Raw genomic sequence first — 209546 nt, 5'->3', positions numbered from 1 at the left:
GGTTAGGATATAGTTATAAGTTTTAGTCACATTGAAATAGCTCGTTTTTGTTTTGGTACCTGCATTTGAACTACCAATGAATCATGGTTGCGTCGCTTTTCGTTCATCAGCAAACCAATGCGCATCTTTTTAGATGCAATTCTCCGTTGCAAAAAAGTTATCACTCCTGATTTTTTTGTCCCGTTCCTTCAGTACCTGTCATTCTCTTTTTATCGGTGCCGGTGCTCTTATACTCCTGCCCCTTTTTTGGGCCAAAAAACATTTTAGCCATTTTAGTGACCTTGTTTTTCGGTTGATCTTTCTTCTGATCGTTACCCATCATTGCAGAAGACATACCGTCTAGCATTGCGCGCCATTGAAAACCAAAAAAAGATTCTTTGGGGTCACGTATCACATTTATAGGCCCTTTTCTAAAGTCACCGTTCTCTTTTGGGTTATCATTAGGCAAAGCGATGTTAGACACAAAACTTACTATGCTTCTTTTTTTTAGCCTGCCATCATCCTTCTTCTTAAGCAGGTTTATTTTGTAGTCGGTGTAATACATGTCAATGTTGCCTGTGGCTTTGTATTCATCTGCCTTCAGATCGAGGTGCATTTTCTGTATGTTCATCGACTTTACCTGCGTAAGTGCAAGCGGCTCTGACAAAGCATTAAAAGCTGTCCCATCCATTGCTCCCATAGTTGATGAAGCAGTATATCTTCCGTTTTTATCTTTCAGGTCGAGTTTGTACACGCTATGCAGTTTTCCACTATTCATCACGTTACAATCGCTTACTAACGTTGTGTACCGATTGGCGTTCTTCGCCGCAACATTGTTGGTGATGTTCGTATATACCGAGCTTACATTGTTCATGCTCAAGTAGGCCTCCTTGTCCGCACTTTCAGTCACTATTCTAAATTCCATATCCCCATTCTTGACGCGCATTTTCTTGATGGTAACATCGAAGGCGAGCTTTTGTAATAGTTCATTCGGGTACTTGTCGCGCCTGTTTGGTGGAGTTCTTAACGGCCATTTATAGTTCGTATAAAACTCGGCCCATGCATAATCAACATCTACCTCCGGAATGTAAATCTGCTGGCGCCTGGTAAGTTTATCAAGGTCAATGTCGCGCATTACAATTCCCGTATTCTTTAAATGATATCTATAGTTTGCTTTCCCAGCTTTTACAGCCTTTACAAATGCTGATTTACTAAGTGTTGGTATTAGCTCAAATGATCCAATAAAGACCTTGCGTTCCGATGGTATTATTCTTATGTTCCTAAAGTCAACAAAGTATAGTTTGTCTGCCGTCACAATTCTCTGGTGTGCTATTGTGGCAATAGCTAAACCACCACTCTTATCTCCTTTGTTCGCTAAGGCATCGGTCGAGATGTTGCTGATAATAAAGTCAAGATTTTTCAGCCTGGTAGTTCGTGGACTATTGCTATTGTTGTTTTTATAAAGAAGGGTCGCGTTGGTCATATTCATCACGTCGATCTTTACATCTGCAATGGCATCAAAGTCAACTGAAGTAGAAAGTTTTTTTCTGAGGATAGAAAACAGCGAGCGATGATCGGAAGTATCCTTGTAATTCCTGATTTTATTGTTGATAGTCATGACAGGATTTATAACAGACATCTTACCAATATGCATTGCCGTTTCACCCTCTATTTTCTTAAGACCTATGTTCTGTATAATGATCTTGTCGACTTTCATATCTACCACATTGTTTGGTAGCTTTTGATCTCTTCGCAGTCTTTCAATGATGCCTGGATTAGGGGTTAATTTGAGGTTGTGTATTTCAGCATACCCTTTATCAATTTCTACATTCAGCTTTCCATAGTCAATGGTATACATACTGTCAGAAAGTTCGGCAACTGCTTTCTTTAGCTGGGGTTCGGCTTTCTGCTCGACGATCTGCTCCACCTTAGAGTTAGGCGATTTTACATCCTTCTTTAAGTAATGCCATGTAGCTATTCCGCCGCCTATAATAACTCCGATTATGGCCATTGCCCATATTGCTTTGTTAGTACGTTTATTGGGACCACTCATTGTACTGTTTTTGTAACAAGTCCAATGATCATACTACATTCACTTTATTTATAATAAGTATGTACGGGGTTGAGTGTAAGTTGTATAGAACTGCCTAAGCCAATTACGGGAAGCAAGCTTAGGATAGTATAAAAGCAATATTTGCAGAAAAAAATGCACAATAGCCAAAAGAAGAGGGTAGAATAGTCACGTAAGGACTAAGGCATTGTTACAAGCGTAGTGTAATTAGTAGAAAGGATTGAATACTGCTATCCAAGCACAAACAGGTTGTTCTTATTCCGGGTCTTCTTCAATTATTTCTTGTACGCGGCCAATTTGTCCATCCTCTAAACGTACTTTAATTCCACGATGATGTCTTGGTGCACTTGTCAGTAAATCCTTAACGATTCCTTCGGTAAGGATGCCGGTTCGCTGGTCTTTTTTAAGAATAATATTTACCAACATTCCCAGTTTAATGTCTGCCCTGATTGTACCGTCCATTTCTGAATTTTTGTTAGGAGCAAAGGTACAGTGGTTTGATAAACTCTAAGTGTAAGCAAGGGTAGTAAGACGGGATCATGTTGTCTGCCATCCAAGAATTTCACAATGTTTTTCATGTCTTGTCTTTGTATTGACAGCTTTCGAGTTTTTAGAAAAAAGCTTCAAAAAAGCTTAAATGTAGGAGGAATAAAAACCTGGGAATTCGTAGCGGCAAAATGATCTTTTTAAACGCAACGTAAAAAAAGTTCCCGGAGGATTTGCCGCTGAACGGAATGCGTCGCAACAATGATCCATCTTGCTAACAGCTGGTAACCAAACGACTTTCTTCGTTTCAGGTTGGCCTTTTAATCAAGTCATTTTAAATCTTTCATTATATTCAACTCGCGATGTAGATTTCTTGACCTTTAAACTCTTGCCACAAAAATGGAACGTCGTGTTGCCGTTAAAAATTTAGTGTTAGCCGCTGGCAGTGTGATTACTCTGCCGTCCTGGATGAAAGCTTTTGGAGCCGGTAGTCCTACTCATCTTTCCTCCTTTTCTGCGAGCGAACAACAGATACTTGCTTCCATTACTGATACCATTATTCCAGCCGGTAATTCGATCGGCGCATTGTCAGTCGGAGTAGATAAGTATTTTCAGAAAGTGGTAGATGACTGCTATGAAAAGGCTGACCAGGAAAATGTAAAAAAAGGTTTGCAGCAACTGGAAGCCGCTGCGCAAAAAGAGTACAGTAAATCGTTTACCAATTGTAGCCAGCAAGAACGGCAGGCGCTGCTGGAAAAGTGGTCGAGGTCGCAGGATAAAAATGAGAAAGAATTTTTCAACCTGGTAAAAAGAGAAACGATTCTTGGATACAATACTTCACAGCAGGTGTTGGCTGGAATACTTAATTATAAAGTTGCACCCGGACATTATTACGGTTGCGTGCCCCTAGCCCCTAAAGCGGGATAAAAAAGTAGAATTATATTGGTTTGAAAATGTAAAGGCATAAGCATGAGTAACATTTTAGATACAGTAAAAAACAGAACGTACGACGCCATTGTTATCGGATCGGGAGCTAGTGGTGGATGGGCGGCGAAAGAACTGTGCGATAAAGGATTGAAAACACTGGTACTAGAGAGAGGGCGTGATGTAAAGCATGGCGTAGATTACCCTGCTGCATCAAAGGCGCCCTGGGATTTTGAGTATCGAGGTGCAGTGACCTTACAGGAAAGAACAGCGTTTCAAGGTTCGAGGTTTTTAAGGGCAGAAACCCTGAATTGGGCAATGAAAGATGATGAGCAACCTTTTATCCAGGAGAAGCCTTTTAGGTGGGTTCGGGGTTATCATATGGGTGGAAAATCCTTGTTGTGGGCAAGGCAAACACAACGTTGGAGCGATTATGATTTTGAAGGTCCGCAGCGCGACCGCTTTGCTGTTAACTGGCCCATTCGTTATAAAGATCTGGAACCCTGGTACAGCTACGTTGAAAAATTTGCAGGAGTTGCAGGTGATAGAGATGGCCTGACTGTACTTCCGGACAGTGAGGTAATGCCGGGATTTGAGATGAGTTGCATTGAGCAATATTTCAAGGAAAATATAAAAAAGCATTTTAACGATCGCGATGTTATAAAAGGCAGATGCGCACATCTAACAGATCCACAACAAATACATACACAACAGGGACGCGGTAAATGCCAGAACCAAACAATGTGCAACAGGGGTTGCTTGTACGGCGGTTATTTTAGCAGTAATGCATCTACTTTGCCCTGGGCTCAAAAAACAGGGAAGCTTACGTTGCGTCCGCATGCTGTTGTTCATTCAATTATCTATGACGACAAGAAGGGTAAGGCAACCGGTGTCAGGGTGATTGACTCAACGACAAAAGAGATGATAGAGTTTTATGCATCTATCATTTTTCTGAATGCCTCTACGCTTAACAGCAATGCCATTTTACTAAACTCTACTTCGCACCGTTTTCCTAACGGTTTAGGAAATGACGGAAATGTGTTGGGTAAGTTTATTTCGTGGCACAACTACCGGGGTAAAGGAGGAGCCGAGTTTGAAGGTTTTAAAGACAAGAAAACAGATGGTCGAAATCCAAGCAATGCGTACATGCCGCGGTTTAGAAACGTGCTGAAACAGGAGACGGATTTTTTACGTGGTTACGCAATCGGCCTGGGTGGGGGAAGGGGAACCTGGACAGATACCAGTAAGATCGGAGACGAGCTAAGAGAAAATATTCAGCATCCGAAATGGGGCAACCGGCGGTTGAGTAGTTGGATGATGGGTGAAGTGGTTCCGCTTGAGAAAAATCATGTTCGTCTTCATGCAGATTTAAAAGATAAATACGGCATTCCACAATTGATCGTGTCTTGCGAATGGAGCGAGAATGATGATAAGATGGTGGCCGACTATATCGAACAAACCAAAGAGATGTTTTCCAAAGCAGGGTTTATCAATATCAATGCTGAAGATACTAAGTCCCCTCCTGGTGCTGATATTCATGAAGTGGGTGGAGTGCGCATGGGAGAAGATCCAAAAACATCAATGCTTAATAAATGGAATCAACTTCATGCCTGCAAAAATGTAATTGTAAGTGATGGGTCATGTATGACGTCTACCGGAACGCAGAATCCTACCTTAACATTTATGGCCCTTACTGCGCGCGCTGCCAACCATGCGATTGAGGAGTTGAAGAAGAGGAATATATAGATGTAGATCGCTTTTTTGCTAATAATACCTTACCTGTTTGTTATGATCAAGTTTTGTTTTTCTTTTTTCTTGACAAAAAAGAAACAAAAAGTCAAGACTGCATAAAAAAGGCTAAAAATTGCCAGCTCGGGCTAAAATGAAATAAGTCACAACGTTAGAATAATATCCACCTAAGTATGACTTACAAACAAGGTAACATTCTTAAACTGCAGTAACATTTATTTCATTTCTTAACGCCCGAGCTGGTAATTTTCTTAACGCCTTTGTTATGAGGTCGGCTAAGTGTTAAAGGAAGTAGCGAATTGTAAACTGTTTTCTAATTAGCCTGAGATTACTAGTTCCTTGGCAAGGCACAATTTTTTACAGTTACTAAAACAACTAATAAAAAGATTAAAAGTTATTGTATGTCTGATTTCCACGAACACCGCGCTGAAAAAGACTCTTCATTAAGTACGCTAATACTGGTAGCAGTTATAATTCTCGGGCTAATGTATTTCCTGGCGAAAGGCTGTACAAACAGTGATGAGCATGAAGCTGCACCTGCCCATCACACGAGCACTACGGTTACAACTAGTTTCCAAGAAAGGTTATTGTAATAGTTTGATGAGAATCGAACTTTGATGTTTACAAAAATTGCATCAGTTTTTGTTCAAACCAGCTACTGCAGGCGATTTGCTTTCAACTCGATTAAGCACCCATTCACCAACGGCTAAGCCTTGTTTACGGCCATTGTCAACGGCATCCATAAAATGAATGCCTCCGTAAAAGCGGGAGATGCCAGCTTCTATAGCTGCTTCCTGGAAAGATTTGAACTTGCGGGACGGTAATCCATAAGCTTCTTCCGAAGTATCATTATAATGAAAGTTATTTCCGAAATAATGAGATAAGATGACTGCCGACGCTGCCGAAATAGTAGAGTGACCACTTAAGTATTCGGGGAACGGCGGCGTCTGAAGCAGAGGCTTATAGTTTGCATCAATATATTGCCGAATTGCTGTTTCAGGTCTAATTCTATTACTACGAAATTTTTCATCCCAGCAGCAAATAAAACCATCCATTAGTGCAAGCGAAACCATTGCATGAACTTTCATAGATTTTGAAAAATCTGCCTTAGAATCTTTGCAGGCAATACCTGTAATCATAAGCCAATGTGCACCTGGAGACATCTTTTTTCTGCCTGACATTAGATGCCCATTGTCTTGCAATGCAAAGGGATTGCAATCCCAGAAAGCTGCCGCCTCCCTATGTTCTTTTGATAGATGGTTGCTCTCAGTGTAGTTATAATTGAGCATCTTAAAGAACGGCGACCTTTTATCAGTTGAAAAAGCAACAGGTGGGGCCGGCTTAAATTGAATACATGTGTCAAGTGTGAACGAGCGAACAGTATTGAAATAAGGTTCTACCGGAGCGAAAAAACCAGGCGGGGTCGGATACCAGGTACCCGGGGTTTGCAGTGGCGTATACCTTGCGTAGTTACTAATCCTGTTGTACTTATCTGCCTTTGCATAGGCAAGCATCGCTTTGCTAACAGCTCTTGCGTAGGTTGTAGAATTTGTAATGATGTCTTCGTCCAGGCCTTTTTTTCGGCATGAGTCTAAAAAGTTCACTTCAAAAGAATCGATATAAGCACCGGAAGGTTGCATTTTCTTAGCAGTCTCCATCATCGCCAACAATGCGCTTAATTGAGTAGAATAACCTGTTATACTATCCGGCTTTGTTAATTTGGGATAATTATTTAAAACGCCGGCCATGCTCTTATACGCTTTATCATTTTGAGAAATAACCTCGTAACCGGCAAGGGTAGCATAGGAAAAAAATCTTGCAGCAAGTGGTGGATTAGTTACATCATGAACCATGATGTCTGTCATCCGGTTGATCACTTCACTAATTTGTGCTGAACTAAATTGTAAATCTTGCTTTTGTTGCTGGCAACTGTATAGAAGGGGAATGAATAACACCAGGTAAGACAGCTTTTTCATTATCGTACTTTATAAGCTTTTATAGGCATTTGGTTCACACCGAACAACAGCGTATTGTTCATTTGCAAAATACTTCTAACATCACCTGTTATATTAAATCCGGATTGCCGCTGTTGTATGTAGGTGAAGTTGCCTTTACCGTCACCTTTCAAAAGCGTTCCGTAGTTGGCGTCATACTTTCCAAAGCGTAACCTACTCTTGCCAATATTGCCACCTAACACTATATCAGTAGCCCCATCATGGTCATAGTCCAGCGCGGATAGAGCAAATACCGGCGAGAATTGCGCCTGAACAGGTAATGTCATTTCTTTAAATTTACCGTCAGCACCTCCCTGGAAGTACGCCGTCTTAAGATAATTGGAAGATAGATGTCCTGCACCTTCCAGTTCTTGCTCAGTAAAAATATCCTTCAAGGAAGCATCTGAATAGCTGTTGTAATCGGCAAAGCGAACACGGGTCATACTAATCTGGTCAAACAATTCGTCTCGTGTGACGTAAGGATAACTTTTATGCTGAATATAAAAGCAGAGAATTGGGTCAACTGCGCCATTGTCGTCGAAGTCTTTAAAATACATTTCCGCGGGCTCTTTATCGGAAGCAACACATTGCGTATTTAAACCCTGGTTTCCTATTACGAGGTCTGGATGATTATCGTGGTTAAAATTGCCAACAAGTAATTTGTTCCACCAGCCGCTGTATTTTTTAGCGAAGTACGTATCAGTCTTGTCGGAGAGTTTGCCGCTGTTGTTGGCGAATACGGTCACAGGCATCCACTCACCTACAATCACCAGTTCCTGTTTATTGTCGCCGTTAAGATCGTACCATGCAGCATCGGTTACTAAACCAATATGTTCAAGCGCAGGTGCAATGGCCTTGGTTTGATCTGTAAATTGTCCTTTTCCATTATTGATAAGAATATAACTTCTTGGAAGTTCCGGGTACCTTCCTGGTATAACTCGTCCACCTACAAACAAGTCAGGCGAACCATCTCCGTCTATATCATTTACTCTTACGCAACTGGTGCTGGTGAGCATAGCAGGTAAGGCATTGTTACTTTTTGTAAAGTTGCCTTTGCCATCATTTATATACAGCTTGTCCTGGAGGGCAGGATCGACAGGCGTGAAATTGTGATACCCACCATGAGCAACGTATAAGTCTAGAGCCTTGTCGTTGTTTGCATCAAAAAAAAGGGCATCTGTATTCTCGCTGTTTTTTTCTGTTTCAAAATCTTTGTTGGCCTGTAACGTAAATGATCCCCCTTTTTGCTGTACATATAAGGCAGCTGATTGACCACCTGATCCACCAACAAAAAGATCTTCGAGGCCATCCCCATTTACATCACCTTTCGCCAAACAAGGACCTGAAAACGAAAGCGGGTTAATCATGAGCGGCTGCCTTTTAAAGTCGTTGATAGGATTCTTTGTGGGAATAAAAGGGAGGGGAGAAGGCGCTTCAGCGAAAATAGAATTGCTTATTGTCGGCCCCTGATAAATAGAACCCGCATTTTTTTCTTCAAGGGTTAGTACTTGTCCCGGTTTTATGTTTTGCAGCAGCTGTTGTTTTCCCGTTAGCCAAACTACTCTTAGCGAGTCAATGGTTTCTGTTGTGCTGCCTAGGCCAAAATTCAACACAGCAGACACACTGGATTGAAACCCGCGACATGTTGATTGCTCCTGGTATTGTTGCTGCGTCCTAGTGAATACTGTTACTTTAGCACCGATGCCTTCTGTGTTTTTACCTGCACCGACGAGTTTTACCTGCAAATATTTGTTCTTCAGTTGTCCCTGAGCCTCGTTCTGGTAAACAAAAGCTGGCTCGTTAATATTGTTTGCGACCAGGTCAAGGTCTCCATCATTATCAAGGTCTGCATAAGCAGCGCCATTACTATTTGATGGAACATCAACACCCCAGTTTTTACCCTGGTTTTTGAAATGTAGATTTCCCGTATTTTGAAAAATGTAGTTAGTTACGTTTGAAGAAGGAATTTTCGAAATGAGGTCCATTACGCTCTGAGGCGTAACCCTTCCGTTGAGGTATTGAAAATAGGAGCTTTTGAATTTGATGAAATCCATGTTGGTGAAGTCTTTCAAAAAGCCATTTGTCACGAAAAGATCTTTTAGTCCGTCGTTATCAAAGTCACCCATCAAAGGCGCCCAACTCCAGTCGGTGTTTGATATCCCGCTCAACTGCCCGATTTCGCTAAAAGTTCCATCTCCGTTGTTCAACTGAAGCATGTTCCGCATATACTGGTGACTAAAACCAGCATGCACGATCATATCAAAGTATTCGTAATTGTCAGGCCCAAATAATAGTCGCTGGCGTTTGTTGTCCTCGGGCAACATGTCGAGACTAACAATGTCGGGTAAGCCGTCGTTATTCATGTCAGCAATATCATTGCCCATTGAGTACAGTGAAGTATGTCCTATACTGCTTTTTAATTTGTCGCTAAAAGTGCCGTTTTTATTATTGATCCATAGATAATCCGGCGCGGAGTAGTCATTGGATACATACATATCCGGCCAGCCATCCAGGTTCATGTCGGCGATGCCAACACCCAGGCCATAAGAAAAGGCAGATTTGTTTAAGCCTGCAGCTGTCGAGACATCTTTAAATTTACCGTTATTGTTTTGGTACAACTTGGCGTGCATGTTCGGCTCGGGCTTTTTCAAGATCTGCTGTATCGTTGCCTCATCAAGGTGACTAAAAGGTGAGGGGTTGTGATTAAGCAGAAACATATCAAGATCACCGTCGCGGTCGTAATCAAAAAAAGCAGCTTGCGTACTAAAAGCTGTATCGGCCAGCCCGTATTCTTTTGCCTGGTCAATAAAGGCAGGTGCCCCATTTTTTCCAACTCCCTGGTTAATTAATAATTGATTTGCCCTCGCACTTCCCGGTAAAGGCCCTGAATAACATTGATAGATATCGGGCAAGCCATCTCCGTTTACATCCGCCACAGTTGTGCCGGTTTTCCAACTATTTGCCGCACCTTGTATACCTGAAGCAACAGAGACGTCCTCAAATTTCATCTGCCCTTTGTTCAGGTACAATCGGTTGCTTACCTGGTTTCCCGAAAAATAGACATCCTGCAAGCCATCTTTATTAAAGTCCCCTATGGCGACGCCACCACCATTATAGAAATATGGGTACGACATAATGTTGGCGTAAGGAGTCTCGGTTAGGGCATTATTAAAACTAATATTGGTTTTTTCGGCAGGAAGTAAGGTAAATAACGGCGGACCTAATTGTTCTTTTGCGTTCGAAGTTTCATCCTCACCAGTATTGTTTTTGCAAGCAGGAATCACCATTAGCATGGTGGCAATAACAACAAGTAACCGGTGTGTAAAGAGATGCATCGTCAGGAATTAATAAGCGATAAAAATAAGCACCATTTTACAGGGCTAAGGTTAATGAGTTGAAAAAGCTTGCTTTAAAGATTTTTAAGGCACTTTTTGTTTTTGGAGAAAATATGAAGAAGAGCAAAGTGAGACGGAGTAACATTTAAGCTCAAGGCAATCAGATATATCTAGCCATTATATGAACGTTCTTATGCCCGAAGAGGTATAGCTCTGCCTAAACTCTTTCGGGGTGCAGTCTTTTTTCTTTTTAAAAATCCGGTTGAAGTTTGACATATTATTGAAGCCGCATTTATAAGCCACCTCCGTAATACTATGCGTGGTATCAATCAACATTCTTGACGCATTTCCAAGGCGTACTTCATTAATTGTATCGACAAATGTTTTACCTGTTCGTGCTTTGAAAAAACGGCTGAGCGCAACTTCTGTCATGCCTGCTATTTTTGCTGCGTCAGTTAGCGAAACATCTTTGTCGAAATTGTTATTGAGATAATTCATTATTTTTTCAATTCTTCTGCTGTTGTACGAAATGGTTTCAACAGCATTGAAAGATCCATCAGACAAAGTTTGAATATTGCGTGAAATAGATAGATCATGCAAAATCGACATTAGTTCCAACACAGAATCAAAACCGTGTTTTTGTGGAAGTTCAATTAGCCTCGGCAAAATCGCCTGGCAAGTTTCTTTTGTAAAGCATACTCCTCTTAACGATCTTTCCAAAAGGCTTCTGATGAAGCTCATCTGGTTTCTCTGCAAAAATTTTTCGTCAAAAAGGTCCCGGTGAAACTGGATGGTAATTTCCTGTATCTCCTCACTTTTACATTTATGAGTAAACCATCCGTGCGGAAGATTTGATCCCACCAACACAAGTTCAAGTTCGCCAATTTCCTCAATGTGATCTCCTATAACCCGTTTAGCTCCTTTTCCATTTCTGATGAAATTAAGTTCAAACTCTTCGTGGTAATGCAATGGGAAATCGAACTTGTCTTTAATACGTGAAAACAGGGTAAAGCAATCACTGGAAGTAAGCGGAGTAATTTCTCTTAAAAGTTTAGATGGCATAGCTTCTGGTTTCGAACAACTGTTATACGGCTATAAAAGTATGTATTTGCTTTTGAATTTCATATAGGTTGTTACCGGCTTAATTATTGGAGTACTAATATAATTTCAACCATGAAAGTTTAATTAGTATTAAAAAAGGTTTAAAAAGAGGCAGTTGTAAAAGTTAAGGATAATTAAATATTATAAAAAACATCTGTTATTGATAAAATAGTATCAATTACTCGAGGCAATTACACATAGTTTTGGCAAAACAAATTCAAGTTTGCTATATGTTTAAAGATGTACTCCAAAGGGGGCTGCTTTTATTAGTCAGTATTCTCTTTTTTACCTCTTCCTGGTCCCAGGGAAGAACGGTTACCGGAACTATTTTGGATGATAAAAACGCTCCACTTTCCGGTGCAACAGTTACAGTTAAAGGCACCACAGTAAGCACAAGTACAAACCAGGAAGGAGCATTCAGATTGCAGGTTCCGGGAACAGCAAGAACACTTGTAGTTTCATTTGTGGGTATGCAAACTAAAGAAGTCGGTATTGGAACAGGAAGTGCTCCGATAAGTGTATCTCTTACCGGCGGTGCGAGCACTTTAAATGATGTAGTGGTAGTCGGATATGGACGGTCAAGAAGGGCCAACCTGACAACAGCGCAAACATCGGTAGGTGCAAAAGAAATCGAAAGAACAGTAAATACAACTATTGAGCAGGCTATTCAAGGTCGTGCTGCTGGTGTATACGTTACACAAAATTCAGGTCAACCGGGTGGTGGTATTTCTGTATCAATCCGTGGGGTTAGCTCAATTAACAATGCTACTGAACCATTATACGTAGTTGACGGTGTTCAAATACAAGGCAGCAGCAGCGGAAACTCATCGGGTAACCTTGCAGGTCTCAACCCTTCAGACATTGAAGACATGCAAATATTGCAAGGTCCTTCTGCAACAGCGATCTACGGTTCTCGCGGAACTAATGGCGTTGTATTGATTACAACAAAGCGTGGTAAATCAGGTGAAGCAAGAATGACTTATGGTTTTCAATATAATATTCAAACACCCCCAAAACGCTTTGAAGTAATGAATTTGCAGCAATATGCGCAAATGCAGATAGCTTATAAAGCAATCGCTGGCGGTAATGTAAGAGGTGAGCTACTTGATCCATCTCTTCTTGGTCCTGGTACAGATTGGCAGGGTGAGTTATTTAATAACGCAGCAATGCAAAAGCACCAGTTAAGTTTAAGCGGTGGTAGTAACAATACTACTTATTATATGTCTGGTGAGTATTTGAATCAAGCAGGTGTCGCGGTTGGTTCTGGTTTCGATAGGTATAGTTTCAGGATTAACCTTGATACAAAGCCAAGAGAGTGGATTACTATAGGTACCAACCTTAGTTTCAACCAAACCAACGAAAAAACAACAACCAGCCAAAACGGTCTTATTTCAAGTGCAATACAATTAAGCCCTGAGGTACCGGTTAAAAATATTAACGGTTCATGGGGCGGTGGAGATTTATCTAACCCAGCTCACCAGTTTGCACCAGTTAACCCGATCGCTATCTCTACTTTAACAACTAACTCAAATAGCAGAAAGCAATTCTTGGGTGGACTTAACCTTGGTCTTAATCTGACTAAAGGGCTTACGTTCCGTACTTCGTTAAATACAAATCTTGGTTACGGCGGATCAACATATTTCCAACCTACTTACGCAATTGGTTGGGCTATCAATACTACTGCCGCTCTTGAGAACGGTACAAGCCAAAGCACTTATTGGAACTGGAACCAATTACTTGAGTACACTAAGCAAGTTGGTAAACACAACGTTGGAGCGATGGTAAGTCATGAGGCCCAGGCTTCTACTTATAAAAACGTAGGTGGTAGAAGAACAGGATTTCTTAGTAACGACATCTTAGATCTAACTGCAGGTAATGCAACAACAGCAAGCAATACAGGTGGATCAGGACAGTGGGGTATGGAGTCTTACTTAGCAAGGGTTAACTATGGTTATGATAACAGGTATCTATTAACTGCTACTTATCGCAGAGATGGATCTGTTTATTTTGGACCAGAAAAAAGATGGGGAGCTTTCCCGTCTGTATCTGCAGCATGGAGAGTATCGCAAGAAAAGTTCTTCAATGTTCCAGCTATTAGCGAGCTGAAATTAAGGTTAGAGACAGGTCTTACAGGAAACCAGGGTTTCTCAAGCGACCCAATTTATTCGCCACTTGTTGCAGGAGCCAGCCCTTGGGGATCAAGCTTTTTGCCATCTGTGTATCCTAACAAGGGACTTCAGTGGGAAGAAACAAATACTAAGAATATAGGAGCAAATCTTGGATTGTTTAAAAACAGGATTTCTGTTGACTTTGATTATTATGTAAAGAACACAGATAACATGCTTTTATCGGCTTCTATTCCATGGTACATGGGTTCTAATGGTACAGCAGCAGTGCAACCGCCAACAGTTAACGCGGGTTCTCTCAAAACAAAAGGATGGAGTTTTACTTTAAATACAACTAACGTAAGTACGAAAGATTTCAAGTGGGAAAGCAATTTAAACTTGTCACACTTTAAGACTACGATTACAAGTTTAAATAATAAGAACGGGTTTTTAGAGCGTTCATCATGGTGGTTGAACCAGGCAGATCCTTGGTCACAACGTTCTGCAGTTGGTCTTGAGCCTTGGTTAATGAGAGGTTATATTGAAGAAGGATTGTTTACTTCTGTGGAAGAAATCAACAAGAGTGCAGTTCCTGTTGATAACAGTGGTAACAGGCGTCCAACTGCCCCTACAAACGGTATCTGGATAGGCGACATTAAGTTAAAGGATGTCAATGGCGACGGTAAAATTACCAGTGATGACAAAACGTATATTGGTAACCCATGGCCTAAGTTGTTCGGTGGTTTCACAAACTCATTTAGCTATAAAGGATTTGACCTGAGTGTACTGATCACAGGTACTTACGGAAATGATATTTACAACTTTATGGCATGGGAAAATTCAAACCCAAACAATATCAACCTTGGTCGCAACATGATGTTGCACGCATACGATTATGCAAAGTTAACTACAGATAAAGATGGTAATCCGGTGCTTGCAAATCCGGGTACGGATGTAGCGAGAATAATCTCTGGTGTTGACGTAAATGGTAACTATGCTCGTCAGACAAGTAAGTGGGTAGAAAGTGGATCTTTCCTTAGGCTCAAAAACGTGTCTTTGTCCTATAACCTTCCTACATCTTTAATCTCTCGTCAAAAATTGGTACGTGGTGTAAGGGCAACATTTGGTGCTCAGAATTTAGCAACTATAACAGAGTACTCTGGCTTCGATCCTGAAGTGGGTGCATACACAGGTGTGAACGCTGGCAATAACGGTCCTATCGGACTTGACTACGGTCGCTATCCTTTGACTCCTATTTATACATTTAGCTTGAATGTAAATTTTTAAAGAATTAGAAAAATGAAGAAGATTAGTTATAAAATGTATTTGATTGGCTTAGTAGCTCCAATCATATTTCTTTCGGGTTGTAAAAAAGACTTCCTTGAAAAGCCACCAACAGACAGAATTACTGACGCCAGTTTTTATAAGACTGACGAGCAGGTGTTGGCCGGTACAGCCGGACTATACAATAAAGTATGGTTTGACTACAATGACAAAGCGTCCTACAACATCGGTGACTTCAGATCAGGAACGACGTTCTCTGCCTATAATGACCGTGGTAATGTATTGTTTAATACTACAGCTGAAAATGGAGAGAATAACGCTTCATACCGTTCGTTTTACCAGGTAGTTGCGCAGTCTAACCTTACTATCATTAATATTAATAACAATGCAGGAGAGGGCGTTTCACCTACTGTTAAAAAAATGGCCATTGCAGAAGCAAGGTTCATGAGAGCTTTAGCTTACCGTTATCTTGTTATGAACTGGGGTGAAGTACCTGTTATTACAAATAACCTTGAGGTACTAACTGATACATCTCTTGTAAGAAATACTGTACCTAGTATCTGGAGATTTATTACGCGTGAAATGCGCGCAGCTGCAGAAGATTTACCAGCAACAGCCGCCCAACCTGGAAGACTGACGAAGTGGTCTGCAGAAGGTATGTTAGCCAGGTTTTATCTTGCAAGAGCAGGTGTAGAATCAACCGGCCCGACAGGAAGAAATCAAACTTTTCTTGATAGCGCTAAATATTATGCGCAAGACGTTATTGCTAATAGCGGATTGCAATTGTTAGCTAAATATGAAGATCTCTTCAAGTATCCTTATGATAACAATAAAGAGTCTTTGTTTGAACTGCAGTGGGTATATCAGCCCGGCCAGTATGGTGCACAAAACAGCACACCTGCTTACCTTAATTTCAGTCCTGATATCGCTAACGGAGATGGATGGGGTGGTGATAAAGGTGCAACATGGTGGATGTTGAGTCAATACGAAGGAATGCAAGCTTCAGGTGATACAATGATTAAAGGCCGTACACTTGACCAGAGGTTGAAGGCTACTTATATGTTACCAGGGGCTAGCTATCCTGAGATTACTCAAGCAATGCCTACAGGTAAACAAAAATTAATTTTCCCTTACGTTGCTGGAGATGTAAATTTTGCCAGCATTAAAAAGTATGTGATTGGTAAAGCTGAGGATGTAGGCGGACAGGCTGCACAACAGAATTATCCAAACGATACATACATGCAGAGACTTGCAGAATTGTATTTAATTTATGCTGAAGCTGTTCTTGGAAACAATGCTTCTACAACAGATGCAACAGCGTTAGAATATTTCAACAAAGTGCATACAAGAGCAGGACTTGCTGCTTACACGCTTACAAATCCGGCTACGGGTGCAGCTACTCCACTAACTTTTGACGTTATATTTAAAGAAAGAGTTCTTGAGTTTGCTATGGAAGGAATGGCTTGGTACGATTTAGTAAGGCTGCATTATTATAATCCTCAAAAGGCATATGCAATCCTGAATAGCCAGGATAGAGGGTTCTATAATATTACTCCTGATGTATTCCCTAACCCAACTCAGTGGACAATTAAAAAGACAACCTGGGCGACTACAGATAGAAAGGTTAATGCAAATGCAGGCAATTTCCGCCTTCCTATTCCGTCTGCCGAAATTACACAGGCACCTAACCTAACGAGACCTGCTGTTGAATATCCATAAGTAATTAAAGTCACTAATAAAAATTTGCAAGTCAAATGAAAACATTAAATAAAACAATATTACTACTTATTATAGCCGTGGCTATGGTAGGTAGTTTTGCCGGGTGTAAAAAGGAAGATCTCCTTAATGGCGGCCAGCCAAGAATTAATTATATCAGAATAACAAATCCTGCTTCTTCTGACTCTTTGTTAGTAGGTGCTGCACAGGGAAACCTAATAGCGATCGTAGGAGAAAATTTAGGCGATGCAAAAAGCATCTGGTTCAATAATCAGCCAGCTACTTTAAACCCGACTTATATTACAAACACTTCGATCCTTGTTAATGTACCGGCCCCAATTCCAACGGTTATCACTAATAAGCTAAAGATTTACTTTGCTAATGGTGATTCTTTGTTGCACAACTTCCAGGTGCAAATTAGTAAGCCTTCTATTACCAGTATGACTTCTGAGTATGTAAATACAGGTGATGTTGCTACTATTAACGGAAACTTCTTTTATGCGCCTTTAACCGTCAAATTTACTGGTGGTGTAAGTGGTGAAGTGGTTTCTGTTACTGATAAAATATTGCAGGTAAGAGTTCCTACTGGTGCTCAACCGGGACCTATTACTATAACTACCAACTTCGGGGAGACTAAATCTGATTTTTGGTTTAGAGACGATAGAAACATTTTTATCAGTAGCGATCCGTTTGAAGGCTGGAATACCAAATCCTTTGTAGTTACTGATCCGGGTCCTGGAGATCCTCCTAAAATTAACGGCAACTATATTCGTGTTACAAGGAAGTTAGGTGATTGGCCGTACACAGAAGTTGCTGACGGACCTGCATCTGCAATGCCAATTCATAGTAAAAGAATTCCTGATGCTGCCATACTTAGCCCAAAGGATTACAACCTGAAGTTTGAGATAAATACTCTTAAACCTTATAATGCCAACATTATTAAGATTAATGCTGGTACTAATGTTCAAGACAATGATAACTACCAATGGAAACCGCCGTATGACTCCAAGGGCCAATGGCAAACAGTAGTTATACCTTATGAAGAAGTAATCGCTAGCTATAAAGTTAGACCTGTGGTAGATCCAAATGGTTACTGGTCAATGTTGTTAATCCACGGACCGGGAGCGTTAGATGCGGATATCTGTTTTGACAATTTTAGAATCGTTCCAAAAATCAATAAATAATTTTTATAAGTAAAACGTAAAATGATCAAGATTTTTAATACCAAGTTACTTGCATTGGTTTGCTTTATAATGGCAATTGGGCTTGCAAGCTCATGTAAAAAGAATAACGACATTGTATCAGACCAGGTTCAATTGTTAAGCTTTGGTCCAACTGGTGCATTGATCGGAGATACATTGAGTTTTATCGGGCACAATTTAGATGCGGTGACTGAAATTGCCTTCACCGGCAATGGTGCTGTTGTTCCTAAATCTTCTTTTATCACGCAAACATCTGAATTGATAAAGTTGATTGTACCGAAAGCTACAGAACAAGGTTTTGTAACACTAAAGACTACGAAGGGAGACATTGTTACAAAAACAAAATTGAATTTGAACGTGGCATCTATGGTGACGTCTGTAACAAAGCAGGCACGTCCTGGGGAGACGATTACGATTACCGGAGACTACCTCAACTGGGTAACAAGAGTAACCTTCGCGAAGGACAAAAACGTCGACACTTTTGTTAGTAAGGCGATAGATAAACTAGTGGTTAAGGTACCTATGGATGCTGAAACTGGTCCTTTGGTAATTAGTTACGGTGGAACAAAGCCACTTCAGGTTCAAACGACTGATACTCTAAAGGTTACTTTACCTGTAGCTACTTCGGTTTCACCTAATCCTGTTAAGCATCAAACAAACCTTACTATTACAGGTACAAACCTTGACCTCGTAAAACAGGTATTGTTTACAAGCGTAACTGCGCCGGTAACAACCTTTGTTAGCCAATCTGCTACGCAACTAGTGGTTAAAGTACCAGCAAGTGCAACAAAAGGAAAAGTAACGTTGGTGGCGGCTTCAGGCGTTCAATCTCCTTCATCATTTGATGCAGATGTTGTACTTCCCACTATTACTTCTATGGCGCCAAGTCCGGTTGACATCGGTGCAAACCTAACCATTACCGGAACCAATCTGGACGTGGTGAGTGCAATTGCTTTTGTCGGAGCTGCTAATCCGGTTACTTCCTTTGTTAGTCAAACAGCAACACAGATTGTAGTTAAAATACCACCTGCTACTGTAACCGGTAAGATAACGTTGTCTGTTGCGAACTCTACCTTATCTGTTAAATCTGCAAATGATTTGCCTATAATAGGCTCTTCTGTACCACCAATAATTATTTATGATGATGCAATTACTAGTGCATGGAATGGTTGGATTGGTGGTGGATGGGGCGGTTCAAAAGATTTGAATAATACCTCACCTGTAAAGTCTGGTTCTAAATCGGTAAAGATTGATTATACCAGCGGTGGATACGGCGTTCCGCTTCAATTAGGTGGTGCTAATATTTCGCTTGGTGGTTATACATCTCTAAAGGTTTCTATTTATGGAGGCACAGGAAGCAATGGTAAAAGTATAAATGTTGGTTTCAACGAGACTGACGGTAAGACTATCAGCATTGTGGAAGGTCAGTGGACAGATTTTACTATTCCGCTTAGCCAAATTTCCTCTGCTGGAACCCTTACACATCTATACCTGAAAAATTATTCTGCTAGTGGAGACTTCACAGTATACGTGGATAATTTAGGGATATATTAAAGTATCTCGCTTCTAAGAATTTTTCTAGATACCGACCAACGTATTTTTATACTGGTTCATTTCAAGTTGAAATGAACCAGTTTTTTTTAAAGCAATAGGATATGTTGCTTTTTTTATTCGTTGACTAGTAAGGGCAATAGAAATTAGTGAAAGTGGGATTGTTATTGCGGCTGCCGCTTTAAATTCTACAGCACAAGAGTGCGACGCAACGGAAGCAATATAGAAGTAGATATGCCGGGTTCAAAAAAAAGATAAGCAATTAATGAAGCTACAGTTAATAGACATTTTAATCATGGTTGCTTACCTGGTATCCATGCTGCTGATTGGCGTATTTATGCGTAAAAAAGCGAGCAAGGATAAAGAGAGTTACCTGATGGGCGGAAAGAAACTACACTGGTTTTTATTGGGGATGAGCGACGCCTCTGATATGTTTGATATCAGTGGTACGATGTGGATGGTTGCCCTGTGTTTTGTCTATGGCTTTAAGAGCATTTGGATACCTTGGTTATGGCCAGTGTTTAACCAGATTTTCAACATGATGTTTCTATCAAAATGGTTGCGAAGATCAAACGCTGATACCGGTGCTGAATGGCTGGCCACGCGTTTTGGAGTTCGAGGCGCAGGGGTAAAAGCATCACACAATATTGTGGTTGTTTTTGCCTTAATCGGGTGTCTTGGATTTTTAGCTTACGGCTTCGTAGGCCTGGGTAAGTTTCTCGAAATATTTGTTCCCTGGAACACTGTACAGCCTTATGTGCCTTTTCGTATAGGTCCTGAATATGTCGCTCATTTTTATGGAATTGTTTTTACCCTGTTCGCTATGTTTTACTCCATTTTAGGAGGCATGCACAGCATCGTTATTGGCGACCTGGTAAAGTACATTATCATGAGTATTGGGTGTGTCGCGATTGGTTACATAGCTATGAAACATTTACAAGGACAAAAGCTGAATCTGCCTAAAGGCTGGGACAGCCCTTTCTTTGGTTTGAATTTAGATCTTGACTGGCGCAACTTGCTTCCGGCTGCTACTAAAAAAATTGAAGAAGATAAGTTTGGACTGTTTGGTGTCTTCTTTATGATGATGTGCTTTAAAGGAGTGTTGGCAAGTTTAGCCGGTCCTGCACCTAACTACGACATGCAGAAAGTGCTGTCAACCAGGTCTCCCAAGGATGCTTCAAAAATGACCGGGTTTGTCTCTATTATTTTGCTGCCTATCCGTTATACTATGGTTATTGGTTTAACTGTTTTAGCGATGCTTTATTATAATCAGCTAGATCTTTCTGTTCCCGGAGGAGGGACAGATTTTGAGCGGATTCTTCCGGGAGCTATCAATAACTTTCTGCCGGTCGGCATTTTAGGAATAGTATTAACGGGCTTGTTAGGAGCTTTTATGGGCACTTTTTCAGGAACGCTAAATGCCGCCCAGGCCTACATTGTCAACGACATTTATTTGAAGTATCTTAATCCTGAGGCTCCTAATAGAAGGATTATTTACATGAATTATATCACTGGGATTGTGGTGGTTGCGGTGGGAGTTACCATTGGCTTTTTTGCAAAAGATGTAAACAGCATTTTGCAATGGATAGTAGGTGCTTTGTACGGAGGTTATATCGCTGCAAACATGCTGAAATGGTATTGGTGGCGTTTTAATGCAAGTGGTTTTTTCTGGGGTATGATGGCCGGTATTGCGGCGGCGCTCGTATTTCCTTTCATTTTTACGGGACTACCACTGTATAATTGGCCACTGTTGTTCCTGATATCCGTTGTGGGATGTATTGTCGGAACCTATGCTGCTCCTGCCACGGATATGAAAGTATTGAAAAAGTTCTATAGTACTGTACGTCCATGGGGATTTTGGAAACCGGTACATGCCCAGGTGGTTGCAGAGAATCCGGGATTTGTACCAAACAAAAGATTTAAGCTCGACATGTTTAACGTGGTGCTGGGAGTTACCGCGCAAACGGCTCTCACAATTTTACCAATGTACCTGATACTGTCGATGAAACTCCCGCTATTGGTTACGATCGTATTGTTGGTGGTTATTGCTTTGATCCTAAAAAAGACATGGTGGGATAAATTGGAAGATTAGAGAAAAACCAGGTAAACAGTTCTGTTGGGTGACGAAAAATAAATAAAAAAACTTGCAGCTTGAGGCTAACAGCTTGCAGCCAAAAAAAGAACCACATGAGTAACAATTATGAAAAAAGACTGCAGGGTTTGCAGGAAGCCCACAGCAAATTGATAGAAAGGCCGAATAGAAGAGAGGAGTTAGGTAATGGCGTATATGAAAGATACCAATACCCTATTCTAACGGGGCAGCATGCTCCCTTGACGTGGCGGTATGATTTCAATCGCCAAACCAATCCTTACCTGATGGAAAGGTTTGGAATAAATGCGGCACTAAATGCAGGAGCGATAAAATTCAACGGTAAATACCTGGTTGTTGTAAGAGTTGAAGGAATTGATAGAAAGTCGTTTTTCGCTGTTGCAGAAAGTGATAACGGTATTGATAATTTCCGTTTTTGGGATCGACCTATAACAATGCCGGAAACGGAAAACCCTGCTACTAACATCTATGATATACGCGTTGTACAACACGAAGACGGCTGGATCTACGGTTTGTTCTGTGCGGAACGCCGCGATCCTAATGCTCCTGAAAGCGACCAGTCATCTGCAGACGCCCAATGTGGCATAGCACGTACCAAAGACCTCATCGATTGGGAGCGTCTTCCTGATCTGAAGACGCCTTCACCACAGCAAAGGAATGTCGTTTTGCACCCCGAGTTCGTAAAAGGAAAATATGCATTCTATACGCGTCCGCAAGATGGATTTATTGATGCAGGTAAAGGTGGTGGAATTGGTTTCGGCCTTGCCGATTGCATGGAAAATGCCGTGATAAAAGAAGAAATTGTAATTGACAAAAGAGTGTACCATACGGTGTACGAAGCAAAGAACGGTTTAGGTCCTGCCCCAATTAAAACGAGTGAAGGCTGGCTACATTTAGCGCACGGCGTTCGCAACACTGCTGCCGGTTTGCGATATGTGCTGTATATGTTTATGACCGATCTGCAGGATTTAACGAAGGTGATACATAAACCTGCGGGCTTCTTTATGGCGCCTGAAGGACAGGAAAGGGTAGGAGATGTGTCGAACGTATTATTTAGCAACGGCTGGATAGCAGATGATGACGGAACTGTCTTTATCTATTACGCTTCCTCCGACACGCGTCTGCATGTAGCAACTTCCTCTATCGATCGCCTTGTTGATTATGTCGTCAATTCTCCTGAAGACGGGTTTCGCTCTGAGCATACGGTTAATACAATCAATAAAATCATCGATCGAAACCTTGCTATTATGAACAGGCAAAATGATAAGCAGTATCACCAAATGAAAATGCATTAGAAGATCAAACGCGAGAAGGAAATGAGGGAGTTTTTAATTAACTACAGGAACGAGATGCAGCAGGAGCTGAATCGCATTCTTGCGTACTGGCTTACCTATTCTATTGATCTGAAAAACGGTGGCTTTTATGGACGTATAGATAACGCAAATAAGGTTGAGGAAGACGCTCCAAAAGGTTCGGTACTGAATAGCAGAATTTTATGGACTTTTTCAGCTGCGTATAATCTTGTCAAAAAACCTGCTTACCTCCAAACCGCTGAAAGGGCTTTTAAATACATCAGTTCTTATTTTATTGACAAAGAATTTGGAGGCGTTTACTGGACGATCGACTACAGGGGAAACGCCCTGGATACAAAGAAGCAAATTTACGCCTTGGCTTTTGCATTGTATGGCTTGAGTGAGTACTACAAAGCAAGCGAAGATGAAAGGGCCAAGCAGCTGGCAATAGATCTGTATAAGTCAATCATCAATCGTAGTTACGAGAAAGTTTACGGTGGATATATTGAAGCCCTGACAAGAGACTGGAAAGAAATAGAGGACCTCCGTTTGAGTGCAAAAGATTCGAACGAGAAGAAATCGATGAATACACACCTGCATATTTTGGAGGCCTTTGCGAACCTTTATCTCATTTGGCCCAATGCTGTTTTAAAGCAAAAAATCGAAGAACTAATCAACATCTTTCTTGATCACATTATTGATAAAGAGACGAACCATCTCATTTTGTTTTTTGATGAAAAATGGAACAGGAAGTCTACTACAATATCCTTTGGACATGACATAGAAGCTGCCTGGCTGGTTCAGGAAGCTGCTGAAATTATACAGCAGGCAGGCCTGGTAGAAAAAGTGAAAGCAAAGTCAATAAAAGTTGCTGAAGCGGCTGAACGGGGATTGGACGCAGATGGAGGTTTGTGGTACGAAAAGGAACTGCCATCAGGGCATCTCATTAAAGAAAAACATTGGTGGCCCCAGGCTGAAGCGATGGTTGGTTTTTATAATGCCTACCAGGCTACAGGCTATCAATCTTTTCTTGACAAATCCTGGAATAGCTGGAAGTTTATTGAGCAGTATATCCTCAATAAAAAAGACGGCGAATGGTTTTGGGGCATCAAAGAAGATTACTCTGTGATGCACGGCGAGGATAAAGTGGGACTGTGGAAATGCCCGTACCACAACAGTAGAGCTTGTATAGAACTTTTAAAAAGAATTCCTGAAGTGATTTCAGAGAAAGTGAATTTATAAGAAAGATTTTTTGTTGCCGGACTCTTGTCAAGAACTCAAGACCGTTGCGTTGCACGCTTGTACTATTAAACATTTATCAGCCTTTTTCCCCAAACACGAAATATCATTCGCGCAGCAGTTGAACCTTATAAACTTCACCTTTTTGTCGACTCGGGAAGCATGATCAATACGGATATAAAAGCACAAGTGTGCGACGCAAGAAAAGTTGGTACCGAAAACTCCTGCTTGTAACCAAAAAAACAAACGAAATAAAAAAGTTGTATGAGAAAATGTATCGCAGCTTTTGCATGTATGTGTCTGGTTTCCGCTACGGGATTTGGACAGAGTTATGCCTATATCAACATTGCATGGAGACAGGGACAGCTTCGGCTTCCACTCATCCCAACTCCCAACGATTTCCTTTGCAATGAAAGCAGTAGTGCCGCACACGATGTTTTAATGTTACGGCTGTACAAGAAATAAGATGTAGGGGTAACGGTAGTCATGACTTTTAATGTTAAAATATTTCTTGCCCCCTCATAGTAGCAAGAAAAGATGGCATACAATTTTTACTATCTAGTTATTGTTTCATGCAAAAAGTAAAAATTATGTCAGACACAAATAAAAGCTTAGACAGCCAAAATGATAACGATTTGAACTCGTCAGTAAGTGGACCAAATACGGGTCAGTTAACAGGAGATACGGTAACTGTTCAAGGCACCACCTTTACAAAGGAGGAAATCGAACAAGCTAATAAGCCTCAGCCAAACGTAATTCTAGATAAAGTAGGTGGCCCTAATACCGAAACAACCAGGGACAACGAGAGAGTGAACCCGAGAGCGAACGAAGCACCCGATTCCACAGATACAAATACCGGTGGTTTAGTTGCCGGAGGAGCAAAAGGCGCTAACCAATCTTAATGCAGGAAGGTGCATAAGCTTTAAAGGTTTTATGCACCTTTTTCTATTAACTCCAGATTTCATTCCTTGTAGTTCTTCATCTGCTACGTGCTGGTACGGGAGTAGTACGAACAAGCTGTTCTAGCAATTCACTCGCATTTCATCCTAGCATCCGATGCAACATCCAATGTGAACGCTTGTAAGGGAGATTGCATTTAGCAGTATATTTAAAACAAAAATTTATTTGCTTCAACGTTCTACAATACAGCTACTTCGTTTTCCTTTTTCTTATTTTTTAATGCCCGTTTACTGGTTTGCAGTCAGTTTTGTAGATACTGTAAATGTTCCGCGAGCCATTCTGGTTTTTGTAATTCTTCATTTGCTGGTATATCCATCCAGCAATGGTTACAATAGCTATATGGATAGAGATGACGGAAGCATAGGTGGAATTGAAAAGCCGCCTCCGCCTACTAAGCAATTGTTTTTTGTAACCGTCGTGATGGATGTGGTGGCAGTTGTCTTATCGCTGTTTGTGTCTTCCTTATTTGCTTCCTGCATTGTTATCTACATCCTTTGCTCGCGTTTATATAGTTACCGCGGAATTCGGCTGAAGCAATACCCCTTATTGGGATATCTCACAGTGATTTTTAACCAAGGCGCCCTCACTTTCTTCATGGTCTACCATGGTGTTGACTCGAATCTTACGAATCACATGTCATTCATAGGTTTGTTAGCCGCCGCTTTTTTAATTGGAGGATTTTACCCTATTACCCAGATTTACCAGTACGAGGCTGATGCAAAAGACAACATAACAACCATTAGCATGAAGATGGGAAAAAAGGGAACTTTCATCTTTTGCTCGCTCATGTATTTGTTAGCCCTGGCACTTTTATGGTCATATTATCGCAACCATGAACTTTATAAACCTTTTATTGTTTTATTAATCTTTTTCAGCCCTGTGGTCGTATATTTTGTTCAATGGTTTTTAAAGGTGCTGAAGAACGAAACCCTTGCCGATTACAAACATACAATGCAAATGAACTGGCTGGCGAGCACCTGTACCAGCCTCGCTTTTATAACAATAATTCTGCTTCAAAAATTTGGCTAATATAATATCTATAGGAACTGCTTTACCTCAATATTGCCACCCGCAACAAGAGATCCTGAAGTTTATGCAAAAGGCTTATCGTCTAAACGAAGATGATGCACGGAAGCTTAGTTTCTTATACAAGCAAAGTGAAATAGAAAACCGTTACTCAGTGTTGCCTGATTTTGGAAAACCTGAAAGCGAGTGGGAATTTGTTGAGCCTGATGCAGGGGAAAAATGCCTTAATAGCAGGATCGATCTTTTTGAGTCAAATGCGCTCGCCCTGTCGGTAGCGGCCATCAAAGAGTGTGTAAAAAATTTTATTGAACCTGAAGAAATTACTCATTTAATTACTGTTAGCTGTACCGGAATGAGTGCGCCGGGCTTAGACTTACAAATCGCAGAAGATCTCGGCCTCTCAAATAAAGTCTTCAGAACTTCTGTAAATTTCATGGGCTGTTATGCAGCAATTCATGCGATGAAGATTGGAAAAATGATTTGTGATTCAACCAGCAATGCAAAGGTTATAATCGTTTGCACTGAGCTTTGTACTATTCATTTTCAAAAGCATTTTACCCTCGACAATGCTGCAAGCAGTTTGTTATTTGGAGATGGAAGCGCTGCGTTGCTGCTCTCGAATTCTATAACTTCTCCCAACGCTTTAAAGGTTAAAAGCTTTTATTCAGAGATTTCATATAAAGGCAAAAACGACATGTCGTGGCAAATAAGTAATACCGGCTTTCTTATGAAGCTGAGCGCTTATATACCGCAGCTGATACAGGAAGACATAGCTGCTTTAGTAAAGAGTGCATTAGACGAAGGCAACCTTGATCAAAGTGATATAACTCACTGGTGCATACATCCGGGTGGAAGGAAAATTTTGGAAGTAATTAAGTCAAAGCTCTCACTTTCAGCGGAGGACCTGTCCTGCTCAAAATCTGTTTTATCCAAATACGGAAATATGTCTTCCCCTACTATTTTATTCGTCCTCAAGGAAATTATGGAAGGGACAAAGCACCGTGCAGCAAATGTTTTCGGAGTAGCATTTGGCCCCGGTCTGACTATGGAAACTTTCATTGCATCAAAAGCATGAACCTTACCGAAAGGTCATATCAAACCGAATTTTTAGACGAAGAATTAATTCCTTTTGAAGACATTAAGCAAAATCTAAAAGAGCTCGATTTTATAAACAAATGGTTGGGTGGGCACAGTATTACAATCGACGGGTTCAGGCAGTTGGTTGAAAATAAAAAGGAAGTGTCTGTCTGCGAAATTGGTTGTGGTGGTGGTGATAATTTGGTGGCCATTCAGAAATGGTGTAGATCTGAAAATATAAAGCTGTCTATTACGGGAATTGATTTAAAGAAAGAGTGTATTGATTTCGCGAAAAGCAGGCAAAGCAGTTTCTCCCATGTTAACTGGATTGTTTGCGATTACAAAAAGGTAAGTTTTGAACGTAAACCTGACATTATTTTCTCCAGTCTATTTTGTCATCATTTTACTTTTGAGGAATTAGTGTTTCAATTTACGTGGATGAAAGAAAACAGTACGATCGGTTTTTTCATAAATGATTTGCAAAGGAGTACGATAGCATATTATTCCATAAAAATCCTAACACAATTGTTTTCGAAATCCTACCTGGTAAAAAATGATGCGCCCTTAAGCGTTGCACGGGGATTTACCAAGGAAGAATTAAGCCAAATTTGTAGCCAAGCAGGTATTAGCAACGCAACGATACAGTGGAAATGGGCTTTTAGATACCTCGTTAGCTATAAACATGAGTGATAATCTTGTATACGATGTAGCCATTATTGGAGGAGGACTTGCAGGCCTTTCACTTGCCATTCAATGTGCTGATGCACAGTACAGCGTTGTTCTCTTTGAAAAAGAAGAGTATCCTTATCATAAAGTTTGCGGAGAGTATATCAGCCTCGAAAGCTGGGATTTTTTACACAGAATAGGGGCTGATCTGAAAAGTTTCAACTTGCCTTTAATTAAAACCCTTCACTTGTCGGATGTAAAGGGTAAAACTTATTCGTTCAACCTGCCTTTAGGTGGATTTGGTATCAGCCGCCACGCTCTGGATCACCGGCTATTTAAAATAGCTCAATCAAAAGGGGTAACTGTTTTTACTAATTGTAAAGTAACTGACGTCAGTTTTTCTAATGACCTTTTCACAGTAAGCAGCGCTGGGCGACAGGTAAGGGCAAAGGTCGCCGCGGGATCTTTTGGCAAAAGAAGCAATCTCGATATTAAGTGGAAAAGAAGTTTTGTATCCCAAAAGACTGAAAGGCTGAACAACTATGTTGGAATTAAATACCATATCAAATACGAACACGACAAGGACAGTATTTCCTTACACAACTTCTATAACGGCTATTGCGGGCTTTCTAAAATTGAAGATGATAAGAGTTGTCTCTGTTATTTAACAACTGCATCTAACTTAAAATCTTGTGGGAATTCAATTGAAGAGATGCAAAGGCAGGTGTTGTTCAAAAACCCAAAGTTAAAGTCCGTTTTTACTTCTGCTGAGTTTTTGTATAAAGAGCCATTAGCAATCTCGCAAATTAGTTTTAGTAAAAAGTCCCAGGTTGAAAATCATGTCCTCATGCTCGGGGACGCGGCTGGAATGATCAGCCCCTTGTGTGGTAACGGTATGAGTATGGCGATGCACTCGTCTAAAATATCATTTGATTGTATTAAACTATTTCTGGAAGGAAAAGTTAGTCGTAATATAATGGAAGAAAAGTACGAGGCAGATTGGAAAAAAGCGTTTTCATTGAGGCTATGGGTAGGACGAAATGTCCAGAGATTTTTTGGTGGAAATACTTCAACTTCTTTGTTTTTGCAAACGATGCATTCAGTTCCTCCCTTGGCGAAGGCTCTTATTAAATCAACTCACGGAACTTCTTTTTAAGCAAAATGCCTGGCACTAACTGTACCAGGCACTTGAATAAAAAATTACGTGCGTATAAACTACATCGACAATCCTTTTCCATCTTGTACCGGGCTCTCATTGCCTGAGGCGGTATTGTTGTTGGCGTCTTGTAAATATTCTTGCTGCTCATCACTCTTCTCATAGGATTTTTTCTGTTGCTCCGGCCTTGCAACGCCTTCACCATCCTGCACTTGGCTATCTCCTGTAGTTTTACTGTTCTCTTTCGAATCAGTCGAAGATGTTTTTACGTTCTCCGAAATATCCTTTTCTGCATTAAATGATTCTTTCATGATTTCTGGTTTAATTCATAATATCCTTTTCGAAAAAAGTATACCTATTTCAAGAAGTTGTCGATCTGCGTGATGGAGATAGGTTTCTCAACAATATGACATTGCATACCTCCATCTCCATTCAAGTCATCTTTGTCTTTGTCATCGCAAAAAGTTTTATTGCCTGGCTTATTAGCGCTAATTAAAAACAAGTGTACACCAGGAACAGCTTTCATAATATTTGGAGCTTCGGGCCATCCCAAACCATCAGGGAGGTTATTGTCAAGAATTACTATATCTGGAGAATTGTTTTGTACTAAACCTAATCCATCATGAAGTGTATGAGATATACTTACATCGCAATTTCTCTTGGATAAATAGAATTGCATCAGTAAACAAAAGTCTACTTCATCATCGATAATTAATACTTTCTTTCTATCCATACTGCATTGTTGTAAAAAATGTTGCCATCGTGTTCTCTAAATTATTCTATAAGGGATTTTTCTATTTGTAGAAACAATTTCTCATAAAAAAATTAATTTTTATTTTTTTCTAAACATGTTAACCAGTGGGATTACTCGTATTAATATGATAAGAAATTGACATTTGTCTGCTTTTTCTTTTGGTTACTTCCTTGGCATCTACCGGCACAAAAACCTAAATGGCATTAAAATTGACTAAGGAGAGAAAAAATTGATTTAGCATGAAGAAGCTTTTTTTGGCATTAGTAATTAGCAATGGCTTTAGTCTGGTGGCAGGCGCTCAAAGTAAATTTTCTCTTGGTCCGAATGTCGGGGTGGGCATGTCCTGGTTAGACAATACTCCTAACAGAAAAACTAAACTTGCCGGTAATGCAGGTCTGTCGCTTGTGTATAGTGCAGCTGAACATTTCGGAATTGGTCTGGATGCAAAGTATTCTTTTGAGGGCGGAAAGTTTTCAGCCAATAATCAAACAACTACTTCAGATCTCAATTACTTCAGGATTCCGTTGAAAGCAATTTATTTCTTTAGCAGCTACGGACATAAAGTAAGACCTAAGGTATTTGTTGGTCCTTCCTTCGGCTTTCTTAGCGGAGGGCAAACCAAAATAGAATCTCCTGTCATTACTCAAACCGTAAACTCTAAAGATTTTTATAAGTCTTTCGATTTTGGTCTTACAGGTGGGGCCGGCTTAAATGTTCGCCTGGCAACCAATACCTGGTTTAACGCTGATGTTAATTACCTACATGGCATCACTGATATTAGACCAACCACTAAACAACATAACAGGAACTTGGGGGTTAACATAGGTGTCAATTTTGGCCTGTAAACATCCTTGAAGAAAAAATGCTAAATGCTCCGAAGAGGGGCATTTAGTATTTAAAGCACGTTGATTGTAAAGAAGACATGAGATTCTTATAGATCAAAGAATTAAAGAAAGTTTTCTTAAAAGTGGTATGGAATTTACTTAGTAAGATTAGAAGAATTAATAACCTATGAAAGCCTCAGGAAGATTTTTAAAGAACGCACTGGAATGCATGACGCAATGCGTGCTATTACCGGGTGTGCAGCTTCACTTCGACGATGTCTTTAGATTTTACGCAAAAAATATTGGGACAATTATAAATAAGCACAAAAAGCATTAAAAGCTCTGGTAGTAACACTCGTTGGTCGCTTGACATTCCCTACGCTATTTCATAATCAGTTCACATCGTCGGCCGGCAGTAAAACTGCACTTTTTCTAGTTTTTAGGATACTTTATTAAAAAGCTCCAAACTGTATAAAAATCCTCATCTAGTTTTTGCTTTTCTGCACTCTCTATATTTCTCTTTCCTTTTTATTTTTTCTAATTTTATTAGTGCTTAACGAAGCACTGTTTGGAGTTGTAGAACAGAAAATATAACTAAATAAAGCATTGAGAGGAAAACAGTTGGATGGGAAAAAATGTATTATACCAGTGTGGTCCGCCTGTTTCGGTTACCTTACAAAACGTTGACTTTTCTTACACCAAAATAAAAACAAAAGCGGCTGTGGAAACTTTTCTACACTAGGTATTTTTATTTAAGATATTATTTTAGTGAAGTTTATACAGTATTTAAAATGTATATTTGTAAAACGTTCTTCTTGTTTTGTTTATACTTTTTTTGCACATCTTTAAAGTTTGGTGTTGTATTGGATTCAGTGAAAGTGAACATTTAAACCTCAGATAATCAATATGCTCAGCCAAATTCAAACCCAAAAACAGCAGTTGAAGATTTTGCCTCAGCAAATTCAAATGCTGAACATTTTTCATCTTAATGTTTTAGAATTAGATCAGCGTATCAGTGATGAATTAGACGAGAATCCTCTTTTGGAGATGAATGAAGAGGAAGAGACGGTAGCAGTTGAGAAGTTTGCAAAAGAAAATGCACAGGACTATGAAGATTGGGAAGAACACGGATATGATGATGTACCAGATTACAAACTGGAGTACGAGAACTACTTCAATAGCGAGTCGATACCTAATGTACCTATAAAATCTTTTAGCGATTATCGCGAAGGCCTCAAGGATCAGATAAGGTATATGGACCTTTCAGAAAAACATTTAAACCTGGCAGATTATATAATTGACTGCCTTAACTGCAACGGTTTTTTGCTACAGGACCTAGAGGACATGGCAGATGACCTTTCGTTTAAGCATGGAGTTATAGTGGAAGCTGACGAATTGCAGGAAGTGGTCAATCATATACAAAAGCTTGATCCTGTTGGGGTAGGTGCCAAAAATACAAGGGAATGTTTGCTACTACAGCTTCATCACCTCAACAAGAAAGGTCCTGATGTGAAGATGGCTATCAAACTCCTTGAGAACCATTATGCAGACTTGTCTCATCGTAATATGGAAAAAATTATGGAGGCACTTTCCATAGATGAAGATGAGCTAAAAATTGTCCTGAGACTTTTGGCTTCTTTAAAACTTAAGCCTGTTCTCGAAGAATTTGAAGGCACTACAGTTAACAACAATATAATACCAGATTTTATACTTACAGTTGATGATGATGGTGATATTGAAGTCAATTTATACAGGTCAAGATCCTCGTCTTTGTACATCAACCAGTCGTTGATGGAGACGGTGCAGTTTGCCGGTGCTACACGCGACAAGCAAGCCACTCAGTATTTAAAAAGTAAGTTGAGTTCGGCGCAGTGGTTTGTAAATGCGATTAAGCAACGTGAAGGAACCATGATGCAAATAATGAAAGCCATTGTTGACCTACAAAGAGAATATTTTAAAACAGGGGACGTAAGCCTTTTGAAGCCAATGATTTTAAAAAATATAGCTGACAAAGTGGGGGTCGACATTTCCACCGTATCAAGGGTTACGTCAAATAAATACGTTGATACGCCTTTTGGTATTATTTTGCTGAAGAATTTATTTACTGAAGGCATCATTAATAAGGAGGGCGAAGTAATAAGTAATAGAGTTATACAATCCGCAATTGAAGCAGTTATAGAAAAAGAGGATAAGTTAAATCCATACACCGATCAGCAATTGGTAAGTATTTTAGCGAATAAAGGTATAAATGTAGCCAGGCGGACTATTGCAAAATACAGGGAACAACTACAAATTCCCGTTGCCCAGTTGCGAAGAATGTGGGCCTAAATCAAAACTAATTAATAAGTATTAAATTTTCTAAATGAGTAAAATTTTAGTGATAGATGACGACGTAGACATGTGCTTACTTCTAAAGCGATTTTTAAGTAAGAATGGATACGAAGTTACGCTTGCCCATAACGGCAAAAAGGCGCTTGAGGAGCTAGAAAATGCTGAGCCGAATCTTGTACTGTGTGATTTTAGATTGGAAGACATTGATGGAAAGGAGTTGTTGATTAAAATAAAAGAAAGATATCCTCGTACGCCGGTAATTATTGTTACGGGCTATAGTGATATTAAGGTTGCTGTAGATGTAATGAAATTAGGGGCATACGATTATGTTACAAAGCCATTGTTCCCTGATGAAATCTTATTAAGCATTAAATCTGCCCTACAAAAGAGCGCAACTAAACAGGAAAATGTTGCTACGGTAATAATGCCTGAAGATGACTCAAAAAATAGTACAAAGTCCAAAACAATTACATCAGGCCAATACATTTTCAGTGATAGCCCCGAGTTTAAAAACATACTAAAGCAAATAGACCTTGTTTCTCCAACTAACTATAGCATTCTAATCTATGGTGAAAGTGGAAGCGGCAAGGAAGCGATTGCACAGGAGATACACAAGCGTAGCAAGCGTAAAGACATGCCTTTTGTGGCAATCGACTGTGGCGCCCTCTCAAAAGAATTAGCAGGAAGTGAGTTATTTGGTCATGAGAAAGGATCATTCACAGGAGCCCTTAACCAAAAAATAGGAAACTTTGAGATAGCCAACGGAGGTACTATTTTTCTTGACGAAGTAGCCAACTTGTCTTACGACGTTCAGGTGGCTTTGCTAAGGGTTGTGCAAGAGAGGAAGATGCGCCGCATAGGTGGTAATAAGGACATTGATCTTGATGTTCGTATTATAATAGCAAGCAACGAAAGATTATTGGATGCGGCTAAAAAGGGAAAATTCCGGGAAGATTTGTATCACCGCTTCAATGAGTTTAGTATAGAAGTGCCGCCTCTTCGCGAGCGGAAATATGATATGATGATTTTCGCGAAGCACTTTTTGAAACTTACAAACGATGAATTAAGTAAGAACATCAAAGGGTTCTCTCCTGAAGTAGAAGCGATCTTCAAAACCTACGTCTGGCCAGGGAACCTGCGCGAGTTAAAAAACGTTGTAAAACGTGCCACGTTGCTTTGCGATACTGAGTACATTATGCCGACTGTATTGCCTTTTGAAATCACCAATTTTACTAAACTACAGTTTGGAGAAGTCAGTGAAGAAGCAACTTCTAATTTACAAGTTAGGCAAGCAGATCCGGCTCCGCCAGTGGCCACTTATTCTGCCCCTGTTTTACCGGAGCCTGTATTTACCAAACAACTGGAGATTAATGAACACAGTCTTAAAGGAGCTAGTATTGATGCAGAATATGAGATGATTGTAGAGGCTTTAAGGAAGGCTAATTACAACAAAAGTAAGGCTGCTAAAATTTTGAACGTTGACAGAAAAACGCTTTATAATAAAATGAAGCAGTACAAGCAGTTTAATAGTGACTTGTAAAAGAAAAAATTATAAAAAGAAAAAAGGGTAAAAAAAGTTACCCTTTTTTCTTTTGCAAGAGACAGTAAGTCGATGTAGAGAGTTTGCCTTCCCTTATAAAAATAATCTCTGATTATTTACACCAACTTCTATGATAGCACGTATATAAATAAACTTTGAAAAAGGGTAGATATAAATGAACAGACAAAACCAGGAAAAGCGGATATTGATAGTAGATGACGACGAAGACGATTTTTTTATTACTTCTGAGTATATTAAAAGTATTCCTGCTAATAAATTTATAGTAGACTGGTCATACAATTATAATGATGCACTGAAGAAGCTGGTATCGAATGAGTATGATATCTACTTCGTCGATTACAGGTTAGGTATAAAGACAGGGATGGATCTACTGAACGACGCCATTCAGCGCGGCTGTGAAGCTCCTATAATATTGCTCACCGGTAAAGGCACACAGGAAATTGACGTAAAGGCAATGGAGAGTGGCGCGTACGACTATTTGATAAAATCAGAATTAAATACTGAAAAGCTCGAAAGGTGCATTCGTTACTCGCTTGAAAGAGCAGCATCGATCCAGGCACTCAAAGCAAATGAAAGAAGGTATCGAAGCATTTTTGAAAAATCGAAAGATGTAGTTTTTATAACTGATACTGAATTCAGAATCTCGGAGATAAATTATGCAGCTACCGAGTTGTTGGATTATGAACTTGATGAGTTAATCAGGAGGGACATTTTTTCTCTTTTCAAGAATAAAAGCGACCGAACGTATTTCGCAGACATACTAGATGAGATAGGTGAATTCTACGATTATGAAGTGGACCTTCTTGCAAAAAATGGGGAGATTAAAAATTGTATTATTTCAGCTTCCATAGAAATAAACAATAATGCTGAAAAATATATCCAGGGAATTATTCATGATAATACGAGCCGCAAAAAGGCTGAGAAAACTTCTTTACAAGCCGAAAAGTTAGCTGCAACCGGCCGTCTTGTACGTACCCTCGCTCATGAAGTAAGAAACCCTTTAAACAACATTAATCTTTCCATAGAGCAGCTTATCCAGCAGGCTGGTGATGATGACTCCAAATTATACTTGGACATAGTACAACGCAACGGTAAAAGGATAGGGGATTTGATAACGGAGCTTCTTAATTCAGCACGCCTATCGTCTCAGATAAACTTGCATAAAACTTCATTGCAATCGGCAATGGATAATGCAATTTCTGCTGCAATAGACCGGATGACTTTAAAGCGTATTGATCTCCAAGTCTCTTATCCTGAAGTTGATTGTTTCGTCTTACTTGATCCTGAGAAGATTCAACTGGCATTTTTAAATATTATTATAAATGCGGTCGAGGCAATGGAGGAAGGTGTTGGCATCCTAAAGATCACAATTACCACAACTGAGGACGAGCATATTGTTGAAATTAAAGATAACGGCAGTGGTATTAGTGATGAGAACATGTCACGCTTATTCGAGCCCTATTTTACCTCCAAAAGAAATGGTATGGGTTTAGGCCTCGCTTCTACACTCAATATAATTCAATCTCACAATGCTCATATCGATGTGAAATCAGAAATTAATATTGGAACTTCTTTTATTATAGGCTTTAAAAAAGTATAAGTTCTTAAAGGTTGAATTCATTTTCAACTCCGATAAATTATTGAAACAAATAAAAAGAGAGGCTGAAACTGCCTCTCTTTTTATTTGTAAATCCTATACACTAAAAATTATCAATTCGCTTTTTAGACATTTCTCTTTTTTGCTTCTAAAAGTTCTAAAGTAAACTACATATAATTTGAACTGAAGGAGAGTTAGTCGTTGAATAAGTTGAATAAAGAGTAGATTTTCTTCGTATAGCTTAAGTTTTAAAATCCGTAATTATGAACCGTCGGGCCACTTAAATCATAGCTACGGGAAGCAGCTCCGACCGAGTCAAATAGTGAAGAGAAAACCGACCAAATCTTCTTAAGCAATAAGTTCTTCTTCTCATAATTGTTATCGTAAAAATCAACTTTTAGTATTTGTACTTTAATCAGTACCTGTGTTGTTAGCGCATTGTTTATTTCTTCTGCGGTTAAATCTGTCTGATAAGCTAATTCTTCGGGGTCATGAATAATTCTTGCTTTTCCGAAAACGTTCATGAAATAGTCCTTACCCTTCTTGAAGTAATTCAAGCCTACAGGAAATTCACGATCAAACTGGCTGATTAACTGTTGGGGACGGTTAATGAAAAAAGTAATGTAACCACAGTCATCCACCTTAAATGTATGAATGATAGTATTATTGATTTTAAGGGGACTATTGCTGTGGCAATAAAAGATAGCAACCTTTATATCTTCTATTTTTTCTGCGATAAAATGTAAAACTTTCTCATTGTGCATCATGTTTAAACCTTTAGTATATATACTTCTAAAAGTGTACCTGATTTCAACAAAATCCTTAAATTTTCTCTGTGGAATCAATTCTACAGCTAAGGGAGTGGAAATGAACGCTTTAACTGCTTTTCCGCTTTAACCAGTCTATTTAAAGACTGGTTTATGATCACCCCAACATTCCTATTATGGGAGTAAAAAGGCCTAAAATGAAACGTTTTGACGTTTGCAGTCAGCTAGTAGTCATGATGACAGCTAAAATTATATAGTCAGGCCTTTAGGGTTGTGCTGCTTCATTGTTTTTTCCTGCAAGCGCAACAGGTATTGTTTCTATTTCTTTTGCCTCTCTTTTAATAATAAATACCGCAGTATCATCTGGAATTATTCCGCCCCCGTACTCAAGCGCGTAAGACTTGGTAAATTCTGCACCAAAGTAGAGTATAAGCGAAGTGTAATACACCCAGAGAAGTATGATAATAACAGACGCTGCAGTACCATAGGTGGCACCCAGGTTAGATCTACCAAGATAAAATCCGATCGCAGCTTTTCCGATTATGAACAGAACAGATGTAAACGAAGCTCCTATAAAAGCATCCTTCCATTTTATTTTTCCATCCGGTAGTACTTTAAAGATTATTGCGAACAATAAACTAATAATGACAAAAATTATCCCGATGTTAATTACATAAAAAATGTAAACGGTGCTGTGAGGAAAGTAGTGTGTAAGACGATCGCTTAGCAAATCAAGCAAAGCACTTACAACCAAAGACACGATCAATAAGAATCCAAGGCTCACAATTAATGAAAATGAAAGAAGCCGATTGACAAGATATTTAACTATACCCCTTTTAGGTTTGGCTCGTAGCGACCAAATAAAATTTATAGAGTCTTGAATTTCCGTAAAGATGCCCGTTGCTCCAATTACCAGGAAAACAGTTCCTATGATTGTTCCGATAATACCTTTATGTGAGTGCTGGCCGTTTTTAATAATCTCTTGTACTTGTAAAGCGGCATCACTTCCTATTAATCCATTCAGTTGACCATACAGTCTGCCTTGTACTGCATCTCGTCCGTAAAAAATAGCAGATAGCGATATTATTATTATCAGTAAAGGACCGATTGCAAAAATTGTATAGTACGATAATGCCGCACTTAGCTTGGCGCAGTTATCCTGGCTGAAACCACTTGCAGCGCCCTTTAACACATGGAAATATTTCTTAATAAATTTCATCGGTTAGAATTACATGAAACTAGTATTAAGTTCGTGCCAGTATCATAATAAATTGTGTAAACGTGTATTTTTTTTCGCGTCTTATCTTATTTGCTTTCAATCTCTTATGCCGGCAAACGTATTCTCTTTCTTTTGCCAAAGACAAAGAGTGGCATGGTTCTTTAAATTATTTTTCAAATTCATTTTATGAGAAGTATACTTTATATTATAGCTGTGATATTAGTTATCGGATGGTTGTTAGGCGTTTTTGTGTACAGCGTAAAAGGTATCATCCATGTACTCTTGGTTCTGGCTATTATTTCGTTGCTACTTGGCTTGATAAGAAGGGTCTAAGTAGTTTATCGTTTTCGGATAAATTTAGCTACAGGTTATCTGTAGCTTTTTGTTTTTAAATAAAACCAAGATGTCAGCTAAGAAGCCCGGAAGAAAATTTTACATTATTACTTCAATAGTTGTGTTATTTCTGACTGCGGGCTTTGTTTTCTATAAAATTAAAAAACACAATTTTCTAGATCACCAGCTTCAGAGTATTGTTAAGGAAAAAACCCATGAATTATACAAGATTAGTTATGATTCAATATCTGTTGATGAGATAGGTGGCGATTTGTACATAAAGAATATTTACATAAAAGGAGATACCGCGCGTCAATTAGAACTAATCAATAAGAACGACACAAATGCAACTGCAGTAATATTCGACATTTTTGTTCCAATGCTTAAAGTAGTTGATTTTAAAACTGCAAGAGCGCTGCTGTCGAAACAAATGGAGTGTAGGCAGATTGTAATATCAAATCCACAAGTACGTCTCTATCTTTTTCCGGGACAGGGTAAACAAAAAGACGATAAGAAAAAGCAGGAAGAGTTATACAAGCAGCTTTTAGGAAACTTTAAATTGATGAAGGCAGACAGCGTATCGGTCATCAATGCTCAGGTCGTTGCTTCTGATTTTTTTTCCAAGGAAGTCAAATTTCGTACGTTTCAAACTACGGTAAACCTAAGTGGCGTTGCAATAGATAGCACTTACAACCAGGATACAAGCCGCACGTTATTTTGCAAGGAGATTGGAATCAAATCAGACAAAATAATTTTTGGCGACAAAAAAAATACTGCAGAAGCATCTTTCGCAACGTTCGACACCCGTTCAAAAATTGTTGCATTCTCCTCAGTCAGTTACGATGCTTTTAAAAACAGCGGCTTCTTTAAAACAGAGCTTCAAGGAATATCTTTAAGCGGAATTGAATGGTTAGGCCCCGTAGAAAATTCAGATCTTATCGTAGATAAGGTTATAATTAACAAAGGTGAATTAGAAACACTTTTAGATGACAGCAAGGATAGTAAAAGCAAGCAAAACAAGGAGGGAAGAATTTTAACGGGGTGGATCAAAAAGTTTTCGCTTAACAGTTTGCAGGTAAAATCCGTCAATTATATCAGCCGGACAACCGAAGAAAACAAGAGGCCGTTCCAGGTGAAGAACAATTCTTTTCTAATTAAAAATATAAGCATAGATAGAACTGCGGCTTTCAACGGAAAGCTGATCAATCAAGCCAAAGAAATAGACTTGTACAACGACGAGATCAGTATAAGGAGTGCAGACAATATATATGAATACAAAGTGTCTGGGATTAGATTAAACTCTAAAACAAAAAGTATTTCAATAAAGTCATTAAGGATTATACCTCAGCTCGATGAAGCTGCTTTCGCTAGGAAAGCCAGATACCAAATCGACCGCTATAATATTATTATAAAGGATGTAAGATGCAGTAACGTTGATGGCGAAAAGTTGGTGAGGGGTGAAATAGATATAGAATCGATCAACACGGTAGGAAGTTCAGTTAAAGTCTTTCGCGATTTATCTTATCCTATCGACAGCATATCGAAACAGGGGCAACAGATGACTTACCCCCATCAAATCATTCATAAACTTGGCTTACCAATTAAGATAGACAAGTTTGTTTTCTCAAATACTTATATAGAATACAAAGAAAAAAACCCGAAGTCTGAAAACAGCGGACGGGTAAGATTTGCTAATACAGCATTAACCTTAAAAAATGTTTCAAACCATAAACCGAGGGACGGTGAAAAAATAGTGGTAAGCTTTAAAACCAATTTTTTAGATGAGATTCCTTTAACAGGGGGTTTTACTTTCTCCCTAGATCAATGGCAAAAAGGAGTTTTTACAGCAGAGGCTTCAATTGCTAACAACATACACGCTACAACGCTGAATCAATTAACTGAACCTATGGGGTTGATAAAAGTTGAAAAAGGGGAGATCCATTCGTTGACGTTTTCTATGAAGGCTGATACAAATACATCAAACGGAACTTTATTAATGCCGTACGAAGATTTGAAAGTATCGCTGCTAAAAAAGAAGGGCGATGAGTATGCTAAAAAAGGAATATTTAGTTTACTGGCAAACCTGGCGGTAAAGAACAGTAATAAGGAAGGCAGTAATATGCGAACTGCTCAAGTGGTGATTACAAGGAACAAGTACCGGTCATTCTTCAACTTTATTTGGATGACCGTTTTCAAAGGATTAAGAGATGTTGCTGTTATAAAAATATAAAAGCGCCACTGGCGCTTTTATATTTTTATAATACTTGTCAATCCCTTACAAATCTCTTACTTACTTGGTCGTCTTCTTTTGAAAGCTTTCTACTTGTTGCATAAATTCAGAAAGCTTACGATCAGCGTAAGGCCCGTAGGCATCAACTAATGTTCCTTTCAAACCGTCTGTGGTTTCGATAACGTAGCAAATAGTATTATCGTTGGGATCAGACTGGCCTTCGAACCTAAAGAAATTAACCACATTTACATCTTCAGGCTGATATACTTTTTCAGTCTTCAACGATCTCAGACCTTTGTCAGATATTTTAAAGTCATCATCATAGCCATCCATTACCATTTTATTAGTCACCAGTGCAAGCGATTTCATATGAGGTATCAGGTCATTATTTTCCATAAAGGTGCTATTTTCTTCCATAACGTTGGTTTTTAAAATGATTGAAAATTTCTTGCCAGAGTAACTAAGAAACAGTGCATAAATGTAAAAATAAAAGCCGGCAAAAAGTACCGGCTTTCTTCTTAAAATTATAAAACACTCTAAACCCCTAACTTACTTTATCGTGCAGATCGCGATATTTTTTTATCAAATCATGCGAAGTTTTCAGATCGCTTTTTTGAGTACTTATTAATTGTCTTATTTCTGTGCTCATATATGCGTCTGACTCGAGCGCAGCTTCATAGGCCCGTTGAGCAACGTCTTCGCCATATTCACAATTACCTAAAATTGTTTCCCTGTCCTTACCGGTAATTGCTGCTTTTAGATCCATCCAAACGCGGTAAACTTTGCCCGATACAGTGGTGTCATGAGCAGCTTCGCCACCAAGTCTACCTACTTCCTGTACAAGTTGCGCAGTGTATTTGCGGCTTTGGTCAGCCATCTCATTAAATATTGCTATTAAGTCTACATCTAAATCTTTTGCTTCTTTTACCGCTCTTTCATAGCCTACTACGCGATCATTATTTATTCTGATAAGATCGTTTAAAACGCTTATTAATTCTTCTTGCTTTTCCATGATGATTTATTTTAAATGTAAAAAGTACGGTTACAGGATAAGTAAAAAAAACGGGCCATCATTATATTCAATAGATCTATTACCGCTTCTAGCCCGGTTGCTATGAGTACAACTTTGTGAGCAAAAAATTCTACGCTTAGTGGTTGAGCTCCAATTATTTAGACAAAAAGCATGAGTTAGTTTAAATGAATTAAAGAATAATATTATGCGAGACGAAATGCTCAAAAGTGGCTAATGGCATGGATTTTATCATTTGCTTTGAAACTAATATTATGAAAAATCTGGTGGTGCTCTGTTCTATCATGTGTGTTTCAGTTTTCACTGCAAATGGTCAAAGTATGGGTAGAAGTTATAAGACTGCGCTTGGGGTAAAAGTCTGGGACGGAGGAGGTATTTCTTTTAAGACTTTTGTAGCACCTAATAACGCGTTAGAGGTTATTGGTTATCTGTATCGAAATGGTACCAGGCTTACGGGCTTGTATGAAATCCACGGAAATATTGCAGATGCACCAGGGCTTAAATGGTATGTAGGACCGGGGGCGCATTTGGGTTTCTACAATTATAAAGGCTATACAGGTGATAAGGCTGTAGCTGGAATTGATGGTGTTTTAGGGTTGGATTATAAAGTCAACAAAGCGCCACTAAATTTTTCCATTGATTGGCAGCCCTCGTTTGAATTTGCAGACGGCCGCGGCTTTGTTGGAAGTTGGGGTGGCTTGGGGATACGATATACTTTTTAATGTCTGGAAAAAATGGATCAAATTAAAAGGCGTGGATTTTTGGTAAAAAGATAATTGCACCGATAATTGTACTTATAATTGAAACAAATAACACGGCGCTTGCCGACATGTCTTTGATAGTTTTAATGGCAGGGTGATACGTTGGATGGACAAGGTTACAAATTTTCTCAATTGCACTGTTAATCATCTCGAGGGAAAGCACTGTTCCGATACAGCCTAACACCACCATCCATTCTGGTGCTGAAATATTCAACCACCAACTTACAATCACAACCACGATGGCTATCACCATTTGTATTCTTCCATTTCTTTCATGTCTGAAGAAGATGACCAAACCATTAAAAGCGTAGAGAAATCCTTTCAGGAAATTTAGCATCAAAAGTAGATTTTGGCGAAAATCTACTTTAATAAACGCAATCAATCAACTTGTTTTTTCTGCAATCCATTTCCACCAAAAAGCAGTGCAGGTGGTATAGATGAACATGTGACATAAATCGTCGCTTAAAGAATGACCGTTTCTTATAATAGCTGCGAAAACAGGCACAAGAAAAGCAGCCGCCAGTATAGTGATAGCCATTCCCATGAAAGTGATTGGAAGATACGCCCAGCCAAAAGGTTTAAACCAAATCGGGTTCATATGTTATAATTTAAAAAGGGATTAATAGTTGGAGTAGGGTAGTGATGTTGTGGAAAATTCCGCAGACGCTATCCTAGAATAAGTAAAATCGATAACTGTCAAACACCAGGTTGCGGATGCGATGATCAACCAGCAATACACATTTCTTAAAAGAACGAGATTGACGTGCAGCTGCTGATTATCTTTTTTTAAATGCAGATGAACTACTTGAGGCAGGTTAATCAAAATCGCAAGTAGGGGTCCGAGTAACATTATAACATCCCTGTTCCATCCTACGAAATCAAATTCCTGATTTTTGAAAATTGGTTCAATAATCTTCCATAGTGCCGGAGTATTAAAAGCGTCGTTAAGCCACGAAGAGATAACAAAATAAACTGAGGGAAAAATAAGCAGCATTCCTCCAACCACAGCCAACGGTCGAAGTAGAATAGTAGTATTCATTTTTATGAATTTGGTTTAACAAGAAATAGGTTTAAAGCTTTTTTACTTTGAATTTCCAATACGTCAAAAAGGGCTATAAAAATCAGAAGTAGGTGAAGTAACAATGTTGAAAGATGGCCGGAAGACATTCTTCCAATCTATAATAGAAACACTTGCACGATAACAACCTCACATTTCTACCCCGGCCATTACTTCAACAATATTTTACACCGTTTCTATTGTGGCAGCTGGTAGGGTCGGATGATACCAGTTTATTTTTCTGCTTGCATACATAACCAGCGCTAATACTATGAATAGCCCAATACTGCCGACCAGCAACGCAGTATCTTCTAAGCTAATCAGGACAAATATGAAAGTATATAGAGCGGATAGTACGCCGCCAAATACAGAGGCAATTTTCCAACTAACAAAATGACTTTTGGCATAAAGGGTAATCAGCGTAACTGTAGCTAGAGCTGCAATTAAATAAGCATAATCAAAAACGATGTATTCGCTAAAGGAAAGCAACAACGAATAAAAAATCACAAGTGCCAGTCCTACCAAAACGTACTGAACCGGGTGGACAGGTTTTCTTTGCATCAGTTCAACAATAAAAAACAATGAAAACGTAAGACCTATAAAAAGGATCGCATATTTCACGCTTCGCATTGTCTTTGCATATTGATCAGCAGGTTGTAACATAGTAACGCCAAAGGCAAAAATGTCTTTGTCAATTTTAAGATCTTTTGAAGCAGTATTGAAGGGTAGGTTTGCTTTATTGAAATTCCACCTGGCGGTAAATCCTTTTTCGGTTACAGTCCGGTCAGAAGGCAATGTGTTACCGTTAAATGATGGAATAGCCCAGGTTGATTTAAGCGTAAACTGGCTATTGCCGGCGAGGGGTACAAAGCTTAACTGCTCACTGCCTTTTATATTAATGCTAAATGTGAAGGGTATGTCTTTCCCGAAATTTTCTGCAGCCAAAGGGATGGTTGCAGCAAGACCATTTGAGTCAACTTCATTGGTAGGTAAACCTGCGGTAAGGTCGTAGGCAGTACCGTTGAAAGTAACCGCCACTTTTCCTTCAATTCCTTTAAAATCATTTAGACCGACGCACAGTTTTGCTTCACTAAACAATAGGTTTCCCGGCAAAATATCGTGTGGTAGTTTTATTGAAAAATTTCCAATTGCAGAGAGGCTACTTTTATAAAGGAGCACGTTGTAAATTGAACGGTGACTCTGCTGAGGAGCGATGTTGCCGTTAATGTTTAAATTTTCTGGTAAGAAGATAGCATTCTTTCTTTCCGTAAATTTTTTATTAGCAGTGTCTGTAACAACTTCGTTATAAGGAACAACGATATACGGACCTGTAATCGTCTGTGCTTTCGCCCACTTATTACTTACCTCAGCTACCACATCTTTTTGTCGTTGCTCACGTTCCTGTACCAGGTTTGTAATGAATACCGTTGGAATAAGCATGATGAGTATAAGAGCACCGGTAATGGCTCCCTTGATTAAGATCTTGTTTGAACCTGTTGCTTCATTTGGACTTGCATTTGAATTGTGTTCCATTTGTCTTTTGTTTTGATTTTGAGAAAGATTATAGAGAAGTGTTTGTTGTATTTGAAAAAGCACTTTGAATTTCAAAGTACTAGTACAAAAAAAATTAGTTCATGGATTTTATCATTTGCTCCAATGCATCAAGGTGCGCTTTAAAAGCTTTTTGACCCGCCTTAGTAACTGAGTAAGTTGTATTTGTCTTTCGGCCTATGAACCCTTTCTGAACTTTTACATATTCGTTCTCTTCAAGCGTTTTCAGGTGACTCGCGAGGTTACCATCTGTTACCTGTATCAATTCCTTCAGCTCATTAAAATTCACTTCACTATTTACCATAAGGGCGCTCATTATACCCAACCGAATTCGGCTGTCAAATATCTTATTAAGGTTTTGTATCGGGTTATTCATGCGATCGCTTGCCGTTTGGCTTTTACTAAAAAAATTTCCATTACCCTTCTTTTCTTTCGTACTTATTCAACATAAAAGCACCGTATACGATATGTAAAATACCAAAGCCAATAGCCCAAAAATATAGACCCCATCCGATAAACCAGCAGCTAACTATTCCCAAAATAATTTCACAATATCCCAGGTACCTGATCTCGCCTAAAGTATACTTGCTGCCGTTTAAAAGAGCAAGTCCATAAAAAATTAGGCATCCCGGGGCTACAACTCCGTAGCTTCCATCAAGTATTAATTTCAATAAAAAAACGCCGCCAGCAATCATAGGAATACTCACGTTGATCAGCAATCTACGCGCACTTGTTCCCCAAATAGGCGTATTGTTTTTACGGCTCCGGAGATATGTAAATATGAAGGCAGAAACGAACGCAGTTAAAAAAGTTAGCGCAGCTATTACAATAAGTTTGTTACCTATAAATTCCTGCACCGTATCAAACCGATCATGTCCATTTCTATAATCAAGATTCGAGGAGCTATTATCTTCAGCATACCTGCTGCGGCTCATAATATTGTTTGCAAACCAAGCCCCTGCTAAAGCGCAAACGCCGGCAGAAATACCGCTCCAACCGCTAAGACTAATAAAACGGCTACTTCGCTCCATCATTTGTTTTATATCCTTTATAGCGGAGAGTTGTTCAAAAGCATCAGTCATAAAAGTACTTTGTAATTCAAAGTAACAAAGATCTTTTTAATGCACCAAACATTTCAAGAAAAGTTTTTTAGTCAGAAGATTACTGCGAGAAGGATGAAGGTTACTTAAGAGTTTAGAAGAGTTATGTAGCCTGCTTTGGTAATTCTATTATTCATTCGTTGCGTCGCACCCTTGTACTTATCATTTAAATGGAGCTATTTACCTTGGTAGACTTCTTCAATACTACTCATAATAACGGAACATATTTCCTTGATTTCTGCTTCGGTAATGATAAGTGGGGGAGCTATTCGCATACAATTAGGTGCAAACAAAAACCAATCGCTTACAACCCCTTTCTCTATGCATCTGTCTATTATCGGCTTGCAAACTTCAAAGCTTTCAAATTCAACTGCGAGCCATAGTCCTGCAGAACGAACTGAATGAATCCTGTCATGTTTTAAACAATTAAGAAACAGTTCCTCTTTTGTCTTAACCTCTTCAATCCAATTTTTTTCAACCAACACTTTTAGTGCAGCCATTCCTGCAGCACAACTAACAGGGTGCCCGCCAAAAGTAGTTATGTGCCCCAGCACAGGATTATTAGTCAGCGAATCCATCAAACTTATATCAGCAATGAAAGCCCCTAATGGCATTCCCCCACCAAGAGCTTTGCCAAGCAACAATATATCAGGAACGACACCGTAGTGTTCAAAAGCCCACAAGCTTCCCGTTCTTCCAAAGCCTGCCTGTATCTCATCAAAAACCAATAAAGCTCCCTGCTCAGTACATGTAGTTTGCAAGGTTTTAAGCCACTTTTCTCCAGGACGGTTAACGCCACTTTCGGCCTGCACAGTTTCGACTATTACACAAGCAGTGGTATTGTCGATGCAGTCAATTAACTCCTGGGAATTATAATCCAAATGATAAATATCCGGCAGTAAAGGGCGAAAGGCATTGCGCCAGTATTCGTCTCCCATAACACTTAACGCGCCCTGTGTGCTTCCGTGATAAGCTTTATTACAGGCTATGATCTTCGACCTTCCTGTCACCCGCTTAGCTAGCTTCATGGCGCCTTCTGTAGCTTCTGCACCGCTGTTTGTGAAATAGACCGAATTCAAAGAGGAGGGGAGATAGTCCGTTAAGAGTTTAGCATAAGCAACTTGTGGTGTTTCGATAAACTCGCCATATACGATCAGGTGCATGTAACGATCGACCTGGTCTTTTACTGCTTTTATAACTTCAGGATTACTATGACCAATATTACAGACACTAAAGCCGGAGATAAGATCGATATATTCTTTGCCGTCAACGTCCCACATTTTTATGCCTTCGGCTTTTACAATTTCTAATCCTATTGGGGCAGGGGAAGTTTGGGCGACATGGCTTAGAAATAATTGGCGGTTGGTCATTGGGAAGATGACAGATGAGCAATGAAGGTTTGAAGATTACTGATGCAATAATAGGATTTTTGGAATAATGTTTTGGTAACAACAAAGTGCTGGGCGGAGTGAACAGTATTTGTAAAGATTTGATGGAAATTGGTTTCGAGTTGCTGCAAAGACGATTAATGATCTAAGAATTTTACAATTGTTTTTATATACACTTCCGGCTGCTCCACGGAAATGAAGTGGCCGGCATTGGGTACAATAACAAGTTGATGGTTGGGAAAGATGTCGAGGTATTCTTTAGTAAAGCCCCACTTTTGATTGTCGCACTGCCCTTTCATCACCAGGACTGGAATGGCCAGGTTTTGCAGCTTTGAACGAAAATCGCGTGTTTTCTGAAGATCTTTAAAAGTCATGATTTGCGCATAAAAGCCGCTGCCAGCTTCAGCTTTTAAAAATTTGTTTGTATCGCAGACGGCCGACTTATCTACTTCATAATCCAGTGCAGTTTGAAACATATCTGCTTCCCTGTCTGTTGCCAGTTTTATATGAAATGTTGTGGCTAATAATTTAACTACATCCGTTCTCAGGTTTCTTAGTTTTTTATTTCCCATCGCATTTGTAAACAAGGGATCTTTTAAGTGAAAGCTATCAGGCGCTGGAATATTCGCCAGTTCTTGACGCACAGGGAAAATGGGGCCGGGGCAGGTTAAAATTAGTTTGTCAACTAAGGCCGGATATTTAGCAACAAATGAAACAGCCAGGATGGCGCCCCATGATTGACCGATAAGAATTACTTTTTGTGATCCGGTTCTGCTAATTATTTCTCTTAAGTCTCTTACGTGTCTCTCTACTGTATACTCTTTAATATTCTTCAACCTGTCCGACTGGCCACTGCCGACCTGGTCGTATAAATAAACATTATAGCCATTTTCAGAAAGCCGCCTTAATACATCAATACCTTCTTCACGTATGTGTCCGCCTGGTCCTCCATGCAGGTAAATAATTGGTTGCTTTATTCGTGGGCCTTTTGCACGTAGCAATGTGTAACCAATTCTTGAGCCGGTTGAGAGTTTCCAGAATAATGTACCGGCTCTTCTCCATAAAGGAGGTGACGAATAACTTCTCGGAACAAAGGCCTTGTACAAAAAGAGAATGCAAAAAAATAGCAAGACATACTTAAGAACTCTATAGATTTTCTTTTCCATTTTTAGAAAAATCAGCAATAAAACGTCGATACCTCTTCATATCATCAAAGATCTACTTGCGAATCGTTTTTAATGTTCCTCCTGAAATGATCACAGCCGCACTATCCGTAATATTTAACTTCAACGATTTTATTTGCGCATGGCCGATATCTAACAAAGACACATCTTTTACGTCGGCTTCTACAAATTGAATATTCATTGTTTCCCAACCTTTTTTTATTGGCGGAGGCGCAATCATAATGCTGGAAGAAGGAAAACCTTCTTTTTGTATTGTAGGTGTTTCTTTTGGATTTGTTTGAGCGGTGCTTTTAATATTATCATTCATCACTTCAGGGGACATTTCGAAAACCACTTTCGTTGAATCTTTTTGGGTGATATAAAGGGTGTCGAGTCGTGATAAAAAGCTTTCTACCTCCACCATCGATTTACCTGACAGGTTTACTTTGATGCCTTTTTGCTTTAGTTTAAACAATTCAATGTTTGTGTCAAATCCATCTATTGATAATAATTCAGGACTGAATATTCTAATTGGAGTACTATTTCTCAGCCATTGCCTTTCATTCTGATTTTGAAAGGTATTAGCGAACGTTATGAAGAGTGTGTCATTTTTTACAAAAGCCTTCACCGCACCTTTATCGTAGCCATCCCAATTTTTAAACACCCGTACCGATGCATTTGGGTTTTGTTCAAAAGCAATATTTGTGACGTTCCCGCCATTAATTTTTAAGTGCTTAAAAGGCTGCTCAAGAATTTTACCATAGGTCCAATACAAGTCACTTTTATCTACTTTATCGTATTCTTTCTTAAGTAAAACATTCGAGGCGAACATAGCTGTTACAAGCAACAGAAATGTTACAAGCAGGATTATCGAACTTATTTTCATACTGGTTATTTTTTAAAATTGTCGTTTATAAATTGTTGGTACAGGCTGTTCACCTCTTTAAAATCGACGTCTAGCAAATACATATTTCTAAAGAAAACAGGTAGCTCGTTTGCGATAAATTGTTCTTTTCTAAAGGCTAGTATTCGTTCAAGTGCGTCTGCGTCTGTGAAATAGCCAATGCCGCGTTTGTTTGAAATAATTTGTTTTTGCTGAAGGAAGTCGTAAGCTCGTTGCACCGTGTTAGGAGTGACTTGCATTAGTACAGCGAGTTCGCGGATACTTAAAATTTTCTCACCTAGCTCCCATTTTTTCAATAAGATCTGCTCGCAAACGTACTCCGCAATTTGAATGTATATCGCCTGGTTTTCTCTGAATTCCATTCTTAAAATTTAAAATTCTTTCTCACGAAGACGTACGTAAGCTGTAATCAAAAGAACTGAAGGTATAATGTATAAAATACAAATGTCGACAGCTTTAGAAGCAAACGATGGCAGAATGATTTTTCCGAATTCTTTGCCTACGGTGATAAAAACTGCATAGTAAGGAAGTGCCTTGTCAAGATTGTCAAAGACTGCTTTTGCCATAAAATAATTGAGATACGAGCCTGCGATAAAAATGGCGCACACAATAAGTGCAACTTTTATAAACGCAGCTTTATTAAAATAGAGGGCACCGACAAGCATTGCGGTTGTAAAATTTGCAAACATCATGTAAGCCTTTCCCGCTATAAACCCATTATAGGGCAAGACATTTATAGCCTCGTACATCTCCTTGTAAAAAGGACCTGTAGGATTAAGTGCCTTATGATAGATGGATACAAAAGCAATATCGATAGCGCGGTAAAAAAGCAGGAAGATTGATGTGAATATTACCCCCGTGATTAGAACTGCGCAGAGCCACTTTTCAAAATGTGAGGCTGGTAAAGTAAGATAAGATGAGCCACTTGCATTTGAAGTAAAATAAGTAAACACAAAAGACGCGAGGAAGGTGCCGCCACCAATAAAGCCGATCAAGAACGAGCCGTTTTGCGCTACGTCCCAAGGTCCCATGTATCTTAGGATGGCATAGAACAATACTGTGATAACAAGGATAAGACCAATTAAACCCAACAGTTGTGCAGGGCGCTCGAGTAAGGTTTTCTTGAAAAGCCAGCCAAATCGTTTCAGGTTGAAAGTATCATTCATTTTACAAGTGTTTCGGTGTTTGAGAAAATTGCTTTGATCATTTCAGGGTTCTCGGTTACAGCATTAAACAGTTGCTCAAGGTTTACTTTTGAGTCTTCGCCTTCCGTGTTTTCCTGCACCACAGAAATTCCTTTAAGGGTGTCTTCAGCGTATAAGACTCGAGTTGGATCGTCCACTTCTGAAACGGTTTTAAAGCAAAGCTTTTCAGAGATATCGCCAAGCGAAGCATTTAAAAGCAAAGAGCCATTATCGACAATGATTATGCGGTCGATAAGATTTTCGAGATCGCGAACCTGGTGGGTTGAGATCACAATTGTGCGGCCTTCGTTCATTACGGAGGCAATCAGTTTTCGAAATTGAATTTTTGAAGGAATATCTAACCCGTTTGTTGGCTCATCAAGCAGCAATACTTTGGTGTTGCATGCAAGGGCAAACGCTATGATGAATTTTTTCTGTTGACCGAATGAAAGGGTGTTTAGCTTTCCTTCATCTTTTACATCTAGCTCTTTTAAATACTGGCTGAATTTTTCATCCTCGAAGCTGGGATAAAAAGGTGCAAACAAATTGCGGTAACCTTTTATGGTTAAAGACGGCACGTAGACCTCTTCAGGAATAAAATAAATGGTTTGCAGAAAAGAAGGTTGGCGTCGTCTAGGTTCGAATGAATTAACGTTGATTTTCCCTTTTGCCGGAAATAACAAGCCGATTAAATTTTTAAGCAAAGTAGACTTACCGGCCCCGTTTTTACCTAACAATCCATAAATGGTTCCCGTCTCCAGTGTGAGTGTTAGATTTTTGTACAGCATTTTTTTTCTGCTATATCCAAAAGATACATCTTGTATTTCTATCATGGTGTATTAGTTAAGTAATACAGTAAATGTAGAAACAATAATTCTGTTTTGCTAATTTTTTTCTTTTAATGAGTGACATTCTATAAACTACTGCTTTGTCCTGGTTCGTCTCGAACTCACATGTAAGGTTATGATCGAATGACCCGTTCAAATTCTCTTTCTATCTTTATAAGAGAACAACTTATTGTAAACTCTATTGCATCAACTTCTAACATAACCTCATGGCTTTAATACTTCCTGTAAATGATAAAATGCCTGTTTTGGGCAAAGCATGTTTTGTAGCACCAAATGCTACCATTGTTGGGGACGTAGTAATGGGGGATGAATGCAGCGTATGGTTTAATGCTGTGATAAGAGGGGACGTCAACTATATAAAAATGGGCAATAAGGTAAACTTGCAGGACGGTGCTGTGATCCATTGTACCTACCTTAAGAACCCAACCAACATTGGTAATAATGTATCTATTGGTCATAACGCCATTGTTCATGGTTGCACGGTCCATGACAATGTGTTAATAGGGATGGGGGCAATTGTAATGGATAGAAGTGTAGTAAACAGCAATTCTATCATCGCAGCAGGTGCAGTTGTTTTAGAAGGAACCATTGTCGAAGAAGGCAGCATTTATGCTGGCGTTCCCGCCAAAAAAGTAAAGGACATTTCTCCTGAGAAAATAAGTGGTGAAATTGACCGCATTGCAAATAACTATACAAAATATGCTTCTTGGTTTGAGAATTATAATGCGGTAAAAGAAAATAATATTTAACTTATGAACGTTATATCATGCTGCTTATTAAAAAGTAAGTCTGTGCTACAGGGAAGATCTATCGGACCCAGCAAGGCTTTTACGTGAATGGAAAAAAGCTGAATAAAAGCATCAAAGCTGCAGTGTGCGACGCAACGGAAGCAGAAAAAAGAATTAATGCCGACACAAAAATATACAGACATGAAAATAGTTGCAGCAATAGCTATAAGTGCGATGTGTGTAATGTTTATGTCTTGCAATGTGGGCAAAGGGTGTCCAAGCAGCGGAAGAAATGTGGGAGCGGAAAAAATCTTAAGCGGTGACCCTAAAGCGATAAAGGACATGAAAAAAGCCCGCAAGTTTCGTTCTTAAAGTGCATCTGTAAAATCTAATATCCAATATATGAGTTACCGCCTAACATCGGCTCAGGGCACGATCGAAGCAGTTATCGATGATAATTGCGGCATGAAAAAGTTTTTAAGTGTTGCCAACATGCTTGTAAGCGAGCACCAAATTAAATTTGTGGCTAAAGAGGATCGCAGCGAAACGGTGGACTGGTACTTTAAGTATAAAGGTCACAGTCTGAACTTGCATTATAATATCTACAATGGCGTTTCCATTTGCAACGCTCACATCAGGGACAATGATGTTGTAGCTGAACTTGCCGCCTCCCTTGAAAGCAAGTTTTATTAATAGCTTTTGTCTTCCATTGTATCTAAAATAGTCATGTAGCTAACATACCTGTCTACATGTATTTCATTTGTGTTTACCGCATTCTTTATAGCGCAGCCAGGTTCATTGGTGTGCATACAATTGTTGAACTGGCAATCATTCAGGCGCCTCCTCATTTCCGGAAAGTAGTGTGACAACTCTTGTTTTGTTATGCCTGTTAATCCAAACTCTCTGAGGCCGGGTGTATCTATCACCTTACCTTCTAACGGCAAATCAAACATTTCGGCGAAAGTGGTGGTGTGCATTCCTTTGCCGCTCCAATCACTTACTTCTTTAGTGCGTAGGTTTAATTCGGGAAATATTGCGTTTATAAGAGATGATTTGCCAACCCCGCTATGGCCGCTCAATAAAGTAGTTTTGCCTTTTAGAAATTCTTTTACTTCGTCTATCCCTGTGTTGTTTACAACACTTGCCAGCAGTACGGTATAACCAACCCCATTATACATGCTTTTCAATTCGTCAAACCTATCCATTTCTTTCTGACCGTAGACGTCGGCCTTATTAAAGACAATGACTGCAGGAACATGAAAAGCTTCGCACGAAACCAGGAACCGGTCAATAAAGCCTTGGGATGTTTTTGGATCCTTTATGGTAGCAAACAAAAAACTTTGGTCAAGGTTTGAAGCGACAATATGATGCTGGTTTTTGTTGTGAGGAGAAACCCTGGCAATATAATTTTTCCGGTCATGAATCGAAGTAATGGTAGTTGTGCTCTCTAATTCGTTCTCCAGTTCCATCTCTACCACATCACCAACTGCGATAGGGTTTGTTGAGGTAAGGCCGCTTATTTTCAGAACACCCTTAATCCTGGCGTTAAAAATTTTTCCATCCTCAGTCTTTGTCACATACCAACTTCCCGTTGATTTATAAATAAGCGCATTCATAAAACCGAAGTTAAGACAAGTGCAAATTGGAAGATTACTTTAAGTACAAATAGACAGTAGGAGAGTAGGTTTTGGCTGCGAGATCGTTGTAAGTGAAATGTACAGAAATGAAAAAAGCAGCCCTAAGGCTGCTCTTCTAAAAAATTCAATTCTTATTTCACGCGCTCAACGTATTCACCGGTTGATGTATTGATGCGAATAAGTTCGCCTTCATCTACAAACAAAGGAACCATCACCGTTGCACCGCTTTCTACGGTTGCAGGTTTTAATGTTCTTGTCGCTGTATCACCTTTCAAGCCTGGTGCGCTGTAAGTAACTTTCATCACAATTTTATCGGGTAGCTCAACACTCATCGGTTGATCTGTTTCAGTATTAATTAATACTGAAACCTCCTGGCCGTCTTTTAAAAACTGGGGAGCATTAATCATTGTTTCTGCCAACGACAGCTGCTCAAAAGTTTCGTTATCCATAAAGTTGTAGCCGCTTTCGTCTTTGTACAAAAACTGGTAAGGCTTCTTTTCAACTCTTACAGGGTAAACAGTATCACCGCTATTCCAGGTGTGTTCGATACTTCTATTATTGTCAAGTCCCTTTAGTTTAGCCCAAAATTTAGCAGCAGCACGGGCAGTTTTGTTCTGTCCAAATTCAACCACCGTATAAAGACTGCCGTCTAATTTTAAAATCATCCCACGGCTGATGTCTGATGTATTTGCCATAAAAAAATAATTAATTCAAATTCCTTTAAACCTTTTTAAGAGCCGCAAAAGTAGGTAATGGATTTGAATTTCCAATTTGAAGTTAGCATCTAAACTATTATGATACCAGCAGGTCTTTTCATAGCATCACCATGGCATCGCAATCACTTTGTCTGCAACTTTCAATGGCTCTTTAGTCTCATTAGCGGTAGAAGTTTACTACTTATTTCGTCTGATCTACTCCAGGCAATTCTGTTTGAGCTATGACTTCTTTCCCTTTTTATACCTGCCAATTAAATCTACAACTTGCTGATTTTGTAAAATTGCAGGATAAAGGTCTATAAGCTTTTTAACTTGCCTTGGAGATTTATTCATTGCCTTTTCCAACTGTAAAAGCGCTTCTTTAGATTTTTTGCGAGCAAACAGGCAGGCGCTATGATAAAATATAAATAAGGACTTTCCTTCAGTAATTTTAATAGCCGCATGGCACTGCTCTATTGCCTCCTCATAAAAACCTGCTTTAAAAAGGCATCTTATTAGTGCTTCCCATCCTGCAACGCTTTTTGGGCGGGTTCTCACCACATTTCCAAAAAATTGAATTGCCTCTTTAAAAAGTCTGAGCTGCATTTTACATTCGCCCATTGCCAGGTTATATTCCGGCAGGTTACGGTGAATACGCATGGCACTATCTAATTGTTTCACGGCACTTTCCCATTGCTCCTCGTTGATGTACGTTAGTGCCATTTTGTAGTACAACTTACTATCGTCCGGATTCAGGTGCGATGCTTTACGATAATTGAATCGTGCTTGCGCGAAATTTCCAATTTTATGATAACAATGTCCAATAGCCTCGTAAATCACATCTTCCGGGCGACTCAGTTCTAGAACCTTTTCCAGCACTTCTATAGCCTCCTTAAACTTCCTCAGGCGTAGATATGCATCACCCATGTTCCGGTAGGCATAATCAAACTTTTCATCGATTGTAACAGCGTAGAGGTAAGCGTCGATCGCTTTTTCATACAACTTCAAACCCTGGTACGCCGCACCTAGATTGAACCACGCTAGTTCGCTATAAGGGTAATCTTCAATAATCTGAAGGTGGAGTTTAATGCTTTCTTCATTTCTACCGGTAAAATCTGTCCAGAAGCAAATTTTATAGAGGGCTTCTTCATTGGTGGGATCTTCTTCAAGAATTAATTTCAGGCAATCAAAAACCTTGTCAAATTCCTCGTAGTCATCATAAACATCCGCAAGTTCAAAAAGGAGTTCAATTCTTTCTTCACCTTCAAACTGCAATAGGGCAGCTTCTAAAAGTTCAACCGCTTTGCTTTGCTGATCGAGCGCGAGATATGCGTCCGTTTTAAGAATGAAAAGATTGATGTCGTTGCTATCGTATAGCTCAGCCTTCTCAAGGATTTCAAGTGCATCCCAATATTTTCTTCCCGCCAACAAAAGGTCAGCTTTTTTTATCATAAGCACCGACGAGAAAGGAAACTGCTCTATTCCAAAGTCTGCCGCCTCCATCGCTTTTAAAAGTTCATCCTTTTCGTCGAAATAGTCAATTATGCGTTCAAATGAGTCTTCTTCCAGAAATGAATGCTGTCGTCCGGACCTTAAATTTTCAAACTGCCTGAGCAATTCCCGCATCTCTTCTTTATCTTCTCTGTATGAATTTCCCGCCATTTGTGTGTCTTATATTTGAAAGTTAAGCTACCTGTTAAAAAAAACAAATTTCTTTTTTTAACTTTTTTTATTTTCCCGCGTCTATAATAAAAAGGGCAAAAAGTTGTTAAATAATGAATAATACTTGTAAATTTGTACCGTAAAATGAGACATCCATATAACATACAACTTAAAAAAATATCAATTGCCCTGCTCTTAGTTGGGTTTACTCATATTGCTATGGGTTCTTTTACCGGTTCAACGGATAAAAGAACTAGAAATATTTATTCGTTAAAGAACTTTAATAGAAATTTTTATAAATCAGCTTCTCCGTTCTCATTACGCGCTGGTTTTGAATATAGAGGGCTGCAATTGCTAAGCCAAAAGAAAGAGCAAAACGGGGATATCACTTATAACTCTATGATGCGTTTTGAAAAAGGTAACACGACCTATATTTATCCCTATACTCATAAGGTAAGTGTTCCTAAGTTTAAAGCTCCAGCACCTCCTGCTTTTCGTTAATTATTGCTTTTCTTGTATATTACAGCACTCGATAACCAGTTTTAGGCACGTCAAATTTAGCTACCGGAACTGGTACTAATGATATTTTTGAAGCTGTAAAAGTAACTTTTGTTTTCCCTTGAGCAAATTCAGCCTGGTATTCTAAAACAAATCCTGCCAAATCTTTAAACTGATATTCGTACTCTGTAGTCGAGGGGATAATGGCGGTGGTATAAAACACATCGTAAGTAGAACCGTCAGTAAGAGTTGCAATTACTTTATTGCATTCATAGCCTAGAATTGTTTTCTTTTCATTTGTTTTTGTAAACTTAATTCCCTCATATTTTTTATTTTTCTCTCTCCTTTGGTTGCCATCGAGGTAAGAAATGTATTTTGTATTTCCCAGCTCTCTCAATATGATTGTACTGTCCTCTTTCGAGTCATAAATCATTGTTTGCTTAAAATTTGGCGTTTCCAAATCGCTTCTGCTTCTTGTACCTTTTATATAAACAACCTTGGTAGTTCCAGTCATAGCTTTTGAAGCTGCCATGTCGCCTTTAGTGTCTTGTACCGCAACATCGAAATTCACAGTGCAGTCAGAGATTATCTTTGTTTCCTGGCCGGAGGTTTTAGCGCTAGCCAAAAAAGCTACACAAAAGATCGTTAGTAGTATTTTCATATTGTCGATGTAAAGAAACAAAAATCTGGCTGTTGATAAGAAAAAAGCTGAAGCGCGGCTTCAGCTTTTTATAGATAGATATTTACTTTTTGTTGTTATTGGTTCTTTGCTTCAGATCCTGAACCTTTTGCTGCGATTCCATCATCTGGGAGTATCGCTCCTGCCATTTAGACTTTGTTTTTGGCTTTTTTCTTGTTTCTTCCATTTTTGCTAAAATCTTGTCGTGGTCTATAATGTAGTTCTGAATTACAAACTGAAGAATTAGCGTAATAAGGTTTGAAACAGTATAGTACCACGTTAACGCCGACGGCAATTGGTTAAATATAAACAGGAGTATAAAGGGAAAGAAATAAGGCATATACTTCATGACCGGGTTTCCCTGGTCAGGAGTCATGCTCATATTGTAAATTGAAATTAGAAAGCTGGTAGTGACTGCCGTGATTGTAAAAAGACTAATGTGGTCGCCGAACCCAAAAGGAATAGAAAAAGGCAACCGCGCAATTACATCATAAGACGAAAGATCTTTCGCCCACAAAAAGCTTTGCCCTCGCAACGCAATCTCAGAATTAAAGAAACTGTACAACGCAAAGAAGATTGGAATTTGTAAGACAGCCGGTATACAGCCTCCTAATGGATTAACTCCTGCCTCCCTGAACAATTTCATCTGCTGCATTGCAAAGGCTTGCTGGTCATCCCCGAGTTTTTTCTTGAGGATATCTAATTCAGGGCGTAAAACCTTCATTTTGGCACCGCTTAAATAGCTCGTATATGTAAGGGGGGAAGTAACTAACCTGATAAAGATTGTAAGTAAGGCGATTACCCAACCGTAACTACTAATGAAACTTGCGAAGAAGTTGAATACAGGGATAATAATGTACCTATTAATATACTTTACGAAGGAGAACACACCCGAACCTAAGTCCACAATACTCTCCATTTTGATGTTATACTTTTTAAGAACGTTGAACTCATTTGGTCCATAGTAAAGTGCCATTGGAATAGTAGCTGACGCCGCCGCAGGCAGTTGAATTTTCATATTCGCAATAGCTTTCCCGACTACTTTGCCTGTGTCACTGTCGGCTGGAACTGTAACACTCATCTCTCCGCCATTAAAATTATTTTTAGCAATAAGCGTAGAATTAAAGAATTGCTGCTTCATCGACACCCAGTTTACAGGTTTCTCAAAAGTAGCTGTCGTGCCTGTAGTCGCAGTCTTGTAATCGTAGCTTCCGTCCTCAACGAAACAAAGCCTGGACTGTCTTCTTTCGTAGACAATATCTGTCTGCTTCTTGTCCGCTTCTACCTGCCAGTTTACGTTTAATGTATTTCCTGTTAAAAGCCGGTTTGCACCATTTATTACGATATTCCAGTCAACCATATAATCGTTCGGCTTAACGATAAATTGGTGAGTAATGCTCTGACCATCTACAGAAGTGAGTGAATAGCTCACTACTTCTCTTCCATCTGCTTCTTTAGTAATGGTTGGGGGATTAAAAAACAGGCTGCTTGTTAGAGCTGACTGATTTGCAGAAGTATTAATGGTGTACGCAATATTATTAAATGGAGAACCGCCCATTATTGCATTAGAACTATCAAAGGACTTAAAAGTTTTTAGTTCAACACTCTTAGGCTGGCCACCTTTATTTGTAAAACTTATTTTTATAAGCCCATTATCGATAGTTGTAAGTTCTTCAGCACCATTTGCTGCGCTTTGAAAGTTACCCGCCACGGCTAGCTTGTTTGTAGAATCTCTTTTTAGTGAATCTAAAGCTGCCGCGGCAGGATCTACTTTCGGTGCAGTAAGAGCTCTAACGCGTGCAATAGAATCTTCAGTTCGTTTTTTATCTAAAAGTATGGCCTGCTGCTGCCGGTTTGAAAACCAAAAATATCCAAGAAAAAGAATCCCAATCAACACAAAACCAATGACCGTATTATTGTCAGTCTTCATAACAAAGTAAAAATTAGGCGGCAAAGGTAATGATTTGCAGTTTAGATAGATTTGGGAGGAGGCAGTAAGCTAGAAGTCAGCTCATTCTATTAAAGCACGATTGGCTTATTGGCAAAAAGTTGACGTTAAAGTATAGATAAAAGGGACTTTCTCTACTTTTTGTAAGTGTCAATGTTTTTATTTTACTTCCAGTATTTGTAATACTTTCCCTTCTTCAACCGCCTGTATCTATTTTTTACTCACTTAATTTATTTCCTGATGAATAAAAACATTTCATCTATTTCTCAAAGGGAGCAGTATAACGCCACCAAATGGGATTCTTTTTTATGGTGGTTAAGCACAGCAGAGGAAGAACTACTGATACAATGCGTAGTTGATAGAAACAGGTATAAAATTATTGGTACTACAGTTTTGGCAACATGGAGCTTTGCCACCCTAGCATGGACCTACTTCTGGTCAACCATTACGACTAGCCTGGTTCTGGCCATTTTGCTCGGATTGTTTATGGGTTTTATTATACTTACCATCGACCGTGCTCTTATCAAGGGCATGAATAAGTTTAATAGAAACAAAATTGCTCCGTTATTGCTTCGAAGTGTTTTAGCTATTACTCTTGGAACTTTTATGGCTCAACCCGCTATTCTTTTTATGTTCGATAAGGAAATTAAATTGCAGGCGTCGTTAGATAACGAGATAAGAAAACGAGCAAAACAACAAGAACTGGATTCTCTTTTCAACCCTCAGAAAAATGCTCTTAATGCCGAGCGTACGCAATTGCAAAACCAGCTGACCGGAAAATACAACGAGGTGTCGACCTCACGCGGGGAATTTTTAGCGGAGATAGATGGAACAGGCGGGACTGGTAAGGTTGGAATTGAGAACATTGCGAAAGCGAAAAGAGCGGAGTATGAGAAACTCGACAGTCAATACAACCAGCTACGTTTTTCTCTTCAACCGCGCATTGTTTCTATAGATAGTAACCTTGCCTCTATAAATAGCCAGGTAAAAAAAGAGAACGATGTTTTTGCGGGATTATTAAACAACGGATTTCTCACCAGAATAGAAGCGCTTAATAATTTAGTTAAGAAGAATTCAGCTTTGCAATGGAGATACATCTTAATAGTTGTAATTCTGATGTTGATCGAATTGATGCCAGTTTTGGCCAAAACTCTTTTGCCTGCGGGAACTTATGATGAAAAGGTGAAATTGACAGAGGATATGGAGAAGGAAATTGCTGAGGCTAACCAGTTGAAAGAAAAGCAGCTTAAGGAGTTATATAACCGCCTGGCGCAGGAAAACGATACTACGTTTATTGAACAGTTTTTTGCTTCTAGTAGAGCTGGACGGGATGAGAAAATGAAGTCTCAGTTGGAAAGTTGGAGCAAAGATCATGAAGAACCTTTTGATGGTTTTTGGGAGCGTTTTAAAAAGGATATGCTAACGAAGCAGGAAAATTAAAGAGTTAGTGGCTGCTCATATTTTTGTAATTCATCAAATTCCATCTTATTTCATTCACTGTAAGAAATGAAAATTCTCCGTTGAGCTGCTGCCTTTTGTAAAAAAAAGTACAAGTGTGCGACGCAACGAAGATGAAAAGCGTTTCGTTCGCTTGCCACAAAAAATTCTTTATTAAGATTTTTGCGTCCAAAAGCTTGTGAAGGTTTGAGCCTTTTTGCACGTTTATTACTCCCGGCAAAAAACAACTTCAATTGATTGAAAAGTTGAGGCAAAACTGATTTCTACTTAATGCACACAGTGTCTTTATTTAATAATAGAAATTTTGCAAAACATACTGCAAATTTGCATGGTAACGTATTAATGGTTCGTAAAATAGAAAGGGCAATATGCCGGAATTTAATCAGTCCCGAAAGAGGGTAATTCAATTAATTTTTGTTGTTGTTTTTCTTGTAATTGTAGGACAGCTATTTAACCTGCAAGTGACATCTGGAAAATATAAAAAGCTTGCAGACGATAACGCCGTTGCTAAAAAGATCGCTTACCCAAGCCGTGGTATTATTTACGACCGAAAAGGAAGAGCTATTCTAGATAATATTGCCCGTTTCGATTTAGTGGTTACGCCCTCCCAGGTAAAAGGAATCGATACGCTCGCATTATGTAATCTCTTAAAAATAGATACAGCCGAGTTCAACAAAAGAATTGTCACTTCTATTATCAAAAACGGAAGGTATAGACCCAGCGTTTTCGAGCCTTTTATAACTACGCAGTTACAAGCGCAGTTGGATGAAAACATGTATAAGTTTTCAGGGTTTGACCTTTCTGAAAGACCTGTTCGTACTTATCCGTACAAAGCTGCTGCTCATATATTAGGTTACGTTGGAGAAGTGGATACGGCCATTATTAGAAAGTCTGGGTATTTCTATCAAATGGGCGATTTGGTGGGCCGTAGCGGTTTAGAGAAAACCTATGAAAAGGTTTTAATGGGTCAAAGAGGAATTAACTTTTTGATTAAGGACAACAGAAACAGAATACAGGGCAGCTATGAAAAAGGCGTGTATGATACCTTGGCGGAAGCCGGAAGAAACCTATATACGAGCGTTGATATTGAGTTGCAGCAATTAGCTGAAAAATTGATGAAGAACAAGATAGGCGGATTGGTAGCTATTAATCCTAAAACAGGAGGAATCCTTGCGATGACATCGGGACCTAGTTATGATCCGAATGATTTGGCCGGTGCTGCTTTTAGAAAAAACTGGGGCAGAATGGCACTTGACACTGCCCGACCTTTATACAATCGGGCAATCAAGGGACAATATCCTCCCGGCTCTACTTTTAAACCTTTGGGTGCGTTGGTAGCTTTAGATCAACGACTGATCACCCCTTCTTATGGGTACTCATGTCCGGGTCGCTACTATGGCTGCGGAATAGGAAAGCCGGCTTGTACTCACTCTGGTGGGGGTCATGCCGCCAATCTTAGAATAGCTTTGGCCAACTCGTGCAACTCGTATTTTGTCCAGATTTTTCGGATGGCTCTTGATAATCCTGCTTTTGGAAATACCGCCAATGGCTACCTTAAATGGAAAGAGTACATGAACTCATTTGGCATGGGTGTAAGATTAGGCGTTGACTTGCCGAGCGAAGACAGGGCTTCAATACCAGATACGAGTCGTTACAATAAAGATTTTGGTGGCGCGAAGCGCTGGAACAGCTGCAACGTGTTAACCCTTGGCATCGGCCAGGATCGTATGACAGCTACTCCTCTTCAGATGGCAAACGTAACCAGCATTATAGCTAATCGCGGCTATTATTATACTCCGCATTTTGTAGATAGTATACAAGAGGAAACGATTAATGATACCGCTTTCCTTGAAAAATACAGAACCAAACATAAGGTGACAAATATTTCAGACTCAGCTTACCAGGCCGTGGTTGATGGAATGTATGACGTTACTGTATACGGTACTGCAAATTTTCTTAAAATTCCGAACATTCAATATTGTGCAAAGACGGGGACAGCTCAAAACCCTCACGGTAAAAATCACTCAATATTCACCAGTTTCGCTCCGCGTAGAAACCCAAAGATTGCTGTCGCTGTTGTGATTGAAAATGCTGGCTATGGTGCTACCTGGGCAGGTCCAATTGCTACACTGCTTATGGAGAAATACTTAAATGATACTATTTCTGCTGAAAGTATGTCGACACTGGAAAGGGTATCTAAAGCAGATTTAATTCCTGCAGCAATCAAGCACTGGTATTATCAAAAGGACTCTATCAGGCGAGCTAAAGCTGGCATTAAAGAAGTAAGTGTAGATACAGTAATAGAACAGCCGGTGGTAGTAGCTAAGAAGACAACATTCGATCCTGAAGCCGAACCAAATAGAAAAGATACAGGAGAATATCTCATTGAGAAACCGTCCATGCTTTTACCTGACGACAAAAAGAATACTTTAGACACGTTGAAGCATGACAAATAGTAATAACATCTCTAAAGGGATAGACTGGAGTATAGTTATCTTGTACGGAACGCTCGTGATCATAGGCCTGTTGATGATTTTTGCGAATGAGTATAAAGAGGGGGATAACATTTTTCAGCCTGTCTTAAGCCAATCAAAAGACTACGGAAAGCAAGCATTATGGGCCGGCATCTGTTCGGTGCTTGCCATTTTCATTTTACTCACGGACAGCAAATTTTTTACAGCGACCGCAAACCTGATGTATGGGGTCGGTATTGTACTGTGTCTTGCGGCGCTCGTAATCGGTTCGGAAGTCAAAGGGTCAAAGTCGTGGCTCGTACTAGGCGGCTTTCGATTACAGCCTTCTGAACTTTGCAAAGTCTTTACTTGTCTTGCGTTAGCAAAATACATAAGCAGGCAGGAGACGGATTTTAGCAAAACAAAATCGCAGGCAGTTGGGGCAGCAATATCCTTGTTGCCCGCCATTATTACCGTTGCTCAAAATGAAACGGGACTGGCGTTGGTTTACTTCTCATTTTTCCTCGTAATGTACCGGGAAGGACTGCCACCATTTATTCTGATTACAGGAGCGTCCCTCGCTGTTATTCTCATACTATCACTCATCTTTTCTCCAAATACTCTTTTTATCGCCTACGCTGTTTTAGCTGCGCTTATGATATTTTTTTGCCGTAATCTATTTAAGAGAAACCGTGCACTGCTTTGGATAATAATAGGCGTGTGGGCCTTTGCGAGCATAGTGTCGTCCGTAGCCATTCCGTACCTGATAAATAAAGTAATGAAACCATACCAAAGGGACCGAATTTATAGTCTCGTTGGTAAGCCTTACATTCCCCAGGACCCGGAAGAGAGGGCGGAACTAGAACTCGTGAAAGCTAAAACGAGGGGTAAAACCCGCAACCAAAGTGAGTACAATGTTATTCAATCAAAAATAGCTATTGGCTCAGGTGGGTGGACAGGTAAGGGTTACTTAAAGGGTACACAAACAAGGTACGATTTCGTGCCGGAGCAGAGAACAGACTTTATCTTTTGCACAATCGGTGAAGGTTTCGGCTTCCTCGGCAGTATTGCTTTTTTAGCCCTTTATGCGATTTTATTGTTCCGGATCGTAATTATTGCAGAACGACAGAGAAGCACTTTTAGCAGGGTGTACGCCTATGGTGTGGCCAGCATTTTCTTTTTTCACATCACCATAAATATTTGCATGACTATTGGGCTTGCGCCTGTTATCGGAATCCCGCTCCCCTTGATTAGTTACGGTGGATCTTCTTTGCTTACCTTCACCATTTTGTTGTTTATTCTTATCAGGCTCGATGCAGACAGACAAATGATCTTACGTTAGTTTAAAGCTATTATCAGTCCTTTTGTGATTTAGTAAAAAGATGTGGATCCATAAATCATTACTACTATTTTTCATTGTTGCGTCGCACTCTTGTACGTTTAAACACTATGAAGCAATGTGTGTACGTGATCGTTATAACCCTTTTTGAAAGAAACTTTACCGAAAAACTCAGCGAGATATGAAAATTATTCCATTAAGTGAGGGCGTTTTTACCATTGATAAAACCAAAGTTTTTGTTCCTTTTCAGATGGCATCAGATGATTTGCAACAACGGCCTGTTGGAAGTTTGCTGGTAGAAGTGCAACCGTTTGTCGTAGTAACATCCAAAGACGTTTTACTGCTGGACACAGGCCTTGGATTTATGGTAGATGGGAGACCCCAGATTTATAAAAACATGGAGGAAAACAGAATAGACCCATTAACAGTTACCAAAGTTTTGCTAACACATCTACATAAAGATCATGCGGGTGGAGTAAGTGTAAAAGATAAGCTAGGCCATTATTCTTTGGCGTTTCCAAATGCTACCTATTATCTTCCCAAAGATGAACTTGATTATGCTTTTGAAAAAGGCTTTCCCAGTTATATAACCGAGGAGTTTGACATACTTACTAATAACAATAAGGCAGTACTACTCGACGAAAAAGGAAGTATAGACGACTATATAGAATATCAGCTCGTTGGTGGACACAGCCCATTTCATTATGCCTATTGGATAAAAGAAAGTGAAGAGACGGTTTTTTTTGGAGGAGATGTAGCACCTCAACTACAACAAATGAAAAGTAAACTTGTAGCTAAGTATGATTATGATGGCAAAAAGAGCATGGAGCTAAGGCAAAAGTGGTGGCAACAAGGAAACCGGGAACACTGGACTTTTTTGTTTTACCATGACGTAAAAACACCCTTTTATTCCTCCAAACCTTAATTGGGATATTACTTGATATAAAAAAGGCCTGCCCTAAAAAGAGCTGGCCGTTGCTAACCTATGAAAAACACCGAGTTTATAATAAGGTACAAATGTTTTAAAATTGTTATGTTCCTTCTCGTTTAATATTACGCTTAATTAATTCTTTTCGCAACATTTCCATAAAGTTTTTCTCAGCAACGAACAGCTTATTTACTCTTTCATCTGACCCTAAAACAGCTTTAAAGTCGTCTTTATACTTTTTCCGGATATTTAAGACTTTCTCGTCTAAAACAATTTGATCGCTTTGATCTTCTTTGCGGATATTCCTTATTTCGTTCTTATAATTATTGTAAACAGGCCAAAGTTTATCTGATTCCTCTGAAGTTAAGTCTAGTTCCTTTGTTAAAAATTCAACTTGGAGAGAATCGGCTCTTTTACTGTTTTGCTGTGGCTGAGCAAAACAAATATAATTAATGTTTATAAGAAGTACTAGTAGTAAAGTAAATTTTTCTGTCATATCAAATTCCTGTTTACATTTTATCCTTTTCGCCATTTTCCTGTAAAAATTCCTGTATCTCCTCGTCTGACATCCTGCTTACAGCGCTTCTAATATCGTTATGTTTGGACCGCTGGATATTTTTATTCGAGACGATATTTTCATTAGGCGAAGTAGTTTTTAAAAATTCAACGATTTCCTGCTCGCTTAATTTATTAACCGCCGGTATAGCCTTAACCTGGTAGGACCTGGCGTTAGTATTGTCTTTTCCTATAAAAATAAAAAGACCTATAGCCAATAATCCAATGATTACAGCCGCCGCTAAAAAACGATATATTTTTTTTGGGGCAGTGATTGAAATAATTTTTGCCCTTGAGTCAGCAATAATGTTTTTTTTCCACTGCTTCTCTTCGAAGTAGTTGGCAGGAATACTATAAACCGGTTTTCTACTGATTTTATTTAATAGCGGAGCAATTTCCTTTAGCTCATCAAAGGCTTCATTTACCTCTTCTTCCTCATAAATTTTTTCCAGTACTCGGGATGAAAAATTTTCGAAATAATCACCAGGAATTGAATACGGCATATCTGTTGAGAAGTAATATTTCACGTCGCTGTTCAACTTAATTTTCTCTGTAATTGCTCCACTGAGACCATCAAAATAGGTGAGGGCTACCCTATAAGGCGTTTTGTTGTCAATCTGCATTAGAGAGGGGGCGCATTCCTGTAATTCCTGCAATATCTTGTTATTCTTCTCCATATCCGCTGCTTTGACGAAGGAAGGTCGCCTAAAGTTTAATTATGCTTTTAATTTTTTAGTTATTAATGATGAAATCTTCAATTTTTTTGGCCGCATGGTGATAGCTTGCTTTCAATGCACCTTCACTTGTTTCTAAAATCCGACTCATTTGCTCATATGGCATCTCATCATAATACCGCAAGTTAAATACAATCCTTTGCTTTTCGGGCAACTTTTGCATGGCAAGTTGAAGTTTCCATTCCAGCTTGTTGGCGTCGAAATTTTCGTCTGCCTTTATCTTATTGCTTAGCCCACTTTCAACTTCGCTTAAACTAACTGCGCTACGTCTTTTTTGTTGTTCTAGAAAAGTAAGACACTCATTTGTCGCAATTCTATATAACCATGTATACAGCTGGCTATCTTCTCTAAAATTCTCCAATGACTTCCACACCTTGATGAACATGTTTTGTAAGATATCATTCGTATCGTCGTGATCTACTACCATTCTCCTGATGTGCCAATATAGCTTCTCCTGGTACTTCTTTATCAGGTCTGTAAAAGCCCTTTCTTTTTGCGACGGATCTTTGAACTGGTATAGTAATTCCTTATCCTCTGCGTACATAAAAAGCCGTTTAAAAATATTAAGCAATCGAGCGATCCAATCTATCGTTTTGAGCCACTTTGCAACAACGTTTGTTTCAGTAAGACTTTACCAATGTTCAATTCACGCAGTGCCATTACAAAAGATAAAGTCGACCGGTAGTAGAATCTTACTACCAACATTATTTTCAAAGTTAACTCCTCATTTTATTTATTCGGCTTTTAGCAATTTTCGAGCGAGATATGCTAAATCGAAAATTTTTTTTATCAGCCGCTGCTATATAATTTATTTTCTTTGCCGCATGAAGCTGTTTTTAATTCGATTTACAAAGTCATTTTTTATAAAACTTCAACTCCATCGCATCTTTCAACCTTTTGAGGTCGTTTTTTTAAACCTGGTTTATTTATCACGATTTTCGAAATGGGCAGCTGAAAATAAGAAAGCTGAATACAACGATTTTTGGAGTAAGTGGGACTACCTCAAACGGTACCCCATGTATGAGCAGGTAGTAAAGAAGGAAGAATTGACCGGACCTATCAACTATATCGAATTTGGAGTAGCAGCTGGGCATTCTTTTGATTGGTTCATGTCACAAAACAAACATTCCAACAGTCGGTTTTATGGTTTTGATACATTTGACGGGTTACCGGAAGATTGGGGTCCTTTTAAAAAGGGCTCTTTCAGTAATAATAATGAAATGCCGCTGATAAAAGATTTTCGCGGAAAGTATTACAAAGGCCTATTTCAACAAACTGTACCAGGCTTTTTAAGTGAGTTAGATAATAGTCGTAGAAATGTTATTATGCTGGATGCTGATCTTTGGTCAGCGACCTTATATGCGCTTACTTCACTCGCCCCTTACTTAAAAAAAGGCGATGTTATCTTTTTTGATGAATTTGTTGTTCCTACTCATGAGTTTAAAGCTTTCCTTGACTTTACTTTGTCTTTCTATATCAAACTAAAACTCATCGCGGCTGCGAATAATTACTATTTTGTTGCCTTTGTGGTAGAATAAGTTTTATATGATCGCGGGAGAGATTATAACTCATGAAGCATCTTAACGACCCCTTCTCTTTTCAAAATAAGATATCCTAAGCGGTCATTGCTGATGCCTTCCTTGAGGTGATAACTAAATATGAGCTGATCTTCCTCTATCCGCGTCTCAAAGAAGTAAAATTTGATATTGGAATATTGCTTGAGGGCTTCGCCGATCTCATATAAGTGAGTAGAGAGGACAAACAGCGTATTTTTCATTTTTCTCAAACCTTCGATAACTGCTGTACTGCATTTCATTGCATCCTGAACGTTTGTACCTTTAAAAAGCTCGTCAATTAAAATCAGCCAGTTACGACCATCATTGATTTTGACAATGGTTTTTTTAATTCTTTGTACCTCATTGAAAAAGTAGCTTTCCCCGCGTGAAATGTTGTCTTCTACTTGGATGTTACTCAATAAACCATCAAAAAGACTCAGCTCAAGTTTTTCGGCAGGCACTCCCATACCCACATGAGCTAAATAAACAGATACGCCCACTGCTTTTATAAAGGTGCTTTTGCCAGCCATATTAGCACCTGTTAAAAACAGAAAGTTTCCCTGCTGGTTAAGTTGAACGTCATAAGCTACAGGGGTACGAACCAACGGGTGGTATAAATTTTTCGCCTCAATAAAGGGCGAGTTCATCACCTTAATCTCAGGAAAATGAAACTCGAATTTTTTGCTCGCCAGGGCCATGCTTCGGTATGCGTCCAGCTGACTGTAGATCTCTATCAGATCGAAAGCATTCTGTTTAAATCGGTAAAGTAAAAAATGACCGAAATTAAGATTATCAGCAGTGGAAAGTTTTTGTTGAATATTCCATTCCATCATCTCTTTAACCACCGCATTATTCGTTAAAATCTTTATCCTTTCTATTATCTTCTGCAACAGCTTCGGCGTATTTGGGATATCGAAACATTCTATAAGTTGCTTACAACCGGTAAGAAAGTTAATAAAATGAGTAACCGAGAATTTTATTAAAGCATAGTCTTGCGCTCTAACAATTCTGTAATAAATACTATTGACAGGATTAGTTTCTTTTGGTACTTGCTCTATTTGGGAGTCATAATATTTCTGAACGACCATCACTGTACCATTGGATATCATGGAGGGCCACTTGTCTTCATGATCAATAATCAGTTTGAGCGTTTGTTGTGTTTCCTGAATTTTTTCAAGATCTGAGTACGGGTTTGCAAGGAAGTGTCTAAACCATTCTCTTCCACCGATAGTAGTTGTTAAGTCTAAATAGTGAAAAACAGATTGTTCTTCTTCGTTATGGAAAATGGCTAAATCGTGAATAGTCGTCTTGTCTGCTTGCATGTGTTTCAAAGTTTCCGCTCTTGTTGCTGCCTATTTTGTTAATGGTCGCCTGTTGAACGTAATTATCTATCAAATTTCATTCTCATTCCTTTGATAGACTCATTCCATACTCCCTTTCCACAAACTAAGTTCCCATTTATGAAAGTGTGAGTAATAGTAGCTGGAAAGGCGGTTCCCTCCAAGGGACTCCAGCCACATTTGTACAAGATATTTTCTTTGTTGACTTCTGAAACTGTGTCCATATCAACCATTACAAGATCTGCGAAGTAACCTTCTCTGATATAACCCCTGTTTTCTACCTGGTAACAGTCAGCCACTGCATGGCTCATTTTCTCAACTACTTTTTCCAACGTAATTTTTCCTTCTTGCACATATTTCAACATTAGCAGTAACGAATGTTGCACAAGGGGAAGACCAGCGTGCGCCTTTTCGTAAGGTTCATTTTTTTCGTCCCAAGTGTGAGGGGCATGATCTGTGGCTATTACATCCAGCTTGTTATCAAGCAACGCTTGCCATAAGGCTTGCTTGTTATGTTCCGCTTTTATAGCAGGATTGCACTTTATCAGGTTCCCTAGATTTTTGTAGTCATTACTTGTAAAATGCAGGTGATGTACACACACTTCAGCTGTAATTCTTTTTTCTTTTAATGGCAGCATATTGCTAAATAGCTGCAATTCTCTTTCTGTGCTAATATGAAGAATGTGTAGGCGGGTATCAAACTTTTTGGCCAGCTGAACAGCTCGAAAGGAAGACTCAAAGCAGGCCTCTTCGTCTCTTATAAGCGGGTGATCCGCAGGTTCAAGTGTTTCTTTCTGCTGTTTAATTTTTTGAAGATTTCTTTTGATCGTAGCCTCATCTTCACAGTGTGTTGCAATTAACAGTTCAACTCCTCCAAAAATTTTCTCAAGTACCAAAGGATTATCAACTAACAAGTTGCCGGTTGAAGAACCCATGAACACCTTCACTCCGCAGACATCTTTCTTTTTATTGTTTGTTTGTAAAACCTCCTCTAAATTATCGTTACCTGTACCCATGTAGAAGGAGTAGTTGGCAAGTGATGACGTAGCCGCAATACTGTATTTCTGCTCAAGCAGCTCATGTGTAAAAACCGGTGGAACGGTGTTCGGCATTTCCATAAAACTTGTTACACCCCCCGCCACCGCTGCTTTTGACTCCGAATATATCGTTGCTTTATGGGTTAAACCCGGCTCTCTAAAGTGAACCTGGTCATCTATTGCTCCGGGCAATAAATGCTTACCATTTCCGTTTATCTCGGTAACGTTTTCCTTAACTGATATGTTGCGATCGATTTTATGTATCACCCTATCTTTAATAAAAACATCACCGACCAAAGTTTTACCTTCGTTCACAATCTGTATATCCTTTATTAAATAATCCATAGTAGATATTTTATCCAAAACCCGTTTTCATGCAAATTATTAAATCCGTTCGCATACTTGTTTTTTTCTTGAGTCCTCTCATAGCCTCTTCGCAAAGTTCTTACATCCCTCTTGGAACAAAAGATTACCAAATGTTGGATCGCCTCGAAATAAAAACAGGAAATGTAAACCTGATGCATTCGACCGTAAAACCGTTTAACCGCCGCCTCACAACCCACGAGGTTGAGAACATCGACAGCTTAGTTGCTGCGGGAGATCCCTCAACAAAAAGCCTTACTGAGATTGATCAATACAACATGCAACGTTTTTTGATGAATAACAGTGAATGGTCAAAACCGAGGGAGAGTTACAACAGTAAAAAACCCTTTCTTAAAAGTTTCTATAAAACAAAAGGCAATTTTTTTGAGATCAATACGCCTGACTTTTTCCTCGCCTTCAATCCGGTTATACAGTATCAGCAGATGGTCGAAAAGGGAAATTCTCAAAACCTTTTTTACAATAGCAGGGGTGCGAGTATTCGTGGTATGATCAGTAAAAAAGTCGCTTTTGATTTATACATCACAGACAACCAGGAAAGAGACCCGCTGTATGTGCAGGATTGGATACGCAGAAACACCGCCGTTCCTGGTGCCAGGTATTATAAGAATTTTAAAGCTGCGGGTGGTTATGATTATTTTGATAACAGGGGTTCTGTAAGTATTAATGCTACCAAGTATATCGATATACAATTGGGCTACGATAAAAACTTTATAGGAGATGGACACCGCAGCTTACTACTAAGCGATTTCTCGGGAAATGCTTTATTCTTAAAATTCAATACCCGGATTTGGAAATTCAATTACGAGAATTTGTTCATGGAGTTGATTCCAAATTATCGAAGGGCAAGCGGTGACTACGTGCTTCCGAGGAAGTATTTTAGGATGAACTACTTAACCTTCAATGCGACAAAATGGTTAAATGTAGGCGTGTTCGACGCTGTTGTTTTTGGAAGACAAGATCATTTTGACTTTCAGTACATCGTGCCGGTCATGTTTCTCCGTCCGGCAGAATCTGATATCGGAAGTGGCGACAAGGCAAAACTTGGACTCACCGCAAAAGCAAACATCAAGAAGAAGCTACAAGTTTATGGACAATTTGTTTTGGATGAGTTTGTCTTAAAGCAAGTAGTAAAAAACAATGGTTTTTGGGCTAACAAATATGGATATCAATTGGGCGTTAAGTACCCTGATGCATTTGGAGTTAAGAATTTAGACTTGCAAGTAGAGTCAAACAGGGTAAGACCATTTACCTATACTCATAATGATAGTATTGGCAATTATACACATTACAATCAACCTTTGGCCCATCCACTGGGTGCTAACTTCCAGGAGTATATTGGCATTTTAAAATATCAGCCTTTAAATAAGTTATACCTACAGGCTAAAGCAATTTATTATTACCAGGGGTTAGACTCTGCCGGCATTAATTTCGGCAGTAACATCAATGCTGGCTATAATACAAGGACAAGAGATTTCGGATATTTTGTTGGTGATGGTAATAAGGTGAAGTCTATGAATATAAATCTTCTCGCCTCGTATGAATTAAAGGAAAACTTGTTTGTTGACGCTAACCTGCAACGTAGAACTTACAACAGAGCTGTAGGAGGCAATACTTCTGCTACCATATTTTCATTTGGAGTAAGGTGGAATATGGCCAGAAGGAATTTTGATTTTTAGAAAATAATAGGTTTTAAATTATACCAATCCGGCTTCAGATCTTATTCTGATTGCCGGATTTTTATTTATTGGCTAGCAGGAAATTGGGGTGGACACTTAATATTCCTTAAGTGGGGAACCCGAAGTGGATAGATACTTTAAAGCTTTTTTAAAGCCTTTGCTTAAAGAAGATAAAATGTACAATAGTGCGACGCAACCTGAGACGATAAGAAATTCTGCGGCCTGGTAACAATACAAGAATCTACTAATCTTCGAGAATAATTGAAAAAACCAGCATACGCGATTGTAGCTTATCGAGCACGCTACTGAATTTTAAATTAGGATCGCGGCTATGAATGTTAGACAAACCATTGCTGATCTTTAACTCAGGGGAAAAAGTTACGTATTTGAAAAAGAAATTGAAGCCAACCCCGGCTTCTATACCAAAGTCGTTCTTATTCAGTTTTACCAGGTCTTCAGCGTTTCTCGCCTGGGAATTACTAGAAAGATCCATGTCATATTTTACACCTCCCAACAGATACGTTCGAAAATTGCCAATACGATCGCTATTAAATTTTACCTGGAAGGGAAAACTAACAATTGTTGATGGAAGGGTCTTCTTCTCTATGGCTTTCTCGTCGTACAATGGATATTTTAAACCGTAAGTAAAGTACTTAGCTCCTCCAATAATTAACTGCGGGTTTGCCCTAAATGAAAACCGGGAGGATAAGCGAAATGTTCCAACCAAACCTAAAGCAATGCCGCCACTGCTACCGGGCTCAACCGATAGAACGCTGTCGTTTTGAAGAAATGTCGGGTGTTTTGAAGGATGGAGTGTCGAAGAATTATAACTGATAGAGAGGCCGAAGTAATAAGGCCAGTCATCGTGATTGGGCCTGTTTTCTTCTCTCTCCTGGCTAAATACACCGGAAGAAATAAAGCTGATAAAAACAACCAGTAGGATTGTCTTGCCTGAAAAATATATACAATTGAAAATCCCCTTTAAATCTAACATTTACTTTTTTGTTATTCTGTCAATCATCTGTTAGGTAGATTTTCTGCTTATATTTTTCTTTTAATTTTTAGGGCAATTTACTTGGGTTTTTTGAAGCTTCCTAATTGCCCGTTTAAAGAAGTGTTAATAGTAAAACGAATAAAGACGACAATAATTGTTGCGATGTTGCCAGGCCTATGTCGAAAAGGTTCATACTATTTACTGCCACAGTAAATGGTGCAAATACCAAGTGTAAGTATCTTAGAATAGGTGGAGGTATAGCCTACTCCTTTTAAAATGTCAATGAACTGCTCACCCTCGGGAAACCTTTGAACCGAGTCATTTAAATACTGATACGCGTCTTTGTTTTTTGCAATCAGTTTTCCAAAACCTGGGGCAATTGTATTCATGTATAAGTTGTACACACCTTTAAACAAAAACTGTTTGGGTCTTGAAAATTCGAGCACAACGAGTCTGCCACCTGGTCTAAGTACCCGCAACATTTCGCTTAAACCCTTCTCGAGGTTCTGGTAATTTCTTACACCAAAGGCTACAGTAATGGCATCAAAACTATTGTCGGGAAAAGCAATTGTTTCGCTATCACCTTTTAGTAGTTCTATCTTATTTTTCAGTCCAAGCTTTTCGATTTTTTGTCGCCCTATTTCCAGCATTCCTTCCGAGATATCTATCCCGGTAATTTTTGTTGGCTGCAATATTTTCTCGGTAAGAATTGCTACGTCTCCCGTGCCGGTAGCAACATCGAGTATAATTTGTGGGTGTAGTGGCTGTAGTTGCCTGATGGCTTTTTTTCGCCAGCTAACATCTATTCCGGCAGATAAAAAGCGATTTAAAAAATCGTAGCGGAAAGCAATTTTATCAAACATGGCTGCGACCTGTTGTTTTTTGCTTTGGTCGCTTTCCTTAAAGGGAACAATGGTGTCGTGTGCATATTTCGCCATAGGTGGCGAAGATACTGTATTACGTTTCGTCGGTTTTATTCGTGCAGTTTTTTAACAGCTTGGTACTCTTTTACTTCTTGATAGCTTTAAACAAATTAAACCCTTTTTTCAAAATAGAGAGAACAGCAGACGGTCGCTTAGCGCCGTAAGTAAGCAGGTTTCCCTGGTTTCCGGGAGGGGCAAAAAAACCGTTGATTAATTTCTTCCCGCCGTTTAGAGCAGCATCGGTAATCTTTCCCCGTAAAATTTTCGGTATAAATGTATTGACCCCGGCAGCAGCAAGTTCACCCGGTAGTTCATACATCTTCATCCGTAATTCGTGTTCTTCTTCTACTATTCTTTGCATTACCACTTGCTGTTCTTTTTGTAATGCTTTCAAAGAATTTACGTGAGATAAATTATACTTCATTAGACCAGGTTTCTTTTTTATCGAAAGAAAATTTTATGATAGAGTCAATAATTAATTTGCCCGTGTATTTCTTATGAACGAATACCAGCACGAAAATCAGTAGTACATATATGCCGGCAAGTATGGCAAACCCCCCGGGATAGCTGTCTACTGCCTGGGATAAATAGTAACCTGCTATAAAACTTATGATCATAAACAGAATCAGGCTTATAAAGGTGATTACTACGCCAAGAAAAAGTGTTGCCGAAGCTTTTGCAGCCTTTTCCGTCGCCTGCAGTTTTAGCAACAACATGCGGTCATCCACATACTCTTCAACCATATCTTTTACCTCAACAAAAAATCCGTTTTTTTCCATTGGTCGTTTTATTATTCAATATCGTTAGCAATAATTAAACCAGATGTTTACTCTTAATCAACCTGTTACAGTATGTTTTCGTAGCATTCTTTCATTTATTTTTATGCTGTTTTCCTTCAAAATTTATTACTACAAAAGGTCGAGTACATGCAAATAACAGAGGTGACGGACAAAAGAACGGAAAAAGAATTTCTCGAAATAAATGTCTTGATGAACAGGCATAACCCAAAATATATTCAGCCACTTGATAACGAAGTAAGGGATGTTTTCGACCCGCAAAAAAATAAGGCTTTTAAAAACGGTACTGCAAAAAGGTGGATTTTAAAAGATAACCAGGGAAGTCTGCTGGGCAGGATAGCAGCATTTGTTAGCAGCAAATACATTAATAAAGGAGATACTTACCCGGTTGGATCGTGCGGTTTTTTTGATTGCATTGATGACCAGTCCGCCGCAAATCTTTTGTTTGATACAGCTAAAGAATGGTTACGGGAAAATGATGTGGAAGCAATGGACGGTCCCGTAAATTTTGGCGAACGTGATAAATGGTGGGGCCTCATGGTCGAAGGTTTTGATGAAGAACCGCTGTACGGCATTTCTTTCAATCCGCGCTATTATGAAAAGTTGTTTGAAGGTTACGGCTTCCAAAATTATTACAACCAGTATTATTATACTTTAGCCGCCTATGGTACCCTGAGCGATAAGTATCGCGAAAGGCACGCGAAGTTTGCTTCTAAACCAGATTATTCTGCGCGTCATGTCGATAAAAGTAACCTTCCGAAATTTGCTAAAGACTTTTCTACGATCTACAACCTTGCTTGGGCACAGCACAATGAAGGCAAAGAGATTAGTACCCAAGCGGCGCTGAAGTTGTTCAATAAGATGAAACCGATCATGGATGAGTCGCTTGTTTGGTTCGCTTATTATAAAGAAGATCCAATTGGTATGTGGGTCAATATTCCAGATCTTAACCAGTACTTTAAATATTTTAAAGGCAAGTTTGGCTGGTGGCAAAAACTTCGTTTGCTGCTGTTGCAAAAAACCAAACCGAGCCGCAAGATTAATGGTGTTGCCTTTGGAATAGTTCCAAAATTTCAAGGGTTAGGGATAGATGCGTTTATGATTTATTCGGGTACTTTGGTAATAAGAAAAGAGGGCAAATACGATCTAATTGAGATGGGTTGGGCGGGCGATTGGAACCCAAGAATGATCGGTATTTACAAAGCCTTAGGTGGAACGCAAAGCCGCCGAATGATCACCTATCGTTACATATTTGATAGATCCAGACCTTTTGAACGACATCCTGTTGTTGGGTAATAAGAGAGTTATTTGGGTTCCGGCATTTGTTCCTTCTGTGTCTTTCGTGGCGACGCTCCGTTCATCATTTGTAATTCTGTTAGTCTTGCAAGCGGAGTTTTGGAGATTGCAGGTCGACAATTGGTTCTTATGTTAGCTCACATTTGCCCTTTTGCTTCGAGTGGGAATTAGCCCAAAAAAGATTGAAAGCTCCAGTGTGCGACGCAACAGCCGCCCGGTTTTGTTCTTCTGCCGGCCCCATAAAAGCAATCCTTTCACCCGCAAATATTAGGTAGATGATAATCGATCCTACCTTTGAACCCTATGCGCATTGCAGTTGATACCAGGTTTCTACATGCCAAGGAAAATCCTGATGTAATGAATTTTACCGCCGAAGTCTTTCATCGTCTTTCTGCAGCGCATCCTGAACATCATTTTCTATTTCTAAACGACACCAAATCGAATGACCAGGCAAGTGCCTCGACAAATGTTGAACAAAAGACAATCCATCCAAAACCGACAAATCTTTTATCTTATAAATGGTGGTACGACGTAAAGCTTCCCTTTGCTCTAAAAAAATATAAGGCTGACTTGTTTGTTGGTACCTACGGCTTCGCTTCCCTGACTACTTCCGTTCCGCAGATCTTAGTTGTCAGAGATCTTGCTTTCCTTAGAAAACAAAACTCTTCTTCTGCAAATGGTTTAAGCTTTTATAGAAGGTTTTTTTCCAGTTTCATAAAAAAGTCAAAAGCTATTGTTACCCTTTCAGATTTTGTGAAGGAAGAACTGGTAACACAGTATAACGTTGATAGGAAAATTATCCAGACCATTGGAAGCGGAACTGCCTCTTCCTTCAAAACGTTCGATTGGGAAGAAAGAGAAGCCGTTAAAGAACAATTTGCTGACGGACATGAATATTTTGTTTTTACCGGCGGCTCATATCTCCGCTCCAATTTTTTAAACGTGTTGAAGGCATTTTCAATTTTTAAAAAATGGCAAAAGACCAGGATGAAACTGCTAATAGCAGGCGGTTTTGATGCAATCGAAAAGGATTTAGAAAAATTACCTTCTTATAAATATCGCGCAGATGTTCTTGTTAAAAGGGACCTGGAACAGGTGGAGCTAGCGAAACTTGTAGCTGCTTCTTACGCGATGATTTTTCCATTGTCTTATGGAGGTTTTCCAGTGCCGGTGTTAGAATCACTAAAATGTGGAGTGCCGGTGATTACCACAAAACATAGCAGCATGAGCGAAGTTGCAGCAGAAGCTGGACTTTACGCAGACCCTAGCAGTCCGGAAGAAATTGCCGAGCAAATGAAAAAAGTCTTTAAAGATGAACGGCTAAGAAACGAGCTTATTGAAGCGGCAAAAATGCGTTCGGAATATTTCAGCTGGGATAAAACCGCTGCGCTTTTGGGGCAAGTCGTAGAGCAGGTTGTTTCCAAATAATCTCCCTTACTTTTGCAAACCGTCATATTTATTTATCATTCACAAGAAAGAACATTAAAAATATACAAATGCCAAAGAGTACTATAACCATCGATGTAGAGTTAGGAGACGACAAGGTGCCGCAACACATTTCGTGGAAAGCCTCGGATAGTACAGCAGATGCTACTCAACGTGCAAAAGCGATGATGATTTCTTTTTGGGATCCTGCAGATAAGACTGCCCTTCGTATTGATCTTTGGACCAAAGAAATGATGGTAGATGAAATGGCAGATTTTTTCTATCAAACTTTTATGACTATGGCTGACACTTATAGTCGCGCTACCAAACAAACTGAACTATCTGAGGACATGAAGTCTTTTGCAAAGAGCTTTTATACCAAATTCAGAGATTCGCAGATGCAGACCAATAAGCTGGGATAGCTGAATTTTCACTACCAGTGCGCTTGCTTTCCATTCATTTTAAACACTTCAATAAATTATACTATGGGCCTCGAACAAAAAATTATGGCTGACATGAAAGATGCCATGAAAGCGAAAGATGAAGCTGCCTTGAGGGGACTGAGAGCTATAAAAGCGGCTATTATCATTGCTAAAACATCAGAAGGAGCAGGGGGAGAATTGAAAGAAGAGGATGAAACGAAATTGCTGCAAAAATTAGTAAAACAACGTCGGGATAGTTTGGAGATATTTCAAAAGCAAAACCGCCCAGACCTTGCACAGAAAGAACAGGAAGAAATAGCGATAATCGAAAAGTTTTTGCCAAAACAAATGACCGAGGAAGAGTTAAAAGCCGGGTTATCAGCAATCATTGCTGAAGTAGGCGCAACGTCTCCGGCAGATATGGGCAAGGTAATGGGTGCAGCTACAAAACAGTTTGCAGGAAAGGCTGATGGAAAAGCGATTTCTGCAGCCGTGAAAGAACTATTGGCGAAGTAATTGTATTTCCAGAAAGCAAAGGAGCACTCAAAAAAGGAATCTTCAATTACCGACGCATGATAATAGACCTGGTTTTCCTGATCATAATAGTGATGGCTATATTTAAAGGAATAAGCAAAGGCTTCATCGTGGCTGTTTTTTCTTTACTTGCTTTTATAATTGGATTAGCCGCGGCGCTGAAGCTATCTGCTGTTGTAGCAGTTCACCTGCAGGAAAAAATGAACATCAGCGGTTACTGGCTTCCTTTCCTGGCCTTTCTAATTGTGTTTATAGGGGTTGTGTTATTAGTAAGGCTGGGGGCTGCAGTTCTGAAAAAAGTGGTAACCGTTGCTTTTTTGGGATGGGCCGATGCGTTGGCAGGAATCATTTTGTACGCGGTTATGTACCTGATGGTTTTTAGTGTGATCTTATTTTTTGCAACCCGTATTCACCTGATTTCTGCTGAAACACAAACAGACTCGCATACGTATTCTTTTATTGAACCTTTTGGGCCTAAAGTGATGAATTTGCTTGGTAAGGCAATTCCTCTTTTTAGTCACATGTTTGCCGACTTAGGGAAGTTTTTTCAAGGTGTTTCGAAAAAAGGGTAGGAGAATATTACCATGATAAACTTTTAAGCTTTTTTTGATGTTAATTAAAAACTACTGATTTTGTTTCCATTACCCAAAGCATTCTTTCATATTATTTGTGTTTATTTGTAGAAATAAGAATGATTTGGCAATCGCCCATACCTGCAGATGAAGTATCAAATAAAACAACAGGACAAATTTAAATTTATAGAGGTAGGTTCCGGTGAACCGCTTGTTCTGCTTCATGGACTTTTTGGAGCATTAAGTAATTTCAGAGACCTTATTGATTATTTCAGCACGAGATTTCGTGTTGTCGTGCCAATGCTGCCATTGTTCGAATTAGATATTTTTCATACTACTGTTGGAGGGCTGGCAAAGTTTGTTCATCGCTTTATTGATGCTCGTGGTTACAACAATGTACATCTCTTAGGCAACTCACTTGGAGGCCACGTTGGTCTCGTCTACATATTAAAACATCCGGAAAAAATAAAGACACTTACGCTTACCGGCAGCTCCGGACTTTTTGAAAGCGGCATGGGCGACAGTTATCCGAAGCGCGGTAACAAAGACTATATTCGCAAAAAAACAGAGCTTACATTTTACGATCCGGCGATGGCTACAGACGAGTTGGTAAATGAAGTTTTTGAGATAACAAATAACCGTATTAAGGTTATCAAAATTATATCCTTAGCCAAGAGTGCTATCCGCAACAACCTGGGCCAGGAGTTAACAAGGATAAAGCAGCCTACTTGTCTTATCTGGGGTAAAAACGATACCATTACTCCCCCTTTCGTTGCTGAAGAGTTTAAAAAATTAATTCCTAATAGTGAACTACATCTTATAGACAAATGTGGGCACGCACCTATGATGGAAGTTCCTGAAGAATTTAACGTAATACTAGATCAGTTTCTAAGCAAGCACCATCAGCCAGTCTCTACCTTGGCTTAGAGTTTGATCATTAAAGAAAAACTGAGGGCGTCTGAATGTTAGCAAATCAATTAATAACCACTCATTATCCTACCGTAGAACCTGATGATAAAATTACTTTAGCATTACAACTGGTTGAGGATTTTGACGTTCTCCATATTGCAGTAGTCGACCATAACAAGTACCTGGGCATAATAAGTAAAGATGATTTACTAGACGCAGACGATACTTCATCCATAAAAGTCGTTTTAAGTGGAATGCTGCAAAAAGCAGTCAGGCCAACCGAACATTTTCTCACCGCTCTAAAATTAGCTGCCCAAAACAATCTTTCTATGGTGCCTGTCGTGAACAACGAACAGGAATGGATGGGGGCAATACCGGCAACCGAATTATTGAAAGCAGCAGCCACATTTACAGGTGCTGAAGAACCAGGCGCTGTGATCATACTCGAAATGGAAAGAAAAAGTTATTCTTTCGGCGAAATCAGCCGCCTTGTAGAAACCAATGACGCCTATATAACCCAGTTCAATACATTCTTTGAAAACGAAACCGGACTTTTAATCGTAACTATTAAAATAAATAAAGTGGAGGTATCAGATATACTTGCCACTTTTCAACGTTATGAATATAGCGTTAGATATTTTATGGGCGAAGAGCAGTATGAAAACGAGCTGAGATATAATTATGATCACCTGATGTCATATCTAAAAATCTAATTTAGCCGTTCCATTGCGGACAAACGGTTTTGTTAATGTCTTTGTACTTTTCATTTTGATAATTCTTCCCTTTTTACATTTACAATACTAAAAACGTTTGCTTACCTGTAATGCGAAACCTGGGCAGAATACTGTTTCTTCTGACGATTCTCTTTTTGTGCACTCACATAAATGGATTCTCGCAACTAATTGAAAAAGCACCTCCTTCACCTGTTGCTGTACATACTCCACCAGTTGACTCCTTTAGTGCGTCGGTAGTAATTTCCGATATTGTATTAACGGGCTTTAAAAAGACAAAACCTTATATCATTCAGCGAGAGGTTGCCTTCAAAAAAGGGCAGACCATTTCCTCAACGGAATTGCCCGACAAGTTGAAGTTGAGCAAGCAACAGCTGATGAATACTTCGCTCTTTGTAGATGTAGATATCAAAGCGGTAAAAATCGATAGTGAACACGTGTTTATCGACATCCATGTAAAAGAGAGATGGTACCTATTTCCTATTCCCTACTTTAGAATTGTAAGCAGAAATTTCAATACGTGGTGGGTAGAGGAGAATCACAGCCTCGATAGGGTAGAGTATGGGCTTAAGTTCATGCAAAACAATGTGAGTGGCAGAAACGATAACTTAAATCTATGGATGGTCGGTGGATATACTCAACAATTTTCGCTACGCTACGATAACCCTAACATTGACAATAAACTTAAAAACGGGATAAATGTTGGTTTCGGATTCAGACGTAATCGCGAATTGAACTATGGAATGGACTCTGCGCGCCCTAACAAAATAGGCTATGTGAAACAGGAAGACCGTTTCTTAATTAACGAAAATTACGTTGATTTTGCCTATACCTATCGCCCGGCTATAAGAACAAGACACACCTTCCGTGCCTCTTATGGAAATATTACTGTTGATGATTCCGTAGTCAAGCTTAATCCAACTTATTTCGCTCATTACGGTACTCATTCGCGCTATTTTGATTTAAGTTATAATCTATCGTATACCAATCTCGATTATGCCCCGTATCCCCTAAAAGGATTTTCCGGCGATGCGGGCCTCAACAAAAGATTCGGTAACGGATCTAACTATTGGCAGTTAAATGGCAGAGGCAATTACAATATCAAACTTTCGCCTACGTCGTATGTACAATTGCAAGCGGCCGGAGTATTGCGTTTTCCTTATCATCAGCCATATATATCAAATAACCTTCTTGGTTCGCCCAGCCTCTATATGCGTGGATTGGAGTACTACGTAATCGAAGGCGTTGCAGGAGGCGTGGCAAGGGCAACTATAAAAAACGAGGTGTTATCATTTAACATCAATAGTCCTTTGAAAAGTAAGACCCACGATAAGATTCCATTTCGTGTTTTTTTGAAGGCCTTTGGTGATCTGGGCTATTCTTACACCCCGAATTATGGAATAAGCAGGCTTAATAATAAGCTACTTCGCACATGGGGTTTTGGTATTGACATCGTTACCTTTTACGATGTGGTGTTGAGGTTCGAGTACAGTTATAATCAGCTTGGAGACAACTCCTTATTTTTTCATACACAAAATGAATGGTAATAAGGTTTAAACCTCCGGATTTACTTTTTGTAAACGTCATTTAATCACTGCCAATCTTTTGTTGCGTCGCACTCTTGTGCTGGATATCTTTGTTCATCGTTGTACAATTTGTTTTGGTTTCCTTCACAACTTATTCATCATTTTCAATGTCTTCATTTTTACGCCTGTCACACTTATTCTGTAATTTTAAAATAATAGGACGTAATTCATTTTAATGAAAGTAGCTATCTACAGCCGCGGTCTCGACCCGGAACAGGAAGTGCAGTTGCTCACTTTACTTGAGGAACTTACCCGCCACCACATCAAAGCTTGCCTTCACAAATCCCTGGTAGGACCACATTCGGCGGTTAACATGCTTCCCGCCTCTTATTCAGTTTTCTCTAAGCACGAGGATTTAGATTCAAGTATCGATTGTATTATTAGCCTTGGCGGCGATGGAACTATGCTTGACTCAGCCTTATTGGTGCGTGATAAAAGAATACCTATAATGGGTATTAATTTCGGTCGTCTTGGTTTTTTAGCAAGTATTAGTAAAGACGAGCTTACACTGGCAGTAGAGGCTCTTGCTAATGGACGTTACGTTACTGAAAAAAGAATCCTTTTACATCTCGATGCGTCTATACCTCTATTTGGCGACGCTCCTTTTGCCTTAAATGAGTTCGCTATTCACAAACGTGATTTTTCTCCGATGATTAAAATTCACACCTATCTCAATGGTGAATTTTTAAATAGTTATTGGGCTGACGGTTTAATTGTCTCAACCCCTACAGGTTCAACAGGCTATAACATGAGCTGCGGAGGTCCGATTGTTTTTCCTGAAAGCGCTTGTTTTGTAATTACGCCTATAGCACCTCATAATCTGAACCTGCGACCAATTGTCATTCCGGATAATAACATTATTAGTTTTGAAGTAGAGGGCCGGGCAGAAGAGTTTATCTGCACAATGGACGCCCGGCGCGAGATTGTAGAGAAAGACATTCAGCTTGCAGTGAAGAAAGAAGAATTCGAAGTTTTGTTGATTGTGCTAAGCGAAAACAGCTTTCTTTCGACTCTTAGAGAAAAGTTAACATGGGGTTTTGACAAAAGAAATAAATAGCTTATTTGAAAATAATACGGTTGATTTGTATTAATTACTACTTACTCAGCACCTATAATTATGAAGCAAATTGCAATTGTGTTTTTCGCCGTTGTTATAAGTCTTAGCAGCCGTGCCCAATCTATGGATAGCTACGTGCAGGAAGGTGAATTTGGTGTAGCCATTGGAGCAGCGCATTATTTCGGAGATCTAAATACCCGCGCATCACTTAATCGCCCAAAGTTTAGTGCCGGCGTTTTTTTTCGTAAGCAATTTGGCAATTACATCGGTTTAAAAGTTGGAGCCAATTATGCTCGTCTTGGTTATTCTGACGTGTACAGTAAAAACGAATTTCAGCAACGCAGAAACCTTAGCTTCAATACTAATCTTTGGGAGTTTGCTGTAAGTGGCGATTTCAATTTCTTCAAGTTCTATCCCGGTATTTCGGGGTTTACTTATACTCCTTATGTTTCTTTAGGGGTAGGCGTGTTCTCTTATGATCCATATGCTTATCTCGATAGCACTAAGTATTTCTTACGCCCTTTAGGTACCGAAGGACAGGGAAGCGCTGCTTATCCTGACCGCAAACCTTATGGATCAATGGCAGTATGTTTTCCTGTAGCGATTGGTTTCAAATACAATGTCAGTCCTGCAATAAATGTTTTCGCTGAAGTTGGTTACCGTTTTACAACCACCGATTACCTGGACGATGTAAGTATGACTTACGCACCTGATGCTTTTGTTACAACGCCAAACGGTCAACCTTCACCTGCCATGTTACTTGCTGACCGCAGTTACGAAACCGGGCCACTTATTGGTGTCAAAGGCAGGCAAAGAGGAAACAGCAGCCAGAAAGACTCTTATGTGATGGCCCATTTTGGGGTATCGTTCAATATCTCTTCTTACCGTTGTCCTAAGCCATAAACTGATTTTAATAGATTTTAAAAAGGCCTGGTTTATGACCAGGTTTTTTTTTGAGTAGATGTGCAGTAGTAACTGTTTGCGCGTTTTATAAAAACAGATCAATAAAGGTTCAAAGTACAAATGTGCGACGCAACGAAGGCGAATAATGCTTTGTCGCTGGAAACCAAAAAAAGAAGTTTTACAAATGCCTTCTTTTACTCAAATGCCTAAATCTTGTATTATAAATGTTTTCTACTTAAACATTTCGTTTTGCTACCTTTGATCACTTAAACAGGGTTTTATAAAATGCAGGATTTGAAAGATAAAATTGACCTTTCTCGTTTGCCAAGGCATATTGCAATTATAATGGATGGCAATGGTCGTTGGGCAAAAGAAAAAGGCGAAGACAGACTTTTTGGCCATTTTCATGGCGTGGAAAGTGTGCGGAATATTGTGGAAGGATGTGCAGAGCTAGGAGTAGGATATCTTACTTTGTATGCCTTTAGCACAGAAAATTGGGATAGGCCAGAAAATGAGGTGAACGGTTTGATGGCGCTCCTGGTAGATACCATACGGCGAGAAGTGGATACTTTGAACAAAAACAACATCAAGCTGCACGTGATTGGTGACATGAATATGTTGCCTAAATATGCGGTCGACGAATTGGAGGAAGCCAGGGAAATGACTAGTCAAAATAGCGGTTTAAACCTGGTTATGGCCCTTAGCTATAGCAGCCGGTGGGAGCTTTTAAATGCGGTTAAAAATATAGCGCTCGATGTGCAGTCAGGAAAGGTAGACCCCCAGTTGATTAATTATGATACGTTAGAAAAATACCTGTGTACCAGCGACTTTCCGGATCCTGAATTAATGATTAGAACCAGTGGAGAATATAGGATTAGCAACTTCCTATTGTACCAGTTAGCTTATGCCGAACTATACTTCACCAATACCCGTTGGCCAGACTTCAGAAAGGATAATCTTTACGAGGCAATACTCGACTTTCAAGGTCGTGAAAGGAGGTTTGGTAAAATCAGCGAACAACTACATGTTACAAGCTGAGTTTAAAAAAATGAGATCGATTTCCTCCCAGACTTATAGTGACTATTTAACAAACACTTTTAAATATTCCCTTTAATTTGCCTCAGATTGGAAAAATCTGTTCCGTAAGCTCCATATAGCCCGGCCTTAAAAACAACCAAATCAAGACTTTTGATGCGTAAAGTTTACAAATTTATTTTACTGTTTATTGCAGCTTCGTGGTTAACCGGCCATGTTTCAGCCCAGGTGATTCCGCCTCCTACAACTGAGCAAGAAAAGCCTGCATCTATTGATGTTAACCTCGAAAATATCTTTAATCAGAAGGTTCCTCATAAATACAAAGTAGCCGCTGTTACAGTTGCCGGCAACCAATATTTCGATGCAGCATTGCTGACCTCTATTGCTAACATAAATGTTGGCGACGAGATTACTATCCCAGGTGGCGACAACTTTTCAAAAGCTATAAATAACCTTTGGAAGCAGAACTATTTTAGCAATGTTGAAATTTATATTACACAACTTCAAGGCTCAAATATTTCTCTTGAGATTGCTGTAACTGAAAGGCCTCGCTTGTCCACTTTTACTTTCAAGGGCATAACAAAAAGCCAGGGTGAAGACCTTACGCCTAAAGTTGGGTTGGTAAGAGGTCGTATCATTACCGAAAATAATCGCAGGTCTGCTGTTGAAGCCATCGAAAAATATTTTGCTGAAAAGGGTTACAGGGGAGTAAAGACAGATATACAGGAAACTAAAGATCCGAAAGCTGACAACTCTGTTATTATGACTCTTGTTGTTACAAAAGGAAATAAGGTAAAGATTAGTGATATAAACTTCACAGGTAATAATGTTCCAGGTTCAAGGCTTGAAAAGCAAATGAAGGGAACTAAGGAAATGACAAGATTAACTGTCCATCCTCCAAAAGATACTCTTGGTGGAGCTATTTCTGGAAATCATCTAACCTTTAGTGATTATCTCCGCCATACTGGTTTTTTGTCTTTCACTCAAACAAAAGAATTACTTGATCCCTACGTTCGGCTAAAGCTGCTTTCTTCTGCGAAGTTTAGCCAGAAGAAGTATGACGAAGACAAAGAAAAGATACTCGAATATTACAATTCTCTTGGATATCGTGATGCTACCATTGTTTCTGACACACAGTACTACAATAGTAAGGGAAACCTAAATATTAAGATTAAAGTTAACGAAGGGCACAAGTATTACTTTGGAAATATCACTTGGAGAGGTAACACAAAATACTCTGATAGTATTTTAGCTACTATCCTTGGAATACAAAAAGGTGACACGTATGACCTTGACCTGTTGAATAAAAAGCTCGGTAAAACAATGTCGCCAGAGGGAGGGGACATTAGTGGACTTTATATGGACGACGGTTATCTGTTCTTCCATTCGGAAGCTGTGGAGTCTGCGGTGTACAACGATACTATTGATCATGAAATAAGAATTGTTGAAGGCCCCCAGGCTACTCTAAAAAATATTCGTATTGCCGGAAACGAGAAAACAAAGGAACACGTTATTCGTCGTGAGCTTAGAACTATTCCTGGAGAGAAATTCAGTCGTTCTGATATTATTCGTTCTACCCGTGAGCTAGCGCAACTGAACTTTTTTAACCAGGAAAAAATTAATCCAGGCGTTGTTCCTAATGCCGAAGATGGAACTGTTGATATAAACTGGACCGTTGAAGAAAAGTCAAGCGACCAATTAGAACTAAGTGCAGGATGGGGTGGTGGTATTGGTTTGACCGGTACATTAGGTGTAACGTTCAACAACTTTTCTATAAATAATATTTTCAGTAAGAAGGCTTGGGATCCTTTACCTACCGGTGATGGACAAAAGCTAAGCGTTCGCTTCCAAAGTAATGGTAAAGCCTTTAGATCTTACAACGTGTCGTTTACTGAACCTTGGTTAGGTGGTAAAAAAAGAAATTCACTAACGGTGAGTCTTTACGATACTAAATATAGAAACGGAATTTATAATGGATACACAGGTTACTATGATTACACTGAGGGAGATTCTTATATAGAGACTTCAGGTGTAGGTATAAGCTTAGGAAAACAGTTGAAATGGCCCGATGACTTTTTTAGCCTTGTAACATCTCTTAACTATACCCGCTATGTATTGAAGGATTACGCAATCTTCCAAGGATTTAGTAATGGAGTTTCTAACAACTTCAACGTGAAAGTTGCGTTGCAAAGATCTTCCGTTAACCAGCCTATATTCCCAAGTAACGGTTCTACCTTTTTGTTGAGCGGCCAGTTTACACCTCCGTATTCTCTATTTGATAAAAACAAGGCAACTTCTAAGAATCCATATGAGTTAGTTGAATACCATAAGTGGAGATTTAATGGAGAATGGTATGTACCTATTGGCAAGCCTTCCGGAGCTGAAAGGAACAAACAATTCGTTTTGAAAGCTGCAGTAAAGTATGGCTACATTGGCAGGTATAATAACAAGTTGGAAATTTCTCCCTTCGAGCGCTTCCAATTAGGCGATGCCGGTTTAAGTAACAACTTTGCTTTGTTAGGATATGATATTATTGCACAGCGCGGCTATCCGGTTTATGAGACGAGCAATCCTAAAGTGAACCCTGATCAACAAAGTGCATCCAGATTTTTCACGATGTTCAATAAGTATACTTTAGAAATGAGGTATCCTTTAAGCCTTAACCCAAGCAGTACAATCTTTGCCCTCGGCTTCTTTGAAGCTGCCAACGGTTGGTACAGTTTCAAAGACTATAATCCATTTAAGTTAAGACGTTCAGTCGGTGTCGGTATGCGTTTCTACTTACCAATGTTTGGCCTTCTTGGATTTGACTATGGTATTGGTTTGGACCGTTACACGCCAGGTGGTGGAATTAAAGATGCTGCCAGGTTTACCTTTATGTTAGGTTACGAACCTGAATAAATTTTTCTTTCAAAAAATAAATTGGCTACATATGAAAAGGCTCTTATTTATTGCGATTGCTGTACTACTTACTTCTGCAACCGTTTCTGCACAGCGGTATGCTATCATCGATACAAAATTTATTTTGGATAAAATGCCGGAATACAAGGATGCAGATAAGAAGTTAGCGCTTGTGAGTGAACAGTGGCAAAAAGAAATTGACGCCAAACAAGGCCAGTTGAACCAGATGTATCGCAATTATGAGGCAGAGCAGTATATGCTAACGGAGGATCTAAAAAAGAAAAGAGAAGATCAGCTTTTCAACTCAGAGAAGGAAATCAGGGACCTTCAAAAGAAGCGTTTTGGCTACGAGGGAGATCTTTTTAAAGAAAGGCAGAAGCTGGTAAAGCCAGTGCAGGATAAGGTTTATAACGCCATCCAGAAAATGGCAGTGAACCGGGGATACGATTTTGTTCTTGACAAAAGTGAAGGGATTACGGTTATATTTGCCGACCCAAAATTAGACAAGAGTGACGAGGTTTTGAAAGAGCTGGGCTTAAAGAGTTAATCTGTTACAATTATTAATAAAAACAAAAAAACAAAGTAACAATCGTCAGCAGGCTGTTTTAAAAGTGACGGCCTTAGTTAAACGTTTGAAACGATTGATTAAAAAAAGAAAAAATGAAAAAAGTTTTGTTCGTTATGTTGGCTTTTGCAGGAATGTTTTTTTCTGCCAACAGTGCTAGTGCTCAGGCAGCAGGAGCAAAGATTGGGGTTTTTGATATTGATATTGCCGTATCAAACATGCCTGGTTACCGCACAGTAGATAGCTTGTTGGGTATTTATCAACAAGACTCACTTCGTGGTGAATATGATTTTGCAGTAAGGGAATATAACCGTCTGGATAGTACTTACAAAGCTGATTCAGCGGCTAAAAAAGCTACAACGGTGTTGAACTATCAGAAAGATCAAAGGTCTCAGATTGCGACCACTATTATTTATTGGCAGCAGATTTCTCAGCAAAAGAGTGAGCAAAGAAGGCAGGAATTGGCAGCTCCTTTATATGAAAGAGTTTTAGGTGCTTATAGTAAAGTATTGCAGGCCAATAATTACCTCGTGGTATTGAAACCTGGTGCTTATGAAATGGGATCTAAAGTGGAAAATGTCTTTGAAAAGGTGTTTAAGGAATTGAAACTTCCTGTGCCTGATCAGTTAAAAAGCCAAGGTCCTCAGGATCAGCAATCAGGTGCTCAACAACCTGGTGCAGCACCTGCAAACCCGCGCGCTGCTGGTGCAGGAACAGGCACACGGCCAACTCCGAAAAAACCAAGCTAAGTAGTAGAATACACTAACACGTTTATAATTGGAACCATGCAATTTTGCATGGTTCTTTTATTTTTGCTTATGATTGAAAGTGGACCAATTGGTGTTTTTGATAGTGGTTATGGCGGATTGACTGTTTTAAAGGAAATAAAGAGGTTATTGCCGCAGTACGATTATTTGTATTTAGGTGATAATGCCCGTGCTCCTTATGGCCCACGTTCATTTGAAACTGTTTATCAATACACCCTTCAGGCTGTTCGCTGGTTTTTTAAACAAGGATGTTCTTTGGTCATTCTTGCGTGTAATACTGCTTCGGCTAAGGCATTAAGAACTATTCAACAAAATGATTTGCCATTGCTGGCACCTGAAAGAAGAGTGTTGGGTGTAATAAGGCCGACGACGGAGCATATTGGCGAGTTAACAAAAAGTGGGAAAGTAGGGATCTTAGGGACCAACGGGACTGTTAAGTCACAGTCTTACCAGATAGAGATTAATAAATTCTATCCCCAAATAGAGGTTTACCAGGAAGCGTGCCCTATGTGGGTTCCGCTAATAGAGAACAATGAATATGAGAATGAAGGTGCAGATTTCTTCATTAAGAAAAATTTGAAAAACGTAATGGAACAGGGTGGGGCGATAGACACAATTTTGCTGGCCTGTACACACTATCCTATAATAAAAAATAGGATTGAGAAGTTTTTGCCTGCTGAAGTACACGTTATTTCGCAGGGAAACATTGTTGCCGAAAGTCTTACAGACTACCTCACTCGTCATCCTGACATAGAAGAAAAGTGTAGAAAAAACGGTAGCACCCTATTTTATACAACTGATACGACTTACGATTTTGATGTTAATGGCTCTAAATTCTACGGTCAGTTCATCCAATCAAAACATGCGAACCTTGAAGAATAGTTTTTTTCACAATACAGACTGCCAATAGTATACATTGCTTTATAAAGCAGTTTTCTTACTTTGAACGATAAACATCAGGTTTTTCATATTTTAGAAAAAGCTGCTAATATCCTTCAAAGTAGCTTATTTAGCTGCTGGCAGTGCTTACGTTAAAACTGAATATTTTATTAAAAAACTTTATATCGCAGTTCTAGTCTTATTAAATTCCCCTACTTTTGCCGTCCTTTCACCATAGCAGTACTTATGGGACGTACCGCTGATGTCTGAAACCTTATTTCTGGCTTAGTAAAAACAAGAAAATGAAACGTACATTCCAACCTCACCGTCGTCGTCGTAAATCTGTTCATGGATTTCGTAAACGTATGGAGTCTGCTAACGGTCGTAAAGTATTAGCGAGCCGTCGTGCGAAAGGTCGTGTGAAACTAACAGTTTCCGACGAAAAGAGATTAAAATAAACCAGTAGTAATTGGTGAGTTTTACATAATTAGCCCTGTCAAAAAGATGGGGCTTTTAGTTTTATAAAATTTATTGTAATCGCTACACGATTTACTTATAACAAAGAAGAGAAGCTTAAAAGTCGAAAACTTATCGAGCATCTGTTTAGCAAGGGGAAGAGCTTTTCTGCTTTTCCTCTCAAAGTTTTGTACGATTTTGTAGATGATAAGGAAACTCCACTACAGGCAGGAGTTACGACAAGCAGCAGGCATTTTAAAAAAGCCGTAGAACGAAATCGTGTAAAGCGGGTAATGAGAGAAGCGTACCGGTTACAAAAAATACCTCTTCAGGAAACGCTGGTACTTAAGCAAAAATCCCTTATTCTATTTTTTATTTACGTCGGAAAAGAATTGCCTGACTTTGCCGACGCGAATAAAAAGATGCAACTAATTTTGCTGAAGCTTTCGAACCTTTTAGACCAGCAAATTGAAAATTGAAAAATATTTCTAAAATAGTAGTTTACCCTTTTATATTGCTGATCAAGTTTTATCAATTAGCTATATCTCCAATATTAGGGCAAAAATGTCGGTACACGCCAACCTGCTCTCATTATGCAAAGGAAGCATTGGAAAAGCACGGCTTTTTTAAAGGGTTTTGGTTAGCTATAAAAAGAATTGTTAGCTGCAATCCATGGGGAGGACAGGGATATGATCCCGTTCCTTAATGGGGCTTGAGGCATTAATTAAATCGTATTTTTCTTCAGTCGCACAATTAAATCTCTCATCTCCGTATTAGTATAAAATTTGTAAATTTCCGGTGCATTACCATCTTTATCAGCCTCGAAGCTTCCAGGAATTTTGGTAAAAGGGCCAAATATTTTTGCTTCAGTATTAGGAGATATTTTTATCAATTGGTTTGGAAGAATAAAATAATTGTGACCACCAAGAGAAATATTGGCTCCTGTAGTTAGCTTGATGAGACTATCGATTTTTACCTTCAATTCTTCCTGCGTCATTGTTCGTCCACCCAAATCTTGTCCTATGTTTTGCTGACTTCCTACGATTGTGTCTGTCTTCAGGTTCAGTATATAAAAACCTTTTTCTTCCGGTATGTTTACCGTTGTCTTGCCAGAGGGAGTAGTTACATTCCATGTAACCGGCTTGTCTCCTTTTATCTCAATCGTTTCTTCAACATAGCTGGAACCGTCGGTCATAGTGATATTGTTTTCCTGCGCATCTATTTTCCCACGTCCCATTACCAATACTTTTTTCGTTACAGGTTCGTTGCAAGCCAAAAAAGTAACTATGCTAAACAAAGCAATCAAGTGGATTCTTTTCATTTTTCTTGTTATTAAAAATAAACCCCGGTAGTATTACCGGGGTTGAAAATTATACATAAAACTATTTATCAAAAAATTATTTAGCTCCGTTGAAATTCTCCGCGACTTTAGCCCAGTTTATTACATTCCAGATAGCTCCTAAATATTCAGGTCTCCTGTTTTGATATTTCAAGTAGTAAGCATGTTCCCAAACGTCAATACCTAATATGGGTTTGCCTTTTACTTCAGCCACATCCATCAAAGGATTGTCTTGGTTAGGCGTAGAAGAAACTTCTAGTTTGCCATCCCTTGCTATCAGCCACGCCCAACCGCTACCAAAGCGTGTTGTTCCTGCTGCATTTACTTTTTCCTTAAGTCCGTCGAGCGAACCAAATGTGGAATTGATTGCTTCCAACAAAGCGCCGCTTGGAGGAGCTCCACCGCCGGGACCAAGTAACTGCCAAAAGAAACTGTGGTTCCAATGACCGCCACCGTTGTTACGAACGGCAGGAGAGATAGAACCTGCAGAGGCTATCAATTGTTCAAGGCTCTTATTTTCATGTTCAGTTCCTGCAATTGCCTTATTTAAATTGTCGACATACGCCTGGTGGTGTTTGCCGTGGTGGATCTGCATTGTTTGTGCATCTATGTAAGGCTCTAATGCTTCAGGAGCATAAGGCAACTGCGGTAAGGTAAATGCCATAGTTATACGGTTTTAGTTTTTAATCAATTTATTATTAACAACAAATTTATACCCTATAAGTTAAAAGTGCATTGTCGTGCTGTAAATCTTTCTCATCTCGGAAACGCGGATTATTCCTTTCGAGTTTTGTCTATTAAAAGCTTCAAAGTAGAAACTTGCACCAGCCTGATGGATGACTTCTTCAGGTAACGTTAGCGCCGTGCTTTGAAAAAGTCTTTAATCAACTTTGCGCATTCTTCACTTAGTACTCCGCCGGTAATTTCAGTTTTAGGATGAAAAGGATTTTTTTCACCGTAGAAAAAATGGAAACCTTGTTTTACATCAGGTGCTCCAAATACAACCCTTTTTAGCTTGCTCCAATATAGAGCGCCGGCACACATATGACAAGGTTCAATGGTTACGTACAAAGTGGCGTCTGGCAAATACTTGGCTCCGAGGTGACTGAACGCAGAAGTAATAGCCAACACTTCAGCATGAGCAGTGGCATCATTCAAGCGTTCTACCTGGTTATGTCCACGCGAAATAATTTGGTTGTTAATAACAACGACAGCGCCAATAGGAACTTCGCCTTCAAAAAATGCATCTTGTGCTTCTCTTAAAGCCTGCCTCATAAAATGCTCGTCGTCGTGCAATATCATTTTGTAAAATTAGATCAATCTGCTAGTGAATAATATACATGTTGTGGGGCGTCGAGATGAAAAGATACGGTACAAGTGAGTGACACAATCGGAGTTGCATGCAGAATAAATGCGGGCGACATAACAAAGAAAAAATGAAAGTTTTTCTATTAATGCCTACGCCGCGTTATATAGAAATTAAACTTTTATCTTGTTATAGATATTGACGTAAAAGTAAATTCAATAGTTATGACTACTTACACTTCTACTGATTTTGATACAATGCGCAACTACTTTTTTAGCGGTGCTACTGTTGAATACACTTTTAGAAAGCAGCAATTACAAGTATTGAAAAAAGGCATTCAGAAATATGAGCAGCAAATTATGGACGCTCTATTTAAAGACCTTCATAAATCGGCTGAAGAAGCTTTTACAACTGAGATTGGTTTTATTTATGCTGAGATTTCTCATACCCTTAAAAACTTACAGAAGTGGATGCGCAAATCTTCGGTTAGTACGCCTTTATTTTTGTTGCCTTCTTCAAGTAGCATCATTAGAGAGCCGCTAGGCGTCTGCCTCATTATTGCTCCCTGGAACTATCCTTTTCAATTGTTGATAGCTCCACTAATAGGTGCAATAGCAGGAGGTAATTGTGCAGTCTTGAAACCCTCAGAAATGGCGGTTAATACTTCAGTTGTAGTAAGTGAAATGATTGCTGAGTTTTTCGATAAAAAATATATTTCTGTCGTAGAAGGAGATGGAGCAATAGTGGTTCCGGCTCTTATGACCGAGAATAGGTTTGATCATGTGTTTTTCACAGGAAGCATACCGGTCGGAAGAGAGATTGCAAAACTAGCAGCGGAAAAATTGGTGCCCGTTACACTGGAATTAGGTGGCAAGAGTCCATGCATAATAGATGGGGATGCAGACCTGAAAGTGGCTGCAAAAAGAATTGTATGGGGCAAGTTTACTAATGCCGGACAAACTTGTGTTGCCCCGGACTACTTGCTTGTACATGAGAAAAATAAGGATGAAGTAATTAAGGAAATGCAATTAAGCATTGAACGTTTTTATGGTAAAGAACCAATAAAGTCAAATGACTACGGTAGGATTATCAATCGAAAAAGAGTTGATAAACTGAAGAGTTATTTACAGCAGGGAGAGGTGGTTTCAGGCGGTCATGTACGAGAAGAGGAACTGTATTTTTCACCGACACTGATGGAACAAATTGCACCGGAAGCCCCCTTGATGAAAGAAGAAATTTTTGGTCCGATACTTCCGATCATTACTTTTAAAGAGCAGGATGAAGCACTGGCAGTCATACATAAAAATTCACATCCCCTGTCATTGTATTATTTTGGAAACAATAAGAAAAACGAAGACTACTTTATTAATAATGTTCAGTTTGGAGGTGGTTGTGTTAATAATACTTTGGTACATCTGGCCAATGCAGATCTTCCTTTTGGCGGTGTAGGAAATAGTGGGGTAGGGGCTTATCATGGAAAGTTTAGCTTTGAAACTTTTACGCGCGCAAAAGCTATTTTGAAAACTGCCACCTGGGTTGACCCCGATGTAAAGTATCCGCCGTATAAGGGAAAGTTGAAATTGTTGAGGTGGTTTTTTAAGTAGGGGGAGTTTCTCGCAGAAGGCGCGGAAGACGCAGAAGAGTCTTTGAACGAATTGATAAGAGACAGCTTTAGATAATTTGGAATTGTCTCTTAAAAAGGTCCGTTCCTTGTTAATTTTAATGCTGCAGAATTGATAGACAAACAATGGATTATAAGAATCATAAATAATTATTGAACCAAAATTTCTTGAAGAAAGCAATAAAAGAAAACTGCTTTTCTGCAGCTTCCGCGCTTTCTGCGAGAACAATTTCTTCTATATGAAAAGAACGATCAAAAAAGTTGCTGTTTTAGGAAGTGGTGTTATGGGAAGTCGAATTGCGTGTCATTTTGCAGGTGTTGGACTGCAGGTATTATTGCTTGATATAGCACCAAAAGAATTGAATGCAGCTGAACAGGCAAAAGGTGTAAGCATCGATCATCCTGCTGTCAAAAACAGGATCGTGAATGAGGCCCTCGCTGCCGCTGTTAAAAGCAATCCATCTCCCGTTTATATCAAGGATGTCATCAACAGGATAACCACCGGCAACTTCACTGATAACATGAAAGACATTGCTGGTTGTGATTGGATTATCGAAGTGGTAGTGGAGAGGTTGGACATAAAACAAGCAGTTTTTACCGATGTAGAAAAATACCGCAAGCTGGGAACTTTAATCACCAGCAATACTTCCGGTATTCCTATTCATATGATGGCTGAGGGGCGTAGCGAAGATTTTAAAAAGCATTTTTGCGGAACTCACTTTTTCAATCCACCGCGTTACCTCAGGCTGCTTGAAATTATTCCTACGCCATATACAGATCCGGCTGTGGTGGATTTTCTAATGAACTACGGCGACTTGTATCTTGGCAAGACAACAGTACTTGCTAAAGATACTCCCGCCTTCATTGCTAACCGGATTGGTGTGTTCAGCATTATGTCCATTTTTAAACTGATGGATAAGTTGCAACTGAGCATCGACGAAATAGATGCTTTAACAGGGCCAATCATTGGCAGGCCAAAGTCGGCTACTTTCAGAACTGCTGACGTAGTTGGGATTGATACCCTCGTTAAGGTGGCAAAAGGAATCGCTGACAACTGCAAAAGTGACGAGGCTTTAGAAACATTAACCGTTCCTGCATGGCTGCAAAAGATAACAGAGAACAATTGGTTAGGAGATAAGACGGGCCAGGGCTTCTTCAAAAAGATGCAGACCCGAAACGAAAAGGGCGAAAAAGATATTCACGTATTAAACCTTCAAACATTTGAATATGGCCTGCGAAGCAAACCGAAATTTGCAAGTGTAGACGCGGCAAAACCGATTGAAGATTTGCCTACCAGAATAAAAATGTTGAGTGCTGCCCAAGACAAAGCAGGCGAGTTTTACAGGCAGTTCCATTACAGTTTGTTTAGTTATATCTCTCACCGAATTCCCGAAATCAGTGACGAGGTATTTAGAATTGATGATGCAATGATGGCAGGCTTTGGATGGGAGATTGGTGCTTTTGAAACATGGGATTTGCTGGGCGTAAATAAAACGGTTGCCGCTATGAAAGCGGCCGGCGTTCAACCGGCAGGATGGGTCGAAGAAATGTTAGCAAGCGGATCAACTTCATTTTATAAAGTTGAAAACGGGAAAAGGCTTTTTTATGACGTAAAGTCAAAATCATACAAGCCAATTGCAGGAGCAGAGGCTTTCTTAGTATTGAACAATTTCAAAGAGAAAACGGTTTGGAAGAATAGTTCGTGCACTGTCTATGACATCGGCGACGAGGTGTTGGGCATTGAATGGAAAACAAAAATGAACAGCATAGGGAGTGAAGTATTGGAAGGTGTAAACAAAGCAATTGGATTGGCAGAAGAAAATTTTAGAGGATTGGTGATTGCTAACGAGGGTCCAAATTTTAGCGCAGGGGCAAACGTAGGAATGATCTTCATGTTTGCAGTCGAAGAAGAATTCGACGAATTGGATATGGCCATTAGGATGTTTCAAAATACAATGATGCGTGTTCGTCATTCTTCTGTTCCTGTGGTCATTGCACCTCACGGATTAACGTTGGGTGGTGGTTGCGAAATGAACTTACATGCTGATAAAGTCTGTGCTGCTGCAGAAACCTATATCGGACTTGTAGAATTGGGTGTTGGTTTGATACCGGGCGGTGGGGGAACAAAAGAGTTTGCTTTGCGGGCAGCAGATGAAATGCACGAAGATGAACCGGAAACAAACACGCTAAAGAATCGTTTTTTCAATATAGCAACGGCAAAAGTTGCAACGAGTGGTTTTGAAGGTTTTGAAATGGGTGTGTTTAGAAAAGGTATTGATGAGATTGTAATGAATCAATCGAGACGAATTGCGGAAGCTAAGAAAAGTGTGATTGAATTATCCGAACAAGGATACATTACTCCGATCCATAGGAAAGACATTAAAGTGTTGGGTCGTTCAGCATTAGGCGCTCTGTACGCGGGCATCAACGGAATGTGGAGAGCAAACTATGCAACGGACCACGATGCGAAAGTTGCTCGCAAACTTGCTTATGTAATGTGTGGCGGAGACTTAAGTGAACCAACATTAGTAAGCGAACAATACCTGCTTGACCTTGAGCGGGAGGCTTTTTTAAGTTTGTGTGGCGAAAGAAAAACACTCGAGAGAATTCAGAGCGTATTAAAAAGCGGTAAGCCTATAAGAAACTAGGTAGAATTTCGTTTGGAGGAGTACCAATATGTCTTGATGCCACTTCTTACTTTTAACGTTAACTGATGACGGAAACGACTTTAAAAGCGGTTTGCAGTTACGACTATATTGAATTACTATATTTGCACCATAACTACCATTGATGACTATTCACAAAGAGGGATATAAAAGTATTGGATTTGCTGCCTTAATATTTGGGTTAATCAATATTGCCTCATTCATTTTCCTGGGAGATAACTATCCTAAAACGGCTACAATTATCTTCATTGCTTCAGCCATTTTATTCCTGTTTATTGTTTCTTTTTTTAGGATCCCTTATCGTTCGTTAACAAAGGGCGAAAGAGAAGTGATCTGCCCGGCGGACGGTAAAGTGGTGGTTATCGAAGAGATTTTGGAAGAGGAATATTTTAAAGATAAAAGACTGCAGGTAAGTATTTTCATGAGTCCAGCCAATGTGCACGTGAACCGCAATCCTGTAAGCGGAGAAGTAGTTTACAACAAATATCATAAGGGTAAATACCTGGTAGCGTGGCACCCGAAGTCTTCTACGGAAAACGAGCGACACAGCGTAGTGATTAAGAATGACAAAGCAGAAGTATTGGTGAAGCAAATAGCCGGTGCACTTGCAAAACGCATTATCAATTACTTGTCCGTGGGCCAAGAAGTGCACCAGGGCAACGAACTAGGCTTCATTAAATTCGGTAGCCGTGTCGATGTTATATTGCCGGTTGGCACCAAAGTAAATGTTCAGCTAAACCAGCTTGTAAAGGGTGGAGTTACTGTGCTGGCAACTTTATAAAACGAGATCCAAAATCTTCTATTAGGTTTTATTTGAAAGCTCTGTAAATTCTTACAGGGCTTTTTTTATGCGCCTTTATGTTCGGTACTTATTCTTACATAAAACATTTTTACCCGTGAATATGTGATGTCTTATCACATATATTTTTAATAGGAAAAGTTCCTGTCGTTACCGCTCTTACGTTTTCTAATGATGTTTATCCTTCAAAAAGAGGGGTTCATGCAAAAGCCTTTGCTACTGTTGATGCTGCTCAACATTTTCGTATGGTCACATCAACATCTAATCACATAAAAAATTAAGATAACAATCAAATTAAAAAACATGAGAAAGGTTTTATCAGCAGCACTAATTGCGTTAGCAGCAACAATAGCTTGTAACAAATTAAAAAGCGAAGAAAGAATTTATAAAGTCAACACGTCCTCGTCTGTTGCGGAATGGAAGGGTTCTGCACCAGATCATTTTCATGTAGGCTCGTTCAAGATAGAAGGTTCTTTATTGACAAGGTCAGATGGAGATATACAGGCCGGAACCTTTGTTATTCCAATTTCTTCTATTGATAATTTCGATCTGCCGGCCGAAGTAAAACCGCAGTTGCTTAACCATCTTAAGAGCGCCGACTTCTTTAATATCGCCTTGCATCCCAACGCCGAATTTAGGATTGAAAAAGTTGAAACCCTTGATGGCTCCGTGAAAGGAGCTGTTGCAGGTGCAAACAAATTAGTAACCGGCAATCTTAGCCTTGTTGGTCAAACTCATCCCATTACTTTTCCCGCAAAAATTGCTTATAAAGGTGATAGCCTGCAGGTGGAAGCCACGCTAAAAATAGATAGGACCAAATGGGGCATGACAAAATATAGCAACGCCGACTCCGGTTTGTATATCATTCCCGATGCAGACATTCATGTTAAAATGCAAGCTGCAAAAGTCTAGTCTTTGCAAAGTTTGTCCGCTACAATTTCTGACTGCTTTGTGCGGAGGTTATCAAAAATGATAACCTCTTTTTGTTTTAGCAGCTTAAAGCTTTTTAAACAGTTTTTGCAAAAGCGCGAAGAACCGGAATTATGAGGTAAGTTGTTTTTTAGTACCAAAACATCCATACTACTATTAAGCTTTTGTTGCGTCGCACTCTTGTACATTTTCTTTTTATTCATCTATATCTTCAATCGAACACTAGCTACCTCATTAAAAAATTACGACTTGAAAGGCAGTTGAACATTTTAAATTTGTCAACTGTTTGAGGTGATCAAGATCCAGATGCGGTGTGAGTAAATGTGAGTTGACAAAAACCTGATGCGTGTTTATTAATCAATAGAAAGAATGGACTTATTTAATACAGACATCATAACTAACCTGCTGCCTGGCGATGGGGTTGCCAACTATTACGGCAGGGTTTTTTCGCGAAGCGAATCCCTGCATTATTTTGATCAGCTATTCAACACGATCGATTGGAAAAATGATGAAGCGATTATGTTTGGCAAGCATATCATTACCAAAAGAAAGGCAGCCTGGTATGGCGACGGTGCTTACGCCTACACCTATTCTAACACCACAAAACAGGCAGTGCCATGGACGAAGGAATTAGCGGAGTTAAAAGCAAAGGTTGAAAAAATTACAGGCGAAACGTACAATTCATGCTTGCTGAATTTATATCACAATGGAGATGAAGGGATGGCCTATCACAGCGACGATGAGCAAACACTTGGAAAAAATTCTGCGATTGCTTCTGTGAGCTTTGGAGCAGAAAGAAAGTTTTTATTCAAACACAAACAAACGAAAGAGACTGTTTCAGTAATGCTGGAGAACGGCAGCTTATTAGTAATGAAAGGTGCTACACAAACGAACTGGTTGCATCGTTTACCACCAACTAAAAAAGTTACCTCCGCGAGGATAAACCTTACTTTTAGAACAATTGTAATTGGATGAATAGAATAAAAAAAGTACAATAGTGCGACGCAACGGCTGCCAATGGTTGTACTTAAAGCTGGCTACCTCGAACTTGTCCAATCACTACCTGTTTACCACCTGCAAACGGAGCTATAATATATCTTCCAATTCCCTGAGGTGATAGATAATATGGGTTGGCTTAAGGGTTGTTTCTTCCCTTATATGATTTACAAAAATTGTATCCATGCCTGCGTTCATTGCCCCAAGAATGTCTGCGTCTAAATTATCTCCGATCATAATGCCTTCAGTGTAGCAGCAGCCTGCCTTGTTGGTTGCAAAATCAAAAATCTCTTTGTGCGGCTTTAGACTACAGGCAGTTTCAGAGGTGATTACCGTAGAAAAGTACTTGCCAATGTTGGCGTTTTCAAGCTTACGCCATTGCACCTTCTCGAACCCGTTAGTGATAAGGTGTAGTTTGTAATTTTTGTTTGCGAGGTAATTAAGTATTTCGTCGGTATGCGGAAAGAGGGCTTTTTTGTTCGGAAGTATTTCAAGGTACTCCTGGCTCAACTGTTTTGAAAAATTTTCGTCGCCAATTTTAAATTCCAGCAAAGTGTGCCACATCCGTTTCCACTTTAATTCTTCCTGCCTGATGAAGCCATGGTTATATCGGTGCCACAAACGTTTATTGTGAAATGAATATTTCTCGTAAAAAAGTTGAAAGTCTGTCGTGACCGTTTCATCCAGTTTATGTAGCAGAAAAAGGTCTTGAAGTGTTTCTTTAGAATTGGTTTCAAAATCCCATAGGGTATGGTCAAGATCGAAGAAAAGATGCTGGTAAGTCATTCACTACAATTTCGGGTTCTATTTACTTAGTTTTGCCTGCAAGCTAATTAAAAACAAAAAAAATGAATGTTATTATCACCGGGGCTACCAAAGGAATGGGGCGCGCAGCCGCGGAACAATTTGCCGCTGCAGGATATAATATTATTGCTTGTGCAAGAACCGAGGGTGATTTACAGGAAATGAAAAATGATTTTCTAAAAAGATTTCCAGCGGTGTCAGTTACTACCAAAGCAGTAGACATTGGAGATGGCCAGCAGGTTAAAGATTTTGGAAAGTGGGTAGTAGATTCGAAAATTACCGCGGATGTGCTGGTAAATAATGCAGGCTATTTTGTTCCCGGAACTATTTATGAGGAAAAAGACGGAACCATCGAAAAAATGATGGAAGTAAATGTCTACAGTTCGTATCACCTTTGCCGGGCTTTAATCCCTTCTATGATCGAACGGAAAAGTGGCCACATTTTTAACATCTGTTCAATTGCTGCATTTCAACCTTTGCCAAATGTTGGTTCTTATGGCATCAGTAAGTTTGCGCTGTACGGGCTGACGAAACACTTGCGTGAAGAAATGAAACCTCACGGAATAAAAGTAACTGCTGTGCTACCAGGTGCAACATTTACCGGAAGCTGGGAAGGTTCAGACATTGACCGGAAAAGAATTATGGAAGCGAATGATGTAGCTAAAATGATTTTTGCAAGCAGTCAACTTTCTTCATCAGCCATTGTTGAAGACATTGTTATACGACCGCAGTTAGGAGACCTGTAGGGCCGATAGTCCTGCAGTTTTTCGAGGCAACTATAACTTTTTCAAATTGTTTTTGCATTTAACTTTGTCACTGAAATTTTATTTATGAAAAAGGTGAGATTGATAGTGTTTTTTCTGCTGGTAACATTTGCTGCAATGCTTAATACTGCGCAGGCACAATGCTCTATTTGTACCAAGACTGCAGGCCAATTGGGAGAAAAGCGCGCGCAGGGATTAAACTCAGGAATCATTTACCTAATGCTTGCACCCTTTACTATCGTTGGTTATATAGGCTTCAGGTGGTGGAAAGCGGAAAAGCAAAACAATGCTGAGGTAGGATAAATTTCCCTGTAACTAAAATAACGCTCTAATACACTCAATTGTCGTTTAATTTCCTCTTTAAAGACGTAAGCTTTGGTGGTAATCGTAAGGTGCCTTTTGTGTATGTTCTTTGGTTTACGTTAGCTCTTATCGCGGTTCTTGCCGAACTACTGCATCACAGCATCAACAACTACCTGATTTTTAAAAATGTTTTCTGGCACGTTCTTCATCAAAAGAATTTATATCTCTACTACGCCGACGAATACCAGGATCATAATTTATACGGGCCCATTTTCAGCTTTATAATTGCTCCGTTTGCTATTTTACCCGATTGGTTAGGTGTGATTTTATGGGTCATGTTTAATGCCTTTGTTTTATTTGTAGCGATCAGGCAATTACCCTTGTCAGAAAAAGCAATCAAAACTGTTTTTCTTATCTCGGCGATCGATTTCATGACAGCCGGCCACAATGTTCAATTTAATGCTATCGTAGCGGCGCTCATTATTTTCTCCTACACATTCGTTCAAAAAGGGAAAGATTTTTGGGCAGCTTTTTTTCTTGCTCTTGGCATCTTAGCTAAAATCTATGGAGTAGTAGGCATCCTGTTTTTTCTCTTCTCAAAAAACAAAATAAAGTTTACCGGTTCTTTTCTGTTTTGGCTGGCAGTGCTGTTTGTTTTGCCAATGCTTATCTCGTCCCCGGCTTTCATCATACAGACTTACAAGGACTGGATGAATACGATTGCCGAGAAGAACCTGCTGAATATGGTTCACACCGAAGTAAATATGCAAGACCTATCTGTGATGGGAATTATCAGGAGAACCGGAATTTCATCTGAAATATCGAACCTATTTGTGCTTGTACCGGCAGTTGTTCTTCTTGGTTTGCCCCTGTTAAGGCTTAACCTGTATTCTAACCTTGTGTACCAGTTGTACTACCTGGGTCTTGCGCTTATTTCTGTCGTCATCTTCAGTTCCGGGGCTGAGTCTGCAACCTATGTTATTGCTACTGTTGGGGTGGCTATTTGGTTTGTACTAAATATGCATAGAGCAACCGCTTACGAAATTGCTGCCCTCGTATTCGTTCTTATCGTAACCAGTCTTTCTTCCACGGATTTAGTCCCCCAAATTATTAAACACAATATCATTCGTACCTATGCCTTAAAAGCTTTGCCTTGTTTGGTAGTTTGGTTGATGATTATTTACAATGTTGGGTTTAAAAAAGAAGCGACATTACAAAGCCCTAATGTGGTCCCAAGCTCTGACAATTCTTTAGCGCCCGGAAATAGTAATAGGTAAGAGCTTTACTTTGAACCTTTTTGAACACCTTTTTGCTACATGATGTATTCTGTTCTATATGGATTTTTGTATGTCTTCTCACTGCTTCCGTGGAGGGTATTGTACCTGCTGAGCGACTTTGTGTATGTGTTGCTCTATTATGTTTTTAAGTATCGGAGAAAAGTAGTGATGGACAACTTGCAAAGGGCATTTCCAGAGAAAACAGCTTTAGAAAGAGTGAGGATTGCAAAAGAATTCTACCACAATTTCATTGACACTTTCATTGAAACACTCAAGTTTTTATCGATTTCAGATAAAGAATTTTCTAAACGAATAAGCGGCAACTTCGAGATATTTAAAGACCTCTACGACTCGGGACAGAACGTGCAAATTCATTCCGGCCATTTTTTCAACTGGGAATACATGAACTGGGCTGTTCCAAAATATGCGCCTTATCCTTTTATCGGCGTTTATAAGCAGGTTAGTAATAAGGCAATCGACAAGCTTATATTAAACTTGAGACAGAGATACCACAGCATTATGTTGTCTACCTATGATTTTAAAACAACCTTTCACCAATTGGCAAAAGGTCGGTATGCGCTTGGCTTATATGCCGATCAAAACCCTCCAAATACGGGTCAAAGTTTCTGGCTTCCTTTTTTTGGTAAGCTTACTCCCTTCGTCACTGGTCCTGAAAAAAGTGCGCGGATTAATAATACAGCTGTCGTTTTTGTTCATCACTACAAAGTAAAAAGGGGTTATTACCACGCCGACTTTTCCCTGGTTACAACAACTCCGCAGGACTACGGACGCGGAAAGCTTACCAAAATTTATGTTGACTGGTTGCAGGAGTGTATTCGCAAAAAACCTTTCAATTATCTCTGGAGTCATCGACGGTGGAAGTGGGAGTTTAGGGAGGAATATCGAAAACTGGTTATTTAAATTGCTGATTAAATCTTAATAATGGTTCCCGAAATACTACTCTCAATTTGTATTCCTACTTATAACAGGGCTACTTACCTGGAAAGGTGTTTGGAGAGTATTGTAAAGCAGGCCGGAAATAATCCCCAGGTAGAAGTGTTAATTTCTGACAATGTCTCGAACGACCATACGAGGGAGGTGTGTGAGAGATTTGTCAGACAATTCAACAACGTAAAATATTTCGTCAACGAAACAAATATTGGGGCCGATCAAAATATTATTAGGGTTTTGAAAATTGCTAATGGAAAATATTTAAAGCTACTGAATGACTACTGCGAGTTTTCAGAAGGAGGTCTTTTAAAGGTTCTTGATATTGTGACAGACCATGCTTCAACAAGGGAAGTATTATTCTTCCCAAATGGCGTTTCTTACTTAAGGAAGAAAGAGTTTCATTATTCCACTGGCTTAGATGGGTTTCTTAAAATCGCATCGTTCTGGAGCACATGGATTGGCGCTGTGGGTTTTTGGAAAGAGGACTTCCATAAGGTGATGGAAACCTACCAGTTTAAAACAACTAATTTTTTACAAACCGAACTGTTATTTGAAAGTGTTCTTTTAAAGCAAAAAGCAATTACTTACTCAAGGTCTTTTATGGTAGCCCATGAAGTAGTTAATAAGAAAACAGGTTATAACTTCTTTGAGCTTTTTATTGAGAGTTATTTCAATACCTATATTACATCACTAAGGAAAGAGAGAAAAATATCGTGGTTCGCTTACTATCGCGAAAAGAATAAGTTCTTTGCCGATTTCATCTTTTTCTGGTATAAAAATGTCAAGATTAAAAACCGGCATTCTACTGATATAAGCCCCAAGGGCGTGGAATGGTTGGTGTTTAAGACTTACAAGTACGATCCTATCTTTTATCTCTATTTGCTTTTCCTGCCATTTTATATGCTAAGCTTCTATATCAAGAAGTTGCGTCGAAAATGAGTCGTGCTTTAAGGCACTACCCTGTCATTAGTTATTTTACCCATCCTGTTATTTTTAAAATCGCTCTTAGCCAGCTTTAAGTATTGTAAAATCTTCCTGGTATTTCTTCCATATAGCAGCGTCACTTTTACGCGGGATAGAACGTAGCCCCGTATTTGCTTTGAGTACATCTTATCCTTGCCTTTGTATTTTTCTTCGAGGTAAAGCATATTGCGATACATGTAATAGCAGCGCAAAGCAGAGTGAATCTCTTTTTTCTTTTTCAATAAGAACAGTGTCTTTATAGATGATCTATACACCTCGTTTCCCACCGTGTGCCTGATATAAATGTTGGGGAATTGAACAACAGGGTATCCTGCCATTTGCGCTCGAAAGCAGTAATCATAATCAACGCCATCAATAAACAACTGCTCATCAAATCCTCCAATTTTTTCATACAAGGACACATTCAGCAAACTGCCTGACGTGATCAGCTTTTCAGCTCTTACTGATGCACAGTCATCACTAATTGGTTGATCATGCCTGCTGAATTTTGTTCCGAACATTGCAACCTCTTCTTTGCCCTTGTATTCGTTGAAGCATTCCAGATAAGCTGAGATGGTGCTCACTTCAAAGCTTGTATCCTGGTCCATCGTTAACAGCCAATCAAACTGTTCACCAATAGCAAGCCGACATGCAGCATTTAATCTTTTGGCAATACCTCCATTTTCAAAGTCGTGAAATAGGGAGACTTTTGGTAATTGCGATAAATCATCTTGTATTAAAGACTTCGTTTCTGTGTTGTCGATCACAAATAACTTATCAACCCAATCGTAATAGGTTTTAATGTTTGAGATTGCATCTTCGGTCGGATGATAAAGTATTACGACTGCTGCTATTTTCATAAATTATCTGAAGAACATCTTCTGCTATATTTGAGACCTAAAATAATACTAGCTGAAAAAGCAAATGTAAATCATGAACTCCTCGAAGCCTCGATACAATTCGGTTACTGAAAAAGAGGTAGCGCCAAATGAAACTTTAAAACTTGTTTCAATTGTACTGGCCACTTATAATGGGGAAGCTTTTTTAGCTAAGCAGCTTGAGTCTCTTTTCAACCAAACCTATTCGAATATTGAAATTATTGCTGTCGACGATGGCAGCAAGGATAATACGGTAAGCATCTTACATGAGCATGCGCTCCGACATCCAAACATGAAAGTCTATGTTAATGATATGAACCTTGGCTTCATTAAAAATTTTGAAAAAGGATGTTCTTTATCCTGCGGTGATCTTATTGCTTTGTGTGACCAGGATGATTATTGGGATGAAAATAAGATAAAGAAAATGGCTGCCGCTATTGAAGATCATCCTATCATTTATTGTGACTCGCTGGTTTGCAACGACAACCTCGAGCCTACAGGAACAAAAATATCTGATTTGGTAAACTTCAGGTCGTGGAGTAACCCTCTACAATTGGCAGTCTTTTGTAGAATCTATGCCCATGCGATAATGTTCACAAAATCTTTTTTTAACAAGGCTGTCCCTTTCTTAGATGTTATCCCACCCGATTGGTGGCTTCCTTACCTGTCAACTTTTTATGGTGGAATCAAATATTTTCCTGAGCCTTTGATTTTGTATCGGCAGCATGCAGGCAATGTAACGGGAGTAATTGGAGGAAAAGGAAAGAAGAACAGGGAAGTTTCAAAGGCAGAACGAACACGTCTTGATAAGATCAAAATCCGCACGCGTGTGAATGCTTTCTACAATGCCTGTCCTGATCATTTCGATGAAGAAAAAAAAGTGCTGCAGAGTTTAGTTAAGACTTACGAAAATTTTTCTCTGGAAAATAACCTGAACAGATTCCTACTTTTTCTACGCTATCGGGATACTTTTTTAAGCGTAAAAAAACACTCGGCTTTGCATAGGTTTTTGTTTTGTTTCAAGATGTTTGTAAAAATAAAATAGCTTTCTGCCCATCTGCTGGTCGAGGGCATAACCTACTTATGAAATCACTTATTCTCAAAATTCAACTCAAGCACGTTATTATATTAATCATAGTGCTGGCTTTGGGAATTACAATCCAGGGCATTATCGCTTCTCAAGGCGACGTCTACACCCACTATAATAACCTGGTGATTTTTAAGAGCTCTTTTGGTCATTTAATCCATAATCAAAATCTCTACTTATATTATCCAAAGGAGTATTTTGATCTGTATAAGTATAGCCCTACTTTCTCAGTTTTAATGGCACCTTTTTATTATTTACCTAATGAGGTTGGGCTTTTTATATTCAACATCATCAACACGAGTGTCTTCATCTATGCACTGCTAAGACTTAAAATTGCGCCGGACTCGCTAAAGTTCTTGTTTTTGTTTTTGTTCCTTGAGTTTGGAATATCAATGCAATGGGTTCAAACCAACGTGCTCATTGCGTCTCTTATCATCCTGGCATTTCATTCTCTCGAAAATAAAAAACCGTGGTTAGCCTCTTTATTAATTGTCTTAACTGTCTACATAAAAATATTTGGACTGGTAGCTGTAGTACTCGGAGTCTTCTACCCAAACAAATTTCGTTTTGTTCTGTACACCATCTTCTGGACACTTGTATTCGCAGTCCTTCCGCTGGTAGTCATTTCTAAAAATGAACTCCTGCAACAATATCAAAACTGGATAGATCTTTTGAAATGGGATCATGAAGCATCTTATGGAGTTTCATTTATCGGGCTGGTGCATTCATGGTTCAATCTCAACTTTTCAAAGATTGCTACAGTAGCGGTAGCTGCGATTGTTTTTTGTATTCCTCTTTTGAAGTTCAACTGCTATAAGCAGTATAATTTCCGGCTGCAAATATTGGCCTCGCTACTAATCTGGATTGTTATTTTCAATCATCGCGGAGAGTCTCCAACCTATGTAATTGCACTCGTTGGAGTTGGGATCTGGTATTTCTCTCAGCCTGCCAATACCACCAATAAAGACCTGCTTTGGCTCTGCCTGGTATTCACCTCTTTTACTTCTACCGATCTTATCACGCCTGGATGGATCACCGAAAAATACGTTGATACCTATTCAATAAAAGCTGTTTTCAGTATCGTTATTTGGTGTAAGCTCATTTTTGACCTTTTGACAAAAGAGCAATTTAAATGTCCAAAGCAGGATGAAGTCGTGAGCAAAGGACTGTCATCTGCAGCCACCTAATACATTTTATCCTTTCTGCTTTTTACTCGTTTTTTCATTAAAAGCTTTGTCCAGCGCGTCTCTTATCCATGCAGGATTTACTTCTTCCATGCAATGACACGACATTTTATTTCCCTTGCAATCGTTGCAAGATCTATCGACTACGAAGGCTTTTGCCTTCGGTCCTAAAGGCGCCCATCTTCCCGGGTGAATAGGTTTAATCGGAGGATAGATTCCGAATGCATTTTTGCCTAACGCGGCAGCAAGGTGTATTGGGCCGGTACCACTTGCTACCAACCCGTCAGCAGCAGATATAAAAGACATGAATTCAGGCAAAGTCATTAAACCGGTGATGTCAGTTATACGATCTCCCGCTGCTTCGAAAATAGACGTTAGTTGCGCCCGCTCTTTCTCAACTCCTGAAACAAAAATTTTAAATTTATCGCCGTCCAACTGACGTATAAGCCTTATGAAGTTTTCAAGTCCCCATTCGCGGCCATTGCCCTGCGACTTGGGGTGCAAAATGAGGTTGTACCGATGGTTGTCAATCAAGTCTGACAGCTTCTGCGGTAAGGGTAGGATGTTGTTAAGCGCGAACGAATTACCAATTTCTTCAAGCGAAAAATCTTTGGTAATGCCTAAAGGTTCTAGCAGCTTTATGTTCAGCTGAGCCTCATGCAGTATCGATCTTTTTCGACTTAGTTTTACCAGGGAGTTACAAGTGAACCAATGATAGATTCTGTTGGTGGTACCTATCCGCATTGGTATTTTCAATTCTTTAGCCCGTTGTGCAATTTTAGCTATAGGAAGTACATGTATAATGGCAGCCGGCTTCTCTCCAAAAATCGTTATCTCGCGACTCATGAAATCGTCTATATCAATAAATACATCCACGCTGGTACAGGCTTCGATGACCGGTCTTGTATAAGCTTTGCCCATAAAGGCAATCTTCATTGCCGGAAAAAACTTTCTTAGCACTGTCGCCACTGGCAGCGTTAATACAACATCTCCAATGCTGTCGGTTCGGCTGATGATAATGTTTGCTGGAGTATCGCTCAATGAGATATAGGTTTTGATACAAGCGCGAGCCCTTCATTCAACATCGTTGTGTCACTCACTTGTACCTTTTGTTATGTATGCTGCTTTTCTTACTACGGATCTTTTTGCAAGCCTTTTTGCTACTTCAAAATATGGTTGTTTACATCCTCAACGAACCTGTAGAGGTTAAACTCTTTCTGACCCAAAAATTCATTTTGTATTAAATTGAAAATTGCCTCCTTATGTAGCTCTGCCATTCTTTTAGATGCGAGCAGGTGATAGGCTTTTTCAGTCAACAGCCACGCGCGTTTATCATTTTGCTTGCCGCTTCCGGTGTGCAAATTGATCTTTTCGAACAACTCTTTTATGCCCACACCTTGTGATGCTATCGTTTTTACAACTGGTACATCATAATGACTGTGGGAAGACCTAAACACTTTTTTAAGGGTCTTCTCAAAAGCATCCGCATCCGGTCGATCTGCTTTGTTGACCACAAAAATATCCCCGATTTCCATTAGTCCGGCTTTCATTGTCTGTACTTCATCGCCGGCTTCGGGCACCAGTACGATAACAGTTGTATCAGCCAGACCAACAATTTCGACCTCACTTTGTCCAACACCGACTGTTTCTACGATGATGTAGTCAAAGCCAAATCCTTTCATTATATCGGTGATCTCGATGATAGAAGGATGTAATCCACCCAGCGAACCCCTGTTGGCCAGTGAACGAATGAACACATTGGGATGAGTGTACCATTTATTCATCCGAATTCTGTCCCCTAACAAAGCGCCAAGGTTGAAAGGAGATGATGGATCAACACACAAGACACCAACCTTTTTATCTGCCGATACAATTTCACCAATCAGCGCATCTACAATAGTGCTTTTGCCCGCTCCGGGTGGACCGGTAATGCCGATAACAATTGATTGTGTAGTGGAGGAAAGGTTGAGCAGAATATCAAGATAACCAGCTGCCTTATTTTCAACTAATGAAATAGCCCTTGATAATGCTTTAAAGGATCCTTTTGATATTTCTGAAACGAGTTCTGTCATTTTCTAAAATGGATCTCTTTTGGAAAAGGCCAAAAAGAGATGCTAAACGATTTGCTGATGAACGAAATGCGACGCAACGATGATCAATTGAAAAACCAAAGCCAGGACAAAAAAATATCGAAACATCGCTCATCGAAGCAGCTTGTAATTTTTATATTCCCCTATTTTAAAACCCAACACATCTTCAATGGGCTGCATGATTTTATCCTTTGTTTTCCAAACCGATTTAGCAGGATCGAAGACAAAATCGTCCGCAGCTGCACTCACTTTTTCTTGCATCACTGCCGGATGCGTTCCTTTAAATAACTCTACCCGGTCAACGTTTTGGTAATCAAAATGCGAATAGTCGTTCTCAGTGGTTTCAGCATTGTGGAGAAAATCGAAAGTGTGCATTTTTTTCTTCTGAACCTTATCAGACCGCACCCCGTTGTAATGGTACACCGGCGCATCAATTTTTTTCACCGTTAGTTTTTCGCCTTTTTCGCCATGCTCGTACGCTTCGATACTGCTGTATTTTCTAAACCCCTGAGAGTCGGCGTAAGACCTTACAAGTTTATCATTCCTAAAAATTCGGATCTCATGTTTGTGTACGCGCCGCGAAGTCCGGATATAATGATAACTGCCCCAAAAATGCAGAAAGGGAAATATGAAGCCTTCGACCTGTTTGTCATCATTGTGCTGTTTGATGGCGGCTGTGATCTTCGGTAAATCGTCCTCGTGCATCACCTCGTCAGCCTGGATGTGAAAAGCCCAGTCACCTGTGATATTGTCAAGCGCAGTATTGGCTTGTTGCGCGAAAACTTTTCCTCCTTCCCGCAATTTCATGTCCCAGGTGGTGTCAATAATTCTTATTTTTTGCGGGTCCAATTTTGTAAGAGCTTCCCTTGTTCCATCTGTTGAGTCTCCTACGGCCATTACAAATTCGTCGCACACAGGCAAAACAGATTGAACGGCTTCCATAAAGGGATAACCATATTCGAATCCGTTTCTTACATAAGAGAAGCCCGAGATTTTCATTAACGATTTTTATATCATCAAAGAACGAAATTTTTTTTAACTCTGTGAACTTTTAGATGTTTTGCATAGTCTTTAATACAAACAATAGCAGCATTTATGACGAATTTTATTCCAATATTTCCATTAGGCATAGTGGTATTTCCAGGGGAAGATTTAAACTTACACATATTCGAACCAAGGTATAAACAGTTGATAACAGACTGTTTTGCAGACGCAAAACCGTTCGGTATTCCCACCGTTTTGAAAAATGGGTTAAGTGAAAGAGGAACGTTGGTAGAGGTGAAAGAGATTGTTGAAGTATACGATGATGGTAAGCTTGACATAAAAACAAAGGGCCTGTCCATATTCAGGATTTTAGAGGTAGTAAAAGATATTCCTGACAAGTTGTATAGTGGCGCGATTGTAAACTATCCTCAAAATGAAGAGAGCAAAAAATTGCTGCTTTTACAAAAGGTGGTCAAAAGCATTAAAGACCTGCACGCGGTTTTGAAGCTGAAAAAAGATTTTAAAAAACCAGACGACGAGCTGGTTGCTTACGACATAGCCCATCATGTGGGTTTGTCTTTGGAAGAAGAATATGAGTTCGCCGGCTTGTTTCGGGAAGACCAACGTTTGGAGTATTTAAAGCGACACCTGCTAAAAGTTTTGCCGGTGGTGAATGAAATGGAGGTTTTAAAAGACAGGATAAAACTGAATGGTCATTTTAAAAATCTTTCAGGAAATTTTGATTTATGAGTTGCTTGCTGCCGGTTGCCGCTTACCCGTAACTTGCACTGAATCGCTTACGGTAACTTGTAACTTCTTCTCACCATGACAACCTTATGTTTTGATTTTGGAAACACGCGCCTTAAATATGCTGTTTTTGTGAACAGGGATTTTGCGGGAGAAGGTGTTTTACAAAACGATTCAGTTGAAGAAATAGAGCGCGTTGTAGAAAAATATCAACCGCAGCGAAGTATACTTTCTTCTGTTATAGATCATAACGTAGGTATTGAAGAAGTGCTTGCTGATAGCACAGCTTTTCATAAACTTTCCTACGACAGCAAACTTCCTGTAACATCACCTGTTGGCAAACCTCACACGATTGGTGCTGACAGGCTCGCAATGGTTGTGGCGGCGGTCGACCTATTTCCACGTCAGCATAACCTGGTAATCGGCCTTGGTACCTGCATCACTTACAACTTTGTAAATAAGTATAGCGAGTTTATTGGGGGTAGTATTTCACCGGGAATGGAGATGAGATTTAAGTCGTTACAGTACTACACAGCTAAGCTTCCACTAGTAGAAGCTGATTGGAATTTTCCCTTGCTAGGCTATGATACTAAGACAAATATTCAAAGCGGAGTCATCGCGGGAATGGCTAAAGAGATCGATGGTATTATCGATTTATACAAGGAGAAGTTCGTCAACTTTAACGTGCATTTAACCGGGGGTGATATAGGCGTTTTTGGCGCCCTGCTTAAAAATAAGATATTTGCAGACCCTTCTTTAATATACAAAGGGCTTTATGCCATCAGCGAGTACAATCATGAACCCAAAACTTAGCTTTATTGTTTTTCTTTTACTAGGATCACTTTACACAACTGCACAACAAAATTCTCCCTTCTCTCGATACGGTCTTGGCGAAACTTATCCCGGTCAAAACATAGTCTCCCGTGGAATGGCTGGCATAGGAAGCACGTACGGAAATGGCCAAAGCGTCAATTTTGCTAACCCGGCTAGTTATAGCGATTTAAAAATAGTTACCTATGACATTGGTATAACCTTAGATAGCCGTACGCTTAAAAGCACTAGTCCTGTTCAAAAATACAATTCTGTAAACCTTGCGCCTGCTTACGTAGCCCTTGGAATGCCAATTAGTAAAAAGCACAATTTAGGATTGGCTTTTGGTTTAAGACCATTAACAAGAATTGGTTATTCCATCCAGGAAAATAGAAGAACAGCAAGCCCGGGTAAAGACAGTATGCGCTATGTGTACGAGGGCGACGGAGGATTGTACCAGGCTTTTGTAGGCGTCGGCAAGCGCTGGGGTGGTTTACGCCTTGGATTAAACACGGGCTATATGTTTGGCAATAAAAATAATAACACAAGAGCCATCCCTATTGATAGCGTTAATACATACAAGTCAAACTCAGCAACCAATACAAGCTTTGGAAGTTTCTTTTTTAATGGCGGCTTGCAGTACGATATTGACTTAAGTAAGACTACGGCTTTACGACTAGGCTTTGCCGGTAATATGAAACAAAATTTAAGCGCTAAACAATCAGTGATCAGGGAAACTTTTACCTATGATGCGAACGGTACTCCTATAACGATAGACACCGTTTCAATGGCACCTGAAGTAAGCGGAACAATTAATTTGCCGGTTTCTTATACTGCTGGCATTAACATCAGCAATAGCCTCGTAGACCGCCTGGGAAATAAACTTGAGAAGAGCTTATTAGCGATTGAGTACGAAAGCACGCAGTGGTCCAATTATCGGTTTTTTAATAATGCAGAGAAGTTCAACAATAGCTCGTTACTAAAGATCGGTGGTCAGTTGACTCCTAATCCCGTTAGCATAAAAAGCTATTGGAACAGGGTGACTTACCGTGCGGGATTTTATTTTGGAAAGGAGGCGTTAGCTGCAGACAAAAACAAATTGCCGGTGTATGCGATTACTTTAGGTGCAGGTTTACCGGTGCGTAAATGGCGCTCGTTCGACAACCAGTACACAATTATTAATACAACATTTGAAGTTGGAAGCAGGGGCAATAAAAACAATAATATTACAGAGGGCTTTTTTCGCTTTTCGCTGGGACTAAACCTAAGCGATGTTTGGTTTATCAAAAGGAAGTATGAATAACGGCCTAACTCATTTAGCAAAAAGTATAGCAGTCATTACCATTGGCTGCTTTTTTGTTTGGTCTTGCGAAAACGATATTCGTGATGTACAGAATTTGAACAAGAAAGCAATCAATGTAGAAGAGGCTAAACAGATAGAAAGCTATCTAAGTGAGAATGGAAAAGTGAAGGCGAAGTTGACAGCGCCCCTCATGCTAAGCTATCAAAAAGATACTCCAAGAATGGAGTTTCCAAAATCGCTTCATGTCGATTTCTATAATGATAGTATAAAGATCGAAAGTAAGCTGTCTGCAAAGTTTGGAAGGTACCTGCAAAATGAAAACAAAGTTTTCCTTCGCGATAGTGTGGTAGTTTTTAACATGAAGGGCGATACGCTTTTTTGTAGAGAATTGTATTGGGACCAGGCAAGAGCTATTTTTTATAGTGACAAAAATGTGATTAGGCACTCACCTGACTCAAAGATTTACGGCAAGGGAATGATTGCTGATCAAAATTTTAAATGGTTTACTATTAAGCATCCTTACAATAGCTACATCAACGTTCCTGACAGTTCGTTCCTTAACCAGTAATTGAAATGTAGGTTTAGGGCAGCAAAATTTTAGGGAGCGAGTTGTTGCTCCCTGATTTGTCTTTCGTTGCGACGCTCAGTTCATCTTTACTTCTTTGCTCAGCCTTTTAATAAGGGTTTATTTTATTCTCGCTTTTAGAAAAGCCAGTGTTTTTTCGTGCGAATCATCTCTCGCCTGCTTGTTGAAAATGGGGTTGCTGGGGTTTGCAAAACCATGCCCGGCATCATAGCGGTAAACTGTTAGAGTTTTACCTGCTGTCTTCATGTTGTTTTCAAATTCAGTTACTCTTTCGGGAGTAATGCTTCTGTCCTGGTTAGCAAAAAACCCTATAACATCAGTATTGAGTTGCTGCAGTTTAGAGATATTGGTTTCGGGCCTGCCATAATACATTACGCATCCGGCCCCTTGTTTTCCTGCTAGTATTGAAGCTTGCAAACTCCACATTCCTCCAAAGCACCATCCAATGGTATAGATCTTTGCATCGCTTCCTGCATACGCAAGTGCTCCTTTAATGATGTTTTCAAGTCGTTGTGAGTTTACCCCGGACATATACTTCATTGCACTGTCTGCAGTTGTAGCTACTTTGCCATCATATAAATCAAGTGCAATAACATTGACGTTATCCAACTCCGTGCTCAATAATTCAGCCTCCTCTTTTATGTAATCATTTAATCCATACCACTCATGAATGACAAAAAGAAAGTTCTTTGTCTTCTTTTCGTTCCTGATTTCGTAACCACTTCCATTTCCTCCGTCGGGTGTTTTAAATGAAACTGTCTTCCCTTTAGGGTCTTTTACTTTAAAGTAAAGAGGATCTGGATGGAGGGCAGCAAATTCTTTCGTTGCAGCTTCCATTTTTGCTATTTCACGTATGTCTTCAGGGTAACAACTTACTATAGTTTCCTTTGGAGAAACTGACATTTTTCGGTCAGTTTTCATGGTGTAACTAAGTAGGGCTGCCGTAACAAATGCCGCTAAAAAAAATAGAACAATTCTCATACAAGTCGATTTTATTTTATTAACAATTTACCGCCCTCTTCGTTAAGATTTTATCCCTTTTTTTTTTTGACCCGTAAATAAACTGTAGGTTTGTGTGACCTCTGGATGATTTCTATCTTTCTTCACGGTCAAATTTACTAACGTTCTAAATTTTTCTCGAGTTTCTAATTCCACCGGGAAGAACGTATTGTGTAAGATCGGGGATGTTTCTACAAGAAGAGATATATACATTTCCTACATCAGTCGAATAAAGAATGGTAGTAAAAGTGAGTGACACAACGATGCCGGGCCATTATATACTGCTTGAAAAAAATCATTAAAAAAAACAACAACATAACTTAACCTAATACCATGGCCAAATTCATTTTTGTTACCGGAGGGGTGACAAGCAGCTTAGGGAAAGGAATTATTGCTGCATCTCTTGCAAAGCTGCTGCAGGCAAGAGGTTTACGCACCACAATTCAAAAATTCGATCCATACATTAATGTTGATCCGGGTACCTTAAATCCCTACGAACACGGAGAATGTTTCGTGACAGAAGACGGTGCAGAAACAGATCTTGACCTTGGTCACTATGAACGTTTTTTGAACATTTTTACCTCGCAGGCAAATAACGTTACCACAGGGCGTATTTATCAAACCGTAATTAATAAAGAAAGGGAAGGGGCTTATCTTGGTAAAACAGTGCAGGTAATACCGCACATTACCGACGAGATTAAACGTCGGATGTTATTGTTAGGCAAAGACGATAAGTATGATGTGGTGCTGACCGAAATCGGTGGAACTGTAGGTGATATCGAGGGCTTACCTTTTATTGAAGCTGTAAGACAGTTGCAGTGGGAGCTACCCGAGGAAGATTGCCTCGTGGTTCATTTAACTCTTATCCCATTTTTGCGGGCTGCGAAGGAACTTAAAACGAAACCTACTCAACATAGTGTGAGGTTATTAAGCGAGAATGGAGTACATCCTGATATTCTTGTTTGCCGTACAGAGGAGCCTTTAAATAATGATATCAAGCGTAAGATTGCTCAGTTTTGTAATGTTAAGCCAGAAGCTGTTATTGAGGCTGCAGATGCTTCAACTATTTACGAAGTTCCCCTGATGATGTTGCGCGAAAAGCTTGATGTAATCGCTTTGAAAAAGATGAAGATTACAGACTATAGCGAACCGGACTTAACAAGATGGAAAGGTTTTCTTGATAAGTTGAAGTATCCGAAAAGCAAGGTTACAATAGGCCTCATTGGCAAATACATAGAACTACAAGACGCCTATAAATCAATTCTTGAAAGCTTCATCCATGCCGGCGCAATGAATGAATGTAAGGTGCAGGTGGTAAATGTGCATAGCGAATTCATCAACCATGAGAACGTTGCTGAAAAACTGGATGGACTGGATGGACTGTTAGTAGCACCAGGCTTTGGCCACAGAGGTATAGAAGGAAAGATTGTTGCCGTTAAATATGCACGTGAAAGAGGCCTTCCGTTCTTCGGTATTTGCCTTGGAATGCAGATGGCGGTAATCGAGTTTGGTAGAAATGTTTTATGTCTTACTGATGCTCATAGTACAGAAATGGATCCTCACAATCATAATCCTGTAATCAATATGATGGAGGAGCAAAAGAAGATAACGAAGATGGGTGGAACTATGCGGTTAGGAAGCTATCCCTGCGAGCTAAAAGAGGGCAGTCTCGCTCACGCGATATATGGAGTTAGTGAAATATCAGAAAGACATAGACACCGTTACGAGTTCAACAACGATTATCTTGAGCAGTACGAGAACGCGGGAATGATAGCAAGTGGGGTTAATCCTGAAACAGGATTGGTCGAAATTATAGAGTTGCCAAAACATCCATTTTTTATTGGTGTTCAATATCACCCGGAGTTGAAAAGTACAGTCGAAAATCCTGCGCCCTTGTTTGTTCATTTTGTAGCGGCTGCTAAACAGTTTAATGAAAGCAGGCTAGCATTAAAAAATCCGCTGTTGCATAGTGAGATGATATAATTCTAACTAGACAAAAAATATAGAACAGCTTGTATGTAAACCATGCAAGCTGTTTTACTTTCTAAGAAGTTGCTTGAAAAATAATTTTGAATGTAGAAAAAAGCCGCTCAGGCTTTTTTTAGTAGAGTTGATGTTGGCAAAATGGTCTTCAAAAGATAAAAGCACAAAAAATAATAAAAGCAGTAAAATGACTGCGCCATTTATAAAATATACCATTTGTAAAATTTTATGTCCATCATCATAATTAAAAATTAAGCCAATTATAAAATAAACGGTAACAGGCTTATTGTTAGGTGTTAGAAGCAAACGGAATATTAACGGCTTTATTACTTATTCCAAATAAGGGAAAAAAATGTTCAAAGTAGGAACGGGACTTTAGCGTTGATATAAACAAAACTGCCCGGCGTTAGCACGGGCAGTTTTTATTTATCATTGATTGTATTCTATTTTAGAAATCAAGTCCAAGCGCGAAGTATGAAATAGGCTTGCCTTTAAATATCCCGTTCATTTCCCAGGCAAGGTCAAACTTTAAAAAGTATCCCAACAAAGTACTTCTTGCTCCAAAACCATAACCTCCGGCAAAAGGACCAATACCACCAGCTTTTGTTACAAAAGAGACAGGGTTATTTCCTCCATCCTGGTACACTACACCGGGACGAGCAAACTTGTCGTACTTACCGTTCCAGGCAGTACCCAAATCAAGGAATTGAATTAATTGGAAGTTTCTGATGAAGGCATTATTTACCGGTTTATTCAAAAGCGTTGAAAAAACAGGCAATCTTAACTCACTATTGAAGACAAATGCATTGTTACCATTAGCCAGGTTTTGATTGAAACCACGAAGGTTTACCGCTAAAGTTTGAAACGCATAAGTCTGGTCAGGATCTGGCCTGTTGCCGTTGTTAAACTTGGGAGACAACCAGCCATCAACTCCACCTAAATAATAAATCAACTTTTGGTTTCCCCAGCTAAAGTCTGCTGCCGCTCTTGTAGCCCAGACGAAGTTGCGATAGATCGGCAGATAATGTCTTGCGTCAAAGCCAAGGTTGTAAGTGTAGCTGTTTTTCACAGACTCTCCGCTTACCGGCGCGTTTAAATCCATGTACACTTTATACCTTAAGCCATGCCATATGTTCATGGTCGGGTTAATCGTATTATCATGCACGTACTCAAGCCTGGTCAAAGCATATTGCGATAATATGTCCGGGAAACCAAGTCCTCTTCTGTCTGGTGGCAACTGCTGCCCGTTAACATACGGCGTCGGCTTTATGATTATCCTATCACGACGATAGGCCACCGTCAACCTGAAACTTTTGACTTCATTTAATGGATAACTTCCGTTAAACTGGTAAATGTTAGTGTTGAACTGGGCATTGTAGGCGAGGTTAGTTCCTTCAAATCCTGCAGCATCGTGGTTGCTGGTTCTGTAGTAAGTTAGCCCCCAGTCAAAGCGTTTGCGAAAATTTTGAAATCCAAAAAGGTAGTCGTTATCGCGAAGGTTGGTTCCCAAACGGAAGCCCCCGGTAAACTTAATGTCTTCCATCAAATCGCTCACACTTGTACGGAAAGTAAAGTTGAGGTTAGAGCCGTTACCTAATTGTATTGGTCCATTTCCACCAGAGTAGGGCTGGTAGCGGTTGATTAGAATGTTGTTAGAGACACCTCCAAGAATATAATCGTTACTAAACTTCCATCGATAATTTAACAGCTTAGACCGTTGCAACACTCCTTGCTCTACAAGGCGTGGTACTGCTTCCATAGCACGCGTTAGAGAGTCCTTCTTCTCATTTTCAAACTCACTCTGGAACACAGAGCCCGCACTAGCTGTAGTGGTATCCACAGTGTTAGTAATAGTTGCCTTCCCTTCTTCAGCCTTTCTTTCCGACATCATCTTTCTCATGTAATCGGTAGGCCTTGCATTTACGTTTCTTTTACGAAGGACTGTGGAGTCAACTCTTAATTTATATAAGAATTTGTCGTCACCCTGCCGCGTTACTTCTGTCACCTGTCCACGATCACCTGCAATTCTTGTTTCAAGGAGACTGCTTTGATAATTGGTTATAGGGAATGTATAAGTAGAGTCTTTAGTAACCTGGAACATGCTTATGCTGTCCGGTTCGTTTTTCTGCCACGCCACCATCGTTGAATCTAACTCTTTATCAGAAGGGTTTCGAAGAACTTCATCACCAATATAAAAGAGTGTATCAAGACCTTCCCGTTGAGTAGTAAAGAAACCGGCCCACCTGTTGCCAACACCATTTTCATCCGAAACATACGTAAAATGATTTACGTTGTACTGCATTGGGAAGCGGGCATTTCCAAACTTAAGATTAGTTAACTGAGTGATCTGCTGTTTGGTGATATAGTCCAGCATAAAAATATTGTAACGGTGATTGCTAGGCAATGCAGTATCAGAAGTTACTACTTCAGGACCGGGGCGGTTACTGGCGAAAATAATACCTGTCTTGTTAGGAAAAGCCACGAACGATGCATCAAGATCATCATACACATCGTTCGTCAATTGCTCTAGTTTTTTACTTTCTATTTTAAAAGTAAAGATGTCTGTATGCCCGTTCTTAACAGCAGTAAGCAATAGCGTGTTTGCATCAAGCATGAACTGCACATCCAATACCTGGTCGAGGCCTTCAATTTCCTGCTTGTAATTTTTGTAACGCGCAATAGCGTCATAAACAAACATTTTAATTTTGCCATTCTCCCAATAGATAACTGCTACCCGGGTTCCTTTTCCGTCCCAGGCCATTAAAGGATAGGTAGGATTGATATCAGTCTTCTGGGTTCTTACGCCATACTTTAAAAGAGTAGCTGCAAGCTCGTAGTTTTCATAAAGGCCTACAGAGTAAATGCCCTTGTTATACTTGCCAACAACATAGCTTTGATTTCTTGGATTAGGGTTAGCCTGGAAGCGAAAAAAATCCCTTTTTGTAGAAACTGCTTCAACAACAGATACAGTTCCCTTTGGAACGTTTCTGCGTTGACGAATGTCTTTATAATATTTCTCTTGCTCGTAGCTCATGAAGTCTTTTAAAACCTCCTTGAACTTCTTCTTAGCTATACGCTGCGCCGCACTATTTAAGCTTTTGTAGATTCGGGCGAGGTATAAAAAATAGGCAACATTTTCCTTTTTGTATTTTTCCTCGATATAAAACCAAAAGGCTGCTCCGGCTAGTTCGGGCTTTTCAAAGGCAAATTGGTAGAAATTCTTATAGCTGTCACTGAGCATAGCACTTTTTAGATCATCGTCTTTTTTAGTGCTCCATCTCTCGGCAACGTAACTCACATAGCCATCAGTTAACCATGTAGGAAGGTCAAGGAGAGCTTGGTTGCTGGCAAATTCGCCTATGTCTTCCCCAAACAACTGATTGTCAAGAAGTACCCGCGCAATGCCTTGCCGCACCTGCAGATTTAGGTTAGCATGATCGCCGTTAAAATAGACAATCATTTTATTATTAACCAATTTTGTAAGACCACCACCTGCGTTGTTGATAATTTCGTTTCCAAGGCCAATATTGGTACTGCGATAATCATTGTAATTATTATAAACCACAATATTTATTTGCCTCTGGAGCGAGTATTCCATCTGTGTTTCAATAGACTTCAACTCTTTTTCTGCCGCCTGAGCAACAAATTTTCCAAGTTCAAGACCTCCCTGGTTAAAGTAGGTATTGAAGTTTGGAGACTCGTAAAATTTCCAAATAAATTTTTTATGTTGAATCCTGTTTTTTCCGAATTCTACCGAGTTTACCTGTGATATTCCTTGAAAGCAAAAAAGACATAAACCTAAAAAAGCAATAACCCTGTTACTCATACTGTTATCTTGCATATCCGTTCTTTAGAGCTTTAAAATTAAGATAAATAGATTGTAATTCTCTTAAATTTACGAATATGCTAACAGTTAAGATTTTTCAATTTAACCCCGTTTCAGTCAATACATATATACTTTATAATAATGCGAAAGAGGCCCTAATTATCGATCCTGGATGCTACTTTGAAGAAGAAAAGCAAACCCTAAAAAGCTTCATTGAAAAAGAGCAACTCTTGCCCGTTCAACTGCTTAATACCCACTGCCACCTCGATCATATTTTTGGTAATAAATGGGTGTACGAAACGTATGGGCTCGAATTGTTTTTGCATCCAAATGAAGAGCAAGTCCTAAACTTTGGTCCGCAATCAGGGAAAATGTGGGGACTACCTTTTGATAATTACGAAGGACCACTGCACTTTCTTCAGCAGCATGATATTATAAAGATTGGCGAGCATGTTTTGAAAGTTTTGCTTGCTCCTGGCCATTCACCCGGTAGTATTTGTTTTTATTGCGCGGAACAAAATTTCCTTATTGGTGGAGATGTTCTCTTCCACCAAAGCATCGGTCGTACAGATTTGCCGGGAGGTAATCACGAGGTATTACTTGCAAGCATAAGAGAACAACTATTCCCTTTGCCCGATCATGTCATTGTCTATCCCGGGCATGGAGAATCGTCCACTATTGGACATGAAAAGAAGTTCAATCCTTACCTGCAGACCTAAGGCGTGGACTGCACACCCTACATTGCTGTTCTATACAGACTCGAGTTTTGCCTTTCCACTGTAACCATCACGCATGATGCATTTTCAGTGACAGCGTTATAAGGGACATTAACGAGTCAAATCGTTAGTGGTATTATTGAAGATAGAAGATTACTAATGGTGCTTCATAGCTAATTTATCTCGCTTCTTTTTTAGCTGCCGTCCTTACCACAAACAGCTTTTGGATAATTCTCAGGGCTGCAAACATATTTTAACCTTATTGGTACTCGTCTCTTTTTATAACTATTAGCGATGTTTACTTACTTGTAAATAAAATAGGATACTTAAAATGTGATGTCGTCACAATTCTTACACCTTAGTTCCTACGGAGTAACTGTTGCATAAATTACGAGGTCATTGAAATCATTATCACTTCCTTGCGTTCTATCCAGATCTTCAAAACCAATTAACACTTTATTTTCTAAAGGATAATTAATTAATACTGCATGTTTTTTTAGCCTTGGGTCCACTTCAGGATTTAAAACATCATTAGAACAAAAATGTACTGCTCCGTTATTTAAATTCTTAGTATTTGCATCCCATGCTCCTTGTATTAAAACAAAACCGATAGAAATTCCTGGTTCGAAACTTCCAAGTTTGACTTTATTGCCTCGTTGCAACGTTGTGCCAGCTCCTGCGTTAGGAAAAACATATGTAATGGTTTTTATGTCCTTGGCACCTTTAGGAGGGCTACTAGTTGGGTAAGTATAAAAAGCGAATGCATTTGCTTTTGATGCACCTTCTGATACAAAGGTTATAGACACATCTAATCTCTGCAGAATAGGAATATCCCCAATAGCACTACTGCTAAGCAAATCAGAATTCGTAGTTGCTAGATTTGTATTTTCAGGAAGCGTAGTAGTTATAAAAGATAGCAGATTTGAAGAAATAGCATCGGAAGCTTCTAGATTATTTGGCTTTCCTGTATTATCAAAAGTTGCTAAGTTTTGATAACTGGTAGATGTGAAATGAACCCGCTCAGTTAGAGGTTTTTTACAACTGAGTGCAATAATAAGAACAGTAAACGCTGACAAAATGATCTTCATAGGTGAATAGACGTTAATCGGCCAACAATCGTTGCGCAAACAGGATGCCAGAATGCGAAATACTTTGAACGAAATAGGGATTCATTTTCTAGAAAAGATCATAACCATTTAGAAAAAGGCTGAGCGAGACTTCAAAATCTCAAGAGGAGAGTCAAAAAAATAAAGATGTTTTCTTCTTAAATATTACTTACAACAGTGAAGCAAATCTTGCCCTAACCTTCTTCAAATTGCCAACCTATTCTCCACGCCCGCCGTAGTACAAAAAGGTTACTTATGAACATAGAGCAGGAACTAAAGGATGATGATTGCTTATTGAGCAGAGACAATTAGGGTTCTTAATGAAATACGTGAACTATCAATCAAATCTGTGATTGATAACTGTGTCTGTAACTCCAAAGACAAGAATTAATATAATTAACACAGAAAGTATGTTTTGATAGAGCTTTAGCTTTTTTCTTTTTGCATTCGATGTGTAACGGATATTTTCAATCGGATAATAAAGCAGGTTAACATTTTTTGTATTCGTGCTTTTGATCTGCATAAATATGACCACTTTCAGAATAGCCAGGGCAGCAATAACAGAAAAGGTAATCAATGGAAGATAAAGGAGGAATTTCTCAGTCATGCAGTACAGAGGTTATAAGTTTAATAGCCATAATTTATTTTATGAAAATAAAAAACGAATAACAAATAGAAAAAATATTTTTGCTCACGTCAAAAACACTTAAAGTTGCTGAAGACGTATTAAAATTTTTTAAGAAGAGATGATCAGATAATTTAGCGAAAATAATTGCTTAATAGAATGACAAGACATCCGGCAGATATTATTCTTGACCACATCCTTCAGAAGGATCATCTTGTTGGAGACAGCATTATTTGTAAAGAAACGGTATTAACAGCAGCATTGTTGAATACTGGATTATTGAAATGGAAAGATTGAAACCGAAATGGATTGAAGTAGATACCGGATACGGCGATAGCAAATTAATTGTAGGTGTTAATTCCTGGCATAAGTTTGAAGTAGGGAGTTTCTTAAATTGGGTGGCTTTACTACTCTTTTGCAGAACCAGGAAAGGGGAAAAGATGATGAGCAAAAAAGAAGAGACAAGGAGATAAGAGACTTACATATAGAAATTGATAGTCTGAAAATTAAACCTTGGATGGTTTGGTTGAGTATAGCTCTTTCAATTATTGCTATCATTATCTCAGCGGTCGCGCTATCAAAATAATTGTTGTAGGGCCGCCTTGACAAGAACATCAAAAACAAAACCATTTAAAACTAACTTATCCAATACTTACCAACTTCCATTTTACGTTACCTACACATGGTGTTGGTTCCGAAACTTGCATTCTACCTCAGCTTAGCCTGGATTGTGTTGCTAATCTTTTTGACTATCGTTATTGTTGTCATTGCAGGATTAACGTATGGCAAAATAGCTATTGAAAATTATTGCAGAACTTGGTATACCGCTCTTGCCTACTTTATTGTTTATGGTCGCCTGTTAGCAAATTACTTCGCAAAGTAGAGCCTTTGCGAAATCCTTTTTAGTTCCTGTTAAATGAGCCAATCGTGACACAAATGCATTGATCGTTTTCTTTGACCTCCAGGCCTTCTATCTCCCTAAATGCTATGTCGCGGCCCGAAATAATGTATCCTTTGCTTCTTAAGAAAGTAGCTATTTCAAATGCATTCTCCACATTGCTCTTTTTTGTCTTTAAGACTCTAACACAGTTGATTTTATTATTGGCGCTCGTTTTCACCGCGTTTACCTGCTCCAAAATTTCTGACAATTGCAACTGAGTTAAGTACGTCACATTTTGTTGCAAAGACGGCGTTTCGAAGTTTGCTAGCAGTTGATCGTCTGCTAACTCAGAAGAACTGTCAGCTGATACTCCTTCTGCATCACTCGGTGTTGCTAAAGTCGCCTTTGTTCCTGCGCTTCTATTTTGTCCGGTTGATCCTTGATTAAGTAATGGCAGTGTTTCCCGCGATTGTTGGCCTTGGGCTTCGAATCTTGCTGTTTCGCTCGCCGAAGCAATAAGCGGTGTTTGTTGCTTTTGACCTTTCGTAGGATGTTTTAAAATAGAATTTGAGGTAGTAAGATCCATCAGTGCTTTTTGCTGCTCAAGTTCTTTTAAGTCAGTTGACGGAAGAAGTATAACAAAAGTCAAGAAGCCCGCTGTTAAGGAGAAAAGAAAAATCCAGGTTCTGTTTAGATTAAAATTAATTCCTAAAAAATTTCCCCTGGTGCCAAAAGGATACTTAAATGATCGTCGTAGTTCATCATCATACGCTGCTCTTTTAGCCTCATCCGTTAGTATTTGCTGGGCTTCATTTACAGTTTTAAAAATCTCCACATAATATTCATCCCCGTTATTTTTGTCCGGGTGAACCTTAAGTGATATTCTTTTATATGCTTCTCTTATCTGTTCTTTAGAAGCTTTCTCGTCTATTTCTAAAACTGTGTAGTAATTAATCATATAGCTGGCTAAAGCAATTTGAGAAAAGCAATATTACTAAATAAGAAATTATTATAATGTATGCTAATTAATCCCCTTTCTAAAATTTGACAAAGCGAAAATCAAAACGAATAAAATGTTTCCATTAGTTATTACAGTTTTGACTAATAAGGATGAGTTTTTAAATAGTACAACTTGGATTAGGTCAGTTTTAAAGATCGACAGGATATCTAGAAGTTGATTAGAGGATATTGAGATTAATTAGGTTGCAAACATAACTTTTTATTGGCAGGGAAAAAGATGAAGAAAGTTAAAAGAGCAAAAGCTATTTCCTGGTGCGACAGAGTATGAATGTTTTCCCTGGCTTTCTTTCAAAACGACAAAAAGCCTAAGTGACAAGAAATTTTTTATTGGCATGCTTCCGGTTTTGTAACTTGTCAAAAGATCGTTTGAAAGAGGTTAATATTTAGAATAATGGTTGCAGAAATCAGAAAGCCAATAGCATTAAACTGGAGGAAAGTTGTTTCCCGCATAGTCCAAGGCATCTTGATGTTTAGCTTTGTCGGCTGTGGAAATTCACAATCCGACATCCCTACAGTAACAACAGATTCCACAAAGGCAAACGCTTCGCAGGTAGAAGTTGTTTCGGCCAAAATGGTCTGGATCCCAGGGGGTTCGTTTGAAATGGGAACTGTGGACCCAATGTTTCCGGATGCACAACTGGTGCATAAGGTAACACTAAAGGGTTTTTTGATGGATGAACATGAGGTAACTAATGCTGACTTTGAGAAATTTGTAAAGGCAACCAATTATATTACCAACGCAGAGCAAAAGTTAGATCCTAAAGATTACCCTGGTGTGCCTGCGGAAAGCCTTGTTCCGGGTTCGGCTATATTTACGCCTACTCAACAAAAAGTTGCTTTAGACAATCCCCTTCAGTGGTGGCGCTATGTTGCGGGGGCCGACTGGAAGCACCCTCTTGGCCCTAATACTTCAATTCAGGGCCTGGAAAACTATCCCGCTATCCATATAAGTTACGAGGATGCTGCAGCTTATGCAAAATGGGCAGGTAAGCGTTTGCCCTCCGAAGCAGAATGGGAATATGCGGCCCGGGGAGGAAGGGCAAGTTCAAAGTATTATTGGGGTGACGAGCTGAAGCCTGGAGGTAAGTGGGTAGCTAATATTTACCAGGGAGATTTTCCTCAAAAAAATACGGGAGAAGACGGTTTTGACGGCATTGCGCCAGTAAAATCCTACGCGGCAAATCCCTTTGGATTGTATGATATGGATGGGAACGTGTGGGAGTGGTGCAACGATTTTTATAGTGCGGATTATTACATCCAAAGCCCTACAAATAATCCTAGAGGCCCTGCTGATAGTTACGACCCTGAAGAGCCTGGCGCCGTGAAGCGAGTTCAAAGGGGCGGTTCTTTTTTGTGCAGCGATCAGTATTGTATCCGGTATCGATCGGGGAGCAGGGGAAAAGGAGAGGTGCGGAGTGGCAGTAATAATTTAGGTTTCAGGTGTGTAAAAGACAGCGTGTAATTTTAATATTATTGGTCGATAAAAGCCGCCAAAAGATTTGCTGATGAAAGTAGTGCGACGCAACAATGTTGAATGAAGTGCCAAATGTTGGTAACCACAAAAAAACCTATGAACGCAATTGTCAATTAAAATAGCAAGCTAACAATGAATAAAAAGATTACTCCGCTTATTATCACAACTGCTTTTTTCTTTGCTTTTTCATGCAGACAAACGGCTCCGAAAGTCACTGAAAATACTCGTGTTATTTCTAAGACTTCCGTTGGCCTCGCAAGTGTTTCAGCTCTGGCTCAACCTTTACACTCGGTGCAGAGTTTGCAAAATAAAAGTCATTATAAGAAGCGATCGTGTTGCGTTGGAACGCCATCACGATTTAAAGCAAATGTTCTTGTAACTGAAAACGAAGTAAAATAAATCGGAACTAAGGGACATTCAGTTTGCAATGTTCTTGTATTAAAAGGTTTAAATCTTTTAGACCAAGCTTTCGGTTTTCAATGAATCTTTTGTTGTGTCACTCACTTGTACTTTTAGTTTTTTATTGCGTCGTTTGGGAACACAAAATGCTAAAAGGCAACAGCAAAAATAACGCTCATCGGTAACTCTTATATGGCAGTGACGAGGAATTTTCGCATCAATAGAAAGTGATCGGTATGAAACATTTGGGGACTACTATTTTAATAACGGCTCTGTCTTTTTTCCACGTGTCTGCCCAACAAGTGAAGGGTGCAGGCAAAGTCAAACAACCCAATATAATTTTTATACTAACAGACGATTTAGGTTTTGGTGATATTGGAACCTTTTTTCAAAATCAACGAAAAAAAGCAAACGAGCCTGGTAAGCCCTTTACTTCTACTCCAAATATCGACCGGCTTGCAGCTATGGGGGCGAGGTTACCCCAACATTATTGCGCCGCACCAGTGTGTGCTCCCGCTCGTGCTTCTCTTTTGTTGGGCCTCCACCAGGGGCATGCAAACGTAAGAGACAACCAGTTTGACAAAGCTTTGGAGGACAACTACACCATAGCCTCCGTTCTACGTTCTGTCGGTTATAAAACTGCTGTGTTTGGAAAGTGGGGCTTGCAGGGTTTAAACAGCGAAGGACCAGAGTGGCCGGCCCACCCCTTGAACAGGGGATTCGACTATTTTATGGGCATGATCCGTCATGCAGATGGTCATGAGCATTACCCGAAAGAGGGAATATACAGGGGCGCCAAGCAGGTGTGGGAAAACAAAACGAACATTGCCGACAAGCTTGATAAATGCTACACTGCAGATCTTTGGACCGCATCCGCAAAAAAATGGATTACTGAAAATAAGAGGGACAAAAAAAAGGATCAGCCTTTTTTTATTTATCTCGCCTACGAAACGCCTCATGCTGTTTTAGAGTTGCCGACGCAAGCATATCCTGGGGGCGGCGGAATGAAAGGTGGTGTACAATGGTTGGGCGAAGCAGGACATATGATTAACACTGCTTCAGGTGAAGTTGATTCTTATATTCATCCCGAATATGCCAATGCTACTTATGATCACGACAATAACCCGGCAACGCCTCAAATTGCATGGCCTGAAGTATACAAACGGTATGCAACTGCAGTTCGACGAATTGATAGCGAAGTAGGCGATCTTCTGCAATTACTCAAAGATCTAAAGATTGATGACAACACGATGGTTGTGTTTTCTTCAGATAACGGCCCCTCGATTGAGTCTTATCTTAAAGAAAATTTTGCGGCAAACTTCTTTCAAAGCTTTGGACCTTTTGATGGCATAAAACGAGATGTGTGGGAAGGTGGTGTTCGTGTACCAACAATCGCTGCCTGGCCTGGTCATATCCCCGCAAATACCGTTATCAAAACGCCTAGTGGGGTGCACGATTGGCTTCCTACTTTTTTAGATGCAGCTGGTTCACCTCCACCAGTGCGAACCGACGGCGTGTCGTTGATGCCTTCTCTCACCGGTAAGGGAAAACAACGAAGTAGTACTATTTACATTGAGTATTTTCAAAATCAATCAACGCCGGATTTTAAAGAGTTTGACCCGCACCATCGAAACCGGAAGCGGAACCAGATGCAAATGATCCGCTTTGGTGATACTGTCGGAGTGCGGTACGATATCAAATCACACAACGATAATTTCGAGATTTACAACGTAATAAAAGATCCTCAGGAAACCAATAATCTTGCAAACAATAAAGGGATGAATTTGCTTCAAAGTAAAATGAAGGAAAGAGTGCTACAGGTTAGAAGGCCCGATACTTCTGCGCCTCGGCCTTACGATAATGAGCTGATTCCTCCTGCACTTGTTGTAAGTACCAAGCAAGGGTTTTATTGGCAACGTTATCGTGCATCTTCTCCATGGATACCTGACGTAAGCACTCTTTCGTCCATTGCAAAAGGAATTGTACAAGAGCCCGAAGTAGGGCTTGCCGGAGTTGGTGACATTGTGGTTTACGCAGGATTTATACAAGTTCCTGCGGATGGTGAATTTACTTTTTACCTGACTGCCAATTCAGCTGCATTTTTAAAAATTCATGATTCTAACGTCATAGACGAGGACTATGGATATAATGGCGGCGAAGAACGCGCAGCAAGTATGAAGCTCAAGGCGGGTCTGCACCCTTTTAAATTGTATTGTAGAATTAAGAACAGCAGCAAGCAGTTGTTGGATTTTTCGTGGCAAGGGTCGGGCATAACTAAGCAAACAGTCTGGAGCAACATGAGGTATAACTAATTTAAAGACACTTTTTAAGAAATGAAGAATTATCAAAGACTTTTGAAAAACGCCGTTCTACTTATTGCGGTTACCTGTTCAATCTCCTTTATTGAAACAAGTGTGTACGCCCAGGCAAAGGCTACAAAGCAAATTGTTTACAATAAGATTGCAGGAGTAAAACCTCGTAACATCATATACATTCTTTCAGATGATCATCGTTATGATTTTATGGGGTTTACCGGTAGGGTTCCCGGTTTAGAAACTCCTAATATGGATCGGCTTGCCAAGGAAGGAGCTTATCTTCAAAACGCTTTTGTTACTACTGCTTTGTGTTCTCCTAGTCGCGCTTCTATTTTAACCGGTCAATATGCTCACACCCATACCGTTGTTGACAACCAGTCTCCTGCTCCGGCCAGTCTAATTTATTTTCCACAATACTTGCAGAAGCTAGGTTATCAAACCAGTTTCTTTGGCAAATGGCATATGGGTGGAGAGACGGATGAACCGCGCCCGGGCTTTAACCGATGGGTCAGTTTTAGGGGACAGGGAGTATACTATAATCCTCTACTTAACATTGATGGTAAACATGTTCAGTATAAAGACAGTGCTTATATCACTGACCTGCTTACAGACCTTTCTTTAGACTGGCTAAAACAGCGCGATAAGAGCAAGCCGTTTTTTCTGTACCTATCTCATAAAGCTGTGCATGAAAGAGAGGCCCCGGCAAAACGCGATCTTGACAGGTACAAGAACCTCTCGTTCCTTTATCCGGTGTCGATGTACACAACGGCTACGCCTACGAGCAAAAAATTTACAAGGGGTAAACAGGCCGATGGTAGTCAATACAAATTCAATAATGAGGATATACCTAATTGGGTGCGGGCACAACGGTACAGCTGGCACGGTGTAGATTATATGTATAACGAGACAATAGAATTCGACGAGTTTTATCAGCGATACCTTGAAACCCTGATGGGAGTCGACAATAGCATCGGAAGAGTGATGGATTATTTAAAAGAAAATGGGTTGGATAAGGAAACGCTTGTCGTGTACATGGGGGACAATGGATTTGCATTTGGCGAACATGGTCTGATAGACAAACGCCAGGCTTACGAAGAGTCGATGCGGGTGCCATTGTTAGCAAGATGTCCAGAGTTAATCAAGCCAGGTACGGTAGTCAAAGAGATGGTACTAAACCTTGATATAGCACCTACTTTTTTGGAGATGGCCGGAATTAGTAAGCCAGCTCAAATGCAAGGAAATTCGTTTTTACCACTGCTGCAAAACAAGCAAGTGCCGTGGCGCGACAGAATTTATTATGAGTATTATTGGGAGAATGCTTTTCCTCAGACGCCCACGCAATATGCTGTTCGAACTGACCAGTATAAGTTTATTCGTACACAAGGAGTTTGGGATATAGACCAGTTATTTGATATTCAAAAAGATCCTTTTGAAGTAAATAACCTTATTCGAAGCCCTCAACACCAGCAGGTAGCTAAACAGCTAAATAAAGAATTGTGGGATTGGCTTGAAAAAAGCGGCGGTATGCAAATTCCGCTGAAACGGATAAATGAAGTTAAAAACGATCATAAGCATCGAGGGACCTGGTAAGTCTGTCCTCTTCTAAGCATAGAAGACTATAAGAACGTATCGTTACAGTCTCTTTTCTGCCGCTTGTTGTTGCGCTTTAAAATGCAGTACAAGTGTGCGACGCAACAATGTATAATAGTAGCAATGCATCCTGGCTCAAAAAACTTCTATCAATCCGTTGAATTTGGCCTGGGAGAAAAAATGCTTTCAATTCATTCAAACTACCGCCACCTACACGAAGGCAAAAGACCTTTAAGTTTAGCTGTTTAAGCTAGTGAAAACTGCCCGTGCCTCTATCCCATCCTGTTTTATTTAAGCCCCTCTCAGACAGCAAGTTTATCATTTGTTGTTTTTGCGTGCGTTAAATGCGATTGGCCGAAAAGATTAAGCAATAACAAAATTTCCAAACCGTTTTTTTAGGAATACTAATACAGCTTATTCTCACGTCATTATGTTAATAGATCCCCCTCCCGGTAAGATTAAAGTCTCGTCTATTCTTGATATCATTATTATACTCAACGTCTGTTTAACGCTTACTGTACTAGCCGTGATAAACGACTGGACGGAAAGAGTAGTAGATTTTCTGTACGTTAGAAAAGAGAGTGTGTACGACGATATATTGATTAGCATCTTTTTTACGAGTATTCTATTCGTGTTGTTTGCTATCAGGCGAAACAGGGAGAATAAGCAAATCATAAACAGGCAAAACGAGACTGAAAAGAGTCTGCAAAAGACGCAGGAAAATTTGAATGTCGTGCTTGCCTGCACTTCAAATATTGTTTTCAATACCCTTGCGTTTGGAGACTTTGGCATTCTCTACATCAGCGAAAATATAACGACCATACTGGGTTATACAAAGGAAGATTACGAGATAAAAAAGTGGTGGCGCAATAATATTCATCCGGATGATCACGAGCATGTAAACCTTCAATTATCAAAACTATTTATCAGCAAGGCTACTTCGTTTGACTATAGGTTTAGACATAAGAATGGTGAATGGGTGTGGATGAACAGTGATTGTAAATTGATAAACGGGGAGGATGGAAAACCAAAAGAGATCGCCGGCACATGGCGCAACGTTACAAGCGAGAAAACGAAGACTGAATTAATACGGGTAGACAACGAGCGTTTTAAACTTGCGTACAAAGCAACAGAAGATACCATTTATGATTGGGACATGATATCGCACCACCTTTGGTTTAGTGATGAAATTTTCAGGTCTTATGGTTACGATGAAAACACAACTGACACTACCATTGAATGGTGGAGTAGCCGGATAGATCATAAGGACCACGAACGAATAATGGCATCAATAAAAGACGCAATTGAACGCAAACAACAAACCTGGTTAGGAGAATATTGTTTCTTAAGAGCAGATGGTAGTTATGCGCACGTATTTGACCGGGGGATGATCGTTTATTCACATGAAGGGGCGCCACTTAGAATGATTGGCTCGATGACAGACATTACAGTATTGAAGCAAACGGAAGCCGAATTACGGATAGCAAAAGAAAGAGCTGAAGAATCTGTAAGATTTAAGAGTGAGTTCTTAGCCAACATGAGTCACGAAATAAGAACACCGCTCAATGGTATTATTGGTATGACAGAGCTTACGCTTGATTCTAATGTAGACTTACAACAAAAGCGTTACCTCGAAAATATTAAAACATCTTCTGAAACGCTTTTAAGCCTTATAAACGACATTCTTGATTTTTCTAAAATCGATGCTGGAAAGTTGGAACTGTCTCCTGTCAATTTTTCTTTGCGTGACGAGATATCAAGATCATTACAAGTACTTGGATTTAAAGCCTCATCAAAAAATCTTGAGTTCATTTTCCATCTAAAACCTGATGTTCCCGACTTGTTTTTTGGCGACGTATTGCGCCTGCAGCAAATTGTCGTAAATCTTGTGGGTAATGCGATAAAGTTTACTGAAGATGGGGAGGTAATTGTGCGCGTTAGCTTAAAGGCCCGTAATGAAGAACAAGCCACACTATTGATATCTGTTTCTGATACCGGTATTGGCATTTCTGAAGATAAATTAGGATCTATTTTCCATGAGTTCTGTCAAGGCGATGGCTCCACTACCAGGAAGTATGGCGGTACGGGTTTAGGCTTAGCAATTACAAAAAAGCTGGTCGACATGTTAGGCGGTGAAATATGGGTTGAAAGTGAAATAGGTAAAGGAAGTGTTTTTCAATTTACAGTTCCTCTGAAGGTTCAAAAAGCAGAAGAAAAACCTCGGCTAATTAAGCACCGCGAATTAGATGGAACCAAGGTGTTAATAGTAGAAGAAAACAAAGCCGGACGAAAGTATACAGAAGACATGATCAGGCAGTTTCGCATGTTGCCAACAGCAGTTGCTACAGGTGAAGACGCGATCATCGAATTGAACGCAGCTAAAAGGCAAAAAGATCCTTATCAACTTGTGCTGCTAGGCTTGTCGCTGCCCGGAAAAATGGATGGATTTGATGTAGCAGAAAAAATTAAGAATGATGACGTTCTAAGAAACATAGAGATAATAGTAGTATCACGATCTTACAAAGCAAGCGATAGAGAATTATGCGCTCAAATGGGAATCACTCATTTTTTCACCAAACCTTACAGCCCTTCAGACTTGCTTGACAGTATTTGTAACGCTCTGTTATTGCAAAAGCTAATACCAAAAGTTACTTCGGCTGATGAAGTAAACATTCCTACACCGGCAGTTTACAACAACGTTTCTCTCAAGGTCTTAGTGGCAGAAGATAACCAGATAAACCAGGAGGTAGCATACAACATGTTGGTTAAAGGTGGCAACAGGGTATCGATTGCTAACAATGGTAGAGAAGCAGTTAACGCAATTATGCAAGAGGATTTTGACTTAGTATTTATGGATGTTCAAATGCCGGTAATGAATGGTTACGAGGCAACGCAAAAAATTCGTCAAATGGAAAAAGGTACGGGCAGGAACACGCCAATTATCGGTTTAACCGCGAATGCAATGGTAGGCGACAAAGAAAAATGTCTAGCAGCCGGCATGGACGACTACGTAAGTAAACCAATGCGAAAAGATGATATTATCAAAGCAATCGAAAGGGTTACTGGTATCAGCAATTCAGACACTAAAAAGATAGAAGTAAAAGAGACGAACGAGCGCCCTTTAATTAACCCTGCTGCCATGCTGGAAAGATTAGGTGGCGACAAAGAAATATTCGACGGATTTCTCGAGGCATTTACCCAACAAGTGGGTGTTTCTTCACAGTTGCTCGTTGATGCCGTTAATCGCAGAAGTGCTGCAGATATCCTTTTTACAGCGCACAGCTTACGAGGGTTGGTGCTGAACCTAGACATCTACAAAGTGGTGGATATAACTCTAGAAATGGAAGTGTTAGTGCACGAAAATAAACTCGACGAACTTCCTGCTTATGTTGCTGCGGTCGAAAGTGAATTAGCAAAAGCTTTGGATCCCTTACACTCAAATGCTTTATTCAATTAAAATTTTTTAAGAAGAAGTATTGGTACTATAAATGAGCTTAAAACTCCCGCTGCTTCTGTAGGCGGGAGTTCTTTTTATTGAATACATTTTGGCTACCAACATTGGTTCTTTACCAATCATTCTTGCGTCGCAGTACATTCATCTGCAAATCTTGTTGCAGCTTATTTAGCGTAGTAATTGTCTTTTTTTGGCAGCAATTGCAATCTTCCAATATTCACGAATCCTGCTTCAAAAGGTTGAAACCTTGATTCGAAAACAAATAAAATGAATTTAACTTGTTGAGAGAATGTTTAATGATTAGATAATCCGTTTTATTGAAATAATCATTTGACAACCATATCTTGCTTCTTTTATTTATCTAACTAAACTACTGTAAATGTGTAAAATTTATTTTTCACACCCCTGGTTGAAACTATGCCTCGTCGGGTTGCTTGCCGGGATCTGTTTTTTTTCTCCGGGAACTGCTTTTGCAAAAGCAGGTTTTGAATTCGAAATATTTGAAAACCCTCCACAAACTGTTAGCGGAACTGTAAAAGATGCAAGCACAGGCAAACCCCTCGCAGGAGCTACCATAAATGTAAAAGGCGGCTCTCAAAGTACTGCTTCAGATACAAGAGGTGCTTTTACAATAGTGGCACCTGACAATATCAGCGTACTGGTTATTAGTTACGTTGGTTATGTTACCCAGGAGCTCCCTGTAACCGGTAATAATATCGAAGTTTCCATGCTTCCAAATTCAGCCGAGTTGAACCAGGTGGTAGTGGTTGGATATGGTACCCAAAATAAAAGAGATGTAACCGGTGCGGTTAAGTCTGTAAAGAGCGAGGCCTTCAACCGTGGTATCATCAACTCCCCTCAGCAGCTTTTACAAGGTAAAGTTTCGGGTGTAAATGTTACTTCTGCAAGCGGAGAGCCGGGAAGCATGCAGGGCATTACAATCCGGGGTCCGGGTGGAGTAAGGACCGGTAGTACACCGCTTTTTGTAGTAGATGGACTGCCGCTTGATAATTCGAGTACAGGTGGTGGCGATCCTCTGAATTTTATCAACCCACAAGACATTGAATCGTTCGACGTGTTGAAAGATGCATCTGCAACTGCAATCTACGGCTCACGTGGTGCTAATGGTGTAATCATCATAACTACTAAGAGAGGAAAAGCAGGCGTCTCAACCCTTGCTTACTCAACCAGTATTGGGTACTCTAAAATTGCAAGGGCGCTACCTGTTTTAACGGCAGAAGAATTTCGAGCGGAGGTTCCAAAACTGGGTGGCGCAATTGATGACCAAAAAGGGTCAACCGACTGGCAAAAAGAAATTACAAGAACAGCGTTTACTCAAAACCATAACTTAACAATGAGTGGTGGGGCAGAAAGATTGACCTATTATGCTTCTTTCGGCTTGCAAAAACAAGAAGGTATTCTTAAAGAGAATAGCCTTGACCGCTACTCTGGAAGGTTTAACGCAACACAAAGGTTCTGGGATGACAGGCTGATCATTGAAGCGAACCTAAACGTGGCGAACACTAAAAATCAACGTCCACCGATTGGAGGTTTAATAGGAGATGCGATCAGCAACAACCCGACTTATCCTGCCTATGACGCGAACGGTAAACCAATAGGCTACCAGAATATTAGCAATCCTTTGGTCTACCTAACTCTTGATAAAGATATTACGACCATCAATCGCGTAATTGGTAATATTTCTCCTTCTCTCAAACTAATAAAAGGCCTTGTTTATAAGCTCAACTTTGGCGTAGATAATTCTAATTCAAACCATGATGTTGAAGCTTTGCCTTTTGCTCAGCCTCTTCGTGATGGCCGGTTAGAAACATTTTATAACTACAACAGAAATACGCTGATTGAGAATTACCTCACTTATTCTTTTGCTACCCCACGTCATAGCGTGTCAGCTTTGGCCGGTCATTCTTATCAAAAGATTTTTGTGCAGGGAAGAAACAACAGTATTAATCGCTTTCCCATTTCCCCTGTTGAACCCATTTACAATCCCGGCTTGGGGCAAGAATTGACTTTGGCCAACAACAGGCCCGGAGGTTATGCTTTCATCAACGAGCTTCAATCATTTTTTGGCAGGGTTACTTACCAGCTAGACAATAAGTATTTGCTTACTGCAAATTTTAGAGCTGACGGATCTTCTAAATTCGGTTCAAATAATAAGTATGGTTTATTCCCTTCATTCTCTCTTGGATGGAAGATTTCAGATGAAGAGTTCATGAGCGGTTCTGTATTTAACAACCTAAAACTAAGAGGCGGTTGGGGCAGAACAGGTAACCAGGAAATACCTTCAAAAATTACCCAGGCATTGTATACTTCACAGGTCTCTGCTTCTACAAGCTATCCGTTGTACGCGTCTGGCTTATATCCTGCCGGTACCACTTTTTCAAGGCTTGCTAATCCTGATATTCAATGGGAGGTTTCTACCCAAACAGACGTAGGCTTAGACTTTGGTTTATGGAAAGGTGCATTGTCCGGATCAGTTGATTTCTTCAACAAAGTGTCTAACAATATTTTGCTTGAAGTAATTCCAGCAGACCCTATACAACCAGCCAATACTTTCTGGACAAATGTTCAAGACATGACTATCAACAATAAAGGTGTCGAGTTCGATATCGAATACAGGCATAAGTCTAATGCAGGCATTTCTTACAATATAGGCGGTAACCTAACCTACATGCATAACAAGGTGAACAACTCGCCTTATTCAGTGATACCATCAGGTTCTGCCTCTGGTTCAGGACTAACTTCTGCAACAATTAACGGGTACTTAAACGGCGAACCAATTGGTACATTCTTCTTAAAAGAATTTACCGGCTTTGATGCTAATGGATTAAGTACATATCGCGATACTGACAAAGATGGTATTATATCAGATAAAGATAGAATTGCCGCTGGTACAGCTTTACCCAACATTATTTATAGCTTCAATGGCGGGGCCGCTTACAAAGGTTTTGACGTTGTTGTAAACTTCAACGGAGTATCGGGCAACAAAATATATGACAATACTGCAAACAGTTATTTCTATAAGAATAAGCTTGCTAAAAATGTCAATACTACGCGTGAGGCTATTGCAAATGCAACTGAGTCAACTAGTAATTCAGCTCCCGTGAGCACAAGGTTTTTAAAGGACGGCGCGTACCTGCGTTTAAATAATCTTTCGTTAGGATACAATTTCAATACAAATGATTTGGGAATTAAAAAGTGGATTTCTGCAATTCGGTTGTCTGTAACAGGTCAAAATCTTTTTGTAATTACAAATTACAATGGTTTCGACCCTGAAGTAAATACTGACAGAACTATCAATGGTATCTCGTCGTACGGTATAGACTATCAAAGTTATCCCAAAGCAAAGTCTATCATTTTTGGTTTAAATTTTTCATTTTAAAATAGTAGAAGATGACAAGGAAAATAATATTTGTTCCACTTGCTTTAATGTGTGTTTTAATAATAGCCGGTTGTACAAAATTGAATGAACAGGTACTTGATGAATCTTCTGTAACTGGTCTTACAGATAAACAAATTGCTGAGGGAATAATAGCGCCGGTGTATGCAAGACTCCCGGATATTTTCCTGCATACCAATTATTTTGCAATGCAGGAAATCTCTACTGACGAAGCCATTCTTCCTTATAGGGGTGGTACAGATTGGGGTGATAATGGAATCTACGTGGCCCTCCATAAACACGAGACCACCAGTACAGATCCCAATGTTAGAAATACCTGGAATAATATTACGCAGGGAATATCCAGGGCGGTTACTGCGATAAATACTTTGCCTACAAATTCCGATGCGAACGCCAAGTTGTTCCTCGCTGAAGCGAGAGGTATGCGGGCATATTACTCTATGCTTACTCTTGATCTTTTTGGGCTCGTTTTCGTTAAAGACGACTTATCTGAGTCTTCAAAGATTTTGAGAGGTGAGGCAGCTTTAGAATATCTTAAATCAGAATTACTGGCAGTAGAGCCGGTGCTTGATAACGGCACTGGTCCGGGTAGACTTAGCAAACCAGCAGTGTGGGGTTTGTTAGCAAGATTGTACCTGAACGCTGCTGTTTACCGCGACCCTTATGCGGCCTCTTTCACTTTTAAAAACGAGGACATGGATAAGGTGGTTGAGTATTGTGACAAAATAATTAGCTCGGGTCAATACGCTTTAGCGACTGAATACTTTTCTCTTTTTAATGATAACAACCATACAAACAAGGAATTGATTTTTGCAGTTGATCAGAGAAACGATTTGAACGGGCACAACAGGATGGCTTATTTTTCTTTGTCTGGTGATCAATATCCTTTACCTACTTACCCTCTTGCTAACGGAACCGATGGCCCCGCTATTACCCCGGACTTTTATCGCACCTGGGTAAATGCAAACCTTCCACTGGACCCGGCTGTTGCTGATCCTCGTTTTTACAAACAAAATTTATCAATCTATTCCAATCCCGGAGACTCTTGTGTAGACGCTGCTAGTTTCAATATTAATCGCGGCATTTTGAGAGGACAACAATATGGTCTGATTAGAAAAAATGGAGTGTTTTTAAAGTGCGCGAGCGGAAAGATGTTAGTCGGAAAACTTTTTCATGACTCTCGAAATAAGCCAACTTTGCCTGTCGACTTCACAGAAGCGATTGATTTCTCGCCTGCTGGAAGTAACTATTTTACTGGTTATAGGGTTGAGAAGTATGAGTTTAGCAAGACCTCTGTAAGTGGAAGAAACTTTGGCGAACATGATATCGTTATCCTTCGTTTAGCTGATATTTACTTGATGCGTGCTGAGGCGAAACTAAGAAAATCGGCGCCTGATGCAACAGCAGCTTTAACTGATGTAAATATTGTGAGAGCTTCCAGAACTGCTACTACACCTGCCAAGCCACTTCCATCCATCTCGCTTGATCTTTTGTTTCGCGAGAGAGGTTTCGAATTTTATTGGGAGTGTTTACGCAGAACCGATATGATACGTTTTGGTAAGTATGAAGGTTCCTGGACCGAAAAGTCAAATACCGATAAACAAAAAAGAATTTTTCCGATACCTCAAACTGCTATCGATGGGGCATCCAACTTACCTGGATACTTAACTCAAAACCCCAGTTACTAAGTTATGTCTTTCTGGTGGGGCAACTAACACACGTTCGTTAGATGCCCTATTTTTTTACGGGGAGCTCGTGTCTAAGACAGTAGGGCGAATTGAAGAAAAAATCAAGTAATCTAAACCGCTTTTCCCAACTTGAAACAATTCTTATTTTGAGCTACCCCAATTAGTTAAGATAGTGCCCCAATTGTTCTAACCACAATTTGTAAGTAATAAGAAGTTTAAGACCTCGTTTTAATAATGTAACCTGATCGCCAGGTATTTTTAAAATCCAATATTCTAATCACAAAGGCTGACACTTTCAAGTGCCGGCTTTTTTTGTTTATGCTAAGGACCATTTATCTTATAAAATCCTTCAAACTAAGTGTAATAAAACAAGCGTAAAATTTGTTTTAAATAATTTCGCCATATTTACTCCTCGAACTAACACAATTTGAAACCGTAAGTCAATGAATTATTTGAAACCGTTTGATTGGTCTAAGTTTATTGCTTTTGTTTTTATTCCTGCTTTTACATTTTGCACTGGTCCTAAGAGTAGCACTAGTTCTCCCAGTTCTTCAAAGAGTATTTTTTTCGACGACTTTTCCGGGTCTTCATTAGATCGCAGCAAGTGGAACGTTTTATTAACCGGCCAGGTTTTTAACAACGAACAACAGGCTTACGTTGACTCCTCTGCTACCGTTTACTTTGTTAAAGGCAAAGACGCAGAAGGTGCGAAGAATGGGGCCTTGGTTATTCATCCTCGTTATACTCCTGGCTTTGTTACCAGGGACGGAAAGAAATTCGATTTCATATCAGGCCGACTTCATACTAAAGGAAAGTTTGACTTCACTTATGGTACTGCTTCAGCAAGAATAAAGATGTCTGAAGGTAAAGGGCTTTGGCCGGCGTGGTGGCTACTTGGCAATGAGCGATGGCCGCAAACAGGTGAGATAGATATTATGGAATTTATTGGAGAACGCGAGTGGGTAAACGCAGCTATACACGGACCTGGCTATTCAGGCAATACGCCTTTTGTCAAAAGAGATTCTTCTATGAAGGCGAACTCCGTTACTAATTGGCATGTGTACTCTGTAGATTGGACTCCGGAAAGTCTTGTTTTTAAAATTGATGGAAGAGCTTTCTATACCGTTACTAAAGCAATGATTGAGAAATATGGAAAATGGGCTTTTGACAATCCAAAACATATGATTTTAAATTTCGCTGTTGGCGGAAGTTATCCTGCAGGAGTAAATAAAATTCAATCGCCATATCCCGGGCTGCCAAATGAAACAGTGGACTTGATTAAGCAGGGGAAGATTAAAATATTGGTTGATTGGGTAAGTGTAACAAGAAGCGAATAGGGCATGAGGAGTTTAGATTGCTATTGTAGCAGAACGTGTATTTTATCGCACATAGTTTACAGCATCCCGTCATCGGCAAAACTATAATACCCTTCTTCGCTTACAATAATATGATCCATCACTTTTATGTCAAAGTAGCCAGCTGCTTCTTTAATTTTTGTAGTAAGCTCCTGGTCCTGCCGACTTGGTTTCAAATTTCCGCTCGGATGGTTATGACATAACACTATACTAACAGCTTCATGTTCCAAAGCTTTCTTTAAAATGATTCTTGGGTCTGCTACCGTACCTGTTATGCCACCCTCGCTGATAATTTCGTAATGATTAATTTTATTTGCGCGGTTTAGAAAAACGACGGCAAAAACTTCGTGCATTTTATATTGCAACTGTGCTTGCAAAAACTTAGCAATATCCTTACTGGAGAGAACAATTTCCTTTTTATTGTCAGCCATATTTCTCCGTACTCCCAACTCTAAGGCTGCAGCAATTGTTACCGCTTTTACAGGTCCAAGACCTTTTATTTTTAAATTTACCATCTCTTTAACTGACAACTTAGCCAGCCTCTGAAGGTTGTTTTCTACCGAAGACAATAGTTCCTTTGAAAGGTCCACGGCACTTTTATCAGTTGTGCCATTATTAATAAGTATTGCCAGCAGTTCAGAATTACTTAAACTTTCTGCTCCTTTCAAAGCAAGTTTTTCTCTTGGCCTGTCATCGATCGCCCAATTTTTTATACCTGTTTGTAGCATGCTGAATTTATAATTTCTGAAATTAAAACTTTCTTGCGCTAATCTCTATCTTCGCCCCACATTATTGCAGGTATGAATCCTTCTATTAAAATTTTTTCTGGTACAGGTACTCAAAGTGTTTCTAATAAGATTGCCGAACGCTTTGGCACTGCACTCGGTAAAATAAATATCCAGAAGTTTAGCGACGGCGAGATTCAAACAGTTTATATGGAAAGCATACGTGGCGACTATGTTTTTCTTATACAAAGTACTAATGCTCCGTCGGATAATCTTATGGAACTGTTGCTGATGATTGATGCAGCGCGGCGGGCAAGTGCTTACAAAATAGTGGTAGTAATGCCTTATTACGGTTACGCAAGGCAAGACCGGAAGGACAAACCTCGTGTGGCAATCGGTTCGAAACTTATAGCAAATTTATTGGTGGCCGCCGGTGCAAACCGCATTATCACTATGGATTTGCACGCTCCTCAAATCCAAGGCTACTTTGATATCCCAGTCGATCACCTCGACAGTTCTGCCATTTTCATACCGTATATAGAAAAACTTAAACTGAAAAACCTTACTTTTGCCGCCCCTGACGTGGGAAGTACCAATCGTGTGCGTGAAATTGCCAGTTATTTTAATACTGATATGGTCATTTGTGATAAGCATCGGAAAAGAGCAAATGAGATTGCAAGCATGGTGGTAATAGGTGATGTGAAAGACAGGAGCATAGTTCTGATAGACGACATTTGCGACACAGGTGGAACACTCGCCAAAGCTGCTGGTTTACTGATGGAAAAAGGCGCAAGAAGCGTAAGGGCATTATGTACGCACCCTGTGTTAAGTGGAAAAGCTTATGAAAATATTGAAAACAGCGTGTTAGATGAGTTGGTAGTTTGTGACACTATTCCATTAAAAAGGCAAAGTAGCAAAATAAAGTGTTTATCGGTAGCTGACCTCTTTGCAATTGCCATTAGGAATGCTTATGAAAACAGAAGTATTACAAGCTTGTTTATTCATTCGCAGTTAAAAGCAAAAAGAGAAGAAAGACAATAGCAATTTTTTAAACAATCATATAAAATGAAGACAATTACAATCGAAGGACAACTGAGGACCGAAATGGGCAAAAAAGCCACGCGCCAGCTTCGCTCTCACGAATTGGTGCCTGGTGTAATTTACGGTGGTGCACAGGAAATTAATTTCGCTGCTCCTGTAAAGGCTTTCAAGCCTATCGTTTACACTGGTGAATTTATACAAACAGAAATCAAAATTGACGGCCAGAATTATGTTTGTATTTTGAAAGATCTGCAGTTTGACAAGGTTTCAGACCAATTGTTACACGTAGACTTTTTAGAATTAGTGGGTGATAAAAAAGTCGTTGCGACACTACCACTACATCTTACAGGAACTTCTGTGGGAGTTAAAGCTGGTGGTAAGCTTGTAGTTAAAATGAAATCGTTAAAGGTGAAGGCCTTACCTTCTGACTTAAGGGAATCAATCACAGTAGATATTACAAATCTTGAGTTGAACGGCAATATTAGGGTAGAAGATGTAAAGGTTGAAAACATGGAGATACTAAATAGTCCACGTATACCTATCGCTTCTGTTGTTATGACCCGCCAGTTGAAACAGGAGGAATCGACTGAAAAGAAGAAATAGCTTTTTTAAAAAAATAGCCCGGTCATTGAGACCGGGTTTTTTTATGCCGAATTTTTTGCCTTTTCATGATTTCTACTACACCTACCAACATTTCTGCCTTTTACTACCTCCTTAGAATTCTTATTTGTGTTAAGAAAACAAGTTTCAATTGAGCTTCGGCACGTTCTTTAATTAAGAAAAAAATCTTCTGTTGGCAACTAAAGTTTAGAAATTGATATCTATCCAATGAACATTAGTTTAAATGTTTTTGAAACCGAAATGGGATTACCGATATATCGTAAAAAAGTATTTTTGTCTGATGAACAAGTTTTTAATTGTTGGACTAGGAAACGTGGGAGGTGAATATATAGATACAAGACATAATATAGGTTTCAATATTGCAGAAGCACTTGTTTCAAAGCACAAAGGATTATTTAGAACGGAACGTTTGGCAGAAGTAGCTGAGATAAAGTTTAGAGGAAAAATATTAGTATGTATCAAACCTACTACTTACATGAATTTAAGTGGCAGGGCGTTTAAGTTTTATCTTGATAAAGAGAAAATCAGTTTGGAGAATACTCTCACCATCGTCGACGATTTGGCTTTACCCTTGAGTAAAATCAGGTTGAGAGGCAGTGGCAGTGATGCTGGTCATAATGGCCTCAAAGATATACAAGCTACTCTAGGCACCGACAAGTATCCAAAGCTCCGTTTCGGTATTGGAAGTGATTATCCAAAAGGTTTCCAAATAGATTTTGTCCTCGGTAAATGGACAAGCAGTGAGTTGCCGATAGTAAATAAGAAAATTGAAAAGTGTGTGGAAACAATAGAAGATTTTGTTTTTACCGGATTACAAAGAACGATGAACGCAATAAATAATTTAGAGTTTGCATAATATTTTATTTTTCTTGCGTTATATACCCGAATTAAAATATAACTGTACTAACCCTTACTGTTTGCAATCTTTCTTTTGCGGTTACTCTGTGCTATTTTATAAAAAATAACTTATGAAAATTTTTTGTGTTGGACGAAATTATGTAGAGCATGCAAAGGAACTTGGAAATGAGGTGCCGGAAGAACCTGTTATTTTTATGAAGCCAAAAAGCGCTTTGTTACAGTCCCATACACCGTTTTATTATCCTGATTTTTGCAATGAACTCCATTATGAAGTTGAACTTGTACTACGGGTATGTAAAAATGGTAAGTATGTAAATGAAAGACAGGCATCGAAATATTATAACGCTATTAGTGTTGGGATAGATTTTACTGCCCGCGACATCCAGGGAGAACTGAAGAAAAAAGGGCTCCCTTGGGAGAAAGCAAAAGCCTGGGATAATTCGGCAATTATAGGACAATGGAAAGACCTTACTCCTGAACTACTTAAAAAACCCGTTAGCTTCTCTCTTAAAAAGAATGGCGAAGATGTTCAAATAGGTGTTTCAACCGACATGATCTTTACATTTGATCAGATCGTTGCTAATATATCTAATTACTTTTCTCTTAACATAGGTGATCTTATTTATACCGGTACCCCTGCTGGAGTCGGTGAGTGCGTTGTAGGAGACGTACTAGAAGGCTTTTTAGAAAATGAAAGATTGTTTGAGTTGGAAATAAAATAAAGGTTGTATTTACCAACTACGGCTAGTCTTCCTATTGATTGTTCTTTGCTTAAAGGTTCTTACTGCGGTTCAAGGTACTCTGCAAAAAGGAATTTTATTTAAAAACGTTTTTTTACCTAATAGTCTTCTTGGCTGCTCTTCTCCAAGCTTTACAACTTTTTAGCCCACTTTTCTTCAAGTACTAATAATTAATCTAGCTGTACTATTATCACAAATGGAGCCACTTTTAGGGCAACGTGCACATGTGACTAATTTGTTTTGCTTCTCGTTGATCCCAATACTCCATCTTTTCTTTTAACAACTCCTTATACTTTCTTTATTGTCTGATTCTCCTCCTTTTTTCCTTATTGCAAGTTTTAAAGCAGCTCTGTTTATCAGCTAAATGCATCCATTTAAGAAGTATTACTGTCTTTAATGTTCCCGTAAATAATTTAGAAAGAAATAAAAAAAGAATAATCATATTTGCAAAACTCGGAATAGCGTTATAGGTGCGAAGAAAGATTGATTCACTGTAGCGAGAGTTAGAAAATTTGGTTCCAGAAGGCTTACAAAATGTAGCAGTAGTGTGACTGACTGTAGCGAAGCTTTTAATACTAGTTCAAATAATTTAATTATATATTTCCGCATAGTTTATTATGCGAAGTCACTTACTGTAATTTTTAAAAAACCGTCTTCAACCAATATTTCATGATACTAAAAAAAGAACATTCATCATTTGTATTCCTTGCAGCACTTTCTTCTAGTCTTATTATATTCCTTTCCTCATGCAGTACAACGAAGAGCAATGCTGAATATTTGTATTTTCAAGGTGCAGAAGACAATGTAGCAGTTCAGCAGAAAGAAACGATTATTCAACCTCGTGACCTTTTAAGTATTCAAGTTTATAGTAAAACTCTTAACCAAGAGCAAGCTGCTATTTTTAACATCTTTTCTTCCTCTTCATCACTGGCGCCTTCAACAGCTTCTGCCGGGGCTAGTTCTACTTCGGGCAATGCCGGTGCATCTCAAGGGTACGAAGTCAGTGCTTTCGGCAATATTGAAATGCCCGTTATTGGGACAGTCAAAGCAGCAGGGTTAACGAAGGATCAACTGCAGGCGCTATTAGTAGAAAAGATATCTAACTATGTAAAAAGTCCTTCTATAGTGGTCCGGTTTTCTAATTATAGTATAAACATTTTAGGCGAAGTTCGCAGCCCAGGCTCAAAAAGGTTTACAGTAGACAAAGTTACTCTCATCGATGCGATTAGTGCGGCAGGGGATCTAACCGAATTTGGCAAAAGAGAAAATGTTATGGTAATAAGAGAGCAAGGGGGCAAGAAATATTATAACACAGTTGACATAAGAAGTAAAAATTTATTTTCTTCACCTGTATATGTTCTACAACCTAATGACATTGTATATGTATCGCCAAATAATAAAAGGTTAAAAACATTAAATGCTGACGTGGAAACACAAAGGAAGATTAGTGTCTATCTTAGTTACGTTGGCATCGCTATAAGTCTTATTAGTGTTTTTATTTATTTAAGAAGGTAATTTATGAAAAAAGAAGATAGTGGGATTTTTGGAGATAAAAGCAGCTCTGCAAGTATTCGGGAACTGTTGTCTAAGTATTTGGCCTATTGGCCCTTATTTTTTCTTACCGTTTTAGTCTGTTCAGGTGCTGGGTATATCTATGCAAAATATACCGTCCCTAAATATATGGCTACGTCGACTTTTTTAATTATTGGATCACGTACTAGTGCGTCTGAGGATGATTTAGTAAAATCTGCATTAAGTGGCAAAAAAGAAATAAATGTAAATAATGAAATCTTGCTTTTAAATTCTGCTAATCTAATGCAGAGAACTGTAGCTAAAAACGACTTCAATATTTTTTACTTAAAAAAAGGAAAAATATTGGATTTGGAGATATATAAAGATGCTCCTTTCACTCTTACGGCAAAGGAAATGACGGATAGTAACAGTAGCTACAGTATTTACATAAAGAAAATTAATGCCACTGGAGGCGAATTTATTTATGGTGCTGAAAAAGAGGAAAAAAAATATGCGTTTAAGTGGAATGATCCCTTCACAATCAGTAATCAGGTTTTTGTATTATCGCCAAAAGGCGTAATAAAAGAGGGAGATGGAGAGTATATAGTTAAATGGCAGCCTGTGGCATGGGTTGCTGGAGCTTTAAATGCAAGCTTAACTGTTAAGCCTTACGATACCCGAACAAATGCAATTGTTTTAACGGTAAAATGTGAGAATATAAAAAAATGTGAAGATGTTTTAGATGGTCTATTTACTGAATTTAACCGCTCTGATATTGAAGACAGAAATAAATTATCTAAAAGCACTGTTCAATTTATTGACGACAGGTTAGTTAATATAACCGGAGAATTGAAAGGAGTTGAAGGTAGTCTAGAAAACTACCAGGGAAGCAATCAACTAATTGATATTAAAGGTCAGTCAGGTCAGGCGCTAGGGGATGCGAACAGTGTTTCTAAAAGTTTGAAAGATTTGGCAATTCAACAAGGTGTTGCCTCAATGATATTGAATTATTTTGCAAACCCTGCTAATGGTAGCAAATTGGTTCCCTCCTCACTAGGCTTAAATGATGCAACGTTAAGTTCTCTAATTACTCAGTATAATGAGTTACAATTAAGGAAAGAGAGAGAAGCACCTCTCGTTGCCCCAAACAGCACTGTAATGCAAGATTTAAACACTCAAATTGATAATCTTCGGGGAAGTATTCTGGAAAGTCTAAGCAACATTTCAAAAAACTTGCAGCTACAGGAAAGAGGCCTCCAGCAACAAAGCAATCAGTATCAGAGTATGCTTGCTTCAGTTCCTCATAACGAACGGGTGATGCAGGAAATCAAGAGAAAACAAACAATTACGGAGGGGCTTTATCTATATCTTTTTCAGAAGAGGGAAGAGGCCGCTATCTCCAGTACAACTTCTTCAGTACCTCACTACAGACAATTAGATTCAGCTCAAGGGTATGGGCCGGTTGAGCCGAACAAGACAAATATTACTCTTTATTCCGCTCTTTTCGGACTCTTTCTTGCTTTCGGCTTCATTTTTATCAAGGATGCTTTAAATGACAAGGTAGTTTCAAGAGAAGATATTACTAAACGTACATTAGTTCCAATAGTAGGGCAGCTAGCTCATATGTCTAGAAGAAAAAAGCAAGTCATTGCTGTTTTAGACCGAAACATTATAGCCGAGCAGTTTCGTGCTATTAGGACGAACATTTCTTTTTTACTTAAGGACAGAAATAAAAAAACGCTGTTGGTAACTTCATCAGTCAGTGGAGAAGGGAAATCGTTTGTCAGTCTTAACTTGGCTGCGGTGTTTGCCATGCCTGGAAAAAGAGTAGCCCTGCTGGAATTTGATATCAGGCAGCCTGTAATAGCTGCTAATTTAAATCTTAATACTACTAAAGGCCTTACTAATTACCTATTAGGTGACGTTAAATCAATCTCTGAAATATTCCACATTTCAGAGGACGTTCCAGGCCTACATATATATCCATCGGGCCCTATTCCTCCTAATCCAGGTGATCTTTTATTAACTGCAAACCTTGCCACCTTGTTTCAAGCTTTAAAAGCAGAGTATGATTTTATTATAGTAGACTCTCCTCCTGCCGGGTTAGTAAGCGATTCATTTATTTTAGGAGAATTTAGTGATATGGTTTTGTATGTAATTAGAAGTCAGAAAACAATTAAAAAACAAATTGATTTTATTAACGAAATCGCCGACAATAAATCTTTGCCAAATATGGCTCTAATATTAAATGCTATTAAAAATAGTGACAACTACGGCGGCTATGGTTATGGCAATAATTCTTACTATTCAGATCCAAAACCGGAAAAAAAGAGGAAACTAATTACTCCCTAGATGTAGTGACAGAAAAATTGAAGCTTAGAAAGTGTAATTTTTATTAGAATAGTTGAAAGTGTCTGAACCAATTCTGAAAATCCTTAACAATCCAAAGTATACAAGACTTATCCACTGGGGTAAGCTAATTACGATAACAGGTGGATCACAGGCTATAGTGCAAGCAACTGGATTAGTTAGCGGAATAATTGTAATACGCCTATTGCCAACTCAACAATATGCTTGGTATACCTTAGCTAATACTCTTTTGGGCACCATGGGAATTTTAGCAGACGGAGGCATTTCTGCCGGAGTTATGGCACAGGGAGGAAAAGTATGGCAGGATCGGGAGAAATTAGGAGCAGTATTAGCGACTGGACTTGATTTAAGAAAAACTTTTGCACTTGGTAGTCTTTTAGTGGCTGTACCTCTTTTAATATATCTACTTAATCGTAGCGGTGCTAGCGTAATAACTATACTGTTAATTGTAGCAGCATTGATTCCGGCTTTTTTTGTTGCCTTGTCTGATTCTTTATTAGAAATAATTCCGAAACTACATCAAAGCATTATACCATTACAAAAGAATGAATTGACGGTAAGTATCGCACGCCTAATGTTAAGTACCCTCACTTTATTTATTTTTCCGTTTTCTTATATAGCTATACTTGCAAGTGGACTTCCCCGTGCTTATGGTAATATAGGTTTAAGAAAGATAGCATATAGTTTTGTTAGCAAACAGCAGAAGCCAGATTTAGCAGTTAGAAAAAACATTCTATTTATAGTAAAAAGAATATTGCCTGGTGCGCTTTATTATTGTTTGTCTGGTCAGATAACAATCTGGTTAATTTCTATTTTCGGAACAACTAATTCTATTGCGGAGGTAGGGGCTTTAGGAAGATTAGCGGTCTTATTGAATTTTTTCTCAGTATTAATTTCAACGCTAATTATTCCACGATTTGCCCGCTTAGAAAACAATAAAAAACTTTTACTTACCAGGTTTTTTCAAATAATAGGTACTCTTCTAATTTTTTGCTTGCTTCTATTAACAGTTGTATGGGCATTTCCAGAAAAAATACTACTAATTCTAGGAAATCAATATGCGGGGTTAGAAAAGGAACTGCTAATAAATTTAATAGGCAGTAGCATTTTTTTAATTGGAGCAATAATTTATAATCTTTATACAAGTAAAGGTTGGGTTCTTAAACCACTAGTTTCAATTTCGATAAGCATTTGTGCTATTACCACTGGAATTATTTTTCTTGATGTATCAACCGTTAGTGGTGTTTTATGGTTAAATATTTTTATTGCTGCTATTCAACTTGTTTATCACACTACTTATGCTGTTTATAAACTTGTCAATATTTGAATTTAAAAAATAATCTCTGCTCAGAACTTAAAAGTTTGAGACATAATTGGTGAGTAATTTGCAGAATTTTCTTTAATCGTTATAAAAATTGTTATAGCTAATCTTCTTTTATTAAAGAAGTTTCATCATTATCTGTTCTTGAACTGATGTTTCGGAAGTTGTTCAAGTGTGATACCTTCTTTTAATAGCTTTTTAATGAAATTGAAAATATTTACGGATCTGGAACTTTTGAAATTTGGAGAACCTGTAGAGCTACTTATACCATTTATTGGAAAATTCAATGAGGAGGATAAACCTGGAAAGATTATGAGTACTAGGTTTGACAAATTGATTTCGAGTGGGAGAGAATTTATTGAATTTACTAGTGCCGAAGATGCTGAAGCAGCTTTATTGCCTCTCTTTTATAATTCGGCCCATGATATAAAAGTGTTGGAAAAAGCAATTCAGCCTTTTGTAGATATAGTTTCGAAATTGAACAAGAAGCTTTTAATTTTTACCGGTCATGACGCGCCAGGATGCCCTACCACTATTAAAAATTCAATTATTTTTAATAGTGCGGTAACTAAATCTGCGCAGGGAAAAAATGTGTTTTCTTACCCACACTTTTTCGAAGATTTTCTGGAAGAATATTTAGGTACTCCTTTACAGGTAAGACAAAAGGGGCCAAAAGCAGTTGTTGGTTTTTGTGGCTATGCTCCCCCATTAGCTCTTAATTTAAGCAAGGAAAAAGTAATATCCATTGCAAAGCTGGGAGCAAATTATTTAGGGTGGATGAAAAAGTTTCCCTCTAGAGCATCTCATTCTTACCGCGCAAGAGCCATAATTGGGCTGTTAAGATCAAAAAGAATCGAAAGAAATTTTATTATAAAATCGAGATTCGCTTTTGGGCCTACTGGCCAATTAAATAGTGGAAATACAGAGGAATCGGATACGTTCTTCCGCAGAAATTTTGTCAATAACATTTACGGAAGTGATTACGTATTATGTGTTAGAGGAATAGGCAATAATTCTATTCGTTTTTTTGAGGCATTGTGTTGTGGAAGAATTCCCATTTTTGTTAACACTAACTGTGTTCTCCCCTTTGATCACATTATAGACTGGAAAAGTCTTTGTATATGGATTGAAGAAAAAGATATTGATAGAATAGATCAAATCGTTTTCAACTTTCATCAAAATATTTCTAATGAGGAATTTATTGCGTTGCAACTAAGATTAAGAGCAATTTGGGAAGAATATTTGTCACCGTTGGGTTTTCTTAAGAACATAAAATTATTTATTTAATTTATTCTACTTCCAAAATGAAAGCAGTTAGGCTAAACTTTACAATCGAAAGGGGCTAATGAAGGTTGTTTTTATTTGTGGTTCATTGTGTTTTGGCGCGGATGGAGTTGGAGATTATACAAGACGATTGGGGATAGAATTAATACAAAAGGGCCATCAAGCAAGTATTATTGCTTTGCATGACCAAGACGCTATTGAAGAAATAAATGAATTTCAAAGAGTTGGGGAAACAGGTATTCGGTGCTTAAGAATACCGTATAAGACGTCTGACAAAAAAAGGTTTTTATCGGCCAAAGAGTTTTTGAATGCCGAAAACCCTGATCATGTTAGCCTCCAATATGTCCCTTTTGCCTTCCACCTTAAAGGTCTGCCTTTTAATTTGGCAAGTGAATTAGTGAAGGTCGGGAAGGGAAAAAAGTGGCAGATAATGTTTCATGAACTGTGGGTTGGAACAGAAGACGGACACTTTTTAAAAATGAAGATCTTTGCCTTTCTTCAGAAGTATATAATTAAAAGGATGCTCGAAGTGATATCACCTTCTGTGATACATACTCATTTACCAATTTATAAGCACCAATTAAACAAGTTGGGGTGGAACGCCTCTGATCTTTCCTTGTTTTCGAATATTGAACTAAAAAGGTTAAAAGAAGCACAGCAGGGTAACATTTTGAGAGCTTGTTTTTTTAGTCAGATAGGCACTAGTAATGAGATAATTAATTTCTTAAGCACCATTTCGAAAGAGATTATAGCAAAAAAGCTAAAATTTGAAATTTTATTAATAGGTGGCTCAGAAGAGAAAATGAAAGCTTTTAAACAAAGCATTGAATTTTTGTTACCGGCTGATACTACTATAAAACACACTGGGTTCTTATCTGCAGAGGATGTATCAATACATCTACAAAAATGCCAGTTTGGAATAACCCCAATACCACGTCATGCGTTAGGCAAAAGTGGAAGTGTAGCTGCATTTATTTCGCATAGCCTTCCTGTGGCTGCACCTAATACTGACAAACGTTACTTAAATTCCGTGATGAGTTTTTTAGATCCCTCACTTCAATCTTCAGTTATTTTGTCTCCAAACCTTAGTTCTTTAGAAAAGGCAAAACAAGCAACAGCAATTGCTAAGAAAGAAATAAATGTTTCGAAGATTGCTTCTAAATTTTTGTCGGACTTAAAATAACTCTATGCCTTTATATGATATTGCTGTAGTAATTAATTCTTTTAATCGTATTGCTCTTCTACGCGAATCGTTACTCGCGCTATCCTTATGGCTTCCCACATCCGAACTAAACGACCGCTGCGTTATAATTATATATGACGCCGGCTCTACTGACGGCAGTATAGAGTGGATTGAGAGTGTTAAAATATCAATGGGCCTTGTTTTAAAAATTGTAATTCCTGAACCAGGAGATGATACATCTTTTGCCGCTGGTTTAAATACTGCAGTAGAGGTTGGCTTGCAAACGTTTCCACATTTAAAATACCTACTTTTTTACGAGACGGACAATCAAATATTAGAAGCCAAACCTGTTTTAGAAGCTATAAATCAGCTGAATGTCAAAGAAAAGTTGGCAGCCTGTGGATTTACTGTGCGAAAGCACAACGGAACATCCGCTGGCATTGGTCAACCCTTTCCTACTTTGCTAGGTTTTGCTTTAGGTAAGCATCTTGTTCATAGACTCAAAATGGAAGCTGTTCCGTTTAAGTGGCAACAAGAACAGGGAGGCGTTGAATTTAGTGAATTGGATGTGGTATATACTAGTCCTCTACTAGTTAAAGTGGCTGCCTGGAAAGAATCTGGGGGATTAAACGCAATCTTGTTTCCATTTTCGGAGTGTGATGTGGACTGGGCAAAAAGACTGAGAAAACTTGGCTGGAAGATGGGCGTAATTCGCTCAAACGCAGTTATTCACGATAATTTAGAGACAATATCAGCTTGGTCGGCAACGAGATCAATGCAGTATCACCGAGCTAAGCTAAGATATTTTAAATGTTATAATCCCACGGCAGTATATACGGTATGGCCGCTCTTTTTAATAGTTCGCCATTTACTTGAACTTCTAGCTGCAACGTTAGTTGTTAGAGAGCCGTTTCGTCGCACCCAATTAACTCATCAGACGTTAGACTTAATAAAGGCGAGCGTTAAAGGTTACGAACGTTAGTGGAACTTTTACTGCAAATGAATAATGCTTTAAAAGTCTAATTACATTTAGCCCCTTTTATCACTTTATTGAGAAAAAATAAAGAAGAAGAGGTAGACTAAGAACTTATTTTACATGGCTTTAAAAATCCTATTTCTTACACATAAATATTACCCTGACATAGGGGGTATTGAGACTATATCTGAGATTTTAGCGAATTCTTTTTATAATGCTGGGTACGACGTTTGTTTGGTAACGTGGACTAAAGAAATAGGGAAAAAGACTTTTCCATTTAAAGTTATTAGGAGTCCAGGTTTTTTTGATCTTATTAGAGTTCACAGATGGGCAGATGTGGTATTTGAAAATAACCTGTCCCTTAGACTGGCATGGCCCGGCATATTTTTTAATAGAGGTTGGGTTACGAGTCTCCAAACTTGGATCACTAAAGCAGATGGTTCAGTTGGCCTACAAGAAAAAATTAAGTTCAAATGGTTGAAACGCTCTAAAATAGTAATATCATGCAGCGAAGCAATACGAAAACGTTGTTGGCCGACTTCCATTGTTATTGGAAATCCTTATCAAGAGGATACTTTTAAACACTTAGAAAATATTGAAAAGAAAGGTGATTTTCTTTTTCTTGGCCGGTTGGTGTCTGATAAGGGAGCTGATTTGGCAATTCAAGCCTTTAAACAGTTACTTAAAGAGCAAGAAGATAACTCGTCTTTTTCTTCCTTGTCATTAACTATAATTGGGGATGGCCCCGAAAGGGATAAGTTAGAAAAAATTGTATGCGATTTGAAATTAACAGGTAGGGTTTTTTTCAAAGGAGCTCTTCGGGGAGATGTATTAGTTAAAAGTTTGAATGAGCATCGCTTTCTTTTAGTTCCCTCAATGTGGGAAGAACCTTTTGGCATAGTGGCATTAGAAGGAATGGCTTGTGGTTGCGTACCCATTGTATCTGATGGTGGAGGTTTGCCGGATGCAGTGGGAAAGGCAGGACTCGTATTTAAAAGGGGCGATATTAACTCATTTGTGCAGTCTATGCTAAGAGTACTAAAAGAGCCTAAACTAGAGGAGGAATTGCGACGTGAAGCTGTCATGCATTTAGCAGCCCATACGTCAGTTGAAGTTTCGAGACTTTATCTAAATATTTTTAATGGTTTAAACAACTCTAAATACAATTAAACTTACTTTCTATTGTTTAACCAACCAATTTATACTTCAATTACTAATGCGTTACCGCAATTTTAAAGAAATTTATAAATAAAATGAAGGTAGTTTTTGGTCATCCAACAGGCAATGCAAATGTGAAAGCAGCAGCAAAAGGCCTTATGGAAGCTAACCTACTAGCCCGATTTTACACCTCTATTGCTACTTTTCCAGGAGATGTTCTAGATAATCTGGCTTCGGTAAAAGCACTTTCAGAATTGAGACGAAGAGCTTTTGATCCTGCGCTTAAATCTGTTACCAAAGCCTTTCCTGGTAGGGAACTGGGAAGGCTAATATCTGGAAAGTTAGGGTTTAAGAATCTGGTAAAACATGAACAGGGTTTTTTTAGCATTGATGAGGTTTACAAAAGGTTCGACAAAAAGGTAGCAGCTCAACTAAAGATGTTATCGAAAAAGGGAACGCGAGCGGTCTATGCTTATGAGGATGCAGCAGCGTATTCTTTCGCAGAAGGAAAGAGATTGGACATGAAATGCTTCTACGACTTACCTATTGGATATTGGCGGGCAGCAAGGCACCTATTAGCAGTAGAGCAGGAAAGATGGCCAAAATGGACAAGCACCCTAACAGGCTTAGCCGATTCTGACAAAAAATTAGTTCGCAAGGATTATGAGCTGTCACAGGCTGACACAATTTTTGTTGCTAGCCAATTCACAGCAAAGACTTTGGAACAATTTCCAGGAGTACTATGTCCAATCAAAGTAATACCATATGGATTTCCCACCGTTACGGCCAAAAGAAGTTACAGAAACTTGTCTTCAGGTAAAGCCTTAAAACTATTGTTTGTTGGGGGTCTTTCTCAACGAAAAGGGATTGCGGATCTCTTTGCAGCAGTAGAAGCGCTCGGTGCTCACGTAGAGTTAACTGTAGTTGGTCAAAAAATTAATGAAGATTGTTTGGTACTTAATGAAGCTTTATTGAAGCACACTTGGATACCATCATTGCCTCATAAAGATATTTTAGACATTATGAAGCAGCATGATGTCCTGATTTTCCCTTCTCTTTTTGAAGGGTTTGGGTTAGTTATAACTGAAGCAATGTCACAAGGGACACCGGTAATAACTACCAATAGGACCGCAGGGCCAGATCTTATCGAAAATAATGGAAATGGCTGGTTAATTGATGCTGGTAACACCTTTCAATTACAACAGGCAATTGAAAAATTGCTATACAATCCAGGTGTTATCGCCGAAAACGGAAAAGCTGCTATGGAAACCGCAAGAAAAAGACCTTGGGAGGTGTACGGTCGTGAATTAGTAGAAGCCGTTAAAAATTCTTGATTTTGGAAGTTATGATGCACAAGCAACAGGATAGGATAACAGCTTTTAATAATGAGAGTTATGATGGTATCAGCGATAACAAGACAACTTTTTTAAAAAAAGCCGTATGGCTATATTTTTTACTGCTAATTTTTGAAGGTGCATTACGAAAATGGTTATTGCCGGCTTTAGATACACCCTTGCTTGTGGTTCGAGATCCGATTGCACTATTTATTGTTTTAGCCAGTTGGAGATTAGGGCTTTTACCTTCTACACCTTATCTAACTTTCACTATCATAATCGGAGTAATAGCGCTTTTTACCTCGCTTTTTTTTGGACATGGCAATCTAGCTGTAGCTGTCTTCGGTGCCCGAATTCTGCTAATTCATTTCCCACTAATGTTTGCGATAGGTCGTATTTTTAATTTGGAAGATGTAGTTAAGATAGGAAAAGCAACACTTTATATCGCAATACCAATGACCGTTCTTGTTACTCTTCAGTTTTATAGTCCTCAGTCAGCATGGGTGAATAGAGGAGTTGGAGGTTCACTACAAGGAGCTGGTTTTAGCGGTGCCGGTGAATTTTTTCGACCTCCTGGTACCTTTTCTTTCACAAACGGAAATACTCTTTTCTACAGCTTTGCAGCCCCCTTCATTATTTACTTTTTTCTCAACCCAGAAAAAATAAATAAATACATATTATTAGCGTCTGGAGTAGCTTTAATTTGTGCTGTTCCATTGTCAATAAGTAGAGGACTATTATTTCAGGTTCTTATTTCTTTGATTTTTACTGGGGTTGCCATAGGAAGAAAACCCGAAAACTTAGGCAAAATCCTACTTTTCTTGTTGGTCGGTTTAATTGCACTTGTAAGTTTATCGAAATTTAGTTTTTTTCAAACCGCCACTGGAGCTTTTTCTGAGAGATATGAGATTGCGAATGAAAGTGAGGGTGGACTTAATGGAGTATTGGTAGATAGATACTTAGGTGGAATGGTTGAGGCTATAAAAAACTCGTATGGTTTACCTTTTTTTGGTCGTGGAATTGGGATGGGCACAAATGTGGGCAGTTCTCTTTTAACAGGAGAGACCACTTTTTTAATTGCAGAAGGTGAATGGGGTAGGTTAATAGGAGAAATGGGCCCGCTGCTTGGAATATTTTTAATAGCAATCCGAGTGTTTTTTTCAATACGAATCGCATGGGCTAGTTTTAAAAAAATTGCGTCTGGCAATTTACTTCCCTGGGTTTTAGTGAGCTTTGGACTTCTATTAATCCCACAAGGGCAATGGGGACAACCTACATCTCTAGGCTTTTCTACACTTTTAGGAGGGTTAATTATTGCTTCTTTACGCGTATCTAACTGAGTGCAATGAGAGAAACTGCCCAATTTCCAACTAGTCGAAAAATAGTTCTCATCGGTAATTATCGTCCGGATAAGCAGGAAAGCATGATTAGGTTTGCTCATCTATTAAATTCTGGATTTAAAGACGAGGGAATTGATTCTGAGATTTGGTGGCCTACTGGAATATTTGGGTCTAGTATTAGTATAAGCAACTCGGGGATAGGCAAATGGTTGGGATATATCGATAAATATTTCATTTTCCCATTGGTACTCAAGAGGCGTTTAAACAGTAAGAATTTCAAGAGTAGCAGTATCCATTATCATATTTGCGATCATTCCAACGCTCCTTATCTAAAATATTTTCCCGCCAACCGTACTAGCATTACTTGTCACGATGTCATCGCTATCAAAGGGGGGTTGGGCCTGCTTGGAAGCTATCAGCCGGCCTCGAAGATGGGGAAAATACTTCAAAAATGGATTTTGAGTTATTTGAATAAAGCAAATTCAATTGCCTTTGTGTCTCAACTTACCTTTAACCAATTTTGTGAGTTATGCCATAGTAAGACAATAAGAAAGGAAAACTGGAAGGTTATTCACAATGCATTTAATGCTGAATTTAAACCTATGCCAAGTGAGTCAGCAAAGAAAGTTCTTAAGAGGTTAGGAATAGATGACACTGTTCCTTTTATTTTACACGTAGGTTCTGGCTTACCCAGAAAGAATAGAAGGCTTTTATTAGACATGGCGAGTATTATGGAAAGTGCTACCTCATTAAATATTTGTTTTGCTGGTGAACCTATAAACAGTGAGCTAGTTCAGTACAGCGAATCATTAGGTCTACAGGATCGCGTCTTTTCAATTGTAAAACCTGACCATCTCACTTTAGTTGCCCTTTATAGTTCTTGTGAAGCTTTTATATTTCCCTCTTTTTCTGAAGGTTTTGGCTGGCCAGTGATTGAGGCGCAAGCCTGTGGAGCACCTGTTATAGCCAGTAATATTGAACCTATGCCTGAAATTAGCGGAGGAGCAGCCTTACACTTTGATCCAAGAAATCCAAACGATTTTGTAAAAGGCTATCTCTCTTTGCAAAATAAAGACTCGCGGCAGAAACTAATAGACAAAGGATTTGAAAACGGGTCAAGGTTTGATAATAAACGAATGATTAAAGCTTATCTCAATTTCTATAGAAAGAACTCTTAAATAAGCTATTAATGATTCTAAAATTGTTCACCTTTCTGTTTCCTTGGTTTATCCGAAGAATTCTTTTAAATAAATTATTTAATTATAAAATTGACCCAAAAGCTTCTATAGGTTTCGCGTGGATTTTTCCTAAAGAGTTGCAAATGGCTGCGGGAGCAAAAATAGACCATTTTACAGTAGCTGTTAATTTGGATTGTATTGAGATGGGAGTTAACACGATAATCGGCCGAAGCAATTGGATTACAGGTTATTCCACAAATATTGGAGGTGTGCATTTCAAACATCAAAAAGAGAGAAGAGCTAAATTAATTTTAAGAAATAATGCAGCAATAACTAAAAGTCATCATCTTGATTGTACTAACCTTATATATATAGGGGAATTTTCAACAATCGCAGGGTATAACTCTCAACTATTAACTCACTCAATCAACGTGCTTGAAAACATTCAGGATAGTAGACCTATCTACATTGGAAGCTATACATTTGTTGGAACCAATGTAGTAATTCTAGGGGGAGCTAATTTGCCTGATTATTCTGTTTTGGGCGCCAAGTCTCTCTTAAATAAGAGCTTTAGCAAGAACTGGGCGTTATACGGAGGAGTTCCAGCGAAAGAGTTGCAAAGCATTCCACGAGACTCCAAATATTTTTATAGAACTGAGGGGTTTGTGTATTAAAAACAGTTGTAGAATAACAAAGTAAATGGGCCATTTAAAAGTTCTTCATGTGGTAGCTGCAATGGATCCGCAGATGGGAGGTGTTTGTAAAGCTGTCCAAATGATGATTGCAGGACTGGATAAAAACTGCTGCTTAAATCAGACAGTCAGCCTAGATACTTTCGATGCTCCTTACCTGGCTTCTTATTCTTTTCAAATTCATGCCCTTGGGTCCGGTAAGACCGCTTGGCAGTATAATAGAGGGTTGTTAGGCTGGCTGCAATTGAATCTGTGCAACTACGACGTTGTTATAATTCACGGCCTTTGGCTATATACCAGTTATGCAGTAAGAAAAGCTGCAAGAGTACTACTGAGTAGAAATGAAAAAATACCGAGAGTTTTTGTAATGCCACATGGAATGTTGGACCCTTACTTTCAAAAGACCAGCGGAAGAAAACTTAAAGCGATTAGAAATTGGCTTTTTTGGAAGTTTATAGAAAGTAAAGTTATTCGTAATTCGGACGGACTATTATTTACTTGCGAGATGGAAAAAATTCTAGCCCGTAAAACTTTCACTCCATATGAACCAAAAAAAGAATCAGTGGTGGGATTGGGGGTAGATGCGCAGCCCGACTACAAAGAAGCCATGACGGATGCATTTCAAAAGAAGTTTGGACTTAAAGTTCCTAAAAACTATTTACTATATCTAGGTAGGGTGAACGAAAAGAAAGGAATTGATCTTTTGGTTAAAGCGTATTTGAATTTAAGGGAAGCCCAATTTAAGTTACCTGCATTAGTAATAGCGGGTCCTGGTTTAGAGACGCTTTATGGACAGCAAATTGAGAGATTGGCTTCGCGTAGTTCAGATATTTTTGTAGTAGGAATGCTTGATGGTGACGCGAAGTGGGGCGCATTCTATGACTGCCAAGCATTTGTCTTGCCCAGCCATCAGGAAAACTTTGGGATTGCAGTTGTTGAAGCCCTTGGATGCGGGAAGCCCGTTCTAATTTCAAACCAAGTTAATATATGGAAGGAAATTGAAGATGGAAAAGCTGGTATAGTGATGGAAAATAGTCTTACCGGTACAATTGAGCTTTTAAAAAGGTGGGTTTCTCTAACAAAAGGTGAAAAAAAAGTGATGTCACAAAATGCAAAAAAAGTTTTTGACAGTACTTTTAATATTAATAAATCGACAGAAAGACTCTTGGAGGCAATAGCGTAAGTAGCATGACCAACTATTTATACTATAATTATTAACAAAGAAGATGACGAGTCCGACTATTCCAAAAGGAGGTTTTATATTATTGATGACAGCTTGTATCGCGCCAGATATCAATAGTGTAAAACGATCTGATCCGACTACAAGGTTGAATGATTATAAGACCTCATTGCTATACTGGTTGAATTACGATGAACAACGAATCACTGGAATAGTATTTATTGAAAATTCATCTTATGATTTAGTAGAATTAAAGCACGTAGTCGACAAAAATAATAAGTATCGAAGAGATGTTGAATTTTTATCAATAACACCTACTGAAATACCACCAGGCCTTCACTATGGCTACTCAGAATTAGAAATGATTGACCATGCTTTTGACCATAGTGCACTTTTAATTAAGGCAGAATATATTGTTAAAGTGACAGGAAGACTATATTTCCCGAGATTAGCAAGACTTATCGACGAAGTGTTAGTAAAAAAATATGATGTGATTGCAGATTCCAGAGACTTTGATTTCTTTAAGCTTAAAAAGCATTATGTCTTAACTACTTTATTTATTGTGCAGAAGGATTTTTATATGGAAGTTCTATACAACAGTAAACGAAAGATGTCTCCACATTTACATCATATGGAACTGGTATATTTCAACATCTTAAAACCTCTAGCCAAAATAAAAAATAAAACAGTGCAAATAAGGTTTCCTTTCAATGTTGAACCAACCGGAATTGGAGCTCACTGGGGTGTAGACTACAAATCAAAAAAAAAGAGATTCGAAAGCTACCTTCGCGCTCTTTTTCGTTTTATTTTGCCTTTTTTTAAAGTTTAAATTAATGTGATATCAAAGTTAAATCTGTGGGGGAATTACAAATAACATGGTGAATAAAGATACTGCTTGTAGTCCTTCCTTCTCAATCAGGAACCGCATAAGTCGAGTTATTTGGAATATTGTTTATACTCTGCTCTTTCGATATACTCCCAATCCTTTTCATAGATGGCGAGCATTCGTGTTAAGAATGTTTTCTGCTAAAGTAGGCGCGGGAGTGCATGTTTACCCTAGGGTCAAGATTTGGGCTCCTTGGAATCTTTCTTTGGGGGACCAGTGCGGGATAGCTAATGGTGCTATACTTTATTCTCAGGATAGAATAATTGTCGGCCGACGTGTTGTGATATCGCAAGGGGCGCACATAGTGACAGGAACTCATGATTATACTGACCCAGGATTTTCACTATTTACTAAACCGGTGATCATTGGCGACCATGCTTGGATAGCTACTGAGGCATTTGTCCATCCAGGGGTATCAATCGGAAGAGGCTGTGTAATAGGAGCTAGATCAGTGGTTACGAAGGACATGCCAGAATGGACTATTTGTGCAGGTCATCCTTGCAAATCCATAAAAGAACGTATCCCCGCAGCTGATATTATCAGTTTTAAATAATTTGTGAAAGCGCTTACTATTTTCCTATAGTGAGCAGCTACTACTTCAACATGAAATAATGTCTCGACTCGATTTAACTATTGCAATACCGGTAAAAAATGAAGAAAAGAATTTAGAACAATGCTTACAGTCGATAGGGGATGATTTAGTAATTGAAATAGTAGTTATAGACTCTGGCAGTACTGATTCAACAAAACTGATAGCAGAAAATTACGGAGCAAGTGTTTTAAATTTTGAGTGGGATGGTAAGTTTCCAAAAAAAAGAAATTGGTTTTTAAAAAATTATAATATACAGTCAAAATGGGTGCTATTTCTTGATGCTGATGAATACCTAACCCAAGACTTTAAATCGGAACTGAGAATAGCCTTAAAAGATGAGGAAAAAGTAGGGTTTTGGCTTAGTTATACTATTTATTTTATGGGTAAACAATTAAAAGGGGGATATCCTTTAAAAAAGCTTGCCCTTTTCAAAGTCGGTGCCGGAGAATATGAGAAGATAGATGAGGACCAGTGGAGTAAACTCGACATGGAAGTACACGAGCACCCGATATTAGATGGAAAAGTAGGTCGAATAAAAAATCGAATAGACCACCAAGATTTCAGAGGAGTGTCCGATTATATTATCAAGCATAATGAATATTCTAATTGGGAAGCTAAAAGATTTTTAAAGACAATTTTAAGTAAAAGTGAAAAAAAAAAGTGGACCTGGAAACAGAAGTTGAAGTATAAATTGATGCAAGGCCCGTTCATTGGTCTAGCTTACTTTTTCGGAAGTTTCTTGTTTTATGGAGGGTTTAGAGATGGTTCTAGAGGCCTTGCTTTTGCAATTTTGAAGATGGCTTATTTTACTCAAGTATACTGTAAAATTAATGAACCACAAATAGCAGATGGTAGGTAAAAAGTAATTTTATTTTAGAATTTAAAACAGTTTTTGGTCTATTTCGGTTATGGTTATGTCCATAAAAGTGCAATAGGTAAGACACATTTTTAGTTTGATAGGGTATCCAATAAGATATTCTATGTTAAACAAGAGAACGCTACTTATCCTTCTATGGACGTTCAGCCCTTCATTTTTTAAATCCGTTTATTCTCAAACATCGTCAGCTTTTTCTTACAGTTTAAAAGCGAAAGCACTGACTAGTGCTGGTATATTCAAACAAGATGGAACTTTGGTGCGAACGTTGTGGAGTGGTGTCACTAAAGAGGCAGGTTCCTACTCCATTAAGTGGGATGGAACCGACGATTTTCAACAGCCATTGCCTAATGATAATTATTTAGTTAAAGTCTTATCAAACAATGTAAGTTACAATTGGGAGGGTATTATAGGCAATAGTTCGACCTCCCAGACAGGTAACAGCATTCACCGTTCGTTAGATCCCGCAATAGGTATGGTAATAGCCAGTGGTAATGCTTACTATTGTATCGGTTATGGCGAAGGTCAAGGAGGCAATGGTATGTTCGCATTGAATAACATACAAGTAAAGCTCCATCCCATGCCTTATGATAATACGGGGCAGAATACTGACTTCATGGTTACTGATGGAACTAATATTTATTGGGCTGGCTACGATGCTTTTCAACCAACTCACTCGTTTGTATTTGCTACAAAGGTTTCAGACAAAAGCGAAGCCACATTTTCCTACGGCAAAGTAGTTCCTGTTAAATATGCCCACACTTATACTTCGGCAATAGGATATGAGGATGCACATGATGCCTTTATTACCGGACTGGCAGTCAGTGATAACTTTATTTTTATATCAAGGAAGAATTTAAATGAAGTTAGGGTGCTAGATAAAATTACTGGTGCTGTAGTTCAAAAATTGGCGTTTACTTCACCTACAGCAATGGCTTCAAAAGGTAATACTTTATGGTTGTGTACCGCTGGCAATAAAGTAGAAAAATGTATAATTAATAGTAATGGCACATTACTTTCCACGGGGATTATTGCAACCGGCTTTAGTGCTCCTATTACAATGAGCACTAATGGCTCTTTAGTTGCCCTAGTCGACGGGGCCGATAGCCAACAGGTTAAAGCTTTTGATTTTACTTCAGGAGTAGCCTCTTGGACATTGGGACAACCTAATGGTAACAATATCATTCCGACAATATCAAATGATCGTTTTGCATTTTGGAAACGCGACCAAGAGACAGCAGAAAAAGTAGGGTTTGGAGCAGTGGCGTTTGCAGAAGACGGTTCCTTTTGGGTATGTGACCCATCTAATTTCAGAATGCAACATTATTCGTCTGATCGACGCTTCATAGATAGAATAGAGTATACAGGAAGATCTTATAATTTGGCTGTTGACTTAAGCAATCCTAGTAGAGTCTTAAATACAATGCAAGAATACGAAGTGAATTATACAAACCCTATTAAGAATAGCTGGGTACATAAATATAATTGGGATGGCACTTATAATACCGCATATGATTTACTCTATAAAGTGCGACATATATGTACGTTATCAAATGGACGTACTTACGCGATAATGAAGCGGAAGTCGGATGGGTTGGCGGAAGTGGTAGAGCTTGATACAGCCAAGGGTATAAGATATACAGGACTTACTTTCGAGAGTACAGCCAAAATTTATGCTGATGGTTCAATTGGCGAAATGCAAAACGGCGGAGTTAATGAAATTCAATATTTCAAGAAGAGATTGTTGCTAGGGTTCGATGCAAATAATCCAATCTATAGTCAAGCGAACGGTATAGCGACACACAGTAATACATCTACAAACGAGCCCCGAAATGGAAGTATTACAATATACCCGACTGAAATAACATCAACCGGTATTCTTGCGCTATATAAGGGCAGCCGCGTTAGAAACGAAACAAATAGTTACCATCTTGGCGGCTTAGATATTGCGACCGGTAAGGTGAAGTGGAAAACTGCGTTATCTAACTTTGACGCATACGAGGGAGCTTTCCCAGATAACGGAGATTTTGAAGTGGGCAATTTTGGCCCAAATGAAGGGGGGCAAGGCGACGCAGCCCTAGCAATTGGTAGGAGTATTATCACCCACTACTATGGAGAGTTTTGGAAAGCAGGACAAACAAACATCTTCAATCACTATTATGATAATGGTTTGTTTGTAGGGCAGTTTGGAACGACTTCGGATGATGTTACTCAGCCTGCTGATGTTAAGATGGCTGGTAATGCTTTTTCGCCGGTTATTGTACCAATAGGCCCTGATTACTACTTGTATCACAACGATGAAAGCCATCATGGAGGAACGCATAGATGGAAAATAACTGGCTTAAACTCAATTCAAGAACAAACGATACCTATTTCTACTTCATTTCAACGAGGTGACGAAACTCCAGTCTTGCCTGGAATAGATTTAATGGCAGGGCTTCCTTACAGATCTAGTTTAGCGGACAATACAAGTGGTTGGACGAGAAATCCTGCAAGCGACGCTGCCGGTTGGAATGCGAAAACAAACGTCAAAACTTATAGCAAAAGGAAATCGCCCGACTTGTATATCACATATAGCCAAGAAGCCGGTGCTTATACTATTAAGAGAGACTTAGGAACTAATAATAATCTCTCTTCTTGGAGATTATTTGGAAAGGTAAATTACGACAACTGCATGCCAAATACAAGTATAGGTGTGTATTTAGATGTCTTAGACGATAATGGTAAAATCATCATAAGGTTTTACAATAGCATCGATTACTCTGCCTCGCCAATCACTGTGAACGTTTATGCTAACAATACTTTAATCAGTTCAGGTCCTGAGGCAACAGTAAAAAACATTACGAAACGGTTCCAATTGCTTGACATAAGCATGGTTGCGGGAGCAATAAGCGTTGGTTATGCGGGTAGTGAACCAGTTAAAGTTGGCTCTTATGACTTAGCAGCAAATACTGGCAGTCCTAAAACAATGCAACTATACTTTACTAATAGCGGGGGACCGGCATATGGCAAAGTGATAGGATTAGACGAATTTAGGTTTGTTCCTTCAAATAATACCATAAACACTCCAATAGCTCCTACACTTGCTGCTGACGATGTTGCTAACACTTTAGTTGCCTCTCATACAATTGGCGATACCGCTATTGTTGTTAGCGAAAATGGCAGTGCATTTGTGCAATACTTAGGAAAAATTAGCGTAAATAATTTGGCAAGACCTTCAGGTTATTGGAAGTTTAAAATTAAGGCTGCGACAATGAGAAACGAAAGTGCAGTAGTTAGCAGCCCTGAATTTACTATTAGCAATACAATAAATATAACGACTCCTGCTGCTCCTATTATAGTCATCGATAATACGATTATGACTTTAAAAGCCTCTCATCCCTTAGGAGATTCTGTAATATTAGTAAGTGAAAATGGCGGGCCATATTTGCCTTATATAGGACAAATAAGTGTAGGTAATGTAGTAAAACCTGAGGGTTACTGGAAATTTAAAGTGAAATCGGGACTCCAAAGGAATGAAAGTGCTGTAATCAATAGTCCTGAGTTAAATGCTACTACTTCGCCAACTACCAATACACCTGCTGCGCCTACTGTAATCGGTAACGATGTAACTAAAGTTTTAAGTGCTTCCCATTCTTTAGGAGACTCCGTCATTCTAGTTTGCGAAAATGGAGGACCGTATTTGCTCTACACAGGGCAAATAAATGTGGGTAATGTATCAAGACCAGTGGGTTATTGGAAATTTAAAATTAAAGCTGGGATAGGGAGAAATGAAAGTGGTATTTCTGAAAGTCCTGCGTTTAGTACTACCATTCAAAATGTAACTCCAACACCTCCAATCATTACAATTGATGATATTAATAATATGGTTACTGCTTCTCATGTTCTCGGATCTTCCGAAATAATAGTGAGTGCAAACGGGAGTGATTTTGTCCAATATCCAGGTCCTATAACGGTAGGTAATGTAAATAGAGAAGCAGGATATTACAAGTTCAAAATCAAAGCAGTACCAGGAAGAAACGAAAGTGTACTGGCAAGCAGTCCTGCTTTTACTATCAATACTTCAATTTCAACTCCTGCTGCCCCTATCCTCAAAGCAGATGACGCCGCAAATACTCTAGACGCTTCCCATGATTTAGGAAATACAGAGATAGTAGTGAGTGAAAATGGAGGTGCATTTGTAGGCTTTGTGGGACTAATCAGCGTAGGCGATATTTCCAGACCTGCAGGGTATTGGAAATTCAAAATAAAATCCGCACGAGATAGGAATGAAAGTGCAATTGCTGTAAGCCCGGAATTTACGGTCAAAAGTATTCCTTCGTTTACGCCAGATGCACCAACAGTAGTCGGGAATGATTCAACAGACCTTTTGAGTGCATCTCATTTGCTAGGTGCTTCAGAAATTGTGGTAAGTGAAAATGGAAGCGCTTTTGCGCCTTACACAGGTTCAGTAAATGTTGGTAATGTGTCTAGACCTTTGGGCTACTGGAAGTTTAAAATAAAATCGGGACAAAATAGAAACGAAAGTGCAGTTGCGGCGAGCCCTGAATTTACAATTGCAAGTATTTCTTCAATTACACCAGATGCACCGGCACTAGTAGGGGATGATATAGCGAACGTTTTGAGTGCATCTCATTCTTTAGGAATTTCAGAAATTCTGGTTAGCGAGAACGGAAGCGCTTTTACAGCTTATACAGGTTCAATTAATGTCGGCAACACATCGAGATCGGCTGGTTACTGGAGATTTAAAATAAGAGCAGGATTGCAAAGAAACGAAAGTATTGTAGCGAGTAGTCCTGAATTCACCACTACAACTACACCTGATGCTCCAATCATTAATGGAGATGATGTTGCAAATACTTTGACAGCAATTCATACTTTGGGAAGCACGGAAATATTAGTAAGTGAAAATGGAGGAGTTTATGCAGCATACGCAGGGCCAATAAATGTAGGTAACGTCTCAAGGCCAAATGGGTACTGGAAATTTAAAATTAAGGCTGGATTACAAAGAAACGAAAGTATTGTCGCTAACAGTCCTGTATTCACTGTCACGACTACACCTGATGCTCCGGTAGTAGTAGGGGATGATGTAGCAAACGTTTTGACGGTATCTCACAGGTTAGGTAATTCTGAAATACTTGTAAGTGAGAATGGAGGAATTTTTGCAGCGTACTTAGGGCCAATTAGTGTGGGCAATGTATCAAAACCAACCGGCTACTGGAAGTTTAAAATAAAAGCAGCATTACAGAGAAATGAAAGTGCAGTAGTAAACAGTCCAGAATTTACCACTACGGTCACGCCTCTTGCTCCTGAAGTTTTAGCGGACGACATTGCAAACACTTTAGTTGCTACACATGCTCTTGGAACTTCCGAAATAGTGGTAAGTGAAAATGGCGGTGTCTTTTCAACCTATATAGGAACGATTAACGTTGGCAATGTATCTCGTCCTGCAGGATACTGGAGGTTTAAAATAAAAGCGACACTTCAAAGAAACGAAAGTATAGTGGTGACAAGCCCAGCATTTACCATTACGACTACACCGGTTGCTCCTACTCTTTCAGCAGATGACGCAGCAAATACATTAACTGCTTTTCATTCATTAGGTACAAATGAGATATTGGTAAGTGTAAACGGAGGACCATTCACCACATTTACAGGAATGATAAATGTTGGCAATGTATCAAGGCCTTTAGGATATTGGCGCTTTAAAGTGAAAGCAGCGTTACAAAGAACTGAGAGTTCAATAGTAAGCAGTCCTCCATTTACGATAAATTCATCTATTGCAGTCCCTAATGTAAATAGTATAATATTATCAGTACAACTTACGGCCCTTAAGGCGACACAAGTGGATAAAGATGTGTTAGTGCAGTGGGCAACAACTGCAGAGTTAGATGTCGAAAGGTATGAAGTCGAAGGATCTTTTAACAGTAGGCAATTTGCTTCAGTAGGAACAGTTCCTGCAAGAGGTAGCGCAATTTCTTCTAATTACAACTTTTTAGACAAAAGTCCTTTTCCTGGTGATAATTATTATCGGATAAAAACAGTATACAAATCAGGGGAAGTCCACTTTTCAAGCGTGGTATATGTAAGATTTGTAACGGGGAATGGAAACGTGAGCGTTTATCCTAATCCAATAATTAGTAACAATATATTTATTCAATCTAGCAATCTTGCAAAAGGAGAATACACCGTTTCTTTGGTTACAAGTACAGGTCAGACAATTTTAAACGAAATAATAACTCACGCTGGTGGTATATTTTCTCATTCAATACCTTTATCGCCTGCGTTAAGCAAGGGCACTTACATTTTAAAGTTCTTTAATAAAGAATTTATCATTACTAAGCAATTGATTAAATAGCCGCTGGGTTGTTATTCAAAAAAGATGTAATATTTTTAACTACAGCATGTACAATCGCTTTGTACATGCTGTAGTATTATAATGAGATTAAAGTTGATGTAAGGAAATAGTGATACTAGATTAACATTCTAGATTTCAAAAAATTGCCAGTTAATTATTCCAGCTGGCAACTTGTTACTTAATGCAACGCTTTTAATTGAAGTGCCAATTTCTATGAATTTATCTATTTCTTCAGTTGGAAAAAATGACATGGTTACAGGTTTATGAATAGAAATATGAACATCCTTGTATTTACAACTGCTTTTTATCCCTCAGTCGGCGGATTAGAGAATCAAACTTATAATTTAATCGAGGAGTTTTTAAAAGTAGGCCACCGAATTAAAGTCATTACGTTTCAAACAGAACTGGCTGCAAGACAAGGTCAGGAAAATAAAGAAAAACAACTAAAAGTCCTTTATAATCCCAACCTGTTAAAAGTTCTGTCTCTCTTTCTTTGGTGTGATGTTTTTTATATGCCAAACTTTTCTTTAAAAGGTATTTGGTTCATTCCATTTCGTCCATTTAAACGCTGGATAATTTCTCACAATGATCTTTATTTAAGTAACAGAGACAGCGAGAAGACCAGGGTTAAATTACTACTTATAAAATTAGCTTCGCAAAATATTGCTGTTAGTAATTGCATCGCAAAGTATATCGATACGAGTTCTAAGATCATTTATAATTGCTATGATAACGAGATATTTAAAATTTATGAAGATGAAAAAAGAATTGCAGAATTTATTTTCCTAGGAAGATTAGTATCGCAAAAAGGATGCGAACTCCTAATTAAGGCTTGCCGTAATTTAAATACTGATTTTACCCTTAGCATTGTCGGTGACGGCCCTGAGAAAGGTGAGTTGGAAAGACTGGTCAGAAATTATAAACTAGATGAGAAAATTAAATTTTTAGGAATATTAGAAGGTGAATCTCTCGCAAGAGTTCTTAACAGACATCATGTAATGGTTATTCCGTCAATAGATGAGGAGGGATTTGGTATTGTAGCGCTGGAAGGATTGGCATGCGGATGTAAAATAATTGCTGCAGATGCAGGGGGATTATCTGAAGCCGTAAAGGGTTTTGGAAAATTATTTGAAATGGGAAATCAGAAAGAACTTGAAGTTCTGTTGAAAGAGGAGTTGAAAGAATTGAGAACATCAGCTTCACCTCCTCCTACAGCTGAATTACAAAACTATTTGGCAGAACAAAAAAAGGAAGCTGTTGCAAAGCAATATCTTAAGTTATTTCAGAAACCGTAAAAGACCTCAAAAAAAGTTAAAACATGTATAGGGAACTGCCGTATACAGGTGAGGAACTGCCGCAAAAGTTTCTTTGTTTAACGTATGATGACGGACCAGGAGAAAGCACTTTTGAAATAGCAGAGTTTCTACATTACGAAGGTATTAAGGCAACTTTTTTTGTAGTAGGTAAATATGCTGTTGAGAATGAAAATATTTTAGAAAAAGTGGCAAGGCTAGGACATTTAATTGGAAATCATACCTACGAGCACCCCGATATGCCTTATTATTTGTCAAAAAATGGAGATGTTCAAAACCAAATATTAAGGACAGACGCGTTGGTAAGAAAATATAACAAAAATAGCGCTATATACTTTAGAAGCCCTTACGGCAAATGGTCGAAGGAGGTTGCAGATGAACTGAATTCAAATCTTCTTGCAACCATTAACCATATTGGTCCGATACATTGGGACATAGCTGGTATAGACTGTTTTTACTGGAAAAATGATATCAGCGTTAAAGACACAGTCGAAAAATACCTGCTAGACATCGAGGAAAAGGGCAAAGGCATCGTTGTAATGCATGATGAAATAGCGGACATGAATTTTTTGAAGCCAAAGAACCGGACTTTAGAACTTACAAAACAACTGATTCCAATATTAAAAGCAAGCGGATACAGATTTGTTAGGTTAGATGAAATACCATCAATAAAAGAGAGTGCAGCTAAAGAACTGTTTGTCAATTTAAAAACAAAGGGTGGCAAGTATTTAAGTTTAGCAGAGGGAGGCGAAATAATTATTGGTCAAAACGACGCTAAATTAAACAGGGATTTTGCGATACAGGATTTGGGTGAAGGTAGAATTTCACTAACAGGGAGAAATGAATTGTTTTTTTCAATCCGAGGCGAGCAGGGCATTATAGTTAAAGCCGATGCGGACGTTGTTGATAGTACAGAAAGATTTGATCTTGTTCCATTATACTCAAATAAATTTCTTATTCGTGCCGACAATGGCCGTTTTTTAGAGGTACAAAAAGAAAAGGGAAGTCTAGCAGCAACTGCAGAGTTTATGAGGGGCGGAGAAATATTTACAATCCTTCCTGTCGGACAGCAAGTGAAAAAAAATTATTCTTTGGTGCAACAAATTAAAAGTATCCGGAGGCAGTTGCTGTATGTAAAATCTAAAATCAAGCAAGGAAGCTAAAGGCAACCGCGAAATCAAGCTGACACCTGCGAAACTTTTCTTGCTACTATTATATAGTGTCGACAAAAATATTGTTTGAAGGGAAACATAAGTCGCACTAGTGGAGTTGAGTATTTAGTTTTATAGTATAAGTAAAGGGTTTGTATAGGGTAGATTAGAATTGCAATTGGAAAAAAAAGTAAGTCCTTAACATAGATAGAGGTATACTTAATTGTTTCTATTTCCAACCCGTTAGTTCTTAATAATCGACAAAGTTCCTGTATAGATACATTTTGTATTAATGTTTCAGAATCCTCAAAAACTGGCTTAAATAATCTAAACCTCCCAAGGAAAAGAAAAAATAATTTATCCAGTATAGTTGCAGAATTATCGTTAGTAATAATAAACGTTCCTTCTGGCGTTAGCCTTTTTGAGCAATTTGAAATAAAACTCAGAGTATTCCCAAACATCATTATACCACTTATCGAAGTAATAAGATCATATGTTTCGTCAGTTAGTAATGAGAATTCTTTTGTCAGATCCATTTTAACGAATCGGGTCTCTTCGACAGCAGGTTCTTGTATGTCTGCTCCTGTAATTTGCGCGCTTGGAAAAATGAGTTTTAAATAACTAGCAAACAACATAGTACCACATGGTAAATCAAGAATTTTAGAGGGTTGTTTTTTTTCAAATCTTTTGGTTAAAAACTTTAAAATCTCTTTATTGACATTTTTTTGAGTTTCCCCCCTCGCCACTGCAAAATTTAAGCGATGCTCGTTTACTGCCTTATTTCTCACCGGACCTTGATCTTCTGTTAATCCCTCTTTTTTCATAAGGTCTAAGATATAGATTAGAACTATAAGTCGCCCAAAAACGCGCAAACAGGAAGGTTAGTTTAAAAGTATACGCCAAATCCAACTTTTTTTCGGCAAAAGGTGTCTATGATGTAGGCAATTGCTTTTAAATAAAATTATTAGTATTTAGAGTAAGCACACTTTTTGCAATTGACTTTATGATTTCAAAAAATGGATATTATTCTAGTCCTATTGCTAGTTTTATCCAGAGAAGCAAGATTTTATTTATGTTATTTTCACAAGCTCGGCTAATTATTATTTTATGGTAAAAAGAAGAATACTGCTTATTGGAGGCAATTATTCTCCTGAACCAACTGGTATAGGTAAGTATAATGGGGAAATGGTTAGATGGTTAGCAGAGCAGGGTAACGACTGCACTGTTGTTACCACCTATCCCTACTACCCCCAATGGAAAGTACAGAGCCCCTATATAAAAAGCTGTTTTTGGTTTACAACTGAATTTCAAAACGTAAGGAACGGGCATCCGATAAAAGTTATTCGTTGTCCGCATTTTGTTCCTAAAAATCCTACCGGACTAAATCGAATGATTTCAGAATTTTCTTTCTTTTTTTCCGCTTACCTGGTTATGATGGTGCTTCTTTTTAAGAAAAAATACGATAATATAATAACCGTTGCACCACCATTTGAAATGGGATTATTAGGAATTTTGTACAAAAAGATAAGAGGCGGAGAATTTTTGTATCATATCCAGGATCTTCAGATAGACGCAGCTCGTGATTTGGCTATTGTAAAGTCCAAACTTATTATTGATATTTTTCTTTCAATAGAAGCATTTATTATTCGTCAAGCTGATACGGTTAGCACCATTTCCAGCGGAATGATCAAAAAGGTAAAGCATAAATACGATAAGGAAATTCGGTTTTTTCCTAATTGGGTAGATATAAGTACTTTTTATCCTCTTCAAAACAGAGATATTCTTAAATCCACTTATGGTTTCAATACTTCGGATAAGATAATATTATATTCTGGCGCAATAGGTAATAAACAGGGGCTAGAAGCAATTTTGGATTGCGCAAAGTGTCTGGAAAATCGGCATGATATCAAGTTTGCCATCTGTGGCTCGGGACCGTACAAAGAAAACCTCATCAAGATGAAGGAGAGGTTGAACTTGCAAAATGTTGTTTTTCTGCCACTTCAACCTCTAAAAATGTTTAACTCTTTTCTTAATATGGCAGACATCCATTTAGTGCTGCAGAAGTCTGGTGCAGGTGATTTGGTGATGCCATCTAAGTTGAGTACGATTTTATCAGTTGGTGGAGTAGCCATTGTAACAGCAAGCAAGGGCACAAGTTTGCATGATGTAATAAGCTCAAATAATTTGGGGATTTTAGTAGAGCCGGACAATAAAGAAGCCTTACTTGATGCAATTACTTCGGCAGTTGACGACGAGTTTAAGGATAAGAAGGAGAATGCTCGACTGTATGCAGAAAATAACTTGTCTGCTCATATTATCCTTGATGACTTTTTTTCTACTGTTTTCAAGATAGATAAAAACAGAATGAAGCCGTCTTTAGGAGGATTTATGGCAAAGATTGCATAACAGAATTATATAACAAGCATTCTTAGAAATAGTAGAACTATAGTATCTGCAGAGAACGTTTTACTGTGGCCGGCTATTTCGCCAAACAGTAAGACATGTCGTCACTATCCAGTACTTCCTCTTTTTCTGTTGCTAATTTTTTTTCGAAAAGCTTACTCAATGACAGGGTGACGACTAAAAAAGATATTACTATCAGTAGAAAGGGTATTGAAAGCAGTACAAATAAAGACTTGATCATAATCCTTCTGTTTTAATATGCCCATTACTTGTTAGAGCGTATAGATAAAAAACGTTGAAAGGATTTTTTTTATTGTTCAAAACTATCTTTCAAATAATTTTTTCCCCTAGTATCATTATCTTTCATCTATTTAAAGTTTAATAATTCCTTCGTCAACGCATTGGCCCAGCGTAGAACGGGTCGCCCTTCATCCATTGCACTAACAACATGTTTTCCGCACGCGAAAAGCAAAAAGGATAATTATTCTCTTCTTGCTTCGCTCTCTCCTCTCTCTCACTGCTACTTTCTCATCTATTTTTCTAGCTACTTCTCACCTAATTCTTACTTTTTTCCTGTTTTCTAAATATTCAGTATTAAATTTTTCCTGCGTCATAGCAGTGTTAAATCATGCAATAAAAGCCTACTCGTTTGGTAGACGATTAATTCTGGCTTAATTTCGCGTTTCCAATCTCATAAAATAATAATATGAGCAACGAGTTTTTGAATATGGTGGAGGATTTACAGAGCCAGGCCAAAGAGTTGTCTATTCCTGAAATGCTTAAATATTTAACAGAAGAATTTCCCGGCCAGGTTACTTTTTCGACGAGTTTTAGCTTCGAAGATCAGGCTATTGCACATAATATTCTTAACAATCAGCTTCCTATAAAGATTTTTACGCTCGATACGGGCCGACTGTTTCCTGAGACTTATTCTGTCTGGAGCGCTACCAACGAGAGATACCATACCAATATAAACGCTTATTATCCTAATGCAGAAATGCTGCAGGAGCTTGTTAGTGAAAGAGGTCCCAACTCTTTTTATGAATCCCCCCAAAACCGAATTGATTGTTGCCACATACGTAAGGTAGAACCATTGAGACGTGCATTAGCAGGCCATGCCATTTGGATTACAGGACTGAGAGCGGAACATTCAGCAAACAGGCATGAAATGCCGATGGTTGAATTTGATGCAAAAAATAATATCATTAAATATCATCCTCTGCTGCACTGGTCTACGGAGGATGTCAGGAATTACATAAATGAATTTAATGTCCCTTACAATATTTTACATGATAGGGGTTTTGTAAGTATAGGCTGTGCCCCTTGTACACGCGCAATAAGACCGGGTGAAGACTTCAGGGCAGGAAGATGGTGGTGGGAAGATAGCAGTAAGAAAGAATGCGGTTTGCACGTTTCTGCACCTGAAACTGCAAATGCAACAAATTGATAAGTTTTTTAAAATGACGATATGAGCCAGTACCAGTTTGATTACCTGGACCAATTAGAATCTGAAGCAATACATATTTTTCGTGAAGTGGCAGGACAATTTGAACGTCCTGCATTGCTGTTCTCAGGGGGCAAGGACTCTATTACCTTGGTTCATCTTGCGCTCAAAGCATTTCGTCCTGGTAAATTTCCTTTTCCCTTAGTACATATAGATACGGGGCACAACTTTCCAGAAGCTTTGGCTTATAGAGATGAGTTAGCCAAAACTATCGGAGAAAAGCTGATAGTGAGAAATGTAGAAGATACTATAAAAGAAAAAGGTCTTACGGAACCTAAGGGAAAGTTTGCCAGTCGCAATGCTTTGCAGACTTACACGCTATTAGACGCTATTGAAGAATTTAAATTCGACGCATTGATTGGTGGTGCGCGGCGAGACGAGGAGAAAGCCCGGGCTAAAGAAAGGATATTTTCTGTCAGAGATGAGTTCGGCCAGTGGAATCCTAAACTTCAACGTCCGGAGTTATGGAATACTTACAATGGTAAGATTCACAAAGGTGAAAACGTTCGTGCGTTTCCTATCAGCAACTGGACTGAATTAGACGTTTGGAACTATATACGGCGCGAAAATATCGAACTCCCTTCTATCTATTTTTCACATGAAAGAGATGTCATCGAGCATGAAGGTCAGCTGGTTGCCGTATCAAAATTTATAACACTTGATCCTACTGACACAGTGCTTAAAAAACAAGTTCGTTACCGCACGGTTGGTGACATGACTTGTACCGCTGCAGTAGAGTCTCATGCATCTCGAATTGATGATATTATCAATGAAATTATTGCCACGAAAACCAGCGAAAGAGGCGAAACGAGGATTGACGACAAGGTATCTGAAGCTGCTATGGAAGACCGGAAAAAGGGCGGATATTTTTAGAAATAGATTTTGAAGGTTTGAAGGATTACAAGGCAGATTTAGCCTACGCCAAAAACAGAAAGAGAAGCGATAAAATTGCTCAATAAAGAAATAGCAGTAAAAGTGAGTGACACAACGGTGCGGGGCCAAGAGACGCACGCTGGTAAGAAAATAAAATTAAAAATAAAAAATCCTTGAATTCACCCTTTGGTTGAATGAGGACAACAGGACATGGATATACTAAGATTTATAACTGCAGGAAGCGTAGACGATGGCAAAAGCACGTTGATCGGACGTCTATTGTACGACAGCAAATCAATACTGATTGATCAGTTAGAGGCAATTGAAAAGCAGAGTAAAAATCGTGAGGATGGAGAGATAGATCTTGCATTATTGACTGACGGCCTCCGTGCAGAACGTGAGCAGGGAATTACGATTGACGTTGCTTATAAATACTTTTCCACGCCTAAGCGAAAGTTTATCATTGCTGATGCTCCTGGTCATATTCAGTATACACGTAACATGGTTACGGGTGCGTCGAACTCAGAATTGGCTATTATTTTAGTAGATGCAAGAAATGGTGTTGCCGAGCAGACTCGTCGGCATTCTATCATTGCATCTTTGCTAAATATTCCGCACATTGTTGTTGCCATTAATAAAATGGACCTGGTTGAATATTCTGAAGATGTCTACAATAATATTGTAATTGATTATACTGAGGTAGCTAAATCACTTGGTCTTAAGGATGTAAAATATATTCCGATAAGTGCCTTAAACGGTGATAACATTGTTGAAAAGTCGGAAAAGTTTCTTTGGTACGAAGGTGAAAGTTTATTGGATCATCTTGAAAAGGTTGAAGTAGCTAACGACATTAATTATACGAGCGCCAGATTTCCGGTACAATATGTTATTCGGCCACAGGTTGATGAACTTCACGACTACCGGGGATACGCAGGTAAGATTATTAGCGGAGTATATCGTAAAGGTGACAGGGCGACTATTCAGCCTTCAGGAATTGAAACAACAATAAAGGCAATCGAAATTGCCGGCAAGGAAGTAGCTGAAGCATATGCACCCCAGAGCGTGGTGATCCACCTGCAGGATGATGTAGATGTAAGCCGCGGAGATATGATTGTTCTGAAGGACAATCAGCCGATCGTTGAACAGGAATTTGAGGCACTTATATGCTGGATGGGAAACAAACCATTAATACCCGGAAATAAGTATTTGTTTCAAATTAATAGTAGGGTAGTCAGAAGTGTGGTGAGGGATATTGAATATAAGTTGGACGTTAATACGCTTCAAAAAATCGACTCTCCTGCAAAAGCTGAGTTGAACGATATTATAAAAGCTACTATAAAAACCGCTTCACCAATTCCTATGGACTCTTATAAAGATTTACGTGAAAACGGCGGTGCTATTTTAATTGATGAAACAAGTTTCGTTACTGTGGGTGCTTGCATGATACAATAGAAACAATATGGAAAAAGATTTCCCGTGTGTTGAACCACTTCAAAAGGACAAGAGAAAAGAAATGAACCAGACGGACTTCATAACGGCAGTCTTTAAAAGAAACACTACTTGTTTTCGGGGTTTCCCTGATAAACAGATAGCGGAGGATTTTATAGACGAACTATTTTTTTTCCTGTTTGGTACACACGAAAAGAAGCTTGGGCAAGACAAACTTGAGCAACAATATGAAAGTATAAAAAGCACCTTTTCAGCCCTTTTATACGAATTGATCAAAGATGAAGCACTGGTCAAGCAGCACACCCGAAGCTTGTTCGATGCAATTCCTTCAATTTATCAGCACCTCCTTTTAGATGCTGAAGCTATTGTGAAATTCGACCCCGCCGCTCAATCTATTGAAGAAGTGTTAGTAGCTTATCCCGGGTTTTATGCAACTGCTATTTACCGTATTTCTCATCAGTTACATGAACAGGGAATTAGAACGTTGCCAAGGTTGCTATCAGAATACGCACATAGCAAAACAGGGATAGATATACATCCCGGAGCACAAATAGGTGACTCTTTTTTTATTGACCATGGAACCGGTATTGTTGTGGGTGAAACTGCCGTGATTGGAAATAATGTAAAAATTTACCAGGGGGTTACGCTGGGTGCATTGAATGTTGCCAAGAGTGCTGCGAGCACTAAGCGGCATCCGACCATCGAAGACAATGTGATAATATATTCCGGCGCTACCATATTGGGCGGTGACACTATAATCGGTCATGATTGTATCATCGGTGGAAATGTTTGGCTAACCTATAGCGTTCCACCTTTTTCGGTCGTTTATCACAAAAGTGAAATTCAGGTGAGAGACAAAAATCCCTTGCCTGAAGCACTGAATTTTGTTATCTAGTTTGAACAAAAAAGTGGGATAAATGCGACTTACGTAAATTGTAGAGTTGAGTATTCACTTCCTCTTCGCGAGGAGAGGGCCGGATTAAGGCGGCAGGATTGAAGCCGCGAAAGAGTTTTAAACCAGGGTCGATTAAAATATAAATGCTTGGTGAAATAAGTCATGAAAGCTCAAAATATATTAGAAACTATTGGCAATACTCCGCATGTCCGGATCAATAAGTTATTTAGTTCGGACTATGAGGTATGGATTAAGCTCGAAAAAAATAACCCCGGTGCAAGCATCAAAGACAGAATTGCTTTGGCAATGATTGAAGATGCTGAAGCAAAAGGTTTACTGAAAGAGGGTAGCGTAATAGTTGAACCAACTTCAGGAAATACTGGTATAGGCTTAGCAGTGGTTGCAGCCGTAAAAGGGTATAAACTAATTTTAGTGATGCCCGAGAGTATGAGTATCGAGCGAAGAAGGTTAATGGCAATATATGGGGCTGAATTTGTTTTAACGCCACGTGAAAAAGGAATGAGAGGTGCTATTGATACGGCAACTGAGATAGTTTCAACCACACCAAATGCATGGATGCCTGCTCAGTTTGATAATCCTGCTAATACAGAAATTCATCGTCGTACAACCGCCCAGGAAGTATTGAAGGATTTTCCTGATGGATTGGATTATATTATTACAGGTGTTGGCACTGGCGGACACATCACAGCTTTGAGTGAAATTCTAAAAGAAAAATGGCCTGACCTGAAAGTGCTTGCGGTTGAGCCGGCTTTGTCTCCTGTTATTAGCGGCGGGGCTCCCGGTCCTCATCCATTGCAGGGTTTGGGTGCAGGATTTATTCCTGGTAACCTAAATGTGAGCGTGCTGGACGGAACTATCCAAGTACAAAAGGAAGAAGCTTTTGAATATGCGCAACGAGTAGCAAGGGAAGAAGGCATTTTGGTAGGTATTTCATCAGGAGCAGCGTTGGCGGCAGTAGCCAAAAAATTGCCTGAAATACCAAAAGGTTCAAGAGTGTTGACCTTCTGCTACGATACAGGCGAAAGATATTTATCGATAGAAGGATTGTTTTAAATAGCTCTCGCAGAGAACCGGGGAGTCGCAAAAAAAGTTTAAATATTTTTTCTGCGATCTCTGCGCCTTCAGTGAGAAAACAACAGATTACAAAATGATAACCGGAAGACAACAGGTACGAGGAAAAGTGATACTGGCGGGTGCTGGTCCGGGAGATCCTGGGTTGATTACGGTAAAGACAGCAAGATATCTGCAGCAGGCAGATGTAGTATTGACGGACAGGTTAGTAAGTGAAGAGATCCTAAACGAGTATGTAAAGCCTGATACAGAAATTGTATATGTAGGAAAGCAATGTCGCAGAGGTGTATCAACTCCTCAGCAAACCATTAATGAACTGATAGTGCAATTTGCACTTGAAGGAAAATTAGTGGTTAGATTGAAAGGTGGCGACGTGTCTATCTTCTCCAACATTATGGATGAACTTGAAACAGTAGTTTCTAATAATATCCCTTATGAAATTGTTCCCGGCGTTACTGCCGCTTTGGGCGCTGCCGCTTCTGCAGGTATTCCCTTAACAGCACGGGGATATTCTACCGCCGTTCGTTTACTTACTTATTACAAATCTGATATTGTTTCTGACGAATACTGGAAGGAACTGGCCGAGACAAATGACACGCTTGTTTTCTACATGTCATCAGAAACATTACAAAATGTAGTAGAGAAGCTCACAGAAAATAACATAGCAGAAGACAAGCTGTTGGCAGTTGTTGAACAAGCAACTACGCCCTTGCAAAATCTTCACATCTGCAGCTTATACAATTACGACGAACAGTTGAAACTGCAGTCATTTATATCACCTTCTTTAGTAATCATAGGAAAAGTGGTGGCTTTGCACGAACAATTTAAATGGCTCGAAAACAGTCATAGTACCGAATATTACTTTAAGCCGGTTAACCAATTAACCGCGATAGAAAATTTGAATAAAGCAACTTTAAATGCTACAAGAGTCTAAACTAAAAACCTTCCTCGATTTTGTAGGCACTTTAACCCGAGACGAAAAAATATGGGTTAACGGCTACTTATCAGGTTTAATCTCAGACGGACAATCGCAGCCGGAAGTTTCTGCTGCCGTCAAACCCGTTACGAGTAAGATTACGATTACCTATGGTACAGAAACAGGTAACTCAAAAAGGTTAGCTTCTGATTTTGCCGCAAAAGCAAAAAAGAGTGGAATTAATGCCAAAGTAATTAGCCTCGATCAATACAGGCTAAATGATATAGCAAAAGAAAATTATTTTCTAGCCATCGTAAGTACGCACGGCGAAGGTGAGCCACCTGCTGCTGCGAAGAAGTTTTACGATTACATCCACGAGAACACCTTAGAACTTAACAAGCTCAAATACGGCGTACTTGCGCTAGGCGATACATCGTATCCGTTGTTTGCTACTGCCGGTGAAGAGGTTGATAGTCGATTAAATAAACTGGGAGGAGAACGACTTGTTCCCTTGCAAAAGTGCGATGTTGATTATGAGAGTGATGCGGAAGGCTGGTTCATGCAAGTAATGCACCAGTTGACTAAGAGCTCAAACGGTAGTGTAAACGGTAACGGTTCAGTTTCGGTTACTGCGCCCGCTGTTGCTAAAAAATCAACGGGTAAGAAGATTTATACCGGCACTATTTTAACCAACATTAATCTCAATGACAGGGGCTCTAATAAAGAAACCCACCATATAGAAATCGCGGCTGATGATATAGAGTACTTGCCTGGTGACTCTTTAGGTGTGATACCAGAGAACCCATTGAGAATAGTTGAACCTATTGTCGAACTCTTAAATATAGATAGGGAAAAAACTTTCAGCTTTCGAAGTGAAGAGGTTACCGCGTTCGAGCTTTTAAGGAAAAAGCTCAATATTTTCTATTTGCCTGAAAGGGTAGTGAGCAAATATGCAGCGCTGGTAGGTCAGGATATTCCTTCAACTAAAATTGCCTTATTGGATTTATTGAAAATTTATCCCTTAAAAGACAATAGCCAGTTTGATGAATTGATTGAAATACTCGAGCCAATTGCGCCACGCTTGTATTCGATTTCATCGTCCCCTGAAGCACATAGCGGCGAAGTTCATGTGACGGTCGCACGCGACAAATTTCATGTAAACGATGAATGGAAGTGCGGCTTGTGTTCCGATTACCTGTCCCAGTTAACAGTCGATAGTAGCATTGAATTCTACATACATAAAAACAGCCAGTTCCGTTTGCCCGAGGATGATAAAGACATTATCATGATCGGCCCCGGAACAGGTATTGCCCCTTTCCGTTCGTTTCTGGCGCATCGTGATGCAACTGGTGCTACCGGTCGTAACTGGTTATTTTTTGGCGATCAGCATTTCGTCACCGATTTTCTCTACCAGACAGAATTACAAAACTGGAAAGACTCCGGAACGCTTACCAAAATCAATCTTGCCTTCTCGCGAGACCAGAAAGAGAAAATTTATGTGCAGCATAAGATGCTGCAAAATGGAGCAGAATTTTACGATTGGATAAGCAATGGCGCTTCTATTTATGTGTGTGGTGCTAAGGAACCCATGAGCGCCGACGTAGAAGATACTCTGATGCAAATAGTGGAGAAGTTTGGAAACAAAACCATCGAAGAAGCTGTTCAGTTTGTAGAGCAGTTGAAAGAAGACGGAAGGTATTTGAAGGATGTGTATTAAAAACCGGGTTTTTAAGATATTGGATAGCCCACAAATAACCTTTGACTCCCTCTCCGCGAGGAGAGGGCCGGGGTGAGGCGACAAATGATTTTTAGTAACGAGCATTTGAATGAATATCAACATTGTTGTGTCACTCACTTGTACTGCAGCATAGTTTGGATCTTTTTTAAAGAATATTCGGAAAGTGATAAAATCGAAAATTTCAGCTCAGTTATGAATCGAAATTTCTGAAAAAAAGGGGCTGAATGAAGAACAAACTGCACAAGAGTGCGACGCAACAAAAGTATTATAGTAGCAATTGGCTGGGCCAATAAAAAATAAAATATTATGGCTGAAAATAACGAGAACCTTTCGTCAACCGAAAGAATAAAGACGGCAAGTGATAACCTGAGGGGAACGTTTGTAGAAAGCCTCGCAAACGAAATTACCGGCAGCATTAATGAAGACGATATTGCGCTGGTACGTTTTCATGGAATGTACGTGCAAGACGATCGCGACCGCCGCGATGAACGTGCAGAAAAGAAGCTTGAACGTTTGTATTCATTCATGATACGCCTGCGCCTTACCGGTGGTTTGATAACTCCTCAACAATACATTGCACTTCACAATATAGCAGGAGAGAACTCTACTGGTGTACTTAAGATTACTACAAGGCAAACGATACAGTTGCATGGCGTTTTAAAATCGAAGGTAAAACCTACGCTGAAAGCGTTTAATGAAGCAGGCCTTACTACGATTGCAACGTGCGGCGATATCAATCGTAACGTATTATGCACTTCTCATCCAAAACAATCACCGCTTCATGCTGAAATATTTCAATTCGCACAGGAAATAGCCGCGAAGCTTTTGCCTAAAACAAATGCTTATTACGAGATCTGGCTCGACGGCGAAAAGCTGGTTGAAAAAGAACTTGAAAAAGATGAGTTGTATCAAAACAGGTACATGCCTCGTAAGTTCAAAATTGCAATTGCTATTCCGCCAAATAATGATGTGGATGTTTTAGCCAATGATCTTGGTTTAATTGCCATTATAGAAAATGGGCAGTTAAAAGGTTTCAACCTTGCAATAGGTGGGGGTATGTCTGCTACTCATGGTAACGCGGATCATTATGCACGTCTTGCATCAGTCATAGGTTATGTTGAGGGAAAAGAAAAAACGTTGAAAGCGGTGTACGAGGTGTTAACCACTCAAAGAGATTACGGCAACCGAAGCGACAGAAAACTAGCAAGGTTAAAATATACAGTAGACCGTTTAGGCGAAGATTGGTGGAAAGCAGAGCTCGCAAGAAGAAGTGGATTTGAATTGGAGCCGGCAAGACCTTTTAGTTTTGAATCCCGCCGTGACTATTACGGTTGGGAGCAAAACCATGAAGGTTTATGGTACTACACACTTTTTGTAGAAAATGGAAGGGTTTTAGATGATGAAAATGTTGCCTTAAAATCAGCGCTGCTTGAAATTGCAAAAACAGGCAAAGCAAACTTTGTATTTACCTGCAACCAGAATTTAATAGTATCAGACATTAAGCAGGAAGACAAAGCTATTGTTGAGGAAATATTAGAGCGGTTTAGAATTATTGAACATACAGAAAATGCATCTATAATTCGTAAAAACGCTATCGCTTGTGTCGCCCTAAATACTTGCCCGCTCGCTCTTGCTGAAGGTCAACGATACATGCCCGTCTTACTTTCTAAAATTGAACCCCTGCTAATAAAGCATAATCTGATAATGGATGAAATAGTCATGAGAATGACTGGTTGTCCTAACGGTTGTGCACGACCTTTTGCTGCTGAGATTGGTTTTGTTGGCACAAGTCTCGGTAAATACAATTTGCACTTAGGGGGAGATAGGATTGGTGAACGCCTAAATAAATTATATAAGGAAAGCTTGAACGAAGATGAAATTCTCTCAGAATTAGATTTCTTGTTTGAGACTTATGAAAATGAAAAAACTGGTGATGAAACCTTTGGCGATTTTGCGCATAAAAGGTGGATGAATAGCGCTTCCTTAACCCGAACTGCAAGTAGCTTTAGTGAAGTAAATCTACCCCAGCCATAAAGGGAGAAGAGAGCGAACTTAAATTAAACGACTAATTTCTACTGCTGTACAAGTTTCCTTCTTCCAAATTGGAAGAAAAGCACTCGAATGAAAGTAAATGAACCTCCCTCCGGCGGCAGCGAACTCTCTCTAGGGAATAGGGTAACAAACAATCTTTTTCCGGTTTTTCTAAAACTGGAGCAGATGCGTCTTTTAATAGTGGGAGGTGGGAATATTGGGTTAGAAAAACTTACCACCGTTTTACAAAACTCTCCCTCGACTAAAATAAATTTAGTAAGTATTAAGATCGCGGAGGACATTAAGCAGCTTGCTATACGACATTCGAATATTCAGTTGCAGGAAAAAGCATTTGAAGAAAATGATCTTTTTTCTGCAGATATCGTAATAACAGCCTTAAGCGATCATAGGGCAAGTGAAGAGATTTGTTCACTTGCTAAAAAACATGGAAAGCTCATCAACGCTGCCGATAAACCTGACTTGTGTGATTTTTACTTAGGTAGTGTCGTTAAAAAAGGCAGCTTGAAAATCGCCATCTCCACAAACGGCAAATCTCCAACTATAGCAAAACGCCTAAAGGAAGTTATCAGTAATATGCTTCCCGATGAAATGGAAAACGTGCTTGAAAACATGCAAAGCTTGCGAAATGGTTTGCAGGGAGATTTTAACGAAAAAGTAAAAAAACTCAATGATTTAACCAAAGTGTTGGTGACCAAGCAGGTTGAACCCGATACGATTAAAAAGAAAGACGACAAGCAGTGGCAAAGGGTTGTGAAGTGGTGCTTGTTTGCTTTTTTATTTATGATTGTTGGTCATGGCGTGCTTTCATATGTTCCCTATGATAAGATTATTGACAGCGTAAAAACCTTACCCGATCATATCGACACGCGATCTTTTTTGATAATGCTCCTGACTGGTTTTCTTGCTCAAATGACGGACGGTTCTTTGGGTATGGGTTACGGTACTATTTCTACAACCTTTTTGTTGGCTAATGGTGTGCCTCCTGCCATCGTTAGTAGCCGCGTTCATTCGGCAAGAGTTTTCTCCAGTGGTGTTTCAGGATACAGTCATCACCGATTTGGTAACATCAACAAAAAGCTTTTTCGCGCTTTGGTCATCCCTGGTGTTATCGGTGCAATCATTGGCGCTTCCCTTGCTTTTTTAGGTCAGCAATATTCCTCTTTTGTTCGCATTCCACTTTCGATTTATACACTCTACCTTGGGTATTACATTGTAAGGAAAGCATTCGGTAAAAGAAATTTCAGTGACAAAGTAAAAAGGGCTGGCTGGCTTGCTTCTGCCGGTGGTTTTATGGATGCTTTTGCAGGCGGAGGCTGGGGTACATTGGTAACAAGTACGCTCATTGCAAAAAGAAGAAGCGCACGTTATGTAATCGGCTCTGTTTGTTTAGCTGAATTTTTTGTTGTGCTAGCAAGTTCAATAACCTTTTTTATTCTTCTAAAAAGCATTCCTCTCGTGGATGTCTTAGGTTTAATCTTTGGCGGATTGATTGCTGCTCCAATTGCTGCGCGACTTGTAGGAAAACTTCCTCTAAAAACTATGTTTATAATTGTAGGTTCCTTTGTTATTTTAACAAGCCTAAATACTCTTTACAAATCATCTGTTCAAGTTTTTCAGGATGGTGCCGATACTGCTCATAAACAATAAGTATAAAAATACCTGCGGCATCCATTCTTTCTTTGCTCTACCTCTCTTTCATTTAAAAAACATTTTTTTTAAATGTTAAATTACGTTTACATTTATGCCGATTATAAACGGTTGTTTGTCGATTTTACCATTTGTTGATTTGTAAGTAGATGAAATAGTGATTGTTCTACAAGAATTAAATCTTTTTACAACTAATCAAGGAACTGAGAAAAGTATCTCTCACTCTTTTTTTTAAAATTAATAGACTCCCGTTTATTCCCCAATATCCTTTAGAACATAGTAGTGTTTCTCATTACAAGTGTTGCCAACAATAATCCATTTACTAAAACGATTCTTCAAATGATTAAAATTTACATTGAAACCTCCATTCGTCCTCCTTGTAACTTTTCATCTTTTTCAAAGGTTACCTATAACTCAAAACCCTTCTTACATTCTATTTTTTAAAAATTAGACCTTCACTATGAAAATTTGCTTGCTTAGTCGAAAAGGTGCTCAAAAGCTTTATGCCGGCTTTAGCCCTCATCCCCGAAAGTTGAAATTTCTTCTTTTGATTACCCTTAGTTTTCTCTCTTTCAATCTTTTTGCTCAGCAAAGGATTACTGGTAGAGTTACAGACAGAGACTCTTCTTTAGAAGGGGTTACCATTATGGTAAAAGGTGGAACGGCAGCTACTCAAACCGATTCCAAGGGAAATTTTACAATTACAGCTCCTTCCAATGCTACCCTGGTAGTTAGTAACGTAGGTTACGCAAACCAGGAAGTTAAAGTTGGAGGACGTTCTTCAATTAATATTCAAATGCTTGCCGCAGCTGGGCAACTGACAGATGTCGTAGTGGTCGGTTATGGTACTCAGAAAAAAGTTACCGTTACAGGTTCGGTGGCGACTGTTAAAGGGACCGAGTTAGAAAAATCGCCTACAGTTAACCTATCCAACTCGCTAGCGGGAAGATTACCAGGTGTAACTGCAATAAATTCGGGTGGCGAGCCAGGTTTTGATGGTTCAACGATCCGTATTCGGGGTACAAACACAACGGGAAATAGCTCGGCGCTAATTGTTATTGACGGTGTTCCTGATCGTGCGGGTGGATTGGATAGGATCAACCCGGCCGATATAGAAAGCATGTCTATTTTGAAGGATGCCTCTGCTGCTATTTACGGTTCTCGTGCCGCAAATGGTGTTATTCTAATTACTACTAAACAAGGAAAGAGTGGTAAGCCTGTAATTACTTATGATTTTAATAAAGGTTTTGCCCAACCAACTCGAATTCCTGCTTTGGCTGATGCGGTTCAATACACCGAGTTATTGAATGAGCAAACGCTGTTTAGCAGTATTCCTGTTAGCCAATGGGGTGCAGCCTGGGATGCCTTCAAAAAAACCGGTACTTATAAACGTACTGACAACAACGTTACAGTTAATGCTCCCTTTCAGCCGGCTGATATACAAAAATACGCAGACGGATCAGACCCTTGGGGCCATCCAAATACAGATTGGTTCAAAACAACTATGAAAACGTGGTCACCTCAGGATCGCCATGGTCTTCAAATTAGTGGTGGGTCAGAAAACATCCGTTTTCTTGCTTCTGCTGGTTACGAAAATCAGGACGCTTATTATAAGAATTCTGCCACAGGGTATAAGCAGTATGACATGCGGATAAACCTGGATGCAAAAGTGAACAAGTACATTAATGCAAATATTGGACTTACCGCCAGAGAAGAGTATCGCTTTTTTCCAACAGAAAGTGCCGGTACTGTGTTCAGAATGCTAATGCGTGGAAAGCCAACTGAGCCGGAAGTTTGGCCCAATGGTTTGCCGGGACCTGATATCGAAAACGGACAAAACCCTATTGTAATTACCACAAGTGCCACAGGGTACGACAGGGATAAAAGAGATTATTTTCAAACAAATGGAAAAATTGATTTTTCTAATCCTTGGATAGAAGGATTGAAAGTTTCTTTAAGCGGAGCTGTTGATAAATTCAGCAGGGGCACAAGAAGATTTCAAACCCCATGGTATTTGTATAACTGGGATAAGAGAAGTTATGAGGCCGATGGTAAAACTCCATTGCTTCAAAAGAGTGTACGTTCGACCTTTGCTGACCCTCGTTTAACTCAGGGTAATGAGAACGCACTAAATATAAACCTGACAGCCTTACTTACATATGATCACACATTCGGCGATCATACTGTTGGTTTCTTAGCCGGTACTACTAAAGAAACCAGGAATGCAGATAACTTCAACGCCTTCAGAAGATATTTTATTTCTCCTGCTGTAGACCAACTTTTTGCTGGTGGTGCTGCTGAGCAAAATGTCGGAGGTTCAGCATCTAACCAGGCTCGTCTAAGTTATTTTGGTCGGGTTGCGTACAACTACAGAGAGAAGTATTTGGCTGAGTTCTTATGGAGAAATGATGGATCATACATTTTTCCTGAGGACAAGCGCTTCGGATTTTTCCCAGGTGTATTGGTTGGATGGAACATTTCAAAAGAGAACTTTTTCAAGGTACCTTTTGTTAATAATTTAAAAATCCGTGCGTCTTATGGTCAGTTAGGGAATGATAGGATTGCTGAATACCAGTATCTACCGACGTATGCTTTTGGAACTCAGGTCATCAACTCTGCTGTTCAAACTACACTTAGAGAGCGTGTTGTACCTAATCCAGATATCACATGGGAGGTTGCAAATAATTCAGACATTGGTTTAGAAGGATCCTTATTCAATAACAAGGTTTTCTTCGAATTGGATTACTTCTATAACAAACGTTCAAAAATTCTTATCCCACGTGGCGGTTCAACTCCTTCGTCTTCTGGAATTAGATCTTTGCTTCCACCAGTGAACTTAGGTAAACTCGATAACAAAGGATATGAATTTAGAGTTGGTTATAACGGCAAAGCGGGCGACCTTACCTTTAGCGTTAGCGTAAATGGTGGTTATGCTAAGAACAAGATTATTTTTTGGGATGAGGCCCCTGGTCTTCAGCCTTATCAGACTTCGACCGGACGTTCATATGGTACAAACGGAGCTAATTTCTTAGCTTATGTATATGATGGTGTTTTCAGGGATGAAAAAGAAATTGCTGCAAATACAATAAACTATAGTGCGGCAACAGGTACACTTCGTCCAGGTGACATGAAGTTTAAAGATGTAGGCGGTCCTGGTGCAGATGGCGCACCCGACGGAAAAATTGATAGCTGGGATAGAGTAAGATTAGACAAAAACAGGGACCCAACTTTTACCGGTGGTATGAGTTTAAATATGCAGTATCACAACTTTGATCTGTCCCTTCTTATGCAAGGTGCAACTGGTGGATTGCTTTTATTTAATGTGCATGAAACAGGTGATTTTGGAAACTATTTGAAGTATAGTTATGAGCACCGCTGGTCAGTTGATAATCCTAGCAGTGTAGATCCACGTCTCGCGAACAGGGGTAATACTTATTACACTAACGACGGACAAAACTTTGGAAATAATACTTATTTTTTAAGACCTAGTAATTACCTGCGTCTTAAGAACATAGAGATCGGTTATAATCTTGGTGGTTTGGGCAAGAAGATTGGTATCAGCAGATTTAAGGTGTATGTAAATGCTTTGAACCTTTATACATGGGATAAGATGAAAATCTGGGATCCTGAGTCGACTGCATCAAATGGTCAGTACTATCCACAATCAAGAATCATCAATACGGGTGTAAGAGTAACGTTTTAAAAATAAAATTATGAAGAAGACAATGCAGAAAACATTCATTCTGGTGCTTGCCTTAAGCAGCATGTTGACTGCCTGTAAAAAAGACTTTTTAAATACAAAGCCTTTAGACCAGGTGCCTGGTAGCGATACCTGGAAAGATGCAACGCTCTCAGAAGCATTTGTAAACAACCTATATGCAGGCTTAGGTCAAGGCGGGTTTGAAGAACAAATGATGGCGTCAGTTTCTGACGAGGCCATTTTTACACACGCAGGCAGAAGTATTAACGTTATCAACGAAGGAACTTTGAACCCTTCTAACCTTGGCTGGCAGAGTGGAAACTTTGAGTATGAGAACATGTATAACCGCATCCGTTCTACAAACATAGCTTTGGAGAATCTAGGTACAGCAACATTTGATGACAAGAGTTTGAAAGACAGATTGCTGGGAGAGACCAAGTTTTTAAGAGCCTATTACTACCAGCAACTACTAAGATTCTATGGTGGCATTCCCTTAATTACGAAAAGTTATGGGTTGGACCAAGATTATTCGATAGCGAGGAATACTTATGAAGAGTGTGTGAATTTTATTGTTAAAGATCTTGACTCTTCCGCACTATTATTAAAAGGTAAAGCTAAGGTTAGGGGAAAGGCTTCTGATTTGGCTGCCCTTGCTCTGAAATCACGTGTCCTAATATATGCTGCTAGTGACCTGCACGACATGCCTACAGCTAAGGCAAAATCCCCTGTATTGGCTGCGTATGCAAAACCTGAGCTAATAGGATACGTAACTGGAAGCAGAACTGCTCGCTGGCAAGCAGCTAAAGACGCAGCAAAAGCTGTGTTAGATGCAGCAGGGTCAGGATATAAAACAGATTTAACCGCTCCAGTTAGTTTTGAAGAGGCTAGGAAAAATTACATTTCGATAGCCATGGGCGGAGGAAGTAAAAGCCCTGAAGCTGATCCGGCCGCTGCTAAAGAATTATTGTTTGAAAGGACTTTTAGCACAAACTTAAACGAAGGCGCAGGCCAGGTAGGTTTATACAACGGCCCAAATGGTTATCATAACTGGTCAGGTAATTCTCCAATACAGGAGCTGGTGGATGACTATGAGATGATGGATGGAACAAAATTCGATTGGAATAAGCCTGAGCATAAAGCAAACCCATATGATAACAGGGAAGCTCGTTTCTATGCTACTATTTTGTATGATGGCGCTCCTTGGAAACCACGTGATAAAATTTCAGGTAACGTTGATCCTGCTAACCAAATACAAACCGGTACTTACAAAATTGGTAGCACAGTACTACCAGGGCTGGATACACGTCAAAGTTCAATAGAAAACTGGAATGGTAGCTGGACAGGTTATTATTTCAGGAAATTTACTGATCCTGATCCTAACATTATCGAAAATACACAGCGCCAGTACATTCCGTGGGGATTTTTAAAGTACACAGAAATGATGTTCAACTACGCTGAAGCTTGTATTGAGTTAGGATTAGATGCTGAGGCGAGGACTTGGATTAATAAGATACGGTTCAGAGCAGGCCTGCCCGCGGCTACAGAATCTGGTGATGCATTAAGACAGCGTTTGCGCAGTGAAAAGAGAATAGAAATGGCATATGAAGAACAACGATACCATGATGCCCGACGTTGGATGATTGCAAAAGAAACACTTGGTAGAACAACAACCTATATTGATGTTCAAGGGGTACTTAAGCCGGGAGCTACTGCTCCTTCGCCTTACAGAAAAGATCCAACGAAGTTTGACTATACTTACACTCCGGTGAAGACTACGAGTCTTGAAAACAGGAAGTGGGATGATAAAATGTATTACAGACCTTTTAGTTTGGACGAAGTAAAAAGGAATGCTGATCCAACTTCAAAAGCAACTAAGTTGGACCAAAATCCCGGATACTAAATAAAATAGATATTTAATTTAAGCGAAAATCTATGGCCCGACAGGGACGTAGATTTTCGCTTTTTAGTACTTTCCAAATTCTAAGAAATTTTAATTTTACTTCCCTAAAGATTTAAAGTATTAGCTAAAGAGTACAAGGGATGCATTAAAACGAAGTCCTGAACTTCGTATTATTGTTTATAAAAAATCATTTAAATCGTTAACTCCTTTTGAAGAATAAAACATTGAATTATATTTCGTTGGTAATCGGGTTAGCCTTATTACTAAGTTGCAGCAACTCAAATTCGAATGACGAGTCAAACAGTAGCTCCAGTTCACTATTTACTCTACTACCATCCACTCACACTCATGTGGAATTCAACAATGCTTTGGAGGAAGGATTGAACACAAACGTTTTAATCTATGAATACTTTTATAATGGCGGCGGGGTAAGCGTAGGTGATGTAAATGGCGACGGCTTGGAGGATTTATACTTTTCCGGAAACATGGTAGATAACAAGTTATACCTGAATAAAGGAAAAATGCAGTTCGAAGATGTTACCAATTCTGCAGGAGTAGCTGGAAGACCAGGACCTTGGAAAACCGGAGTTACCATGACTGATATCAATGGTGACGGGAAAAAGGACATCTACATATCTTATTCCGGCAAACTAAGAGGGGAAAAAAGAGTAAAGCAATTATTTATAAACGACGGTGCAGACAGCAACGGAATTCCCCACTTTAGCGAACAAGCGAAAAAGTATGGTTTAGATGACTCTTCTTATACAACACAATCCGTGTTCTTTGACTACGATAAGGATGGAGATCTTGACGTGCTGCTGTTAAACCATAGCATTGTTAGACGCACTATATTAGATGAGGCTACTATTAAGGAGCTCCTCAAAGAAAATGATCATTTGAGCGGGTTAAAGCTTTTACGAAATGATGATAATCACTTTAGCGAAGTAACTCAGTCAGTCGGTATTAAAAGCACTGTGCTATCGCATGGATTAGGAGCTGGCGTAGCAGATTTGAACGGAGATGGGCTGCAAGACATTTATATTTCTAACGATTATCTTGAACCTGACTTTTTCTATATGAATAATGGGAATGGCACTTTTACTGATCGGCTTCAAAACAGTGTTGGCCACACTTCTTTCTTCTCAATGGGTAACGACATTTCTGATATTAATAACGATGGACTAAATGACCTTGTAAGCCTCGATATGCTGCCGGAAGATAATCACAGGCAAAAGTTGTTATTTGCTCCCGACAACTATGAAAAAGTAGATGTCAATATTCGCTCTGGGTTTTATTACCAGTACATGAGCAACATGCTCCACTTAAATAATGGCAATGGAACATTCAGTGAAATAGGGCAACTGGCTGGTATCTCAAACACCGACTGGAGTTGGGCGCCCCTTCTTGCCGACTACGACAACGATGGATGGAAAGATCTGTTTGTATCTAACGGAGTTTTAAGAGATTTTACAAACCAGGATTTTTTGAAGTTTATGGGCGAAAACTTCAAGGACCGGCAATTGACAAGAAGCGATCTACTTGACGCTGTAGGTAAGATGCCTTCAACGAATGTTTCTAATTATTTTTTTAAAAATAATGGAGACCTAACTTTTAGCAATGTTAGCAAGGCGTGGAGTGCGGATTCCACATCCGACAGTAACGGAGCCGCTTATGCAGATTTGGATAATGATGGAGATCTTGACCTGGTTGTCAATAACATCAATCAGCCTGCTTTCATTTATCAGAACGAAGCCAATACCCAGCTAAAGAACAATTTTCTGAAGATCAATCTAAAGGGCTTTGGCCAAAATACTGAAGGGCTAGGAGCAAAGGTTTCAATCTTTTTCAAAGATAAAATGCAATACCTCGAACAGATGCCAACCCGTGGCTTTCAATCGGGTGTTTCGTCAATTCTTCATTTTGGTTTAGGAAAAGATAACTTAGTAGACTCGGTAAAGGTAATATGGCTAAGTGGCAAACAGCAAATGATTAAGGCTGTGCAAGCAAATCAAATGATGACTCTGAAGGAAGCTGATGCGATGTTTATAAAAAGCCGACAACAGAAAGCCCTTCCTTTATTTACAGAAGTATCCTCGCCTATTAAATTCACAACTGCGTCTAATACAATCAATGATTTTAAAAGACAGCCCCTTCTTGTTAATCCACTTTCTTTTTCAGGTCCTTGCTTAGTAAAAGGAGATGTAAATGGTGATGGGCTCGAGGATGTTTACGTGGGCGGAGGAAGTGGAAAGGCAGGTGCAATTTTTCTGCAGCAAAAAAATGGAGGCTTTTTAGAGCAAAAGCAGGCTGCACTCGAAGCAGACAAAGCATGTGAAGACGCTGACGCATTATTCTTTGACGCCAACAAAGATGGTTTTAATGATTTGTACATAGCCAGCGGTGGCTATCATAGTTATCTACCCGAAGATGTAATGTTACAAGATCGGCTATACCTTAATGATGGTAAAGGAAATTTTACAAAAAGTGAAAGTGTAGTACCCGCAATTCGAACAAGTAAAAGTTGTGTACGTGCGAACGATATAAACGGAGACGGCTTTCTTGATCTTTTTATTGGCGGAAGAGTTATTCCAGGGCGCTATCCCGAGACGCCTCAGAGTTACTTACTAATCAACGATGGTAAGGGCCACTTCACTGATCAAACCACTACTATATCATCTGCGTTGCAAAAGATTGGAATGGTAACGGATGGCGCATGGGTAGATTTAAATGGCGATCAAAAAAACGAGCTTGTAATTGTAGGGGAGTGGATGCCGGTAACAGTATTTGAAAATATTAATGGCAAGTTGGAAAACAGAACTGATAATTATTTTGAAAGAAAGTATAGCGGCTGGTGGAATAAAATAACAACCGGGGATTTTAATGCTGATGGAAAAACTGATCTTATCATTGGCAACCAGGGATTGAACACACAATGCAAGGCTTCAGACAAAGAGCCGGCTGAAATGTTTTATAAAGACTTTGATGACAACGGATCAATCGATCCAATCCTTTGTTTTTATATCCAGGGTAAAAGTTATCCTTATGTGACCCGAGATGAATTGCTTGACCAGATGAGCATTATGCGAACACGTTTTACTGATTATAAAAGCTATGCAGATGCAACACTGAAAGATATTTTTACTGAACAAGAATTAACGGGTGCAGGAAGGTTGCAGGCGAACTACTTGCAAACAGCTTATTTTGAAAGTGGTCCCGACAAGAAGTTTCATGAAAAGAAGTTACCCTTACAAGCACAATTTTCTCCCGTCTTTACGATTACTCCTTTAGATTACGACAAAGATGGAAAAGAAGACCTATTGTTGTGCGGAAATATCAATCATGCACGCCTGAGATTTGGTAAATACGATGCCAATTACGGAACATTGTTGAAGGGTAACGGCAAGGGTGACTTTACATATGTAACGCAGGCAAGTTCCGGCTTCAATATTTGGGGCGATGTAAGAAGCGTAATCAACATAAATAAAACTTTGCTTTTTGGAATAAATCAACAGGGCATTAAGGCTTATAAAGCGAAGTAGAACTGCGAACTTACTTTAGATGTTTTTATGTCAAAAACGTCTAAACCAAATAAAACATATCAGCATGCGCACAGAAAACAAATGGCAGATTAGAAGTGTGTTGGTAGTTTTTTCATTAGCTTTCCTATTCCAACATTCAATTTCTCAGAAGAATGCGACGTTGCCTTCCTGGGCCTTTGGCCCTTTTGTTCGGCCTCAAAACGTAAATCCTGTTTTGTCTCCTAAGCCTGCAAGCAGATTTTTGGATCCGATGAGTAACACACAAGTTGCTTGGGAATCGAACGATGTCTTTAACCCTGCAGCAACAATTAGAAACAACAAGATTTGTATTCTTTATCGTGCAGAAGACAAATCAGGAGTAGCTATTGGCACCAGAACTTCCCGACTGGGTTTAGCTGAAAGTGTAGACGGTATTACGATGAAGAGGCGTCAAACTCCGGTACTATTTCCAGGGAACGATAATCAAAAAGAATTTGAATGGCCCGGTGGCTGCGAAGATCCTCGTGTTGCCATGACATCCAACGGTACTTATATAATGTTTTACACGCAGTGGAATAAAAAAGTTCCAAGGATTGGTGTGGCTACCTCAAAAGATCTGGTTACATGGACAAAGCATGGTCCCGCATTTAGAAAGGCTTACAATGGTCAGTTTTTCAATATGGCGACTAAGTCAGCATCCATTATAACAAAGCTTGTGAATGGGAAACAGGTAGTAGCGAAAATCAATGGGAAGTATTGGATGTATTGGGGCGAGCATTTTGTAAATACTGCAACTTCAAACGACCTCATTAACTGGCAACCTATGCTCGATGAGAAAGGTGAATTGAAACAATGTATAGCGACGCGGCCCGGCTATTTCGATAGTGACTTAACAGAGTGTGGGCCACCAGCAATCATGACAGATAAAGGCATCTTACTTATATACAATGGAAAGAATAAAGCAGGAGAGGGAAGTGATAAAAATTACACTGCTAATACTTATGCTGCAGGCCAGGTCTTGTTTGATTTAAAAGATCCGACAAAGCCAATTGCAAGACTAGACAAACCGTTTTTCGTACCTGAAGAGTCTTTTGAAAAAAGTGGCCAATACCCTGCAGGAACGGTTTTCACAGAAGGATTGGTTTACTTTAAAAAGAAATGGTTCTTGTATTATGGCTGTGCGGACTCACGGGTAGCAGTAGCTATATATGACGAGGGAAAGTCCAACTCTAAAACGGTGAAGGCAACGAGCAAAGCAAGTAGATTTCCAGTAAAATGAAAGCGTGAGTATTCAAATAAAACATCAAGTCTTTTAGTGCAGTGTGCAAACTTTTTGTACTTTGATCAAATTATTTAACGATTAGCTAAAACACATAAATTATGAAAAAAAGTTTCTTTTGCTTGTTACTGATAACACTTGTATCGGGCTCAATTAAGGCCCAGCTTGCTAATAGTAAATGGAAGGGCGTTTTGGAATTAGGCAGCCCCGTAAATGTTTCCTTTGAATTCGGCAAAGACACCTTGGCTGTAATGAACCTTGATCAAAGTTCTGTTCTTGAAACAATGATTTATAAGGTGACCAATTCAACATTTACGCTTGTAAAAGTTTCCGGACAAAGTGATTGTGAAACTTCAACCATTGGCAAGTATAAGTACGAGATAAAAGAGAATACTTTAATCTTAACAACGATAGAAGATGTTTGCGAGGATCGTGGGCCTGTTCTCAATAATCTAAAATTGGTCAAAAATACTTGATAGCTTAAAGCTTGTCTAATCGTTTCACGGCATTGAGACTGCAGAATTAAAAGCAGCAATGCGTGGAGTTTTGGAGCTTGACTGCGGCAATCAATAAAAAGTAAATGTCTTTGATATACGAGATTTATTTTTTTGTTTGATAAACACAAGATTTTTAAACAGATATAGCTATTTTACCTCCTCAAATTTTATTAACCAATAACATCTTTATTCCCCTCATTTTAAAATCTAACAGCTTACATTATGGCTAACGAAAACATTAACAGAAGCGCCTTGTTTAACGGTAGTTGCTTTGCCCTTATTACCACGGCCTTTACTTTCTCAATCCGGGCGGGCGTTCTGCCCCAGTTAGGCGAGGCCTTTGGCCTTTCAGCCGAACAACTTGGTTTCATCAACTCTATGTGGTTTCTGGGATTTCCTATTTCTATGATTATCGGTGGCCTTGTGTATCACACTTTCGGTCCAAAAAATATTATGTTGGTAGCTTTTGTTTGCCACACCATCGGAATTTTGTTGACGATTTATGCGGGTGGTTATACAACATTGCTTATTTCCACACTGTTTATTGGCATTGGTAACGGTTGTACTGAAGCTGCTTGTAACCCTATGATAGCCGATATGTATTCCGGTATTACGATGCAGAAAATGTTAGCGCGCTTTCATATGTGGTTCCCAGGTGGAATACTCGTTGGCTCCCTCATCTCTTACTTTATGACCAAGATGGATATGAGTTGGGAAGCCCAGATGTGGGTTACCATGGTTCCAACAGTAATCTATGCTGTTTTATTTTTCGGAAAAACATTTCCCAAGCCTCAGTTGGAAGAAGCCAACTCGCTCTCTCAAAACTTTAAAGCAATGCTTAGCCCGGTTTATATTTTTCTTTTCTTCTGCATGGCGCTTACCGCTATTTCAGAATTTGGTCCGGGCCAGTGGGTAAGTGTTGTTTTAAGTAGCAGCGGAGCAGAACCTATGATCATACTAGCCCTTACTTCTGGTCTAATGGCCGTGGGAAGATTTTTTGCAGGACCTGTTGTTGCGAAATTTGGTCAAACAGGTGTACTGTTGATGGGAGCTATTTTCGCTACTATTGGTATTTATTTGTTTAGTTCAGTAACCGGACCGGTGGCCTATCTGGCAGCGGTGGTTTTCGCAATGGGCGTGTGTTATTTCTGGCCTGTGATGATTGGCTCAGTAGCACAAAGAGTTCCAAGAAGCAGTGCCCTCGGTATGTCTATTGTTGGTGGGGTGGGAATGTTTTCTACCGCTATTTTCCAGCCGATTATTGGTGGTTGGATTGATAGCGCTCGCACAGAAAACACAGCGAGAGGACTTACAGGCAATGCACTGGAACTAGCGACGGGTCAACATGCGCTACGAAACATGATGACCTTTCCTGCTATATTAATTGTACTGTTTATTATATTCTTCATTTGGCAAAAAAATTCAAAAACCAGCCCAAGTGAATTAGAGATGACAATGAGCACCGGCCATTAGGTATTCCATTTGTAGAGAAATTTTTAAAAAGGATACCATCGCGTATCCTTTTTGAATTTGTACCATTTTGCCTTAAAAAAGGTCAAAACTAATTCATTGCAAAACGATCCATGTTAGAAGAATTACCGGGTACAACAACGGCTTGATTTTTTTAGCAAACCTCCCGAAGTCTTAGATGATCTGAAAACACCAAAGGTTTCAGGCCAAACTATGTGTACTATAAGGACAAGGTTTCATCAGCATAAAAATTGCAAGTCTTATCTTTATAAAAAAAGCTGTGAATTTGTTTTAAGCTTTGAAATGCTTTGAACCATTTACAGCCGTTATTACTAACTACTTCAATTTGAATTCCTCACAACAAACATCAACTCTTTAATGGAAACAACCTCATACCAAAATATTCTTTCAATAGACATTGGCGGCTCGCATGTGAAAGCAACGATTTTAAACAGAGACGGCGTGCTTACAATGGAGTACCAAAGAGTGGAAACGCCTAAGCCAACAACTCCCGAAAAACTGTTGGAGACAATACAAGGACTAACAAAAAATTTTCCTGTGTTTGACTGTATTTCTGTTGGGTTTCCCGGTTACGTAAAAAACGGGGTAGTAATTACTGCACCTAATCTTGATACTTCACTCTGGCATAATGTGGACTTAAAGAAATTGTTGTCCGATACTTTGGGTAAACCTGCAAAAGTGGTAAACGATGCAGACATGCAGGGTCTTGGGGTAGTTAACGGAAAGGGTTTCGAAATTGTAGTAACACTGGGTACCGGCTTCGGAACAGCGTTGCTAATGGATGGTAATCTTTTGCCTCACCTCGAGATTGCACACCATCCGATTACCAAAAGCAAAGACTACGACCAATACATTGGCGAAAAAGTGATGTTGGAAATTGGTGATAAAAAATGGAACAAACGAATAAAAAGAGTACTTGAGATTCTGCAAACGGTTTTTAATTACGACCATCTATATATTGGCGGAGGAAACGCAAAAAAAATAAACTTCGATCTTGATTCTAATATCACCATCATCTCAAACAAAGATGGAATAAAAGGCGGTGCAAGGCTTTGGAGAACAGAGGAGCGTCCGCAGGTTAAAGCTAATTACACATCTATCCAGTAGCTATAAAAAAACATTATGTCTGAAACAACTCAGTCCACAGAACAGTTAGGAATAAATACAGTGAGAGTTTTGGCAGCTGATGCTGTACAAAAAGCTAACTCTGGTCATCCGGGTATGCCAATGGGTGCAGCTCCGATGGCCCATGTGCTCTGGGCACATAGTATGAATTATAATCCTAAAAGTCCGAGATGGCCAAACCGCGACAGATTTATCTTGTCAGCAGGCCATGGAAGTTTGTTGCAATACAACTTTTTATACCTGACGGGATACGCGCTGACGTTAGAGGATATCAAAAATTTCAGGCAACTGCACAGCAAGACACCGGGCCATCCTGAATTTGGAATAACAGATGGGATTGAGATTACAACTGGTCCACTCGGTCAGGGTTTTGCTGAAGGAGTTGGTTTTGCGATTGCTCAAAAACATCTTGCAGCTCGTTTTAACCGACCCGGCTTTGAGATTTTTAATTACCACATTTATGCTATCTGTAGCGATGGTGATTTGATGGAAGGTGTAACAGCCGAAGCGGCGTCTTTAGCCGGCCATCTCGAGCTGGGTAACATGATTTACCTGCACGACGACAACCATATTTCAATCGAGGGAAATACGGAGATCACTTTTAACGAAGACATACAAAAACGTTTTGAGGCTTATGGCTGGCACGTGCAAGTAGTAAGTGACGGTAATGATATAGAGGCAATAAAAAATGCCGTACACAATGCAAAGCACGAAACGAAACGTCCGTCACTAATAAAGGTGAGAACAGAAATAGCATACGGCAGCCCCAACAAAGTGAACACAGCCGGCGCACACGGATCACCACTAGGCGCCGATGAAGTGAAGGCTGTTAAAAAGTTTCTTGGCTTTGATCCTGAGAAGTCGTTTGATGTACCGGAGGAAGTTTTAAGTTACTACAACAAGGTTGGTCAACGAGGCGCGCCGATAGAAGATGAATGGAATAAATTATATGCTTCTTACAAAGAAGCGTTCCCGGAGCTGGCGGCAGAATATGAACTTATGCGCAGTGGTAAACTGCCTGACGGTTGGACAGATAAACTGCCTGTTTTTAAAGCAGGAGAGAAAATAGCTACTCGTAAAGCATCAGGTAAAACTTTAAATGCAATTGCATCAAGCCTTCCTAGTTTGATTGGGGGTTCTGCGGATCTTTCGCCTTCTACCGATACCTTTTTAAATGATTTTGAATCCTTTACACCTCAAACTCCTGAAGGTCGCAATTTCCATTTTGGTATTAGAGAGCATGCGATGGGCGCCGCTTTAAACGGCATTGCGTTATCAGAAGGCATGATACCTTACGGAGCCACCTTCCTGATTTTTTCTGAGTATATGAGGCCGCCTATTCGCCTCGCTTCTATCATGAAGGTTCGTTCCATATTTGTTTTTACGCATGATAGTATTGGTCTTGGCGAAGATGGTACAACCCATCAACCGGTTGAGCAATTAATTTCACTTCGATCTATTCCGAACCTACATGTTATCAGACCCGCCGATGCAAACGAAACCGCGCAGGCATGGAAGTGGGCCATCCAACACAACGAAGGACCCGTAGCACTGATCTTGTCAAGACAAAATCTGCCGGTACTTGACCAGGAAAAATATACTCCTGCAACTGAGCTGGAGAAAGGTGCTTATATATTGTCGGAAGCCCAGGGCGAGCCGCAACTAATTTTGATAGCTACAGGTTCAGAAGTTTCTCTCATTATGGACGCTCAGGTGAAATTGCAGGAGGAAGGAATAGCTGCAAGGGTAGTTAGCATGCCATCATGGGAATTATTTGAAAAACAAGATTCTTCTTACAGAGAAAAAGTATTTCCAAAAAACCTGAGAAAGCGTTTGGCAGTTGAAGCGGGTTCAACTTTGGGCTGGCACAAATATGTGACAGATGAAGGTGACGTTATTGGAATGAACACATTTGGGGAGTCAGCACCGGCAGAAGCGTTGTTTGAACTATTTGGCTTTACAGTAGAAAATGTCGTAAAAAGAGCCAAAGCGCTCCTTTCGAAATAGGGTTGTTTATAACTTGAATTTTTACTTTTACAAATGGAATGGAGGCTTGCATTAGGGTTGTTGCGGTGAAACCAATAAGTACAAGTGAGTGACACAACAAAAGATGCGCAAGGAATTACCGATGGCTACGCAAAAAATAGAAACGAAATTTTGAGTTTGAATTAGGTCGTTATGAAAATAGGAATAGCAGCAGATCATGGGGGATTTCAGCTAAAACAATTTCTTGCCCCGATAATATCCAAACTAGGGTGTGAAGTAGTGGACTTTGGTGCTACAGAACAAAATGACCAGGACGATTATCCTGATTTTGTAATCCCGTTAGCGAAAGCCGTTGCAAGCAAAGAAGTTGATCGCGGCATTGCTGTTTGTGGTAGCGGAGTAGGCGCATCTATCGCCGCAAATAAAGTAACAGGTGTACGTGCCGCCCTGGTTCATGATCATTTTTCTGCACACCAGGGCGTTGAGGACGACGACATGAATTTGCTTTGCCTCGGCGGAAGAGTTGTAGGCAACAACGTAGCCCAGGAAATTATACAAACGTTTTTAGAGGCAAAATTTACCGAAGCAGAAAGACACGTTAGACGATTACAGAAAGTAAAACGACTGGAGGAATAGGGGGTAGCTACAAACTGCAAGCTACAAGTTGCCCCCGGGTTTTAGAAACAATTATTTACGGCGCATAGCATAAAGCTTATAGCTTGCCGCTAAAAAGAAAAAAATTATCAAAATGGAAACAAATAGAGTTAAAAGGATTCATGATTTTGACCAGAGTATCTGGCTGGACTTTATAGACAGAAAGATCATGAACACAGGCGAACTGGATAAGCTGATTAATGAAGACGGCGTGAGAGGAATTACTTCAAACCCCGCCATATTTGAAAAGGCAATTAGTAGTAGTTCGGATTATGATGAGGATATCAAAACCTTGTCTAAGGAAAAACAAAACAATGAAGAACTCTTTTACGCCCTGGCTATAAAAGATATTCAGCGTGCAGCGGACATGCTTTTGCCGGTGTATAACGAAGAGGTGCAAGGGGCAGATGGATACGTTAGTCTTGAAGTGTCGCCTTTGCTAGCGAAAGACACTGAGGGAACAGTAAAGCAGGCAAGAGAGCTTTGGAAGTTAGTAGATCGCAAAAACGTAATGATCAAAATTCCGGGAACTGCTGAAGGGTTAAAAGCAATCAAAACCTGTATCAGTGAAGGAATAAATATAAACGTCACCCTGCTTTTTGGCCTTCCGCGCTATACAGAAGTTACAGAGGCTTATATATCGGGATTGGAAGATCGGGTGGCAGCAAATCAGCCTATCGGCGAAATTTCCTCAGTTGCGAGTTTTTTCTTAAGCCGTATAGATGTGATGGTAGATCCGATGCTTGAAGAAAAAGGTTTATCACGACTAAAAGGTGAAGTAGCGATAGCTTCGGCAAGAAAAGCCTACGAGATTTATAAGAATATTTTTAGTAGTGAGAGATTTAAAAAACTGGAAGAAAAAGGTGCAAAGCCTCAACGCCTGTTATGGGCAAGTACCGGAAGCAAGGATCCTGCTTTCAGCGATGTGAAATATATAGAAGCTCTAATTGGACCAAAGACAGTCAACACAGTTCCAATGGAAACGCTTGAAGCATACAGAGATCATGGCGAACCTCAAAGCCGGTTAGAAGATGATTTAGATAAGGCAACCCAGGTGCTGAACGACTTGAAAAATGCAGGCATCGACATTGACCAGATAACTCAAAAATTAGAAGATGAGGGAGTTGAGAAATTCAACAAGCCTTACAATAAATTGATGGATGCCATCGAGACACAAAGAAAGCAACTAAGCTAGTGCGAGGATAGAGTTCTTGTCGCTTTTTTAAATCGACGCATCTTTTATATTCCTACAAGAAATTTTTAAATTATTATGGACGAAAAACAAGCAACCGGGCTCCAGTTTGGAATGATAGGCCTGGGAACAATGGGACGTAATCTTTTATTGAATATGGCAGAGCATGGCTTTGCAGTGGCAGGCTATGATAAGGATCTGGAAAAGGTAAGGTTGCTGGGTGAAGAGGGCAAGGATTCTCCTGTCAAAGGTTTCGATACTTTAGAGGCCTTTATTCAAAGTTTGAAAACTCCCAAGGTTGTAATGATGTTGGTGCCTGCAGGAAAAATCGTAGACAGTGTGATAGCAGATCTTAAACCTTTGCTTTCTCCCGGCGATATTATTATCGATGGCGGTAATTCTCATTTTACAGACACGATCATAAGAGATACAGATCTTCAACAGGTAGGTTTACACTTCTTCGGAATGGGTATTTCAGGAGGGGAAGAAGGTGCGCGTAAAGGGCCAAGCATGATGCCGGGTGGAGATAAATCAGCGTACGAATTTGTTAAGCCTATTCTCGATACGATTGCGGCCCAGGTTAACAACGAACCCTGCGTTACTTATATCGGTCCCGGTGCCTCAGGTCACTTTGTAAAAATGGTACACAATGGCATTGAGTATGGAGTAATGCAGTTGATTGCAGAAACATACGAGTTGTTGTATAAGGGAATCCAGTTGCCTGAAAACGAGATCTATGACCTTTTCAGCAAGTGGAACGAAGGAAGACTGCAGTCTTTTCTTATTGAGATAACGCGTGACATTTTTGCTTTCAAGGAACCAGGATCAGATCATTTATTAATACACAATATTAAAGACCAGGCAAGAGCTAAGGGCACCGGCAAGTGGACGTCACAAGTGGCTTACGATTTAGAAACTCCCATCACTGCCATTGATACTGCAGTTTCTATGCGTGATCTTTCAAAGTATAAGCAGTTGCGAACACAGGCAGCTTCTCTCTACGGTGAGACTTTGCCTCGTCTAAACATCATTAATAAAGACGATTTTCTTACCAATCTTGAGCGAGCGTTTTATTTCAGTATGATCGTTACCTACTCACAGGGAATGCACATGCTTTACCAGGCTTCCAAAGCATATGGTTACGATTTTCAATTGCAGGAGATTGCTAAGATTTGGAGAGGCGGTTGTATTATTCGCTCCCAGTTTCTCAATGATATTTATAACGCTTATCAAAACAACCAGCAGTTGCAGCATCTCTTGTTAGATGAGCAAATTGCTGCGCAGGTAACCGAGACTTTGCAGGCAACAAGAACCGTAGTTGCAGGGGCTATTACAAGCGGCCTTGCCGTTCCTGCTTACGCTGCGGCACTTAGTTATTTCGACACGTTCAGAAGCGAGCGTATGCCGGCGAATTTAATCCAGGCACAACGTGATTTTTTCGGTGCACATACTTATGAGTTAATCGGAAAAGAGGGCTTCTTTCATACGCACTGGTCAGGAGATCCGGTAACTGCTTTAAACAACGGCGTAACGGGTTAGATGGGTTATTAGCCCAGCCCCCTACAAGTATTTAGCTTCTCTTGCGTCGCACTCTTGTACGGTAATAATATAACTCAGCTGTAAGCGATGTAGCTCAAGCATATCAATGGAACCGAAGAAACTTCCTATAGGATATTACGTAAAACAAGTGGACGAGCTACTAACAAAGGGCATCGACGAAATCCAAAACGAGTTTGCACTTAACAGAAAGGGTTGGCAGGTTTTGAACACTGTTTTTCAAAAAGGCGAAATAAGCAGAACAGATCTTCAAAGCTTAATGAAGCCTTTTGCAGACCTTGAGGCTTTGAACGTTATAGTTGCAGAATTACAGGAAAGGCAATTAATGATTGAGAAAGAAGAACAGTTGAGTCTAACGAGCAAAGGAATTGAACTACACAAAAGCTGTTTGCAAAAACAACAGGCGTTCAGACAAAAAGCAATGGCGAATATATCAGAGCTACAATACGAAACAACTTTGACGACTTTACAAAAGATGATCGAAAACCTTCAAAGTAAGCTTTGATAAAAAGTATTAAACAAAGCCGCAGTGAGAAACGATTCTTAATCCCAACGGGTTCATTAAACCAAAACATTAAAATAGAAAATCGAAATTTAAATGAGCATAGATAGCAGATCTAAAACTACAATATTTGTCATTTTTGGTGGAACGGGCGACCTCAACTCGCGCAAGCTTGCACCAGCGTTGTACAATTTGTTTTTAGATAATTGGTTACCCGAAAATTTCTCCATCATTGGTACAGGCAGAACCAAGTACACAGAAGATGATTACCGGAATACGCTTTTAAAAGATATCAACGAGTTTTCACGTTCCGGAGAAGCAGATCCTGCAAAGTGGCAGGAGTTTGCAAACCATCTTCATTACCAGGTTTCTGATCTCAATAAAATTGAAACTTACCAGGAGTTTGGCCAGCGTATTAAAACGCACCAGGAGGATTGGCAAACCACTGCAACTGTTATTTTTTATCTCGCCGTCTCCCCTAATTTTTTCGAAGTCATTGCACAAAATATAGCGGCCTGTAAGCTCGCTGAAGATGCAGATAACACGAGGATCGTTATAGAAAAGCCGTTCGGAAAAGACCTCGACTCTGCTACAGCTTTAAACAAATTGTTGGGTGGTCTATTCGAAGAAAAACAAATCTATCGGATCGACCACTACCTCGGTAAGGAAACAGTTCAAAACATTCTTGCCTTTCGATTTGCCAATTCTCTTTTCGAACCCACCTGGAACCGGAACTATATAGAGTACGTTCAAATCTCAGTAACAGAACGGCTCGGCGTCGAAGATCGCGGAGATTATTACGAAGGATCAGGTGCTCTAAGAGACATGGTTCAAAATCACATATTACAACTGCTTTGCCTTATAGCCATGGAGCCACCGGTAACATTTGTTGGCGAAGAAGTTCGTAACCGTAAAGTAGATGTGCTACGAGCCATGCGCCCATTCTCTTCAGAAGACGTTAGAAAAAATGCAGCGCGCGGCCAGTATGGCGAAGGCTGGATAGAAGGTAAGCAAGTACCAGCTTATAGAAACGAAACGAAGGTAGACCCACAATCAAACACCGAAACCTTTGCGGCCATCAAGTTTTTTGTTGACAATTGGCGTTGGCAAAATGTGCCTTTTTATGTAAGAACCGGTAAAAGAATGCATGAAGCCGCTTCGGTCATCACCATACAATTTAAAGATGTTCCCCATCTTATATTTCCCGGGGAAGCCACAGACAACTGGCAGCAAAACAGACTGATTATTAGCATTCAGCCAGAGATGAGTATCCGTTTACAGGTGCAGGCAAAACGTCCCGGTCTCGATATGGTACTTAATACGGTCGATATGGTGTTCGACTACAAAAGTGCTTATACCAGTTATACGCCTGAAGCTTATGAAACCCTTTTGTTAGATACGATTGTAGGTGACCAAACCTTGTTTATGCGTGGCGACCAGGTAGAGGCTGCATGGAGTTTAATCATGCCAATTTTAAGCGCATGGGAAAGTAAAAAGAGTGTAAACTTTCCTAACTATTCTTCTGACTCATGGGGACCTGAAATTGCGGAAGCGCTGATTGCACGTGATGGATTTCATTGGGTTACCCTTCCTCAAAACAATAAAAAGAAGTAGTGATGCTGCATGTTTCAAAAACAACCAAAGAAGTTTTACAGGCTGCCGCAGAATACTTTGTGCAAACAGCAAAGGAGGCAATCTCTAAACACGGACGGTTTACAGTAGCATTGTCAGGTGGCAGTTCTCCGAAAGGGCTGTTTGAATTACTTGCGTCGGATTTTAAAAGTTTGATTGAATGGGATAAGATTTATTTCTTTTTTGGAGATGAAAGGTATGTTCCTTCAGACCATCCTGACAGCAATGCTCTGATGGCCAAAAAAGCACTCTTCGATCCTCTTAATATTTCCGCACATCAAATTTTTGCTATCGATACTTCATTAGAGCCTAAGGCAACTGCTGAAGCATATCAAAA

At 39.3% G+C, this 209546-nt stretch carries 177 protein-coding genes; 125 read left to right on the top strand and 52 right to left on the bottom strand.

The features are described from left to right. Positions 1–160: 160 nt before the first annotated feature. Positions 161–2032, bottom strand: a complete 1872-nt coding sequence (locus SAE01_RS15535; RefSeq protein WP_147204706.1) for a hypothetical protein — start codon at positions 2030–2032, stop codon at positions 161–163. Positions 2033–2305: 273 nt separating this feature from the next. After that, entirely contained in the window at positions 2306–2512 is a 207-nt protein-coding gene (locus tag SAE01_RS15530) for a YwbE family protein (protein WP_147204705.1), read from the bottom strand. 423 nt (positions 2513–2935) lie between these two features. On the opposite strand from SAE01_RS15530, the gene SAE01_RS15525 reads away from it, so the two are divergent. The 3 genes from SAE01_RS15525 to SAE01_RS15515 all read left to right on the top strand — a co-directional run bounded on the left by SAE01_RS15525 (position 2936) and on the right by SAE01_RS15515 (position 5802). Next, on the top strand, positions 2936–3463 hold the full coding sequence (locus SAE01_RS15525) for a gluconate 2-dehydrogenase subunit 3 family protein (RefSeq protein WP_147204704.1): 528 nt from the start codon (positions 2936–2938) through the stop codon (positions 3461–3463). A gap of 42 nt (positions 3464–3505) precedes the next feature. Beyond that, complete coding sequence (locus tag SAE01_RS15520; RefSeq protein WP_147204703.1) at positions 3506–5206, top strand: GMC oxidoreductase; 1701 nt, start codon at positions 3506–3508, stop codon at positions 5204–5206. A 404-nt stretch (positions 5207–5610) separates the two neighbouring features. Beyond that, positions 5611–5802, top strand: coding sequence for a hypothetical protein (locus tag SAE01_RS15515; RefSeq protein WP_147204702.1), 192 nt, complete (start codon positions 5611–5613; stop codon positions 5800–5802). 42 nt (positions 5803–5844) lie between these two features. On the opposite strand, the gene SAE01_RS15510 is transcribed toward SAE01_RS15515, so the two are convergent. From SAE01_RS15510 to SAE01_RS15500, 3 genes are all read right to left on the bottom strand, one after another. Further along, a complete protein-coding gene (locus SAE01_RS15510; RefSeq protein ID WP_147204701.1) occupies positions 5845–7185 on the bottom strand; it encodes a vanadium-dependent haloperoxidase in 1341 nt (446 codons plus the stop codon). Next, positions 7185–10538: a VCBS repeat-containing protein gene (locus SAE01_RS15505; protein ID WP_147204700.1), complete on the bottom strand. Its 3354-nt coding sequence runs from the start codon at positions 10536–10538 to the stop codon at positions 7185–7187. Before SAE01_RS15505 ends, SAE01_RS15510 begins: the two co-directional genes overlap by 1 nt. A 177-nt stretch (positions 10539–10715) precedes the next feature. Next, positions 10716–11600 carry an AraC family transcriptional regulator gene (locus SAE01_RS15500; protein WP_147204699.1) on the bottom strand — a complete coding sequence of 295 codons (885 nt, stop codon included), beginning with the start codon at positions 11598–11600 and terminating at the stop codon, positions 10716–10718. A 269-nt stretch (positions 11601–11869) separates the two neighbouring features. Between SAE01_RS15500 and SAE01_RS15495 the strand changes: the two genes are divergently transcribed. The 13 genes from SAE01_RS15495 (at position 11870) to SAE01_RS15435 (ending at position 29023) form a co-directional block, all read left to right on the top strand. Continuing rightward, positions 11870–15031 (top strand): SusC/RagA family TonB-linked outer membrane protein, encoded by a 3162-nt coding sequence (locus SAE01_RS15495; protein ID WP_147204698.1) that lies wholly within the window; start codon positions 11870–11872, stop codon positions 15029–15031. A gap of 12 nt (positions 15032–15043) precedes the next feature. Next, positions 15044–16747 carry a RagB/SusD family nutrient uptake outer membrane protein gene (locus tag SAE01_RS15490; protein ID WP_147204697.1) on the top strand — a complete coding sequence of 568 codons (1704 nt, stop codon included), beginning with the start codon at positions 15044–15046 and terminating at the stop codon, positions 16745–16747. Between the two features lie 35 nt (positions 16748–16782). Beyond that, positions 16783–17928, top strand: a complete 1146-nt coding sequence (locus SAE01_RS15485) for a glycan-binding surface protein (protein WP_147204696.1) — start codon at positions 16783–16785, stop codon at positions 17926–17928. Positions 17929–17949: 21 nt separating this feature from the next. After that, positions 17950–19500: an IPT/TIG domain-containing protein gene (locus SAE01_RS15480; protein ID WP_147204695.1), complete on the top strand. Its 1551-nt coding sequence runs from the start codon at positions 17950–17952 to the stop codon at positions 19498–19500. Positions 19501–19762: 262 nt separating this feature from the next. Then, positions 19763–21589, top strand: a complete 1827-nt coding sequence (locus SAE01_RS15475) for a sodium:solute symporter family protein (protein WP_147204694.1) — start codon at positions 19763–19765, stop codon at positions 21587–21589. A 95-nt stretch (positions 21590–21684) separates the two neighbouring features. After that, positions 21685–22902 carry a glycoside hydrolase family 130 protein gene (locus tag SAE01_RS15470; RefSeq protein ID WP_147204693.1) on the top strand — a complete coding sequence of 406 codons (1218 nt, stop codon included), beginning with the start codon at positions 21685–21687 and terminating at the stop codon, positions 22900–22902. A 21-nt stretch (positions 22903–22923) separates the two neighbouring features. After that, positions 22924–24141: an AGE family epimerase/isomerase gene (locus SAE01_RS15465; RefSeq protein ID WP_147204692.1), complete on the top strand. Its 1218-nt coding sequence runs from the start codon at positions 22924–22926 to the stop codon at positions 24139–24141. A gap of 261 nt (positions 24142–24402) precedes the next feature. Beyond that, positions 24403–24603 carry a hypothetical protein gene (locus tag SAE01_RS15460; RefSeq protein ID WP_147204691.1) on the top strand — a complete coding sequence of 67 codons (201 nt, stop codon included), beginning with the start codon at positions 24403–24405 and terminating at the stop codon, positions 24601–24603. Between the two features lie 125 nt (positions 24604–24728). Further along, positions 24729–25040: a hypothetical protein gene (locus SAE01_RS15455; protein WP_147204690.1), complete on the top strand. Its 312-nt coding sequence runs from the start codon at positions 24729–24731 to the stop codon at positions 25038–25040. A gap of 223 nt (positions 25041–25263) precedes the next feature. Beyond that, positions 25264–26127 carry a UbiA family prenyltransferase gene (locus SAE01_RS15450; protein ID WP_246113253.1) on the top strand — a complete coding sequence of 288 codons (864 nt, stop codon included), beginning with the start codon at positions 25264–25266 and terminating at the stop codon, positions 26125–26127. Further along, positions 26120–27199, top strand: a complete 1080-nt coding sequence (locus SAE01_RS15445; RefSeq protein ID WP_147204689.1) for a type III polyketide synthase — start codon at positions 26120–26122, stop codon at positions 27197–27199. The genes SAE01_RS15450 and SAE01_RS15445 overlap by 8 nt, the downstream gene beginning before the upstream one ends. Continuing rightward, complete coding sequence (locus SAE01_RS15440) at positions 27196–27891, top strand: methyltransferase domain-containing protein (protein ID WP_147204688.1); 696 nt, start codon at positions 27196–27198, stop codon at positions 27889–27891. The genes SAE01_RS15445 and SAE01_RS15440 overlap by 4 nt, the downstream gene beginning before the upstream one ends. Further along, positions 27884–29023: an NAD(P)/FAD-dependent oxidoreductase gene (locus tag SAE01_RS15435; protein WP_147204687.1), complete on the top strand. Its 1140-nt coding sequence runs from the start codon at positions 27884–27886 to the stop codon at positions 29021–29023. Before SAE01_RS15440 ends, SAE01_RS15435 begins: the two co-directional genes overlap by 8 nt. A 59-nt stretch (positions 29024–29082) precedes the next feature. Here the strand turns inward: SAE01_RS15435 and SAE01_RS15430 are convergent, their stop codons facing one another. Further along, a complete protein-coding gene (locus tag SAE01_RS15430; protein ID WP_147204686.1) occupies positions 29083–29334 on the bottom strand; it encodes a hypothetical protein in 252 nt (83 codons plus the stop codon). A 44-nt stretch (positions 29335–29378) separates the two neighbouring features. After that, the gene (locus SAE01_RS15425; RefSeq protein WP_147204685.1) at positions 29379–29756 is read right to left on the bottom strand and encodes a response regulator; all 378 of its coding nucleotides are present in this window, start codon (positions 29754–29756) and stop codon (positions 29379–29381) included. Positions 29757–30016: 260 nt separating this feature from the next. Here SAE01_RS15425 and SAE01_RS15420 point away from each other — a divergent pair, with 260 nt between their 5' ends. The 4 genes from SAE01_RS15420 (at position 30017) to SAE01_RS15405 (ending at position 36093) form a co-directional block, all read left to right on the top strand. Continuing rightward, positions 30017–30622, top strand: coding sequence for a porin family protein (locus SAE01_RS15420; RefSeq protein ID WP_147204684.1), 606 nt, complete (start codon positions 30017–30019; stop codon positions 30620–30622). Positions 30623–31507: 885 nt separating this feature from the next. Continuing rightward, the gene (rpoN, locus tag SAE01_RS15415) at positions 31508–32929 is read left to right on the top strand and encodes an RNA polymerase factor sigma-54 (RefSeq protein WP_147204683.1); all 1422 of its coding nucleotides are present in this window, start codon (positions 31508–31510) and stop codon (positions 32927–32929) included. Between the two features lie 34 nt (positions 32930–32963). Further along, positions 32964–34472, top strand: a complete 1509-nt coding sequence (locus SAE01_RS15410; RefSeq protein ID WP_147204682.1) for a sigma-54-dependent transcriptional regulator — start codon at positions 32964–32966, stop codon at positions 34470–34472. Between the two features lie 175 nt (positions 34473–34647). Then, entirely contained in the window at positions 34648–36093 is a 1446-nt protein-coding gene (locus SAE01_RS15405) for a hybrid sensor histidine kinase/response regulator (RefSeq protein ID WP_147204681.1), read from the top strand. Between the two features lie 245 nt (positions 36094–36338). Here SAE01_RS15405 and SAE01_RS15400 read toward each other — a convergent pair whose 3' ends face one another. Continuing rightward, positions 36339–36857, bottom strand: coding sequence for a hypothetical protein (locus SAE01_RS15400; protein ID WP_147204680.1), 519 nt, complete (start codon positions 36855–36857; stop codon positions 36339–36341). A gap of 265 nt (positions 36858–37122) precedes the next feature. Next, a complete protein-coding gene (locus SAE01_RS15395; protein WP_147204679.1) occupies positions 37123–38076 on the bottom strand; it encodes a YihY/virulence factor BrkB family protein in 954 nt (317 codons plus the stop codon). Positions 38077–38262: 186 nt separating this feature from the next. Here SAE01_RS15395 and SAE01_RS15390 point away from each other — a divergent pair, with 186 nt between their 5' ends. Together SAE01_RS15390 and SAE01_RS15385 are read left to right on the top strand one after the other, a co-directional pair. Next, positions 38263–38409, top strand: coding sequence for a lmo0937 family membrane protein (locus tag SAE01_RS15390; protein WP_147204678.1), 147 nt, complete (start codon positions 38263–38265; stop codon positions 38407–38409). Positions 38410–38479: 70 nt separating this feature from the next. After that, positions 38480–40639 carry a hypothetical protein gene (locus tag SAE01_RS15385; protein WP_147204677.1) on the top strand — a complete coding sequence of 720 codons (2160 nt, stop codon included), beginning with the start codon at positions 38480–38482 and terminating at the stop codon, positions 40637–40639. 60 nt (positions 40640–40699) lie between these two features. On the opposite strand, the gene SAE01_RS15380 is transcribed toward SAE01_RS15385, so the two are convergent. Then, positions 40700–41056, bottom strand: a complete 357-nt coding sequence (locus SAE01_RS15380; protein ID WP_147204676.1) for a hypothetical protein — start codon at positions 41054–41056, stop codon at positions 40700–40702. 127 nt (positions 41057–41183) lie between these two features. Next, the gene (locus tag SAE01_RS15375) at positions 41184–41651 is read right to left on the bottom strand and encodes a ferritin-like domain-containing protein (RefSeq protein WP_147204675.1); all 468 of its coding nucleotides are present in this window, start codon (positions 41649–41651) and stop codon (positions 41184–41186) included. Between the two features lie 272 nt (positions 41652–41923). On the opposite strand from SAE01_RS15375, the gene SAE01_RS15370 reads away from it, so the two are divergent. Continuing rightward, a complete protein-coding gene (locus tag SAE01_RS15370) occupies positions 41924–42391 on the top strand; it encodes a hypothetical protein (RefSeq protein ID WP_147204674.1) in 468 nt (155 codons plus the stop codon). 22 nt (positions 42392–42413) lie between these two features. Here the strand turns inward: SAE01_RS15370 and SAE01_RS15365 are convergent, their stop codons facing one another. From SAE01_RS15365 to SAE01_RS15310, 12 genes are all read right to left on the bottom strand, one after another. After that, positions 42414–42767 carry a diacylglycerol kinase family protein gene (locus SAE01_RS15365; protein ID WP_147204673.1) on the bottom strand — a complete coding sequence of 118 codons (354 nt, stop codon included), beginning with the start codon at positions 42765–42767 and terminating at the stop codon, positions 42414–42416. A gap of 45 nt (positions 42768–42812) precedes the next feature. Then, complete coding sequence (locus SAE01_RS15360; RefSeq protein ID WP_147204672.1) at positions 42813–43028, bottom strand: hypothetical protein; 216 nt, start codon at positions 43026–43028, stop codon at positions 42813–42815. A 21-nt stretch (positions 43029–43049) separates the two neighbouring features. Beyond that, positions 43050–43469 carry a hypothetical protein gene (locus tag SAE01_RS15355; protein ID WP_147204671.1) on the bottom strand — a complete coding sequence of 140 codons (420 nt, stop codon included), beginning with the start codon at positions 43467–43469 and terminating at the stop codon, positions 43050–43052. Positions 43470–43673: 204 nt separating this feature from the next. Beyond that, a complete protein-coding gene (gene creD, locus SAE01_RS15350; RefSeq protein ID WP_147204670.1) occupies positions 43674–45020 on the bottom strand; it encodes a cell envelope integrity protein CreD in 1347 nt (448 codons plus the stop codon). Positions 45021–45114: 94 nt separating this feature from the next. Further along, complete coding sequence (locus SAE01_RS15345) at positions 45115–45414, bottom strand: winged helix-turn-helix domain-containing protein (protein WP_147204669.1); 300 nt, start codon at positions 45412–45414, stop codon at positions 45115–45117. Positions 45415–45454: 40 nt separating this feature from the next. Continuing rightward, entirely contained in the window at positions 45455–46120 is a 666-nt protein-coding gene (locus SAE01_RS15340) for a hypothetical protein (protein WP_147204668.1), read from the bottom strand. Positions 46121–46314: 194 nt separating this feature from the next. Then, entirely contained in the window at positions 46315–47508 is a 1194-nt protein-coding gene (locus SAE01_RS15335) for an aspartate aminotransferase family protein (protein ID WP_147204667.1), read from the bottom strand. A gap of 155 nt (positions 47509–47663) precedes the next feature. After that, complete coding sequence (locus SAE01_RS15330; RefSeq protein ID WP_147204666.1) at positions 47664–48692, bottom strand: alpha/beta fold hydrolase; 1029 nt, start codon at positions 48690–48692, stop codon at positions 47664–47666. Between the two features lie 52 nt (positions 48693–48744). After that, positions 48745–49575, bottom strand: a complete 831-nt coding sequence (locus SAE01_RS15325) for a hypothetical protein (protein ID WP_147204665.1) — start codon at positions 49573–49575, stop codon at positions 48745–48747. Positions 49576–49580: 5 nt separating this feature from the next. Continuing rightward, positions 49581–49955 (bottom strand): GntR family transcriptional regulator, encoded by a 375-nt coding sequence (locus SAE01_RS15320; protein ID WP_147204664.1) that lies wholly within the window; start codon positions 49953–49955, stop codon positions 49581–49583. A gap of 9 nt (positions 49956–49964) precedes the next feature. After that, entirely contained in the window at positions 49965–50759 is a 795-nt protein-coding gene (locus SAE01_RS15315) for a hypothetical protein (protein ID WP_147204663.1), read from the bottom strand. Beyond that, positions 50756–51610 carry an ABC transporter ATP-binding protein gene (locus SAE01_RS15310; protein WP_147204662.1) on the bottom strand — a complete coding sequence of 285 codons (855 nt, stop codon included), beginning with the start codon at positions 51608–51610 and terminating at the stop codon, positions 50756–50758. Before SAE01_RS15310 ends, SAE01_RS15315 begins: the two co-directional genes overlap by 4 nt. Before the next feature lie 221 nt (positions 51611–51831). Here SAE01_RS15310 and SAE01_RS15305 point away from each other — a divergent pair, with 221 nt between their 5' ends. The 3 genes from SAE01_RS15305 (at position 51832) to SAE01_RS15295 (ending at position 53046) form a co-directional block, all read left to right on the top strand. Next, entirely contained in the window at positions 51832–52374 is a 543-nt protein-coding gene (locus tag SAE01_RS15305) for a gamma carbonic anhydrase family protein (protein ID WP_147204661.1), read from the top strand. Positions 52375–52530: 156 nt separating this feature from the next. Continuing rightward, entirely contained in the window at positions 52531–52725 is a 195-nt protein-coding gene (locus SAE01_RS15300) for a hypothetical protein (protein ID WP_147204660.1), read from the top strand. Positions 52726–52755: 30 nt separating this feature from the next. Continuing rightward, positions 52756–53046, top strand: a complete 291-nt coding sequence (locus SAE01_RS15295) for a hypothetical protein (protein ID WP_147204659.1) — start codon at positions 52756–52758, stop codon at positions 53044–53046. On the opposite strand, the gene rsgA is transcribed toward SAE01_RS15295, so the two are convergent. From rsgA to SAE01_RS15280, 3 genes are all read right to left on the bottom strand, one after another. Then, positions 53043–53969, bottom strand: coding sequence for a ribosome small subunit-dependent GTPase A (gene rsgA, locus SAE01_RS15290; protein WP_147204658.1), 927 nt, complete (start codon positions 53967–53969; stop codon positions 53043–53045). The two genes, SAE01_RS15295 and rsgA, sit on opposite strands and share 4 nt — an antisense overlap. Positions 53970–54121: 152 nt before the next feature. Then, positions 54122–54685, bottom strand: a complete 564-nt coding sequence (gene efp, locus SAE01_RS15285; protein WP_147204657.1) for an elongation factor P — start codon at positions 54683–54685, stop codon at positions 54122–54124. A 240-nt stretch (positions 54686–54925) separates the two neighbouring features. Continuing rightward, entirely contained in the window at positions 54926–56347 is a 1422-nt protein-coding gene (locus SAE01_RS15280) for a tetratricopeptide repeat protein (RefSeq protein WP_147204656.1), read from the bottom strand. 144 nt (positions 56348–56491) lie between these two features. Between SAE01_RS15280 and SAE01_RS15275 the strand changes: the two genes are divergently transcribed. Further along, positions 56492–56848, top strand: a complete 357-nt coding sequence (locus SAE01_RS15275) for a hypothetical protein (RefSeq protein ID WP_147204655.1) — start codon at positions 56492–56494, stop codon at positions 56846–56848. A gap of 19 nt (positions 56849–56867) precedes the next feature. Here the strand turns inward: SAE01_RS15275 and SAE01_RS15270 are convergent, their stop codons facing one another. After that, positions 56868–57506, bottom strand: a complete 639-nt coding sequence (locus SAE01_RS15270) for a DUF4412 domain-containing protein (RefSeq protein ID WP_147204654.1) — start codon at positions 57504–57506, stop codon at positions 56868–56870. An 82-nt stretch (positions 57507–57588) separates the two neighbouring features. After that, positions 57589–59454, bottom strand: coding sequence for a membrane protein insertase YidC (gene yidC / locus SAE01_RS15265; RefSeq protein ID WP_147204653.1), 1866 nt, complete (start codon positions 59452–59454; stop codon positions 57589–57591). A gap of 258 nt (positions 59455–59712) precedes the next feature. Between yidC and SAE01_RS15260 the strand changes: the two genes are divergently transcribed. The 4 genes from SAE01_RS15260 to SAE01_RS15245 all read left to right on the top strand — a co-directional run bounded on the left by SAE01_RS15260 (position 59713) and on the right by SAE01_RS15245 (position 65647). After that, positions 59713–60912, top strand: coding sequence for a DUF4407 domain-containing protein (locus SAE01_RS15260; protein ID WP_147204652.1), 1200 nt, complete (start codon positions 59713–59715; stop codon positions 60910–60912). Positions 60913–61298: 386 nt separating this feature from the next. Beyond that, positions 61299–63386 (top strand): penicillin-binding protein 2, encoded by a 2088-nt coding sequence (mrdA, locus tag SAE01_RS15255; protein ID WP_147204651.1) that lies wholly within the window; start codon positions 61299–61301, stop codon positions 63384–63386. Next, entirely contained in the window at positions 63376–64725 is a 1350-nt protein-coding gene (rodA, locus tag SAE01_RS15250) for a rod shape-determining protein RodA (RefSeq protein WP_147204650.1), read from the top strand. The genes mrdA and rodA overlap by 11 nt, the downstream gene beginning before the upstream one ends. A 178-nt stretch (positions 64726–64903) precedes the next feature. After that, positions 64904–65647, top strand: coding sequence for an MBL fold metallo-hydrolase (locus tag SAE01_RS15245; protein ID WP_147204649.1), 744 nt, complete (start codon positions 64904–64906; stop codon positions 65645–65647). A gap of 106 nt (positions 65648–65753) precedes the next feature. On the opposite strand, the gene SAE01_RS15240 is transcribed toward SAE01_RS15245, so the two are convergent. From SAE01_RS15240 to SAE01_RS15230, 3 genes are read right to left on the bottom strand one after another with little or no spacing between them, the layout of a single operon-like run. Then, complete coding sequence (locus tag SAE01_RS15240; protein WP_147204648.1) at positions 65754–66146, bottom strand: hypothetical protein; 393 nt, start codon at positions 66144–66146, stop codon at positions 65754–65756. Between the two features lie 13 nt (positions 66147–66159). Further along, the gene (locus tag SAE01_RS15235; protein WP_147204647.1) at positions 66160–66882 is read right to left on the bottom strand and encodes a hypothetical protein; all 723 of its coding nucleotides are present in this window, start codon (positions 66880–66882) and stop codon (positions 66160–66162) included. A 55-nt stretch (positions 66883–66937) separates the two neighbouring features. Then, complete coding sequence (locus SAE01_RS15230; RefSeq protein ID WP_147204646.1) at positions 66938–67483, bottom strand: RNA polymerase sigma factor; 546 nt, start codon at positions 67481–67483, stop codon at positions 66938–66940. Between the two features lie 280 nt (positions 67484–67763). On the opposite strand from SAE01_RS15230, the gene SAE01_RS24525 reads away from it, so the two are divergent. Next, entirely contained in the window at positions 67764–68477 is a 714-nt protein-coding gene (locus tag SAE01_RS24525) for a class I SAM-dependent methyltransferase (RefSeq protein ID WP_170234169.1), read from the top strand. Positions 68478–68500: 23 nt separating this feature from the next. On the opposite strand, the gene SAE01_RS15220 is transcribed toward SAE01_RS24525, so the two are convergent. Both SAE01_RS15220 and SAE01_RS15215 read right to left on the bottom strand, forming a co-directional pair. Next, the gene (locus SAE01_RS15220) at positions 68501–69817 is read right to left on the bottom strand and encodes a MutS-related protein (protein WP_147204644.1); all 1317 of its coding nucleotides are present in this window, start codon (positions 69815–69817) and stop codon (positions 68501–68503) included. 62 nt (positions 69818–69879) lie between these two features. Further along, complete coding sequence (locus tag SAE01_RS15215; RefSeq protein ID WP_147204643.1) at positions 69880–71217, bottom strand: dihydroorotase; 1338 nt, start codon at positions 71215–71217, stop codon at positions 69880–69882. Between the two features lie 29 nt (positions 71218–71246). Here SAE01_RS15215 and SAE01_RS15210 point away from each other — a divergent pair, with 29 nt between their 5' ends. Next, positions 71247–72932 (top strand): capsule assembly Wzi family protein, encoded by a 1686-nt coding sequence (locus SAE01_RS15210; RefSeq protein ID WP_147204642.1) that lies wholly within the window; start codon positions 71247–71249, stop codon positions 72930–72932. Positions 72933–73176: 244 nt separating this feature from the next. Here SAE01_RS15210 and porT read toward each other — a convergent pair whose 3' ends face one another. From porT to SAE01_RS15190, 4 genes are all read right to left on the bottom strand, one after another. Further along, positions 73177–73926, bottom strand: a complete 750-nt coding sequence (gene porT / locus SAE01_RS15205) for a type IX secretion/gliding motility protein PorT/SprT (RefSeq protein WP_147204641.1) — start codon at positions 73924–73926, stop codon at positions 73177–73179. Between the two features lie 194 nt (positions 73927–74120). Continuing rightward, positions 74121–74864: a bifunctional demethylmenaquinone methyltransferase/2-methoxy-6-polyprenyl-1,4-benzoquinol methylase UbiE gene (gene ubiE / locus SAE01_RS15200; protein WP_147204640.1), complete on the bottom strand. Its 744-nt coding sequence runs from the start codon at positions 74862–74864 to the stop codon at positions 74121–74123. Between the two features lie 70 nt (positions 74865–74934). Then, the gene (locus tag SAE01_RS15195) at positions 74935–75273 is read right to left on the bottom strand and encodes a hypothetical protein (RefSeq protein ID WP_147204639.1); all 339 of its coding nucleotides are present in this window, start codon (positions 75271–75273) and stop codon (positions 74935–74937) included. Further along, entirely contained in the window at positions 75263–75628 is a 366-nt protein-coding gene (locus SAE01_RS15190) for a phage holin family protein (protein ID WP_147204638.1), read from the bottom strand. Before SAE01_RS15190 ends, SAE01_RS15195 begins: the two co-directional genes overlap by 11 nt. Positions 75629–75775: 147 nt before the next feature. On the opposite strand from SAE01_RS15190, the gene SAE01_RS15185 reads away from it, so the two are divergent. From SAE01_RS15185 to yidD, 18 genes are all read left to right on the top strand, one after another. Next, on the top strand, positions 75776–76942 hold the full coding sequence (locus tag SAE01_RS15185; protein WP_147204637.1) for a hypothetical protein: 1167 nt from the start codon (positions 75776–75778) through the stop codon (positions 76940–76942). Between the two features lie 303 nt (positions 76943–77245). After that, a complete protein-coding gene (locus tag SAE01_RS15180) occupies positions 77246–78370 on the top strand; it encodes a glycosyltransferase family 4 protein (RefSeq protein WP_147204636.1) in 1125 nt (374 codons plus the stop codon). A gap of 68 nt (positions 78371–78438) precedes the next feature. Next, positions 78439–78789, top strand: a complete 351-nt coding sequence (gene gldC / locus SAE01_RS15175; RefSeq protein ID WP_147204635.1) for a gliding motility protein GldC — start codon at positions 78439–78441, stop codon at positions 78787–78789. 63 nt (positions 78790–78852) lie between these two features. Then, positions 78853–79305, top strand: coding sequence for a GatB/YqeY domain-containing protein (locus SAE01_RS15170; protein WP_147204634.1), 453 nt, complete (start codon positions 78853–78855; stop codon positions 79303–79305). Between the two features lie 56 nt (positions 79306–79361). Then, the gene (locus SAE01_RS15165; RefSeq protein ID WP_147204633.1) at positions 79362–79895 is read left to right on the top strand and encodes a CvpA family protein; all 534 of its coding nucleotides are present in this window, start codon (positions 79362–79364) and stop codon (positions 79893–79895) included. Positions 79896–80042: 147 nt separating this feature from the next. Continuing rightward, positions 80043–80822 carry an alpha/beta fold hydrolase gene (locus SAE01_RS15160; RefSeq protein WP_147204632.1) on the top strand — a complete coding sequence of 260 codons (780 nt, stop codon included), beginning with the start codon at positions 80043–80045 and terminating at the stop codon, positions 80820–80822. Positions 80823–80857: 35 nt separating this feature from the next. Continuing rightward, positions 80858–81517 carry a CBS domain-containing protein gene (locus SAE01_RS15155; RefSeq protein ID WP_147204631.1) on the top strand — a complete coding sequence of 220 codons (660 nt, stop codon included), beginning with the start codon at positions 80858–80860 and terminating at the stop codon, positions 81515–81517. Positions 81518–81627: 110 nt separating this feature from the next. After that, positions 81628–83082, top strand: coding sequence for a POTRA domain-containing protein (locus tag SAE01_RS15150; protein ID WP_147204630.1), 1455 nt, complete (start codon positions 81628–81630; stop codon positions 83080–83082). A 214-nt stretch (positions 83083–83296) separates the two neighbouring features. Then, complete coding sequence (locus SAE01_RS15145; protein WP_147204629.1) at positions 83297–84178, top strand: NAD kinase; 882 nt, start codon at positions 83297–83299, stop codon at positions 84176–84178. Between the two features lie 60 nt (positions 84179–84238). Next, positions 84239–85081 carry a type IX secretion system protein PorG gene (porG, locus tag SAE01_RS15140; protein WP_147204628.1) on the top strand — a complete coding sequence of 281 codons (843 nt, stop codon included), beginning with the start codon at positions 84239–84241 and terminating at the stop codon, positions 85079–85081. Positions 85082–85366: 285 nt separating this feature from the next. Further along, complete coding sequence (uppS, locus tag SAE01_RS15135; RefSeq protein WP_147204627.1) at positions 85367–86119, top strand: undecaprenyl pyrophosphate synthase; 753 nt, start codon at positions 85367–85369, stop codon at positions 86117–86119. A 153-nt stretch (positions 86120–86272) separates the two neighbouring features. Further along, positions 86273–89017, top strand: coding sequence for a BamA/OMP85 family outer membrane protein (locus tag SAE01_RS15130; RefSeq protein WP_147204626.1), 2745 nt, complete (start codon positions 86273–86275; stop codon positions 89015–89017). A 31-nt stretch (positions 89018–89048) separates the two neighbouring features. Continuing rightward, positions 89049–89564: an OmpH/Skp family outer membrane protein gene (locus SAE01_RS15125; protein WP_147204625.1), complete on the top strand. Its 516-nt coding sequence runs from the start codon at positions 89049–89051 to the stop codon at positions 89562–89564. Positions 89565–89677: 113 nt separating this feature from the next. Continuing rightward, positions 89678–90331, top strand: a complete 654-nt coding sequence (locus SAE01_RS15120; RefSeq protein WP_147204624.1) for an OmpH family outer membrane protein — start codon at positions 89678–89680, stop codon at positions 90329–90331. Between the two features lie 69 nt (positions 90332–90400). Continuing rightward, positions 90401–91231 carry a glutamate racemase gene (murI, locus tag SAE01_RS15115; protein WP_147204623.1) on the top strand — a complete coding sequence of 277 codons (831 nt, stop codon included), beginning with the start codon at positions 90401–90403 and terminating at the stop codon, positions 91229–91231. 299 nt (positions 91232–91530) lie between these two features. Continuing rightward, complete coding sequence (gene rpmH, locus SAE01_RS15110; protein ID WP_147204622.1) at positions 91531–91686, top strand: 50S ribosomal protein L34; 156 nt, start codon at positions 91531–91533, stop codon at positions 91684–91686. A gap of 63 nt (positions 91687–91749) precedes the next feature. Then, positions 91750–92163 (top strand): ribonuclease P protein component, encoded by a 414-nt coding sequence (gene rnpA, locus SAE01_RS15105; protein ID WP_307725116.1) that lies wholly within the window; start codon positions 91750–91752, stop codon positions 92161–92163. Further along, positions 92160–92390 (top strand): membrane protein insertion efficiency factor YidD, encoded by a 231-nt coding sequence (yidD, locus tag SAE01_RS15100; protein ID WP_147204620.1) that lies wholly within the window; start codon positions 92160–92162, stop codon positions 92388–92390. Before rnpA ends, yidD begins: the two co-directional genes overlap by 4 nt. Before the next feature lie 18 nt (positions 92391–92408). Here the strand turns inward: yidD and SAE01_RS15095 are convergent, their stop codons facing one another. The 3 genes from SAE01_RS15095 to SAE01_RS15085 form a co-directional block, all read right to left on the bottom strand. After that, positions 92409–93005, bottom strand: coding sequence for a hypothetical protein (locus SAE01_RS15095; RefSeq protein ID WP_147204619.1), 597 nt, complete (start codon positions 93003–93005; stop codon positions 92409–92411). Positions 93006–93081: 76 nt separating this feature from the next. Then, positions 93082–93687 carry a superoxide dismutase gene (locus SAE01_RS15090; RefSeq protein ID WP_147204618.1) on the bottom strand — a complete coding sequence of 202 codons (606 nt, stop codon included), beginning with the start codon at positions 93685–93687 and terminating at the stop codon, positions 93082–93084. A 191-nt stretch (positions 93688–93878) separates the two neighbouring features. After that, positions 93879–94325, bottom strand: a complete 447-nt coding sequence (locus SAE01_RS15085; protein WP_147204617.1) for a nucleoside deaminase — start codon at positions 94323–94325, stop codon at positions 93879–93881. A gap of 228 nt (positions 94326–94553) precedes the next feature. Between SAE01_RS15085 and SAE01_RS15080 the strand changes: the two genes are divergently transcribed. The 5 genes from SAE01_RS15080 to SAE01_RS15060 all read left to right on the top strand — a co-directional run bounded on the left by SAE01_RS15080 (position 94554) and on the right by SAE01_RS15060 (position 101320). Beyond that, positions 94554–95933 carry an aldehyde dehydrogenase gene (locus SAE01_RS15080; protein WP_147204616.1) on the top strand — a complete coding sequence of 460 codons (1380 nt, stop codon included), beginning with the start codon at positions 94554–94556 and terminating at the stop codon, positions 95931–95933. A 256-nt stretch (positions 95934–96189) separates the two neighbouring features. Further along, positions 96190–98598, top strand: a complete 2409-nt coding sequence (locus SAE01_RS15075; RefSeq protein ID WP_147204615.1) for a 3-hydroxyacyl-CoA dehydrogenase/enoyl-CoA hydratase family protein — start codon at positions 96190–96192, stop codon at positions 98596–98598. Between the two features lie 142 nt (positions 98599–98740). Beyond that, positions 98741–99397, top strand: a complete 657-nt coding sequence (locus SAE01_RS15070) for a phosphatidylserine decarboxylase family protein (RefSeq protein WP_147204614.1) — start codon at positions 98741–98743, stop codon at positions 99395–99397. Between the two features lie 321 nt (positions 99398–99718). After that, complete coding sequence (locus tag SAE01_RS15065; RefSeq protein WP_147204613.1) at positions 99719–100327, top strand: YceI family protein; 609 nt, start codon at positions 99719–99721, stop codon at positions 100325–100327. Positions 100328–100714: 387 nt separating this feature from the next. Continuing rightward, positions 100715–101320: an alpha-ketoglutarate-dependent dioxygenase AlkB family protein gene (locus tag SAE01_RS15060; protein WP_147204612.1), complete on the top strand. Its 606-nt coding sequence runs from the start codon at positions 100715–100717 to the stop codon at positions 101318–101320. 111 nt (positions 101321–101431) lie between these two features. On the opposite strand, the gene SAE01_RS15055 is transcribed toward SAE01_RS15060, so the two are convergent. Next, complete coding sequence (locus tag SAE01_RS15055; RefSeq protein WP_147204611.1) at positions 101432–102127, bottom strand: YjjG family noncanonical pyrimidine nucleotidase; 696 nt, start codon at positions 102125–102127, stop codon at positions 101432–101434. A gap of 62 nt (positions 102128–102189) precedes the next feature. On the opposite strand from SAE01_RS15055, the gene SAE01_RS15050 reads away from it, so the two are divergent. The 5 genes from SAE01_RS15050 to SAE01_RS15030 all read left to right on the top strand — a co-directional run bounded on the left by SAE01_RS15050 (position 102190) and on the right by SAE01_RS15030 (position 106379). Further along, positions 102190–102891 (top strand): SDR family NAD(P)-dependent oxidoreductase, encoded by a 702-nt coding sequence (locus SAE01_RS15050; RefSeq protein ID WP_147204610.1) that lies wholly within the window; start codon positions 102190–102192, stop codon positions 102889–102891. Between the two features lie 84 nt (positions 102892–102975). Beyond that, complete coding sequence (locus SAE01_RS15045; RefSeq protein WP_246113252.1) at positions 102976–103212, top strand: CAMCR motif-containing small membrane protein; 237 nt, start codon at positions 102976–102978, stop codon at positions 103210–103212. Positions 103213–103250: 38 nt separating this feature from the next. Then, positions 103251–104489, top strand: a complete 1239-nt coding sequence (locus tag SAE01_RS15040) for a glycosyltransferase family 87 protein (RefSeq protein WP_147204608.1) — start codon at positions 103251–103253, stop codon at positions 104487–104489. 39 nt (positions 104490–104528) lie between these two features. Then, positions 104529–105410 (top strand): lysophospholipid acyltransferase family protein, encoded by an 882-nt coding sequence (locus SAE01_RS15035; RefSeq protein WP_246113251.1) that lies wholly within the window; start codon positions 104529–104531, stop codon positions 105408–105410. 21 nt (positions 105411–105431) lie between these two features. Then, the gene (locus SAE01_RS15030; protein WP_147204607.1) at positions 105432–106379 is read left to right on the top strand and encodes a glycosyltransferase family 2 protein; all 948 of its coding nucleotides are present in this window, start codon (positions 105432–105434) and stop codon (positions 106377–106379) included. Positions 106380–106387: 8 nt separating this feature from the next. Here the strand turns inward: SAE01_RS15030 and SAE01_RS15025 are convergent, their stop codons facing one another. Next, the gene (locus tag SAE01_RS15025) at positions 106388–107263 is read right to left on the bottom strand and encodes a glycosyltransferase family protein (RefSeq protein WP_147204606.1); all 876 of its coding nucleotides are present in this window, start codon (positions 107261–107263) and stop codon (positions 106388–106390) included. A gap of 73 nt (positions 107264–107336) precedes the next feature. Between SAE01_RS15025 and SAE01_RS15020 the strand changes: the two genes are divergently transcribed. Together SAE01_RS15020 and SAE01_RS15015 are read left to right on the top strand one after the other, a co-directional pair. Then, entirely contained in the window at positions 107337–108326 is a 990-nt protein-coding gene (locus SAE01_RS15020) for a glycosyltransferase family 2 protein (RefSeq protein WP_147204605.1), read from the top strand. Between the two features lie 38 nt (positions 108327–108364). Then, positions 108365–109555, top strand: coding sequence for a glycosyltransferase family 87 protein (locus tag SAE01_RS15015; protein ID WP_147204604.1), 1191 nt, complete (start codon positions 108365–108367; stop codon positions 109553–109555). A gap of 6 nt (positions 109556–109561) precedes the next feature. Here SAE01_RS15015 and SAE01_RS15010 read toward each other — a convergent pair whose 3' ends face one another. From SAE01_RS15010 to SAE01_RS15000, 3 genes are all read right to left on the bottom strand, one after another. Further along, complete coding sequence (locus tag SAE01_RS15010; RefSeq protein ID WP_147204603.1) at positions 109562–110593, bottom strand: glycosyltransferase family 9 protein; 1032 nt, start codon at positions 110591–110593, stop codon at positions 109562–109564. A gap of 119 nt (positions 110594–110712) precedes the next feature. Further along, positions 110713–111624 (bottom strand): methylmalonyl Co-A mutase-associated GTPase MeaB, encoded by a 912-nt coding sequence (gene meaB, locus SAE01_RS15005; protein WP_147204602.1) that lies wholly within the window; start codon positions 111622–111624, stop codon positions 110713–110715. A gap of 129 nt (positions 111625–111753) precedes the next feature. Beyond that, a complete protein-coding gene (locus SAE01_RS15000; protein ID WP_147204601.1) occupies positions 111754–112641 on the bottom strand; it encodes a glycosyltransferase in 888 nt (295 codons plus the stop codon). 96 nt (positions 112642–112737) lie between these two features. Here SAE01_RS15000 and SAE01_RS14995 point away from each other — a divergent pair, with 96 nt between their 5' ends. The 4 genes from SAE01_RS14995 (at position 112738) to lptC (ending at position 116054) form a co-directional block, all read left to right on the top strand. Continuing rightward, positions 112738–113376 (top strand): LON peptidase substrate-binding domain-containing protein, encoded by a 639-nt coding sequence (locus tag SAE01_RS14995; protein ID WP_147204600.1) that lies wholly within the window; start codon positions 112738–112740, stop codon positions 113374–113376. 75 nt (positions 113377–113451) lie between these two features. Further along, the gene (locus SAE01_RS14990) at positions 113452–114186 is read left to right on the top strand and encodes a type III pantothenate kinase (RefSeq protein ID WP_147204599.1); all 735 of its coding nucleotides are present in this window, start codon (positions 113452–113454) and stop codon (positions 114184–114186) included. After that, positions 114170–115486, top strand: a complete 1317-nt coding sequence (bamG, locus tag SAE01_RS14985; RefSeq protein ID WP_147204598.1) for a BamG family beta-barrel-assembly machinery protein — start codon at positions 114170–114172, stop codon at positions 115484–115486. Before SAE01_RS14990 ends, bamG begins: the two co-directional genes overlap by 17 nt. Further along, a complete protein-coding gene (gene lptC, locus SAE01_RS14980) occupies positions 115479–116054 on the top strand; it encodes an LPS export ABC transporter periplasmic protein LptC (RefSeq protein WP_147204597.1) in 576 nt (191 codons plus the stop codon). The genes bamG and lptC overlap by 8 nt, the downstream gene beginning before the upstream one ends. Positions 116055–116171: 117 nt before the next feature. Here lptC and SAE01_RS14975 read toward each other — a convergent pair whose 3' ends face one another. Next, the gene (locus tag SAE01_RS14975) at positions 116172–117053 is read right to left on the bottom strand and encodes a dienelactone hydrolase family protein (RefSeq protein ID WP_147204596.1); all 882 of its coding nucleotides are present in this window, start codon (positions 117051–117053) and stop codon (positions 116172–116174) included. A 351-nt stretch (positions 117054–117404) separates the two neighbouring features. Between SAE01_RS14975 and pyrG the strand changes: the two genes are divergently transcribed. After that, positions 117405–119054 carry a CTP synthase gene (gene pyrG / locus SAE01_RS14970; protein WP_147204595.1) on the top strand — a complete coding sequence of 550 codons (1650 nt, stop codon included), beginning with the start codon at positions 117405–117407 and terminating at the stop codon, positions 119052–119054. Between the two features lie 448 nt (positions 119055–119502). Here the strand turns inward: pyrG and SAE01_RS14965 are convergent, their stop codons facing one another. Then, positions 119503–122895, bottom strand: a complete 3393-nt coding sequence (locus SAE01_RS14965) for a hypothetical protein (RefSeq protein ID WP_246113250.1) — start codon at positions 122893–122895, stop codon at positions 119503–119505. 62 nt (positions 122896–122957) lie between these two features. On the opposite strand from SAE01_RS14965, the gene SAE01_RS14960 reads away from it, so the two are divergent. Next, positions 122958–123599: an MBL fold metallo-hydrolase gene (locus SAE01_RS14960; protein WP_147204594.1), complete on the top strand. Its 642-nt coding sequence runs from the start codon at positions 122958–122960 to the stop codon at positions 123597–123599. Between the two features lie 362 nt (positions 123600–123961). Here SAE01_RS14960 and SAE01_RS14955 read toward each other — a convergent pair whose 3' ends face one another. Both SAE01_RS14955 and SAE01_RS14950 read right to left on the bottom strand, forming a co-directional pair. Beyond that, positions 123962–124684, bottom strand: a complete 723-nt coding sequence (locus tag SAE01_RS14955) for a DUF4114 domain-containing protein (protein WP_147204593.1) — start codon at positions 124682–124684, stop codon at positions 123962–123964. Positions 124685–125039: 355 nt separating this feature from the next. Continuing rightward, a complete protein-coding gene (locus SAE01_RS14950; protein WP_147204592.1) occupies positions 125040–125309 on the bottom strand; it encodes a hypothetical protein in 270 nt (89 codons plus the stop codon). Positions 125310–125486: 177 nt separating this feature from the next. Here SAE01_RS14950 and SAE01_RS24520 point away from each other — a divergent pair, with 177 nt between their 5' ends. Together SAE01_RS24520 and SAE01_RS14945 are read left to right on the top strand one after the other, a co-directional pair. Continuing rightward, positions 125487–125624, top strand: coding sequence for a hypothetical protein (locus tag SAE01_RS24520; RefSeq protein ID WP_170234168.1), 138 nt, complete (start codon positions 125487–125489; stop codon positions 125622–125624). After that, positions 125612–125800 (top strand): hypothetical protein, encoded by a 189-nt coding sequence (locus tag SAE01_RS14945; RefSeq protein WP_147204591.1) that lies wholly within the window; start codon positions 125612–125614, stop codon positions 125798–125800. Before SAE01_RS24520 ends, SAE01_RS14945 begins: the two co-directional genes overlap by 13 nt. A 429-nt stretch (positions 125801–126229) precedes the next feature. Here SAE01_RS14945 and SAE01_RS14940 read toward each other — a convergent pair whose 3' ends face one another. After that, the gene (locus SAE01_RS14940) at positions 126230–127165 is read right to left on the bottom strand and encodes a J domain-containing protein (RefSeq protein WP_147204590.1); all 936 of its coding nucleotides are present in this window, start codon (positions 127163–127165) and stop codon (positions 126230–126232) included. Between the two features lie 453 nt (positions 127166–127618). On the opposite strand from SAE01_RS14940, the gene SAE01_RS14935 reads away from it, so the two are divergent. The 8 genes from SAE01_RS14935 to SAE01_RS14905 all read left to right on the top strand — a co-directional run bounded on the left by SAE01_RS14935 (position 127619) and on the right by SAE01_RS14905 (position 142902). After that, positions 127619–128689 (top strand): formylglycine-generating enzyme family protein, encoded by a 1071-nt coding sequence (locus SAE01_RS14935; RefSeq protein WP_147204589.1) that lies wholly within the window; start codon positions 127619–127621, stop codon positions 128687–128689. Positions 128690–128833: 144 nt separating this feature from the next. Beyond that, on the top strand, positions 128834–129100 hold the full coding sequence (locus SAE01_RS24820; protein ID WP_218029168.1) for a hypothetical protein: 267 nt from the start codon (positions 128834–128836) through the stop codon (positions 129098–129100). A 236-nt stretch (positions 129101–129336) separates the two neighbouring features. Next, positions 129337–131412: a sulfatase-like hydrolase/transferase gene (locus SAE01_RS14930; RefSeq protein ID WP_147204588.1), complete on the top strand. Its 2076-nt coding sequence runs from the start codon at positions 129337–129339 to the stop codon at positions 131410–131412. Between the two features lie 21 nt (positions 131413–131433). Beyond that, entirely contained in the window at positions 131434–133005 is a 1572-nt protein-coding gene (locus SAE01_RS14925; RefSeq protein WP_147204587.1) for a sulfatase family protein, read from the top strand. Positions 133006–133435: 430 nt separating this feature from the next. Continuing rightward, a complete protein-coding gene (locus tag SAE01_RS14920; protein WP_147204586.1) occupies positions 133436–136462 on the top strand; it encodes a PAS domain-containing hybrid sensor histidine kinase/response regulator in 3027 nt (1008 codons plus the stop codon). Between the two features lie 376 nt (positions 136463–136838). Beyond that, positions 136839–139859, top strand: a complete 3021-nt coding sequence (locus tag SAE01_RS14915) for a SusC/RagA family TonB-linked outer membrane protein (RefSeq protein ID WP_147204585.1) — start codon at positions 136839–136841, stop codon at positions 139857–139859. Between the two features lie 11 nt (positions 139860–139870). Continuing rightward, a complete protein-coding gene (locus tag SAE01_RS14910) occupies positions 139871–141565 on the top strand; it encodes a RagB/SusD family nutrient uptake outer membrane protein (protein WP_147204584.1) in 1695 nt (564 codons plus the stop codon). A 443-nt stretch (positions 141566–142008) separates the two neighbouring features. Continuing rightward, positions 142009–142902 (top strand): glycoside hydrolase family 16 protein, encoded by an 894-nt coding sequence (locus SAE01_RS14905; protein WP_147204583.1) that lies wholly within the window; start codon positions 142009–142011, stop codon positions 142900–142902. A 56-nt stretch (positions 142903–142958) separates the two neighbouring features. Here SAE01_RS14905 and radC read toward each other — a convergent pair whose 3' ends face one another. Further along, a complete protein-coding gene (radC, locus tag SAE01_RS14900) occupies positions 142959–143648 on the bottom strand; it encodes a RadC family protein (protein ID WP_147204582.1) in 690 nt (229 codons plus the stop codon). A gap of 72 nt (positions 143649–143720) precedes the next feature. Here radC and SAE01_RS14895 point away from each other — a divergent pair, with 72 nt between their 5' ends. From SAE01_RS14895 to SAE01_RS14790, 22 genes are all read left to right on the top strand, one after another. Next, the gene (locus tag SAE01_RS14895; RefSeq protein ID WP_147204581.1) at positions 143721–144686 is read left to right on the top strand and encodes a ribose-phosphate pyrophosphokinase; all 966 of its coding nucleotides are present in this window, start codon (positions 143721–143723) and stop codon (positions 144684–144686) included. Positions 144687–144710: 24 nt separating this feature from the next. Next, the gene (locus tag SAE01_RS14890; RefSeq protein ID WP_147204580.1) at positions 144711–145289 is read left to right on the top strand and encodes a 50S ribosomal protein L25; all 579 of its coding nucleotides are present in this window, start codon (positions 144711–144713) and stop codon (positions 145287–145289) included. Between the two features lie 298 nt (positions 145290–145587). Further along, a complete protein-coding gene (pth, locus tag SAE01_RS14885; protein WP_147204579.1) occupies positions 145588–146163 on the top strand; it encodes an aminoacyl-tRNA hydrolase in 576 nt (191 codons plus the stop codon). Positions 146164–146275: 112 nt separating this feature from the next. Next, positions 146276–146887 (top strand): fumarylacetoacetate hydrolase family protein, encoded by a 612-nt coding sequence (locus tag SAE01_RS14880; protein ID WP_147204578.1) that lies wholly within the window; start codon positions 146276–146278, stop codon positions 146885–146887. A 687-nt stretch (positions 146888–147574) separates the two neighbouring features. Beyond that, positions 147575–148420, top strand: coding sequence for a polysaccharide biosynthesis/export family protein (locus SAE01_RS14875; protein WP_147204577.1), 846 nt, complete (start codon positions 147575–147577; stop codon positions 148418–148420). A 3-nt stretch (positions 148421–148423) separates the two neighbouring features. Beyond that, positions 148424–150769: a GumC family protein gene (locus tag SAE01_RS14870; RefSeq protein ID WP_147204576.1), complete on the top strand. Its 2346-nt coding sequence runs from the start codon at positions 148424–148426 to the stop codon at positions 150767–150769. Between the two features lie 58 nt (positions 150770–150827). Next, entirely contained in the window at positions 150828–152114 is a 1287-nt protein-coding gene (locus SAE01_RS14865) for an MATE family efflux transporter (RefSeq protein ID WP_147204575.1), read from the top strand. A 195-nt stretch (positions 152115–152309) separates the two neighbouring features. Next, entirely contained in the window at positions 152310–153395 is a 1086-nt protein-coding gene (locus SAE01_RS14860) for an exostosin domain-containing protein (protein WP_147204574.1), read from the top strand. 58 nt (positions 153396–153453) lie between these two features. Further along, positions 153454–154575 carry a glycosyltransferase gene (locus SAE01_RS14855; protein WP_147204573.1) on the top strand — a complete coding sequence of 374 codons (1122 nt, stop codon included), beginning with the start codon at positions 153454–153456 and terminating at the stop codon, positions 154573–154575. A gap of 4 nt (positions 154576–154579) precedes the next feature. Further along, positions 154580–155557, top strand: a complete 978-nt coding sequence (locus tag SAE01_RS14850) for a glycosyltransferase family 2 protein (protein ID WP_147204572.1) — start codon at positions 154580–154582, stop codon at positions 155555–155557. A 114-nt stretch (positions 155558–155671) separates the two neighbouring features. Further along, positions 155672–156721 (top strand): glycosyltransferase family 4 protein, encoded by a 1050-nt coding sequence (locus SAE01_RS14845; protein WP_147204571.1) that lies wholly within the window; start codon positions 155672–155674, stop codon positions 156719–156721. An 83-nt stretch (positions 156722–156804) separates the two neighbouring features. Continuing rightward, positions 156805–158043 carry a glycosyltransferase family 4 protein gene (locus SAE01_RS14840; protein ID WP_147204570.1) on the top strand — a complete coding sequence of 413 codons (1239 nt, stop codon included), beginning with the start codon at positions 156805–156807 and terminating at the stop codon, positions 158041–158043. A gap of 11 nt (positions 158044–158054) precedes the next feature. Continuing rightward, positions 158055–159383: a hypothetical protein gene (locus SAE01_RS14835; RefSeq protein WP_246113254.1), complete on the top strand. Its 1329-nt coding sequence runs from the start codon at positions 158055–158057 to the stop codon at positions 159381–159383. Between the two features lie 5 nt (positions 159384–159388). Next, a complete protein-coding gene (locus SAE01_RS14830; RefSeq protein ID WP_147204569.1) occupies positions 159389–160561 on the top strand; it encodes a glycosyltransferase family 4 protein in 1173 nt (390 codons plus the stop codon). A gap of 11 nt (positions 160562–160572) precedes the next feature. Then, on the top strand, positions 160573–161235 hold the full coding sequence (locus SAE01_RS14825; protein ID WP_147204568.1) for an acyltransferase: 663 nt from the start codon (positions 160573–160575) through the stop codon (positions 161233–161235). A 25-nt stretch (positions 161236–161260) separates the two neighbouring features. After that, a complete protein-coding gene (locus tag SAE01_RS14820; protein ID WP_218029166.1) occupies positions 161261–162436 on the top strand; it encodes a glycosyltransferase in 1176 nt (391 codons plus the stop codon). Between the two features lie 43 nt (positions 162437–162479). Next, positions 162480–163262, top strand: coding sequence for a hypothetical protein (locus SAE01_RS14815; RefSeq protein WP_147204567.1), 783 nt, complete (start codon positions 162480–162482; stop codon positions 163260–163262). A gap of 262 nt (positions 163263–163524) precedes the next feature. Continuing rightward, positions 163525–163872, top strand: coding sequence for a putative colanic acid biosynthesis acetyltransferase (locus SAE01_RS24940; protein WP_246113249.1), 348 nt, complete (start codon positions 163525–163527; stop codon positions 163870–163872). A 58-nt stretch (positions 163873–163930) separates the two neighbouring features. After that, complete coding sequence (locus SAE01_RS14805; RefSeq protein WP_147204565.1) at positions 163931–164770, top strand: glycosyltransferase family 2 protein; 840 nt, start codon at positions 163931–163933, stop codon at positions 164768–164770. Positions 164771–164891: 121 nt separating this feature from the next. Next, entirely contained in the window at positions 164892–171143 is a 6252-nt protein-coding gene (locus SAE01_RS14800) for a T9SS type A sorting domain-containing protein (protein WP_147204564.1), read from the top strand. Positions 171144–171418: 275 nt separating this feature from the next. Beyond that, positions 171419–172438 carry a glycosyltransferase family 4 protein gene (locus tag SAE01_RS14795; protein WP_170234167.1) on the top strand — a complete coding sequence of 340 codons (1020 nt, stop codon included), beginning with the start codon at positions 171419–171421 and terminating at the stop codon, positions 172436–172438. Between the two features lie 23 nt (positions 172439–172461). Further along, positions 172462–173619 carry a polysaccharide deacetylase family protein gene (locus SAE01_RS14790; RefSeq protein WP_147204562.1) on the top strand — a complete coding sequence of 386 codons (1158 nt, stop codon included), beginning with the start codon at positions 172462–172464 and terminating at the stop codon, positions 173617–173619. A 14-nt stretch (positions 173620–173633) separates the two neighbouring features. Here SAE01_RS14790 and SAE01_RS14785 read toward each other — a convergent pair whose 3' ends face one another. Continuing rightward, on the bottom strand, positions 173634–174431 hold the full coding sequence (locus tag SAE01_RS14785; RefSeq protein ID WP_147204561.1) for a methyltransferase domain-containing protein: 798 nt from the start codon (positions 174429–174431) through the stop codon (positions 173634–173636). Between the two features lie 283 nt (positions 174432–174714). On the opposite strand from SAE01_RS14785, the gene SAE01_RS14780 reads away from it, so the two are divergent. From SAE01_RS14780 to SAE01_RS14665, 24 genes are all read left to right on the top strand, one after another. Beyond that, the gene (locus tag SAE01_RS14780; RefSeq protein WP_147204560.1) at positions 174715–176013 is read left to right on the top strand and encodes a WcaI family glycosyltransferase; all 1299 of its coding nucleotides are present in this window, start codon (positions 174715–174717) and stop codon (positions 176011–176013) included. A 703-nt stretch (positions 176014–176716) separates the two neighbouring features. Then, positions 176717–177457 (top strand): phosphoadenylyl-sulfate reductase, encoded by a 741-nt coding sequence (locus SAE01_RS14775; RefSeq protein WP_147204559.1) that lies wholly within the window; start codon positions 176717–176719, stop codon positions 177455–177457. A 21-nt stretch (positions 177458–177478) separates the two neighbouring features. Further along, positions 177479–178387, top strand: coding sequence for a sulfate adenylyltransferase subunit CysD (cysD, locus tag SAE01_RS14770; protein ID WP_147204558.1), 909 nt, complete (start codon positions 177479–177481; stop codon positions 178385–178387). Between the two features lie 210 nt (positions 178388–178597). Further along, the gene (locus tag SAE01_RS14765) at positions 178598–179839 is read left to right on the top strand and encodes a sulfate adenylyltransferase subunit 1 (protein ID WP_147204557.1); all 1242 of its coding nucleotides are present in this window, start codon (positions 178598–178600) and stop codon (positions 179837–179839) included. A gap of 7 nt (positions 179840–179846) precedes the next feature. Further along, positions 179847–180731: a serine O-acetyltransferase EpsC gene (epsC, locus tag SAE01_RS14760; protein WP_246113248.1), complete on the top strand. Its 885-nt coding sequence runs from the start codon at positions 179847–179849 to the stop codon at positions 180729–180731. Positions 180732–180893: 162 nt separating this feature from the next. Then, positions 180894–181805 (top strand): cysteine synthase A, encoded by a 912-nt coding sequence (cysK, locus tag SAE01_RS14755; RefSeq protein ID WP_147204556.1) that lies wholly within the window; start codon positions 180894–180896, stop codon positions 181803–181805. Positions 181806–181899: 94 nt separating this feature from the next. Beyond that, positions 181900–182757: a uroporphyrinogen-III C-methyltransferase gene (gene cobA, locus SAE01_RS14750; protein ID WP_147204555.1), complete on the top strand. Its 858-nt coding sequence runs from the start codon at positions 181900–181902 to the stop codon at positions 182755–182757. Further along, positions 182741–184456 (top strand): diflavin oxidoreductase, encoded by a 1716-nt coding sequence (locus SAE01_RS14745; protein ID WP_147204554.1) that lies wholly within the window; start codon positions 182741–182743, stop codon positions 184454–184456. Before cobA ends, SAE01_RS14745 begins: the two co-directional genes overlap by 17 nt. A 327-nt stretch (positions 184457–184783) precedes the next feature. Then, on the top strand, positions 184784–186511 hold the full coding sequence (locus SAE01_RS14740) for an NADPH-dependent assimilatory sulfite reductase hemoprotein subunit (protein WP_147204553.1): 1728 nt from the start codon (positions 184784–184786) through the stop codon (positions 186509–186511). Between the two features lie 87 nt (positions 186512–186598). Further along, positions 186599–188176: a TSUP family transporter gene (locus SAE01_RS14735; protein WP_147204552.1), complete on the top strand. Its 1578-nt coding sequence runs from the start codon at positions 186599–186601 to the stop codon at positions 188174–188176. A gap of 460 nt (positions 188177–188636) precedes the next feature. Then, positions 188637–191879 (top strand): SusC/RagA family TonB-linked outer membrane protein, encoded by a 3243-nt coding sequence (locus SAE01_RS14730; protein WP_147204551.1) that lies wholly within the window; start codon positions 188637–188639, stop codon positions 191877–191879. Positions 191880–191889: 10 nt separating this feature from the next. Next, on the top strand, positions 191890–193776 hold the full coding sequence (locus tag SAE01_RS14725; protein ID WP_147204550.1) for a RagB/SusD family nutrient uptake outer membrane protein: 1887 nt from the start codon (positions 191890–191892) through the stop codon (positions 193774–193776). 209 nt (positions 193777–193985) lie between these two features. After that, complete coding sequence (locus SAE01_RS14720; protein ID WP_246113247.1) at positions 193986–197315, top strand: VCBS repeat-containing protein; 3330 nt, start codon at positions 193986–193988, stop codon at positions 197313–197315. Positions 197316–197379: 64 nt separating this feature from the next. Beyond that, on the top strand, positions 197380–198573 hold the full coding sequence (locus tag SAE01_RS14715; protein WP_147204549.1) for a beta-1,2-mannosidase: 1194 nt from the start codon (positions 197380–197382) through the stop codon (positions 198571–198573). Between the two features lie 101 nt (positions 198574–198674). Then, positions 198675–199049 carry a hypothetical protein gene (locus SAE01_RS14710; RefSeq protein WP_147204548.1) on the top strand — a complete coding sequence of 125 codons (375 nt, stop codon included), beginning with the start codon at positions 198675–198677 and terminating at the stop codon, positions 199047–199049. Between the two features lie 243 nt (positions 199050–199292). Then, entirely contained in the window at positions 199293–200543 is a 1251-nt protein-coding gene (locus tag SAE01_RS14705) for an MFS transporter (RefSeq protein WP_147204547.1), read from the top strand. Between the two features lie 375 nt (positions 200544–200918). Then, entirely contained in the window at positions 200919–201668 is a 750-nt protein-coding gene (locus tag SAE01_RS14700) for an ROK family protein (protein WP_147204546.1), read from the top strand. Positions 201669–201683: 15 nt separating this feature from the next. Beyond that, positions 201684–203693, top strand: coding sequence for a transketolase (gene tkt / locus SAE01_RS14695; RefSeq protein ID WP_147204545.1), 2010 nt, complete (start codon positions 201684–201686; stop codon positions 203691–203693). A gap of 171 nt (positions 203694–203864) precedes the next feature. Further along, positions 203865–204308, top strand: a complete 444-nt coding sequence (locus SAE01_RS14690) for an RpiB/LacA/LacB family sugar-phosphate isomerase (RefSeq protein ID WP_147204544.1) — start codon at positions 203865–203867, stop codon at positions 204306–204308. Between the two features lie 112 nt (positions 204309–204420). Next, complete coding sequence (gene tal, locus SAE01_RS14685; RefSeq protein ID WP_147204543.1) at positions 204421–205521, top strand: transaldolase; 1101 nt, start codon at positions 204421–204423, stop codon at positions 205519–205521. Between the two features lie 75 nt (positions 205522–205596). Next, on the top strand, positions 205597–207057 hold the full coding sequence (gene gnd, locus SAE01_RS14680) for an NADP-dependent phosphogluconate dehydrogenase (RefSeq protein ID WP_147204542.1): 1461 nt from the start codon (positions 205597–205599) through the stop codon (positions 207055–207057). 106 nt (positions 207058–207163) lie between these two features. After that, the gene (locus SAE01_RS14675) at positions 207164–207580 is read left to right on the top strand and encodes a winged helix DNA-binding protein (protein WP_147204541.1); all 417 of its coding nucleotides are present in this window, start codon (positions 207164–207166) and stop codon (positions 207578–207580) included. 93 nt (positions 207581–207673) lie between these two features. Continuing rightward, on the top strand, positions 207674–209191 hold the full coding sequence (gene zwf / locus SAE01_RS14670; protein ID WP_147204540.1) for a glucose-6-phosphate dehydrogenase: 1518 nt from the start codon (positions 207674–207676) through the stop codon (positions 209189–209191). Positions 209192–209193: 2 nt separating this feature from the next. After that, positions 209194–209546, top strand: a 353-nt coding sequence (locus tag SAE01_RS14665) for a 6-phosphogluconolactonase (protein ID WP_174834617.1), incomplete at its 3' end; no start/stop codon positions are given.

Origin of the sequence: Segetibacter aerophilus (genome assembly GCF_007991655.1) — a bacterium.
In the GTDB taxonomy this organism is placed as follows: Bacteria; Bacteroidota; Bacteroidia; order Chitinophagales; family Chitinophagaceae; genus Segetibacter; species Segetibacter aerophilus.
The sequence above is the reverse complement of the archived record's forward strand: the minus strand, read 5'-3'. Positions and strand labels throughout refer to the sequence as shown.

Bases quoted from the DNA above. Each gene is read 5' to 3' on its own strand.
- SAE01_RS15535 (WP_147204706.1), bottom strand. From the start codon at position 2,032: ATGAGTGGTCCCAATAAACGTACTAACAAAGCAATATGGGCAATGGCC.
- SAE01_RS15530 (WP_147204705.1), bottom strand. From the start codon at position 2,512: ATGGACGGTACAATCAGGGCAGACATTAAACTGGGAATGTTGGTAAAT.
- SAE01_RS15525 (WP_147204704.1), top strand. From the start codon at position 2,936: ATGGAACGTCGTGTTGCCGTTAAAAATTTAGTGTTAGCCGCTGGCAGT.
- SAE01_RS15520 (WP_147204703.1), top strand. From the start codon at position 3,506: ATGAGTAACATTTTAGATACAGTAAAAAACAGAACGTACGACGCCATT.
- SAE01_RS15515 (WP_147204702.1), top strand. From the start codon at position 5,611: ATGTCTGATTTCCACGAACACCGCGCTGAAAAAGACTCTTCATTAAGT.
- SAE01_RS15510 (WP_147204701.1), bottom strand. From the start codon at position 7,185: ATGAAAAAGCTGTCTTACCTGGTGTTATTCATTCCCCTTCTATACAGT.
- SAE01_RS15505 (WP_147204700.1), bottom strand. From the start codon at position 10,538: ATGCATCTCTTTACACACCGGTTACTTGTTGTTATTGCCACCATGCTA.
- SAE01_RS15500 (WP_147204699.1), bottom strand. From the start codon at position 11,600: ATGCCATCTAAACTTTTAAGAGAAATTACTCCGCTTACTTCCAGTGAT.
- SAE01_RS15495 (WP_147204698.1), top strand. From the start codon at position 11,870: ATGTTTAAAGATGTACTCCAAAGGGGGCTGCTTTTATTAGTCAGTATT.
- SAE01_RS15490 (WP_147204697.1), top strand. From the start codon at position 15,044: ATGAAGAAGATTAGTTATAAAATGTATTTGATTGGCTTAGTAGCTCCA.
- SAE01_RS15485 (WP_147204696.1), top strand. From the start codon at position 16,783: ATGAAAACATTAAATAAAACAATATTACTACTTATTATAGCCGTGGCT.
- SAE01_RS15480 (WP_147204695.1), top strand. From the start codon at position 17,950: ATGATCAAGATTTTTAATACCAAGTTACTTGCATTGGTTTGCTTTATA.
- SAE01_RS15475 (WP_147204694.1), top strand. From the start codon at position 19,763: ATGAAGCTACAGTTAATAGACATTTTAATCATGGTTGCTTACCTGGTA.
- SAE01_RS15470 (WP_147204693.1), top strand. From the start codon at position 21,685: ATGAGTAACAATTATGAAAAAAGACTGCAGGGTTTGCAGGAAGCCCAC.
- SAE01_RS15465 (WP_147204692.1), top strand. From the start codon at position 22,924: ATGAGGGAGTTTTTAATTAACTACAGGAACGAGATGCAGCAGGAGCTG.
- SAE01_RS15460 (WP_147204691.1), top strand. From the start codon at position 24,403: ATGAGAAAATGTATCGCAGCTTTTGCATGTATGTGTCTGGTTTCCGCT.
- SAE01_RS15455 (WP_147204690.1), top strand. From the start codon at position 24,729: ATGTCAGACACAAATAAAAGCTTAGACAGCCAAAATGATAACGATTTG.
- SAE01_RS15440 (WP_147204688.1), top strand. From the start codon at position 27,196: ATGAACCTTACCGAAAGGTCATATCAAACCGAATTTTTAGACGAAGAA.
- SAE01_RS15435 (WP_147204687.1), top strand. From the start codon at position 27,884: ATGAGTGATAATCTTGTATACGATGTAGCCATTATTGGAGGAGGACTT.
- SAE01_RS15430 (WP_147204686.1), bottom strand. From the start codon at position 29,334: ATGAAAGAATCATTTAATGCAGAAAAGGATATTTCGGAGAACGTAAAA.
- SAE01_RS15425 (WP_147204685.1), bottom strand. From the start codon at position 29,756: ATGGATAGAAAGAAAGTATTAATTATCGATGATGAAGTAGACTTTTGT.
- SAE01_RS15420 (WP_147204684.1), top strand. From the start codon at position 30,017: ATGAAGAAGCTTTTTTTGGCATTAGTAATTAGCAATGGCTTTAGTCTG.
- rpoN (WP_147204683.1), top strand. From the start codon at position 31,508: ATGCTCAGCCAAATTCAAACCCAAAAACAGCAGTTGAAGATTTTGCCT.
- SAE01_RS15410 (WP_147204682.1), top strand. From the start codon at position 32,964: ATGAGTAAAATTTTAGTGATAGATGACGACGTAGACATGTGCTTACTT.
- SAE01_RS15405 (WP_147204681.1), top strand. From the start codon at position 34,648: ATGAACAGACAAAACCAGGAAAAGCGGATATTGATAGTAGATGACGAC.
- SAE01_RS15400 (WP_147204680.1), bottom strand. From the start codon at position 36,857: ATGATGCACAATGAGAAAGTTTTACATTTTATCGCAGAAAAAATAGAA.
- SAE01_RS15395 (WP_147204679.1), bottom strand. From the start codon at position 38,076: ATGAAATTTATTAAGAAATATTTCCATGTGTTAAAGGGCGCTGCAAGT.
- SAE01_RS15390 (WP_147204678.1), top strand. From the start codon at position 38,263: ATGAGAAGTATACTTTATATTATAGCTGTGATATTAGTTATCGGATGG.
- SAE01_RS15385 (WP_147204677.1), top strand. From the start codon at position 38,480: ATGTCAGCTAAGAAGCCCGGAAGAAAATTTTACATTATTACTTCAATA.
- SAE01_RS15380 (WP_147204676.1), bottom strand. From the start codon at position 41,056: ATGGAAGAAAATAGCACCTTTATGGAAAATAATGACCTGATACCTCAT.
- SAE01_RS15375 (WP_147204675.1), bottom strand. From the start codon at position 41,651: ATGGAAAAGCAAGAAGAATTAATAAGCGTTTTAAACGATCTTATCAGA.
- SAE01_RS15370 (WP_147204674.1), top strand. From the start codon at position 41,924: ATGAAAAATCTGGTGGTGCTCTGTTCTATCATGTGTGTTTCAGTTTTC.
- SAE01_RS15365 (WP_147204673.1), bottom strand. From the start codon at position 42,767: ATGCTAAATTTCCTGAAAGGATTTCTCTACGCTTTTAATGGTTTGGTC.
- SAE01_RS15360 (WP_147204672.1), bottom strand. From the start codon at position 43,028: ATGAACCCGATTTGGTTTAAACCTTTTGGCTGGGCGTATCTTCCAATC.
- SAE01_RS15355 (WP_147204671.1), bottom strand. From the start codon at position 43,469: ATGAATACTACTATTCTACTTCGACCGTTGGCTGTGGTTGGAGGAATG.
- creD (WP_147204670.1), bottom strand. From the start codon at position 45,020: ATGGAACACAATTCAAATGCAAGTCCAAATGAAGCAACAGGTTCAAAC.
- SAE01_RS15345 (WP_147204669.1), bottom strand. From the start codon at position 45,414: ATGAATAACCCGATACAAAACCTTAATAAGATATTTGACAGCCGAATT.
- SAE01_RS15340 (WP_147204668.1), bottom strand. From the start codon at position 46,120: ATGACTGATGCTTTTGAACAACTCTCCGCTATAAAGGATATAAAACAA.
- SAE01_RS15335 (WP_147204667.1), bottom strand. From the start codon at position 47,508: ATGACCAACCGCCAATTATTTCTAAGCCATGTCGCCCAAACTTCCCCT.
- SAE01_RS15330 (WP_147204666.1), bottom strand. From the start codon at position 48,692: ATGGAAAAGAAAATCTATAGAGTTCTTAAGTATGTCTTGCTATTTTTT.
- SAE01_RS15325 (WP_147204665.1), bottom strand. From the start codon at position 49,575: ATGAAAATAAGTTCGATAATCCTGCTTGTAACATTTCTGTTGCTTGTA.
- SAE01_RS15320 (WP_147204664.1), bottom strand. From the start codon at position 49,955: ATGGAATTCAGAGAAAACCAGGCGATATACATTCAAATTGCGGAGTAC.
- SAE01_RS15315 (WP_147204663.1), bottom strand. From the start codon at position 50,759: ATGAATGATACTTTCAACCTGAAACGATTTGGCTGGCTTTTCAAGAAA.
- SAE01_RS15310 (WP_147204662.1), bottom strand. From the start codon at position 51,610: ATGATAGAAATACAAGATGTATCTTTTGGATATAGCAGAAAAAAAATG.
- SAE01_RS15305 (WP_147204661.1), top strand. From the start codon at position 51,832: ATGGCTTTAATACTTCCTGTAAATGATAAAATGCCTGTTTTGGGCAAA.
- SAE01_RS15300 (WP_147204660.1), top strand. From the start codon at position 52,531: ATGCCGACACAAAAATATACAGACATGAAAATAGTTGCAGCAATAGCT.
- SAE01_RS15295 (WP_147204659.1), top strand. From the start codon at position 52,756: ATGAGTTACCGCCTAACATCGGCTCAGGGCACGATCGAAGCAGTTATC.
- rsgA (WP_147204658.1), bottom strand. From the start codon at position 53,969: ATGAATGCGCTTATTTATAAATCAACGGGAAGTTGGTATGTGACAAAG.
- efp (WP_147204657.1), bottom strand. From the start codon at position 54,685: ATGGCAAATACATCAGACATCAGCCGTGGGATGATTTTAAAATTAGAC.
- SAE01_RS15280 (WP_147204656.1), bottom strand. From the start codon at position 56,347: ATGGCGGGAAATTCATACAGAGAAGATAAAGAAGAGATGCGGGAATTG.
- SAE01_RS15275 (WP_147204655.1), top strand. From the start codon at position 56,492: ATGAGACATCCATATAACATACAACTTAAAAAAATATCAATTGCCCTG.
- SAE01_RS15270 (WP_147204654.1), bottom strand. From the start codon at position 57,506: ATGAAAATACTACTAACGATCTTTTGTGTAGCTTTTTTGGCTAGCGCT.
- yidC (WP_147204653.1), bottom strand. From the start codon at position 59,454: ATGAAGACTGACAATAATACGGTCATTGGTTTTGTGTTGATTGGGATT.
- SAE01_RS15260 (WP_147204652.1), top strand. From the start codon at position 59,713: ATGAATAAAAACATTTCATCTATTTCTCAAAGGGAGCAGTATAACGCC.
- mrdA (WP_147204651.1), top strand. From the start codon at position 61,299: ATGCCGGAATTTAATCAGTCCCGAAAGAGGGTAATTCAATTAATTTTT.
- rodA (WP_147204650.1), top strand. From the start codon at position 63,376: ATGACAAATAGTAATAACATCTCTAAAGGGATAGACTGGAGTATAGTT.
- SAE01_RS15245 (WP_147204649.1), top strand. From the start codon at position 64,904: ATGAAAATTATTCCATTAAGTGAGGGCGTTTTTACCATTGATAAAACC.
- SAE01_RS15240 (WP_147204648.1), bottom strand. From the start codon at position 66,146: ATGACAGAAAAATTTACTTTACTACTAGTACTTCTTATAAACATTAAT.
- SAE01_RS15235 (WP_147204647.1), bottom strand. From the start codon at position 66,882: ATGGAGAAGAATAACAAGATATTGCAGGAATTACAGGAATGCGCCCCC.
- SAE01_RS15230 (WP_147204646.1), bottom strand. From the start codon at position 67,483: ATGTACGCAGAGGATAAGGAATTACTATACCAGTTCAAAGATCCGTCG.
- SAE01_RS24525 (WP_170234169.1), top strand. From the start codon at position 67,764: ATGAAGCTGTTTTTAATTCGATTTACAAAGTCATTTTTTATAAAACTT.
- SAE01_RS15220 (WP_147204644.1), bottom strand. From the start codon at position 69,817: ATGCAAGCAGACAAGACGACTATTCACGATTTAGCCATTTTCCATAAC.
- SAE01_RS15215 (WP_147204643.1), bottom strand. From the start codon at position 71,217: ATGGATTATTTAATAAAGGATATACAGATTGTGAACGAAGGTAAAACT.
- SAE01_RS15210 (WP_147204642.1), top strand. From the start codon at position 71,247: ATGCAAATTATTAAATCCGTTCGCATACTTGTTTTTTTCTTGAGTCCT.
- porT (WP_147204641.1), bottom strand. From the start codon at position 73,926: ATGTTAGATTTAAAGGGGATTTTCAATTGTATATATTTTTCAGGCAAG.
- ubiE (WP_147204640.1), bottom strand. From the start codon at position 74,864: ATGGCGAAATATGCACACGACACCATTGTTCCCTTTAAGGAAAGCGAC.
- SAE01_RS15195 (WP_147204639.1), bottom strand. From the start codon at position 75,273: ATGAAGTATAATTTATCTCACGTAAATTCTTTGAAAGCATTACAAAAA.
- SAE01_RS15190 (WP_147204638.1), bottom strand. From the start codon at position 75,628: ATGGAAAAAAACGGATTTTTTGTTGAGGTAAAAGATATGGTTGAAGAG.
- SAE01_RS15185 (WP_147204637.1), top strand. From the start codon at position 75,776: ATGCAAATAACAGAGGTGACGGACAAAAGAACGGAAAAAGAATTTCTC.
- SAE01_RS15180 (WP_147204636.1), top strand. From the start codon at position 77,246: ATGCGCATTGCAGTTGATACCAGGTTTCTACATGCCAAGGAAAATCCT.
- gldC (WP_147204635.1), top strand. From the start codon at position 78,439: ATGCCAAAGAGTACTATAACCATCGATGTAGAGTTAGGAGACGACAAG.
- SAE01_RS15170 (WP_147204634.1), top strand. From the start codon at position 78,853: ATGGGCCTCGAACAAAAAATTATGGCTGACATGAAAGATGCCATGAAA.
- SAE01_RS15165 (WP_147204633.1), top strand. From the start codon at position 79,362: ATGATAATAGACCTGGTTTTCCTGATCATAATAGTGATGGCTATATTT.
- SAE01_RS15160 (WP_147204632.1), top strand. From the start codon at position 80,043: ATGAAGTATCAAATAAAACAACAGGACAAATTTAAATTTATAGAGGTA.
- SAE01_RS15155 (WP_147204631.1), top strand. From the start codon at position 80,858: ATGTTAGCAAATCAATTAATAACCACTCATTATCCTACCGTAGAACCT.
- SAE01_RS15150 (WP_147204630.1), top strand. From the start codon at position 81,628: ATGCGAAACCTGGGCAGAATACTGTTTCTTCTGACGATTCTCTTTTTG.
- SAE01_RS15145 (WP_147204629.1), top strand. From the start codon at position 83,297: ATGAAAGTAGCTATCTACAGCCGCGGTCTCGACCCGGAACAGGAAGTG.
- porG (WP_147204628.1), top strand. From the start codon at position 84,239: ATGAAGCAAATTGCAATTGTGTTTTTCGCCGTTGTTATAAGTCTTAGC.
- uppS (WP_147204627.1), top strand. From the start codon at position 85,367: ATGCAGGATTTGAAAGATAAAATTGACCTTTCTCGTTTGCCAAGGCAT.
- SAE01_RS15130 (WP_147204626.1), top strand. From the start codon at position 86,273: ATGCGTAAAGTTTACAAATTTATTTTACTGTTTATTGCAGCTTCGTGG.
- SAE01_RS15125 (WP_147204625.1), top strand. From the start codon at position 89,049: ATGAAAAGGCTCTTATTTATTGCGATTGCTGTACTACTTACTTCTGCA.
- SAE01_RS15120 (WP_147204624.1), top strand. From the start codon at position 89,678: ATGAAAAAAGTTTTGTTCGTTATGTTGGCTTTTGCAGGAATGTTTTTT.
- murI (WP_147204623.1), top strand. From the start codon at position 90,401: ATGATTGAAAGTGGACCAATTGGTGTTTTTGATAGTGGTTATGGCGGA.
- rpmH (WP_147204622.1), top strand. From the start codon at position 91,531: ATGAAACGTACATTCCAACCTCACCGTCGTCGTCGTAAATCTGTTCAT.
- SAE01_RS15095 (WP_147204619.1), bottom strand. From the start codon at position 93,005: ATGAAAAGAATCCACTTGATTGCTTTGTTTAGCATAGTTACTTTTTTG.
- SAE01_RS15090 (WP_147204618.1), bottom strand. From the start codon at position 93,687: ATGGCATTTACCTTACCGCAGTTGCCTTATGCTCCTGAAGCATTAGAG.
- SAE01_RS15085 (WP_147204617.1), bottom strand. From the start codon at position 94,325: ATGATATTGCACGACGACGAGCATTTTATGAGGCAGGCTTTAAGAGAA.
- SAE01_RS15080 (WP_147204616.1), top strand. From the start codon at position 94,554: ATGACTACTTACACTTCTACTGATTTTGATACAATGCGCAACTACTTT.
- SAE01_RS15075 (WP_147204615.1), top strand. From the start codon at position 96,190: ATGAAAAGAACGATCAAAAAAGTTGCTGTTTTAGGAAGTGGTGTTATG.
- SAE01_RS15070 (WP_147204614.1), top strand. From the start codon at position 98,741: ATGACTATTCACAAAGAGGGATATAAAAGTATTGGATTTGCTGCCTTA.
- SAE01_RS15065 (WP_147204613.1), top strand. From the start codon at position 99,719: ATGAGAAAGGTTTTATCAGCAGCACTAATTGCGTTAGCAGCAACAATA.
- SAE01_RS15060 (WP_147204612.1), top strand. From the start codon at position 100,715: ATGGACTTATTTAATACAGACATCATAACTAACCTGCTGCCTGGCGAT.
- SAE01_RS15055 (WP_147204611.1), bottom strand. From the start codon at position 102,127: ATGACTTACCAGCATCTTTTCTTCGATCTTGACCATACCCTATGGGAT.
- SAE01_RS15050 (WP_147204610.1), top strand. From the start codon at position 102,190: ATGAATGTTATTATCACCGGGGCTACCAAAGGAATGGGGCGCGCAGCC.
- SAE01_RS15045 (WP_246113252.1), top strand. From the start codon at position 102,976: ATGAAAAAGGTGAGATTGATAGTGTTTTTTCTGCTGGTAACATTTGCT.
- SAE01_RS15035 (WP_246113251.1), top strand. From the start codon at position 104,529: ATGATGTATTCTGTTCTATATGGATTTTTGTATGTCTTCTCACTGCTT.
- SAE01_RS15030 (WP_147204607.1), top strand. From the start codon at position 105,432: ATGGTTCCCGAAATACTACTCTCAATTTGTATTCCTACTTATAACAGG.
- SAE01_RS15025 (WP_147204606.1), bottom strand. From the start codon at position 107,263: ATGAAAATAGCAGCAGTCGTAATACTTTATCATCCGACCGAAGATGCA.
- SAE01_RS15020 (WP_147204605.1), top strand. From the start codon at position 107,337: ATGAACTCCTCGAAGCCTCGATACAATTCGGTTACTGAAAAAGAGGTA.
- SAE01_RS15015 (WP_147204604.1), top strand. From the start codon at position 108,365: ATGAAATCACTTATTCTCAAAATTCAACTCAAGCACGTTATTATATTA.
- meaB (WP_147204602.1), bottom strand. From the start codon at position 111,624: ATGACAGAACTCGTTTCAGAAATATCAAAAGGATCCTTTAAAGCATTA.
- SAE01_RS15000 (WP_147204601.1), bottom strand. From the start codon at position 112,641: ATGAAAATCTCGGGCTTCTCTTATGTAAGAAACGGATTCGAATATGGT.
- SAE01_RS14995 (WP_147204600.1), top strand. From the start codon at position 112,738: ATGACGAATTTTATTCCAATATTTCCATTAGGCATAGTGGTATTTCCA.
- SAE01_RS14990 (WP_147204599.1), top strand. From the start codon at position 113,452: ATGACAACCTTATGTTTTGATTTTGGAAACACGCGCCTTAAATATGCT.
- bamG (WP_147204598.1), top strand. From the start codon at position 114,170: ATGAACCCAAAACTTAGCTTTATTGTTTTTCTTTTACTAGGATCACTT.
- lptC (WP_147204597.1), top strand. From the start codon at position 115,479: ATGAATAACGGCCTAACTCATTTAGCAAAAAGTATAGCAGTCATTACC.
- SAE01_RS14975 (WP_147204596.1), bottom strand. From the start codon at position 117,053: ATGAGAATTGTTCTATTTTTTTTAGCGGCATTTGTTACGGCAGCCCTA.
- pyrG (WP_147204595.1), top strand. From the start codon at position 117,405: ATGGCCAAATTCATTTTTGTTACCGGAGGGGTGACAAGCAGCTTAGGG.
- SAE01_RS14965 (WP_246113250.1), bottom strand. From the start codon at position 122,895: ATGCAAGATAACAGTATGAGTAACAGGGTTATTGCTTTTTTAGGTTTA.
- SAE01_RS14960 (WP_147204594.1), top strand. From the start codon at position 122,958: ATGCTAACAGTTAAGATTTTTCAATTTAACCCCGTTTCAGTCAATACA.
- SAE01_RS14955 (WP_147204593.1), bottom strand. From the start codon at position 124,684: ATGAAGATCATTTTGTCAGCGTTTACTGTTCTTATTATTGCACTCAGT.
- SAE01_RS14950 (WP_147204592.1), bottom strand. From the start codon at position 125,309: ATGACTGAGAAATTCCTCCTTTATCTTCCATTGATTACCTTTTCTGTT.
- SAE01_RS24520 (WP_170234168.1), top strand. From the start codon at position 125,487: ATGACAAGACATCCGGCAGATATTATTCTTGACCACATCCTTCAGAAG.
- SAE01_RS14945 (WP_147204591.1), top strand. From the start codon at position 125,612: ATGGAAAGATTGAAACCGAAATGGATTGAAGTAGATACCGGATACGGC.
- SAE01_RS14940 (WP_147204590.1), bottom strand. From the start codon at position 127,165: ATGATTAATTACTACACAGTTTTAGAAATAGACGAGAAAGCTTCTAAA.
- SAE01_RS14935 (WP_147204589.1), top strand. From the start codon at position 127,619: ATGGTTGCAGAAATCAGAAAGCCAATAGCATTAAACTGGAGGAAAGTT.
- SAE01_RS24820 (WP_218029168.1), top strand. From the start codon at position 128,834: ATGAATAAAAAGATTACTCCGCTTATTATCACAACTGCTTTTTTCTTT.
- SAE01_RS14930 (WP_147204588.1), top strand. From the start codon at position 129,337: ATGAAACATTTGGGGACTACTATTTTAATAACGGCTCTGTCTTTTTTC.
- SAE01_RS14925 (WP_147204587.1), top strand. From the start codon at position 131,434: ATGAAGAATTATCAAAGACTTTTGAAAAACGCCGTTCTACTTATTGCG.
- SAE01_RS14920 (WP_147204586.1), top strand. From the start codon at position 133,436: ATGTTAATAGATCCCCCTCCCGGTAAGATTAAAGTCTCGTCTATTCTT.
- SAE01_RS14915 (WP_147204585.1), top strand. From the start codon at position 136,839: ATGTGTAAAATTTATTTTTCACACCCCTGGTTGAAACTATGCCTCGTC.
- SAE01_RS14910 (WP_147204584.1), top strand. From the start codon at position 139,871: ATGACAAGGAAAATAATATTTGTTCCACTTGCTTTAATGTGTGTTTTA.
- SAE01_RS14905 (WP_147204583.1), top strand. From the start codon at position 142,009: ATGAATTATTTGAAACCGTTTGATTGGTCTAAGTTTATTGCTTTTGTT.
- radC (WP_147204582.1), bottom strand. From the start codon at position 143,648: ATGCTACAAACAGGTATAAAAAATTGGGCGATCGATGACAGGCCAAGA.
- SAE01_RS14895 (WP_147204581.1), top strand. From the start codon at position 143,721: ATGAATCCTTCTATTAAAATTTTTTCTGGTACAGGTACTCAAAGTGTT.
- SAE01_RS14890 (WP_147204580.1), top strand. From the start codon at position 144,711: ATGAAGACAATTACAATCGAAGGACAACTGAGGACCGAAATGGGCAAA.
- pth (WP_147204579.1), top strand. From the start codon at position 145,588: ATGAACAAGTTTTTAATTGTTGGACTAGGAAACGTGGGAGGTGAATAT.
- SAE01_RS14880 (WP_147204578.1), top strand. From the start codon at position 146,276: ATGAAAATTTTTTGTGTTGGACGAAATTATGTAGAGCATGCAAAGGAA.
- SAE01_RS14875 (WP_147204577.1), top strand. From the start codon at position 147,575: ATGATACTAAAAAAAGAACATTCATCATTTGTATTCCTTGCAGCACTT.
- SAE01_RS14870 (WP_147204576.1), top strand. From the start codon at position 148,424: ATGAAAAAAGAAGATAGTGGGATTTTTGGAGATAAAAGCAGCTCTGCA.
- SAE01_RS14860 (WP_147204574.1), top strand. From the start codon at position 152,310: ATGAAATTGAAAATATTTACGGATCTGGAACTTTTGAAATTTGGAGAA.
- SAE01_RS14855 (WP_147204573.1), top strand. From the start codon at position 153,454: ATGAAGGTTGTTTTTATTTGTGGTTCATTGTGTTTTGGCGCGGATGGA.
- SAE01_RS14850 (WP_147204572.1), top strand. From the start codon at position 154,580: ATGCCTTTATATGATATTGCTGTAGTAATTAATTCTTTTAATCGTATT.
- SAE01_RS14845 (WP_147204571.1), top strand. From the start codon at position 155,672: ATGGCTTTAAAAATCCTATTTCTTACACATAAATATTACCCTGACATA.
- SAE01_RS14840 (WP_147204570.1), top strand. From the start codon at position 156,805: ATGAAGGTAGTTTTTGGTCATCCAACAGGCAATGCAAATGTGAAAGCA.
- SAE01_RS14835 (WP_246113254.1), top strand. From the start codon at position 158,055: ATGATGCACAAGCAACAGGATAGGATAACAGCTTTTAATAATGAGAGT.
- SAE01_RS14830 (WP_147204569.1), top strand. From the start codon at position 159,389: ATGAGAGAAACTGCCCAATTTCCAACTAGTCGAAAAATAGTTCTCATC.
- SAE01_RS14825 (WP_147204568.1), top strand. From the start codon at position 160,573: ATGATTCTAAAATTGTTCACCTTTCTGTTTCCTTGGTTTATCCGAAGA.
- SAE01_RS14820 (WP_218029166.1), top strand. From the start codon at position 161,261: ATGGGCCATTTAAAAGTTCTTCATGTGGTAGCTGCAATGGATCCGCAG.
- SAE01_RS14815 (WP_147204567.1), top strand. From the start codon at position 162,480: ATGACGAGTCCGACTATTCCAAAAGGAGGTTTTATATTATTGATGACA.
- SAE01_RS14805 (WP_147204565.1), top strand. From the start codon at position 163,931: ATGTCTCGACTCGATTTAACTATTGCAATACCGGTAAAAAATGAAGAA.
- SAE01_RS14800 (WP_147204564.1), top strand. From the start codon at position 164,892: ATGTTAAACAAGAGAACGCTACTTATCCTTCTATGGACGTTCAGCCCT.
- SAE01_RS14795 (WP_170234167.1), top strand. From the start codon at position 171,419: ATGAACATCCTTGTATTTACAACTGCTTTTTATCCCTCAGTCGGCGGA.
- SAE01_RS14790 (WP_147204562.1), top strand. From the start codon at position 172,462: ATGTATAGGGAACTGCCGTATACAGGTGAGGAACTGCCGCAAAAGTTT.
- SAE01_RS14785 (WP_147204561.1), bottom strand. From the start codon at position 174,431: ATGAAAAAAGAGGGATTAACAGAAGATCAAGGTCCGGTGAGAAATAAG.
- SAE01_RS14780 (WP_147204560.1), top strand. From the start codon at position 174,715: ATGGTAAAAAGAAGAATACTGCTTATTGGAGGCAATTATTCTCCTGAA.
- SAE01_RS14775 (WP_147204559.1), top strand. From the start codon at position 176,717: ATGAGCAACGAGTTTTTGAATATGGTGGAGGATTTACAGAGCCAGGCC.
- cysD (WP_147204558.1), top strand. From the start codon at position 177,479: ATGAGCCAGTACCAGTTTGATTACCTGGACCAATTAGAATCTGAAGCA.
- SAE01_RS14765 (WP_147204557.1), top strand. From the start codon at position 178,598: ATGGATATACTAAGATTTATAACTGCAGGAAGCGTAGACGATGGCAAA.
- epsC (WP_246113248.1), top strand. From the start codon at position 179,847: ATGGAAAAAGATTTCCCGTGTGTTGAACCACTTCAAAAGGACAAGAGA.
- cysK (WP_147204556.1), top strand. From the start codon at position 180,894: ATGAAAGCTCAAAATATATTAGAAACTATTGGCAATACTCCGCATGTC.
- cobA (WP_147204555.1), top strand. From the start codon at position 181,900: ATGATAACCGGAAGACAACAGGTACGAGGAAAAGTGATACTGGCGGGT.
- SAE01_RS14745 (WP_147204554.1), top strand. From the start codon at position 182,741: ATGCTACAAGAGTCTAAACTAAAAACCTTCCTCGATTTTGTAGGCACT.
- SAE01_RS14740 (WP_147204553.1), top strand. From the start codon at position 184,784: ATGGCTGAAAATAACGAGAACCTTTCGTCAACCGAAAGAATAAAGACG.
- SAE01_RS14735 (WP_147204552.1), top strand. From the start codon at position 186,599: ATGAAAGTAAATGAACCTCCCTCCGGCGGCAGCGAACTCTCTCTAGGG.
- SAE01_RS14730 (WP_147204551.1), top strand. From the start codon at position 188,637: ATGAAAATTTGCTTGCTTAGTCGAAAAGGTGCTCAAAAGCTTTATGCC.
- SAE01_RS14725 (WP_147204550.1), top strand. From the start codon at position 191,890: ATGAAGAAGACAATGCAGAAAACATTCATTCTGGTGCTTGCCTTAAGC.
- SAE01_RS14715 (WP_147204549.1), top strand. From the start codon at position 197,380: ATGCGCACAGAAAACAAATGGCAGATTAGAAGTGTGTTGGTAGTTTTT.
- SAE01_RS14710 (WP_147204548.1), top strand. From the start codon at position 198,675: ATGAAAAAAAGTTTCTTTTGCTTGTTACTGATAACACTTGTATCGGGC.
- SAE01_RS14705 (WP_147204547.1), top strand. From the start codon at position 199,293: ATGGCTAACGAAAACATTAACAGAAGCGCCTTGTTTAACGGTAGTTGC.
- SAE01_RS14700 (WP_147204546.1), top strand. From the start codon at position 200,919: ATGGAAACAACCTCATACCAAAATATTCTTTCAATAGACATTGGCGGC.
- tkt (WP_147204545.1), top strand. From the start codon at position 201,684: ATGTCTGAAACAACTCAGTCCACAGAACAGTTAGGAATAAATACAGTG.
- SAE01_RS14690 (WP_147204544.1), top strand. From the start codon at position 203,865: ATGAAAATAGGAATAGCAGCAGATCATGGGGGATTTCAGCTAAAACAA.
- tal (WP_147204543.1), top strand. From the start codon at position 204,421: ATGGAAACAAATAGAGTTAAAAGGATTCATGATTTTGACCAGAGTATC.
- gnd (WP_147204542.1), top strand. From the start codon at position 205,597: ATGGACGAAAAACAAGCAACCGGGCTCCAGTTTGGAATGATAGGCCTG.
- SAE01_RS14675 (WP_147204541.1), top strand. From the start codon at position 207,164: ATGGAACCGAAGAAACTTCCTATAGGATATTACGTAAAACAAGTGGAC.
- zwf (WP_147204540.1), top strand. From the start codon at position 207,674: ATGAGCATAGATAGCAGATCTAAAACTACAATATTTGTCATTTTTGGT.